Origin of the sequence: Solwaraspora sp. WMMD792, assembly GCF_029626105.1 — a bacterium.
Taxonomy (GTDB): domain Bacteria; phylum Actinomycetota; class Actinomycetes; order Mycobacteriales; family Micromonosporaceae; genus Micromonospora_E.
Genome location: NZ_JARUBH010000009.1, coordinates 4,549,422 through 4,780,107 on the forward strand (window position 1 = coordinate 4,549,422; position 230,686 = coordinate 4,780,107).

Consider the following 230,686-nt stretch of genomic DNA (forward strand, 5'->3'; position numbering starts at 1 on the left):
CACCAGCACCCCGACCCGGTCCTCCTCGATCAGCGCCCCGTACGGCTGAGCAGGTGGGTGTCCACCCGGGCCGGGCCGCCCGGCGGTGGTCCGGTAGGCGTGTCGAATCGCCCGTTCGGCGTCCTGCCACACGTCCGGGCGGCGCAGCACCGCCCCGAGCAGCCGCCGCTGGCTGCGGTACCGCAGCCAGCGGCGGACCGGGGTGACGTAGGCGGCCACGGTCAGTGCCGTCTCGCTGCGCAGCCGCCGAACCACCGCCGCCCACCCGCCGAAGCGCGACGCCAGCCGGTGCGCGAGGACGACCGCCAGGATCAGCAGCGCCGCCAGGCCGAGGACCCGGGTGAACAGGGCGGTGTCCCCGAACAGGCCCGGGGTCCTCACGCGGCCATCCCACCGTCGAGCTGGGCGCGCAGGCAGCGAACGGCGGTGAAGGTCCGGGACTTGACGGTGCCCGGCGGAATGCCCAGGTGACGAGCTGCCTCGTCACCTCCCCTGCCGAGCAGGTAGAGCTGGGCGATCACCTCCTGCTGCGGTCGGGAGATGCGCCGCAGCGCGTCGACGAGGACATGACGGTCCACCACACCGTCGGCGACGTCGCGGACCCGGGGGGCGGTGACGAACGCCTCGGCGGCGATGCCGACCGGCGCGGCGCGGTCTCGGCGCCGACTGTCCACAGCGAGGTTGTGCGCGATCCGTAGCAGCCACGGCAGGATCGGGCGGGTCCGCCACTCGATGCGGTCGGCGTAGATGAACGCCCGCAGCAGTGCCTCCTGCGCGATGTCCTCGGCCAGATGCAGGTCCGGGGCGAGCATCTTGGTCAGGTAACGCAGCAACGGCTGTCGTTGCGCAATCAGATGTTCACCCAGTGTCTCGTCGGGTGCCGGTTCTTGCGTCGGTGACCCTTCGGCGTTGGAAGTCACCATGTCCGCCGCTCGTCGGTGGTGCCCTTTTTGGACGATAGAACGGTTCATGCCCACCACCCTCATCCCCTGGTCACTTCCCTGGCCGCCGGACCGGGTGAACGCGACCGCGCGGCACCCGCAAGACGGCAACGACCTTCCAGGACGGCAACGGCCTTCGAGGGATGGGACCGCTGCCGCCAGCCCCGCACATCGCAACCCGGGGCAGACCTGCCCAGCAAGCACCGTCGTGGGCAGGCCTGCCCACGACGCAGTGGCGGACATCTCACCATCTTCGATCATGACGAGCTGCACAGGTGTTTGTCGTCTCTGCCAGAATCCACGTACACCACAGATAGAGGACCCACCGGCGGGGCTCGGAGAAGGGCGAGGGCTCGGAGAAGGGCGGTACCATGCCACCCTGGCGGGAACAGGAAATCACCACCCCGCTGCTGACGGTTACCTACGTGGCGGCACCCGACGATCCCAGGCAGAACGAAGTGTTCGAGTTCTTCGTCGACGGTCAACGCCGCACATTCGGTCGGGACCGCTCGTGTGACATCGTCATCTGGTCGGCGATGAACACCCAGAAACTGACCCGGGTCGCCGGAGAGATCTGGCGGTCCGAGGGTGAGCTGTGGCTGCGCAACCTCTCCACGTCCCACGAGCTTTTCGTCACCGAACCCGGCCAGCCCGCCGAGGAACCGTTGCGTCGCCGCCCGGACCGGCATGCCCGCGGGTACGCCTGTTCGATTCCGGCACCGGTCGCCACCGTCACCGCCCCCGACGGGTGCCGGCTCGACGTCCATCAGTTGCACCAACCCTCGCCCGCGGTGCTGCAACCGGTGGACGAGGATCCGACGGTGTCGGTGGTGCCGGACGTGCCACCCCAGTTCCGGCGGCTGGCGGCCGCACTGTGCGAGCCGTTGCTGTCGGGCAGCGTGCTGCCCGCCGCGTACCGGGAGGTGATGGCCAGGATCGGTCAGCCCAGTCTCAAGATCGTGCGCAACGACGTCGCCCATCTGTGCTCGGTGTACACGAAGGCCGACCCGCGGCTGGCCCGCCGGGTCAACGAACGACGCAACGCCAACGCCCACCAGGCCCGACGCCTCACCGGCCTGACCCTGCCCGACTACTACGAGGTGGCTCTGCTGCTGGTCCGGTACCAGCGGATAACCCGGGACGATGTTCACCTGTTGGCGATCTCGGAGGGTGGATGAACAGCCGGGCCGGGGAGCCGGACCATGCAGCGACGGACCCGCACCCGCCGCTGACGGATCCGGTGGCACCGCAGCCGGTGACGAGCCACGAACGACCCGACCCGCCGCCCGGATACCGCTTGGACCGGCTCCTCGGCAGTGGCGGCCAGGCGCAGGTGTGGGCGGCGCGCAGCGAGCCGCTGGACCTGCCGGTCGCGCTGAAGTTCTGGCCGCCGGATCTGCACGAGCACGATCGGGGCCGGATCCGACGTGAGATCGACGTGCTGCGCCGGCTCGCCGGACACAACAACATCGTACGTCTTCTCGACGCGGAGACCCGTCCGGACGCGGCACCGTGGCTGGCTACCGAGCTGTGCGACACGTCGCTCGCGGCGGCGCTGCGGTCCGGTTCGATCCCGGTCGACGACGCGTTCACGGTCGCCGACGACATCCTGACCGGTTTGGCCGCGGTCCATCAGATCGGCCACCTGCACCGCGACGTCAAGCCCGCCAACGTGCTGCTGCACCACGGCCGGGCCAAGCTGTGCGACCTGGGGCTGGTCGGGCAGATCGACCACTACACCCGGATGCACTTCTCCGGCACCGCCTACTTCCTCGCCCCGGAACTGCGCACCTGCCAGCCGACGGTGGCCAGCGATCTGTACGCGGCCGGTCGCACCCTGGAGGCCCTGTTCGAGGTCGCCTACGGTGCGTCGTCGGTACCGCCGGCCCTGGAACGGCTGCTCACCCGGGCGACATCGGCCCGCCCGCACGACCGTCCCGCCGACGCGGAGGCCTTCCGGCAGGCGGTGGCGTCGTCCCGGTTCGCCGACGGCACCGGTCCCACCACGACCCGGCCGGACGGCGCTGGGACCGGGCGGCGGCCCGGCCGGTACCTCGTGACGATCGCGGCGGTCACCGTCCTGGCACTCGGGGTTGCCGGATGGGCGGTGACCGAGGACCGGCGGTCGGCATCAGCGGTGCCGGCGGTGCCCACGACACCGACCGTGCCGCCGACACCAACGGCACCGGGCGCGCCCTCACCGGGCGCGACACCGACCGTGCCGCCGACACCAACGGCACCCAGCGCTCCCCCGACGTCCGCGACACCGACCGTGCCGCCGACACCAACGGCACCGGGCGCGCCCCCACCGTCCGCGGCACCGGGCCGGCTCACGGCATCGTCGACGACGACCAGTTCCACAGCGCCCAGCCCCGCCGTAGTGGTCGCCCCGTCGAGTGCGCCGCAGCAGATCCAGAGCCTGTTCGCCAGCCGCTGCGTCGACGTGCGCGGACCCGATACGCGGGACGGCACCCCGTTGCAGCTGTGGGACTGCATCAACGCACCGGAGGAGCGCTGGGTCTGGGACGGCGCGCGGCTGCGGGGGTTCGGCGACAAGTGCATCAGCCTGCCCGACGACACGGCCCGCGACGGCACTCCCGTCCAGCTGTCCACCTGCACCGACGAGCCCCGGCAGCAGTGGCGCCTGGAACCGTCCGGGGAGCTGCGCGGGCTGCACGACAAGTGCCTCGACGTGCGTGGCCCGGAAGCCGGAAACGGCACCCCGTTGCAGATCTGGACCTGTGTCGACGTTCCGCAGCAGCAGTGGCGCCTGTTCTGATCCGCAGCGCCGGACCGGCCGGGGCGCCGACCAGCATGGCCCACCGGTCACCACACCCTGAGACGCAGCTATCCGGCTCCCCATAGAACCCGGGGCTTGGCACCAGACGCCGCAATTTTCGCCATCTGCCGATCCCGCCACCCCACCAGAGGTATTTCTGTCCATCGATCTCTCTCGGTAGAGGTATCCACCCCGCGCGACCGTGACCGTCACGGTCTGCCTTCCACACCCCTACCTCGGGAGGAACCTTTGTCCACGCGACTGACGCAACGCGTACGTCGATCAACGCTCGCCCTGGTAACCGCTGCCGCCGTAGCGCTGCTGCTGCCGGTCACCTCGGCAGGAGCGGCAGCCCTCGACCGGTCGACCGGCAGCGGTGCAGCCGGCACGGCCGCCGACGTCTATATGATGGACAACTCGTCCGACGTCGGACTCCAGCCGCACAACATCGGTTCGATCTGGCAGAGCCCAGACATCAAGGTCTGCAACACCGCCGTGGAGTGTGCGGTCAGCCAGAACCCGATCATCGGGCAGACCAACTACATCTTCGTCAAGCTGCGCAACCCCGGACCGTACGGCAACCCGGTGACCGAGCAGGGTGAACTCCACGTCTACCGGACCACCCCGGGCGGCGGCGCGTCCTGGCCCACTGACTGGACCGAGATCGGCTGGACCTCGGTGTCGGTCGCCCCAGGCATCACCACGGTCACCATCCCGTGGAACGGGGTCCCCGGGCCGGGGCACTTCTGCCTGCTCACCCGGTGGGTCTCCGCCAACGACCCGATGACCGTCGAGGGCCCGGACACCCCGCAGAACACGCGAAACAACAACAACATCGCCTGGCGCAACGTGGACTCGGTGGCGCTGGCACCCAACGGGCCGACCGAGGTCCGGCCGTTCGCGATCGGCAACGTCCTGCGGGAGCCGACCCGCAACAGCGTGGTCTTCAACGAGGACGGCGCGCCGCTGCGCACCGCCGGTGGCCGACTCGTGGTGGATCTCGGGCCGACGTTGTTCGCGCGCTGGGTCGAGGGCGGAATGGCTGGCAAGGGCATCCGGGAAGCGGGCCGCAACCGGGTCGAGATCGTCGATCCGGGCCAGGCCAGCCTGGACAACCTGATGCTGCGCGGCAACGAGCGGCTGACCATGCGACTGCTGTTCACCGCCACCAAGCCGGTCGAGAAGCCGATCGCCGTACTGGTGACGCAGTTCGGCCCGGACATCGACGGCTCCGACCGGGCCGACCTGGGTGGTGTGCGTTACGACGTGACCGTCAGCAAGCAGGACCGTTAGCCACCTCGCAGGGCAGGGACGGAGGTGGCGTCCGGGACCCGTGACCTCCGTCCCGCCGAGGTCCGGATCTGCTGGCTCAGCGCAGGCTGACCCAGCAGGTCCGGACCTTGTACGTCGCGGTGCTGGCCCGCAGCTGCACCGGGCCGGTCGGCGGTACGCCCATCGAGAAGAACCCAGCCTCGTCCACCGGCACGTCCTCGTACTGCCCGGCGGCGGACCGGGCGCTGAGCCGGCCCGGCGCGGCCGGCGAGAGCTGCCCCACCACCCCGCTCGCGGCGACCTCGACGGCGAGAACCACCGGGCCGGACCGGAAGGTCAGGGTCCGGTCGGTACCGCCGGACCGGGTCGACCCGGCTGGCTCCAGGTCACAAGCCGAGTCGAAGGTCAGCTCGGCGACCGCCAGCTCGGCGTCGACGGTCCGCCAACTGAACGCGGCCAGTGCCGCGGCCAGGAAGTGCTCCGGCACCGGTCCGGAGTCACGCAGGGCGGCACCCAGCTCGATCAGCAGCTCGTCGTCACTGTGTGGTGGCCACTGCCGCATCACGTTCACCTCCGTTCCCCTGCTTCTCCCCGGGCGGGCCGATCCTGACGTACGGGGCGAGGGCTGGGCAGTTGCGCAGCTTCGCCAGGCATCGGGCCTGGGTCGGACCGACGCTTCCAGTGGGCATGCCGAGTTGCTCGCCGATCTCACGGTAGCTGGCCGGCGGGTCGGCGACGAGTAGCGCGAGTAGTTCCCGGCAGCGCGGCGGCAACTCGGCGAACGCGTCACGCAGTGCCTGGCGCCGCTCGTCCCGGAGCAGATCCTCGTCGGGAGTCGTCGGGTCGACCAGCCGGAAGACACCGACATGCGCGTCGGTCGATTCATCGTACGGGTCGAACGGCTGGGTACGCCGACCGAGCCGCAGCATCCGGTGACACTCCCGTCGGGTGGTGGTCACCAGCCAGGCGGGCAGTGCGTGCGACTCGCGCAGCCGGCCCAGGTGCTCGACCAGCCGCAGCCAGACGGTCTGGTTGACGTCGGCGGCGTCGGCGTGGCCGAGTCCGTAGCTGCGGATCACCGTCGCCACCAGCGGGCCGTACCGGTGGACCAGCGCGGCCCAGGCAGTCTCGTCGCCGGCGGCGGCAGCGGAAACCAGGTCGGGGACGGTAGCCGGCGCCGGATCGGGAGCAGGCGCCGGATCGGGAACGGCGTCGGGACTGCTCATCCGACCAGCACGCCGTAGTCGGGGTGCCAGGCCGGGCCGGCGGTCAGCACCGCCGCGGCTGCCGCCGCGTCCAGCCCGGCGCTGGTCATCAGGGCGGCGAGCCGGCCGGAGACGTGGCCGGTGGCGAAGGAGGTGCCGGCCCAGGCGGCGAAGCCGTCGAAGTGCAGCACCGGCTGGCCGGGCAGGACCATCTCCCCGTCGACGTACGTGCTGGTGCGGTCGCCGTACGCGCTGGCGTCCACCCAGGAGCCGTAGTTGCTGTAGTCGGCCGGCACCGGGACGCCGTCGGTCGCGTCGAGGGCGGCGACGGCCAGCACCCCGGGCAGCGCCGCCGGCCAGGACGGGCGGCTGGTGCCCGCGTTGCCGGCGGCGGCGACCACCTTCGTCGTCTTGGGCAGCGCGGCGAGGGCGTTGGCCAGCGGCAACGGCGGCTGGTCGTGCTGCGTGAAGTAGCCGAGGGAAAGGTTGATGACCGACACCTGCTGGCCGAGCCGGCCGATCGCGGCGATCAGGCTCTCCTCGTCGCCGATGCCGTTGGCGTCCAGTGCGGACTCCGGGTCGACCCGTACGCCGGGGGCGGCCTGCCGTACGACACCGGCGACGAAGGTGCCGTGCCCACCCTGCAGAGCCAGTTGGGTGCCGCCGAGGTACAGCGGGTCCTCGTCGTCGGGCTCCGGCAGGTAGCTGCCGCCGAGCCAGTCCGGGTGCACGTCGCCGGCCAGCCGCCAGATGCCGGTGTCGCAGACGCCGACCGTGACGTCGGCCCCTTCACCGAGCCGGGTCGGGTCGGGCGGAGGCAGCGCGGCCGCTACCCGTGGTGGTCCACCGGGGTTGCCCATGATGTTGCCGAAGCCGAGCAGGACGTGGTGTGGCTGCACCTGCGGGGCCCGCCCGCCGGGCCACTGGCGCGGGTCGCGGAGCTGGTCGACCACGGCCGGGATGTCGGTCTCCCGGTCGAAGCGCAGCCGGCCGACCTGAGCGAAGCCGTCGTCCTCGGTGACCTGGTGGCCGTCGGCGCGCAGCCGGGCCGTCACCCGCTCGACGTCGGCCGGGGCGACCAGTAGTTGCCGGGGACGGTAGAGGAACTCCTTACCGGCTGCCGCGGTGTACCGCCGTACCGCCGGGTGGGCGGCCAGGATCTCCCGGAACGCCCGTTGGTAGCTCTGGTCGAGGGACCGGTCGGCGGGTCCGGGCGTGCCGGCCCGGCCGGTCGGGTGCGACCAGCCGGTCGCCGGACCGAGGGGCAGCAGCGCGGCGGCCAGCGCGGACCATCCCATCAACCGCCGACGGGAGACCGGCCCGGGGAGACCCGGCACGGGGTGACGGTGGTCGGGCGACACCTGACCCTCCAAGCGGGTAGGAGACGGGGCCGGCACCACGAGGGCGACCACAGAAGGTTACGGGACCGACACGATAATTTCAAAGGATAGTTATGTGTCAATTAAGTGACTGGCGTCCGGGTGCCGGCGTTGACCTGGATGCACGGGTGGGGAATTCTCTGTCTCGTGACCGAACGCGCCGATTCCGGTGTCGACCTGGCACAGCGGGCCCTGGACACCGTCCAGCGCTACCCACACGAGGCCATCTCGATCGCCCACCGGGTGCTCGCCGACGCGCCCGACGCCCGCACCCGGTCCACTGCGGAACGCGCTATCGGGCTGGCGTTACGCGAGCTCAACGACCTGACTGGCGCGGCACACCACCTGCGCCGGGCGGTACGGGCCGGGGACGACGCCCGGCTACGGGCACTTGCCCGGATGAGCCTCGGCTACGTACTGGCCAGTGCCGGCCGGACCACCGCCGCACTGCGGGTCGTCACCCTGGCCCTGCCGCAGCTGACCGGCGCCGACGCCGGCCGGGCCCGGATGCAGCGCGGCGTGGTGCTGCACTACCGGGGCCGGTTCGACGAGGCGGTCCGCGACTACGACCAGGCGGTGGAGATCGCCCGCCGCGAGGGCGACCTGCTACTGGAGGCGCGCGCCCGCAACAACCGAGGGCTGCTCAACGCCCACCTCAACGCCCACCTCGATGCCGACACCGACGACGACCTGAACCGCGCCGCGACCATCTTCAGCCAGCTCGGGCTGGACCTGGCCGCCGCCGACGCCCGGTGGAACAGCGGCATCGCCACCGGACAACGCGGCGACGTGGCCGGCGCGCTGCACTGCTTCGCCGAGGTCGACAACGAGTACCGCCGACTCGCGGTGCCCCGCCCCGCGCTGCTGCTGGACCGCTTCGAGCTGCTGCTGTCCGTACCGCTGATCGACGAGGCGGTCGCGGTGGCCGAGACCGCCGTGACCGAGCTGCGCCGGCTCGGGATGGCCTCGGACCTGGCCGAGGCGCTGCTCGCCCAGGCACGGGCCGCGCTGCTCGCCGGCGACCTGGCCACCGCAGCCGACACCGCTGGGGCGGCGCGTAGCCGGTTCCGACGGCAGGGCCGGCGGGCCTGGGCAACCCTCGCCCGGCACGTCGAGCTGCGGGCCGGGTACGCCCGGGGCACCCGGTCCCCCGCACTGCTCGCCGCGATGATCCGTACCGCCGACCAGCTCGACGCCACCGGCTGGCCCGGACCGGCGTTGACCAGCAGGATCGAGGCCGCCCGGCTGGCCACTACGCTGGGTCGGCACAGCCGGGCGGTCGAGCTGCTGGAGATCGCCGCTGACGCCCGGCGGCGGGGTACCGCGCCCCGCCGGGCCCAGGGGTGGTACGCCCTGGCGTTGCGCCACCGGCTGGCCGGCGACGAGTCCGGGGCGGCCCGTGCGCTGCGCCACGGTCTGGCCGTACTCGACGGGCACCGCGCCTCGCTCGGCGCTACCGAGCTGCGGGCCAACAGCGGGACGTACGGCAAGGAGCTGGCCGCCGAAGGCCTGGACATCGCCATCCGGCGGGGCGCGCCGGCGCAGGTGCTGACCTGGGCGGAACGCTGGCGGGCCAACGCGCTGCGGATGCGGCGGGTCTCACCGCCACCGGATCCGGACCTGGCCACCGCGCTGACCGAGCTACGGATGGTCAGCGCCGCGCTGGAGGACGCGCTGCTGGCCGGCAACCCGGTGCAGACGCTGCGCGGCAGTCAGGCCCGGCTGGAGCAGCGGATCCGGGAGCTGGCCCGAGGGGTCAACGGTGGCGGCGAACTGCTCGCGCCGCCCGGGGTCACCGACCTCGCCGCGGCGCTCGGTGCCGCCGTACTGCTGGAGCTGGTGGCGCACGGCGAACGGCTGCTCGCGGTGCTGGTCCGCGACGGCCGGCCGACGCTGCACGATCTCGGGTCGCTGACCGACGCGGTACGGGTGGCCCGGCTGCACCGGTTCGGGTTGCGCCGGCTGGTCACCACCGGCGACAGCGCCGACGCGCGGGCCGGGGTGCGGCACACCGCCGGCGTGTTGGACCGGCAACTGTTCGATCCGGTACGCGAGCTGATCGCCGACCGTCCGCTGGTGATCGTGCCGATCGGCGACCTGCACGCCGTACCGTGGTCGGGTCTGCCGACCTGTGCGGGCCGGGCGGTGACCGTGGCGCCGTCGGCGACGGCGTGGCTGCGGGCCGCCGGCCGGCGCACCGGCGGGGCAGACCCGCGGCCTGCCGGGGTGCAGCCTGCCGGCGGGCCGGCGGTGCTGGTGGCCGGGCCGCGGTTGCCGGCCGCCGAGACCGAGGTACGGCAGCTCGGTGCGGTGCTGCCCGGCTCCCGCACGCTCACCGGTGCCGCCGCCACTGCCGACGCGGTGACCGGGGCGCTCAACGGTGCGCGGCTGGCGCACATCGCCGCGCACGGGCGGTTCCGGGCGGACAACCCACTGTTTTCCACACTGGAGCTGGCCGACGGACCGCTGACCGCGTACGAACTGGAGCGGATCACCAGCCCGCCCGGTTGTGTGGTGTTGTCGGCCTGTGATTCCGGGCTGGCCGGGGTCCGCCCCGGCGACGAGGTGATGGGCTTCACCGCGGTGCTGCTGGCGCTGGGCACCCGCTGCCTGATCGCGACGGTGCTGCCGGTGCCGGGCGAGCTGACCACCGCGCTGATGCTGGAGCTGCACCGCGAGATGCTGGCCGGACATGCTCCGGCGGTGGCGCTGGCCCGGGCACAGCAGGCGTTCGCCGCCGGGCCGGACGGTGCGGCCGGGGCCCGGCACGCGACCGCCGCCGCGTTTGTCTGCTTTGGCGCCGACTAGCCACCAACCCATTGACACGTTTCGTTGTATCGTTCGAAACTTATCGCTGTGACATCCGCGATCTTCGATCGATGTCGCGACCATCACCTAGCCAGAAGGGAGAGCCCTGGTGACCATCAGCTCGGGCCGCTCGATGATCCGTCCGGCGGTCGTCGTGCTGTCCACAGCAGCCCTCGCGGTCGCTGGAGCCATGACAGCACTGGCGGGAACCCACACCGCCGACGCCGCCGTCGGCAGCCTCGCCTTCGCCTCGAACGTCGAGGACGAGGGCGCCGACTGCCCCGTACCCAATCCAGGTTCCTTCAGCCCCAACTCCCGACTTCCAGATCCGTTCCGAAAGATCGACGGTTCGCGGATCACCACCAAGGCCGAGTGGGTCTGCCGGCGGGCCGAGATCCGGGAGCAGGCCGAACGGTACGTCTACGGTGACAAGCCGGCCAAGCCGGCCACCGTCACCGGCACCGTGACCAGCTCCACCATCACGGTGAACGTCTCGCACAACGGCCGCAGCTCCAGCTTCTCGGCCGGCGTCCAACTGCCCAGCGGATCCGGACCCCACCCGGCCGTCATCGTCTACGGTGGATTCGGCGCGGACACCGCCACCATCCGGTCCGCCGGTGCCGCCGTGATCAGCTTCGACCCGTTCTCCGTCGGCCAGGAAGGCACCGGACGCAGCAACAAGCAGGGGGCGTTCTACAGCATCTACGGATCGTCCAGCAGCACCGGACTGCTGATGGCCTGGGCGTGGGGGGTCAGCCGGATCATCGACGTCATCGAGCAGTCCGGCGGCAACATCCTGCGGACCGACATCGGCGTCACCGGCTGCTCCCGGTTCGGCAAGGGGGCCTTCGTGGCTGGCGTCTTCGACCAGCGGGTGGCGCTGACCATGCCGATCGAGTCGGGCAGCGGCGGCGCGCCGGCCTTCCGGGCGATCGCCCAGGAAGCCGGGGCACAGCCGCTGAGCAGCGCGTACGGCGAGCAGCCGTGGCTCGGCGACGCGTTCGGCTCGTACACCGGCAACCCGGCCGGCCTGCCGGTGGACACCCACCAGATGGTCGGCATGGTCGCCCCACGTGGCCTGTTCATCATGGAGAACCCGCACATCGACTGGTTGGCAGCCCAGTCCGGCAGCGTCGCCGCGCTCGGCGGCGCCGAGATCTACCGGGCACTTGGAGCGTACGAGAACATCACCTACTGGTCCGCCGTCTCCGACGGCAGCCACTGCGCCAGCCGGTCGGAGTGGCGCACCCCACTGCAGCAGCACATCCAGAAGTACCTGTTGAACACCGGCAGTGCGGCCGGCACCTTCCGGATCGCCAGCAACAAGTCCGGCAACCTGGCCCAGTGGCGGGACTGGACGACGCCGACCCTCGCCGACGGCCCGACCACTCCGCCACCGACGACCGTTCCGCCGACAACTCCGCCGCCCACGACTCCACCGCCGACCACCCCGCCACCTACGACTCCGCCACCGACCACCCCGCCACCGACCACCCCGCCGCCCACGACCCCGCCACCGGCTGGCGGCTGCACGGCGACGGTGTCGGTCAACCAGTGGCCGGGCGGCTTCGTCGCCACCGTACGGGTGACCGCCGGCTCCTCGCCGGTCAACGGCTGGTCGGTCACGATGGCCCTGCCGTCGGGTGCCAGCGTGACCAACGCCTGGAACGCCAGCCGCAGCGGTAACAGCGGCACCGTCCAGTTCAGCAACGTCAGCTACAACGGCAACATCGGTGCCGGCCAGTCGACCGAGTTCGGCTTCCAGGGCACCGGTACCGGCACCGGCATGACCCCCGCCTGCTCAGCCGGGTAGTCCGCCTACGGATCCAGTGCGGACCCCGTCGCGGGTGTGGTCGGCGACAAGCCGGCCACACCCGCGGCGAGGTCCTCGCTTGTGGCGCCTGGATCAACTCACCCGAGGTCGCGGACGACCTGCAGCGAGCTGATCAGAGCCCACACCCCCACCGCTCCTGGATCTTGATCACGATCGGCATGCGCTGGGTCACCACGCCGTCCGACAGCGTCATCTCGGCCCGGTACTCCCCGAAGTCCAGCGGCGGCAGGGTCATCGCCACCCAGGCGATGCCGACGTACCGGTCGCCGTTCGACCCCGGCGGGATCGGAACCGGCAGGCCGTAGTCCGTACCCTCGGGCAGACCGTGCATGTCGACGTGCAGGGGCGTCGACCACGACCCGGCGACGAATCCAACGAAGTACGTGAAGTTGGATACGTTGGCCGGGAGACAGGCGCGCTGCTCGTAGTCGGACAGATGCCAGGTCGCCTGCGACGTTCCGGCGGCAGGGGCCGGCGCCGCCGAACTCGCGCCACCGGCCGCCGACGCGGTCGATGGACTGATCGCCAAGGTCAGCGCCAGGCCGGTTGCCACGGCGAGCGCCATCTTGACCGAGCGGGACAATCTCACGATGAGCCTCCTTCGGTGATCCTGCCTTGGACGACCTCCAACCCCAGAACCCGGTCCACACCCGGTTCGCCGCCCCTTGTGCACGGAGTATCACGTGGATACTCCTCGAACACCACGCACCTCTTGGGTATCCCCTACCTCCCGAGATTCATCGATGTTGCTGAATTGGGTCCGGCCGTGCTGAAATGACTCACATCGCCGCAGCGCGGGGGCAACCGCACTGAGAACGGCCAGCCGGGAGCATCGCGGTGTCGGCAGCGCCCCCTGGCAGACGCCCGCACCCGCACCGCCCGACGGCATCATCCACGGTGGTCTGTCAGCGCAACGGATTCGGCGACGAGGTGAGAAGTGGTCATGGTTTCCCGGGAGAGATTCGCGAGGTGGTACCGGAACCGCTTCGTCTGGGTGGGGGTGATCCTGCTGGCGACGTCGGCCAGCGTGGTGGTGTTGGTCAACTCGGCCGGCCCGGAACTGGCACCGGCGGATCTGCGCGGGCAGATCATGACCCGGATGCGCGCCACGCTCGAACAGGCGGACCCGGAGCAGCACAACCACGCCGGACACATCGTGCAGGCGGCCAACGGGGACGAGCCGGCACCGACGGTGATCTGCGGGGTCCACGTCTACGGCCACGAGCCGGCCGACGTCGACAAGCTCGCCGACGTGCACACCGTCTACGGTTTCCACCTGTGCGGGGTCGCCGGACCCGACCGCCCCTGGGACGTCGCTCCGAAGCTCGCCGGTCCGGTGATCATGGACCTGTCCACCGAGCCTCCGGGCATCCAGGTGGTCGAGGCCACCGCCGAGATCATGTTCGTTGACCGGCTGCGACAGATGTTCCCGCCGAAGTACGCGGAGCTGGCGATGAAGGAGGCCCTGGCCGAACCGGAGATGGCCGATCTGCGCCGCCGGTACGACGCTGCAGCCGGACTCTGACCACGCCGAACGGAGCGCCGACGGCGCCGACGGACGTCCCGTGGTGGTCGGGACCAAGGTCCCGGCCACCACGGGTGTTCCGCCTCAGGCGCCGGGAACCGCCAACGCGGGAAGCTGATCTCGTCACAGCGAGATACGAGTCGCGGAGGCGACGATGACCACCACCCAGCACACCAGCCACCGGTCGATCGAACGGCCCCTCGAGCGCGCCGAACTCCCCGGCGCGATGCTGACCACCACCGCCGCCCGGGCCCTGGCCGTGCTGCGGATCTCCACCGGGTTCGTCTTCCTCTGGGCGTTCCTCGACAAGACCTTCGGCTTCGGCTTCGCCACCCCGGCCGAGCGGGCCTGGGTCAACGGCGGCTCGCCGACCAAGGGCTTCCTCTCCTCGGTCGAGGTCGGCCCGCTGCAGTCGTTCTTCCACTCGATCGCCGGCACCTGGTGGGCCGACACCCTGTTCATGACCGGTCTCGGTGCCATCGGCATCGCCCTGATCGCCGGCATCGGGCTGCGCGTCGCCGCCGCTTCCGGCGCCCTCATGATGGTGTTCATGTGGCTCGCCGAGTTCCCGCTCGACCGCGTCACCGCCAGCGGCGAACCCGCCCACGCGACAAACCCGCTGGTCGACTACCACATCGTCTACGCGGTCGTCCTGGTCGTCCTCGCCGCCGCGTACGCCGGCCACACCTGGGGTCTCGGCCGGCTCTGGGCGAAGCTGCCCTTCGTGCAGCGCAACCGCTGGATGATCTGACCTTCCCTCCCCCCACCGGTGTGCCGGACCGCTCCCCCGCGGTCCGGCACACCGGTGTCTGACGTACCCGACGTCGGATTCCCAGGCTGGGTCGATCCCCGGCGCAGTGGCTCTGGGAGCTCAAGCCGGCGGACAATGATCTGATGCGCCTGGTGTCGTTACTACCGTCGGCGACGGAGATCGTCTACGCGCTCGGGCTGGACCACGATCTCGTCGGGGTGACCTTCGAGTGCGACGAGCCGCCGACCGCCCGCCGGGACAAAGCCGTCGTCGTCGGTGGCCGGGACACCCGGGGCATGACCCCGGCGGAGATCGACAGCTACGTCAAGGGCCGGATGGCTGCCGGGGACGACCTGTACACGCTGCACGCCGATGCGCTGGCCGACCTGGCACCGGATCTGATCCTCACCCAGGACCTGTGCCGGGTGTGCGCGCTGCCGTCCGGCCAGGTATCCGACGCCCTCGACTACCTCGGCTGCCGCGCCGACGTGCTGTCGCTCGACCCGTACACCCTCGACGAGGTGCTCGACACCATCGTCGCGGTGGGCGACCGGACCGGCGTACCGGATCGGGCCGGCGTGCTGGTCGCCGGGCTGCGCCGCCGGCTCGCGGCGGTGGCCGCCGCGGTCGCCGGTGCCGACGCACCCCGGGTGGCGGTGGTGGAGTGGGTCGACCCGCCGTTCACCGCCGGCCACTGGGTGCCCGACCTGGTATCGGCGGCCGGCGGCAACCCGGTCGCCGCCCGTCCCGGTGCCCGCTCGACGCAGACCACCTGGGACGCCTTCGCCGCCGCCGACCCGGACGTGGTGCTGGTGGCACCGTGTGGTTTCCATCTCGACGGGGCCGCCCAGCAGGCCCGGGTGGTCGCGGACCGGATCCCGGGCGTACCGGTGTGGGCGCTCGACGGGGACTCCCTCGTCGTCCGGCCCGGACCCCGGCTGATCGACGGGGTCGAAACCATCGCCGCCGTACTGCACCCCGACCGGGTGCCGGCCGCACCGGCCGGCACCGCCACCCGCGTCGCCTGATCTGGAATCCGGTGTCGGACCCGGCGGCCACGCACGCAGGGCTGAGATCTTCGTTGGCTGGGTAATAGGTGCCAGCAGCGCACGGACTTGCCGCCGACCCGAGGAGAACTCGTGACCGACCAGCGACAACGCCCACCGACCACCACCGACGCCGGGGTGCCGGTCGCCAGCGACGAACACTCGCTCACCGTCGGCCCGAACGGCCCGCTGCTCCTGCAGGACCACTACCTGATCGAGCAGATGGCGAACTTCAACCGGGAGCGGATCCCGGAGCGGCAGCCGCACGCCAAGGGCGGCGGTGCGTTCGGCGTGTTCCAGGTCACCAGCGACGTCAGCGCGTACACCCGGGCGGCGGTCTTCCAGCCCGGCACCGAGACCGAGGCGATCGTCCGGTTCTCCACCGTCGCCGGGGAGCGGGGCAGCCCGGACACCTGGCGTGACCCACGCGGCTTCGCCGTCAAGCTGTACACCAGCGACGGCAACCTGGACATCGTCGGCAACAACACGCCGATCTTCTTCATCAAGGACCCGATGAAGTTCCAGCACTTCATCCGGTCGCAGAAGCGCCGGGCCGACAACAACCTGCGCGACCACGACATGCAGTGGGACTTCTGGACCCTGTCGCCGGAATCCGCGCACCAGGTCACCTGGCTGATGGGCGACCGGGGCATTCCGCGTACCTGGCGACACATGAACGGGTACGGCAGCCACACGTACATGTGGATCAACGAGCGGGGCGAGAAGTTCTGGGTCAAGTACCACTTCAAGACCGACCAGGGCATCGAGTTCTTCACCCAGGACGAGGCGGACCAGATGGCGTCGGCCGACACCGACTACCACCAGCGGGACCTGTTCGAGCACATCGCCGCCGGGCAGTTCCCGTCCTGGACGCTGTACGTGCAGGTGATGCCGTTCGAGCAGGCCAGGACGTACCGGTTCAACCCGTTCGATCTGACCAAGGTGTGGCCGCACGGCGACTACCCGCTGCACGAGGTCGGCCGGCTGACCCTGAACCGCAACGTCACCGACTACCACACCGAGATGGAGCAGGCCGCGTTCGAGCCGAACAACGTGGTGCCCGGCACCGGGTTGTCCCCGGACAAGATGCTGCTGGCCCGCGGGTTCAGCTACGCCGACGCACACCGCGCCCGGCTCGGCGTCAACTACCGGCAGATCCCGGTCAACTCGCCGAAGGTGCCGACACACAGCTACTCCAAGGACGGCGCGATGCGCGTGCGCAACGTCACCGACCCGGTGTACGCGCCGAACTCGTACGGCGGACCGCAGGCGCAGCCGAATCTCACCGACGACGGCGGCACCTGGTACGCCGACGGCGAGATGGTCCGGGCGGCGTACTCGTCGCACGCCGAGGACGACGACTGGGGTCAGGCCGGCACCATGGTCCGCCAGGTGCTCGACGACGCGGCTCGCGACCGCCTGGTCGACAACATCGTCGGCCATCTGCTCAACGGGGTGAGCGAGCCGGTGCTGCAACGCGCCTTCGAGTACTGGCGCAACGTCGACAAGAACATCGGCGACCGGGTGGCCGCCGGAGTGCGGGCCAAGCAGGATGAGAAGGACCCGAAGGCGGCCAAGCAGGCCAATCCCGCCCGGTCCAGCATGCAGGCCAAGGCCTGACCCATGGCGGTACGGCGGACCGGCGGGCCGCCGTACCGCTCGGCGCGGCGCCGGTCCCGCCTGGTGTTCACATGTCCACCGCGAGGCAGCCCGTTAGGATGCGAGCATGAGTTCAGAGGCTGTCGGCAGGCACATGCCCCCGATCGTAAGTCTCGACGACCTCACCGCGATGATGGCTGCCGACGAACACCACCGGTACGAGATCAGCCCCGACGGAGTCCTCTCGATCATGCCACCCCCGGGGTACGCCCACGCGATCATCGCGACCCGGCTGATGGTGTGGCTCGCCGCAGCCGGTGTCCCCACCGATCAGATCGCACAGGCGGTGGGACTACGCATCCCCGGCCGCGCCGGCATCGGCGGGCGCATCCCCGACCTTGTCGTCTGGAGCAAACCTCAGGCCGATGCGGTCTGGCTGCCGGTCGCCGACGTACTCCTCGTCGCCGAGATCGTCTCACCGGGCTCCGAAGGCACCGACACGGTGACCAAACGCAATGAGTACGCGGCAGCTGGCATCCCCCAGTACTGGGTGGTCGACCAGGACACGGCTCAGACCGTGACCGTGCACCGGCTGGACGGCGACCACTACGCCGTACAGGCAACCATGCCGCTCGCCTGGCTCCTCAACACCAGCCCGGCCGAGCACGGCCTCGGCTGATCCCGGTCGGGGTACTTCGACCCGACGCTGTGGATCATCGGCGGTCCCGCGACCGGACGCGGTACAGGCGGACGGCGAGCCACAGCCCGCTGACGGCGAACATCGCCGCGCTGGCCAGCAGCCAGCGAGTCAGGTACGGCTGCTGGGTCAGGCCGGTCGCGGCGGTGAACGTGCCGCCGCCGAGCTGCAGAATGCCCGGCAGGTAGACGACGAACAGCAGCGCCGACCCGAGCGCCGGCACCCGGACATGGTTCACCACGGACAGCCGCGCCGGGCGGCTACCGTTCCCGGTGGCCGCCTGGGTCGCGGTGGTGGACCGGGTCGCGGTGAGCAGCGCCCGGTCGGCGGCCGCGTAGACCGGCCACATGACCAGGTCGTGCACGATCACCGCGGCCACGAACCAGATCAGCATCCGTACGGCGGTCGTCTCGTCGGCCAACCTCAGCACCACCCAGCCGGTGACCGCGAAACAACCCACCAGCACCAGCAGGTGCCACAGCGGCGCCCCGTAGCCGGCCCGGAACCGGGCGGCCACCGTCTGCGTGCTCCGGTCACCCATCGCCGTCACCGTCCCCGCTGAACTCGATGGTCGCCACCCATTTGGTGCAGTGCACGCCGGGCAGGGCCGGCACGATGATCCGGGCCGGGAATCCGTGGTCGAGCGAGAGGTCGACCCCGTTGACCCGCAACGCCAGCAGCGAGTCCGGGTCCAGCACCTGGTTGGCCTGCAGGGTCGCCTTGTTGAACAGGCCGCCGCGCTGGATCGAGGTGACCCGGGCCGACGCCGGCTCGGGCACCCCGGCCTCAGCGGCCAGGTCGCGTAGCCGTACCCCGGTCCAGGTCTGCAGGGTCGACCAGCCCTCCACGCAGGCGATCGGCAGCCGCGCGGTGTGCGACGGCAGGCCGAGCAGCTGTTCCCGACTCAGGCTCACCACCCGGTCGTCGTCGCCGCGCAGCTCCAGGCGCCAGCCGTCGCCGGTGTCGGCCGGCCCGATCCCGGCCGCGGCGGCGGTCCGGTTGACCGGGAAGCCGTTCGGCCCGTCACCGGCCGGCCGACCACGGGGCAGCAGCAGAGCGAGCCGCCGCCACGGACCGTCCAGGCTCTGCCCGACGGTCAGCACCGCCAACAGCAGCGACCCGCCGCCGACCAGGGCGAGCGCACCCCGGCGGCTGATCGTGGCGGGCGCGGGGCGCGGGGCGACCAGGCCGTCCGGGTCGGGCGGCTCGGGCCGGGTGTCGGCCCGCGAGGTGCGCAGTTCGGCACGCAGCGACCGGGACCGCAGCGCGGTGACCATCCGGGGCAGTTTGACTACGACGTGGACGACGAGCGCGGCGGTGAACACCCACGCCCCGAAGTAGTGCGCGGTGTAGAAGTCGAACCCGAACAGGTACGCGTACTGCACGTTCAGCACACCGGTGACGGTCTGGAACAGGATCCCGCCGACCAGCAGCAGCAGCGAGACCCGCTCCAGCGCCTGCGCCACCGACCGCACCGGCGGCCAGGCGAACAGTTTCGGGATCACCGACCACAGTTTGGCCAGGATCACCGGGATCAACGCGATCCCCAACGCCACATGCAGGCCCTGGCTGACCCGGAACAGCCAGGACGGGCGGGTCGGCCAGTCGAAGTACGGCAGCCGCAGCCAGCCGACGTCGCGCGGGAACGCCTGCCCGAACTGCGGCCCGTAGGCGATGTAGTCGAGCAGCCCGGTGATCATCACCACCGGCAGGCCGATCAGCAGGACGAGGCCGAGGACCGAGGTCAGCCAGGGGCCGCGCAGCGGGCTGCGCCAGCGGTGGGCAACGTCGAACGGCCCGGCAGAGGCGGGGCCGGCAGAGGTGGGACCGGCAGAGGCGGGGCCGGCGGGGCCGGAGCCGGGGTCCGGTGCCGGATCGGTGGTGGCGGCCATGTACCGGGACGCTAGTTCGCGACGACCCGGTCAGGCCCCGGTTCGACGATTACGGAATTCTGACGGCTGGCCGGAACCGGACCGGCGACCCGCCGGCCGGCCCTACCGTGAGCGGATGCGGATACTGCTCACCGGCGCGGCCGGGTTCATCGGATCGCACATCGCCGACCTGCTGGTCGACGAGGGACACGAGGTGGTCGCGCTGGACGCGCTGCTGCCGCAGGCGCACGGCGACGAGCCACCCGACTGGGTCCGCCGGCACGACCTGGTACGCGGCGACGTCCGCGACGGCGACCTGCTGGACCGGCTGCTGCCCGGCGTCGACGTGGTCTGTCACCAGGCGGCGATGGTCGGCCACGGCCTCGACCCGTCGGACGCGCCGGCCTACGCCGGCCACAACGACTACGGCACTGCGGTGCTGCTGGCCGCGATGCACCGGGCCGGCGTGACCCGGCTGGTGCTGGCCAGCTCGATGGTGGTGTACGGCGAAGGCCGCTACACCTGTGCCGGACACGGCGTCGTCCGGCCGGCACCACGCCGCCCTGACGACCTGGCCGCCGGCCGGTACGACCCCCGCTGCCCGCGGTGCGCCGGTGAACTCCGCTGGACACGGGTGCCGGAGGACGCGCCGCTTGAGCCGCGCAGCACCTACGCGGCGAGCAAGCTCGCCCAGGAGCATCTGGCGGCGGCGTGGGCGCGGCAGACCGGCGGCGGTGGCTGGGCGCTGCGCTACCACAACGTGTACGGCCCCCGGATGCCGCGCGACACCCCGTACGCGGGAGTGGCGTCGCTGTTCCGGTCGGCGTTGGCCGGCGGACGGGCGCCGCAGGTGCTCGAGGACGGCCGGCAGCAGCGGGACTTCGTGCACGTCACCGACGTGGCCTGGGCGAACCTGCTGGCCATGGTCGCCGACCAGCCGGCCGGCATGGTGCCGGTGAACGTCTGCTCGGGTGAACCGCACACGGTCGGTGAGCTGGCCCGGCAGTTGGCCGCGGCGATGGGCGGGCCGGAGCCGGTGATCGTCGGCGGTGCCCGCCCGGCGGACGTACGGCACGTGGTGGCCGACCCGGGCCGGGCGGCGCAACTGCTCGGCTTCACCGCCCGGGTCGGTTTCGCCGACGGAGTGGCCGCCTTCGCCACTGACCCGCTGCGGGAGCCGGCCGCGCTGCCGGTGCCGGCCTGAACCCGGTCAGGAGAAGGTCAGGAGAAGGTCAGCAGCAGGTGGTTGACGGCCAGCGCGGTCGCCGCCTGCCCGGCCAGCCACCAGCGGCGTGTGCCGGCCGGTAGGTGGGCGGTGGCGACCAGCAGCCACACCACGAACGGCAGCCAGATCCGCTCCACCTCGGCCTTGCTCAGCCCGGACAGGTCGGCGGCGAGGATCGCGGCCGCCGCCGTCAGCGGCAGCACGACCGTCGGCCGTGCGGCGGCCCGCAACCCGGTGCGCAGTCGCCGCCAGCGCGGCTCGCCGGCCGCCCCGGTCGGGGCGGCCGGGGTGGCCCGGCGTACCGTCTGCCGGGCCGCGTCGACCGTGCGTCGCAGTGCCGGCCCGACGACCAGGCCGGCGGAGAGCAGCATCGCCGCCAGGTTGGCCCACACCCAGTAGCTATACGGGCGCTCGGCCGCCCAGCCCTGGTAGTACCGCTCGACAACCAGCTGATAGCCCTCCCACCACCAGAAACCGGCGGCGGTGAAGGCGACCACGACGGCCACCACCCCGGTGCCGGCGATCAGCAACGCCGGCAGGAACCGGCCCGGCCGCATCACCAGCACCGCCAACGCCAACGGCCCGACCAGCACGAACCCGTACGACAGGTAGAGCGCGAAGCCGAGCAGCAGGCCGCCGGTGAGCAGCGCCGCCGGGTGGCGGGCGGCCAGCAGGGCCAGCCCGGCGGCGACCACTCCGGTGAACACCCCGTCGCCGGACGAGCCGATCCACACCGCGCCGGGCAGCAGCACCAGGAACGGCAGTACGGTGCGGGCGGCGTCCTCGGCACCGAGCCGGCGCAGCGCCGCCGGCACGCTGACCACCAGCGTCGCGCCGATCAGGATGCAGGCCAGGCCGGCCGCGGTGCCACCGCCGAGGCCGATCCGGTCCAGCCAGACGAAGACCAGCAGCGCCCCCGGCGGGTGGCCGGCGGTGTGCGTGGACCAGGAGCCGGGCTGGAAGTCGATGATCCGGTCACTGAACCCGGCCAGCATCGCCGGGATGCTGGTGATCCGGTGCACCTCGTGCAGGTACTCGGCCTGGTTGGTGAGGCGTTCGGTGACTCCGGCGGTCCAGCCGTCGATCAGGGCCAGCGACAGAATCCAGACCACCGCGGCGAGGTAGCCGACACCGAGCAGTCGGCCCCAGCTGGCGGTGCGCGCCCACCGCATCCCCCAACCGACGACCACGACGGCGACCGCGACGGCGAGCGGCGTGCCCCAGCCGACGTGCGGACGCCAGAACGCGTACAGCGGCGCGGTCTCGGCGTAGAGTCCGACTCCACGCCGGTTGAGCACCACACCGATGACGACGGCGGCGGCGATCAGCGCCAGCTCGACCCCGAGCACGATCAGGTCGGCGCGACCGGACCGCCGGGTGGCGGATTCTGGTGTCATGACCAACGGACGGTACGGCCTGCGCCGGCACCCGGACCGGGCAACGGCCGGACCGTAACCCTCCGGTAAGAATTGCCGCCCGTAAGACTTCCGTAAGCGCGGAACGCCACCCGGTCAGGGGCGGTTCGTCCTAGCGTCGGCGGTATGCCGACACCGATCGACGTGGTGCTGCCCTGCCTCGACGAGGCAGCCGCCCTGCCGGGCGTACTCGCCGCGCTGCCGCCCGGCTACCGGGCGGTGGTGGTGGACAACGGGTCCCGGGACGGGTCCCCGCAGGTGGCCGCCGCGCACGGCGCCCGGGTGGTGCACGAGCCCCGGCGCGGGTACGGGGCCGCCGTGCACACCGGCCTGCTGGCCGCCGAGACCGAGCTGGTCTGCGTGCTCGACGCGGACGGGTCGTTCGATCCGACGGAGCTGCCGGCGCTGGTGCGTCCGGTCGCCGACGGGCACGCCGAGCTGACCGTGGGACGCCGCCGACCGGTGTCGGCGCGGGTCTGGCCCTGGCATGCCCGGGCCGGTACGGCGCTGGTCGCGGCGCTGCTACGGCAGCGCGGCGTACCGCTGCGGGACCTCAGCCCGATCCGGGTGGCCCGCCGCGAGGCGCTGCTCTCGCTCGGGGTCACCGACCGGGCCTTCGGCTACCCGTTGGAGCTGATGATCCGGGCCGCCGGTGCCGGGTGGCGCATCGTCGAGCTGGACGTGACGTACGCACCCCGGGCGGCCGGCACCCGGTCGAAGGTGTCCGGCTCGGTACGCGGCACGCTGCGGGCGACCCGCGACTTCGGTCGGGTGTTGCGCACCGTGGACGGTGCCCGGTGACCGTCCTGCTGGTGATGGCGAAGACACCGGTGGCCGGGCTGGTGAAGACCCGGCTCTGCCCGCCGGCCACTCCCGCGCAGGCCGCCCGGATCGCCACCGCCGCGCTGCTGGACACGATGGACGCGGTCCGTGCGACCGGCGCGGCCGGTGCCGTGACGCCGGTGCTGGCGCTGGCCGGCCGGCTGACCGACGCCGACGCGTACCCGGGTGCCGCTGAGGAGCTGGTCGTGGCGACTGCCGGCTGGCGGGTACTGCCGCAGCGCGGGGACGGGTTCGCCGACCGGCTGGCCAACGCGCACGCCGACGTGGCGGCGGCGTACCCGGGTCGGCCGGTGCTGCAGATCGGGATGGACACTCCGCAGCTGACCGGCGCGGCACTGGCCGCTGCCGTCGAGACGCTGACCGGTGCCGGTGGGGCGCCGACCCAGGCGGGTGGGGTGCGGGCCGGCACCGGCGCGGTGCTCGGTTGGGCGGCCGACGGCGGCTGGTGGGCGCTGGGTCTGACCGATCCCCGGCATGCCGAGGTGCTGCGGCGGGTGCCGATGTCGACCTCGCACACCGGTCGCGACACCTGGTCGGCGCTGCGCGCGCGAGGGCTGCGGGTCGCGCCGCTGCCGGTGCTGCGCGACGTCGACGAGTGGCGCGACGCGCTGGCGGTGGCCGACGCGGTCCCCGGCAGCCGGTTCGCCGGTCAGGTGGCGGCGGTGGGCGTGCCGGCTCTGGCCCGGATACCGGTGCCGGCCGTCGGGGCGCGACGGTGACCGCCAGCGTGCCCGGCCGGTACGCGGCGGACCACGGTTTCGCCGCCGCGCTGCTGGCTCCGGCGTCCGGCGGACACTGGCTGGTGCAGGGTGACGGGGTCCGCTGGCGGCTGCCGGTGGAGCGCTGGCATGGGCCGGTGGAGCCGACGACCGATGCGGTGGTGGCCCGGTGCTGCGGCCCGACCCTGGACCTGGGCTGCGGGCCGGGCCGGGTCACGGTGGCGCTGACCCGGGCCGGGGTGACCGCCGTCGGGGTGGACGTGTCGGCCCGAGCGGTGGCGCTGACCCGGGCCCGGGGCGGGGTGGCGATCCACCGTGACCTGTTCGACCGGCTGCCCGCCGAAGGCCGGTGGCGGCACGCCGTACTGCTGGACGGCAACATCGGCATCGGCGGCGACCCGGTGGCGCTGCTGCGCCGGTGCCGGTCGTTGCTGCATCCGCTGGGCACCCTGCTGGTGGAGCTGGATCCGCCCGGGGTCGGGCTGTGGCGCGGGTACGCGCACGTGGTCAGCACCGCCGCCGGGGGCCGGCCCCTGCTGGGGCCGGCGTTCCGGTGGGCACGGCTGGACACCGACGCGGTACGGGCCGCTGCGGCCGCCGGTGGGCTGACCGTCCGGGAGGTGTTCCGCGACGCCGGCCGGTGGTTCGGCGAACTGGCGGTGTCGCGGTGAGTGGCTACCGCCCGCCGGCCGACACCGCGCCGTCCGACACCGGGCCGTCCGGCAGCGGGTAGCGCAGCACCAGTGAATCGGCCGACAGATTGTGCCGGGCGAGGAACTCGCGTACCTGCGGTTCGACGGCCGGGCCGGTCAGCGCGGCGAACCGCTGGAGCATCGACGCGACCGCGCAGACCACGGCGAGCTCGACCAGCTCGTCGGCGTCGAAGTGGTCGATGGCCGGCTGCACCTGCCGCCGGGGGGTCACCAGCGGCACCTGGGCGGAGAGCCAGGCCAGCCGCAGCGCCGCGCGTTCCCGGTCGTCGAAGACGCCGCCGTCGTCGGCACGGCCGGTGGCGGCGGCCACGCAGCGGTCGATCCGGGTCACCGCGTCCGGCCGGTCCGGTGCGGCGGTGAAGGCGAGGTAGCCCTCGGCAGCGGCCAGGTAGCCGTGGTCCCGGGCGACGGCCGACACCCGGGCCATCAGGTGCTTGAGGTCGGCGGGGATCCGGGAGTGCGGCCGGTCACGCATCAGTTCGACGTACAGGTGACAGTGCCGGCGGCGCTGCGCGGCCGGCCAGGCCCGCACCCAGGCCGGGACGAAACCCAGCTCGCGTTCGGCGTAGGTTTCCGGGTCGCCGACGAGTTCGTCGTAGCCGGCCATCAGCTGCGGCAGGGTCGGCCCGCCGGACGGCAGCTCGTGGTCGAGGTTGCGCGGGTTGGTGTCGCCGACCGCGTGCCGGCCGGCGGCCACGCCCCGGGCACTGGCCGTCGCCGCCCAGTCGCCTTCGATCTCCAGGCCGACCAGGTCGTTGAACACGTTGAGGAAGCCGAACGACGCCACCACCATGGTGAGCGCGTCCATCCTGGCCTGGGCGTCCCCGTCGCCGTGGCGGGCCTGGTCGACGGTGTCCCGGACCTTCGCCAACGCCTGCGGGGTGACGGCGTTGCGGGTGGCGCGGGCCGCCAGGTCGGTCAGGGCGGCTTCGTGCGGCCCGACCGCGCTGTCCGGGTCCGTCGGGCCGGTCGCGCTGTCCGGGTCCGCCGGGCCGGTCGCGCCGGGCACGGCGACGGCGTGGGTCATGCAGTACGAGCAGCCGTGCGCGCGGGACGTCGCGTAGGCGACCTCGGACATCACCGCCCGACCGAGCCGCTGCCCGCCGGTCTGCACGGCCGCCGCGTTCTGGCAGTAGACGAACAGCTTGTACGCTGCCGGCCAGCGGTGCAGGTAGGCGAAGGTGTTGGGCCAGAAGCCGAAGAACCTCCGGTACATGTGCAGGATCGGCCAGGTCTGCGGGTCGGGATCGTGGGTGCCGTCGCTGGTGGGGATGACGGTGGACAGTGCGAGGTCGGCCGCCCCGTGGGCCAGTTCGTCGTCGGTGTGCGCGTCCAGGTCGAGGTCGCCGCGTGGCGGCGCGCCGGTCAGGGCGGCCAGCCGGCCGGTCGCGGCCAGCCGGTCCAGGTCGTCGGCGCTGCCGACGTGGTAGTCGCCGAGGAAGATCTGCGGGACGGTGTACGCGCCGGAGAAGTAGGCGCTGGCGTTCGCGGTGCGGGCGTCAGTGGTGACGTCGTACGACTGGAAGTCGATGCCTTCGCCGGTGAGCGTCCGCTTGGCGCGGGCGCAGAAGACACAGTCGGGCTTGGTGAAGGCGCGCACGGTCGGTCGGGTGGGCAGGGACGGGTGCACGATAGAGCCTCCTCTGGCTGCGGTTACCGGGCCCCGGGGCGCTTCATTGAGCATACACTCATTGAGTTTTTACTCAACGAGTGTGGTCGAGGATGTGGAGGACCATGGCAACCAGTCGGCAACAGGCCGCCGAGCAACGGCGACGGCAGCTGCGTGAGGTCGCGGTACGCGTCTTCGCCCGGCAGGGCTTCGCGGCCACCACCACCAAGCAGCTCGCCAAGGAAGCCGGCGTCGCCGAGGGCCTGCTGTTCCACTACTTCCCCACCAAACTCGACCTGCTCAAGGACGTGGTCTCCGAGTACGGCGGCTACCGGCTCGCGATCAGCGGCGTCCTCGACCCGCTCGACCCGGACGACCCCCGGTCCGCGCTGGCCGCCTACTGCCGGGCGCTCCTCGCCCACCTGCGCGAACACGCCGACCTGATCGCCGTACTAGCTGGGGAGAGCCAACTCGACAGCGACCTGTCGAGTGTGTTCTGGGACGTGGTCGGCGACATGCGGGCCGGTCTGGCCGGGTGGCTCGACCGGGCGGTGCGGGCCGGTTCGGTACGCCCGGATGCCTCGACCACCGTCGCGGCGCACCTGGTCACCTCGACGCTGTCGCTGTTCTTCCTGGAACACCGGCGACTGCCGGAGCGGCAGTGGCGTACCCGGGCGGCGGAGCACGTCGCCGCCGTGGTGGACAACACGCTCGCCGGCATCGGCGCGGCACCGGCACCCGGCACCGCCGCCCGGGTGGACCGGCCACCTGCCCCACCGAGTTGATCTTCCGTTGGTCGCAGACCGTCGTTCAGCCAGCTGACGCCCGGCGCTCACCACCGGGCGCGACGTTGCTCGGGTGACTGACGATCCCCTGCGTACCCACCAGCCGGAACACTCCGAGAACCCGCCGCACGGTACAGCGCCCGGCCGTCTGCAACGACGTTCCCTGCTGCAGGCGGCGCTCGCCGCGCCCGCCGCCGGCGCCGCCGCCACGGTGATCGGCGCTCCCGCCGCCACCCCCGCCGTGGCCGCCGCCGGCGGGCCGTTCGACCCGGCGAGCCCGAGATTCGCGCTCGCCGTGCTGCCCGACACGCAGTACCTGTTCGACGCCGACAGCTCCGACCCGGAACCGCTGAAAGCCACCTTCCGCTACCTCAACCAGGAGCGGCGGGACGCGAACATCGCGTTCATGACCCACCTCGGTGACATCACCGAGCACGGCAGCGAACACGAGATCGACCTCGCCAGCGACGCCTTCCGCACCATCGACGGCCGGCTGCCGTACAGCGTGCTGGCCGGCAACCACGACATCCGTGGCGGCGACGACCAGCGCGGCGACAGTGTCTACCTGCGCGCCTTCGGACCACACCGGTTCACCGACACACCGACCTTCGGCGGTGCCTCGCCGGACGGCTACAACAGCTACCACGTGCTGCGCGCCGGTGGCCGGGACTGGCTGATCATCGCGCTCGACTGGCGGGCCTCCGACAACGGCCTCGCCTGGGCGCAGGGCGTCATCGACGCCCACCGTACGCTGCCGGTGATCCTCACCACCCACGACCTGGCCTGGGCCGACGACGCCGGCGCGGCTCAGCTGTCCGGCCACGGGCAGCGGCTGTGGGACCGGCTGATCCGCGACAACGACCAGATCTTCCTCACCCTCAACGGCCACTACTGGCCGCCGGGGCGGACCACCCTCACCAACGCGGCCGGCCACGACGTGCATGTGCACATCGCCAACTACCAGGACCGCTACTACGGCGGGGCCGGCATGATCCGGCTCTACCACTTCGATCTGGTCCGTAACGTCATCGACGTGGAGACCTTCGCCCCCTGGTTCCTCACCCGGGATCCGGCCAAGCGCACGCCGCTGCAGGCCGAGACGGTCGAGCTGACCGGCCCGGTCGACCGGTTCAGCGTCGAGCTCGACTTCGCGGCCCGGTTCGACGGGTTCGCGCCGGTGCCGCCGCCCGCGGCCCGGCCGCCGGTCGCGGTGCTGCGCCACACCACCGTCGGCTACTGGCGCTTCGACTCGGCCGGCTTCGGCGCCGGCACCGGCAGCCCGGTCGCTGGCAACCCGGTGCTCGACGGCACCGTGGTCCGCGACCTTAGCGGCAACGGCAACGACCTGACCGTGGGCCGGATCGGTGCCGGCAACGCCGAGACGTTGACCTTCTCCGACGAACACCACAGCGGCCAGCCGGCGCACGCCAGCCTGCGCTTCGACGGCGGCAAGGGCCCGGACCGGGGTGCCATCCTGCGGGCCGGGCCGGACGCGCCGATAAACAGCTTGAAGTTCCGCGACGGCTACACCATCGAGGCGTTCGTCAAGCTGCCCGACCCGTACCAGGGCGACCACGCCTGGATGGGCATCCTGAGCTGGGAGGGGCGCAGCGGCGACGCCGGCAAGACCACCGGCTGGTCGCCGTTGGAGTGCACCTGCAGCCTGAACATCTCCCCCGAGCGCTTCCTGCAGTACGTCGTCTACGCCGACGTGCAGGACGCCGACCCGACGTCGTGGAGCCACGCCCTGCCGCCCGGCCGGTGGATGCACCTGGCCGTGGTCAACGACTCCGAGCAGACCGTCGTCTACGTCGACGGGTCGAAGATCGCCCGCAACCCCACCCAGACCTCGACCGGCATCGCCACCCTCGGCCTGCCGTTCGTGATCGGCGCGACCTCGTTCGACCTGCAGTACGGGCAGGGCTTCTACGGCTGGATCGGTGACGTGCGGATCACCGCGAAGGCGCTGCGCCCGCACCAGTTCCTGCACCCGTACGGCTGACCGGGCGCCGCCGGCGGCTGACGAAGTTCAGCCGCCGATGGTCGGGTCGGCCCAGTGGTCGGTGGTCGACGTGAGGGCGCTACCGATGAGAACCTCGGCGGCGGAGCGCGCGTGAGCGGCGGCGGCGTTGTCGCCGGCGATCGCGGTGGTGGTCTGTACGCCCTCGGCGAGAATCGCGAGTTGGGCGGCCAGGGTCGCGGATCCGCCGGCTTCGGCGACCAGTGCCGCCACCCGCTGCTGGAACTCGGCCTTCTGCGCTCGGACGAACTCGGCGACGCGTGGCGTGGTCCCGCCCAGTTCGCCGAAGGTGTTGATGAACAGGCAGCCACGGAAGTCGTCGTCCGTGGCCCACTGCGCAAGCCCGTCGTAGATGGCGAGCAGCTTGTCGCGTGGCGTGCCGCCGCTGGCCAGGGCAGCGTCCACCAGGTCGTTCCACATTCGCTGCCGGCGGGTCAGCACCTGCTCGACCACAGCCTCCTTCGACCCGAAGACCTGGTAGAGCCGTTTGAGCGGGACTCCCGCCTCGGCGCGCAGCGCGTCCATGCCGACGGCCTGCACGCCCCGGGCGTAGAAGAGCTGATCGGCGGCGTCGAGCACCCTGCGCCGCACCTCGTCGTCGGTCAACGCCGGCATGTCTCCTCCTTCAGGTCGGGCCGCCACCCGGCTGACGGCTGTCGCCGGTGACGAGGGTCACCGGCGGATCGTCGACTTCCGGCTGGCGGAGAGAACGGTCGTTCTCTACTGTATTACACAGCGAGTGAGAACGACCGTTCTCGCACCGAGCGACCGGAGGTCGTCATGCCGTACATCACCGTCGGCCAGGAGAACAGCACCAACATCGACCTCTACTACGAGGACCACGGCCAGGGGCAGCCGGTGGTGCTCATCCACGGCTACCCGCTGGACGGGCACTCCTGGGAGAAGCAGAGCGCGGCGCTGCTCGCCGCCGGCTACCGGGTCATCACCTACGACCGGCGTGGCTTCGGGCAGTCCAGCCAGCCCACCGTCGGATACGACTACGACACCTTCGCCGCCGACCTGAACACCCTGCTGGAAACCCTGGACCTCACCGACGTCGTGCTGGTCGGATTCAGCATGGGCACCGGCGAGGTGGGCCGCTACCTGAGCCGGTACGGCTCAGCCCGGGTCGCCAAGGCCGCGTTCCTGGCCTCGCTGGAGCCGTTCCTGCTGGCCACCGACGACAACCCGACCGGCGTGCCGCAGGAGGTCTTCGACGGCATCCTCGCCGCCGTCACCGCCGACCGGTACGCCTACTTCAGCGACTTCTACCGCGACTTCTACAACACCGACGAGACGCTCGGCGGCCGACTCTCCGAGGAGGCACTGCGCAACAGTTGGAACGTCGCGGCCGGCGCCGGGTGGTTCGCCTCCAGCGCGGTCGTGCCGACCTGGCTGACCGACTTCCGGGCCGACATCGACCGGATCGACGTGCCGGCACTGATCCTGCATGGCACCGCCGACCGGATCCTGCCGATCGACGCCACCGCCCGTGAGTTCCACAAGCGGTTGCCAAAGGCCGAGTACGTCGAGATCGATGGAGCCCCGCACGGCCTGCTCTGGACCCACGGGGCGGAGGTCAACACCGCACTGCTCGCCTTCCTGGGCAAGTAGAACCGGGCACGCCAGGGCGGTGGACCGGGTGCCGACGCGCCGGGTGCGGGCAGGTCCGGGTGGGCCGACCCTCACCCGGCGTACGGGGTCGCGTCGGTCAACGCCACCACCCCCGGCAGCCGGGTGTCCTGTCGCTGGAACTGCACCACCACCGGCTCCGACGAGGTCAGTACGCAGCCGAACGGTCGGCCCAGCCGGATCGGCTCCGGGTCGATGAGGTCGTTGAGCCGGGCGTGCCGGATCCGGCGCGCCCACACCACCCAGCGGTACGGCCCCGCCGGCTCCTGATCGTCGTAGTACACGGTCAGCTCGACCTCGGCGTCGACGTGGCCGGCGTTGAGCAGGCAGAGCTGGTCGAAGCTGGTGAACTCCGGCTCGTCGCCGTTGCTGACCGGCGGGATGCGCCCCCCGGCCACCGCCCAGACGCGGGCACCGATGCCAGCCATCACGCCTCCTCGCCGGCCACTGCCGCTACGGTCGCGACTACCAGCACCTGCCGGCTACCCGGCGACCGGCTCGGCTAACCCGGCCACGACGCACCGGGAAGCGCGGGGGCGGCTGCGCACGCTAGCCGGCGGCGGCGTCGTCGCCCTCCGGGCGCTTCTTCCGGGCGTACTTGGCACGGAACTTCTCCACTCGACCGGCACTGTCCAGCAGCCGCTGCCGACCCGTCCAGAACGGGTGGCTGGCCGAGGAGATCTCCACGTCGACCACCGGGTACGTCTGGCCGTCGGTCCACTCGATCGTCTTCTGGCTGGTCGCGGTCGATCGGGTCAAGAACGCAAAGTCCGCACTTCGATCCCGGAAAACCACATAATCGTACTTAGGGTGGATATCAGGCTTCATCGGCGGGAACCGGCCTTCCTGGCGGTCGACGATAATGGTTGTCATTTTACCAGAGCCATCGCACTCCCGGACCCGGAACGTGCCAGGCACGTCGGAACACGCCCCGCACGTCGAGCCCGGATGACGTATGCTCGTATCGCAATGTAAACATAAAATTAGGGAGTATCCATGTCTCACCCGGTGCACACCGAACACCCCCACAGCCACTCCGCGACCTGCGGGCACGCTGCGGTGACCCACGACGGGCACACGGACTACCTGCACGACGGGCATGTCCACCACGAGCACGCCGGGCACTGGGACGAGTGCGGCACGGACCAGCACGTGACAGCCGAGTCACATGCTGACCACAGGCATGGTCCCGACTGTGGCCACGAGATGGTGTCCCATGGCGACCACCAGGACTTCGTCCACGCCGGGCACCGACACGCCGCACACGGCGACCACTACGACGAGCACTGAGCGACGCGTCGCCGACGCGTCGCGAACAACACCAGCGCGCCAGCGATCACCAGGATGGCTCCGGTGGCCGGCAGGTGCCACGACGATCCGGTCTGCGGCAGTCTCCCGTCACCGGAGCCGCCACCACCCGGGTTGTCGTCGCCGCCGGGCCCGAAGCCCGTGTCCGGGTCCGTCGCGTCACCGATCGCCACGGTGAGCGAGCGGGAGTCGGTGACCGTCGATCCCGACGACGTGGTGGCCGACATCTCGAAGGCCAGCCGGTAGATCCCGGGCTCGCTGAACGCCCAGTTGCCGTGGGCGTGCGTGTTGATCGGGATGTCGAGCTGCTGCGGCAGCCGGGCCGACGAATCGAACAGCACCTCGGATTCACCGAACGACCCGGTCAGGAACAGCGCGAACCGACCGGGGCCGTCGACACCCTTGAAAGTCCAGGTGACCGGGCCACGAACCCCGGCCACGACCGACGGATGCTGCGTGTTCCAGCCCGGCCAGACGATCCCGGAACGCTGCCCCTGCGGCAACAGCCACACCTCGTCCCCGGGCGCACCGAGGAAGTCGGCGTCGTCCGGAACGGTGATCTTCGCGTTGTCCTTGACGTGCAGCACCACGTCGGCGAGCTCGCGCCACACCGGGGGCGAGACGGTGTCGTCCTTGAGGCGGATCGTCCAGTCCGCACCGGTGAGATCCGGACCCATGTCGACATGACCGTCGTCGATCACCACCCGTGACCCGTCCTGCTGAACCGCTGCCGCGAGCGGCGACGCGGCGCTGGTCGCCGCCGGTGCGGCACCCGCCGCCAGCGCCCGCGCGGGGGTGCCGGCCGACGGCGAATCGGCACCGAGCGGTACACCGTCGCCCGGGGCGGCACCGGACGCCCTCGCCAGGTCCGCCGCCGGAGCGGGAGCCGGGGCCGGCACCGGCCGGGAGTCTGCGGGGTCGGGCCGCGCCTCGTCGAGCCGCGGCACCAGCACCCGATAGTCGGCGTCGGCCGTCACCTCGGTGCCGTTGGCCAGCGTCGCGGCCGCCGACAGCGTCAGCCGGTACTCGCCCGCAGCGTCGAAGAGCCAGACCAGACCGCCGGTCCTGGTCGCTGCCGGCAGCCGAGCGGTACGCGGCATCGCGTCGAGGGTGCCGAACAACGGCGTCGGCTCGCCGAGCCCACCGAGGGTGTAGGCGGCGAATCCACCCGGGCCGTCGACCTGACGCAGCGACAGCTCGATGGTGTCGCCGCGGACCGCCCCGCGGGGCACCGCCCTCGTGTCCAGGTACGGAAAATCGGTGTCGCCACCGGTCAGTGCCCACATCGGCCGACCGGCCGTGCCGAGGAACCGGAACGCCGGATGGTCCGGGGTCCGCACCGCCACGCCGCCCGCCGGTCCGAAGACCACCGTCGCCGGCTGCCGGCCGACGCCGGGAGTTCCTCGACCAGTCGCCAACTCCGTACCCGCCGCCCGGGTGACCACCGAGAGCGTCTCGCCGTCGATCGCGACCGCCACCAGGTCGGCCCCGGCGGCGCTCACCGACGCAGACTTCGGCGACGAGGCCGGCGTCGGCGACGCGGCGGTCGCGGGTGCGGCGGTCACCGGGGCCGGCGCGATCAGGGCCGCGGCCAGTGCACCGACCGCCAGCACGGCGGCGTACCGGCGACGGGTCGCCGCACCGGTGGGGCGGTGGATCGTCGTCATCATGAGGTCCCCTGGGTCGTCTTGTCGTCGGTGACATCGGTGACCGCGCGGTCCCGTACGGCCTCGGCGCGGCCCTGTTCGCGCGCGGCGGCGACGGCCTGTTCGAGTTGTGCGGCCTGCCGGCGCCGGGCGCGGCGGCGGCGCGCAGTAATCAGCCAGCCGGCCAGCCCGATCACCAGGAGGATCACCAGCTGCGGCCACGGGACGGCCCAGAGGCCGCTCTCCCGCGTCACGGTCGCCGGGGCAGGGTCGAGCACCTCGTCGGTGACAGCGACCGGTGCGACGGTGAGCCGCGCGCCCAGCCGGAACATCGGCGGTACGCCGTCGACCCGGATCGTGGTCCGGAAACTGTCGCCGGGCAGGATCTCCGGCAGCGGATCGCCGGTGACGCTGCGCCCGGCCAGCCCGAACGGTCCGGCGACAGTCAGCTCGGGGCGCCCGGTGAGTCGGACGTTGCCGGTGTTGCGGACGGTGAAACTCGTCGTGACGGTGCCACCGCCGACCGGGTTCCAGGTGCCGTCGTACGTCGTCGACAGGTCCACGACGTCCAGACCGGGCTGGAGTTCGCCGGTGACCCGCAGGTAGATCCGGGAGCCGACCCGATGGTCGACCGCCACCTGGTTGCCCTCGGCGTCGGTGCCGGTGGCGGCGAGCGAGGCGACGATGCCGCCGGGGTGGTCGCCGGGGGTGGCGTTGTCCGGCACGGCGATGGTGAACGGCACGTCCAGCCGCGACGTCGACGGCACGGTGAAGGTGCGGGACTCGAACGTGACCCAGGACCCGACGTCGACCGGTTCCCCGGTCGCCGGCAGCAGGTCGAAGCCGCCCTGGTCGGTGGTGAACGCGTCGCTGGCGTACACGTCGAGGGTGATCGGCTGGTCGGAGTGGTTCGTGATCGCCACGTAGTCGGTGAGGGTGGCGCCGGGGTCCAGTTTGTACTCGAACGCTGGTCGGCCGTTCGGCCCGTCAGGGCTGGACGGGGCGACGCCCCAGGTGAGTGACTGCGCCGCGACCGGCGGGTAGCTCGGCGATCCGACCGTCACCGGTCCGGTGACCGGGCCCGTCAACACGACGGCGGCGGCGAGGAGTCCGGCGAGCAGGGCTGCTGGCGTACGCATGCGGGGTGGTCCGTTTCACGGAGGGGGTGGGACGGGCCGGGCGACGACGCGGCTTGGTGTCGTCGCCCAGCCCGTTCCCTGGTGCGATCCTCAGATCGCGGTGAGGGTGAGGGTCGCGGTGTAGGTGCCGGGCACGGTCTCGGTCGGCAGGCGCAGCTGCAGGCCGGCCGACAGGGTCGCGGTGCCCCGGCCCACGCCGGTCGGCGCCGAGCCGAGAACGGCGCTGCTGCCGAGTCCGCCACCGACGCCGACGACGTACGGCTCGACGACCGGACCCGCGACGACGCCCTGACCGGCGGACTGGTCGACCACCTGTGGGGTCCAGCCGAGGTAGCCGGAGCTGAAGGTGGCACCGTCGGGTCCGGTGAAGTTCTCCGGCAGCTGACCGGAGGCGCTCCAGCCGGGGGTGCCGGCCCGGGTGTCGGTGACGGTGACCGGGCGCAGGCTTCCGGTGCTCTCCCAGCTGTCACCACCGCTGGTCAGCTGCGCCGGCGGCAGGACGACGCTACGGTCGTCCGGGTCGACGCTGATCACCAGTGCGCCCTGGGTGGGGTCGATCGACGCGGTGATGGTCTGCGAGGCCTCCGGGTCGGTCGGGGTGAAGGCCACCCAGAGCCAGACCTCCGCGCTGGTCGCGACGACGCTATGGTTGTCGTCGTAGAGCTTCACCTGGTATTCGCAGGCGTTGAGCTCACGGGTGGCGGTGAAGCTGTAGGACGCGCCGGCCTCGCCGGGGATGATGGCGAAGTCGTCGCTGCCGGGGCAGCGGCTGAACCAGTGGTAGTGGTCCAGCTCGGTCTGCGGGGTCTGCACCGCCTGCAGGGTGACGGTGTCGCCGGGCTGGTACTCGTCGGCCATGCCGGCGATACTCAGCACGGTCTCGGGACCGGTGCCGTCGAGCTCGCCGACGACGAACGAATAGTCGACCGGGCCGGTGCTGACGGCCGTGCCGTCGGTCAGCGTCGCGTCGGCCTGGAAGGTCAGTGTGTAGGCGCCCAGCGCGCTGAACGCCCAGTTGGCGTGCGCATGGGTGCGGATCGGTACGTCGATGGCGTCCGGCAGGCCGTCGTCGCTGCGGAACTTCATGATCGGGCTACCGAAGCTGTCCTGGGTGAACACCCAGACGGTTCCTGGTCCGGTGACCTCGACGAGGCTCAACTGGACCTTGTCGCCGGCGAAGACGCCGGAGCCGAGGGTGGTGGTGTTCCAGCCGGGCCAGAGCAGGTCGGGGTCCTGGGTCAGCGGCAGCAGCCAGATCTGCGATCCGGCCGGACCGAGGAAGGCGAACCGGGGGTCGTCCGGCACGGCCATGGCCGCTTCGGGTAGCACCTGGAAGGTCACGTCGGCCGGGTCGCGGTTGACCGACGGGCTGACCGTGTCGTCGTGGACCTCCAGGGACAGTTCACCGTCGTGGTAGTGGACGTCGACCGCGTCGGTGTGGCCCTTGGCGAGCACCACCTTCTCGGCGGCGGCCGCGGCGGTCGGCACCAGCAGCACACCGCCGGCGATCACCGCCGCACCGGCCAGGGCCGCGAGCGTTCGGGCACCTGTCGTTCTCATTCTTGGTTCCTCCCCTCGCCCGCACCGTGGACCGGTGCGGGGCGTGGTCGTGACGGGGCGGAAGCCCCACCGCACCGTAACGACAATCATTTTCATTATCCCATCGGCCGTTCGGCCACCTCTGCCGACACCGGTGTGACCTGGGACTCCGGCGTACCGTCGGACTCCCGGTGCGGCTCCTCAGCCGGCTCCCGACGGCGACGGGCGAGCAGGCCGTGACGCGGGGCGAAGACCCAGGCCAGCAGGAACACCCCGGTCGCCACCAGCACGACCGTGCCGCCCACCGGCAGGTCGTAGCTCCACGACAGGTACAGCCCCACCAGCGCCGAACCGCCGCCGATCACCGGGGCGAGCAGCATCATCACGCCGAGCCGGTCGGTGAGCAGCCGGGCCGCCGCCGCCGGAGTGATCAGCAACGCCAGGACCAGGATGTTGCCGATCGTCTGCAACGAGATCACCACAGCCAGGGTGACCAGCACGTACAGCACGATGTCCAGCCAGAACACCGGCAACCCGACCGACCGGGCCGACTCCCGGTCGAGACTGACCGCGACCAGCTCCTTGTGCAGCAGGAACAGCACCGCGAGGATCGCCAGCCCGGTGAAGCCGACCGTGTAGAGATCCCGGTCCGGAATGCCGGTGATCGAACCGAACAGGAACTGCTGCAGCGAACCGGCGTACCCCGGCGCCTGCGAGATGATCACGATGCCCAGGGCGAAGGCGGCCACGAAGAACACCCCGATCAGGGAATCCTCCTTGATCCGGCGACGCTGGGCGAACACCGCGATCAGCAACGCGGTCACGATCCCGGCGACCGCGCCGCCGAGCACCAGGCTGCCCTGCAGCACGAAGGCGACCGCCAGCCCGGGGAAGACCGCGTGCGCCACGGCGTCACCGATGAACGCCATCCCACGCAGCACCACGTAGCAGCCGACCACTCCACAGACCACGCTGGACATGACCGCGATCAGCAGCGCCTTCGGCAGGAACGCCAGATCCGGATTCAACAGGTCGGCGATGAACTCGGTGATCGGCATCAGCCGGTCCCCTCGCTGGACGCGGCGGCCACGGCCGCGGTGTCGACGCCGACCAGACGCAGCAACGGTGACCGTTCACTGATCCCGAACGTCCGCATCCACAGCTGCGGATCCCGCAGCTCGGCCGGCTTGCCCTCGGCGATCACCCGCCGGTTCAGCAGCACCAGCCGGGAACAGGCATCCATCGCCCCGATCAGGTCGTGCGTGGTCATCAACAACGGCGTACCCTCGGCCGCCAGACCGGTGAACAGCTCACCGAGCAGCTCCTGAGTCGGCATGTCCAGTCCGGTGAACGGCTCGTCGAGCAGCAGCAACGCCGGCTGCAACGCCAACGCGCGGGCTACCAGCACCCGCTGGCGCTGGCCGCCGGACAACTCGGCAACCGGCCGGCGACGCAGGTCGCCCAGGCGTACCCGGTCGATCGCCTCGGCGGTGGCCCGCCAGTCGGCCGCCCCCGGTCGCCGCAGCAGGCCGATCCGACCGGTACGGCCGCTGAGCACCGCCTCCTGCACCGAGATCGGGAACTCCCAGGCGAACTCGTGCCGCTGGGGCACGTACCCGATCGCGCACCGCCCCGGCCGGCTCGGCACCCCGTCGACCAGCACCTGCCCGGAGCGGATCCGGATCAGCCCGAGCACCGCGCGCAACAGCGTTGTCTTGCCGGCACCGTTCGGCCCGATCAACCCGACCAGCTCCCCCGGATCGACGTGCAGCCGGACACCGCGCAACACCGGGCGGCCACCGAGGTCCACGTCGAGATCGTGTACGGCGAGCGCGGTCACGAGCCGGCACGCTCCTGTTCGACCCGACGCCGTACCGCCCGCCCGCGCAGCACCACGACGACCAGCGCGCCGGCCAGCGCGACGGCGACCACGACGAGGCCGACGACCAGCCACGGACCGCCACCACCGGCGTCGTCCGGCTCGGCGGGGTCCGGCCCGGCCGGCGGCGGTGCCGCGACCTCGCCGGGTCGCGCGGCCAGCGCCTCGTCGGTGCTGGACGCGTCGCCGACGGCGAAGCGTAGGTGCCGGGTGGCCGAGACCCGCTCGCCACCGACCAGGTCGGCGCTGGCCCGGACGGCGATCAGGTACACGCCGGGGGCGGTGAACACCCAGTTGGCGTGGGTGTGGGTGTTGACCTCGACCCACATCGGCTGGCCGGGCGGCTCGGTGGAACGCCACAGCACCTGCGGTTCGCTGAACGTGCCGTCCTGCAGGTACATGACGACCTCGCCCGGACCGTCCACGTCGGCCAGCTCCAGGGTGACGCCCCGGTCAATGGTCTGCATCACCCGGGGGTCCTGGGTGTTCCAGCCGACCCACACCACGTCGGGGTGCTGCACCTGCGGCACCACGTGCACGTCGGTGCCGGCCGGCACGCCGAGGAAGCCGTACGTCGGATCGTCCGGGACGGCCCGCAGCGCGGCGTCGGTGACCCGCAGCACGGTCCGGTCCGGATCCCGCCATACCGGCTGCGCGGCGTCGTCGTGGATCAGCAGGGTCCACTCGTCGTCGACGTAGCGCGGCCCCAGGTCGACGTGGCCGGCGTCGAGCACCGCCGGTTCGGCGGCCACCGGCTGGTCCGGGGCGATCGACTGGTCCAGCGCCGGGTCTGGCGACGAGGGCTGGGCGGCGGGCAATGCCGGCTGGGCGGCAGGCAGTGCGGGCTGGGCGGCCGGCGTCATCGCCAGCAGCGCGGAGACGGCCATCGACAGGCCGATCGACTTCACTGATGCCTCCTCACGGTGCCAGGCAGTCGAGCAGCGACTCGGCGTTGAACCGCATCAGCTCGACGTAGCTGGTCACCCGGTCGTCCAAGGTGTCGCCGTAGATTTCGCAGACCCGCACGTCGAGGTCGTCGGCGAGCTCGGTCAACGTCGACGACCGCGACCGCAGGTTGGGCTCCAGGAACACCGCCGGCACCCGCAGGTTGCGGATCGTCTCGGTGAGCCGACGCCGGTCGGCCAGGCTCGGTTCGGCCGCCGGATGCGGGGTGACGAAGCCGGAGATCTGCACGTCGTACGCGGCCCCCAGGTAACCGAACGCGTCGTGGGTGGTGATCAGGTGCCGTCGGCCGGGTGGGATGCGCGCGATGGTCTGGCGGACGTGGTCGTCGAGCACCGACAGTTCGGCGATGTAGGCGGTGGCGCGCCGCCGGTACTCGGCGGCACCGGCCGGGTCGACGCCGGTCAGGGTGTCGCGGATCAGCTCGACGTAGGCGATCACGTTGCGGACGTTCTGCCACAGATGCGGGTCGATCTCGCCATGTACGTGCTTGCCGAGCACCGCCTGAGGCAGCTGGAAGATCTCGGCGCCGGGGCGGCCGAGGAACCGGAAGTCCCGCCCGGCCGGCACCTGGGCGAGGGCCTTGTTCGGCACCTCGATGACGGTGTCGGCCGGGTCGTGCACCTGCTGGTGGGTCCCGCCGTCGCCGTGCGGGTCGGCGTACAGGTACAGCGCCGGCTCGCCGCGCGCCGCCGCGTCGAGGTCGACGGTGATGTCGGCGTGCCCGCCGCGCAGCACCTCGGCACCGGCCATGCCGGGCACGCTGTGCGGGTCGACGCCGACGGCGAAGGTGAAGGTCTGTTCCCCGAGGGCGACCGGGCGGCTGTCGGGGCTGACCGCCAGCCGCGCCGACATGGTCAGCCGGTAGACGCCCGGCTCGGTGAAGGCCCAGCTCATGTGGGTGTGCGCGTCGGCCGGCAGGGTGGCGGTGTCGTCCCGGTAACCGGTGGCGGCGTCGAACCCGTCGGCCGAGTCGAGGTAGACGGCCGGGTTGCCGAACGACTCGGTGAGGTAGGCGGCCATCGTGCCGGGGCCGGTCACGGCGGTGCTCTGCAGCAGGATGTCGGAGGCCCGGTCGGCGCCGTAGGTCTCGCCGGTGCCACGTACCCGCATGCCGAGCCAGATGGTGTCGAGCGCGACGTCCTCGACCAGCGGGATGATCTCGGCGGCGTACTTGACGGCACCTTCGGCGAGCGAGATGTTCGGTACGCCGTCGGGCAGGTTGGCGTCGAGCGCCTTGATGATGGCGTGCTCCTCCAGCAGCAGGTAGTTGCTGAAGGCGACGTCGGCGTAGACGACGTTGCGCACGTCGCGCAACGACGGCTCGTACGAGTGGGGGTCGGCGCCGTCGGGGACGAGCGAGGCGACCGCGACCCGGTCTCCGCCGACGTTGTCGACCAGGTCCCGCAGGATGCCGGTGGTGGTGACGACCTGGAGACGGTCGTCGGCGGCGCTCAGCGTCGGCGGGACCGCGCAGCCGGTCAGGCCGACCGCCAGCAGGACCGACCCGACGAGTCCCCGTCCGCGCACTGTCCCACCTGTCTCCCCATCGTCCCCGCGCACCGCACGTTAGCACGCAAACGATAACCGTTGTCATCCCCGTTGCGGTGTCCAGCCGGTGCCGAAGAGGTGATGATCGGCACCGGCCGGACGATGGATCGGCGGACACCCGCCGGTTCGTCTGCCGGGGGTCGGCAGAGGATCAGCCGAGGGGTCAGCCGACCTCGAAGGTGAACTCCTCGGTGGCGCTCACCGTCTGCCCGTTCGACGTCCGGACCCCGCTGACCTCGAACGTCGCCACGTACGTGCCGGCGGCGTCGAAGCCCCAGTTGACGTGGGCGTGGGTGTTGCGGCTGACGTTCAGGCTGTCCGGCAGCCCGTTGCCACTGTCGAACAGCACGGTGGGGGTGCCGCCGGAGGCGGTGAAGACGCTGAACCCACCGGGCCCCTGCACGTCGGTCAGCTTGACCGTGACCCGGTTGAACTGCAGGGCGCCGCTGGCCACCCCGGTGGTGTCCCAGCCGGCCCAGAGCAGGCCGGCGGTGTTGGTCTGCGGCAGGACGTAGGCGTACCCGCCGGTGCCGAGGAACGACCACGCGGAACTGGACGGTACGGCGGTGTAGGCCGCGGTCGGCACCACGAAGACCACGGTGGACGGATCCCGCTCGACGAAGGTCGACCCGGTGTCGTCACCGACAGTGAGCTCGATCGGCCCGCCTGCGACGTGATCGATGTCCAGGATGTCGACGTGGCCGCTGGTCAACTCGACGACCGTGGCCTGCGCCGTGGCCGGTACGGCGACCGCGAGCGCCGCCGCGAGCGTGCTCGACGCGACCGCGGCCAGCAACCGACGGGTGGAGGTGTTCATCACGCTGCTCCCTTCCGATCCGGCCCGAATCAGGGCAGGACGACGAATCGCAGGTAGACCGAGTCGGACTCGACGACGGTCGTGGTGCCGGCCAGCGTGGCACTGGCCTTGACCTTGAGCAGGTACCCGCCGGCCTTACTGAACGCCCAGTTGACGTGCAGGTGCTCGCCGACCGACAGGTCGACGACGTCCGGCAGCCCGTCGCGGCTGTTGGCCAGCACGGTCGGCTGCCCGAACAGGTCCTCGGTGTAGATCGCCATCTTGGCGGAGCTGGGGGCGCTGATCAGCTGCTGCACGGTCAGGTCGACCGTGTCGCCCTCGAAGACGCCCGCTTCCAGTTCCTCGGTGGCGATGCCGGCGAAGAGCAGGTCCTCGTTCTCCACCTGCGGCAGGATCCAGACCGGCGCGCCAGCGGTGCCGAGGAAGGCGAAGGCCGAGTCGCTGGGCACAGTGGTCTTCGCCTCGGGCTTGACGACGAAGATCACGTCGTCGTGGTGGCGGTGCTCGCCGGGCTCGACGGTGTCGTCGTGGACGCCGAGCTCCATCTCCCCGTCCTCGTACTCCACTTCGATCACGTCGACATGGCCGGCGGAGAGGACCACCGGCAGGCCGGCGCCGTGGGCCTGTGCCGGCGCGGCCGAGACGACCAGTGCGGCGATCATCGCCGATGCGGTGACGAGCGCACCGGTGGCCCGACGGCGGGTTGCGGTCAACACGAGACAGACTCCCTCCCGGTGATCCCCGATGGACCACCGGGAGCTAACGGTAATCGTTTTCATCTAGCTGCGATAGGGGTCTGTGCTGTCTGGCTCGACACATGTCCATGTTCGCCCAGCCCACCGGGATGTTCGTCCAGCTCACCGAGATCCCACTCAGGAAACGGATCCGGCAACGCGCTCCAGGCGGCCAGCCCGGCCGCCAGCCCCGCGCCCGCCGCCGCCAGCTCGGTGCCGGTGAGCAGCGCGGCGTCCAGCGCCGTCCGCAGCCCGTCGCCGTCCAGCCCGATGCCGATGAACACCAGCTCCTGATGCCGGTCGCCGAAGACCGGATCCCACCGGGAGGCAAGGTCGGCCCGCTCGTCCGGGTCGTCCGGCCACTCGCCGGAGCTAGCCACCGGCACCCCCGCCGGATCACACCGCGCCGACGGACCAGCCTGCGACCACAGTGCCTGCACGTCCGGGCGGGTGGCAAGCCAGAGAAAGCCCTTCGACCGTACGACGCCGAAGCTGTCCAGCTCGGCGAGCAGATCCCAGAGCCGCTGCGGATGAAACGGCGCGACCGCCCGGTAGACGATGCTGCTGATGCCGTACTCGATGGTCTCCGGCACGTGCTCGCCGTTGAGCTCGGCGACCCAGCCCGGAGCGGTCTCGGCAGCCGCCAGGTCGAACCGTCCAGTGTCGAGCACCTCGGCCATCGGGACCCGCGCCCGCACGGTCCGCAGTTGCCGGGCCTTCGGGTTCAGCCTGGTCACCAGCGCCTGCACCGTCGCCAACTCGGCCGCCCCGACCAGGTCGGTCTTGTTGATCAGGATCACGTCGGCGAACTCGATCTGGTCGACCAGCAGATCGGCGATGGTGCGGTCATCGTCGTCGTACGCAGCCAGCCCTCGCTGCTCCAGCGACTCACCGGCCCGCAACTGGGCGATCAGGTGCGGCGCGTCGACCACGGTGACCATGGTGTCCAGCCGAGCGACGTCGTCCAGCACCCCACCATCGTCGGTGCCGAAGGCGAAGGTGGCCGCCACCGACAGCGGCTCGGAGATGCCGCTCGACTCGATCACCAGGTAGTCGAAGCGGCCCTGCCGGGCCAGCCGGGCGATCTCCACCAGCAGGTCGTCGCGCAGGGTGCAGCAGATACAGCCGTTGGTCATCTCGACCAGGCGTTCCTCGGTACGCGACAGGCTGCCGCCGTCGCGCACCAGCGCGGCGTCGATGTTGATCTCGCTCATGTCGTTGACGATGACCGCGACCCGCCGCCCTTCCCGGTTGGCCAGGATGTGGTTGAGCAGGGTGGTCTTGCCCGCACCGAGGAATCCGGACAGCACCGTCACCGGCAGCCGACGGTCGCTGGCCGTCTCGTCGGTCCCCACACCGGTCATCGCGGATCCTCGACCTGACGGCCCCGGTAGAGACCACAGTGTGCGCAGGCCCGGTGCGGCAGGATCTTCTCCTGACGTGGGCAGGGGCAGGTGACCAGCGTCGGTGCCGCCGCCTTCCACCGGGCGCGGCGGTGGCGGGTGTTCGACCGCGAGGTGCGGCGCTTCGGTACGGCCATGGAACGGCCTCCTCTCATCTCCGCACAGAAGATAACGGTAGCCGTTTTCATTAAGATCGTCGGCCGGGCGACCGAAACCGCCGACCGACCGCAAAGCCGGTCGACCCGTCACCTGCCGTGGCCGGTCACCCGTCGTGGTCGGGGACCCGCTCCCCCAGGCCGTGATCGGGCAGGTCACGATCGGCGTGGTCGGCGTGGAACAGCGCCTCGGCCAGCAACTGCCGGACGTGCACGTCGGCGGCCGAGTAGTAGACGAAGGTGCCTTCCCGGCGACCCCGGACCAGCCCGGCCAGCCGCAGCTTGGCCAGATGCTGGCTGACCGCCGTCGGCGCGGCACCGACCAGCTCGGCCAGGCAGGCGACCGACGACTCACCCTGCAGCAGCGCCCAGAGAATCTTGATCCGGGTGGGGTCGGCGAGCAGGCGGAACGTCTCCGCGGCCAGGTGCACCTGCTCCTCGACCGGCATCCGGAAATCCGGAATCGAGGTGTGCATGCCGGTCAGACTAGTCGAGGCCGCCTACTTGCTTACCTGCGTAGCTGCGCAGCTATTGTAATGGCCGTGCTGACCGAGACTGCGCCACTTGCGCCCCTGCCACGCGCCGAGCGCCTGACCGACGCCACCCGCCGTACCCCGGTCTGGTCGCTGCCCGAGGTCCGCTGGGCGACGGCCGCCACCGGCCTGTTCGCCCTCGGCGGCGCACTGCACCTGGCCGGAGCCCCGGCGTGGAGCTGGTGGGCCGCCTACCTGGCCTGCTACGTCGCCGGCGGTTGGGAACCGGGCTGGTCCGGGCTGCGGGCACTACGCGAACGCACCCTCGACGTCGACCTGCTGATGGTGGTCGCCGCGATCGGTGCCGCCGCCGTCGGTCAGGTCTTCGACGGCGCCCTGCTGATCGTCATCTTCGCCACCTCCGGCGCGCTGGAAGCGCTCGCCACCCGACGCACCGCCGACGCCGTACACAGCCTGCTCGACCTCGCCCCACCCCAGGCGACCCGGATCACCGACGACGCCGAACAGCGGGTCGACACCGTCTCGCTGCGCGTCGGCGACCTGATCCTGGTCCGCCCCGGCGAGCGGATCGGTGCCGACGGGCAGGTCGTCGACGGCACCAGCGAGGTGGACCAGGCCACCATCACCGGCGAACCGCTCCCGGTGGACCGCCGTCCCGGTGACGACGTGTACGCCGGCACCCTCAACGGCACCGGCGTGCTACGGGTCCGGGTGACCACACCCGCCGGGGATACCGTCGTCGCCCGCATCGCGGCCATGGTCGAGGAGGCCGCCGCCAGCAAGGCACCCACCCAGTTGTTCATCGAAAGGATCGAGCAGCGCTACTCGGTAGGGGTCGTGGTGGCGACCCTGGCCCTGTTCGGCATCCCGCTCGCCCTCGGCGACAGCCTCACCGACGCCCTGCTCCGGGCGATGACCTTCATGATCGTCGCTTCCCCCTGTGCCGTGGTGCTGGCGACCATGCCGCCGCTGCTCGCCGCGATCGCCACCGCCGGCCGACACGGCGTACTGGTCAAATCCGCCGGTGCGATCGAACGTCTCAGCCGCGCCGACCTGGTCGCCTTCGACAAGACCGGCACCCTCACCGAAGGCCGGCCCCGGGTCACCGCCGTGCACCCCGTACCGGGCAATCCGGCCACCGACGATGCCGACCAGCTGTTGGCCCTGGCCGCCGCCGCCGAACTACCCAGCGAGCATCCGATCGGCGCCGCCGTGGTCGCGGCGGCCCGCGACCGCCGGCTCGCGATCGCCGCCACCGACGCGTTCGCCGCACTACCAGGGCGCGGCGTCACCGCCCGCATCGGTGACCGGCAGCTAGCGGTGGCCAGCCCGGCCCAACTGCTGACCACCACCGACGACGAGGCCCGCCGGCTGGTCGCCGAAGTGGAGTCCGCCGGGCAGACCGCCGTCGTGGTCGCCGTCGACGGCACTCCGGCAGCCGTACTCGCGCTGACCGACCGGTTGCGCCCCGGCGCGGCCTCGGTCACCGCCGCGCTGCGAGTCCTGACCGGGCGGTCGCCGGTGCTGCTCACCGGCGACAACCCGCAGGCAGCCGGCAGACTCGCCGGTGAGGTCGGCATCGACGAGGTACGGGCCGGCCTGCTACCACAGGACAAGGTCGCGGCGGTACGGCAACTGCAGTCCGCCGGCCGGCAGGTGCTGGTGGTCGGCGACGGAGTCAACGACGCGCCCGCACTGGCCACCGCGCACACCAGTGTCGCGATGGGCGGCGTCGGCGCCGACCTCGCCCTGGAGACCGCGGACACCGTCATCGTCCGCGACGACCTGACCACCGTCCCCGCGCTCGTCGCCCTCGCCCGGCGGGCCCGGCGCTGTGTCGTCGCCAACCTGGCGATCGCCGGCACCGTCATCGTGGTCCTGGCGACCTGGGACATCGTCGGCCACCTACCGCTGCCGCTCGGCGTGGCCGGCCACGAAGGATCCACGGTGCTGGTCGCGCTCAACGGCATGCGACTGCTGCGCCGCTCGGCCTGGCAGCGTTGACGGGCCAGGCGCCGTCGGTGTGCCCCGACGGTCCGGTCGCCCCTCAGCCGCCTGCCGGCGACGGCCCCGACGCTGCCGACGCCAGGTCGCCGGCACGCAGCCGGGCCGCGTCGCGACCTGGCGGTACGCCGTACGCCCGCCGGTACTCGCGGTTGAACTGCGTCGCGCTGACGTACCCGACCGTCCTGGCCACTCCAGCGGCCGAGTCGGCGCCGGTGACCAGCAGTCGCCGGGCCTGCTGCAGCCGCAGGGCCTTCTGGAACCGCATCGGGCTCATCCCGGTCACCGCCTTGAAGTGCCGGTGCAGGGTCGCCACGCTCAGGTGGGCCGCCGCCGCGATCTGCTCGACCGTCAACGGCTCGGCGTACCGGGCCCGGATCAGCCCGGCCGCCGCCCGGACCTGCGACAACCGGGACTCGGCGACGGTGAGCTGACGCAGCGCCGGCCCGAGCGGGCTGCCCAACAGCCGGTACAGGATCTCGCCCTCCATCCGGGCGGCGAGCGGCCGGATGTCGGCCGGGTCGTCGAGCAGCCGCACCCACCGGGTGACCGCCTCGACGATCCCCGGGGTCATCGCCGCGGTGGTCAACGCGGCCGGCTCCGCCGACCCGGCCGGCGGCGACGGTGGCTCATCCAGCTCCAGCAGCAGGTCGGCGAGCATCCGTCCGTCCAGACGCAGCACCGCCGACCGGTACGGCACCTGCTCGAACACGGCGGTCACCGGCAGCTCCACCGAGCTGAGGAACATCGTCCCACGGCCGACCAGCCAGCTGCGCTCACCAGCGGTACTGCGTTTGGCGCCTTGAGCCACGAAGCAGATCATCGGCTCGTACAGCAGATCGGTCGGCCCGGCCTGCTCGTCGTCGAAGCGGACCAGCCGCAGCCGCGGCACCGCGGTCTCGACCGCCCGCGCCGGGCAGTGCCGGGCGACGACCCGCGCCAGCTCGTCGATCATCGGTCGCTCCGTCGTCGGTGAGAGGATCAGGCAAGAGTACGCGGAGCGCGCCCCATGCCGGCGCCCCCGGGGCGGACATAGCGTCGGGTCATGACACAGACAGCGAACGGCCGGCAGCTGCCCCGGCGCAACCTGGGATCGCAGGGGCTCGAAGTCGGCGCGATCGGCCTCGGCACGATGGGCATGACCATGGCGTACGGTCCGGCCGACCCGGCCAGCGGCATCGCCACCATCGGTCGGGCGTACGAACTCGGCGTCACCATGTTCGACACCGCCGAGCTGTACGGAATGGGCACCGGCAGCAACGAGCAACTGCTCGGCAAGGCGGTACGCGGCTTCCGTGACGAGGTGGTGCTCGCCACCAAGTTCGGCCTCGACCTGACCGACCCGAGCCGGTTCGGCACCGCGTTCGACAGCCGGCCGGAACACATCCGCGAGGTCACCGACAACAGTCTGCGCCACCTCGGCACCGACCACATCGACCTGCTCTACCAACACCGGGTCGACCCGAACGTGCCGATCGAGGACGTCGCCGGCACTGTCGGGGAGCTGATCGCCGAAGGCAAGGTGCGCTACTTCGGGCTGAGTGAGGCCGGCCCGGACATCATCCGGCGTGCGCACGCCGTCCACCCGGTGTCGGTGCTGCAGACCGAGTACTCGGTGTTCGAGCGGACGGTGGAGCCGCAGGTGCTGCCGACGGTCCGCGAGCTGGGCATCGGGTTCGTGGCGTACTCGCCGCTCGGCCGCGGCTTCCTGACCGGCGCGGTCCGGCCCGCCGCCGAATACCCGGACGGTGACATGCGGACCTGGGACGAACGCTGGCAGCCGGGCAACTACGAACAGAACCTGGCGGCGGTGCGTGAGCTGACCGCGATGGCCGCCGCCAAGGGCGTCGCGGTCACCCAGCTCGCCCTGGCCTGGCTGCTCGCCCAGGGCGAGGACATCGTGCCGATCCCGGGTACCCGCAACCCGCAACGGCTCGCCGAGAACGTGGCGGCGGCCACCGTACAGCTCAGCGCGGCCGAGGTCGACCGGATCCGCCAGATCCTGCCGCACGGCGCGGCCGGCTCCCGATACCCGGCCGCCCGGATGCCGGTCTGGTGACATTCGACGCGCCGCCCGGTCTGCTCGTGGTTCAGGCCACGAGCAGGCCGAGCAGCCACAGTCCGGCAATCGCGAGCGCGGCACCCAGCTCGATCAGCATCGCCAGCCCGACCGCCAGCACCGCCCGCTTCGTGGCCGGCCAGGCGGCGGCGAAGTCGCCGAGCCGCTGCCGCTCGGCCAGCCAGACGCCGAGCACGAAGCCGATCACCAGGCCGAGCACCGGGACGACGAAGAAGCCGACCAGGCCCAGCGCGCCGCCGACCAGCAGCGACCGGTTGGGTACGCCGGCCCGTTTCAGGTCCCGTCCCGGCCACAGATATTTGATCACCGTGCCGCCGACGGCGATCAGGGTCGCCACGGCGACGATCAGCCACCGGCCGCCACCGGCGTCGCTGAAGACCGCCCAGCCGAGCACCCCGGCCCAGCAGAGCAGCAGACCGGGCAGGATCGGCACGATCACGCCGATCAGCCCGACCAGGATGGCCAGGCCGCTGAGCAGGGTGACCAGCGTCTGTGTGTCGTCGAGATCCACACCGACAGGGTGACCGACGGCCGCCAGCAGGTCGAACCCGGCGTCATCCGAGGGCTGCGATTCGGCTACGGATCCGAAACAATGTCGGAAACCTCGGGAGGATCGCGTGGCCGTTGCTGCACCGGCAGACCATGTTCATCCGGCCTGGCTGCCCGCCCAGGCGTGGCGCGCCATCGGGTCGCGGCACACTCTGGTCTCCGGCACCGAAAAGTCCGTCGCCACCGTGTACGCCGAGGTGCGGGCGGCCTGCGACCGGTTCGGCGGATCGGTGACCCGGCTGTCGGTCGACGGCGAGGCGGACCTGATGCTGGCATTGACCGGTGCCGCCGGTCCCGGTGCGACAGCCGGTGCGGTCGACGACCTCGGCGAGGAGGGCTACACCCTCGGCCGGACCGGCGGTCTCACCACGGTCACCGCCGACGCCCCCGCGGGGCTGCTGTACGGGCTGTTCCACGTGGTCCGGCTCGGCGAGTCGGCGTTCGGCGACGACATGGCGACGCGGACGCACCGGCCGGCGATCCGGCGGCGGATGCTCGACCACTGGGACAACGTCGACGTGCACCCGGTGATGGGGCAGGTGGAGCGGGGCTACTCCGGCGGGTCGATCTTCTGGCGGGACGGCGCGATCACCGACGACCTCGACCGGGTCCGGGCGTACGCCCGGTTGCTCGCCGCCAGCGGCGTCAACGCGGTCACCATCAACAACGTCAACGTGGGGCGTACCGAGGCGCGGCTGCTCACCGACCGGCTCGACGACGTCGCCACGTTCGCCGACATCTTCCGCCCGTACGGCATCCGGTTGCACCTGTCGGTGACCTTCGCCGCGCCGATGGTGCTCGGCGGCCTGGCCACGGCCGACCCGCTCGACGAGGCGGTACGCGACTGGTGGGCGGCCACCACCGCCCAGGTCTACGCCAGGGTGCCCGACTTCGGCGGGTACGTGGTGAAGGCCGACTCAGAGGGCCAGCCCGGCCCGTTCGCGTACGGGCGCAGCCACGCCGACGGCGCCAACCTGCTCGCCGACGCCCTCGCCCCGTACGGCGGGGTGGTGCACTGGCGGGCGTTCGTCTACAACCACCGGCAGGACTGGCGGGACCGCACCACTGACCGGGCGCGGGCCGCGTACGACCATTTCGCCCCGCTCGACGGCCAGTTCCGTGACAACGCGATCGTGCAGGTCAAGTACGGGCCGGTCGACTTCCAACCCCGCGAGCCGGTGTCGCCGGTGATCGGCGCGATGCCAGCCACCCGGCTGGCCGTGGAGCTGCAGGTCACCCAGGAGTACACCGGGCACCAGCTGCACGTCTGCTATCTACCTCCGCTGTGGAGTGAGGTCCTCGGCTTCCGGTTCGACGGCGACAGCCTGGAAGCCGACGGTGACGTCAGCGGTGACCTGGGCTCGTCGGTCGCCGCAATCGCCGGGCGTGGCGGCACCCTGGCCGCCGTGTCGAACGTCGGCGACGACCCGTTCTGGTGCGGGCATCCGCTGGCCCAGGCCAACCTGTACGCGTTCGGCAGGCTCGGCTGGGATCCGACCGCCGACCCGACCGCGCTGCTCGACGAGTGGATCGACCTGACCTTCCCCGCCGGCGACGCGGCCGGCACCGTCGCCGATCCGGGGCGGTTGCGGCAGGCGCTGCACGCGATGATGGACGGCTCGTGGCGTACCTACGAGCGGTACACCGCGCCGCTGGGTGTCGGCTTCATGGTCAACCCCGGCAACCACTACGGTCCGTCCGTTGACGGGTACGAGTACTCCCGATGGGGCACCTACCACTTCGCCGACCGCGACGGCGTCGGCGTGGACCGGACCCGGGCCACCGGCACCGGCTACACCGGCCAGTACCCGAAGCCCTGGTCGGAGGTGTACGAGTCGTTGACCGACTGCCCCGACGAGCTGCTGCTGTTCTTCCACCACGTGCCGTACGACCACCTGCTGCACAGCGGCTCGACGGTCATCCAGCACATCTACGACACCCACTTCGCCGGGGTCGACGAGGCGATCGCCATGCGGGAGCGGTGGCTGGACATCGCCGACGCCGGTCTCGACCCGGCCCTGTACGCCAGGGTCGCCGACCGCCTCGACGAGCAGGTCCGCTCGGCGCGGGAGTGGCGCGACCAGATCAACACCTACTTCTTCCGCAGATCCGGTATCCCCGACGCGCACGGCCGCCGGATCCACTGACCGGCGGTCACCCCGTCGTGCCCTGTCACCCGCCGTGCCCGGTCACCCGTCGAGCAGCGCGCCGGAGTCGGACAGCGGAGCTCCCCCGCGCCATGATCATTTGATGCCCTGCTGGGCGACACGCCGGGATTCTCCCAGCAGGGCATCAAATGATCATGAGGACGACGAACCGCTATGCCGACCGTTTCCAGGCTCGCGGGTCACGGCCCAGCAGGGCGAGCAGTTGGATCTGGCGGTCCGTGGTGGGACCCACCTCCGGTGCCGTCGCGAAGTACCGCCTCGGCAGGGAGCCCGCTACCGGTGCGAGATACGCGTGGGCGGCTTCGACCAGCACCGGGTCGAGGGCCGCGTCGACGCCGATCGCCTGGGCCAGATCCCAGCCGTGCACCAGGTTGTCGTTGAAACACAGCCCGGCCAGCCGCCGGCCCCGCATGTCGCCGGCCGGATGATGGACGACGGTGTCGAGCACCCCGGGGCGGGCGAACGCCTCGACCGCGACGTCGACCGAGCGGCGGACCGCCGTGAGCGGATCATGGCCCAGTACGTCGAAGTCTGGCCGGGCGATGTCGAGCCTGCCGAGTTCGGCAAGGTCGATGCCGTCAAGCACCGGGACCACCGCGAGGTTGCCGCGGACCACGTGGTCGACCAGCGCCCGTACGTCCCACTCGGAGCACGGCGTCGGGGCGCTCCACTGGTCGGCACCGATCTGCGCGACGAGGTCGCAGAAGTACCGGCTGGCCTGTTCGTAGCGAGTGACGAAGTCGGTGGCCACGTGGTACCTCCACATCGCGGATCTGGACCGGCACCGCGCCGAGATCGTCCGCAAGGGATCGAAGATCGCTCGGTCGTAGCGCTGACTCGACGACGATTGACTCGACGACGATCGTGCCAGAGGCACAGCCGCCCGTCACATCCCCTGCGGGTGGGCTGGCTGCCACCTCGGCGAGACAGACACCTCGCTCTCTTGACCGTACGGTCAAGTTTCCATAGGCTGTTGACCGGACAGTCAAGAGGATGAGGAAGCCGATGGCGAGAGACACCCGGGAGCGCCTGCTGCGCACGGCACGCGACCTCGTGCACGGCACCTCGCTGGCCGAGGTGAGCATTGAGGACATCTGCGCGGGAGCCGGCGTCCACCGGGGCAGCCTCTACCACTTCTTCCCGTCGAAGGAGGCGCTCGGCCTGGCGGTGCTCGACCTCAACTGGACGATGATGCAGGCCGTACTGGACGAGGCGTTCCAGGCCGAGGTCGAGCCACTCGCCCGCATCGACCGTTTCATCGACGGCTTCGCCCGAATGCTCGGGCTGATGCGCGAGAAGATGGGTGCGACGCCCGGCTGCCCGTTGGGTGATCTGACCACGGAGTTGTCCGCCCAGCCGGGGCCGGGCCGCGACCGTTCGCAGAACGTCCTACGGGCCTGGACCCGCTACTTCGTCGACGCCATCCGGGAGGCTCGGGCACGCGGTCAGTTGACCCGGACCACCGACCCGGAGGCGGCGGCCCTGCGCGTCCTGGCCTACCTGCAGGGCATGGCGCTGCTGGCGAAGGTCTACGACGATCCGGCCCTCGTGGCTACCACCCGTACCGCCGTCCGGTCACTCATCGACCAGACCGACTGAGCCGCACGTCAACGGTGACGTGCGGCTTCGCGTACCCGCTCAGTTGACCGAATGGTCAACTACCGTACGGCACGACGCCCCAGGAGGACCAACCATGGACAGGCCAGCGACCACGACCGGCAGCCGACCCACAGCCACGCCACAGTCCGCGTACCGGTTCGAGCGCTTCACCACCGCGTTGCTCATCGACGACATGTTCTTCCGTGCCGACGCGCCCGGCGCCGGCGACCCGGTGCCGGCCTTCGATCTGCCCACCCTGGATGGTGGGCGGTTTCGCAGTGACGACCTGGGGCCACTGCCGGTGCTGATGATCTTCGGGTCACGCACCTGCCCGGTCACCGAGAGCGCCGCCCCGATCCTGCGCGCCCTGCACGCCGAATTCGCCGGACAGGTACGGTTCGTGCTGGTCAACACCCGCGAAGCACATCCCGGCGACGTGTTCACCCAGCCACGGACCACGCCGGAGAAGTGGGCACACGCTCAGGAACTGCGTACCCACCACGGGTTCACCTTCGAGGTCGCGGTCGACGACATCGACGGCGACCTGCACCGGGCCATGACCCCGAAACCCAACTCGGCCTATCTGCTGAGCCCTACCGGCGTCATCGTCTACCGGGCACACTGGGCCAACGACGAGCGCGGGTTGCGGTCCGCACTGACCCGGGCACTCGCCGGCCAACCGCCCGTACGGGGTGCCAGCAGGGCGATGGTGCGACCGTTGCTGCGGGCGGTCGGCCACCTGCCTGGCGTGGTGGCCTTCGCCGGACGCGGCGTCGAACGCGACGTCTGGCGCGCGGCGGCACCGCTGGCGGTGCTCGGTCGACTGTCGCGGCTGTTCCGTGGCCTCCCCGCCGACCACCGCGGCCCAGCTGCAGCGGGGCTGCTGCTGATCATCGTCGCAGTCGTCGGAGGTCTGCTGCTGCGGTGAACGCCGCCGCCCGCCGTCGTGTCCGCCGCCCGCCATCGGGTGCCCGCCGTCGTGTCCGGCGGCGGGCACCCGATGGCCAGTCACGCTCCGGCTGGATGGTCCGGGACGCGGGCATCCTCGCCGGTCAGGAACCGCTGGACGAATCCGGTGTACCCGATGGGGATGTGCCCGGTGCCGGGCAGCAGGACGACGGCAGCATGCGGCAGCAGTCGGCGCACCCGGCGGGCGGTCTGCCGGGAGTCCAGCAGCCGGTCCTTCGCTCCGGCGACGACCAGCACCGGGACGGCGAGACGGCGCAGTCCATCATCGCTGAAGATCGGTAGCCGGTTGCGTCGCGACCGGCAGCTCCGCTGGATGAGCAGCAGGAAGTCGGCCAGCTCCGCCGACTCGGACGTCTGCGTGACATCGGACGTCTGCGTGACATCGGACGTCGCCGTGACATCGGACGTCGCCGGGGACGGGCCGAGCACGAGTCGGACGGCCGCGCGCCGGCCCCACTCGCCGAACGGCAGGAGGAAGAGCGACCCGATGATCGCGCCGTACCTCTGCCGACCGATGCCGCCCGGCACGAGCAACGCGAGCCGGGTGATCCGCCCCGGTCGACGCTGCGCGTAGTCGAGCGCCAGCCACCCGCCCAACGAGGCGCCGACGAACGCCGCCTGGCCGATGTCGAACGCGGCCAGCACGTCGTCGAGCCAATCGGCGTAGCTACCGGAGGTGAGCGGGGGTCGCGACGGTGCGCTGAGTCCGGGTTCGCCGATGACGTCGACGGCGTACACCCGGTGGGTCTGCGCCCAGGTCGCGACGTCACCGGTCCACGCCGCCGAGTTGAAGCTGCCGCCGTGCAGCGCGACGACCGGCGGGGCGTCCCGGGGACCGCTCACGATGACGAACGTATCGCCGTGCCGGGTGGGGACCGTCGACTCCGTCGCCGGCACCGGCCAGCGCCGCAGAAACGCCCGGTACCGCTGCTCGACCGCGCGGCGCGCGTCCTCGGACTGGTAGATCGGGCTCATCGCCGACCTCGGCGAGGACCAACATTTAGCAACACCATGTGCGCCAAGCTACCCTATGCTTCCCAATCGAACAACAAGATAAGGAAGGATAGGGAACCATGGGCCGCTCTGGTCTGGCTCGTCTAGGCACTTACCAGGCAGAAGCCGACGACGAGCAGGACAGTGCCGAGGAGCAGCAGCGGCAGCCAGAGTCGCTGGGGCAGCACGATCGCCCGTGCGACGTGCGCGCGGATCTGCTCGGCGGTCGCGGTCGTCGCGCCGCTGCCACCCCGGACCGGTTCGAGCGCCACCGTGTCGCCGTACGGTCGGGGCCGACCGATGGCGAGTACGGGTCGATCGGCCCGGACGACGTACTCGGTGACCATGAAACCCCGGGTGTCGCGCCCGGGTCGCAACTGCTCCGGACCGATTGCGCCGGACCGTTGCAGCTCGGCCAGCCAAGGAGCCGGCGGTACCGGGTCGGAGCGGGTCCGCGCGGTGTGCTCCGTCACGCTGACCTCGAACAACGAACCGGCCCACGGCGCCAACGCCTGCCCAGCCAGCTCCGCCGTGACGTGGAGCAGCAGACCTTGCGGCTCGTCGGCCACCGGGATCGACTCGGTTCCACCCGACGTGGTGTAGAGCTCGACCGAGCCGACGCCCTCGTTGGAGCCGACGGTGTCCTGCCGGGTGACGACGATCCGGTACCAGACGCAGTCGATGCCCGACAAAGGAGCCTGCACCAGCCCGCCGGGCCCGGCGACCGTACGCCCGACCACGGCCACCCGCCCCGCCGCCACCGTCGCCACCGTCGACGCGTTGCCCTCAGCGGTCAGCCTCGGCGTACCGGAGACGAGCTCCGCCGGCCTGCGCAGCGTCAGTATCCGGTCACCCAGATAGAAGGACACCATTATCGTCGCCACGCTGGCCGCGAGGACGGCCAGGACGATTATCTCCACAGGCACCGCTCCGTTGACTCGAACATCCGCCGGTCAGGTACCTGCCGGCGCCGGGTCGTCGGTGCCGGCCGTCGACAGCGCGGCGGCGAGTTCGATGGTGGCGGTCAGTCGTTCGCTGATCGCCGGTAGCCGTGGCCAGCCGTACAGGACGACGCGCATCGCCCGGCCTTCCAACCGGATCGGCTCATGGTCCAGCCCGCCCAACTCGTGCAGTCGATGCAGGGCGCGACGCACCGGGCCGGTCGACAGCCGACGGAGGGCATCGGGATCGGCGTACGACACGATCTTGAAGGTCCGCTCGAACCGAGCGTCCTCGTCGGTCTCCTGACCGGTCGGCCTGGACCGGGGCAGGGAGAGAATCTTGAACCGGCGGCGGATCTCCATGGCCGGCACCGGGACGGCCAGCCCGACGAGCAGCACCGTGTAACGTGTCGTCCCGTCGTTGTCGTCGTGCACGCACCAGACCAGGGCTACCGGTTGACCCGCCTGCTGGCTGGCGAGCGAACAGCAGCGCTTCTCGTCCGGCACGACCGTGCCGAGGCCCCACCGGGTCAGCTCCGGAGCGGGCTCGGACTCGACCCATCCGGTCCGGGCGGCCTCCGGTAGCAGATCGGCCCGCAGCTGCTGGACGAGCTGGGCGTCGCGCGACTGCTCGCCGCGTACGAGCAGCCAGATCAGCCCCAACACCAGGAGACCACCACCGGCGGCGATCGCGACGACCCACCCGAGCGCCGCCCACCCCGATACCGCTTCTTCGGCTGCATGGACCATTGGCGCCGACCCACCTTCACACCGGTGACCGCTCTGCGCCCACAGTGACGCATCGATGCAACAGCGCATGCCAGGATGTGGCGATGTCGTACCCCCCTCACCATCCCGGCTACCCGCCGATGCCCGGTGCCGTGTCTCTCCTGGTCGCCTACCCGCAGCCGATCGCACCGCCACCGGGCTGCGCCGTGCTGGTCGTCTCGGTCAACCGGGGACCGTACCTGGTGCCGGCGACGGCGGCGGGCAGGTTCAAGGTCGACGGCCGCGATGTCCCGATCCCCCGGGAAGGCACCTGGTACGTGGCGGTGCCGGCCGGGCAGCACGACGTCCGGTACACCGACTTCATGGGAGTGCCGGTGATCACCACAACGGTCGTCGCACACCCCGGCGCGGCGCATCCGCTGTCGTTCCGATTCGGCGGCTGGCGCAACCGCGTCCACGACGGGTACGGCACCGACGTGACGAAGTTCGGGATGTGGTCGAACTATCTGATCGCGTTGATCGCGCTCGTCGTGGTCGGGGTGCTGTGCTGCGGCGGCTTCGGGCTCATCGGCGCGCTGTCGGGATCGTCCTGACCGGCTGAGGCTACGCGGCAGCTGGGCTACGGCCGCTGGCCAGGGAACCGAAGTCGCTGCGTACGCGTCCAATCGCTATCTGATCCGACGCCCCTCGCCAAGGAGGTGGCCATGCAGCACCATCGGAGGTACCCGGGAAGGCTCGCTCTTCTCCCGCTCGTCGTGGCGCTCGCCGCCGCTGGCTGCGCGGGCCCCGGCGCAGGTAGCTCACCCGGCACGGATGGGTCTCCCGGTCCGGTCGAAGCTGCCAGCTCCGGACCGGTTCCCGAGGAGGGGGCGACCATCAATCCTGCTCCGACCGCCAGCACCGACCCGCTCGGCTGCGGGCAACCGTTCGAGACGCCGGGCGACGACGTGCTGACCGTCGATGGGCGGTTCCCGTCGACGGCGTCCGGCACCGACCGCGCCGTCACCGGCACCGTCGAGGTGACCAGTCGACGCGCCGTCCGTGGCGTGGTCAGCCCCCGGGCCGAGGTGTTCCTGGTCCGGCAGGGCAGGGTGGCGGCGGTGCCGGCGGCGCAGGACCTGATCGGTGTCCAGTGGGATCTGGCGGCCGGCGACGTCGAGCAGTTGCCCGGCGACGTACCGCTGGTTTCCTGCGACCCGGCCGGCGGACCGGTTCCGGCTGGTGACTACGAGCTGTACGCGCGGGTGGTCATCTTCCCGGACGACGGCACGGACCGGCTGGTGTCCTTCGGTGGCCCGTGGCCACTGCAGGTCACCTGAGGACGCGACCGAGGGCCGGACGAGGCTGGGCCGGGGACCGCTGGATGGTCCCCGGCCCTTCAGCGGTCGGTACGGAGTCAGCCAGTGACGATGCTGATGCCGTACGCGGCAGCGACGTCGATGTAGCGCTCCGCGTAGCTGGTGACGCCGTTGCCGGCAATCACGTTGCCCCGGATCCAGGCGCGGCCCGAGGAGTCCTTCACGTAGAACGGGCTGCCGGAGTCGCCGCCCGCCGGCTGGGTGCCGCCGTTGAAGACGATGACCGGCGACTTGCAGCCGGTCGAGGTGCACACCTGGCCGGTGATGCTGGTCGCGGTGTGCCCGCAGTGCTCACCGGTGGTACGGCCGCTGTGGCAGTAGTCGGTGAAGCCGACGTACGCGGTGCCGGCCGCCACCACCGGGACGCTGGAGGTGCTGGTAACCCCACCGGTGAAGATCCGACCCGAGTAGGACCGGCCGCCAACCAGCTCCATGTCCTGGGCGTGGCCGCTCACCGTGGGCAGCCGCCGGTTCGACACCACGCCGTACGGGTTGGCACCCGACTCGGTGAGCACGTTGACGCCGTTGGCGAAGCAGTGCCCGGCGGTGACCGAGAACCGGGTGCCGGCGCCGTTCTGCACCGCGTACCCGGCCGAGCACCAGGCGACCCCGGCGGTCTGAGTGATGCCGCCGCCGCCCCAGTACGGCTGGATGTCGTCCCGGCGGTGCCAGAAGTCGCTGATGGTGGACCGGCCCACCTGTACCTCGCTGGCCGCCCGCAGGTGCGCCGCCGTGGTGCCGGCCGGCTTGATCAGGGTGGCCACCAGGTCGGCGGGTGCGTCGGTGTCGACGACGATCCTGCCGGTGGTGGCGTCGAGGTAGCTGCCGAACGTGTACTTGGTGCCGTGGGTGGCGACGTAGTCGGCGATCCGGCGTTGGATCGTCTCCAACGTCGCCGTCGCCGCAGCGGAGGCGGCGACCGTGGCGCGGGCGGTCCGGTCCGGTGCCAGCCGGTCGTCGAGCCGGGCGACGGCTGAGCCGGTGGACTCCTTGCCGCCCTCCGGCGCGGCGTGCGCCGCACTGGTGCCGAGCGTGGCCAGCGCGACGGCTGCCGCCGCGACGGCGCTGGCGAGCGTTCTCTTCCTCACGTACATGATTCCTCCGTATACATTGCGGCCGGTTACCGCAGCTTCTCGAATAAGAGTCGACGAACCAACAAGATCAATAGCGATATGTCAATGTTGAGACAGTCCGGATACACCCACCGATGCGAACGTGACAAAACATTCTCATTTACGACCGCGCCGGCGACCACTGGAAACAATCATGTTCCTGCTCGCCGAGCGAAGAAATCTGTCACACCGCGATCGGAAACGCGCCACTCGCCGTCCAGAACTGCGGCGTACTGTCCCGATCCGGGCGACGGGCCGGGCCGCCGGCACCGCCGGTAGGGTGGCCTGATCCGCGCGGCATCCGCGCGACCGACAGCATCCCGCGCAACCAGCAACTGGAGGACGAGTTGGCGCGACCGTCGGATCCTGCGGCCGGGTCACCGCTGGCCGACATCGAAGAGCTGTTCCCCGAGCTGAGGGAGTACGCGGCCACCGCCACCCGGCTGCACCCCCGCCCCGGGCAGCCGGGCCCGCTCGACAGCTCGATCGGCGGTCCGCTGCGCTGGCCGGCCGACGAGTCCTGGCCGTACTGCACCGGCCGGGAGCACTACGTCGATCGGCTGCTGACCCCGGAGACGGTACGCCGGATGCGCCGGGTCTATGCGGCGGCGACCGCCCGCGCGGCAGCCACCGGCCTGCCTTACCGGCTGACCGACGCGGAGGATGCCGACGTGCCGGAGTTCGACTACACCGAGCCGGTGTCGTTGGCGAAGACGCCGATCGCGCTGGTACCGGTGGCCCAGGTGTACCGGCACGATGTCGCGGACCTCACCGGCCCACCGGACGCGGACCTGCTGCAGGTGCTGTGGTGCCCGCTGGACCACCCCGACAACGGGTACAGCCCGTGGGTGGAGCTCCGCTGGCGGCGGACCGCCGACCTCGGCGAGCAGCTGGCAACGGCGCCGGACCCAGTGGTGGTCAACGAGAACTACCTGCCGACGCCGTGCCTGGTGCGCCCGGAACAGGTCCGCGAGTACCAGTACGTCGGACTTCTGCCAGAGAATCTCAAGAAGCGACTGTACGCCTGGGAAAAGCAGTCCGGGCACAGTTATCAGACAGATTTGTCGCTCGCACCTGGCTGGAAGATCGGCGGTTTTGCCAACTGGTCACTCTCCGACTGGCACCCGGTCGACTGCACCGAGTGCGGGGCGGCCATGACGTTGCTGCTCACCGCGAGCTCGGGCGAACAGAACGGCAGCGCCCGCTGGCGGTCCGCCGACGATCCGGATGGCAACCCGGTTGATGTACTCATCGGTCGGGGTTACGCCCTGCACGTCTTCGCCTGCCCGACCGCACCGACGCATCCGCCGGCCACCGTGATGCAGTGAGGGCGGTCGCCCGGCGGGGCAACCTCGGCGCGGCTGTCGCCTGGTCCTGCTACCTTCCGGTGGGGATCGTCGAGTGATGGAGGCCAGGTGGGCTATCGAGGGCCGTTGCCGCAGCGACTCGTCGGCCGAGTAAACGCCTGTGCCGTGGCGCTGCGTTCGTCGCCGCGATGGGGGCGGCTGGTCCGCCGGCACCTCACGGTGGTCACCTACACCGGACGCCGATCCGGGCGCACCTTCAGCACCCCGGTCGGCTACCGCCGTACCGGCGGCACCGTCACGATCGCCGTCAAGATGCCGGACGCCAAGAAGTGGTGGCACAACTTCACCGGTGCCGGCGGGCCGATCTCGCTGCACCTGGACGGGGTCGACCGGTCCGGTCACGCCGTCGCCCACCGCGACGACCGTGGCCGGGTCACGGTGACCGTCGAACTGGGCTCCTGACCGACGGGCGGCTCCCGACGGGCGGGCGTCACAAACTGTGTGGCGGCGGTGCTTAGCAGATGTGAGCAGGCAAGCCGAGCAGAGGGACACCGCGACCGTGCCGAAACCTCCGGCACCGGGTGCGGTCCGACCCGACCTCGAACAGGTCTTCCGCGCCAGTTACCCACGGGTCGTCGCGGTGGCCGCCAAGGTTCTCGGCTGCCAGAACGAAGCTGAGGACGTCGCACAGGAGGTGTTCCTGGCCTTCGGCCGGTCCTCGGTGCCGGCCGGGGCAGCGGCCGGGTGGTTGTCCGTCGCGGCCGCGCACACCGCGCTGAACCACATCCGTGCCGGCCGGCGGCGCGCTGACCGCGAGGAGGCCGCCGGGGTCGACGGCCTGGTGGCCCCGGACGTCGCTGACACGGTGGTGGCCTCCGAGGACCGCCGCCGGGTACGGGCCGCGCTGGCGCGGTTACCCCGCAGGCAGGCCGTCGCCCTCGTGCTCCGGCACAGCGGACTCAGCTACGCCGAGGTCGCCGCAGCTCTCGGTCTTTCCCCTGGCAGCGTCGGCACCACGATACGTCGTGCCGAGACCGCCCTACGTGAGGAGTTGGAATCCTGATGCCTCATCCAACTGACGGCACGCTTCGCCGGCTGCTGGACGAACCGGTAGGTGTCGCCGACGGCGACCGGGCGCACGTGGCCGGCTGTCCCGGATGCCTGTCCCGCCTCGCCGCCACGCAGCAGGATGCGGCAGTCGCCGGTGCAGCCCTGCAAATCGAGACCGCCGCCGACGTGGACGCGGGCTGGCAACGGCTGTCACACGCGGTCACCGCTGAGCGAACCCGACGGGCGGTGTCGTCGGCCGGCTCCGGCGCTCGGCGGCGGCCGGACGGGCGGTGGAGGGCGTGGCGCAGCCCGATCGTCGCTGTGGCCGGGGTGGTCGCCCTGCTGGCCGGCGCCGGCACCGCTGCCGCCACGAACTGGCTGCAGATCTTCCACACCGAGCGGATCGCCCCGGTCACCGCGCCCCAGGCCGACCTGATCAGCATGCCCGACCTGTCGGACTTCGGGGAGCTGGTGGTGACCGAGCCGATCGACGTTCGCCCGGTCGCCGACGCGGCCGCCGCGGCGCAGGCAACCGGACTCTCCGTCCCGCAGGTGAGCGAGCTGCCCCGTGGTGTCACGGGTGAGCCCCAATATCACGTCAGCGGCCGGGTGAGCGCGGTTTTCACCTTCTCGGCGGAGCAGACCGCACGGACCGCAGCGGCGGCGGGCGAGACGGTGCCGCCACCGCCACCAGGACTGGACGGCAGCCAGTTCCGGCTGGTCGCCGGCCCCGGGTTCGCGGCGTTCTGGTCGCAGGACCGGCCCGTGCCGGCGTTGGTCGTGGCCCGTGCCGGCGCCCCCACCGCGCAATCCTCGGGCGTACCGTTCGACGCGGCCCGGGACTATCTGCTCTCGCTGCCGATCCTGCCGGAAAACGTCGCGACTCAGTTGCGCGGATTCTCCGCCGACGGGACGACGTTGCCATTGTTCATGTCGGCCGAGAAGCTGACCAGCTCCACCGCCGACGTCAACGGAATGCCGGCCACCGTCTTCGCCTCCCGGGCCGGCACGATGGCCGGCGTCGTCTGGGTGGACGACGGCGCCGTCAACGCCGTGGCCGGCTCGCTGAGCAGCGACGAGGTGCTGTCGGTGGCCCGGAATCTACGGTGGCGACGGTGACTGATACGCCATCGCTGGACGCCGCCCGGCAACTGCTCGCCGAACTGCCACCGGCGCCAGCGGTGTGGTGCTCCGGCCTAGGCAAGCGGTACCGACGGCGAACCGTCGTAACCGGGGTGTCCTTCACCGTCGACCGCGGCGAAGTTGTCGGTCTGTTAGGTCCAAACGGTGCCGGCAAGACCACCGTCATCAAGATGCTGCTGGGCCTGGTCCGGCCCGACGCCGGTGAGGTGATGCTGCTGGGACGGCCGGCGCAGGACCATCGATCCCGGGCACGCGTCGGCTACCTGCCGGAACTCTTCCGCTATCAGCCGTGGCTCACCGCCGCCGAGGTGCTGGACCTGCACGTACGCCTCGCCGGCGAGAAGGTGCCGGCCAGCGAGCGGCGGGCTTGCCTGGCCATGGTCGGTCTCGCCGATCGAGCCGACGACCGGGTCGGCGGCTTCTCGAAGGGCATGCAGCAGCGACTCGGGCTGGCGGTCGCTCTGGTGGCCCGCCCGGAACTGATCGTGCTGGACGAGCCGACGAGTGCCCTCGATCCGGTCGGTAGGGCCGACGTACGGGACCTGTTGCTGGCGCTCCGGACCCGTGGGGTCGCCGTCCTGCTCAACTCGCATCTCATCGGCGAGGTGGAGCGGGTCTGCGACCGGGTCGTCATCCTCGACAAGGGTCAGGTCGCCGCCGCCGGCACTCTCGCCGAGCTGCTCGGCCAGCGGGAGCTGCGGCTGCGGCTGACCGAGGTCGGCCCGCAGGCGCAGGCCCGGCTGGCGGAGGCCGGCCGGCTGACCCGCAGCGGCGACGAGTTCACCGTGACGCTGTCCGCCACGCCAGCCGAGGTCGACGACGGTACGGTGCCCGACCTGGTCGCCGACCTGGTCGGTCTCGGGGTGCGGGTGCACGCTGTGGAGCAGACACGGATCAGCTTGGAGGAACGGTTGCTGGCCATCCTCCGTACCGAATCGGGCGAGAAGGACCAACATTGACGCTCCGGACCGTATTCGTCGTCGCCGCGCTCACCCTCCGAGAGGCCGCCCGGCGGCGGGTGCTGCGCTCGCTGGCCGTGCTGACGGCGGTGCTCCTCGGGCTGAGTGCCTGGGGTTTCACCCGGATCGACGCCACATTCGGCGGACTGACCAGCGGTGAGTCCCGGTTGGCCGCAGCCATGGTGCTCAACCTGGTGATGTTCGGCCTGAGCCTGATCGCCGCGCTCGGTACGGCGTTCCTCGCCGGCCCTACCCTCGCCGGCGAGACCGAATCCGGGATGGCGCTGGCCGTCCTGGCCCGGCCGGTACGCCGCTCGGCGGTACTGGTCGGCAAGTGGCTCGGGTTGGTGGCATTCGGCAGTGGTTTCGTGGCGGCCGCCGGATCCGCTCAGCTGTTCATCGTCTGGGTCACGGTGGGCTACTGGCCGCCCCGGCCGCTGGCCGGGCTGGCGTTGCTCGCCGCCCAGGCCATCGTGCTGCTCACCCTCGGCCTGCTGTTGTCCACTGCCGTCTCGCCGATGGCGTCGGGCATCGTCGCGGTCGGGCTGTTCGGTGCCGGGTGGGTCGCGGGCGTGATCGGCGGGGTCGGCGAGGCCTTCGACAATGAGGGCGTGGCTCGGGTCGGTGCCGTGTCACAGATGCTGCTGCCGACCGACGGCCTGTGGCGCGGGGCGATGAACGCCTTTCAGGACTCCACCCTGCTGACGCAGTTCGGGCCAGCATTCGAGGGCCACCCGTTTCTGAGCGCGGCGGCTCCGACGACCACCTACCTTGCCTGGGTGGGCCTGTGGATCGCGCTGGTCCTCGGCCTTGCCGTGGTGGTGTTCCAGCGGCGGGATCAATGACGGCTGATGCAGCGGCTCAGCCCGCCGGGAGGTCCACCCCGTCCGGGGCGCGCATCCGCCAGGCGTCGGTGACCAGCTCGGCGAGCCGGTCGACGTCGACCCGCGCCAGCCGGAGCATCACCAGCGGCAGCCCGTCGTAGCCGGGTGTGGTGAAGAAAAGCTCCGGCTCCCCGAGCAGCAGCGCCTGCTTCTCCGCCTCGTCGCCGACGTACAGCACGGCGACGTCGGTCCGGATCACCCGTGGCTTGCCGGGCCGGCGCTCCGGATAGGACCAGACGAAGCCCTTGCCGGCGACCCGGAAGTCGAAGCCGTCGCTGTCGATCTCGACGACCTGCGGCAGCGCCGACGCCAGTCGGCGCACGTCGTCCGCGTCAGCCATCGAGGCGCCCACAGCGCACCGCACTCCGCACACCCACAGGTTAGCCAGTCGGCTTCGTCGCCACCACGAACACCCGTCGGAACGGGAACGCGACGAGCCCGTCCCGGACCGGGTACCGGGCCGCCAACTCCTCGCCGAGCCGCCGACGGAACGCAGCCCAGCCCGCGTCGTCGAGGGCGGCCCGGACCGGTCGGGCGGCGGTCCCCTCGACCCAGGCCAGCACCGGATGCGTCGCCGGGTCGGCGGCCACGGCCGGCAGCAGATGCAGGTACGTGGACTCCCAAGCGTCGACCGTACAGCCGGAGCGCAGCAGTCGGGTGGCGTAGCCGGCCGGGTCGAGCACCACGTCGCCGCCGCGGATCTCCGGCAACCGATCCCGCCAGCGAGCGTCCGCCGCGACCGAACGGATCGCCTGGTGCGACGGGGCGTCGAAGTTGCCCGGCACCTGGAAGGCCAGCACCGCCCCCGGCCGCAACCGCGCCGCCCACCGGTCGAGCAGGGCGGGATGCTCGGGCACCCATTGCAGTACGGCGTTGCAGATCGCCACATCGACGTCCGGGCCGGGCTCCCAGTCGGTCACGTCGCCGACGTCGAACCGGACCGGTGACCCGAGCGCCCGGGCGGCGGTGATCATCTCGGTCGACGAGTCGATCCCGGTCACGGTGGCTCCCGGCCAGCGGTCGGCCAGGTGGACGGTGAGGGTGCCCGGCCCGCAGCCGAGGTCGACGACCACGGCCGGGTCGGCGACGGCGACCCTGGCCAGCAGATCAGCGAACGGGCGGGAGCGGTGGTCGGTGAAGCGCAGGTAGGCGGCCGGATCCCACATCGCTGTCTCCTCCCGGCCGATCCGATGTCCGACCGGCGTCACTGCCGATCCGGCGTCCGGGCGTCACGGTACGCCGCCCACTCCTCGGCGAGCATCGCGAAGTCGAGTTCCGTACTCCATTCACCTTTGAACAGTTCGCTGCGCACCAGCCGGGCTTCCTGACGCATTCCGAGGCGCCGGGCCAGCCGGGCCGACGACTCGTTGCGCTCGTCCACCCGGGCCACGATCCGGTGCAGGCCGAGCTGGTCGAAGCCGAGGGCGAGCAGCGCCCGTGCCGCCTCGGTGGCGTAGCCCTGGCCGGCGGCGTCCGGATGTACGACGTACCCGATCTCGCCGCCGCGATGGACCCGGCTGCGCCAGAAGAGCACGACGTCCCCGATCAGCCGACCGGTGGCCGCAACCTCGACGCCGAGGGTGAGGGCCTGACCTTCGTCGGTGAGGCCGGTGTTGGCCCACTGGGTGGCGAGCCGTTGGACGACGACGTCGCGGGTCATCGGCTCGAACGGCACGTACCGGCAGACGTCCGGCAGGCTGCGGTAGGCGAGCAGCGCGTTGACGTCGTCGCCGGTCAGCGGTCGCAGCAGCAGCCGCTCGGTGCGGACCGGATATTCGGGATGCAGGGCAGAATATTCGGGACGCAGGGCGGACGGCTGCACGGTCGGCACGCCGCCCATCCTGCCACCACGCCCACCGTCGATCGCCTGCCGCCACACCCGCCGCCATCCGATTTGCCGGGCCGTCCAGCGGTCAGGCCAGCCGGTCGACAGAGGTGAGATTCAGCTCACACCTACGCCCAAAGCCGGGCCCGTTGCCCGGTCCGTCTTGCCGGTTGTGAACGACGACAGGAACGACGACAGGAACGGTGCGACGACGTGACGGGTCGGATTCTCTTCGTGGAACTGCGCCGTACCGCAGTGGTGTGGTTCGGTGTCGGGTTGGCGTTCGCGGCGGCCTGGTGGGCCGCCGACGGAGAACGCTGGGACGGGTACTGGATGGCCGGGGTACTGGCCCACCACAGCGCGCTGGACCTGATCTGGCCGCTCGCGGTCGCGGTCGGCGCCTGGCATGGCCGCCGGGACCAGGCCAGCAGGATGACCGAACTGGTCGCGACCAGCGCCCGACCGAGCCTGGTCCGGGTCGCGCCCCGAGCGGTCGCGGTCGTCGGCTGCCTCGCCGGCGGGTACACCGGCGGAGTGCTCGAGGTGCTGGCCCGCGCGGTGCTGGCCGCCGACCATCAGCCGACCGGCTGGGTGTGGCCGATACTGCTCGGCGCGGCGAGCGTCGCGGCGGCCGGTCTACTCGGCCTCGGCCTGGGACGGCTGCTGCCGTCCCGGCTGACCGCCCCGCTGCTCGCCGTGGGTGCGCTCGCCGCCGTCGTCGGGCTGCAACTGCTCACCGACGGCTCCGACAGCCGAGCCGCGCTGCTCAGTCCGGCGTCACTCGGGCCGGCCGACGGCTACTCCACGATCGACGGCCGAGCCGTCGCGGGCAAGCTGGTGTGGTCCGTCGCCCTGGCGGCCACCGGATGGGCGCTGTACGCCGCCGCAACCCGCCGCTCCCGGCTGCTCGCCACGCTACCGACCGTCGCCGGGCTGCTCGTCGCCCTGATCGTGCTGCCACCGGTCGACGAGGCAGCCCGCCCCGACCTGCAGGCCACCGGGCTGGTCTGTGCCGACGGGACGCCCCGGGTCTGCGTCAGCCGGGTCGACGCGTCGGTCCTGCCGGAGCTGGTAGGGCCGGCCCGGCGGGCGTTGACTCTGCTGGCCAAACTGCCCGACCCGCCGACCGCCGTGGTGCAGCAGGTCAGCCCGCACGGCGCGACGATCGCGCAGCGCCGGGACACCGTCCACTTCGAGCTGCTCATCTACGGCGACGGGACGATCGCCACCGGGCTGCCCTCGCTCGAAGCCGAAATCCTCGACGGCGCCGGCACCTGGGCCTGCGGTGCCGCCCTCGACGACGTCGAGGGCTGGGAGCCGATCCAGGCGGCCCGGGCGGCGGCCGGCCTCTGGCTGCAGGGCCGGGACGCGGCACCGGACGAGTTCTGGCAACCCGTACAGGGCATGGTCGAGGAGGCGCTGGCCACGCTGCGGTCGCTGCCGGCGGACGAGCAACTGGCCCGGGTCGCCGCACTGCGGGAGGCCGCGCTGGACTGTCGACCCGACCTCTACGAGGTGCTAACCGCCACCTGACGCGGACCGAAACTGACCGATGTCAGGGCGCACGTCTTGTTGCGGCACGGTCCACAATACGACGATGGCGCAGAGGTCTGACCACGACCAGCCGACACGCACCCGGGGGCGCGAGTTCTTTCAGCTGGCGATGGTCGCGGCGGGTTCGACTGCTTCGCCGACCCCTGCCAGGTCCGATGGACACTGGGTGACGGCTGGCAGTGGGTAGGTTGAGGCACGACCGGGCACGGGCAGCCCGGCACCGTACGGTCGGCGCCCGGCTGGCCGCGCTCGACGACGACGAACTTGCCGACCTACTGACCGGAGCGACCCCGATCGGCACGGGCATGGGCGGGGAGTCGGCGACCATGTCGGTCGCCGGCGTACCGGTGTTCGTCAAGCGGGTACCGCTGACCGAGGTGGAGCAGCGGCCAGGCAACATCGGCTCGACCCGCAACGTCTTCGGGCTTCCGACCTTCTACCAGTACGGCTTCGGCTCCACCGGATTCGGCGCATGGCGGGAACTGGCGGCGCATCAGCTGGTCTCGGGCTGGGTACGGCAGGGCCGGTTCGCCGGCTTCCCGCTGCTGCACCACTGGCGCAGACTGCCGCGACCGGCGGTGGCCCCGGCGCCCGCACCGTTGTCGACACCGGACGCGATCGACACCTGGGTACGCCGCTGGGGCGACTCGGCGGCGGTGCGGGACCGGCTCACCGCAGTCGCCGAGGCGTCGGCCAGCCTCGTGCTGTTCATCGAACACATCCCGTACCAGGTGGACACCTGGCTGGCCGAGCAGGCCCGCTCGGACGATCGGGCTGGTCCTGCGGGTCAGACCAGCCCGGCGGAGCGGATCGCCGCCGCGTACGACCTGGTCGACCGGTCGTTGCGGGCTGGGACGCGGGTCATGTCGGCGCACGGTTTCGTGCACTTCGACGCACATTTCCGCAACCTGCTGACGGATGGCCGGCGGATCTACTTCGCCGACTTCGGCCTGGCTGTCCACTCCGGATTCGAACTCAGCCCGGCAGAGTCGGACTTCCTGCACCGGCATCGCGACTACGACCGGTGCTACACCGCCGCCCACCTGACGTTCTCGCTGATCGGCAACGCACTCGGGCTGGCCTGGCCGGACGGCCTCGAATACCTGCGGGCCGGCCGGGCGGCCGGCTATCCGGACCTGCCGGCGTCGACCCGGGCGCTGGTGCGGCGGGACGCGCGGATCACCGAGATCATGGGGAGCTTCTGGCACCGGATGCTAAGGGACCGGACGTCGTCCTACCCGTACGTCGAACTCGATGCGGCGCTCGCGGCGCGGTGACCACCGGTCGGGGACACCGACAGTCGGCCACCGGCGCCGGCTCCGGCCTGCCGATCGACGTCGAGTCGCCCCCGTTTCGGATCGTGAGGGGTTGACGGCGGGGAGTCATCGACATCAACATGTTCGCCATTGGCGTTCAGCGATCTTCGATGCCAACCGGTTGATCCCGGCCCTGCGATCCAGGAGACGATCGATGTCAGGACGCAAGCCCTCCCTACCACGACTATTGCCCCGGGCACGCCGCCTGCTGGCCGTCACCGCTGGTGCCGTGCTGGCCGGCGGGCTGCTCGGCGTACCGCTGCCCGTCTCGGCCGCGCCCACCGACGGCGGTGCCGACGCCCCCGGTGCCGGCACCGCCGCAGTCGCCGAGGAGTTACAGGCCACAGTCGCCGAATCGACCGGCGACCGGGTCCAGGCGCTGCTGATGCTGCCCAACCCGCAGCGCTATCCGACCAACCCGGACACCGCCGTCGACCAACTGCGCGCCCACTCCGAGGAGATCCAGGCCGAGGTCGAAACGGCGCTGGAAGAGCACGCCGAGACCGCCGGCGACGTACGGGTGGTCAACCGCTTCTGGATCACCAACATGCTGCTCGTCGAGTTCACCGCCGACGCCTCCCGGCTGTCGGCGCTGGCGAGCCTGCCCGGCGTGCAACGGGTGCTGCCGAACTTCACCCTGAGCGTGCCGGAGACCGAGATGACCGCCGCCGCCGACCCGGCCGCGTCGATCATCGACGACCGGATCACCTGGGGCATGGACCGCATCGGCGTCGAAAAGGTCTGGACCGAGCTCGGTCTGGACGGCACCGGCGTCCGGGTGGTCACTCTGGACACCGGGGTCGCCATCGACCACCCCGACCTGGTCGGCAAGATGGCCACCGACGACCCGACCGACCCGACCTACCCGGGTGGCTGGATGGAGTTCAGCTCCGCCGGCGGTCTGGTCTCCTCGGAGCCGCACGACTCGTCCACTCACGGTACGCACGTCTCCGGCACCATCCACGGTGGTGCGGCGTCCGGCGTGATCATCGGCGGCGCGCCCGGTGCCGAGATGGCGCACGGCCTGGTGATCCCCGGCGGAAGCGGCTCCTTCGCCCAGGTCGCCGCCGGCATGCAGTGGGCTGTCGCACCGACCGACTCGGCCGGCAACCCGGCGGGCCGCCCGGCCGACGTGGTCAGCATGTCGCTCGGGGCACCGAGCTACTCGACGGAAATGGTCGCCCCGACCCGGGCGATCGTCGCCGCCGGTGCGTTCCCGTCGTTCGCCATCGGCAACGAGGACATCCTCGGCAGCTGCGGCGTCGGTTCGTCCAGCCCCGGCAACGTGTACGAGGCCGTCGGCGTCGGTGCCACCGACATCGACGACAACGTCGCCGACTTCTCCTGCGGCAACGTGGTCAACAAGTCCAGCTGGGCCAGCCCACCCGCGGACTGGCCGGACAGCTGGGTCACCCCGGACCTGTCCGCCCCGGGCGACGAGGTGTGGTCGGCCCACCCGGACGGCAGCTACCGCTACGCCAGCGGCACCTCGATGGCCACCCCGCACACCAGCGCGGTCGCCGCGCTGCTGCTGCAGGGCGCGCCGGAGCTCAGCGTCGACGCGACCCGCACCGCACTGATCGACACCGCGTTCTGGGACGACCGGTACGCCGACGTGGCACCGGACACCCGGTACGGCCACGGCCGGATCGACGCGTACGCCGCCGCCGTGCAGGTGGCGCTCGACAGCGGCGTCACCGGCCAGGTCACCACCGCCGGCACCGGTGCCCCGGTCGCCGACGCCACGGTCACCGTCACGCCGGGCGGGGCCTCGGTGCGTACCGGTGACGACGGCAGCTTCACCCTGCGGCTGGCGCCCGGCAGCTACACGCTGACCGCCACCGCGTTCGGTCACGAGACCGCCAGCGTCGCCGACGTCGTTGTGGTCGAGGAGTCGTTCACCACCGTCGACCTGGCGATGGTGCCGCTGCCGATCGGGGTGGTCACCGGCGCCGCGACGTTCAACGAGAGCGGCCACGGCGTACCCGGGGTGACGGTCACGGTCTCCGCCGACGGCGCGCCGGTCGGCAGCCCGGTGGTCACCGGCACCGACGGCAGCTACCGGCTCGAACTGCCGGCCGGCAGCTACCGGATCACCGCCGACCATCCCCGGTTCGACGTCTCCCCGGCCGTCGAGGTGACCATTCCGGAAGGCGGCGCGGTCACCGCCGACTTCACGCTCAGCCCGCCGCCGCAGACGGTCGCCCTGGTCGGCAGCTACGTCGACACGTACGCCGACGAGATCTTCGCCCCGCGCGGCATCGAGACGGTGATCTACGACTGGGACGAGCTGGTGGCCGCCGCCGACCATCCGGTCGTGGTGCTCGGCTACGGGGTGAGCAGCGACTACGACGAGGCGACCTTCCAGGCGTTCCTGGACGCCACCGACGCCGCCGGCACCGGGGTGATCTTCACCGACCACGCCTACAGCACCGGCAACGGCATCCGGCAGCTGTCCCAGCACACCGGGCAGCCCGTCTCGACCGGCTCCAACACCGGCGGCACCGGCGTGGCCGAGTCGTACTACGAGGTGACCGCCGAACACCCGATCCTCGACGGGTACGCCGTCGGTGACCGGATTCCGCTGGACAACAGCACCCAGGCCAAGTGGATCGCCTGGTTCGGCGACTACTCCGGCGACGGCCGGCAGACCCTCGCCGACCTGGGCCGCAGCGACACCACCGGGATCTACGGCGGCGGCATCGGCGTCGACCAGCGGGCCACCAACCGGCACGTGCTGCTGTCCACCCACGGTGTGTCGGTGACCCGTGGCCCGGTCGACTGGACCGAGCAGGCCACCCAGGTGTTCCTCGACGCCATCGACTGGGCGGCCCGCCCGGCCGAGGAAGGGCAGCCGTACTTCGCCGTGCACGGGTTGACGGTCGACCCGGAGGTGGTGAAGAGCAACGAACCGGTACGGGTCACCGCCCAGGTGAAGAACATCGGCGCGGCCGCCGGGCCGTACCAGGCGGTGCTGCGGGTCGACGGCGAGTCGGCGGCGACGACCACGGTCAACCTCGGCTCCGGCGTCAACCAGACGGTCAGCTGGACGGTCCAGCGGGCAGAGCTGGGCAACTACGCCGTGACGCTCGAGTACCTGACCGGGTCGTTCCGGGTGCGTCCGCCCCGGGTGAGCCTCACCGCGCGTACCGTCGATGCTCCGGACGCCGAGCCCGGCCCCCTGGCCGGTGCCGCGGTCGAGCTGGTCCACGACGGCGCGGTGATCCCGGTCGGTGCCACCGACGACGCCGGCACCCTCACCTTCGAGACGCCGGCCGCCGTCGACCGCTACACCCTGGTGGTGCGCAAGGCCGCGGCCGACGGTGGTACGTCGTACCTGCTGCACAAGGTGATCACGGTGTTCGACGACGACGAGGTGCTGTTCGCGCCCCGGGTGCTGGCCGGTGGGCCGGCCGGGGCCGAGGCGGCCCAGGACCTGTCGACCCGGGTGGACCTCGCCGCCGACCTGGTCGGCGGCAACCATGCGGCGACCGTCTACCTGCGCCCGGCCGGCACCGCTCCGTGGGCGTACTCGTTCGGGCCCGGACCGCTGGTCGCGACGCTGGACAGCTACCAGGCGGTCACCGTGCACCAGTTGCCCCGGTTGGAACGCGACTGGTGGCTGGTCAGCGAGATCCTGCCGGAGATGGACTGGATCGACCCGTTCGACGCCACGTTCGGCTTCGGCGGCGCGGCGCAGGTCGAACTGGCCGCGTCGACCCCGGAACCCGGCTCGGTCGAGGTGGACTGGTCGGTGACCGACGCGCACGGACACCCGTTCGCGACGGTGCGCGCCACCGACGTGCGGCCGTTCGCCGACCTGCCGGCGGTGACCCGCCTGGAGGACGTCGTGCCGGCGGTCCGGGCGTTGGCGCCCAACGAGGCCCGGCCGGTGCTGCGGCTGTCCGACCCGGACGGGGCCGAGATCCGGGCCGGCTACCTCGACTGGGCGGCCCAGCCGTACGGGTTCGAGGTCGACGACCCGCAACCCGGCCGGTACCAGCTCCAGCTGGAGCTGGACACCGGTTGGTACAGCGGGCTGGTCGACGCCGAGTCGTCCCTGGTGCTGGCCGAGGCGGCGACGATCACCTCGACCTACCCGCAGACCGCCGAGGTGGACGGCTGGTTCCACCCGGAGGTCCGGGTGGTCAACCCGAGCGGCGTCGACCAGGGCACCGCTGAGTCGACGCTGACGGTCACCCATCCCGACGGTGACCTGCTGGCCCGCGACGTCGCGGTGCAGCTGCGGGTCGACGGGGCCTGGGTCCGGGTGCCGATGTCGGTGCAGGACGGCACCCTGGTCGGCACCATCTCGCCGGAGGTGGCGCTGACCGCCGGCACCGACCTGACCTGGGAGCTGCACGTACGCACCCGCCGGCCCGGCGAGTTCACCTTCACCCACCAGCTGACCGGCGGTGCGGTGGCGGTGACCGCCAGCTCGGCGGTGACGGTGGGCTGACGACACCTGACAGGTGAGGTCCGCGCCGGCCGCGCGACCCCCGGGCCAGGGGGTCGCGCGGCCGGTGAGGATAAGGTCTGGCCGTGCGGACCAAGCAGGAGTTGAGCGACGCCATCCGGCAGCGGCAGCGGGCGGTGCTGATCGTCAACGCCAAGTCCCGCCGGGGCCGCCAGTTCTACACCGACGCCGTCCGACGGCTGACCGACGCCGGCTTCGAGCTGATCGCCAGCTACCCGGTCGACGAGCCGGGCGAGCTGGAACGCAGCCTGGACGAGGCGGTCCGGATGGCCCCGGACCTGCTGATCGCCGGCGGTGGGGACGGCACCATCGGGGCCGCCGCCCGGCTGCTCGCCCACCGTGACATCGCGCTCGGGCTGCTGCCGTTGGGCACCACCAACAACTTCGCCCGTACGCTCGGGATCCCGATCGACCTGGACGCGGCGGTCCGGATCATCAGCTCCGGCAAGGTGATCGACGTCGATCTCGGCCTCGCCGGTGACCTGCCGTTCGCCAACCATGTCGGCATCGGGTTGTCCGCCGAGGTGATGCTGCGCACCCCGCCCCGGCTGAAACGGGTGGTCGGCAAGTTCGCCTATCCGACGACGGCGGCGGCGTTGATGGCCCGGCACCGTCCGCTACGGGTCAGCGTCCGCACCGCCAGCAGCAACCGGGACTTCCAGACCCACCAGCTGTACGTCGCCAACGGCGGTCACCAGGCCGGCCGGCCGATCACCGCGGACGCCAACGCCGACGACCGGCTGCTGGTGGCGTACCCGGTCGGTGGTGCGACCCGGCACAGCCTGCTGGGCGCGACGGTACGCAACGCGGCGACCGGTCACCGGCGTACCCTGCGGCACGATCCGTTCCTCGCGGTCGGCGAGCTGCTGGTCGAGACGGACCGGCCGGCGCCGGTGGAGATCGACGGTGAGGTGTGTGGTGAGACCCCGATCCGGCTGCGGGTCGACGCCAACGCGTTGCGGGTGATGGCCGCAGCCGGGACCATCGACCACTGACAGAGACCGCGCGGCCGGGCCGCGCGAGTCCGGCCGGCAGCACGACTCCGGCCGGCTGCCGGGTGGGCCGGCCGCCGGGTGAGGGCGACCGGCCCGAGCCGGTACGGGTCAGACGAACCGCCAGAGCGTGTCGTTCTGGCCGTAGTCGTCCGAGGTCACGATCTGTGCCCCCTGCGCGGTGGACCCGCCGCTGACCCCGAGCACCTTGCCGCCGTTGGCGCACTGCAGTCGGAAGTAGCCGTCACTGCGGTACCGCAGCCGCCACCGGTGGTCGGCGGTGCCGTTGTCGTCCCACTGCAGCACCCGGGCCCCGGTCGCCGTCGACATGTTCTCCACACCGAGCACCTTGCCGCTGTGCGAGTTGCGCAGCCGCAGGTAGCCGCCGGTGTCGGTGACCGCCGTCCAGAGATGGTCGGCGGTGCCGGTGTCGCCCCACTGGATGGCCAGGCCGCCGTTGGCGGTGGACATGTTCTGCACCCCCAGCACCAGCCCGCTGGCCCGGTTCTGGATCCGCCGGGTGCCGTTCGGCAGGAACCGCCACTGGTTGTCCAGGCTGCCGTTGTCCGGGTCCTGCACCGCCTGGGCGCCGCGGGCGGTCGATCCGCCGGTGATGGCCAGCAGCTTGCCGGTGTGCACGTTGCGCAGCTTGTGGGTGCCGTCGCCGACGTCGACGACCGTCCAGCGGTGGTCGGCGGTGCCGGTGTCGGACCACTGCAGGATGCGGGCACCGTCGGCGGTCGACATGTTCTCCACACCGAGCACCTTGCCGCTGTGCACGTTGCGCAGCCGGATCGCGCCACCGTCGACGATGATCTCCCAGTCGTGGTCGGCGGTGCCGTTGTCGTCCCACTGCAGGGCCAGGCCACCGTCGGCGGTGGACATGTTCTGCACCCCGAGCACCAGGTTGCTGTTGGCGTTGACCAGCCGGAAGCTGGCCGTGCCAGGGTTGCCGCCGCCGGAGCCGACACTCCAGTAGACGGTGTAGTTGTGCCCGTGCGCGTCGTGGAACGGGCCGAGGCCGACCGCCGAGCCGTTCGCGGTGGCGGTGAACGCGAGGGTGCTGGCGCTGGTCCGGGTGATCGACGCGGTGTCGAGCGACGGAAGCCCGCTCAGCGTGCTGTTGCCGTAGTTGCCGGAGAGCACCACCGGACCGTAGGTGATCGCGGCGACGTCGGGATTGTCGTTGGCCGGCACCATGATCACCCGCATCGGCAGCTGGACGGTGACCGTGTCGCCGGCGGACCAGGACCGGGTGAGGGTGGCGTAGCTGCCCGGTGTGGTGGCGATGCCCTGCTGTACGCCGTTGACGCTGACCGTCGCCCCGCTGGTCCAGGCCGGGATCCGGATCCGCATCGTCCACGACCCGGCGACGTTGCCGGTGACCGTGAGGGTGGTCGTGTCGCTGACCGGGTAGCTGGTGGTCTGGGTGACGGTGATGCCCCGCTGCGACCAGTTCAGCACCGACGGCATGAACAGGTTCACCGTCAGCGTGCTGCCGTCGTGGAAGTAGATGGAGTCGGTCAGCGCGGTGTTGACCTCCAGACCGGTGCCCTGGCAGCACCAGAAGGAGTCGTAGTCGGTGCTGTAGGTCCCGCCGCCCCAGGCCGGGCCGACGCCGCGTCGGCCGCCCGGGTTCAACGGGGTGAAGTAGGTGATGTGTCCGTGGTTGCTGGCCGGGTTCTGGATGCCGAGCACATGGTTGAGCAGCGCCCGTTCGTAGAAGTCGAAGTACGCCGCCCGGCCCGGGTCGAGCAGCCACAGCTCCCGGGTGAGTTTCAGCATGTTGTACGTGTTGCACGCCTCGCAGGTGTCGTTGCGCAGGTAGCCGGCGATGGCGTCGGGCGCCCGGAAGTGCTCGGCCTGGCTGTTGCCACCGATCGCGTAGGTGTGCGCGTCGACGGTGATGTTCCAGGCGTTGCTGGCGATGTCCCGGTAGCGGGTGGTCCCGGTGGCCTTGTACTCCCGGGCGGCACCGATCCACTTCGGCACCTGGGTGTTGGCGTGCAGCCCGTTGAGCTGGTCGGAGTTGGCTGCGAGCGGGTTGAACACGGCGGCGTGGTCGAACCGCTGCGCGGTGGTGAGCCACCGGCTGTCGCCGGTCTGCTGGTAGATGTCGGTCAGGACGGCGTTCATCCCGCCGAACTCGGTGCCGAGCATGTTCTGCATCTGGCTGCTGGACAGCCGGCCGGTGCGCCAGTCGACCCAGCCGGCGAGCGAGAGCAGGACGTCGCGGGCCTGGTTGTTGCCGAGGTAGCGCCACGCGTCGAGCAGGCCGGCAAGGGTCTTGTGGATGCAGTAGTACGGCACGTTTCCGTTGTTCAGCGTCCGGGCCTCGAGGCTGGTGAAGTCGGACTCGGGGAACCCGGACAGGTAGCCGGCGGCGAAGCCGGCCGCCCCGTTGTTGGCCTGGCACTTGGCGAGTTCGGCCACCATGTAGTTGGCCTTGTCCCGGAAGACGTTGTCACCGGTCACCGCCCACGCGAACGCCCAGGCGCTCAGGAAATGGCCCTGCATGTGGGTGCGGAACGGAAACGTCGGGCTGTCCCAACCGCCGTTGGACGCGGCGCCGTTGGTGGACAGCCGGTGGTTGGCCCGGAAGTTGCGCAGCATCCGGTCGACGTCGACGAAGCGCAGGTAGTTGATGGTGCGGTTCTGGTTGTCCAGCCATCGGCTGGCGCTCAGCCGGGCCTGGCCGACGTCGAATCCGTAGGCCCCCACGCCGATGTCGGGCCGCGCCGGCGGCAGGGCCGCGGCGGCCGGAGCGGCACCGACGACCGCACCGGTGGTGACGCCGGTGGCGGAGACCACCGCGGTCGCGCCGGCGGCCTGCAGCAGGCGACGACGGCTGAGAGATGATGAGCTCATGATCGTCTACTCCAAAAATCAGGGGGTCGAGAGTTCGAACCGTCGGACGGTGACGGCGCCGCCGAGTGCCTGCGTCGCATAATTGAATATCCCGAACCGATAACCCATGAAGAACTGCCACTCATTGTTCAACGTGAACGCCGGCCCGAACGACGTGAAGTTCACCCCGTCCGTGCTGTACGAGAACCGCGCCTGCCGCCCCGCACCCGGCCGAATATCGGCATTCGCCCGCAACCAGACCCGACCACCCGACACCGGCGCACTCGCCACTTCAGTCCCGGTCCCCGTCGTGTTCCAGTTACTGTCCATCGTCAACCCGTTCGTCATCACCACCCGGGTCGAACCATTGTCCCGACGCACCCCGACCCACGCCGACGACTGCCGCAACATCACCAACCCCGACCGGTCACCATCCCGCATCGACGAATAATCCAACTCGACCGTCGCCGTCGACGTCGGCCCCTGAATCCGATGCGTCAACGTGTTCCGCGCACTGTAGAGGTCATTCGTCACCGTCGCGGTGGACAACCGCAACCCGTCGTTCACCGACCACCGCGAATTGTCCGGGTTGTGGTTCCACTCCCACTGCGGCCCCAACGCCGTCCCCGCGAACGTGTCCACCCCGGTCAACGGCTTCACCACCCGCGGCGGCGCCGGCAGATTCGGCACCGGGTAGTTCACCCCCCACCGACCGTTCACCGTCCGCAACTGCGGCCAACCGTCACCCGTCCAACTGATCGGCGCCAACGCCGGCATCCGCCCACCCGGATACGCGTCCACGAACGCCATGTAGTACCAGTCACCGTTCTGCGTCTGCACCAGACCACCCTGATGCGGCACCCCGCCACCCGAGATCGGCCCCGGCAGATCCAACAGCACCTGCCGCATCTCGTACGGCCCGAACGGCCCGTTCGTCGACCGCAACACATACTGACCGTTCGCCGGCCGCGTCAACCAGATGTAATAGCTACCGTTGCGCTTGTAGAACCGGGCACCCTCCAAGGTCCCCACACTCGACGGCGTCTGGAACACCTGCTGCGCCCGCACCTGCGACCGACCATCCGCCGACAACTGCGCCACACTGATCGTCCCGTTACCGTACGCCACATACGGCGTGTCGTCATCGTCGAACAACAACCCCGCGTCGTAATAACACGGCAACGTCGCATGCTTCGTCCACGGACCCTCCACCGACCGCGACGTGTACATGTGCGTCTGACTGAAATCGATACAACCCGCCCAGTAGTACGTCCCGTTGCTCCGCCGGTAGTTCAACGTCGACGCCCAGATCCCCCGCACATACCCCCGCTGCGCCCCCGACAGGTCATACTTCGACCCGAACTCCAACCTCGGCACCGCATGACCCGCGAACTCCCAGTTCACCAGATCGTACGACCGCAGAATCGGCGCACCCGGCGAGTAGTGCATCGTCGACGCCGTCATGTAGTACGTGTCGTCGACCCGGATCACCTCCACATCCGCGAAGTCCTGCCACACCACCGGATTCGTGTACTCCCCCGACGGCGGCGGTGTCGTGGGGTTGGGGGTCGGGTTGCCGCCGCCGTCGACGCGGACGAGTTGCCACTGCTGGTTGGCGCCGCCCCAGTCGTCGTACTGGACGATGTTGCCGCCGTCGGCGGTCGACGCGTTCTGGACTTCGAGGGCCTTGTTGCTGTGTCGGCTGATCAGCCGGACGTGACCGCCGTCGGAGTCGGCGAGGCGCCACTGCTGGTTGTTGCCGTTGTGGTCGCTCCATTGGACGATGGCCGCGCCGTTGGCGGTGGACCACTCGTAGACGTCGAGGACCTTGCCGGACAGGCGGGACTTCAGCCGGTAGTAGCCGCCGCCGGAGTCGACGAACTGCCACTGCTGCTGGTTGCCGTTGTTGCGGGACCACTGGGTGATCCGGGCGCCGTCGTTGGTGGCGAGGTTGTACACGTCGAGGGCTTTGCCGCTGTTGCGGTTGAGCAGCACGTACCACGCGCTGGTGTCGACCGTCGCCGCCGATGCCGCAGTCGTCGTCAGCGCGACGAGGCCGCCGCCGACCAGGACCGCTGCGGTCGCCGCCGCGATGCGGCGGGTCCATCTCCGGTCGGTGGTCCGACCGGCCTGGGCTGTTTCTGCCATGTCTTCCTCCGTCACCGCAGGCCCAGGCGGTCGGCCGCACGCCTGGCGGCACCACCCGGCCCGCTGGCCGCTGTAGGCCTAGCCAGTGAGCGTTAACATGCGGCCCCACCAGCCCGGTTGGCGGAGCTGGCACCCGGTCGGGACAGCGACAGCCGGCTCACTCCCGATCGCGCCCCAACGGGTGTCCATCGACTGTGAACGATAACACCATCGTCGTCAAGAGGTAACAGGCGTGTTTCGTGGTGCCGACGCAGTGGGCGTCACCCGGATGGCGTTTCGCACGGAGGGCAGCAACGTTTCACCAGACCGGTACCGGACCGCAGACGCCCAACCGGACACTACTGTTATCGATAACATCGTCCATCGACGATGCACGGCCAAAGGCTTGACGGCGGACCCGCCAGCTACCAACGCCACCGCCAGAACCGGTACTCGTACCGCACCGACAAGGTGCCGGCCGCGATACTGCCGGTGATGACGACGTGCGGGGCCGTCGCGCCCGGCTCCGGCACCGCCGGCACCTTCATCCGCGCCGAGCCCGCCGACGTGGTCACCCCGTCGATGTTCGCGGTCGCCCCGCGCGGCAGCACGACGGTCGCCGACCCGGCCTGCGCAAACAACTCGATCTCCACCACCCGGTGGCCGAAGACGGCGTGCCGCATGTCCAGCAGCACCGAACCCGCCTTCGCGAGCACCACGAGCCGCCGCGGCACTCTCCACCGACCGGTACGCCGCAACTGCCCCGCCTGGCTGCGCAACTCGACCACATCGGCGGCGGCGATCGGGGCGACCGGGTCGACCGCAGGCAGATCGGCGACGAAGGGTTCCACGTCGCCGAAGGTCCGCGACCGCAACACCGCGTCCACCCGGTCGGAGAACTCGGCGAGCGTCAGTCGGCCCTCAGCGACGGCCGCGTTCAACCGGGCGACGACCGCTTCCCGGTCCGCATCGGACATCCGCAGTTCCCGCCGCGACGGCACGACCTCGCCACTCATCTGACCACTCTACGACGCGTCCGCCCAGCCCCGGCCGCTCGTGACGCGGTCCGGACCGCAGCCTCGGGCCGGACCGCGCCGACGTCATTGCCGGATCGGCATCAGCAGCGAACAGCTGCGGTCGTCGTCAGGCAGTCGCACGGCCAACGGCCGGATCGGCCCGTCCAGGTCCAGCACCAACTGACCGCCGCCGGCTGCCGCCACCGCCTGCAGCAGGAACTCCCGGTTCACCGCGACGTACCGATCCGGTGCGGCGCGCCAGGCCGCCTCGTCGACGCATTCGACGGCGCCGTCGTCGGTCGCCGCCAGCACCGCGACCGGGTGGGTGACGCCGAGGTGTTCGCGTACCACCGCCGGGGCCCGGCCCGGCTCCAGCGCCCGTCGCAACTCGGTGGCGTCCACAGTGACCTGCCGTCGGCCCTCGGCGCCCCGGACCGGCAGCAACGGCCGGTAGTCGGGAAAGTCGTGGTCCAGCGGGTCGGTGGTGATCCGCCAGCCCGGGGCGCGGGCGTCAACGCCGTCCGGACCGAAGGCCAGTTCCGCTGTTGGGTTACGGTCGACCTGGCTACGTACGCCGGTCACGAAGCCGCCGGGCACCAGGACCGTCACCGCCGGGCCGTCGACCGCCGTCGGGACGAGTTCGGCGACCGCCATGCGGTAACGGTCGGTCGCGGCGAACCGTACGGTGTCGGCGGAGACCTCGACGTGCACCCCGGCCAGGGCGGGAATCTCGGGGTCGGTGCCGACGGCGAACCGTACGGCGTCCAGCGCGTCGGCCAGGTCGGCGGCGTCGACGGTGACGCGGGTGGTGGTGGTCATGATCGTCCGATTCTCCTCGGCATCGAGCAGGGCATGGATGCGGGAGAGCTCCCGACGGGCATCGGCCAGCCCGTCCTGCAGCCGGCGCAGGTGCACGTCGAGCAGCCGTCGGGCCACCGTGACGTCGGGCAACGCCCGGACCGCCTCGGTGATCTCGACCAGCGGCAGGCCGACCCGGCGCAGCCCGGCCAGCAGCCGGGCGGCGCGCAGCTGACTCGCGGCGTACCACCGATAGCCGGTGTGCGGATCCACCGCAGCCGGCACCAGCACGCCAGCGGAGTCGTAGAACCGCAGCGCGCTGACGGTGAGCCCGCTGGCGCGGGCCGTCTCGCCGATGCTGTGCATGTCGCTCTCCACGTCCATGAACTCTGTGGCCTCGACCAGGTCGAGGGTCAAGGCCAACCGGGGGGCAATGCCGGCCGGGGGTCAAGGCCAGCCCGGGTCAAGGCCAGCCGCGTACCGGAGCCGACGGGCCGGGCCAGCGGCGGGATGCCGGCCCGTGGCAGCATTGCAGTTCCGACCAGATCGATGTACGCGTCCAACGAGACCGACATGCCCCGCCGGGAGGCAGGATGACCCCGCAGGCACCTCCGCCGCCCGCGATCGCCGGGCTGCCGCCGCTCGCCTGGCAGCACACACCGGTGGCGGCAGAGCATCACGCCGGTCGGCAGGCCCTGTCGCTCACCGCCGGTGCCGGCACCGACTGGTTCGTCGACCCGGTCGGCGAGTACCGCACCCACAACGCACCGGCGCTGCTGTTCGACTGCCCGGACGGCGAGTTCGCGCTCTCCGCCCGGGTCACGGCCGACTTCACGGCCGCGTTCGACGCCGGCGTGCTGTGCCTGCGTATCGACGAGGAACACTGGGCAAAGCTGTGCTTCGAGTATTCACCGCAGGGCCGGCCGATGGTGGTGACCGTGGTGACCAACGGCACCTCCGACGACGCCAACGCGGTCACCGTCGAAGCGTCCAGCGTCCACCTCCGGGTGCTGCGCAAAGGGTCGGCGTACGCGTTCCACTACTCACTCGACGGCTTCACCTGGCAGTTCGCCCGACTGTTCCAGCTGACCGATGCCGCCGACGCGCCGACCCGGGTCGGCTTCCTTTCCCAGTCGCCTACCGGTGACCGCTGCACCGCCACGTTCGAGCAGATCAGCCTGGTCGACGTGGTCCCCGACGACCTACGCGGTGGCCAGTGACCCGGACGGTGGTCCCGGACCGGCCGGCCGAGTCACGCATCGACGAGCTGGTCGGCGAGTCGGTTGACCACAGCCGACGGGGCGACTGGTCGACGGCGGTCCGCTGCCAGCGGCAGGCCGTCGAGCTGGCCGGTGAGCTGCTCGACGACGCGCCGGACGACGTGTCCCGGCGGACCGGACTGGGTGGGCTGTGCTACCGGCTCGGCGCGCTGCATCTCGCCGACCGGGATCCGGCGGCGGCGGTAGCGGCGCTGGACGACGCGGTACGCGCGTACGCCGGACTGGTCGGTGCCGTGCCCGACGCGGAGCTGTCGTTGGCCGACGTGCTGGCCCGCCGTGGTCTCGCCCAGTCGGTACGGGGGTGGGCTGCCTCGGCGGAGGTCGACGCCGACGCGGCGGTCCTGGCCTATCTGTCGGTGACCGGCGGCGATCCGGCCCATCCGCGACGCCGGGACCTGGCCCGGGTGCTGGCATCGAACGCCGCAACGCTGGCACCGGCCGGTGACCCGCAGCTCGCGATCGCCTCGGCCAACGCGGCACTGGGCTACTACGGCCACGGCGACGCGGCCGACGCGGGCGGGGACGGGTCGGACGGCACCGTCGACAGTGGGTACGTACACAGCGCAGCGGTGGTGTCGGCACTGCTGAACTTCGTCGACGGCCGGGTCGTCGAGGGCTTCGTTCCGGCGGCGGTGATCGCCGCCGGCCTGCCACCGGGCCAGGCGCGGCAGGCGCTGGAGGCCGAGTTGCGGGTGGTCGACGGGCTGCTCTCGATGGCCGGCGGACCGGTGCCGTTCCCACCGGAGATGGGTCGCAGCCTGGCGCGGCTGGTGCTGCCGACCGTGCGGGACCGGGGCCTGCTGTGGGTGCCGGCGGACGACTGGTTGGACCGGGCGGCCCAGCCGACGCTGACAGCGGTGATGCAGCGGCACACCGCCGGAGCCGGGCAGGCGACGCCGCTGGCGACGGCGACGCCGGGCAGCGATCCGGCGTTGCTCTGGACCACTTCGATGCGCTGGCTGTCCGGGCTGCCGTTGCAGGCGGCGGTGCAGCTGGTGACAGTCGCCGTCGACGTGCTGCTCACCGGGTCGGCGTACGCCGACGGACGGCGGCTGGCGCTGGCCGCGCACGCGTTGCTCGCCAGTGCGTACCGGGCCGCCCCTGACCGGCCACCGCAGGACCCGGCGGCGTACCTGCCGGTCTGGCAGCGGCTGCTGGAGGTGGCCACCGACAGCTGCCGGGCGGCCGGTGACCACGCGCTCGCCGAAGACTTCGACGCATGGCGCGCCCGGTTGCGGTGACCGGGCGCGCACCTGCACAGCGGTTACGGTGCACGACTCGCACCTGCGCGGCGGTTGCGGTACAGGACATGTCCGCAGGCCGCGCCGAGGACCAGCTCGGCGACGGCAGCGGCGATCAGATTGGTGGCCGGCATCCCGTCCAGTGCGATGCTGAGCAGCCGGGACAGCCCGTACGCCAGATAGACGGTCGCGCCGATCAGTGCCGCGGCGAAGGTCAACCGGCGGACGAACGCCCCGAGGGTGACCAGGATCCCGGTGGCCAGCAGCGCCCCGCCGGCCGCGCGGATCTCGCTGAGCAGGCTGCTGTTGCCGGCGAAGTCGATGCCGTTGCCGGCGTGGAAGGTGTCCGGTGTGGTCAGGACCGCGCCGCCGATACCGACCACGACCAGGCCGGCGACGACGAGAATCACCTTCTGACTGCGGCTGCCGGTGCGGGTGTTGGTGTGGGGCGCCTCCGGCACCGGGCCGGCGACGGTGGTCACTGCTGCCACGCCCCGGCGGCGGCCGCCTGCCGGCAGAAGGCGGCGAAGTCCCGCGGCGCGCGGCCCAGCGCCCGCTCGACGCCGTCACCGAGCGAGGCGTTACGCCCGTCGAACACCTCGACGCACAGGTCGGTGAGCAGCCGCGCGTAGTCCGGACCGACCTGCGACACCAGGGCGAGATGAAACTGCTCGGCGGTGACCGGCAGGTAGCCGACGGCCCGGCCGCTGGCCGCGGCGATCTCCGCCGCCGCCTGCGCGAACGTGAGCAGGCGTGGCCCGGTGACGTCGTACGTCCGGCCGTCGTGCCGGCGGTCGGTGAGCAGCGCCACCGCGACGTCGGCGACGTCGTCGACGTCCACGAACGGCTCGGCCACCTCGCCAGCGGGCAGGGCCACCGTCCCGGCCAGGATTGGGCCGAGCAGGTGTCCTTCGGTGAAGTTCTGGTTGAACCAGCTGGCCCGCACGATGCCGTAGGTCAGCCCGGAACTGGCGACGATCGCCTCACAGCGGCCGGCGTTGGTCTCGCCCCGACCGGAGAGCAGGACCAGTTTGCGGACACCAGCGTCGCGGGCGGCGGCGGTGAACTTTTCGACCACGGTGGGCGCTTCGGGTGCGGCGAGGTCCGGCGAGTACGACAGGTACACGGCGTCCACCCCGCGCAGCGCGGCGGGCCAACTGGCCGGCTCCGCCCACTGGAACGGCTGCTCGCCCTGGCGGCTGGCCCGGACCACGGGGTGGCCGAGTGTGGTGAGCTGGTCGGCGATGCGCCGGCCGGTCTTGCCGGTCGCCCCGGTGACGAGCACTGACGGTCGTGACATGGCGTGGAACTCCCGTTCGGTCTGAAGTGTCGTGGACGGCCTTCTACCGCCCACTGCTGGCCACCGCCCGGATCGGCGAATCGTCCGACTCGGGCAGGTGATGTCTTGACGACCAGCCTGCCGGGGTGTCTTCGGCGGAACAATGATCCTGATTCCTGATTTCTTTGCTCATCGTCCAGACCAGTGGACGTTCGGCATACTCTCCGGGAAGCTGGGCAGGGTGTGGACGACACCCAGCTGCGCGATCCCGGCGATGAGCGACCCGCTCGGCGAGACCCTGCACATGTTCCGGCTGACCGGCACCCTCTACTGCCGGGCCGAGCTGACCGCCCCGTGGGGCATCGACGTGCCGGCCCTGCCGGGCTGTATGACGTTGCAGGTCGTCACCGCCGGCCGGTGCTGGCTGGAGGTGGGCGACGCCCAGCCGTACCTGATCGGGCCGGGCAGTCTGACGCTGATCCCGGACGGTGTCCCGCACCGGTTCCGCAGCGCCCCGGCCGCATCGACGCGGCCGTTGTTCGACATCCCGGTGCAGCAGCTCAGCGAGCGCTACGAGATCATGCGGCACGGGGGCGGCGGCGAGCTCACCCAGGTGACGTACGCGGTGCTGCGCCCGGACCACGTCGCCGCCCGGCGGCTGATCGCCCAGCTGCCACCGGTGCTGCATCTCGACCGGTTCGACGACGACGAGTCGGGGTGGCTGCACAGCACGTTGCGGCTGGTCACCCGGGAGGCACAGGCGCTGCGACCGGGCGGTGAGACGATGCTGACCCGGCTGGCCGACGTACTGGTGATCCAGGCCATCCGGTCCTGGTTGGACGCCGCTCCGGAGGCGCGCCAGGGTTGGCTGGCCGCGCTCCGCGACGACCAGATCGGCCGGGCGCTGACCGCACTGCACCGCGAGCCGGACCGGGACTGGACGGTCGGCACCCTGGCTCAGCAGGCCGGCATGTCCCGGTCGGCGTTCGCCGCCCGGTTCACCGAGCTGGTCGGTGAACCGGTGATCCGCTACCTGGCGACCTGGCGGCTGCAGCTGGCCCACGACCATCTGCAGCGCTGCGCAGACCCGCTGCCGGTGGTCGCCCGCCGGTTCGGCTATCAGTCGGAGGCCGCGTTCTGCCGGGCCTTCAAACGGGCGTACGGGGTTGCGCCGGGCCAGGTCCGTCGGGAACGGCGCGGCGCCGGGAACGACTGACCCGGCCAGCGGCCGCCGTCCGGTGAACCGGCACACTGGGCGGATGGCACATCTGCGGGTCGACTTCTACTCCGACGTGCTGGAGCAGGCCACCTCGATGACCGTCCTGCTACCCCAGCACACCAGGACCCGGATCGGCGCTCCGGCGCGGGCCGGCGACACCGATTCCCCGGTGCTCTATCTGCTGCACGGGCTCACCGACGATGCCACCGCGTGGACCCGGTACAGCTCCATCGAGCGGTACGCCGAGGAGCGCGGCCTGGCCGTGGTGATGCCCCAGGTGCACCGCAGCATGTACGCCGACGAGGTGCACGGAGCACCGTTCTGGACGTTCCTGTCCACCGAACTGCCGGCCGTGGTCGACTCGTTCTTCCGGGTCTCCCGGCGGCGGGAGGACACCTTCGTCGCGGGCCTGTCGATGGGCGGGTACGGGGCGTTGCGCTGGGCGCTGCGCCAGCCGCACCGGTTCGCGGCGGCGGCCAGCCTGTCCGGCGTACTCGACGTGGCCGCCCGCCAGCACGGACCGTCGGTGTCCGCCACCGACCCGCTGATGCGGCGGGTCTTCGGCGAGCAGGACATCGCCGGCAGCGACGACGACCTGCTCGCGGTGCTCGACCGGGCCGACCCGGCGGCGTTGCCGCAGCTCTGGCTGTGCTGCGGCACTGAGGACGTGCTGTACCCGGACAACGTCCGGTTCCGCGACGCCTGCGTGGCCCGGGGTGTTCCACTCACCGTCGACTTCGAAGCCGGTGACCACGTGTGGAGCTACTGGGACGCCAAGATCCGGGACGTACTCGCCTGGCTGCCGCTGTGACCGATGGCACCGACGCGGCGCGAGTGGCCGCCGGGCTGGACGATCAGTTGGCCACGCTGACCTTCACCGATCTCGGCACCGAACAGGTCACCAGGACGATCATCGACGCCGTGGTGCGGTGGGGTAACGAGCAGGGCTGGCGGGTGTACCGGCGGGCAGCCAGCGTACTGCCGCTGCCGCCGCCGATGCACGGCCGGCACTCGGTCGTCGACGTGGCCTGCGCCCGGCCCGACGCGCCGCCGCTGGTGGTCGAGGTGGACCACACCGACCGGCACCGTACGGTGGAGAAACTGCTCGCCGAAGCTGCCGCTGGTCGGGTGGCGATCTGGGTCCGATGGGGCAGCCGTGGCTTCACCGCCCCGCCCGAGCCGGTGCGGATGGTCACCCTGCCGGTCACCGTCCGGACGACCACGGCACGATCGGGCGTACGGTTGTTCAGCCGGCAGCCGGAGCGGCCGTTGGCGCCGCCCAGTCACCGGCCCGGCCCAGTGGCTGCGGCCGGGCCTCCGTCGTCCCTGTTCGACCCGGCCGACGGAGCGCCGCCCGCTGGCGGCTGACCGTCTGGCGGGGCGGACCGGGTGGCCGGATCTTCCCGCTGCGGGCGTCGGAGCCGTCCCCGCTGCGGGTACCGGAGCCATCCCCGTTGTCCACGCGCTGACCACGTGAACCGGTCCCGGCACCCACAGATCGGGACACGGAGGCACGGCGGCTCACGCCCTTCCGCGCAGGAGCGGACCACGCCGGATCTCGCTGCGACCAGTCTCGGCCACCGTGAACGTCCGCAAAAGTCGCATCGCGTGACAGAATCTGGTGCTGATGTCACGGCGAGGACAAGGTGACTCGCTCAGGAAGGACGGTGACATCCGTGTCCGCTGTGGAGGTCAAGTCGGAGCTGCGCACCCTGCGGGCCGGTCGCGGCGTGTCGGCACCTGATCTGTCCGGTCGGCTCGGCGACCACCTGCGTACGCTCTGCGGCAACAGTGCGGTGAACCGCGACGACGAGCCCGCCGAGTTGCGCGAGCGGGTGATAGCCGAGCTGAACAGCCAGGTCCGACGCCTACCGGACGACATGGCGCTGGCAGCGCGGGTCGCGCTGGGGCTGCACCCGCAGGCGCAGGACGCGCACTTCCGTGGCCGGGTCGCCTGGCTGGCCCGACGGCTGGGTCGCGAAGACCGGACCGCGCTGCGCCGGATCAACGAAGCGGAAGTGCTGCTGGCCGAGGCGATCGGCCAGGAGCTGGGCCGACGCAGCTCCAGCCCGGTCGGAGCCGGCTGGCACGTCGCCGGGCTGCGGGTGCTGGTCCGGCTGGACACCCCGACGATGGAGGCGTACGAGGAACGGCGGATCGTCGCCGACCGGGACGGCGTCGACGAGATCATGCTCGGCATGTCGCTGCCCTGCCCGCCGGGCAGCGACGGGCTCGACATCCGGGCAGACGTGCACTGGGGCGGGCGGCTGATCAGACACGAACGACCGCTGCCGCAGCGGTCACAGTTGGTCATCGGCCTGCCCCGGCCACTCGACGCCGGTGAGTCGTGCGACTTCAGTGTGGTCACTCGACTGGGTCCGAGCCAGATCGCCTCACCGCACTACGTGCTGACGGCCACCCGACGGTGCCGACGGTTCGAGCTGCGAGTGAGATTCGACCCGGACCGGTTGCCCAAGTGGGTGCGGCGGGTGACCGGGGAGCCCGTTCGGTTACTGGACACACCGCAGCCCGGCAGCGAACTGCTGCAGCCGGACGCGGTCGGCGAGGTCTACACGGATTTCGACGATCCGGAACTGTATCTCGCGTACGGCATCCAGTGGTTTCCGGCACTTCAGCCGTGACGCAGGATCGGAACGGTCGAAACGGGTCAGTCGGTCTCCATCACGCATCACCTCCGCTGACGTCGACAGGCAGAATCCGACGGAACTGCCATTGGCAGACAGCGATCGACGGCGACTCTCCGGACGGTGCCGGGAATCGCGCCGATCAGACGGGACAGGTAGTGGTTGGTCGACAACGGTTGCCCGGCATAGGCCCGGCAAGTGCCGGTAGCCGACGCCAGGCGGTCGGGTCCCGACCAGGGTGTGACGCTGGCCGGGGTCTGCACACAGATGGACTGCACCGCGGACCGGCTGGGCCGGGCGGCGGACACGGACACCAGGAACGTCGCGCAACGCGACGAACCGCTGATTCCTCGTGGCCGGCTTTCCGGCCACCGATAGGTCAGTTACCGCTGACCGAGGCTACGACAGCGCGATCTGGCCGGCACGGCCGTCGACCGCCAGGCGAAACAGCGTCGAATCGCTGGGCCGGGTCGTCGGACAATGAATGCATCGGGCAATGAATGCACGTGGCTCAAGGTTAATCATGATCTGTCTCCCCGTGAGTCGCCGTACAGTAACCTTATCACCGCCCGCCAAGTTTGCCATCGTAAATACGGCGACAACCTGGTCACAGTCCTCTGTCCACAAGGCTGGCCGGTCCGGACAGGCCGGTCGGTCCGGGCGACATCTGATAACCTCGCCGCAGCGTCGCGTGCCGGTGGCAGTCCGTGTCAGGCATGGAGGCGCCGGACCGAAGGGAGCACGACGATGACAAGCGTCGTCCCTTCGCCCTCCACAAGTGAGTGAGGGCGACGAAGCCAGGCTGGTGGCCTGGAGCCGCGAACTGCGCGGTGTACACAACCGGCTCCGCGAGGCGCTGACCGTCACCCGGGAGGCGTTGGCCGCCGGCCGGCCGGCGGAGCCGGCGACCCGGGACCTGCTGCTGTTCTGTCACGGATTCTGCGCCGCCCTGACCGCCCACCATGAGGGCGAGGACGGTCGACTGTTCCCGGCCATCGCCGCACAGCATCCCGAGCTGCACGACACGCTACGCAACCTGCGGCAGGACCATTCGATGATCGCGTACCTGCTGACCGGGCTGCAGGCCGCCGTGGCGCGAGCCGCGCCGCCCGCCGAGCTGGACCGGCACCTGGACGGCCTGGCCGCGATCATGGAGTCCCACTTCAGGTACGAGGAACGCCAACTGCTCACGGTGCTGGAGACGCTGGCGCTGGACGCGGATCCGGGCAGCGTGCTGGGGCCGCTGTAACCCGGCCGGTTGGACGCCGGCCGGTTGGACGCCGGCCTGCTGTCGGCCGGCTGCGGCCCGGCCGGCTGGACGCCGGCGCCCGTCAGCTCCGGCCGCCCGGCGGGACCCGACCCCGGCTACGGCGAGCGAGCCGGCCCTGCAACGCCCGACGGGCGACCGGCCCCAGGTCGTCGACGACGTCAACCAACACCGCCAACTGTTCCAACGCGGCCAACGCGTCGTCGGCACCGGCCCGGTCGACCCCTTCGTACAGCTCCAAGCCGACGAACCCGGCGGCGACAGCGCGGGCCAGGCCAGGCGGGTCCGCCAACGCGGCCAACGGCGATCCGGCCAGCACCCGGCGGAGCACCAGCTCGATCTCGTCGGTCCACAGCCGCAGCGCGGCCGCCGCAGCCGGAGCGAGCCGCCCGTCGGTCTGCGCACCGGCGAGCACCTGGGCCAGCACCGCGAGATTGCCGGCCTGACGTTCCTGCTCGTGCAGTTCACGGCCCAGGTCGAGCAGTTCGCTGAGGGACCGTACGGCGGCAAACCGGCCCCGGTAGTCGGCCACCCGCTCGGCGGTCGCCGCCTGGCAGGCCGCGACGAGCAGTTCGTCGAGGGTCCCGAAGTGGTAGAAGACCAGGGCCTGGTTGACCCCGGCGCAGCCGGCGACGGTACGGGCGGACACTCCGGCGATGCCGTACCGGCGGATCGCCTCCACCGCCCCGTCCATCAACCGTTGCCGGGTGGAGATGGAGGCACTGTTCATACCCGGGCATCCTCCCGCAGGGGGCGTACCGCGGCGGGTACCGGGGCCGTCCCCGTGTCCACGTACTGTGCCGTGAACCGGCCCCGGTACCCGAAGACCGGGCCGAGGAAGCGGTTGGTCACCCGTACCTCGATCCGGAAACACCCGTCGGAGCCGTCCCACCACTCGTGCACCTCGGCGCAGCCGGACAGAGCGCGGGGAAAACGCCGGCCGGCGTAGCGCTGCTCGCCGGTACGGATCACCAGCCCGCCGCGCCGGTCGACGGCGAGACTCAGCAGCACCGCGTAGTGCTGATGGGTTCCGAGATAGTCCACGATGGCCGACCGGGCCGGGCTGTAGACCATCGTCGCGTCGAACCGACGGCGGCGGTGCGCGGCGACGTCGAAGGTGCGGACGAAGCTGACCGTCTCCCGGCCGAAGCTGTCCCGGTACGCGTAGTTGCCGATGCTGAACGGAACGTCGGTGCCCTGCTCGGGAAAGAGGATGTGGCGGGTCGCGCCGAGGTGCAGCAACGGCACGGTGACCGCCCGGCCGTGCCAGATCCGGTCCATCACCCCGGTGCCGACGCAGCCGGTGGACTGCTCGCTGCTGATCCCGAAGCGTTGCCGCAGTCGCGGGTGCAGCCGGTGGAAGTCGTCGCCGAGCGCCTGCTGGAAGATCGAGGTCACCGGGGCACCGCCCGGGTCGCGTGGACGGTGGTGGTCCGCCGGTAGCGGCGCGGCCGGCACCGTCGGGCCGCCGGTGTGCCGGGCAGTGGCGGCACGAGCGCGACCAGCGGTACGGCCAGCAGCGCCAGCCGGTGATCGAGTGCGGCGGCGGCGACCACCAGGGTGAGCCGGGCCGCGACCTCGGCGAGTGCCCGGTCGCGGCCGCGCTCCGGCGGTACGCCGTGCTCCAGCCACAGTCGCAGCCGGTCGAACGACCAGGCGGTGGCCCAGCCGAAGGCGGGGCGGAAGATCCGGTCGGCCACCGGGCCGAGGCGACCCCACCCGGGCGTGTAGTCGTAGCCGGTCCAGAACCGGACGCCGTCAGGGGTCGGCTGATAGCGCCAGAAGCCGTGGCCGGCACGGATCAGCGACAGCCGGTGGTCGCAGGTGAACCGCAACGCGGAGGCAGCGGAGCCGTCCGGCCGGCGGCGCTCGCCGGTGGACTGTCCGGTACCGGCGACGGTCAGGCCGGGTAGCAGCCGGGTGGCGTACCGGAACCGCCCCTGCGACCCGTACGGCTCGATCCGGGTGAAGCGCAGGTCCCACCGGGCGTGCCGGGCCGGGTCCTGGGTGTACCGCCACACCTGGTCGACCGGGGCCTGGATCAGCGTCTCGATGTACAGCACACCAAACCTCCCGGATTTGAGCGAATGCTCAACTGAGAGGTTAGCACGAGTTTTGAGCAGTCGCTCAAATGATCGGTGGCCGCGCTGACCTGCTGGTGCCGATCAGCCGGCCGGGGCCCACGGACTGACCGCTACCCGGCCGGTGGTGCCGATGTCGAGGCCGCCGTCGGGCTCCAGCACCTGCGCCGGTACGCCCGCAGCCGGCGCCACGGCCAGGAAGGTGCCGTGCGTCGGCGGCACCCGTACGTCGTCCACCGTGTTGCGCCAGACCAGGACCGCGCCGGCCCGCTGACCGGGCTGCAACGTGATCGGTACCGGGCCGCCGGCCACGGTGTCGACCCGGGCGATCGCCTCGGCACCCTCGATCACCTCGACCGCCAGCGGCTGCAGTTGCTCGTCGAGGACCGTGAGCTCCGGAAAGCCGTCGACGTGCACCGGTTCCTCGGCACAGTTGGCCAGCCGAATCGGCATCGCCCGCAGACCCATCGCGGCGTCCACCGCACCCAGACTGAGCAGCGCTCCGGAGTCCGGACAGTCAGGTGACGGGTCCGCCGACGGCACCGGCGTCGGCGTGGGGACGGGTGCCGGATCGTTGTCCGGTGGCTGCGGCCCCGGTTGCGGCAGCTGACCGGCACAGCCGGCGAGCAGCACCGCCGCCAGCAGCAGCGCACCGGCCCGTCGGCGGATCACCGGACGCCCGCCTGGTTCCCGGAGACAGGCTCGCCGTCGCCGTCGCTGCCGCTGTCCTTCTCGTCCTTCTCGTCCTTCTCGTGCTCGTCGTCCTCGTCGAACGGTTCGTCGCTCCACCGCCACCAGGCCTCGTCGCCCTCGACGTGCAGCAGGAACTCCGGCACCGCCACCCCGTCCGGGTCGATCAGCACGACCGCCGCCCGCACCTGCTGGTACGCCCGTTCCCAGGCGCCGTCATCCGGGCCGTCCTCGACCACCCGCATCGCGCGCAGCTCCGCGTCGAATATCGGCCGCAGCGACGCGAACGCCTCGGTCGGCCGGAGGGTGGCGTACAACCAGGGGAAGTCGCCGTCGGTCACGGCCAGATCAGCCAGCAGCACGCCGTCGTGGTCGCGCAGCGACCAGCTCGCCCCGGATCCCATGCCACCCACCTCTTCCGCCGAGCGTCGCCGTCGGCACAGTAGTACGGCCGGGCACCTACCGTGGACGTCCGGTCCCGGGCCTGAGGTCCGGCCTACCGGGTGCCGTCCGGCCCTGCCGCCGGCCCGGGTCGGCGCGGGACAGTGCAGGTATGACAGCGCGAGTGCACCACCGACGCCCCGAGGCGAAATGCCCGATCCGGCCGGGCGAGCCCTGCACGCTGTGTCTGCCCGGTGCCACCGGTCCGGCCGACTGCGGCCTCGTCTACCTGGTGATGAGTGACGACGAACTCCGCGCCGGGCTGCACGAGAACCGCCGGGTCGCGGCATAAATTGATCAAGGGCCTAGCGGGTTGACGCCGTCGAGCATCCCGCCGGTCCCGGTTCACCTCCGCTGGCCGGCGCCGATCGGGCGGGTCGGGATCGACCGCTCCACCACTGTCCCGTGCCGTTCGCCCGGCTCGACCCGGTACGCCCCGGCACCAGGCAGGCTGCTGACCGCCTCGACCAGTTCGGTGCCGACGTAGTGCAGGCCGACGCCGTCGTCGGTGGCGTACCCGGCCGGCAGGTCGCCAGACGCGACGCACTCCAGGTACCGCCTCCGGCGCGGCTGTTCCGCCAGGTCGTGGTGTACGCCGTTGCTGTACGGCAACAACCCCAACGTGTCGGTGACCGGGTCGAGCCGCTCGGAGAACGAGTCGGTCACCCCGCCGGTGTGCCAGCAGATGCTGCCAGCACTCCCCCCGCCCAGCACCACACCGGCCGCCCAGCACTCGCGAAGGATGGCGTCGACCCGGTGCGCCCGCCACACGGCGAGCAGATTCACCACGCTGCCGCCAGTCACCCAGATCAGCTGCTGCTCGCGCAGGAACGCCCCGACGTCGTCGACGTTCGGCCGAGGAAACAGCTGCAGGTGGGACGGGATCACCTGCTTGGCGTCGCTGACCGCCGCGTAAAAGGACTCGATCACCTCAGACTGGTCACCGGTGGCGGTCGGCACCAGGCAGACCTTCGCCACCGGCACACCGGTCAACGAGATCGCGTGGTCGAGCAGTGCGCTGCGGCGCGGAGCCGGTTCACCCGGCGGCGGATGCAGGATGCCGGAGACGGCGAAGATCTGACGCAGGGGTGCCATCGGCCAATGATGCGCCGTCGATCCGCTCCGCTGACCGGCGGATCTACTACCGGCGGTAGGCTTGACCGGTGACGCGACTGGGTGACCTCGAACGCGCGGTGATGGACGTGCTGTGGGACCGCGACCCGGCGGCCGATCCGGTCACCGTCCGCGACGTCGCCGAAGCTCTGCAGGACCGCGACCTGGCGTACACGACGGTGATGACGGTGCTGGACCGGCTGGCCGGCAAGGGCATGGTCAGCCGGGAGCGGGCCGGCCGGGCCTGGCGCTACCAGCCGGCGGCCAGCCGCGAGGCGTACATCGCCCAGTTGATGCTCGACGCGTTGGACCTGGCCGGCAGCCGAGACGCGGCCCTGGTCCGGTTCGCCAGGTCGGTCACCGGCACCGAGGCCGAAGTGCTCCGGGCCGCGCTCACCGACCAGGCGCAGGTGGCGGAACGGCGGGGTTGACGCTGCCATGGCACACGGCGCGCACTTCGCCGCGGTGATCCTCGCCTGCTACCTCACCGCTCAGGCGTTGACCCGCTCGGTCTGGTTCGGCCCCGGCTGGACCTGGCGCAGCCCTCGGGTGGCGATCCTCTGCTGGCAGGCGCTCGGCTTGGCGGTCGGACTGGCCGCGATCGGCGTTCCGCTGGCGGTCGGGCTCGCCCCGTACGGCACCGGGCCAGGCCGCGCCGCCGGGCTGTTCGTCGGTGATCTGGCCGCCGGAGTGACCAGCCTGGCCGCCGGACACGGCTGGCCGACGGGTGTCCTCCCAGCCGGGCTGGGGCCGGTCCGGCTGACGCTGGTCGGCGTCGCCGCCGCGATCGCCGCCGTCCTGCTCGGATCCACCGTACGCAGCCTGCTCGCCGCCGTACGGGCCCAGCGTCGCCACCGCGACCTGCTCGCTCTGGTCGGCCGCGCCGATCCGGCCGCACCGGGCGCGCTGGTGCTCGACCACCCGGGGGCGGCCGCCTACTGCCTGCCCGGGGTCCGGCCGACGGTGGTCGTCAGTGCCGGCACGCTCGACCTGCTCGGCCCCGGCGAGCTGGCCGCCGTGCTCAGCCACGAGCGGGCGCACGCCGACGAACGACACGATTTGGTGCTGCTGCCGTTCACCGCGCTGTGCCGGGCCCTACCCCGGGTGCGTTGGCTGCGGGCGGCGCACGACGCGGTCGCCCTGCTGGTCGAGATGCGCGCCGACGACAAGGCCCGGCGTCAGCACGCCGACGAACCGCTCGCCGCCGCGCTGCGCCGGTTCGCCAGCGCTGGCAGCCGGATCACCCCGGCCGGTGCCCTCGGCGCCGCCGACCTGGAGCTCGACGCCCGGGTGCAGCGGCTGCTGCTCGACCGTCCGGCACCCCGGCTGCGGCCGGCGGCCGCGAGTGTGGTCGCCGCCGCGCTACTCCTGCTGCCCGCGTCGCTGTACCTCAGCTGGTGAGCACCACCGGCACCGCCACCGCACCGGCCGACCGGGCCGGTCGCCGCCGGCCGTTCGATCCCCGGCTGGTGCGCCAGGTGCCGGCGGTGCGGGTACGGCTCGCGCTGATCGGCGTACTCGGCGTGATCGCCGCCGGTCTGATCATCGCCCAGGCCACCACGCTGGCACTGGTGCTGGCCGCAGCCGCCGGTGGCGAGCTGGACCGGGCCGCGCTCGGCGGTTTCGTCCTGGCGGTCACCGGCCGCGCCGCGCTGCTCTGGGCGCAGGGTTACCTCGCCGCCGACGCCGCGGCCACGGTCAAGGCGCAGTTGCGGGCAGACCTGCTGGCCGCGATCCACCGACGTGGCCCCGCCTGGTTGTCCGGTCAGCGCGCCGGCCAGCTCGCCACCCTGACCGGCCGGGGCGTCGACGCCCTCGACGGCTACTTCACCGGCTACCTGCCGCAGCTGGTGCTGAGCGTGACGGTACCGGTGGCGGTGCTCGTCCGGCTGGCGTTCGCCGACTGGAGTTCCGCGCTGATCGTCGCGGTCACCCTGCCGCTGATCCCGGTCTTCGGCGCGCTGCTCGGCTGGCACGCGCAGGCGGCGACCGAACGGCAGTGGCGGCGGTTGGCCCAGCTCGGTGGCCACTTCCTGGACATGGTCGCGGGACTGGCGACGCTGCGGGCCTTCGGGCGGCAGCGGGCGCAGGCCGAGGTGGTACGCCGGATGGCCGACCGGCACCGGGTCGCCACCATGGGTACGCTGCGCATCGCCTTCCTCTCCGGGCTGGTCCTCGAACTGGTCGCCACCCTGGCGGTGGCGCTGGTCGCGGTGCCGATCGGGCTGCGGCTGCTCACCGGTGGGATGGCGCTGTCCACCGCGTTGCTGGTGCTGCTGCTCACCCCGGAGGCGTACCTGCCGCTGCGCACGGCGGGCAGCCGGTTCCACGCCAGCATGGAGGGTCTGACCGTGCTGGACGAAGCGCTCACCCTGATCGGCGAGGACGATCCGGCGCGCGACGCCAGCGACGGAGAGCCGCTCCGCGACGCCAACGAGGACGTACCGGCCCGTCATGTCAGCGTCGGCGGGCCGGCGGGCCGAGCGGCACCGGCGGTCGTCGGGTCACCGCCGGCGGAGATCAGGTTCGAGTCGGTCACCGTGGTCCACCCCCGGACCACGGCGCTGCGGGACGTCGACCTGACGATCCGGGCCGGGGAACGGATCGCCGTGATCGGTCCGAGCGGGGCCGGCAAGAGCACCCTGCTGCACCTGCTGCTCGGCTTTGTCGCGCCGACCGCCGGCCGGATCACCGTCGACGGGGTCGACCTCGCCGAACTCGACATCGAACAGTGGCGGCGACGGCTCGCCTGGGTGCCGCAACACGCGCACCTGTTCGCCGTCTCACTCGCCGACAACATCGCGCTGGGCGCGCCCGCCGCCGACCCGGCCGAACTGTCGGCCGCGGTACGCGCCGCCGCGCTCACCGATGTGGTGGCGGCGCTGCCCGACGGGCTGGACACCCGGCTCGGCGAACGCGGCCACGGCCTGTCCAGCGGGCAGCGCCAACGTGTCGCGCTGGCCCGTGCCTTCCTCCGGGACGCGCCGGTGGTCCTGCTCGACGAGCCGACCGCCCGGCTGGACGGCGCCTCGGAGGCGGCGGTCCTGGCCGGGTCACGGCAACTGGTCACCGGCCGGACCGCGTTGATCGTGGCGCACCGGCCGGCGCTGCTCGACGGCGTCGACCGAGTCGTCCGGCTCGACGCCGGCCGGATCACCGGACGCGACCTCGCGGCGGCCACCCCGTGACCGGCGCCCGGCCGGAGCGGACCGTACTGTCGCTGGCCCGGCCGTACCTCGGCCGACTGGTCGGTGCCGGCCTGCTGGCCGCAGCGACCGAGGCGGCGGCGCTCGCGTTGATGGCCACCGCCGTGTGGTTGCTGATCACCGCCGCCGGTCGGCCGCCGCTGGACGCGGTCACCGTGGCGATCGTCGGCGTACGGGCGCTGGCGATCAGCCGGGGCGTGCTGCGCTACACGGAACGGTTGGCCGGCCACGACGCCACGTTGCGGGTGGTCACCGACGTACGGTTCCGGATCTTCACCGCGCTGGCCGCGCGACGGCCGACCGCCGAGGACCGGTCCGGTGACGCCCTCAGCCGGTTGGTCTCCGACGTCGAGGCCGTGCAGGACCTGCTGCTGCGGGTGCTGGTGCCCGGTGCCGCCGCAGCCACCGTCGCGGTGCTCGCGGTCGCCGGTGCCGCGACGGTCAGCCCGGCGGCGGCGCTCGTGTTGGCGGCCGGGCTGGCGGTCGCCGGTGCCGGTCTGCCGGCGGTCGCGGCGCTGCTCACCCGGCGTACGGCCGACCGGGTGGCGCCGTTGCGCGGCGAACTCGCGGCGGACGGCGCCGATCTGATCCACGGGGCGGCCGACCTGGCGGCGTTCGGCGGCACCGCCGCCGCCCTGCGCAAGAGCACCCGCCGGGCCCGGGAACTCGCCCGGCTGGAGCGGCGGCTGGCGGCGACCGGCTGGGCGGTCGACGGTGTCGGTGTGCTCGTCGCCGGGCTGACCGTGGCGGCGGTGACGGTGACCGCGTTGCGCGCCGGCGTCGGCGGGGTACTGGTCGGCGTTCTCGCGGTCGGCGCCCTGACCGCCGTCGAGATGAGTCTGGCGCTGGTCGCCGCCGCCCGGCAGTGGGCGCAGCTACGCGGCGGGCTGCGCCGGGTCGCCGACCTGCTGACCGAAGCGGCCCAGGCCGAGACGGGACAGGCCGAGACAGGACAGGCCGAGACGGGACAGGCCGCAGCCGACCCGGTCGGTGCCGCGACGGCCGACGACCGACGGCGGCCGACGATGGTGCTCGACGGCGTCACGGTCCGGTACCGGGCCGGCACGTCACCGGCGTTGGACCGGGTCGATCTGTCGCTGCCGCCCGGACGGCGGATCGCCGTGGTCGGGCCGAGCGGTGCCGGCAAGAGCACCCTGCTCGGCGTACTCACCGGGGCGGTGCCGCCGGACGACGGCCGGGTGACGGTCGACGACGTGGACCTGACCGACGTGCCGGCCGCAGCGCGGCACCGGTTGGTCGGCGGGCTGCTCGCCGAGGCGTACGTGTTCAACGCCACAGTCCGCGACAACCTGCTGCTGGCCCGGCCCACGGCGACGGACGACGACCTCGCCGCCGCCGCAGCCGCCGCCGGCCTGTTCGACTGGGTACGCGAGCAGCCGGACGGCTGGCAGACCCTGGTCGGGGCAGCCGGCAGCCGGATCTCCGGTGGGCAGCGGCAGCGACTCGCCCTCGCCCGGGCGCTGCTGGCCGGCCCATCGGTGCTGGTCCTCGACGAACCCACCGAAGGGCTAGACCCGGCGTCGGCGGACACAGTGCTGGCGTCGGCGCTGGCCGCCGCCGATGACCGCACCGTGGTGCTGGTGACCCACCGGCTGACCGGGCTCGAATCGATGGATGAGATCCTGGTGTTGGACGCTGGCCGGATCGTCCAACGGGGCGACCACGCCGAGCTGACCGGACGGCCCGGCTGGTACCAGGAACAGTGGATCATGCAGCGGGCCGCCGAACAGGGTTACCTGACGGCAGCCAACTGAGGCGGGACGGGGTGCGGGCATGCCACACGGCGGGCAGCCCACTAGGGTGTGCGCAGAGTCACCCACCCGACAGTCCGGGTCTGGGCGCCGTCACCGGAGAACACACGGAGGTCAGCGTGGCCAAGTTGCCGAACCAGCCCGATGCCGACCGGCGCACGGCCGGAGCCGACGGTCCTGACGACGAGGCGGACGTCGCGACGGCCGATGCCGACGCGACCGCCGATGCCACCTCCGACCCCGACGACGCGGCGCTCACCGCCGACCGGTCGCTCTGGCAGGACGTACGGATCGACCCGGTCGAGATCGCGTTGCCGGCTGGCGTCGGCTACACACTGCGCGCCTACCGGTCGTCCGCCGCGTTGACCCCCACCGACATCTCCGAGCGCGAGGAGGACGATCTGTTCGCCGCTCGGCAGCGGGCGGCCGCCGAGGAGGACGAGGACGACGAGTCCGTCGTCATCCTGGACGAAGAGTTCGCCGCGGCGCTCGCGGAGGAGGAGAACGAGCAACCGGACGGGTCGACGAGCAAGGCCGGCAAGGGTGGCACAGCCGGTGGGAGTGACGACGCCGACGAAGACGCCGACGCCGACGAAGACGGCACCGAGTCTGCCGACAGCGGTGAAGAGGTGCCGATCTTCCTCAGCCACCGGGGCAAGCTGCTGCTGTTCCGCGACCCCGAGGCGCTGGTCAGCTTCGTCCGGTCCGGCGCGTCGCACGACCTCGCGCAGCTGGACAGCTGGCCGGATCTGGTCGACCGGCTGCAGCCGGCGGACGTGGCGGCGCTCCCGGAGGACACCTACGAACTCGACCTCGTGGTGGAGAACCTGCGAGGCGGGCATGACGCCTGGGACGCGGCGCTGCTGATCCAGTCCGGCGAGGTCGCGAGGGACCTCGCGTACGCTCTGCGGATGCCCTCGGTGCTGGACATGCTCTCCACCGGATCCAGGCTGGACGATCTTGACGAGGCGCTAAGGTCGACGGTTGACGGCGGCATCGGCGGTTTCATGGCCCGCCGCAAGTTGAAGAAAATCGGGGCACAAACGGCAAGTCTCGGCTGGCGCACGATTATCGGCAAGATCTCTGCCGCTGCGGACTGGCGCGACTGACCCCTCACCAGGGACCATCAGTCCTTGGCATGACGGGTGTCCGGGAGGAGGACGGCGCGGTGGCGCTCGTGCGGGTGTACTGCGGTCTGGCATCGGCGGACCGGGCTGCCCGGTCGGCTTCGACCGGTCCGGCCCTGTCCGCCGCGATAGTCGACGACGCCGGCCGGCTGCTCGACGTCTGCGAGATCGGCGACGACCCGGCCGGCTACGCCCGGCTGAGCTGCATGCTCATCGAGCGGTCGGGCGGTGCGAGCGGAGCTGCCATCGCCGCTGACAGCGACGACCACGTCGTCACCTCGCTGCTGACCGCCGCCGGCCGCCCACTCGCGGTGGCCGACGACGACGCCGCGGACGACTACGCCGAACGGTTCGCCGACGACGAGTCGCTGGACGAGATGTCCTCCGCGCCGGCCCAGCGGCGTGCCGTCGGGCTGGCCCGGGCGCTCCAGGCCGGGGCGATGTCCGCAGTGGCCCTGCCCGTCTCCCGCGACCTCGTCGCGTACAAGCCGGTGCTGGCCGCGCACGCCGCGTTGGCCAACGGCCGGCAGGCCGCCGCCGTGGCACTGCGCGAGGTGCTCCGGGAGCTGTACCCGGCCGCGCTGCGGGCCTATCCCGACCCGGCCGAGCCGGTCGCGCTCGCGGTGCTCGACGCCCTGCCGGAGCCGGGCATGCTCAGCGGCACCAGCTCACGCAACCGGGAGCTCACCGTCGCCGCTGACGCGGTCGCCGCTCACCTCGCCTCCGACGGGGTGGCCGACGCGCAGACCATCGACGCGGCGGTGACCGCCCTACGGGTGGCGATCGTCGAGTCACCCCGCCGCGGCAGCGTCAACAAGGCGCTCACCTCCGCCACCGCCGAGACGGTGCGGCACGCCGTCGCCGCCGTCCGGGCCTGCGACGCCGCCGCCGACGCTCTGGTCGCCACCCTGACCGCCCGGGTCGTCACCCCGACACCGATCGGCGGGCCGCACGCCGCGCGCCGGGCCGCCGACCCGACCTCCGGTCCGCCGTCACCCGGGCTGCACGCGGTACCGCCGGCCCCGGACGCCGGCCCGAGCCGGACCCCCGCCGGCGGCCGGCGGGCCCGTCCACAGCCGGTCGGCGGCGGCGTTCCCGCCTCCCCCCAGCCGATGACCACACCGCCGGTGGCACCGGCCCCGGTGGCGCCCCCGCCGAACGCGCCGACGCCACTCACCCCGCTCGCCCCGGTGGCCAGGCGTTCCGCCGATCCGGGCAGCGACCGTCCGGTGTCCGCCCCTCCCCCGCCACCGCCCGGGATGACCCCGATGCCGGCGCAGCGTCCCGGCATCGCGCCGGCGGACGCCGGCGAGCCGTTCCGCGCCACGCTCACCACCGCTGCCATCAACGACGCGCGGGCACAACGCCGGCCGACCCCGATCACTCCTCGGCCCAACACCCGGGCAGGTGCCGGTCCGGCCGGTCCTGCCCCGGCCGCCGCGCCACGGTCGGCGCCGCCGGCGGGTACGGCACCGATCTCCGGGGCACCGATGTCCGGAGCACCGGCCTCGGCAGCGCCGGTCAGTGGTTCACCACTTGCCGAGCCGCCGACCGGAGGCTTCTCCGCGACCGATTACAGCCTGCCCGTTCCCGCCCCGCGGCCCGGTCCACCGACGTCGTCACCACCCGGTTCCCGGTCCAACTGGCCGCTGGTGCCGCCGGGTCCCGACGGCGGCGACGAATCCGCTCCGGGCTACCCGGGAGGGCACGAGGAGCACCGGCCGGCCGCGTCCAACGGGCACAGCGGCCGGGTCAAGCCACCGTGGCTGGCCGACGACCTCCCGCCGGAGCCACCGATGCTGCGTCTGGTCGAGCCGCCGGTCGCCGACCAGGTCCGTCACGACGACTTCCGACCCGACGGCTACGGACGGCCCGAGGACTACAGCCGGCCCGACGCGCCGGTGGAGACGCCACCACTGCGCCTCGTGGACGCTCCCCAGCCACCCCCCGAGTACGGTCGCGGCCGTCGGGCCGCCGTGGAGCCGCTGAGCGCCCCGCCCGTACCCGATGAGGGCGACGGCGACCTGCTGATCTTCGCGGCGGCACGGTCGGCCTGGTTCGTCCGGCATCCGGAGGCCGACGGGGCGGAGTTCGCGACGCAGGCGGACAACGGCTGGCGGGCCGCCGAGTTGGCCGCGCAACCGTCCATCGGTGCCGCGACCAACGCCGGGCTACCGAAGCGGGTGCCGCAGGCCAACCTGGTTCCGGGCTCACCGCTGCGCGACGAACGCCCGCTGCGGATCGTCCGGGACGCGGCGAGCATCGCAGAGCACACCAACGGCTACTTCCGGGGCTGGCGTCGAGGTCAGGAGATCGGCGGGTACGCCGTCGGCGGGCGGCCCGGCCGGGAGGCCGCCGGCGGGTGGGACTTCAGCCGGGACCAGAGTGGGCAGGGCGACGGCCGCGAGTACGAGTACCGGCCGGCCGGTCACCACTCCTGACCGGGGCCACCACCCGCCGCTGGCGGGGTGCCCGCGTGCTCGGGCTCGGCGCTGGTGTGCTCCGGCTCGGCCCCCGCGTGCTCGGGCCTGGTGCCGGCGTGCTCCGTCCGCCCGTCGTGGCACGCCCGTCGTGCCGCAGGCACCAACTGCCGCCCACGCCCACCCCCGCCGATGTCGACAGGCACCACACGCGGGCCGGTTGCAAACGACACCTACCGGCGGCACCTGGGTCAGGTGCCGCCGGTACAGGTCGGAGATCGGGAGAGTCTGTGCCGGGTGAGCTGGCGGTCAGGCCGGTGCCACCGCACGCTGACGCCGCATGGTCAGCACGTACTCGACCAGCGAGATCAGCACGTGCTTCGTCGACTCACGGTTCCGCGCGTCACACGGGACGACTGGGACATCGCTGGAGATGGCCAGCGCGTCCCGCACGTCCTGCGGATCGTGGTACTGCATGCCGTCGAAGCAGTTGATCGCCACCAGGTAGGGCAGCCGCCGATGCTCGAAGAAGTCGATCGCCGCGAAGCAGTCGGCCAGTCGACGGGTGTCGACCAGCACCACCGCCCCGATCGCTCCCCGCACCAGTTCGTCCCACATGAACCAGAATCGAGTCTGGCCCGGCGTACCGAACAGATAGAGGATCAGATCTCGGTCGATCGAGATACGTCCGAAGTCCATGGCGACCGTGGTGGTCGTCTTTCCCGGCACCTGTCGCGTGTCGTCCACGCCGACACCGGCCGAGGTCATGATCGCCTCGGTGGTCAACGGCGTGATCTCCGAGACCGAGCCGACCAGCGTCGTCTTGCCGACGCCAAACCCACCGGCGATCACAATCTTCGCCGATGTCACGCGCCCGGCCATGGGGCGGTGCGCCATGTCAGAGCCTGCGAAGTCCACTCAGCACCCTCTCCAGCAGTTCCGTGCCCACCGCGTCGTTCGTGTCGTCCAGGGATGTCGGCTCGTACACCGCGACCAGGCCGTCCGAGGCCATGTCCGCGATGATGACCCGGGCTACTCCGAGTGGGAGCTGCATCCGCGCCGCGATCTCCGCGAGCGACTGCAGCCGGCCGTCACACAGCGCGGCAATGTATTGGTGCTCCCGGCCCGAGCCGCCTTTCACAGCGCCTGAGGACCGGCCGCGCACCGTCGTTTCCACGAGCGCCTCGAGGGCGATTTCCAGCTTCGGCCGGGTACGACCACGGGTAACGGCGTACGGCCTGACCAGAGCACCGGTCGGTTCATCGCGCTCGGTCATCTGCCGTCACCCCCTCTCGTCCTGCCCGCAGCTCCACCTGTCGGAGCTCGTAGCGTCCAGTTCTTCTCTGCAGACCGGTGCCGGTCGTCGACGCCGGCACCGGTCTCGTCAGCGTGGTCAGCCCAGCATTCCAGCGGCCGTGCGGGGCGCTGGCGTCAGCGCCTCGCCAACCCGGTCCACCAGCAGGGCCATCTCGTACCCCACCTGGCCGACGTCGGAGCTTCGAGCGGCCAGTACCGCGAACGACGAACCGTCCGATATCGACATGAGGAAGAGGAAGCCGTTGTCCATCTCAACCACTGTCTGCAGCACCGCACCACCCTCGAAACACCGCGCCGCGCCCTGGGTGAGGCTGACCAGTCCGGAGGCGATGGCCGCGAGCTGGTCCGCACGGTCCCGGGGAAGATCCCGGGACGCCGCCAGGAGCAGACCGTCCGCTGAGACCGCAATCGCGTGAGCGACCCCCGGCACGCGATCGGCGAAGTTGGCCAGCAGCCAACCGAGATCCTGCGTAGTTGTCATCCCTCATGCTCCTTGCCAGCCTGCGAGGATTGCTGCCCTCCCGGGGTCGCCCCCGGGTTGGTCGAGTGGTCGTCCTTGGGCTGAGTACGGCCGCGTTGCACACCACGGTGGTACGCGGACAATAGCCCACGGACCGCTTCCGGTGTGCGACGCTGTACCGAACTTGACGCCTTGTCTACGCCACCTGGTACTAGCTGTGCCATCGGGACCCGCTTCGGCAGGCCCGCCTGGGTCTTTTCGGCCACTTCGACATCAGCCGCAGCGCTTGCCGCGCGCCAGCCGTCGTCTGCGGCAGTCTGCCAACTGTCCGGCGGACCCTCGCCACCCCCGCCACCGGCGGCAGCCGGCCGCGAGGTGGCGGCCACCGGCTCCGGCCGGCGCGGCAACGCCGAACCGGGCCTGCCGGCCGTGGTCGCCCCGGCTTCCGACGCCGGAGCGGGAGGCCGGGAGGCGTCCACCTTGGCGATCGGCTGGGTGGTGGCGGTCGAGGCCGCACCACCGGACTGCTTGATCATCGCCCCCGCCGCCGCCCGCGCTTCGTCCGCGGTGGGGCGCCGGGTCCGGAACCAGGCCGACTCCAGCTCGCGGAAGATCGGCAGTTCCATTGTCTCGTCGGCGAACTGCTTGGGTGCCGCTGGCGGGGTGACCGTCGGGTGTTGGGCGGTCGCCGCGTTGTCCGGACCCGACCGGGACACCCTCGGCAGTTCGGCGGTCATGTCCAGCGCCGCAGCGAGCTTCTCCGGCACCGGCGGTGCCGGAGTGTCCCGCTGCTCTGCCGCGACCGGCGGCCAGGCCGGTGGTGCCGCGCTGGGCGGCGGCGCGGCCGAAGGCGCCGGAGCGGCCGGCGGCGGTGTCGCCGACCGCTGCTGGTGCGCCGGTGGCTGCGGTGGGCGTTGGAAGCTGGCCGGCTGCTGGAACGCGGCGGGCTGCGGGGCCGCTGTCGGCGGCACCGGCGGAGCCGAGAACGGCCGCACCGGGGGCGCGGAGACCGGCGGGACGTACGGCTGCCCGCTGACCGGTTGGTGGCCGGTCGGCGCGCCGTGGGTCTCCGGCGAGGTGGCGGCCTGACGCGGAATGCCGCTGGTAGGCGCTGCTCCGGTCACCTCGCCGTCGACTGTCCAGTGATCGTTGGATCGGCGCTGTGGTAGCGGACCGGTGCGCTGCTGACCATTGGCCGGCGGGGCTCCCAGCACGTCGGAGCCGTTGGCACCGTTCGTGCCGTTGGTCGCTCCGGTCAGGTCCGACCAGGCTGGCATCGGGCGGGCCGGGGCGGCCGGCGGTGTCGCCGGGCCACCACCGTTGATCGGCGCCGGTTCGAACGGTCGCGGCGGGGGGCCGGCGGGTGCCGGCGGCTCGGCCGGTCGGCCGCCGAAGCCACCGCCCGACGGCCCGTTGCCGCCCTCCAGCGCAAGGGGTGCGGCGAACGACGGCCGGGCGACGGCGGGCATCTCCTGGCCGCCACCGGAGCCGAACGTGGCCGGGGCGGCGTTGCGGCCGGCGAGGGCCCGCGGAATCAGCACCGAGGTCGGCAGGGTGACGTCGGCGACTGTGCCCCGGTCGGCGGCCGGGCGCAGCTCGACCTTGACACCGTGCCGCTTGGCCAGCCGGGCGACCACGACGAGACCCATCATCCGGGACACCGCCACGTCGACCATCGGTGGGTTGGCCAACCGGTCGTTGAGCTCCCGCAGCTGGTCGGCGCTGACGCCGATACCGCGGTCCTCGACGTAGAGCACGGCACGGTCGCCGACCCGGCGGGCCTCGACCATCACCTGCGAGTCCGGCGGCGAGAAGGCCGTGGCGTTGTCGAACAGCTCGGCGACCAGGTGGACCAGGTCGTTGACGGCGTGCGCGGCGACCTCGATGTCCCGGTCGACCATCCCGAATTCGATCCGGGTGTAGTGCTCGACCTCGGACTGCGCGGCGCGCAGCACGTCGATCAGTGCCGCCGGCTCACGCTGCACGCGGGTAGAGTCCGCGCCGGCGAGAACCAGCAGGTTCTCGTCGTTCCGCCGCATCCGGGTGGCAAGGTGGTCGAGCTGGAAGAGTTCGCCAAGCCGGTCCGGGTCCTCCTCGCCGCGCTCCAACCGGTCCAGGTGGCCGATCAGCCGGTCGACCAGGATCTGTGACCGGCGGGCAAGGTTGACGAACATCGTCGACACCGAGGAACGCAGTGCGGCCTGTTCGGCGGCGGTCTTCACCGCCTCCAGGTGGACCGCGTTGAACGCCTCGGTCACCTGACCGAACTCGTCCTTGCTGCGGACCGGCAGCGGCTCGGCGATCTGGTTGGCCAGTTGCATCGGCGAGCTCTGCGCGGTGACCTGCGGGTCCCGCAGTCGGGCAACAGCATGCGGGAGACCGTGCTGGGCCACGGCGAGCGCGCCCTGGCGCAGTTCACGTAGCGAACGCGCCATCGCCCGGGCGACCAGAGCGGCGAAGAGGATCGCCAGCAGCAGAACGACGAGCAGCAGGATCGTCTCGACCAACAACTGCTGCTGTACGTCGTCGCGCAGGATGGTGGCCTCGTTGACCACGTCGCCGTCGATCTTCTGCTCGACGGTGCGGATCAGGTCCGCGTGTCCGGTCAGCGCCGCGTCCCAGGCGTCGGCGTCGAACGGCGTGTCACGCATCGACTCTTCGTTCTGGCCCCGGATGAAACCGCCGTAGGTGTCCGCTTCCCGCAGCGCCGGTCCGGCCACCGTCTGGTTGTAGAACTCCAGGTCGTCCTGGGTGGCGGCAGCCTCGAAGCTCTGCCGGGACTGGGCCTGGCCGGCCCGGGTACTGATGTAGTCGGTACGCAGTGACGGGGTCAACGCGTTCTGGCTGAACGCCCGCAGCACGACGATCCGCTCGCGGGAGAGGAACTCCTTGTTGCGGGCCAGCGAAGCGGCGGCCCGCATGTGGTCGCTGAGCTCGGTGTCGTTGGCCAGCTGGGCGGCCGAGTCGCGGATGTCGAGCAGGTCGCTGAGCAGCACCTCGTAGGCGCGGGCAGCCTCGGTGAGACGGTAGGTGCCGTCAGCGGTGGCGCTGTTGACCACCTGGCTGCGTACCCCGGGCAGGTCGGCGAGGTTCTGGTCGATCCGGGAGAGCAGGTTACGGAAGTTCACCGGCAGGTCGGTCAGCTCCGCGCGGCGCTGCGAGTACGGCGTCCGGGCCTCGTCGACGGTTTCGTGCAGGGCGTTGTACGCATCGAGGTAGCCCTGCCGGCGCTGCTCGTTCCCGGTGCCGAGCAGGAGCACTGCGGCGGCCCGCTCGTTCTGCAGGTCGTGGACCAGGTCGCCGGAGGCGGCGGCCAACGTGGCAAGCGTGCGCGCCTGGGACGCGTTCCCGGCGGTCTCCAGGTGCCCGATGAGGCCGTTGGTGCCGACCACGATCGTCGCCAGGGTCGGCACGATCATGATCAGACCGAGCTTGGACCAGATCGGCAGATCGTTGAGCCGGCCAACCGGCCGGCGGAGACGCGACAGGAATGAATCTGCCGTCTTCGGCCGCTCGCTCACGTCACCGCCCTCCTCATCGGTGCCGGTCCGTTGCACCGGACACCGCCCATCGGCCGACCCGGGCGGATCGGACCCCCGAGATTCCATCACGACGCCACGCAAAGAGAAAGCCCAGGTGGCTCGTCACTGCGAGTGTGATGCGATGGTTATCCCGACATATGACAAATAGCACTTGCCTGATTACGCTAAGTGAACGCTTCGGTCCGTGTTGCCGGCTTCGAGAGCAACTGTGCTCTCGGAGCGCGACGAGCATCTTACGCCCACCACGTCGAGCCGCCACCACCGATGGGACCCGCCGGACATAGCCCTCCGCGACCAGCCACCGACCGGGTGGCCGGCTACCGGTGGCCCGAACGGGGGACCGCTGTCGGCGGCCGACGGGCCGCCGGCGGGCCGGCTACCAGGTCAGCCGATCAGCTTGGCGTACGCGGGCTTGATGACGTCGTCGATGACCGCCAGCCGCTCGTCAAACGGGATGAACGCACTCTTCATCGCGTTCACCGTCAACCACCGCAACTCCGACCACCCCCACCCGAACGCCTCCACCAACAACCACATCTCCCGCGACATCGACGTCCCACTCATCAACCGGTTGTCCGTGTTCACCGTCACCCGGAACCGCAGATCACGCAACAACCCCACCGGATGCTCACCGATCGAACCCACCGCACCCGTCTGCACATTCGACGACGGACACAACTCCAACGGAATCCGCTTGTCCCGCACATACGACGCCAACCGCCCCAACCGCACCCCACCCCCACCCACCTCGATGTCATCCACAATCCGCACCCCATGCCCCAACCGATCCGCACCACACCACTGAATCGCCTGCCAAATCGACGGCAACCCGAACGCCTCACCCGCATGAATCGTGAAATGAAAATTCTCCCGCTGCAAAAACTCGAACGCGTCCAAATGCCGCGTCGGCGGAAAACCCGCCTCCGCACCCGCGATATCGAACCCCACCACCCCCACATCCCGGTACCGCACCGCCAACTCCGCGATCTCCTGCGACCGCGCCGCATGCCGCATCGCCGTCAACAACGTCCCCACCCGGATCACCCGACCCGCCTCCGCCGCCTCCGCACACCCCGCCGCGAACCCCGCCAACACCGCCTCCACCACCTGACCCAACCCCAACCCCCGCGACAGATGCTGCTCCGGCGCGAACCGCACCTCCGCGTACACCACCCCGTCCGCCGCCAGATCCACCGCACACTCCGCCGCCACCCGGAACAACCCCGCCTCCGTCTGCATCACCGCCACCGTGTGCGCAAACGTCTCCAGATACCGCTCCAACGACCCCGAATCCGCCGCCGACACGAACCACCGACCCAACTCCGACGGATCCGTCACCGGCAACACATGACCCACCTCGTCCGCCAACTCCACCACCGTCGCCGGCCGCAACCCACCATCCAGATGGTCATGCAGCAGCACCTTCGGCGCCCGAACGATCTCCGCCAACGAAACAGCCACCATGGGTGGAGGGTAGTGGGTTCCGACGTCGCACTCCGGCACGGGACACGGGTATCGCCGATGCCGGCGCGGGTGCCGGTCACCAGCCAGGCAGGATGTCTACGATGCTCACCGACGTACTGCCGTACCTGCGCTGCCCGGTCTGCCGCGCGCCGCTCGCCGCCCACGACGGCGGCGTCCCCCGCGCTGGCGACACCAACTGCAACGCCGACGGCGCCGGCGCCGTACGGGCACTGCGCTGCCCGGCTGGACACAGCTTCGACGTGGCCCGGCAGGGCTACGTGGACCTGATGACCGGCCGGGTCCGGCACGCCGGCGACTCCGCCGAGATGGTCGCTGCCCGCGACGAGTTTCTTCGGACCGGGCATTTCGACATGGTCGCCACGGGGCTGGTCGAGGCGGTGGGCAGCCCGGCCCCCGACGACCGGGCCGGGCCGATCGTGGTCGATGCCGGTGCCGGAACCGGGGCCTACCTCGCGGCGGTGCTCGACGCGCTGCCCGGTGCTGTCGGACTCGCCCTGGACCTGTCCAAGGCGGCGGTACGCCGGGCCGCCCGCGCCCATCCGTCGGCCGCCGCGGTCCGCTGCGACACCTGGCGGCCGTTGCCCGTCGCCGACGCCTGTGCCGACCTGGTGCTGAACGTGTTCGCTCCGCGCAACGGCGGGGAGTTCGCCCGGATCCTGCGGCCGCGCGGCGCGCTGATCGTGGTCACCCCGCTGCCCGACCATCTCGGCGAGGTGATCGGCCCCCTCGGGTTGCTCCGGGTGGACCCGGCGAAGGACGACCGTACCGGCGCGGCGCTGCGGCACCACTTCGACCGGGTCGCGCTGCACGTCCTGCGCCGACGGCTGCGCTTGTCGCACCGCGACGTCACCGCGCTGGTACGGATGGGGCCGAGCGCCCGGCACACCGACCCGGCCGACCTGGCCTCGGCGATCGCCGCGCTGCCGGAACCGGTCACCGTCACCGCCGCCGTCCAACTGGCGGTCTACCGCTGCCGGCCGGGCAGCTGACCGAGGACCGGTCAGGTCGACAGGTCGACCTCTTCCCAGCCGGGCGGTGCGTCGTGGTACGGGCCACGGAAGACGACCGCCCATTCCAGGGCCCACCGCCGTTGCCCGATGGCGTTGGCGTCCACCACCCCGGGCAACGGGTCGCCCCGCCGTTCCGCCTCCAGGTAGCCCCAGTCCAGGCAGTAGTAGAAGTCGAGCAGTACGGCGGCCTCGGCCGCGTCGCGGGGGGCGACGAGGGTCCGGGAGCGCCATTGGGCGAAGGTTTCGCCGGCCGCCAGGTTCGGCAGCAACGCCATCAGCCGGTCGTCGGAGACCGCGACCGGGTCGAGATGCCGGGTCAGCCCCAGCACCCAGGCCAACGCGAAGATCGCGTCGTGGTGCAGGACGAACGAGCGGTGGTCGCCGCGCCCCCCGATGACGAACTGCCACTCCGGCGGGGTGACCAGCTCGACCAGATGCGAGTTGAGCAGCCAGCTCATCGCCGCCTGCGGCGGCATCCCGAAGCAGCGGGCCAGCACCAGATGCAGGATCGCGGTGCGGGCCTCGATCTCCGGGGTGGGCCGCAGCTCGACCCCGTCGCCCGGCTCCCAGACCAGCGGAAAGCCGGCCGGAGGCAACGGTAGGCGGAGCCGGCGCAGCTCGTCGAGACTCTCCGCGCGAATGGCCCGGGGGTCAGGAGCGAGTACGGTCACAGGCTTCGTTCCCTGCTAGTCGGCGTCGGCTTCTCTCCTGAACGGACCCCCGGCGAGGCAGGATATCCGCTCTGTGTCACGGGTACCACGACAAGGGGTGTCGGTACGCCGGTCGCGGCGGATCAGGCGATCCGGTCGACGACCAGCTCGGTGGTCGCCGGTGGCGCGTCGGTGAGCTGAACGGGATCCGTCGGGCCGAACCCGCCGGAGAGGGCCGGCAGCACGTCGGCGATCCGACCGGGGTCGTCGGCGCGCAGCTCGACGAGGGGGTCGCCGGCCCGGACCGGCTCCCCCGGCCGGCGGTGCAGGATCACTCCGGCGGCGGCGCTGACCGGATCCTCCTTGCGGGCCCGGCCGGCACCGAGCCGCCAGGCGGCCACCCCGATCGCGCGGGCGTCGACCGCGGCGACGTAGCCGTCCCGGTCGGCGCGGACCAGTTCGGTTTCGGCGGCGACCGGTAGCGGGGCGTGCGGGTTCCCGCCCTGGGCGGCGATCATCGCCCGCCAGGTGTCCATCGCCCGGCCGTCGCGCAGCGCGGCGGCCGGGTCGGCGTCGGGCAGGCCGGCGGCGGCCAGCATTTCGCGGGCCAGCGCGAGGGTGAGGTCGACGACGTCGGCCGGTCCGCCGCCGGCGAGCACCTCCACCGCCTCGGTCACCTCGACCGCGTTGCCGACCGCCCGACCGAGCGGGGTGGACATGTCGGTGAGCAGGGCGACCGTGCGGACGCCGTGTGCGGCGCCCAGGTCGACCATGGTGCGGGCGAGCTGCCGGGCGTCGGCGACCGACGCCATGAAGGCTCCGCTGCCCACCTTGACGTCGAGGACCAGCGCGCCGGTGCCTTCGGCGATCTTCTTGCTCATGATCGAGCTGGCGATCAGTGGGATCGCTTCGACGGTGCCGGTGACGTCGCGCAACGCGTACAGCTTGCGGTCGGCCGGGGCGAGGCCGTCGCCGGCCGCGCAGATGACCGCGCCGACGTCGCGCAGTTGGTCGACGAAGCGGGCGTTGGTCAGGTCCGCCCGCCAGCCGGGGATCGACTCCAGCTTGTCCAGGGTGCCGCCGGTGTGGCCGAGCCCTCGGCCGGACAGCTGCGGTACGGCGGCGCCGCAGGCGGCGACCAGCGGGGTCAACGGCAGGGTGATCTTGTCTCCGACGCCGCCGGTGGAGTGCTTGTCGACGGTGGGCCGGGCGACGCCCGACAGGTCGAGCCGCTCGCCGCTGGCGATCATGGCGGCGGTCCACCGGGCGATCTCGGCGGTGTCCATGCCGCGCAGCAGGATCGCCATGGCCAGCGCCGACATCTGCTCGTCGGCGATCTCACCCCGGGTGTACGCGGCGATGGTCCAGTCGATCTGGGCGTCGCTGAGTCGGCCGCCGTCGCGTTTGGTGCGGATCACGTCCACGACGCCGGCTATCTTGGTGCTGTCACTAGACAAGTCGGTCATACCTTCACGATGGCTCCAGGGTCGCGGGCGACGCTGGAGAGGGCGGGGTAGGAAATCGGCTGCCGGGTGCTCGCGGTGCTGCCGCGCTCGATCAGCCGGTCCAGCGGGTGCTCACCTCGGTCGGCGGGTCACCCTCGCCGGCCCAGGAGACCCCGCCGTCGGCATCGACCACCACCACCCGGTGGGTGCGCGCCCGGCCCCAGGCCACCACCGACTCGGCTGACGGCCAGCTCGGCGCCTCCTCCAGGATGCCCGAGCCGGCCGCCTCGCCGGTAGATTCGGACCGTTCCCAGTAGCCGGTCCAGACCAGCTCGCCGCCGGCCGAGTCGGGGTGTACGAAGACGGTGCCCCGGCCCCGCCACTTGGCCAGCCGGGCCGGCACCGCGGTGTCCGGCGCCACCACCGGGCGGCCGGCGGCGTCGGCCCGCCCGACGTGCTCGGGGCCGACCCGGTCCCGCTCCACCGCGCCACGACCGGCGCCGCGACCGGTGCCCCGGCCGACGCCGACGCCGGGGGCGAGCGCGGCGGCCGCGAGATCCGCCGGGCCGAACGCGTGCGGCAGCAGCTCCGCCACGGTCAACGGCGCCGGCAGCGCCTCGACCTGGCATTCCGGCCCGCCGTGCTCCCACAGCAGTTGGCGGCAGCGCCCGCAGGGCATCAGCGGCTGACCGTCCCCGCCGACACAGGACAACGCCACCAGCCGGCCACCGCCGGTGCTGTGCAGCGACGAGACGACACCGCACTCGGCGCAGAGCACCACGCCGTACGCGGCGTTCTCGACGTTGCAGCCGACGACCACCCGGCCGTCGTCGACCAGCCCGGCCGCGCCGACCGGGAAGTTCGAGTACGGCGCGTACGCGTGCCGCATCGCCTCGGTCGCGGCCCGCCGCAGCTCCACCCAGTCGATCTCCACGACTGCCCTCCTCACCTGCACCGGCCACCGCCACCGGCCGGTCGGCCCGGTTCGTACGACCGGACCTGACCGGCCAGTAGTAAACGGTAACCGGCGTTGATCAGGCTTTGATGTAGGGCTTGCCGTCGGCGGCCGGTGCCCGTACCCGGCCGACCAGTCCGGCGACCGCGAGCAGCGTCGCCAGGTACGGCAGCATCGCCAGGAACTGGCTCGGGATGGCGCTGCTGATCGCCCCCAGGTAGGCGCCGAGCTGGTCGGCGAAGCCGAAGAACAGCGACGCCAGCAGCGCCCCGGTCGGGCTCCACCGGCCGAAGATCATCGCGGCGAGGGCGATGAAGCCCTTGCCGCCGATCATGTTCTTGGTGAACGAGTAGAGCAGCAGGGTGTACGACCCGCCGCCGATCCCGGCCACCATGCCGGCCAGCAGCACGTTGCGGTAGCGCAGCCCCAGCACCCGTACGCCGAGGGTGTCCGCCGCGATCGGATGTTCGCCGATCGACCGGGTCCGCAGCCCCCACCGGGTCCGGAACAACGCCACGTTGATCACCACGACCAGGATCAGCGCCAGGTAGAGGAAGATGCTGCCCCGGAACAACGCCGGCCCGAGCACCGGGATGTCGGACAGCAGCGGGATCTCCCAGGTGCCGAAGTGCGGCGGCTGGTTGTAGGCCGGCTGGTCGGTCTGCATCAACCGCTCGTAGAGGAAGCCGGTCAGACCGATCGCGAACAGGTTCAGCACGATGCCGATGACCACCTGGTCGACCAGGTAGCGGATGGCGAACAGGGCCAGCAGCAGCGAGATGAACGCCCCGCCGAGGGCCGCGGCGATCAGCCCGACCCAGACGTTGCCGGACATGGTGCCGATCAGCGCACCGGCGAACGCACCCATCAGCAGCTGGCCTTCGATGGCCACGTTGACCACCCCGGAGCGTTCGCAGAGCACCCCGGCCAACGAGCCGAAGATCAGCGGCAACGCCAGCAGGAAGGTGCCCCGGACGATGTTGACCATCGGCATGAAGTTCTGCCCGGTCGGCGCGGTGGAGATCTGCCAGCAGAGGAAGCTGACCACGAAGCCGACGATGCCGACGCCGAGCAGCCAGCGGAACCAGCGGGCGCCGTACGGGCTGAGCAGCAGCGCGCCGGCGGCGAGGGTCGCCAGACCGAACAGCACCGCGCCCAGGTTGCCGGGGATCCGCAGCGCGGCCCCGCCAGCGGTCTCGCTGAGCGTGAACCGGGCCTGCTGCTCGGCGGCGAGCGAGCCGAAGACGGCCGCCGCGACCACGCCGGCGGCGACCAGGACGGCACCGCTGATCCGGGTACGGCTCCAGAACCGTTGTGCCACAGCCACCGGTGCGTCAGTTGCGATCATGGTGGACAACGCGGTCACCAGCCCTTCGCCATGCTGGTCTGCAACCGGGCGGACCGCGCCGCCCGGAGCTGGAAGATCGCCTTCACCAGGGCGGGGGCGGCGATGAAGATGACGATCAACGCCTGGAGCACGGTGACCAGTTCCAGCGAGATGCCGGAACCCGACTGCATCGCGTTGCCACCGGCCCGCAGCGCCCCGAACAGCAGCGCCGCCAGCGCGACGCCCCAGGGTCTGACCCGGCCGAGCAGGGCGACCAGGATGCCGTCGAAGCCGATCTGGGCCGCGACCAGCGGGGTCAACGCGTTCGCCGTACTGCCGAGCACCATGTTGGCGCCGCCCAGCCCGGCGAGCCCGCCGGCGACCACCATCAGCAGTACGTACGTGCCGGTGACGCTGATCCCGGCGGTCCGCGCGGCGTCCGGGTTGGCGCCGACGGCGCGCAGTTCGAAGCCGAACGTGGATCGGTTGAGCAGCCACGCGACGGCGGCGGTGACGGCGACCGCCAGCAGGATGCCGGCGTGCACCCGCAGCCCGTCGCCGAGCAGCCGGGGCAGCTGGGCGGTGGTGTCCACCGGCCGGCTGATCGCGTCCGGCCGGTCCGGGTTCTGCACGCCGGGCTGCACGATGATCCAGGTGAGGAAGTACAGCGCCACGTAGTTGAGCATGATCGTGGTGATCACCTCGTGGGCGCCGGTACGGGCCTTGAGGAATCCGGGGAAGAAGCCCCACAGCGCGCCGCCGAGCGCCCCGGCCAGCACCGCGACGACCGCGTGCAGCACCAGCGGCAGTGGCAGCAGGAATCCGGCCAGCGCGGCCACCACGACGCCGATGATCGCCTGCCCTTGGGCGCCGATGTTGAACAGGCCGCCCCGGAAGGCCAACGCCACCGACAGCCCGGTGAAGACCAGCGGCGCGGTGTAGGTCAGCGTCTCGGAGATCGGCCGGAACACCGTCGACCACTCGGTGTCCCCGGCGATCCAGGACCGTACCGCCGCCGGGTCGATCACCGAGCCCTTGAACAGGTTGGCGTACGCCTCGCTGACCAGGGTCCAGCTGGCGGACAGCGCGTCGGCCGGGCGGGCGAAGAAGTAGGTGTAGGTGGCGAGCACCTCCGGGTCGGAGATGATCATCAGTACGCCGCCGATGACGACGGCCAGCAGGAGCGCGAGCACCGTCACGGTGACGGTGTTGGCGGCCCACAGGTTGTGCAGGAAGCGCTGGCCGAGGGAGTCACCGCCGGGGGCGGGCGGGCCGGTGCCGGCGGGCGGCTCGGCGTCGGCCGCGGTGCTGGCGTCGACGGCGGCGTGCGCGGCGGCCGCCGGCTCGGCGTCGGCGGGCGGCTTGTCCGGCGAACCGGCCGACGAGCCGTTGTCGCTGCTCATTGCGTCCCTTCTTGCTCTGCCGGCGGTTCCTGCGCCACCGGCGGGTCGACCGGGTCGCCGGCGGGCTCGGTCCTGCCGGTGACCCCGGCCATCAGCAGGCCGATCCGTTCCCGTGGGGTGTCCGGTCCGACCACGGCGATGATCCGACCGCGGTACATCACCGCGATCCGGTCGGCCAGCCCGATCACCTCGTCCAGTTCGCTGGAGACGACCAGGACGCCGGTGCCGGCGTCGCGTTCGTCGATGATCCGCCCGTGGATGAACTCGATGGAGCCGACGTCGACGCCCCGGGTCGGCTGGGCGGCGATGAACAGCTTCAGCGGCCGGCTCAGCTCCCGGGCCACGATCACCTTCTGCTGGTTGCCGCCGGACAGGGTGCCGACCGCCGCCTGTCCCGAGGACGTACGGATGTCGAACTGGGCGATCCGCTCGGTCGCGGAGGCGGCGATGGCCGCCGGCCGCAGCGCCAGACCGGAGCCGAACGGCGGCTGGTCGTACAGGTCGAGCACCAGGTTCTCGGCGACGCTGAACTCCTTGACCACGCCGTCGATGCTGCGGTCCTCCGGCACGTAGCCGACCCCGGCGCGGAGCACCCGTTTGGTGCTCCAGCCGTCGATCCGCTCGCCGTTGAGGGTGACCGTGCCCGCCGCCGACGGCAGCAGGCCCATGATCGCCTCGACGAGTTCGGTCTGGCCGTTGCCCTGCACTCCGGCGATGCCGAGCACCTCGCCGGCCCGTACGGTCAGGTCGACCCCGTCGACCACCCGTACGCCGCGCTCGTCGTCGACGACCAGGCCGGCCACTTCGAGCACCGGGTCGCCCGGCTGCGCCGGGGTCTTGTCCACGGTGAGGCTGACGCTGCGGCCGACCATCAGCGCGGCCAGTTCGTCGCGGCTCGCGGTCGGCTCGGCGGTGGCGACCGTACGGCCTCGCCGGATCACCGTGATCCGGTCGGCGATCGCCTTCACCTCGCCGAGCTTGTGGGTGATGAAGACGATCGACTTGCCGGCCGCCTTCAGCGACCGCATCACGGTGAGCAGTTCCTCGGTCTCCTGTGGGGTGAGCACGGCGGTCGGCTCATCGAGGATCAGCAGGTCGACGTCGCGGGTCAGCGCCTTGACGATCTCCACCCGCTGCTGGATGCCGACCGGCAGGTCCTCGATCACCGCGTCCGGCTCGACCGCCAGGCCGTACCGGTTGGAGACGTCGACCACCTCGGCGCGGGCCCGTCGCTGGTCTAGGAAGCCGAGCAGCCCGCCCCGGGTGCGTTCGGCACCGAGCATGACGTTCTCCGCCACGGTGAGCACCGGCACCAGCATGAAATGCTGGTGCACCATGCCGATGCCGGCGGTGATGGCGTCCCGTGGGCTGCGGATCTTGATCGGGGTGCCGTCCACCAGGATCTCGCCCTCGTCCGGCTGCAGCAGCCCGTAGAGGACGTTCATCAGGGTCGACTTGCCGGCGCCGTTCTCGCCCAGCAGGGCGTGGATCTCGCCCGGTTCGACGGTCAGGTCGATGTGGTCGTTGGCGACCAGGTCGCCGAAGCGTTTGGTGATGCCGCGCAGTTCGAGTCTCAGCGGAGCCTCCCGGGGAGACTCCGGGCCACCGGCGGGTGCCCGGAGGGGTCGATGGCTGAGGCCGCCCCTGTCACCGGGGTCTGTGGACCCCGGTGACAGGGGCGGGGTGTCGCTCGCGAGGCGCGCCGGGGCAGCCCCGGCGCGCCAGCCGCCGGTTACTCCGGCTGCGCGGCGGAGGTGACCTCGATGGTGCCGGCGATGATGTCCGCCTTGAGCTGCTCGACCTCGGCCTTCAGCTCGTCGGAGACGCGGTCTTCGAACTCGTTGTACGGGGCCAGCGAGACGCCGTTGTTCTCCAGGTTGCCCAGGTAGCCCGGGTCGGCGCTGAGCTCGTCGCCGTTCGCGCCGGCCAGCACGGCCTGCTTCACCGCGTCCGGGATGTTCTTGACCACGGTGGTCAGGAAGGTGTCGCAGTACTGCTCGGCGCTCTCGCAGCCGTCGACGTCGACCCAGATGACGCTGTACGCGCCACCGGCGGCCTGCGCGGCGGCGGCGGTGCCGAGCCCGGCGCCACCGGCGACCGGCATGATCACGTCGGCGCCCTGGGCGACCAGGCTGTCGCCGACCTTCTTGCCCTCGTCCTGCTTGACGAAGTCGTTGGTGAACGAACCGTTCTGGGTCGCCTTGTCCCAGCCGAGCACCTGCACGTCGGCGCTCTTGACCTCGTTGTAGTGGGCGACGCCGTCGACGAAGCCGTCCATGAAGATGGTCACCGGCGGGATCGGCAGGCCGCCGTAGGTGCCGACGACGCCGCTCTCGGAGAAGCCGGCCGCCAGGTAGCCGGCGAGGAACGCGGCCTGGGCGGTGTCGAACTGCATCGGGTAGACGTTGGGCTGGCCGGTCGTGGCGTCGACGATGCCGAACTGCTGGTCCGGGTTGGCCTCGGCGACCGCCTTGGTGGCGTCGCCCATCAGGCCGCCGACGGCGAGGATGAAGTCGCAGTCCCCGGTGACGTAGCCGGTCAGGTTCGGCTCGTAGTCGGCCTCGGCGCTGGAGGCGACGTAGTCCCCGTCGACCGCGTCGTTCTCGCTCTGCGCCGCCTCGATGCCGGCCCAGGCCGAGGCGTTGAAGGACCGGTCGTCGATGCCGCCGACGTCGGTCACCATGCACGCCTTGTACGCCTCGGTGGGCTCGCCACCGGTGCCGTCCGTGCCTTCGTTATCGGGTGCCTCGCCGCACGCGGCAGCGGTGAGCGCCAGCCCACCCGCCGCGAACATCGAGACGATCCGCATCCCACGCGTAGCGCGCAAGACGGTCTCCTTCCATTGCACACCGCAGACTGTCGCGGCATCGCGTCCCCACCCGGCCGGTCGGACCGGACGTACTTTGGACGGGAGCGTACGCGCGGTCCCGTCCACCGGCCGACAATCGTGCACGACTGTTGAGCCGCCGTTACCCTCGCGTAACTCTCCCGTGCGGGAGGTCACCCACGGATCCGCAGCATCGCTCCCGCCGCCGACCCTATAAGGGGCGGCAGCGGGTCGTCGGCGGTTCACCCGGTCGTGACCGGGGCAGGTGACGGCACGGTCGGTCGCCGTACGGTGGCGTGGTGTCAGCGCCAGAAGACGGCGACGGCGGCGTTGACCAACGTCAGCACGATGATCGCCAGGAAATGCCCCTTGTTGACCGATTCGCGCTTACGGGAGAAGAAGACCATCGCCAGGATGGCGAGCCCGAGCACCAGTTTGGTAACGAGTTTCGCCGGGGCCGGCTCGGCGCCGTCGCGCAGCGGCGCGGACAGCCCGATGCCGGTGACCACCTGGATGACCGCACCCCACAGCATGGCCGGGTTGATCCGGATGTGACCGCTGAACCACTGGACGGCGGCACCACCGAGCAGCAACGCGAACCCGATCAGGTGGGCGTAGAGCAGTACGAGTCTGAGAGCTTCCACGACCTGCATCCTCCCGTACCGTGGCCGCCCGGACCGCCCCCGGGGTCCGACGCGGCCGGGACGGGCCGGATCGTCCACCAGCAGGCACCCACCCAGCACCCGGCGAGCAGCAGACTGCCGGCCAGATCGAGCGGATGATGCACCCCCCAGTAGAGCCGGGACAGCCCGACGCCGGTCGGCGCGAGCACGGCGGCCACGACCGCCGCCCAGCGTGGCCAGCCTCGGGACCAGTGCCAGACCAGCAGGGCGACGGCGAGGTACAGGCACGCCGGCGCGGCCAGGTGCCCGGACGGAAAACTCGCCGTCGGCGGGATCTCCTCCCCGAGCCGCGGCACAGCGGGCCGGTCGCGGGCGACCACGCCGGACGAGGCAAGGAACAGCGTGATCTCACCGACCATCACCGCCGCGAGGAAGATCACGGGTCGCAGCCGCCGACGTGACGCGACGATCACGACCCCGGCGCCGAGAGCCCCGGCCGTGGACCAGTTGGTGTCGCCGAACCGGTTGCCGGCCGCCGCGACCGGATCGAGCGTGCTGTCGCGGTGCGCGACGAACCACTCCACCGCCGCCTGGTCGGCGGCGACCAGCGCGGAACCGGCCAACGGTCCGGTGACCAGCAGGCCGGCACCGACCAACAGGCCGAAGGTGAACACCCAGGCCGCCGCCAGGCAGGTGGCGGTCCGCCAGGGCCGGGGCAGGACGGTCTGCTCGTTCGGCGCGGCCCGCAGACCCTGGTCGACCCGGCTCCGGCCCTCAGGCGTGGCCCCGACGGCCAACAGGTCGTCGCCGGTCAGCCGGCGGTAGCCGGCCACGGTCACCGCCAGCCAGCCCAGACCCAGCAGCCAGCCGACGGCGACGGCGCCGAGCGGCGGCCCACCGAGCAGCCAACGGAGCACCTCCAACCCGATGGCCAGCGACGCGGCGGTGACGACAGCCGGTATCCGCCACCGAGGTGCCGCCGCCGGCAGAAACACCAGCAGCAGTACGCCGTACGCCACGACCGAGGCGACCGCCGACCGGCTGGACAAGCTCAGCTCGACCAGTTGGAAGGCCACCGCGCCGCCGGCGGTGACCACGACGTATCCGGCGAGCCGGGGCCGCCGACGGATCAGCAGGTACGCGGTAGCCAGCAGCAGTACCCGTACCAGCATGATGTCGCCGCCGAAGTCGGTGACTCCGTGCAGCACCTCGCTCCCGACGCCGCCACCCGCAGTGAGCACAGCCATGCCCGGCTGCGCTACCCGCTGACGCGGCTGCCCCAAACCGGCGGGTGAATCCACCAGTCGGTCGGGGACCGGTCACCAGGTCGCGGTGCGGCGCAGCCGTCGCGGTCGACCGTCGGGGTCGTAGAACAGGCGGTACGGCGGGGTGGCCCACGCCCGGGTGAACGTGGACAGCTTCGCCGGGTCGTGCCGGCGCAGCCGCCCGGCCGGCCGCGGCCCCCGGCGGCCGTCGCGGTACCAGGCGTCCAGCGTGTCCGCCGCCGCGCCGACGGCCCGGACCGTGTCGGCCGGGTCGAGCAGGTCGTGGTCCCAGCTGCCGTCCGGGGCCCGGTCCAGATGCTCGCGCAGCAGGGTGAGCCGCAGATCCCGGGCGAAGGTACGGGCGTGGTCGCCCAGCCCGGCCGGGTCGTACGGGGCACGCGGGTCCCGGGTGTCGTCGAGGACCGCGCAGGACAGTTCGCTGTCGTGGGTCCAGGAACGCCGGTTGAAGTTGTCGCTGCCGACGCTGGCCCAGACGTCGTCGACGACGCACACCTTCGCGTGCACGTACACCGGGGTCCCGGCGTGGTTCTCCACGTCGAACACGTGCACCCGGTCCGGGTCGGCCCGGCGGCAGACGTCGATGGCGTGTTCCCGGCCGACCACGTTCGGCGGCAGCGCCAGCCGGCCGTCCACGTCGGGGTGACGCGGCACCACGACGATCAGATGCAGGTCGGGGTTGGCCCGCAGGGCGTCGGCGAACAACTGCGCGACCTGCGACGACCACATGTACTGGTCCTCCAGGTAGATCAGCCGGCGGGCCCGACGGATCGCCTTGGCGTAGCCGAGGGCCACCGTACGCTCGCCGTGCGGCGCGTACGGGTAGGGCCGTGACTTCGCCGGATAGGTACGCAGCACCTGCACGGCGTGCGGGCCGCAGGCCGCCGGCGGGTCCGCCGGTGCCGGCAGCGGCCCGCCCCGGGCCGGGCGCCCGGCCAGCCGGTCCCGCAGCATCGCGACCGGGTTGCCCCGCCGCAGCGCGGCCGGGTCGGTCCACCGTTCCCGGAAGGTCAGGTCGAGCGCGGCGACGACCGGGCCGCGCAGCTCCAACTGGACGTCATGCCAGGGTGGCCGGTCGCCGTACCGGGGCGACATGCTCACCGGCTGCGGATCGCCCAGGTGGGCGGCGTCGTCGCGCCGGCTGTGGCACAGGTCGATCCCGCCGGCGAAGGCGACGTCCCGTTCCGGCCGGCCGGGGTGGCGGGCCACCACCAGCTTCTGGTGGTGCGAGCCGAACCGGCGTACCCGCTGGTCGAGCAGCACCTGGCCACCGTCGTCGTTGATCTCCTCGGCCAGGTTGCGGTTCTGCTCCGCGCTGTAGATCAGCACGTCGAGGTGGGAGCGCCAGACCAGGCCACGGACCGCCACGCCCCGGCCAGCGGCGGCGGAGAGCAGATCGGCCACGGTCGGCCCGTCCGGGCGCAGCCGCTGGTCGGGGTCGCCCCGCCAGTCGGTGAAGAACAACTGGTCGCCGTCGCCCATCGCGGCGACGACCTCGACCAGGCGGTCGAAGTACGCGGCCCCGTGCACGTGTACGCGTACCTGGTTGCCCTCGGACCACGCCGGCAACCCAGAGGCCGGGTTGCCACGCTGCTCCCCGGTGAGGAACCAGTCGTCGATCGGCATCCGTACCTCCCTCCGGCCGGTCGGCGCGGTCGGCTTGCAGCTACCCCGGAACGCGGCCGGCGACACCTGCCCCGATGGTGCGGTCGCTGCGGCGACGGGGCAGCCCCGCCCGTCCTCAGCATGCTCACAGCGCGTCTGCAGCATCATCGCCCGCATGCGAGCGGTGATGTTCGACGCGTACGGCCCGCCCGACGTGCTCACCCAGGTCGATCTGCCGACACCCGTACCCCGTGGCGACCAGGTGCTGATCCGGGTGCACGCCACCACGGTGACCTCCGCCGAGTGCGGGATGCGCCGGGGTGAGCCCCGGTGGGGCCGGGCGATCATCGGTCTGCGTCGTCCGCGCAAGGGAATCCGGGTGCTCGGGCTGGAGTTCGCCGGCGAGGTCACCGCGACCGGGCCGGCGGCCAGCCGGTTCCGGGTCGGCGACCGGGTCTTCGGCTTCACCGGCTTCGGCGTCGGGGCGAACGCCGAGTACAAGTGCCTGTCGGAGCGGGCGTCGATGACAACGATGCCGGCGAATGTGACGTACCCGCAGGCTGCCGCGACCGTCGACGGCTTCACCACCGCCTGGCACTTCCTGCATGACCTGGCCGGCCTGCGACCCGGCCAGAAGGTGCTGGTCGTCGGCGCCTCCGGCAGCATCGGCACGTACGCCGTCCAGCTCGCGAAGCACCTCGGCGCCGAGGTGCACGGCGTGTGCAGCGGCCGCAACGCCGAGTTGGTCGGCTCGCTCGGCGCACACCGGGTGTTCGACTACACCGCCGAGGATTTCACCGCCAGCGGCGAACGCTACGACGTGGTCTTCGACACGGTCGGTCGCAGCTCGTTCGCCCGGTGCCGGCCGGTGCTCGCCCGGCGCGGCTGCTACCTGCCGACGACCGGGCTGATGACGAACAGCCTGCTGACGGCCGGCACGGCTGTCGGCGGCGGCCGGCGGGTCCGGACCGGGATGTCGGTACGCAAGCACACCGCCCTGGCCGCGCTGCGGGACCTGCTCGGCGACGGCCGGCTCCGGGTCGTCATCGACCGCAGCTACCCGTTGGCCGAGATCGTCGAGGCCCACCGGTACGCCGACAGCGGGCACAAGGTCGGCAACGTCGTGATCACCGTGGTGGACGGCGACGCCCCGCCTTGGTGAGCCGGTGTTCGGGCCGGCCGCGTGATCGGTGTTTGTCACCGAGGTGGCAGCGGTGCACAAGCCCTGAGTGGCGACGCGCCGTGCACGCGGCTCGGGAACCCAAGGTGTCTTCGCAGGGTTGATGCCACAGGTGCATCAAGATGCACCTGTGGCATCAAACCCGAACCGGTACCCCGACCCGATGAGGTGGCGCTGTGTCGAGCGGCCGGGGCGTGCCTGACGATCCCCTTCGTTACGGCCGCCGCTCGGGTGACGTCAGGACCGGTCGGCGGCTCAGCCGGACGGAAGCTGAGCAGGTGCGGGGTTGTCATGGGTGGCTGGTGACGGGGATGGTCCAGGTCGGTCGAGGCGGGTTGCGGTGATGAATCCGAGCAGCAGACCGACGGCGATCGCGCCCGGTAGGTACGGCACACCGTCGTAGGCTCGCCCGTACTCCATCGGGAAGAGCACGAGCAGGGACAGGACCACGCCGACGGTCACGGTGCCGGGCGTGGCGAGGATCCCGACGATGAACAGCGGCAGGGCGAGGAGCATCCGTTGCCCGAGGCGTCGCAGGGAGGCAGTTCGGCCGCGGATCGCGACGATCGTCCAGGCCGCTACGGGGACCGCCAGTCCCGGTGCCGCCGTGACGGACAGGTAGTCGACCATCAGCCATTCTCCAGAGAGGGTGGGCTCGGGAGAGTACTGGTAGTAGAGGACACCACCGATGGCGGTCAGCAGTGCGAAGGTGGCGGGTAGCCGCCAGTACGGCCCGCTCAACTGGCGACTGGACGTGGCCAGGACACCCATGGCGGCGACAATGGCGAGTACGGTCGGCAGGCCGACTGCGACCAGCAGCAGGACGGGCGGCGCCTGCCTGTCCCCCAGGTACAACCGGGCGAGGAAGCCGCCCGGGACGAGGAACGCGGCCAGCACGGTGATGGTGATGACGAGCCGGCGTGGTCGCCGGGGTGGCCGCCGGGTCACGGCCGGGTTGGTCGAGGCCGTCCAGACGGCGATGCCGAGGATGATCCCGCCCGCGGCGAGCCAGGGCAGCAACCGGGGCGTCGTCCAGCCGCCGCGCACCACCGCCATGTTCACCCCCAGCAGTACGGCCGAACCGGCCAACGTCGGCAGCAGGGGTCGGCCACGGTAGGCGGCGGCGAGGAGCATGCACAGGGCGGCACAGACGATGCCGGAGAGCTGAAGCTCATGCATCCACACCCGCTCCTCCTCACCCGACCACCCGGGCCAGCCGGCGGGCTGCGGGGGCAGCAGCGAGCCGTCCGGCATTATCCGGCTGGGCCAGGAGTTCTGCACCCCGATGTTGGGCGTCAGGTAGGTCAGCGTCACCGCCCAGGCCAGGACCGAGTAGATCGCGCCTGCCAATGCGACGCGGTGCCACCATGGGCCACGCGCAGCGGCCGGGACCTGGCTGGCCCTGACCTGATTGGGCTCGATCGCGGACAGCGGGGTAATCGCTGGAGTCACAGTCGCGGACGGCGCTGCGGACGCGGTCGGCACTGCGGACGTGCTCGGCACTGCGGACGCGGCAGAGCGGAGCGGTCTGGCCAGCCGTACCGTGTGGGCCAGCGCGAGCACCACCGCGATGAACACGAGCCCGGGCAGGACCGGCAGAACGGTCTCGATCGGCAGCGAGTCGCCCTGGTCGTGGTAGGAAAACAACAGTAAGGGCCCTCGGCCGAGGTATGCCAGCCACCACCAGGGCCGTCCTGCCGCCACGGCCGGTGTCTGAGGTGCCTGCAGCACCATGGCGTAGGCGGTAGCCAGCGTCAGGGCAGGAGCGGCGAGCCCGGCCAGGATGGTGGCCGACACCCGACGCGCCCGGCGGGACAGCGCGGCGACACCCGCCGCCACCGGCGGGAGCAGCACCGACAGGCACAGGGCTGCGACGACGGCGAACAAGGCGCCGTCCCAGACCTGGTTCACGGCACGCGCGAGCACATCGACGGCGAGCAGGCCGGCGATCACCGGTAGCGTCGCCCACCCGCAGCCTGCCACGCCGAGCGCCCGGCCGGCACGCCGCCGGAGCAGCCGCCGGGCCAGCAGCGTGCCGACCGTTGCCGCGAGGGCCACATGAACCACGTAGTTCAGGGCCAACAGGGAGATCGCCGTGGCAGGCGTGTACCGCAGCCAACCGGTCAACGGCCCCAGGGAGACCGTCGCCGCCATTGCCAGCACCAGGCTGAACAGGGGCGCGAGGAACAACCATCCCGCGTGTGCCCGTACCTGCGACGGTCCGCGCAGCCAGGGCAGCGGCGCCGGGTCGGCACCTGGTGGGCGGGCGAGCGCGAGACTGGCCGCGAAGCGAAGCTGCCGCCACTTCCGTAGCGCAGCGACAACGCTTTCCTCATGGCCGAGTGCGTGTAGCTCGCCGGCCCACTCCCGGCTCATCTCCTCGCGCAGGTGTGCCGGCCAACGCCGTGCCGCCACGGCCAGCAGCCAATCGGCGATCCGCTGGGACACGCCGTTCACCACCCCGGCGCCGACGTGAAGGTCGCGGCGTCGGCGGCCCGAGTGCCACCGGCGCCGCGCGGGCGCAGTTTCGCCCGCAGGGCCGCGAGCTCGGCGCGGGCCGCCACCGCCCCCTCCGGTGTCAGACGGTGGTAGCGCCGGGCAGGCCGTCCTTCTGTGCTGGGGTCGATGTCCTCCCAGTCGGCCCGTAGCCAGCCTGCTTCCTGCAGCCGGGCCAGGATCGGATACAAGGTGCCGCTGGGCTGACCGGTGGCCTGCATGAGTTCCAGGCCGTACCGGCCAGTCTGCGGGTCATCGAGCAGCACCGCCAACACCTGGGCCACGCTGGTGGTGACCCGGACACGTTCGGTCATGGATGGACCATACTCGTTTCGCTACATAGGGTCCATCCCCCGATCCGACCTGGCTGCGCCAAGACGCCTTCGCGGCCACTGTTCAGGGTTGCAGCCACCACGGACTGCTGTACGCCACCCCGAAGTCGTTGCACGGGTGCCCGGCCGGGCCGGGCGTCGGGTTGACCAGCTCCGGGTCGGAGACCCGCAGCACGACCCAGTCGCCGTCGGCGACGTCGAGCGGCACGGTGAAGTCGGCGACCGACCCGGCGACGGTGTCGACGACGTCGACGACGGTCGGCACCGAGGTCCCGGGGCGCAGCACCTGGATCCGCAGCGGCTTGCCGTCCCAGACCGCACCCCGGTCCAGGTCCACCTGGAACCGGACGTCACCGGCGGCCAGGCCGAGGACCCCACCCATCCGTACGCCGTTGGCGGTCGCGTCGAGCCGCAGTCCGGATACCCGGGTGGCGAAGCAGCGACGGGCCGCCATCGCCTCGAACACCGCCGCGCGGGTGTTCTCGGCGACCCACAGGCCGCTGCGGCCCTTGCCCTCATGGAAGCCCCAGGTGGTGCCGTGCTCGTCGGTGACCCCGGTCAGACCGGGCCGCCAGCCGGCGTTGAGGCAGGCCACCAGCGGCGAGGCCGTCCGGGACGACCAGCCTTCAAACAGGTAATCGTCGGTGCGGTTGAACATCTCCAGGCCGACGAGCTGCGGGCGGGCCGAGGCGTCGTACGAAAAGTTGTCGAACCGGCCGATCTCCCGGCCCGGATGGTTGAAGCTGGCCAGGCCACCCGGCCGCCCGACCAGCCACCGGTAGAGGCTGCCGGGGCTGCCGGCCCGCAGCAGGTCGGCGAAGTCCGAGGTGTTCCACACGTTGATGTGGCCCTGCAACGGGTGCGACCACTCGAAGCCGCGGATCGCGGTGAACTGGCCGGGGTCGTCGGCCGCGTTGGCGAGGTCTCCGGTGGCCCGCCACTCGGACTGGCTGAGCCCGCTGATGGCGAACATCGTCGCGTGGTCGGTGAGCGCGGCGACGTCGAGCCCGGCCTCGCGCATCGAGGCGAACGCGTCGTCGGCGCTGCCGTCCCCGTCGGACATGACGGTGTGGTTGTGCAGGTCGGCGTGGACCAGGGTGGTCCCCTGGCTGATCCGCGACGCCCGGGACGCGCCGGGCGCGGCCACGGCCGACGCACCGGCCGACGTCGCACCGGCTGTCATCGCGGTGGCGGCCCGCGCGGTGCCGGGGACGGCGGCGAGCATCAGCATGCCGCCGGCGGCGGCCAGCATTGATCTGCGTCCGAGGCCGCCGGCCGGGTGCGAGGCGGGGTCGATCTGGCCGTACGGCAGCTGGCCCGTCTGGTGGTCGTCGGGTGTGTGATGGCAGTGGTGGGGGTGTGATCCACTCATGCCAATCATTAGATCGATATAAGTCTTTCCAGCACGCTGCACCGAGTTGTCCGGCAGACGAACACCACACGTCTCACCCGACGGGGCCCACCCGCCGACTGTGGTTCGGCATGATCACTTAACCTGCAGCTGGGAGAGCGTCGGCGTGTCGCCCAGCAGAACGTCAAGTGATCATGGAGCAAGGTGCCTGACTGGCGCGACCCACTTGGCGCCAGAGCAGGGTGCTACCGCGCCGCCGACCCTATTTGCGGTGCTCTGCAGGGCCGGTGGCGCGGTAGAAGACGAAGCTGGCGAGTCGACCGAGCCGACCACGACTGCGGCCGTTCTCCGTACCGCCGATCAGGCCGGCCTCGGCGAGCGCGGCCAGCACCCGCTCGGGCCGGCTGGCCACCACCCGGGGATCGTTGTGCAGACGTCCGGACCCGTGGCCCGGGGCCGTACCGTCGATGTCGACGACGTGGAACTGGCCACCGGGGCGCAGCACCCGGCGGACCTCCCGCAGCGTGCGGCCCCGTTCCTCATCGGCCAGGTGGTGCAGCATGAACGCGGACAACACCCGGTCGACGCTGGCGTCGGGCAGCGGCAGGTCGCCAGCGAAGGCGACCTCGTAGCGGATCGGCAGCTTGGCGCGGGCGGCCTTGCGCCGGGCCAGCCGCAGCGCACCCTGGTCCGGGTCGATGCCGACAGCGTCGACGTCCGGCTGCCGGCGCAGCAGCGCCCGCAGCAAGTTGCCGGTGCCACAGCCGATCTCCAACACACGCTGGCCGGGCCGGATCTCGGCCCGGTCGAGCAACTGCTGGTGCACCCGCCCCGCGCCGACGAGCCGGCTGAACGGGTCGTACAGCGGCAGCAACCACTGCCGCCCCATCGCGGGCAGGTAGTGCTGGTGGGGACGACTGGCGCTGCCCTGTCCGGTCATGTCACCCTCCGGTATCAGACGAGATTCGGTCATGCTTCCAGCATCGGTTGCTGATCGCAGCGTGGCATCGGTGAGGTTGTGGAAACGATGCGACAAAGTTTGGTGCCGGCTCGCCGCGTGGTCGGTGCCGCGGGGCGGGGCGTACCGATGGTCGGCTTCCCCCGGGTGCCCGGCGTCGCCCCGGTAGCGGTGGCCCGGGTCCAGGAGCGCATGCCGGCCATCGCCGCGATCCCCGCCGACGCGCACACCCACGATTTCGTCGCACTCTGCTACGCCGAGCGGGCCGACGCGACGGTGTGCATCGACGATCGGACCTGGCCGCTGACCGACGGGGACCTACTCGTCGTCGCCCCGGGCCAGGTCGTCTCGTTCGGCGAGCGGCCCGAGCAGCTCGCCATCGACGGCTGGGTGGTGTGGTTCCCCGCCGACGCGGTCCGCCCCGGGACCACCGGGGCGTACGCCTCCTGGCGGACCCACCCGCTGCTCTTCCCGTTTGCCCGGGGCACCGACCGGGCGCAGCGGCTCAACGTCCCACCACCGGACCGGGCCGCCTGGTCCGGGCGCTTCGCCGCGCTCGACGACGAGCTGCGGGCTCGACGCGACGGCCATCAGGACGCCGCGCTCGCCCACCTGACCCTGCTGCTGGTGGCCGCGGCCCGGCTGTCGACCAGCGTCGCCGACCAGCTGCGTGCCTCGGACGAGCCGCTGCTCGCGGCCGTATTCGACTTCATCGAGCAGCGCTACCACGAGCCGATCTCGCTGGCCGACGTCGCCGCCGCCCTCTCACTCACCGCCGGCCACCTCACCACCGTGGTACGCCGCCGGACCGGCCGTACCGTCCAGCAGTGGATCGCCCAGCGGCGCATACAGCAGGCCCGCGTGCTGCTCACCGAGACCTCGCTGACCGTGGCGACGATCAGCCACCGGGTCGGATACCCGGACGTCAGCTACTTCATCAAGCGGTTCCGGGCCGAACACTCCGTCACCCCGGCGCAGTGGCGGGCCGCCGGATCCCGACGGCAGGGCCCGCCACCCGGTCAGACTGACTTCTCCGCTACGGCAACTGCTTCAACTCGTCGACAACGGCCCGCCGCACCACCGCCTGGCTGAACGTCACCGTGCCGGCCGGGATGATGCTGTCCGGCACCGCCGTGGTGTACACCGACCGCGAACCGAGGAAGGTGTAGTCCTCCCGGTCGAAGATCCATTCGTTGCGTACGCCGGTGCCTTCCTCGACCCGAGCCACCGCGATGCCGCTGCGGCCGATCGCGTCGGTCGCGTCGTCGACCAGCAGTACGCCCGGGATCCTCGCCGCCGCCCGGTAGAGGGCGGCGCTCAGCTCGGCCGGCGGGTACTGCTCGCCGATCAGGTCACCGATGGTGGTGAACGCCTGGTGGTCCGGGTGGTTGCCCTGCCCCCGGGTCTCGGCGTAGATCCACTCCAGCAGCGCCGCCGGATCGGTCGGCAACGTGGCCAGCCGGTCGTACGCGCCGAAGTGCTGTACGTCGCTGTCGAGGGTGATGCCGGCCGGCTCGTTCAGCTCGTCGATCAGCCAGCCACGGTGGCCGTCCGGCGACAGCCACACCTGACGCAGGTGCAGCCCTTGGCGTACCAGTCGGGTTTCGCCGCTGTCCGCGTTGTGCGCTTCGTACGTGTTGGCGATCTGGCTCTCGACGTAGATGAACTGGTCCGGCCGAACCGGACCGGTGTCCCGGGTGGCGGCGACCAGCGCGATCTCGTCGAGCAGCGCGGTCGCGCCCTCGGCGGTGCCGGCGGCGGGGTCGGCGAACTGGGCCGGGCCTTCCGCCATCTGATCGGGGCCGGCGGTGGTGCCGACCGGGCCGGCCGGATCGCCGGCCCGACCGCCGCCGGGGTTCAACGCCAGGCCGACGACGATCAGGCCGGCCAGTGCGGTCGCGACGGTCGGCACCGCGACGGACAACCGGGGCAGCCGCCACCGGCGGTCCGGCCCGGCCGCAGCACCCGGTGTCGGGATGCCTCGGCGCTCCTGCTCGATCATGGTCATCAGTCGCTCCCGGTGGAAGAGGTGACGTCCGGCCGGCAGGTCCCGGGCTGCCGGCGGCCCAAGCGACGCGTCGGGCTGCCGGCCGGTCTCCCCGGGGCGGGTTCCGTTGGTCCTCATCGGATTCCCTCCGTGACGGTCCGTGCCGCAGGATTGCGGTCACCTCTTACCTGTCCGGGCAGCGGCGCGGGTTCCACCTTCCCGTTGCCCAGCTGAGGTGGTACGCCGAGCAGGTCGCGGAGTTTGCGGCGGGCACGCGACAGCCGGGACCGGACGGTGCCGACCGGTACGCCGAGCGCCGCCGCCGCGGTGGCGTAGTCCACCCCCTCCCACAGGCAGAGGGTGACCACCTCGCGTTCCGGGCGGCGCAGCGATGCGAGCGCGGTCAGCACATGGCCGAGCCGACGGTCGTCGTCGAGGCGGCGGCCGACGTCGTCGGCGTGGTCGGCGACGCTGCCGCCACCGGCGGCTTCCGCAGCGGCGAACGTGGCAACCGCCGCCCGGTAGCGCCGGTTGCCCCGCTGGGCGTTGCGGGCCACGTTGGTGGCGATGCCGAGCAGCCAGGCCCGCAGCGAGCCGCCGTCGGCGTCGATGCGCCCCCGCAGCCGCCAGGCCTGCAGGAACGTCGTCGACATCACGTCCTCGGCGCTCGACCAGTCGGCCGTCAACCGGAACGCGTGGTTGTACACCGTCTTCGCGTACCGGTCGAACAGCTCGCCGAAGGCGGCGGGGTCACCGGCCCGCGCCCGGGCGCGTAGGTCCGTCGTCATGTCCTGTGTCTGTCCGCCACCACCACCCGGGTTCCCGCTCGGCGGGTCACCGCAGCGGCAGCTTCATGCCTTCGTGGCTCGCGACGAAGCCGAGCCGCCGGTAGAAGCGGTGCGCGTCGGTCCGTGCCTTGTCGGTGGTGAGTTGGACCAACCCGCAGCCCCGCTCCCGCGCCCGCTCGATCACCCACCTCATCAGACTCCCGCCGAGACCCTCGCCACGACGGTCGGAGCGGACCCGGACGGCTTCGACGAGGGCCCGTTCTGCCCCGTGCCGGCCCAACCCGGGGATGTAGGTGACCTGCAGGCACGCGACGACGGATCCGTCGTCTTCGTCGGCCGCGACGATCAGGTGGTTGCGCGGGTCGGCGTCGATCTCGGCGAACGCCCGTTCGTACGCGTCGTCGACGGCGGCGAGGTCCCGCGCCTTGCCCAGCACATCGTCGGCGAGCAGCGCCACGATCGCCGGCAGGTCGGCACGTACGGCTTCCCGGAAAATCACCTGGTGAACCTAGCGTCTCGCCGCTGGCCGGCACAGCGTCGAGCGGTACGCCAGCCACCGCACCCGTACGCCGATGTGGCTTGTCGATCAGCCGTGGCCGGGAGCGAACCGGCGAGTTCCCGGCCGGTGTGCCAGGATCGCGTCGTGGCAGTCATCGAGGTCGTCGTCGGCGACATCACCCGTGCGGACGTCGACGCCATCGTCACCGCCGCTAACGAGTCACTGCTCGGCGGCGGCGGTGTCGACGGGGCCGTCCACCGTGCGGCCGGCCCCCGCCTGGCACGGGCCGGCGGCGCGATCGCCCCGTGCGAGCCGGGCGATGCCAAGGCGACTCCCGCCTTCGACCTCGACCCGCCGGTACGGCACGTCATCCACACCGTCGGGCCGATCTGGGAAGGCGGCGGCCACGGCGAAGCTGAGATCCTGGCCTCCTGCTACCGGCGCAGCCTGCAGGTCGCCGACGAACTCGGCGCCCGGACTGTCGCCTTCCCCGCGATCGCCACCGGCGTCTACGGCTTCCCCGCTGACCGGGCCGCCCGGATCGCCGTTCAGACCGTCACCGCCACCCCGACAGCCGTGGAACGGATCCGACTCGTCGCGTTCGACGAGGACACCGCAGCTCATCTCCAGTCGGCGCTGGCCGCCGCCGGCTGACCGGATCGGAACCGAGGGCTGACCGGCTACAGCCGATGGTTCTCCGTTCAGCCGACGGCTCCAGGGTGCGGTGGATACGCGGACCAACACCAACAGGGAGAACATGTGCGAGTTTCCGGTTCTGATGCACACCCCAGCCGATGTGGACTGGCTCGTGTTGGGTTGACGGCGACGGCGACCGCAAGCTCGCATTCCAACACGTGCTCGGATTGATAGGGCCTACCTGGCCGTCGCCCGAGGTCCCCAGCAGCTGCACCTGAATCTGCGGGTCCCGACCGTCGACGAGCTGGAGCGGCACCGCCGGGCACCTGTTCTGCATCCTCGTCGGTCACCGGTGACCAAGCGCCGCGCGAACCTCGGCGAGCAGCTCGACCTGGGTCCGCCAGTCCGGGCCGGACAGGCCGATGACGAGGTGTTCCGCGCCCTCGGCGGCGTACCGCGCGATGCGTTCGGCGGCCTCGTCCGGCCCGCCGGTGACGGGCAGTTCCGCCGCGACGCCGGCGGTGTGCCGGTAGACCTTGGCGAGCCCTGCCGCCAGATCCGTACGTGACGGAGTGTCGCTGGCGTGTCCCAGCGCGCCGGTGGCACCGATCGTGATCGTCGGTGACGGCCGCCCGGCGGCGGTGGCCGCCGCGCGGAGCCGGGTCCGGCCCGCCGCCAAGGCCTCGGGAGTGATCAGCGACGGAAACCAACCGTCGCCGAGGCGGGCCGCGCGGTCGATCGCCACCGTCGAGGCGTTACCCACCCACAACCGTGGGATCCGCACTGCCGGTGAGAGGGCGACCGTGGAGCCGTTCGGCAGGGTCATCGGCTCGCCGGCGAGCAGTCCGGGCAGTGACCGCAGCGCGGTGTCGGTACGCGGACCGCGCTCGCTGAACGCCACGCCGGCCGCCGCCCACTGCGCGGCCCCACCACCGGAGCCGATCCCGAGCAGCAGCCGGCCGCCGGACACCAGTTGCAGGCTGGCCACTTGCTTCGCGGCCCAGATCAGCGGGCGGATCGCCGGGATGAAGACGCTCGCGCCGATCCGGATGCGGGTGGTGGCGGTCGCGGCGACGGCCAGGGCGATCGCACAGTCCATTGTGGGGGTCTCGATCGCGAGATGGTCGCCGTGCCAGATGCTGTCCAGCCCGGCGTCCTCGGCGTGCCGGGCGGCAGCCGCGAGGTCGAGGTTGTCCCGCCGCTGTACCGGCAGGGAGGGCAGGATCATGCCGATCTTCACGCGACCAGCACCACCTTGCCACGGCCGTGGCCGGTCTCCACCTCGCGGTGGGCGTCGGCGGCCTCGGCCATCGGATAGGTGCGGCGGATCAGGAAACGCAGGTCACCTGCGGCGTGGCGGGCGGCGAGCGCGGCCAGGCGGTCGGCCGATCGCAGGTTCTCGGTGGTCCGGATGCCGAGCTCGGCGGCTCGGTCGTGCTCGACCAGCGTGAGAATCCGGGACCGGTCGGCGCACAGGTCGAGCGACAGGTCCAGTGCCGCGCCGCCGGCACCGTCGAGCACCGCGTCGGCCCCGTCGGGCAGCAGCGTACGGAGCTGTTCGGCCAGCCCTTGACGGTAGTCGACCGGTACGGCGCCGAGGGAACGGAGATAGTCGTGGTTGGCGGTGCTGGCCGTGCCCACCACGCGGGCACCCGCGTCAACGGCGAGCTGCACCGCGACCGCGCCGACGGCACCGGCCGCGCCGTGCACGATCAGGGTCTCACCGGTCACGGGACGGATCAGCTCGAGGGCGATGTGCGCGGTCTGGGCCGCACCGCTGAAACCGCCGGCGACCTCCCATGCCATCCCGGCCGGTTTGGCGGTCACCTGGTCGGCGGGTACGACGACGAACTCGGCCGCCGCGTTCATAAACCCGAAGCCCAACACCTCATCGCCGACGGTGACCCCGGCTACACCGGCGCCGATCTGATCGACCACCCCGGCGAACTCGTTGCCCGGCACAGCGGGCAGGGTCGACATCAGCCAGACGGGGGTGAACCCGGCCCGTACCGCGCAGTCGATGGGTTGCACGCCGGCCGCCCGCACCCGGACCCGGACCTCGTCGGGCCCCGCAGCCGGGGTGTCGACCTGCCCCCATTCCAGCACCTCCGGCCCGCCGTGCCGCCGGAAAACCGCAGCCTGCATTCGTCCGCCTCCCTGATCCTGGTCGCCGGAGACAGTCTCGAACTTCAACTCGACGTGAAGTCAAGGCTCACCGATGGCGCCATCGGCCGTCCTCGTGACATCGGGTGAAGCGGGTACCCGACAAGCAGCGCGCCACATCGACCGCGAGGGCTCGTCTGAGCGGCACTGGTGCCGTGTCGGCGATGTGCGACTGGCCGTCGGGCGCAGCACTGCCGGCGGGTCTATGCCAGGTCGGAGCCGGGGACGTGCACGTAGAGGTCGTGCACCTGCGGCTGGGCGTCGGCGCGGTAGCCGAGGTCGAGCTTCATGCCGCCGACCGGCCGGCCCTGGTCGCGTAGCCACTGTTCGATCGCGCCGAAGGTCTCCCCGATATCGGCCACCGGCCCAGTGTGCCGGCAGTACGCCCAGTCGCCCGCCGGAACATGGGCGGCCGTCCACTGACCGGGGATCGGCGTCTGCGGTGGCACCGCCACCCCGATGACCTCGTGGTACCGCCCCTCTCCGAGGTGGTAGCTCGCCTCGGCGAAGGTGCCGTCGGCGGACGGCGGCAGGGCCGCGCACCGGTCGAACAGTTGCCGCCACGCGGCGGGGACCAGCGTGCTCAGGTCCTGGAACGGCGCGACGACCGGCAGACCGATCACGACGACCGGCTCCCGGCTGACGATCTGCATGATGTCTCCCTCACTAACCCCGGTTTCGGATCATGATGCCGGACCGGCTCTATAGTGGGGCGATGGCGTCGGTCAGGCAGTTCCAGGTCACCTTCGACTGCGCACAACCTGAGCGCGTCGCCCGCTTCTGGTGCGAGGCGCTGGGGTACGTCGTACCGCCGCCCCCGAAGGGGTTCGCCAGTTGGGACGACTTCGACCGCGCACTGCCGCCCGAGCGTCAGGGTTCGGCGTTCGCCTGCGTCGATCCCGCCGGGGTGGGTCCACGGCTGTTCTTCCAGCGTGTGCCCGAAGGCAAGACCGTCAAGAACCGACTGCATCTCGACGTACGGGTCGGCACTGGTCTCGTCGGTGACGAGCGGGTGGCCGCGCTCGAGGCCGAATGCGCACGACTGGTCGCGCTCGGCGCGGTACGCGTACGGCTGCTGCGCGCCGACGGTGTCAGCGAGTCGTGCCTCGTCATGCAGGACGTCGAGGGCAACGAGTTCTGCCTCGACTGAGCAGTAGAAGACAGGTGACCGCTGCCGTCGCTGGCCGTACGGCGGTCAAATCGATGGCGTCGTGAAGACCTCGGCGGCACACTGGCGGCCATGCTGGCACAGGTACGAGACGTCGCCGATCTGGTGGCCGCCGGCCACCCGGTGAAGTTCCTGTTCTTCTGGGGCCATCAGCCGGAGGCGGACGGCAGCGTCGGCGCGGGTTGCCTCAGCCAGTGGTCGCCGATCGGATCCTCGTCGCACCCCACCCTCGCGCCGCCAAGGTGCTCGGCGGCCGGGTCGCCGGATTCGACCAGCGGACGTGGAACGCCCATCGCGTCCCGATCGTGGTCGCCGGGAACCTGGCCAAGTTCAGCCAGCACCCCGACCTGCGCGGGTACCTGCTCGCCACCGGGCAACGCGTGCTGGTCGAGGCCAGCCCGATGGACCGGATCTGGGGCATCGGCCGGACCCGCGATGACCCAGCCGCCACCGACCCCGCCCGGTGGCGCGGCCTCAACCTGCTCGGCTTCGCCCTGATGCAGGTCCGGGACGCGCTACGGGAGCAGATCGGCGGTAGCCACGGCCGGGTCGACGGGTTCACCGCCGGGTCGGGCTGATTCCCTCCAGGGCGAGACGCATCAGCCGTTGCGCCTCGGTCGCGCTGGCCGACTCCGTGGCCAGCGCGATCGCGTTGACGAGGGTCACCAGGTCGGCCATGGCGACGTCCGGCCGTACCGCGCCCTCGTCGACGGCGCGGCGGCGCAGCGGTTCGCCGGCCGCCACGAGCATCGCGCAGCAGGACTCGTCCTCCGGTGGTTCCTGCAGCAGCGAGGCGACCAGGCCACGGGTGGTCGCGTTGTACGCCGCCAGCTCGCACAGCCAGGTCGTCAGCGCCTGGCCGGCGTCCGGCCCGGCCGCCAACTGTGCGGCGCGGTCGCACAGCGCTTCGACTCGGTCATGGAAGACCGCCTCCAGCAACGCCCATCGGGACGGGAAATGCCGGTGCAGGGTCGCCGAACCCACGCCAGCGGCGCGGGCGATCTCCTCCAGGGAGGCGTACGCGCCGTCGCGGGCGACCGCCTCGCTGGCCGCCGCGACGATCAGGGCGCGGTTGCGTTGTGCGTCAGCTCTCATCGTCTGCCATTTGGAGAAGTGGGGTGTCCCCCCATATCGTAGCCGACAGGAAACGGGGCACCACCCCACTTATCCAGGAGGAAGCATGACCGCCCTTGTCATCGGCGCGACCGGCAAGCAGGGCGGGGCCACCGCCCGGGCCCTGCTCGACCGAGGTGTCGCGGTGCGCGCCCTGGTCCGCGACACCAGTTCCGACGCCGCGCGGGCCCTGCGGGACCGGGGAGCCGAGCTGGTACGGGGCGACCTGGACGACCCCGCCTCGCTACTCACCGCCGCCACCGGAGCCGACGGTGTCTTCTCCATCCCGTACCCCGACGTCACGAATCTGCAGGGCGACGCCGAGCTCCGCCGGGGCCGCAACGTCGTCGAAGCCGCCCGCAAGGCGGGCGTGGCACAGTTCGTCCACAGCAGCGTCGCCGGCGCCGGCGACTTCCACCGCAACCAGCCCGGCTGGACCGAGGGACGCTGGGAACGGCACTACTGGGAGAGCAAGGCGGCCGTCGACGAACTCGTGCGCACCGGCGGCTTCGCCCGTTGGACCATCCTCAAGCCCGCGACCTTCATGGAGAACCTGATCGGCTGGTCCTACCTGTTCGGTGACTGGTCCAGCGGCACCATCGTCACCGCCTTCGCCAAGGACACCCGCATCGCCTGGGTCGCGGTCGACGACATCGGCCACGCCGCGGCCACCGCCTTCACCACGCCGGACACCCTCGACGGTCTGGACGTGGAACTCGCCAGCGACCTACGTACGATGACCGAGGTCGCCGCGATCCTCAGTGAGGTCACCGGTCGGACCATCACCGCTCCGGTCCTCAGCCCGCAGGAAGCGGTGGAACGCGGCGTGCCGCCGTTCGCGGTCAACGCCGCCGAGCAGATCAACGAGAACGGCTCCCCCGCCCGCCCGGAGATCGCCCAGGCGCTCGGCCTGCCCACCACCGACCTGCACACCTGGGCCCGGCGGACCTTCTCCTGACCCGCACCGCTGGGCGGACCGGCGGCCGGCCGACCGGTCCGCCCAGTGCTGTCGACGGCGTCATCACTCTCGTCCGGGACGGGCTGCGCCGCCGGTCACCGTCGGGCGGAGCTCAGTCGCCTCACGGCTAGCGGAGCAGGCCGCGCCGGTAACCTTCGGCGACAGCAGCAGCCCGGTCCCGTACGCCGAGTTTGTCGTAGATGTGCTGCAGGTGGGTCTTGATGCTCGCCTCGCTGATGAACAGCAGTCTCGCCGCCTCCCGGTTGGCGGCACCGTCGGCGACCAGTTGGAGCACTTCCCGCTCCCGGCTGCTCAGCGCCAACCCGGTCGGCCGGCGTACCCGGCCCATGAGCCGGCCCGCCGCGGACGGCGCGAGGACCGACTCGCCACGGTGAGCGGCCCGGACGGCCCGGATCAGGTCCTCGGGCGGAGTGTCCTTGAGCAGGTAGCCGGTGGCACCCGCCTCGACCGCAGGCAGCACGTCGGTCTCGCTGTCGAACGTGGTGAGCACCAGAACGCGTACCGAGGGCGCGGCTCCGGCGAGGGCGGCGATCGCCTCGACGCCGGACATCTGCGGCATCCGCAGGTCCATCAGCACCACGTCGACCCGCAGCCGTACGGCCTCGGTGACTGCCTCCCTGCCGTCGGCGGCCTCGCCGACCACCTCGATGTCGGGCAGATCCGCGAAGGCCCCCCGGAGTCCGTTGCGGACGATCGGGTGGTCGTCGGCGATCAGGATGCGGATCACGCCGCCCCCGTGGGGATCGCCGGCACCCGTACGCTGATCGCCGTACCCTCACCCGGAGCGCTCTCGATCTCCATCACGCCTCCCACGCCACGGACCCGCTGCATCATGCTCCGCAGGCCGAACCCCTGGTCCGCGCCACCGTTCATGCCCTGCCCGTCGTCGCGGACGTCGAGCAGGACCACGTCGGTCAGGTAGGAGAGGGTAACCCCCACCCGGGACGCGTCGGCGTGTCGCAGCACGTTGTGCAGCGTCTCCTGGGCGACCCGCAACAGCGTGACGTCGATCGCCGGGCTCAGCGCGACCTGCTCGCCGGTGACGTCGAACCGCACGGCCAGGCCGGTGTCGTCCGCCCAGCACCCGACCAGCTCACCCAGCGCCGCCGGCAGGTGGGCGGCCTCCAGCTGCCGCGGCTGCAACGCCTGCACCGATCGCCGGGCCTCGTCCAGCCCGTCCCGGGCCAGGGCCAACGCCCGGTCCACATGCTCACGCGCCCGGGTCGGCGAGTGCCAGACCCGTTGCGCCGCCTGCACCTGGGTGATGATGCCGGTCAGCCCCTGCGCCAACGAGTCGTGGATCTCCCCCGCCATCCGCTGCCGCTCGTCGCGCACGCCGGCCGCGCGGGCCTGGGCGAGCAGTTGGGCGTGCAGTTCGGCGTTCTCCTCCAGCGCCGCCTCCAGCCGGGCGACCAGTTGCCGGCGCTGCTCGTGCTGGGCGGTGGTCCGCTCGGCCAGCACGATGCCGGCGCTGATCGCCACGGTCTGCACGACGATCACCCCCAGGTACGTGCCGAGCGACGGCACCGTCATGGCCGGCACACCGGACGCCATGGTGTTGATGACGATCGAGGTGCCGAACACGCCGGCCGCCCCCAGCGGCCACGGTCGCAGGTGGTACGCGTGGAAGAACCCGGTGATGGCGAAGAGGAGGAAGATCACGTCCCGGGTCATCAGCGCGACGCAGAGCGTGAGCAGTCCGGCGAAGTAGCTCAGCATCGGCAGGGTCCGCCTGCGGCGGTCCGGCGGCACCCGGGTGTGTCCCAGGTACACCCATCCGGCCGTCGCCCCGACCAGGCCCAGGGTGATCGCGTGGTCGCGCCAGGTCCGGCCGGGCTGGGTCAGGGCGATCACCGTCGAGGCGGGCAGCAGCAGCCAGGGCGTCCAGACGAGCAACGTGTCGTACCAGCGGTCCCCGTCGGGCCCGGCGTCACCGCTCATCGGCGCTCACACCTTCGGCTCGTTGCCCCAGAAAACCTTCGGCTCACTCCCAGCGGAACGACTTCGCCGCCGCCCCGCCGGCCGCGACCGCGATTAGCGCCATTGTCTTCAGTTGCAGCAGGTACGCGGAGCCTGCCGGCCCGGCGGCCGCCACCGTGTCACCGGACCAGGCGGACAGCAGCGTCTGCGCCCCGGGCGGGGTGTATTCGCCGAGGCGCATCAGAAAGCCCGGCAGCAGGAAACGCGGCAGGAAGACACCGCCAGCGAACATGGTCAGCAGGTACCCGACCATCGCCAGCCCGGTGGCGGCCCGGGCGGTGGGTGCGACTGCGGCGATCAGCATGCCGATCGCCAGGAGCGCGCCGAAGCCGAGCAGGAACGCGACGGCGAACCTGACCGGGTGTCGCGGCAGCGGCACGTCGAGGACCAACCAGGCCGAGACGATCAGCAGTACGGCCGCCACGACCGCCGCCGCCAGGGCGACGACGAGCTGCGCCACCAGAACCGTACCGGGGTGGACCGGGGTGGTCGACATCCGCCGCAGGATGCCCCGCTCCCGGTAGCCGGCGACCACCCCCGGGAGGTGCTGCAGTCCGACGATGCCGAGGCCGAGCACGAGTGCGCTCGGTGCCCAGAGCTCGATGAACCGTGCCCCGCCGAACTCCGGCGACGGCTCCCGCAGCGCCGGTGCGGCACCGAGCCCGAGCAGGATCGCGGTCGGGAACAGCACTCCGAAGACGACGGCCATCGGCTCCCGCAGGAACAGCTTCGCCTCGGCGACGGTCAGTTTGAACAGAGCGGACATCAGGTGGACTTCTTCCGGGTGAGGGCGACGAAGGCGTCGTCCAGGCTGGTCTGCTCGACCCGCAGGTCCCCGGCGGTGATCTGCTGCTCGGCCAGGACCGAGGTGACCGCCTGCAGCAGGTTCCCGGTGCCGGCCACCACCACCTGCGGCCCGTGGCGGTGGACGCTGGTCACCTCGGGCAGGTCGGTCAGCAGCCGCTCGTCCAGCGCCGCCGACGGGCGGAACCGTACCCGCTGCTCGGCCGCCACGGACGCGACCAGGCCGGCGGGGGTGTCGAGCGCGACGACGCGCCCGGCGTCGATCAGCGCAAGCCGGTCGCAGAGCCGTTCCGCCTCGTCCATGAAGTGGGTGACGAGGACGATCGTCACGCCGGTGTCGCGTACCTGCTCGATCAGGTCCCAGGTGTCCCGCCGAGCCTGCGGGTCGAGCCCGGTGGTCAGCTCGTCGAGCACCGCGACGGTGGGTCGACCGGCCAGGGCGAGCGCGACCGACAGTCGCTGCCGCTGCCCGCCGGAGAGCTTCCGGTACGGAATGTCACGCTTGCCGGCGAGCCCGAGCATGTCCAGCAGCCGCCGCCCGTCGGCCGGCTCGCGGTAGAACGACCGGTACAGATTCATCGCCTCGGCCACCGTCTGCTTGTCCGGCAGCCGGTGCTCCTGCAACTGCACCCCGACCTTTTCCCGTAACTCACGCCGGTCGCGTCGCGGATTGAGGCCGAGCACCGTGACCTGGCCATGATCGGGGGTACGCAGACCGCTCACGCATTCGACGGTGGTCGTCTTGCCGGCACCGTTCGGGCCAAGGATGCCGAAGATCTCGCCCGCCTCGACGGTGAACGACACGTCGTCGACGGCGACCGTGTCCCCGTACCGCTTGTGGAGTCTCGCCACCTCGATGATGCCCATGGGGACCAGCGTGGCCGCCGCAGGGGATTGCCGGGTCGCCCGACCGGCGGCGAGGTCGGTCGATCCGTGTATCCACCGATCGGTTGACGCCCGCCGTGGCCTCCCTGGTATTCGAGGTCAGGCGAGGGTGTCGAGGTCCCGCAGAGCGAAGCGGAGGTGCTCCCACTCCTCCTTCAGGATCACGTGCAGGCAGTGCAGTACGGACACGGTGTGCTCGGGCGACCAGGCGCTCGGACGTGGCTCGGCGAGCACCTCCGCCGTCACGCTCGCGAGGAAGTCCCGGACCATGGCCTGCCGCTCGGCACGCACCTGGAGTACCGCCGCGAACGTCGGCTTCTCCGTCACGAAGATCGACATGTCGAAGCCGTCCGTCTCGTACTCGGCGTGCGGCTGGCCCAGTGGATGGAAGGGTCGCGGCAGACGCAGGACCGCCTTGCCGAGCCAGGCGTCGGTAGCGAACACGAGATGGCGCAGCGTCTGCGCGAACGACCACTCGCCGTCGACCGACACGTCGACGGCACCCTCGGGCAGTGCTGGGATCCGATCGACCACGGCCGCCCACGCCTGTTCGAGCGCCGCCCACGCCGTACGCAGGCCAGCGGGATCGTCGGCCCGCTTCAGCTCCCGTCCGGGGAACCGCCGGTCGAGTTCCGCCTCGACGAGTGGCGCGATGTCGACCCCGTTGACCAGCAGGGCACCGTCGGCCAGCCACGGCGCGTCGATGTCCAACCCGCGTACGTCGACGCCACGCATCACCGCGCCGGCCAGCGTCGACCTGTCGAACCGCGCACCTCGCAGGTCCCGGTCGACGAACCGGGTGACGTCCTCCCGAGCCATGGTGTCCACTCCCTTCCGCGATCCGGCGATGCTAGCGCTGCGGTACGACGACGGGGGCGTTCCGGCGTCAGGTCCGTCCAGCGGCGACCTCGGCGTCACTGCGCAGGATGCAGAACTCGTTACCCTCCGGATCGGCGAGCACGACCCATCCCGTACCGTCCGCGTTGCGTCGGTCGTCGACGGTGGTCGCGCCCATCTCGTGCAGTCGGGCCAGTTCGGCGTCGCGGGGGCCTTCGACCGGGCGCAGATCGAAGTGAATCCGGTTTTTGACCCGCTTCGCGTCCGGCACCTCGATGAACAGCAGTCGATGCGCACGGTCACGAGAGAAGATGATGCATTCCTCGTCGCCCGGCTCGTTGGGATCATCAGGGTCCTCGACGTAGTCGAGCACGGCCTGCCACCAGCGGGACAGGGCGTACGCGTCGGCGCAGTCGACGGTGGTGTGCGAGATGTACGAGGTCACCCGGGCATCGTGGCAGGAGCCGCCGGGCAGGTCGAACGGTTTCGACCCGAGCGACCCCGGTGACGTCCCGATCGCGGCCGAGCCGCTGGCCGGCGGGAGTGCCGCGCTGAAGCGGGCCGCGACCGTGGCGACCGCCGCCCGCAGTTCGGGGCCTTGCTCCACAGTGAAGTCGAACGGGATGACGGCCAGCCACTCCTGGGCGTACATCGCGGGGTTGCGGGTGCTGCCGACCAGGACGCACCGCTCGCCGTCCGGAGTGAGGCGGCCCATCGGCGGCCGGATCCACGGGGCGACCTGTTCCTGCGGCGCGTGGAACACGACCCGGGTGGGGTACTGCCAGCCCACGCCAAGATGCGTTTCGAGGGCGGCGACCGGGTCCAGGTCGTCGGGCGGGGTGAAGCCGTGCGACAGCTGCCGTACGGCCCGGACCCGGTCGATCCGGTACGTGCGTACCGCGTCCGCGCGGTGCGAGTGGCACAGCAGGTACCAGCGGCGGTGCCGGACCACGACCGCCCACGGGTCGACCTCGGCGTCGGACTGCTCACCACTCTCACCCCGATAGGTGACGATCACGCGGCGTCGGTCGGCGACGGCGGTGACCAGGGCGTTGGTGATGGTCGGGTCCGGACGGGCCGAATGCCGGTCGGGGGTGGCCGAGGCGTACCCCCGCAGGGCCGCCGCCTGCCGGCCGACGCTGTCCGGCAAGGCCCGGATGACCTTGCTGAGTGCCGCGCCGATCGGGTCGTCGGGGTCGATCGCGGCGGGCTGCCCGTCGAGCACCGCCATGACCAGGCCGAGGGCCTGCTCCTGGGTGAAGACGACCGGTGGCAGCCGGGTGCCCCGGCCGAGCCGGTAGCCGCCGTACGGCCCACGGACCGATTCGACCTCGATGCCGGCCTCCCGCAGGATGCCGATGTAGCGTCGCGCGGCCCGCTCGGTCACGCCCAGGGCGGCGGCGAGCTGGTCGGCGGTGGTGCCGGGGCGGTCCCGCAGGATCTCCAGCGTTCGGACGGCGCGGGCGGTCGGGCTCGGTCCGGTGCGCACAGCCCAGAACATACCGGAAGTAGAACGTCCGGAATCGCCGTTAGGTTGAAGCCATGACTGAGTCCATGACCGCAGAACAGATCGTGCTCATCGGTGGCTTGTGGCTCGACGGGTCGGCGTGGAACGACGTCGCCGCCGAGTTGGAGAAGATGGACCGGCGTCCGGTGCCGGTGACCCTGCCGGGGCAGGGCGACGGGAACACCTCGGCGACGCTCGCCGACCAGCTGGCCACGGTCCTCGCCGCCGTGGACGCAGCCCCCGGCCGGTCGGTGGTGGTGGGGCATTCGGCGGCCTGCAGCCTGGCCTGGATGGCGGCCGACGCCCGGCCCGAACGGGTGGCGAAGGTCGTACTGATCGGCGGGGTCCCGGCGGTCGACGGAGACACCTACGCCGACTTCTTCGAGGTCGACGACGGTGTGGTGCCGTTCCCGGGCTGGGTGCCGTTCGAGGGTGCGGACGCGGCCGACCTGGACGAGCAGGCCCGGCGGGACTTCGCCGCGGCGGCCGTCCCGGTCCCCAAGGGCGTGGCCAAAGGCGTCGTACGGCTGACGAACGAGCGGCGGTTCGACGTACCGGTGGTGCTGGTGTGCCCGGAGTTCACGCCGGCCCAGGCGCAGGAGATGATCGCCGCCGGGCAGGTGCCCGAGCTCGCCCGGGTCACGAACCTCGACCTGGTCGACATCGACTCCGGGCACTGGCCGATGCTCACCCGACCCGCCGAGCTCGCCCGGATCCTCGCCGAGGTCTAGCGGCACAGCGGCGTTGGCGGGTAAGGGCACTATCGTGCTGGCGTGCGTATCCGTTTCGATGTCCCCGCCGATCCCGACTACCCCGGCAAGGCGGCTGCCGCGCTCAGCGGGGTGCGGCTAGCCAAGTACGGCTACATCGGCGCGATCCTGGCGGTGACCGGGGTGGCCGCTTTCGTCGCCGCGCGGGAGTACGGCTGGGGCGAGCAGTTCTCGCTGCTGTGGATGTCGCTGGTCACCGCCGGTGTGCTGTCGATGCTGTACGGGCCGTGGGTGCGCTCGCGGGCCCGACGCCGGTCCGGCGAGTACGCGGTCGACGGCGGCTACGACATCACCGACGACACCATCACTATGCGCAGCGGTACGGAGTTCGGCGACATCGCCTGGGACGGGGTCAGCCAGGTCCGCGACACCCCGGGCTTCTGGATCGTGTACGTGGGCCGGATGCCGGCGACGGTGATCCCCCGTGAGTTGATGTCCGCTGAGGACGTCGAGACGTTGCGGGACTTCATGGTCAGTCGCGGCCTGCTCCAGACCGGCTGAGGAGTCCGGAGCCGGACCGCTCGACGAGCTCTCAGCCGTACCGCTCGACGAGCGCGGTGCCGAGCGCGGCCAGGTGGTCCCGCACACCGGCGGGGCCGGTCACCTCCAGCCAGTCGACCTGCCAGGCGAGTTCGCCGGCGAGCGTGTACTCGCTGTAGCCACGGATCACGACTTCGACGCGGCCGTCGGTCGTGGGGCCACCCACCTCGAGCCGGTCGCCGAGCGCCATCCGCAGGTTGCCGATCCCGTCGGGCGCGCAGACCGCCTGGATTTCGACGGGCATCCGCCTGCGGTCGACCTCGTCGGCGATCTCCCGCCAGCTGCCGGCGAGGTCGAAGTCCGCGGGTCGGTGCACTGGATCGTCGGTGGGGTCGACGGACGACACGCGGTCGATCCGGAAGGTCCGTCGGCCAGACTCGGTGGTGGCGACGAGGTACCACCACGGATTCTTGGCGACGATGCCCAGCGGGTGGACGGTCCGCTCGGTTACGGTGCCGGTCCTGTCGACGTAGCCGAGCCGCACCTGGACGCCCCGGATCACCGCGTCCTGGAGTTCGTCGAGGAGGCGCGGCGGCGGGCGGTCGATCCGGCTCGTCCCCCATCGTTGCGGGTCCACGACAATCGACGACGCTGCTGCCTGCGCCTGCGCCCGGAACGGCTCCGGCAGGGCCTGAACGAGCTTGCGCAGCGCTGCTTTCACCTCCGGTGTCGCGGCCGAGGCCGGGCCGGCGACCAGGAACAGGGCGCGGGCCTCACTCGCGGTCAACCCGGACAGATCGGTACGGGCACCGCCCACGAGACGCCAGCCGCCGCCTCGGCCCTGCGTGGCGTAAATGGGCACCCCGGCCATGGCCAGGGCGTCGAGGTCGCGGCGGGCGGTGCGCTCGGAGACCTCCAGCTCCCGGGCGACCTCCGCCGCGGTCACCTGCTCGCGCTGTTGCAGCAGCAGGAGTACGGCCACCAGCCGGTCGGTTCGCATGCCGCCAAGATTGTCAGATAAACCGGTCATGAGGTGACCGGTTATGGTCGGCAGGATGGCGACATGAATTTTCCCGAGCCAAGTCTTGTCCCCGTCAACGGCGTGAAGCTCGAAGTCTTTGAAGCCGGCCGGCGCAACGCCGGCAAGCCGATCGTGCTCTGTCACGGCTGGCCGGAGCACGCCTACTCCTGGCGTCATCAGATGGCTGCCCTGGCCGAGGCGGGCTACCACGTCATCGCCCCGAACCAGCGGGGCTACGGCAATTCGTCGCGCCCGGCCGAGGTGACCGACTACGACATCGCACACCTGTCGGGTGATCTCGTCGCGCTGCTCGATCACTACGGGTACGAGGACGCCACCTTCGTCGGCCACGACTGGGGTGCGATGGTCGTCTGGGGGCTGACCCTGCTGCATCCGGACCGGGTGAACAAGGTGATCAACCTGAGTCTGCCGTACCAGGAGCGCGGCGAGACGCCCTGGATCGAGCTGATGGAAGCCGTCCTCGGTGGCGACTTCTACTTCGTCCACTTCAACCGGCAGCCGGGGGTCGCGGACGCCGTGTTCGACGAGAACACCTTCCAGTTCCTGCGCAACCTGTACCGGAAGAACCTGCCCCTGATGGAACCTCAGCCCGGCATGGCGTTCATCGAGCTGGCCAGGGCGGCAGCGCCACTCGGTGAGCCGGTGATGAGCGACGACGAGCTGGCCGTCTTCGTCTCCGCCTTCGAGTCGACCGGGTTCACCGGCAGCATCAACTGGTACCGCAACCTCGACCGCAACTGGCACCTACTGGCGGACGTCGACCCGATCATCCGACAGCCCACGCTGATGATCTACGGCGACCGGGATCTGATCGCGAAGTCCGACCGACTGGCGGAGTTCGTGCCCAACGTGGAGGTGGTCACCCTGGACTGCGGCCACTGGATCCAGCAGGAGAAGCCGGAAGAAACGACCCAGGCGATCCTGCAGTGGCTGGCGCAGCAGGACGGCACCGTCCGCGTCCGTTGACCCGACGCCTGACGTGCCCGGCTAGGCTCCGGGGCCGACGCTGGTCACCTCGGGGATGAGCGAACTGCCGATGACGCGACGGGGTGGCCGTTGCACGTCCTCAGGCAGGTGGCCCGGCTGCCGCACGAGTACAGCACCTGGATCGGTGATTGGCACTCCGTGCCGAACGGCGACCCGCCGCAACCTTACGCGGCGGGTACGCCGTTCGCCGGGGTTGTCGTCACGCCGGCCGATGCTGCGGGTGTCTCCCGACGCTAGGACGATCGCCGTCCCCGACGGCAGCCGGATCGCCCTGCTGGCGGTGGTCCCGCTGCACGCCGACGAGATGGCGGTCAAGATCGAACACGGTACGGACGCACTCATCGAGATCCTCGACCGTGGTGGCGTCACCGAGTTGTTGGACCCGCAGCGATCCTCGTACGCCTGACCACTCGGCCGAGCGCGTCGACGCGGCCGGCAAGGTCCCGGGCCGGGCACCTCAGATCTGCCAGGAGTCCAGCCACACCAGCTTCTCCACGGTTGCCCTTGTCGCGCCGAGTTTGCGGCGTTCGGTTCAGGTCGGCTGCGCCGCACGGTGTGCGCGTACGGCGGTGGACGAGGTGGCGGCCAGCTGCGGACGGGTCGGCAACCAGACGGTCTGGATGCCGAGTCGCTCGTTCATCGCGGCAAGCTGGCTCTCGTAGTGGAGGTCCGCAGCCGTACGCACGCCACGGACAATGACCGTGACTCCGCGACGCAGGCAGTAGGTGGCGGTCAGGCCGGTCCAGGTGTCCACCTCGACATTGCCCCAGTCCGCCGGCAGGGCGTCGCGCACGCGTACCGCCCTGGCCGTAGCCTCCGTGGTCGGTTGCTTGTCGGCGTTCACCGCCAACAGCACAATGATCCGGTCGAACATCACCCGGGCACGGGCCACCAGGTCGCGGTGCCCCGGGGTGAACGGGTCGAACGTACCGGGATAGACCGCCAACGAACCGCGCACCGGCGTCAACCGGCCGTGGTGGGGTAGCTGTTCTGGAAGGCGAGCCGCTGGTCAGCGTCCGCCGCGATGCCGTCAAGGTGATCGTCGAGGTTGACGAAGGCCTGCCAGGGTTCCTGCCCAGAGGCGGCAGCGAGACGGTCGACGACGAGTTGTTCGAGGTCGACGACCCGCTTGGCTTTCCAGATCTTGTCGGCGAGGCTGACGAGCAGGTCTTCGCACTCGATGCCGGGCGACTGCCAACTGGCGTGCGTCGCGGCGAAGCGTGCCAGGTACGGATCGATGCCGGTGTCGAGCAGAAGCTGTTGACCGGCCGGCTCGTGCCCCGAACCCGGCCCGGACAACTCCGCCACGTGAACGGTCTTGCCGATGTCGTGGGTGGCTGCGCCGAAGAGTACGGCGTCGCGGTCGACGGCCAGGGCCGGGTAGTGGACGGTCAGCCAGTCCGTGAGCTGGGCGGCAACGTCGTGTACCGCACGCAGATGTGCGGCCAGCCGCGGCGGCGCGTCGAGCCGCAGGAGAAGGTCGCCGACCGGGGCCGGTAGCGGCCGCAGCGGCGGATCGTCCAGGGCATGGCGCAGCGTCAACGGCATATCTGCTCCATGGTGGTCGGCTGTTGGGTCCCCGGCGAACAATAGTAGGGCGCAATCAACTGACCACGTGCCGCCCGTAGCGCCCAGCCCGCTGACCGGTCCGCCGGCATCAAGGGCGCCTACGATCGAGGCCGAACTTGTCCGGAGCGTGCACCCGCCGCTCAACGTTCGCGGCGTCGAGCCCGGGCACCTCCAAGCGGCTGTGGTCGCAGCCCGGAGCTCGTACAACTCCAGCAGCCGCTTCGGATGCTCCGTCGAGGTGACGCCTACGCACGTCAAAATTGCCCCGTGAGGTGTCTGAGCGTCACCTCGACGCACGTCTGCCGTCAGCAGCGCTTCGATGGCATCTGGTGCGGGGGTGGCAGATCGTCGAGGGTCACGGTGTCGTGCATCAGATCGACGACCCGGCCGCGTGTCCTGGCCGCGCTGGCCTCCCGCCGCTGGTGGCGTGGTCGGGGCGGTCCCTCAGCAGCTCGCTCGACGCCCTGACGGGGTCCGGCATCCCGCCCTGACCCTCCTCGGTGGACTCAGCCGGCTGACCGAAGTCTGGCGAGTTTCCTGTACTGGTCGTCGGCTTATTGGTGGCCGGAATAGTGTCGGTGGATCAACCATTTGGTTCATGGCAACATATGACAAAGGAAAGCGAGCCCTGATCGTCGGGCTCGGGATCAGCGGCATCTCCACCGCCATCCGGCTACGTTCGATCGGCTGGGAGCCGGTGATCGTGGAACGGGCACCGGCCCGCCGTGGGGGCGGCTACTTCCTCGGCGTTTTCGGCGCGGGTCAGGACGCCGCGCGCAGGCTGGGCATCCTGGACGCCATTCCGGACCGGGTGCCGACGGACACCACCACCTTCGTCGTGAACCGCGCCGGCGGGAGGCGGCGCGGGATGGGGTTCACCGACTTCCCCGGCCGGCTCCGGTGCATGCTGCGGGGTGACGTGGAGCGGGGCGCGTTCTCGGCGTTACCCGACGATGTGGAGATCCGGTACTCGACCTCACCGACCCGGATCGAACAGGACGACGACGGTGTCGACGTGACGCTGGAACGCAACGGCGTTGCCGTCACCGAGCGCTTCGATCTCGTGGTGGGTGCCGACGGTGTCCGCTCCACTGTGCGCCGCCTGGCGTTCGGCCCGCATCCGCAGTTCCTGCACCCGCTCGGTTACCAGATCGGCGCGTGTCTGCTGCCGCACCCGATCGCCGGCATGGGCCCCAACGAGGGTGCCATCCTGCTCGAACTGAACCGTTCCCTATGGGTTTTCCCGATCAAGGATCATCCGCCGACGGCTTTCTTCTCCTACCGTACCGATGATATTGATCGCGAATTCAGCGGCCGCCCCATCGACCGGCTTCGCGCCGCTTTCGGGCCTCAGTCGTACGGTCGCCTGCTCGGCGAGGCCCTCGACGCGTACGAGGCCGCGGACCAGCCGCTGTTCGACACGGCCGAACAGGTGCGGATGCGCAAGTGGTCGACGGGCCGGGTGGTGCTCGTCGGGGACTCCGCCTGGTGCCTGACTGTCTTCTCGGGCATGGGAGTGTCGTCGGCCATCGCCGGAGCCGACGTGCTGGGCACGATGCTGCAGCGCCACGGTGACCGCGTGCTACCAGCCCTGCAAGCCTGGGAGGACCACCTGCGGCGGCCCATCGACTCGTACCAGCGCGCCGGGGTCGACATGATCCCGTTGTTCACGCCGCAGACTCCGCGCCAGATCACGGTGCGGACCGCCTTCGAGGTGGGCGAACGGCTGCCGCTGATCGGCCGGGCGCTGCGCTGGATCTCCAGCGGCGAGCACGCCGAGAAGGACCGGGACATTGCCCTGGTGACCGACGATGCCCCTGCCCTCGTCGGCGGGTAACGCCCAGCTACCGGGGCTGGGACCGTAGCTCGGCCTGGTACCGGCCGGGTGTCTGACCGACGACCTCGGTGAACGCGTCGATGAAGCTGGACGGGTTGGACCAGCCGCACCTTGTCGCGGTCTCGGTGACGGACCGGCCGTCGGTGAGATGCATGAGCGCATGATGGACGCGCAGCATGGTCCGCCAGCGGTGGAAGCTCATGCCGAGTTCGGCGTTGAACAGCCGGCTGAGCGTCCGCTCGCTCGCGCCGACGGCCCGGCCGAGGACAGCGAGCGTGGCATTCTGGCCGGGGTCGGCGTGCAGCCGGTCGGTCACCGCGCGCAGCCGGTCGTCGGTCGGCTCCGGCAGGTGCAGCGACGGTTCGGAGGTCTCGGCGAACTCGTCGAGCAGGACCGCGCGGATCCGCTCGTAGGCACCGGGTCGTGTCTCCGGACGGTCGGTCAACGCCAGGAACGTCTCGCGCAGCAGTAGGTTGACCGTGCACACGCTGGGATGCGCTGGCAGGTCGCCGCAGAGTTCGCGCGGGACCATGACGAGCCGTACGTCGGTGGTGCCGATCGAGCGGTGGGCGTGCTCGAAGCCGGGCGGGGTCCAGGTGACCCGGTTGGCCGGGGCCACCCACGTGCCGCGTGCGGTGGTGGTGGCCAGGGCGCCGGTCGCCGCCCACAGCAGCAGACCGTCGGTGTGCTGATGGCGGTCGAGGAGGAAGCCGTGCGGGAGCCGCCCCCAGCCGGCGGGGGTCGCCAGCCGGAACGAGCCACGAAGTGGCAAATCTTGGCGGGTTTCAGGCATCGGCTGTCAGTTTACCGGTGGTCGGCATTCTTCGGCCAGCCCAGGATTGCCGCATGAGTGGTGTGTCACTGGGGATGATCGGCAAATATCGGCGCCCCGCGCAACGGCGGATGCTGGCGCTGAGCGTGCTGGAGCAGGAACGGATCAGTCCGCACTTCGTTTCCGTCACGCTCGGCGGAGACGACTTCGCGCACCTCGAGCAATCCGGGTACGACCAGTTCGGTCGCCTCTTCTTCAGCCCGCCGGGCCAGGCCGAGGCGACGCTGCCGACCAGCGACAAGTGGATGCGTCAGTACGCGCTCCTGCCGGCCCGGCGCCGCCCACGTACCCGGATGTACTCGATCCGACGCTTCCGGCCGGAGATCTCCGCCTTCGACATCGAGGTCGCCGTACACGAAGAAGCCGGTGGCGGGCCGTCGGCGCCCGGCACCGCCTGGGCACTGGCGGCCAAACCTGGCGACCGGGTCACCTTCCTCGACGAGGGCTACTGCTACCAGCCCACCCACGCCGCCACCTGGCAGCTGCTGGTCGGCGACGAGAGCGCGCTGCCGGCCATCCTCGCGATCCTGGACAGCGCCGGGCCGACCCTGCCCACCGAGGTCTTCGTCGAGGTACCCACCAGCGCGGACATCCGGCACGACGTGACCGTGCCCGCCGGCACGACGATGCACTGGCTGCCCCGCGACGACCCCGACCGCAAACCTGGCGCCCTGGCACTACCGGCCGTACGCGACGCCACGCTCCCCTCGGGCCCCTCCTACACCTGGACGGCCGGGGAATCGGCGCTGGCCACCGGTCTTCGCCGGCATCTCGTCACCGACCGTGGCGTACCGAAGTCCGACATCGCGTTCGTCGGATACTGGAAACACGGCCACGCCAGCCTCTGATCGCGGTTCTCGTCGCTGGTCAGCGTCGCGCCGTTGCTGGTCGGCTATCGTGGCCTGCCCCACTGTGGGTCAGTGCCAAGCCTACCGACGGAAAGAAGGGGTCCTGTGATGCAGTCCGCTGACCTACCCGAGGTGTCTCACTTCACCTACCGCGTGACGTGATCGGCTGAGGTCACCGCTTTCGTGGAGCGGTGGTTACCTCACGCCGGTCGGCGCCGGGATGGTTCCGTTCGAGTCTGGCTGAGGGGTGAAAGCCGAGATGACGGGTACGGGCGCGGGTCGGCCGCCGAGCCGGGTAGCCGGTCGACGGTAACCGGCTCACCGTCGCGGCCGAGCTACAGACCGATGCCGCTGGCCTCGTTGATATCGCCGCCCAGCGCTTCGTCATGGCGTTCGTAGCCGACCGACGATCGTGGCAGGGCCACCGCCCAGTCGAGGCAACGACGGGCGACCGAGCCGTTCGCCGCACCCTGTCCCGCTGGATGACGATCACGGCCCAGATTCCCTCCGCCGATTTCTGCGCACCAGCGAGTATCCGGCGCCGGTACCGAGATCGCCGCTGCACGGCCTACGCGGGTCGGGTCCTGACTCCGGTCAGCTGAACCACATAGCCGACGAACCGGAGGTCCTCGCTTTCGGGCGGCCAACCATCCGCAGAGCTGACCGCGCTGACTGCTCCAGAGCCGGGGACGGGGTACAAGTAGTTGTCCGGCCCGTCCGCGTGGGGAGCGTACCGGCAGTGCGCGGTCTGGATGGACGCTACCGTCCCGACGGTCACCGACACCGATGCGGCGACGCCGCCGTGGTGCTCCTCGGCCGCGTCTACGCGGCCGGCCAGGTCTGCACCAAGCACCTCCGACAGCCACTCGACATTCGGGTCATGCAGCGTCCACGCGACTTCGTCGCCGAGCGCGAAGGGCTCCCCGCAGCACTGCATCTGCCAGGAGTCCAGCCACACCGTCTTCTCCACCCTGCCCATTGTCGTACCTGGTTGATGGCGACGACATAACCGCTAGTCATGCTCCGCTGGCTCGTAGCCGTGGGCGACCAGGACGGCCATGAGCCACGTCTCCCACGCCTCCTCGTCCGGATCGAGCCATCGGTGCTGGTGCGGGCACTGCCAGTTCGGTCGCTCCTCAGCGACCAGGCAGCCGCCAAGCGCCAGCTGTCCGTTGGCGGCAGCCGCCCGCGCTTGCGGAATGGGAAGGCCGAACAGCAGCGGAGCGCCGGCGGCGCCGCAACGAGGACAACACGGGCTCACGTTCACACCGTACCGACGACGGATGCGCCGCCTCGCCCAGGAATTTCTGGACGCCCAGCCGCTCGTGCATCGCAGCGAGCCGGTGCTCGTAGTGAAGGTCCACCGCTGTGCGCAGGTGATCAGTTGTCGGCGAACGCCGGGCTGGTCTGGCATCCAGACGCGTCGTCGAGGTGAGCATCGGGACATCGGGTCGGATGATCGCGGGTGATCACCAAGCCTTGATCAACTGTGGGTGCCATCGGCACCCTCACTCTTCAAGATCGACCTGAGCTGATGCTAATTTGCACGCCCACCCTACGATGCGCGCATGGCCGTTGATCACAAACTCGGACCGACACCACAGAGTCCAGAAGCCAGTAACCCTGAGATGGAGAACGCCCGCGTCGGCTATCAAGCAGCGGTTTCTCTGATGGCATTTGAGGGCAACCTGGTGTGGGCACGTTACGGGCTGATGGTCCTAGTGCATACGATCATCCTGACGGCAATCGGGCTGACATCCGGCGCACAGCAGCCAACAAGAACCATCACTTTGGTCGGCCTCTCACTGGTCGGACTCACGCTGTGTGTCGTCTGGTGGCTGGTCAACGACATCGGCTTTCGCTACTACTTCTACTGGCTGTTCGCGGCACGCGAGCTAGAGGAGCGCTATTTAGCTCCCACGCAGACTCTCAGCAGAGGCATCCCCCTCGAAAGGAACGAAGCGATGACGATCATCCTTGGCGGGAAAGAATATCCGCCGAACGTCAAGATGGAAGATCGGTTCCGAATGGTGAATTCGTCGAAGGCCGTGATCATCATCTTTGGCGTGCTCTACCTGGCTCTCGTCGCCGCACTCCTCCTGCCATGATCGTGGGGAAGGTCGACGTGACCTGGTTCGTGTCAGTTCACTCCGACACTGGCCGTGGTGACGCAATCGGCCTCCCGAACAGCAGGCTCCGCCCGTCAGCGGCGGCGGTGGGCGGCGCCGTCGAGGCGGTGGCGGGCGATGGTGAACAGTTCGGTGATCTCGGCCGGCAGCCGGGCGGCGGTCTCCCGGTGCAGATGGCGGCGGGACGCTGGCGGCAGGCCGGTGAGCACGAAGTCGTCCAGCCCGGTCACCAGGCACAACCCGCCCAGCCGCGCCTCGAAAGCCGGCAACGGTTCGCCGCGCTGTAGGCGTACGGTCAGACGGGCCCAGGCCCAGGCGGCCCGGTTCATGTCGGTCGGGACATGGACCACGGCGGTGGTCAGCAGCCGGCGGCGTACCGTCCGGGGCCGGACCACGCCCGCCGCGGTCAGCCGCCGGGCGACCTGGCCGTGGGCCCGCGGCGCCAGCAACGCCAACCACGTTCCTACCCGCCGGTGCCTCGGCTCCGCGTCCAGCCAGCGCAGGATCCAGCCGCCGAGCGCGTCCACCGGTACGTGCCGCGCGGCCAGCCACAACCGGCCATCGTGCACCCGCAACGCGCCCGCGTCGACCAGGTCGGCCAGCAGGGCTACGGCAGACGGTACCGCCGCAACCGGCGCTGAAGACCCAGCGGCAGCTGCGGTGGCGGCAGGGAAGATCGAGACGTAGTGGTCATGAAGGCAAATATCTGGCCAATTTCGCTCGGATGACAGCGAGACGCCCAGCTTTTGTCAGGCTCCCTGGAGATTCACTGCCACCACATGTCGACCAAGGTCCGACAGACATGACGATCCAAATAATTGACAAAAACCAGCCAGATTCCTGTCCACAATCCATCATCAGCCAGACCGACTTATGCCTCGAAAAGAGATCCTTCCTCAGGGCGACTTGCTGCTAGCTTGAATGGAAGCTCGACACCGTAAGATCAATTTACGCAAGGAGGCAGGGTGAGACTGACGCCACAATCAGCAATTTACAGAACGCTTGTGATCAGCATTTTGATTTCGATCACATTCTCCGGCCAGATGGGCGCGGCATACGCAGCGCCGAGCCCAGCTGCGCCGACCGAGCCGACTTCACCTCGAGTCACGCAAGAGTCAGAAGAACCCACGCCTGTAGATCTTGAATCAACCGGGCCAAGCAACAGAAAGGAGATCACTGCAGCGGACATACTTCGAGCCAACCCGAATGCAAAACAGGTCCGAGAAAACGCGGTCAACATCGCACCGGGAGTCGATGTACTACTGCCACCGAAAAGAACCGGGCAGGACAACACGCAAGCTCGGACAGATATTTGCGACTACTACAACCTTTGCTTTTGGGAACACAGCTACGCGGACCTGTTTGGTGCCGGACTTGGATTCTATGCCTGCCAACCAGCAAATGCCATCATGAACCTCGGTGGCATGCGATATCCCGATAGAGCATGGGTAGGAACAGGCAGCTCGGCGCCGAAGTGGAACGACCGCATCTCATCGTTCGAGAACAACCAAACACCCGGAACAGTCAGCCGCTTCTACAACTACCTTGGATCCAACAACTGGAGCGTCGCAGCCACAAGCTATGCATTCGACTACGAAAGCAATATGCGCAACCGGAACGCGAATGACATAGTCGACGGGATTCATGTCTGCACCGAATGACATGCAGCAAGCCCAGCTCTCCCCTTGAGGTGCGTCGGGGCGGCTTCCATCGACCTGGAAGCCGCCCCGGTCAACCTCAGCCAGCTTCAGCTGTGCGTCCGTAACTCAGAATCAGGTTGTAGACCTGCACCTGTCGCGGTTCGGTAAGCTTGACCAGCTCGTGTGCAAGCAGTTCTCCGTTAACCGGGTCGAAGATCAGCAAGTGTTGGACGTTGTGCTCGGTGTCGTCGGCCGTGACAGCCACACCAGTCCGACCAGCGCGGTCGACAACCTCGCCCCGCCAGTGCAGACCGGGCGTGTCGGCGAGGATGCGTAGGATCTGCGAACGGACCGAACGCGGCACCAGGTACAGGCTGTAAATGTCGTTGACTGCCTTGACAGTTGCCCCTGCACCGGCACCGGCACCGGCACCGGCCTTGAGCTTCCTGGCGAGTTCGGACGGGTCCTCGGTGATCGGCTGATCCGGACCAACCAGCCCTGTTGACGTAACGGGCGCACCGGGCGTCCGGGAACCGGGTTCGAGGACGCCTTCCCAATACTGTCGGGACTCTTCAGTGGGGAATTCCGGCATCAACTGCTGAGTCCTGGTCATGCCGTTTCCGCTACTGTCCGACCAGGTCTCGACCTCCTCCGCGATACTCATGACATGACCGCCTGGCCCCAGCGCTTGCCGGGCCCCCCAGGACTTACGCCGATGATACGAGTAGGTCCCGCCGGCGTTGTCATATGGGGCATCAGAAATACGGTCGGCGAGGTCCATGAGCATTGGTCCAGCAGCCGGAGGACTGTCCGGCTGCTGGTATGCCACAGGCGTCAACACCTCCAGTTCAGCTCCGGCAGCCGCACCGAGGGAATCGTTCGGTGCAGGGCCGGTGGTTCGGTCCCCCAACATCCAGGCCGGCACAGTCACCGCCGCCGCTGCTACAACGATCGCGACAGCAACCACAACGGCCAGTCGTGGCCTGCGGACAAGTGACGGACGCACGTCGCCGCCAGCCGTCAGACCCAACTGCACCGAGCTGTGGTCAGTACGCTCGATGATCTCGTGTGCTGCTTCTCTGGGGGATGGAAAACTCGTTCCTTGGATCGGGTCAGCCGGCCCGAGAAGTTCTTGAACTCGCTGGGATGCGCGCATCCTCGCCCCTCTCACTTACAGAGTCGTTCCGCTGTGCGGTACCACCGGTTGTCGAGTCGATGGCTGACTTCAGGCGGCGGCGGGCGCGGTGTAATCGCACCGCTGCTGCCGTCCGACTGCAGCCGAGCGCCGATGCGGCTTCGGCGACTGATAGACGCTCCCAGCCGATGAGACGCAGCAGCTCCTGATCCGCCTCAGGCAAGGTCAGCAGGGCCCGCCGAAGATCGACCATCTCTGCCCTGGACTCGGGATGAGACCAACTGCTCGCATCGGGCTGACTCATCTCGGCAAGCGGCGTCGTGGGTGGCCTAGCGCGTTGTACCCGCCAGAGATTGGCCAGGAGCCGCCGGGCGACGCCGTACAGCCAGGGAAGCTCGCGGTCCGGCACGTCAGCACGCCGCCGCCAGGCGACCGTGAAGACCTCCTGGGCGAGCTCGACCGAGACATCCATGTCAGCCGTACGCCTCACCCCGTACGCCACTATGTTTCGGTAGTGGGCGGCGTAGACGCCAGTGAACCAGCGTTCGTCACGCTCCCCCGTGGGCTTCATACGGTCTCCTGACTGACGGGCTGATGCGGTCTCCCTTACTTGTGTACAGATTCGCGTGAGTGTTACCGCCAAGGACGCGTCGATCAGCAGCCGGGCAAGACTGCCCGGTGTCCCGTCAGCGGTGGCGGCGGTGGGCGGCACCGTCGAGGCGGTGGCGGGCGATGGTGAACAGTTCGGCGATCTCGGCCGGCAGCCGGGCGGCGGTCTCCCGGTGCAGATGCCGGCGGGCCGCCGCAGGCAGGCCGGTCAGCACAAAGTCATCCAGCCCGGTCACCAGACACAACCCGCCCAGCCGCGCCTCAACATCCGGCAACGGCTCACCGCGCTGTAGGCGTACGGTCAGACGGGCCCAGGCCCAAGCGGCCCGGTTCATGTCGGTCGGCACATGGACCACGGCGGTGGTCAGCAGCCGGCGGCGTACCGTCCGGGGCCGGACCACGCCCGCCGCGGTCAGCCGCCGCGCGACCTGGCCGTGCGCCCGCGACGCCAGCAACGCCAACCACGTCCCCACCCGCCGGTGCCCCGGCTCCGCAGCCAGCCAGCGCAGGATCCAGCCGCCGAGCGCGTCCACCGGCACGTGCCGCGCGGCCAGCCACAACCAGCCATCGTGCACCCGCAGCGCGCCCGCGTCGACCAGGTCGGCCAGCAGCGCGGCGGCCAGACCGTACCCGACCGGCCCGGCCGGCAGACGCGGCCGACCCGTCACATCATCGGCCGCCAACAGGAAGAACTCGTCCGCCAGCAGCGGCGACCGGCCCCGTACCGCCGCAGCCGGCACCGGCACCCCACCACCGGAAGCAACAGCGGCGGCGGCCGTGGTGGTCCGGGTGCGGTAGACTGTCATGCCGGCTCCCGCCGCCGCGCCCAGGCGATGAACCGCGCGTACGTCTGCGCCGGGGTCAGGCCGGGCAGGTCACGGGCGGCTTCGGCGGCGAGCTCGGCGACGTACATGCAGCGGCCGATCCGGTCGAAGCTCGCCATCAGCTCCGCGCGGGCCGGCTCGCACGGCCACGGCCGGCGGCAGGCCCGGCACCGCCACGACGGACGCCACGCCACATGCCCGACCCGGCCCACCACGGCCACCACCCGCGCGGTCACCGGCCGGCCCGCCGCCGGGCCCGGCCGGGCCACACCCAGGTCCGCCGCAGGGTGGCGGTCCGCGCCGGCTGCGGCGCCCACCGACGCCCGGCCGCCTCGACCTGCGCGGGCAGCAGCCCGCCGGTCGGACATGCCGGGCAGGTCAGGGTACGGCCACAGCCGGGACACCAGCGGTGCCGATGCCGACACAGACTGAACCCGACCACCGCGCCGACCAGCACCGCGATGGTGGCGGCGAGCACCACATCCAGCATCAAGCTACCCCTCTCCCTGCTTCGTCCACAGTGTTCAACCGACCGGCCGGGCCTGGAACTGCTGCGACTGCCAGTCCCGCAACGCCTGCTTGATCCGCACGTTCTCGTCCCGGGTGGCCGCCAACTCGGCCCGCACGGCGGTCAACTCGTCGGCGACCAGGTGCAGGAAGGCGCGTACCTCGGTCGGGTCGCAACCGCGCCGGGTGCGGACCGGGAACCGCCGGTCGCGGACCAGCCCGGGGCTGATCGACGGCCGCACCACACCGGCGCCGTAGTAGAGGTGGGTGCCGGCGTTGCCGCCGCGCCGGGCCGGCGGACGCGACCCGCCGCCGGCAGCGGCGGGAGGCCGGGCGGGCGGCCGGGTCTGGTTGGCGAGGCTGGCGAGCAGCCGGGACTGCCGCCGGGTACGCCGAGGGAACAGGACAAGGTCGAGGAGTCTGCGCACGGGTGGGACCGCCCTTCCAATAGGTCACGGGATCGCCGCTACAACGCGGTTCGGTGGGGAAGCTGGGATGGGCGGCCCGACCCCGAACGGGGGCGCGGAGGTCGGGCCACCCGCCCTGCGCACGCAGCCACAAACGGCGGTACGCCCACAGGGCCGCTGGTACGGGCATCCGGCGGCTCACGTTCCGCCGAACGCCGAGAATCGGGAGCACTTCTGGGTTGTGTGCAGTGGCCGACGGTGCCGCGTGCACCGGCTCGGCCGGGGCGTCGATGGGGATCGCCGAGGTAGCGCCGATCGTCGAAGGAGCAGCTGAGCGCCGCTCCACGGGATCGACGCCACCCCGGCGGGTCTCCCGCAAAGGCCGAGCTGGGGCACGATTTCGACATGCCCGCACGTCAATTCGAGCCGCACTACCGGCGCATCATGGCCGACATCCGGCAGCGCATCCTCCGGCATGACCGGGGCCTCGTCGTCGGGCAACCGGGGCGGCACGCACCGCTTCGAGCATCACAACCCCTTTCCGGGTACGTCCACTGTGTTGGCCGGTGGGCCTGGGCTTCTTCGCGGGGCCTGCCGCCGCCGGTCACGGGGGGCTTCCGGCGGCGGCAGGCCGCGTCGGGGTCCGGCAACGTCAGCGGTACGGCGTCTGTGCCGAATCCCGCACACACCGTGGCCGATAACTGACCGCCTGCGGTAGGCGTCCCGCCTGGGACGGGGCCACGCTCCCCCACTACTGGAAGGGATGCTTCCCGTTGCGGCAACCATCCCCTGCCTCCCCACTTGACAATTCCGCGTCGACGTATTCCCTGGCAGCAACAGGAATTGCTCGACGCAGATGGTTGAAGACGGCATTCACCAGGTGGGATACTGTCCAAAATCGATTACCGCCACAGGCAGTTCGCGCCATCACGCATCAGATCGTGCGCCACACTTCGGGGGTGTCATGCAGAACCATCCGCTCACCGCAGCACGCGAACGCCTGGGCCTGACCCGCCGGCAACTCGCCGACGCCGTCAACAAGATCCTCTACCCCGACCCCGGACAAGCCGCCCACAGCGCCTTCACCGCCAACTACCTCGGCAAACTCGAAAACGGCAAGATCCGCTACCCCGCCGAGGACTACCGCACCGCCCTGCGCATCGCCCTCAACGCCGACACCGACGACGAACTCGGATTCCGGCGGCGGGATATCAGCATGCGAACGAAAGGCATGCTCGCCGTTCGATCCAATCGATACGAGTCCCCGACAACAGGGCTCAGTCCCGCCGCCGCCTCGTTGACATCCGACGCCATCCCGTTGATGTCGTTGCTCGGCCCGCCGGTCGTTGACGAGTTGCCGCGTCAGGTCAGCCAGGAACACATCGCCCAGGTTCTTGAGGCGGCGGAGATCTTCGAACAGTGGGACAACGCGCACGGTGGCGCGCTGGTCCGGGAGATCGCCGACGACAAGCTGCACCGCATGTCCCGGCTACTGGAGGTGAGCTGCCCGGCGCACCTACGCCCCGCGCTACACAGGGCGCTGGCCCAGTTGGCGGGGGTCGTGGCGTTCATGCTCTTCGACGCCTACCACCACGAGGCGGCCCGGCAACGCTTCACGTTCGCCCTGCGCTGCGCCAGCATCGGCGGCGACTGGCACCAGCGCGCGATGCTGCTGTCCAGCCTGGCCCGGCAGGCGGTGTGGTGCGGTCAGCCTGACGACGGGCTCACCCACATCGAAATGGCCCTGGTCCGCGCCGACTGGCTCACCGCATCCGAGCGCGCCATGCTACACACCGTACGGGCACGGGCACTCGCCAAGCTCGGACCGGGCAGAGCACAAGAGGCGCTGGCCGCTGTCGGGGCCGCCGACGAAGCCTTCGCGCACGCCGCGCCGGCGGAGGACCCGCCGTGGATGTGCTTCTACGACGACGCGCAGCACCACGGAGACACCGCCCACGCACTGTTCGACGTGGCCCTGCACACCAGACTCGTTACGGAGTCGGCCGACCGGTTCGCCTACTCAGTGGAGCACCATCTTCCGGCGTACCTGCGGTCCAGGGCTATCTCCCGGATCAAGCTCGCGTCCCTCACGATGGTGCAAGGTGACCCGCTCGAGGCCGTGACGATCGGCAACCTGGCCCTCGACGACGCCGGGCCGGTCCGGTCCCGAGTCTTATCAAATTAGTGCGCACCTGGGTGGGCGTGGATGGTCTTGAGGGCGTGGCGGAGGTCGTCGGGTAGGGGGTCGGCTGCGGTGAGGGTGTGGTCGCCGGCCTGGATGCGGATGGTGCGGTAGCGGCGGGCGGTCCGGACGAACTTCCTGATCGACCAGCCGGTGCGGTCCTCGATCCATCTGGCGACGGCCAGGGCGGCGAACACGATCGTCAGGTGCGCCTCGATGGACTCGCGTTTGTGGTGGTAGATCGGCCGGGCAGCGAGGTCGTGCTTGGACATCCGGAACGACTTCTCGATCTGGAACAGCCGGTGGTAGGCGTCGATCACGAACCCAGCGGTGACCGGTGCCCCGTCAGGGCTGGTCGTGAGGTTGGTGGCATAGCCTTTCAGCCCGGCCAGGGCGCGGGCCTTCGCCTCCAGGGTCCGGTTGACGGTCCTGGTCTCCCCGGCCAGGTGGATGAACCGGTTGCGTTTCACCGGGGCCTTGCCCGCCACCGCCTTGACGGCCTTCGCGACCTGCTCGTCGATGCCGCGCAGGGTGCGTCGGGCCCGGTCCGCCTTGTACTGGTAGTAGATGACCTGGTCGCGGCGTCGGTCGCCGGGGCCGGCGGGCCACGGCTGGCAGAACACGTGCCCGTCACCGATCTCCTGGCCGGGGTGCTCACGCCGCCACTCGGACACCACGTAGGGAACCTCGGCGATACGGGCGCCGAGGATGAACGACAACCCGGCGTCCTCGATCGCGCGCTGGTTCGCCGCCGAGATCATCCCCGCGTCGGCCACGACCGTGACATCGGGCAGCCGGTGCGCGTCCATGAACGACCGGATGGTCGGCACCATCGTCAACGTCTCGGCCTTGTTGCCCTCGAACGCCTCGACCATCAGCGGGAACCCGCCCGCGTCGGTCAGCAGCCCGATCGTGATCTGCGGTTCGAGGCGGCGTTCCTTGGAGAACCCGGACTCGCGGAACCCGTCACCGGTGTCGGTCTCGAAGTACAGGGTCGACACGTCGTACAGCACCAACGACGCCGGTCCCAGCCGGGCGTGCGCCGCGCACGCCGCCGACAGGCGTTGACGCCAGCCGGCCTTGGCGTACTGCGGCAGGCGGCGGTTCACCGTCGGATACGACACCGCGTCGACGCCGACCTCGTCCAGGACCCGCAGGCTGTCCTGCTTACTGGTCGGCTCGATGATCCGGGCCAGGACCAGCTGCCGGAACACCTCGTCACCGCCGGTCGCCTCGGCGAACCCGAGCTGGTCGTAGCCGCGGCACAACGCGTCCCACAGGTGCCCATCCGCGAACTCGTGATCTCCAACGGACCGCCCGCGTCCGAACTGTCGTCCAGCCCCAGGTCGAGCTCGCCCTGACCCGCCGCCAACCGCTGCCGCGCGACCGACTTCAACACCGCGAGCTGCGTCTCGTCGTGCGCCGACCCGATGTGCTCGATATCGCGTGACCCCCGCCGCGAGGAGTGCACGATCTGCACGGCCCTCGCACCCGAAGCCGTCTTCACAGTCCGGACGTACGGCGACACACCCGACAGCCTAGACGCCACGGTTTAGTGCACATCCACCACACCAAAACCCCAGGTCAGCGAACTACGGTCCGCCAAAACCCAGCCCCGTGATAAGAGTCAGGTACGACGACGCGCAGCACCACGGAGACACCGCCCACGCACTGTTCGACGTGGCCCTGCACACCAGACTCGTTACGGAGTCGGCCGACCGGTTCGCCTACTCAGTGGAGCACCATCTTCCGGCGTACCTGCGGTCCAGGGCTATCTCCCGGATCAAGCTCGCGTCCCTCACGATGGTGCAAGGTGACCCGCTCGAGGCCGTGACGATCGGCAACCTGGCCCTCGACGACGCCGGGCCGGTCCGGTCGCTGCGCGCCGCCGACGACCTGCGGGAGCTGCACCGGATGGCCGGACCGCACGGCAAGCTCACGGAAGTGCAGGAGCTGCGCGTCCGGATCCGGAAAACGGTCGGAGCCGTCGCATGACGGATCCGCAGGAAGCGCTGCTGCTCGCCTGCGAGCAGGTCGGGGTCGACGCGGCCGGCGCTGAGCTGATCCGCTCTGCGGAGAACGTCATCTACCGCCTGCCCGGCGGCGTTGTCGCCCGCGTCAGCCGCGACGGGCAGCTCGCCACCGCCGGCAAGGAAGTCCGGGTGTCCCGCTGGCTCAACGAATCCGGGATACCGGCTGTCCGCGCGATCGAGGAGCTGCCCCAACCAGTCGCGGTCGACGGGCGAGCGGTCACCTTCTGGCACGAGCTGCCACCGCACCGGGAAGGCAGCATCGGCCAGCTGGCCCAGGTGCTGCACCAGCTGCACCGCCTGCGGCCCCCGGCGAGTCTCGACCTGCCACCGCTGGCACCGTTCGTCCTGACTCTTATCACGGGGCTGGGTTTTGGCGGACCGTAGTTCGCTGACCTGGGGTTTTGGTGTGGTGGATGTGCACTAAACCGTGGCGTCTAGGCTGTCGGGTGTGTCGCCGTACGTCCGGACTGTGAAGACGGCTTCGGGTGCGAGGGCCGTGCAGATCGTGCACTCCTCGCGGCGGGGGTCACGCGATATCGAGCACATCGGGTCGGCGCACGACGAGACGCAGCTCGCGGTGTTGAAGTCGGTCGCGCGGCAGCGGTTGGCGGCGGGTCAGGGCGAGCTCGACCTGGGGCTGGACGACAGTTCGGACGCGGGCGGTCCGTTGGAGATCACGAGTTCGCGGATGGGCACCTGTGGGACGCGTTGTGCCGCGGCTACGACCAGCTCGGGTTCGCCGAGGCGACCGGCGGTGACGAGGTGTTCCGGCAGCTGGTCCTGGCCCGGATCATCGAGCCGACCAGTAAGCAGGACAGCCTGCGGGTCCTGGACGAGGTCGGCGTCGACGCGGTGTCGTATCCGACGGTGAACCGCCGCCTGCCGCAGTACGCCAAGGCCGGCTGGCGTCAACGCCTGTCGGCGGCGTGCGCGGCGCACGCCCGGCTGGGACCGGCGTCGTTGGTGCTGTACGACGTGTCGACCCTGTACTTCGAGACCGACACCGGTGACGGGTTCCGCGAGTCCGGGTTCTCCAAGGAACGCCGCCTCGAACCGCAGATCACGATCGGGCTGCTGACCGACGCGGGCGGGTTCCCGCTGATGGTCGAGGCGTTCGAGGGCAACAAGGCCGAGACGTTGACGATGGTGCCGACCATCCGGTCGTTCATGGACGCGCACCGGCTGCCCGATGTCACGGTCGTGGCCGACGCGGGGATGATCTCGGCGGCGAACCAGCGCGCGATCGAGGACGCCGGGTTGTCGTTCATCCTCGGCGCCCGTATCGCCGAGGTTCCCTACGTGGTGTCCGAGTGGCGGCGTGAGCACCCCGGCCAGGAGATCGGTGACGGGCACGTGTTCTGCCAGCCGTGGCCCGCCGGCCCCGGCGACCGACGCCGCGACCAGGTCATCTACTACCAGTACAAGGCGGACCGGGCCCGACGCACCCTGCGCGGCATCGACGAGCAGGTCGCGAAGGCCGTCAAGGCGGTGGCGGGCAAGGCCCCGGTGAAACGCAACCGGTTCATCCACCTGGCCGGGGAGACCAGGACCGTCAACCGGACCCTGGAGGCGAAGGCCCGCGCCCTGGCCGGGCTGAAAGGCTATGCCACCAACCTCACGACCAGCCCTGACGGGGCACCGGTCACCGCTGGGTTCGTGATCGACGCCTACCACCGGCTGTTCCAGATCGAGAAGTCGTTCCGGATGTCCAAGCACGACCTCGCTGCCCGGCCGATCTACCACCACAAACGCGAGTCCATCGAGGCGCACCTGACGATCGTGTTCGCCGCCCTGGCCGTCGCCAGATGGATCGAGGACCGCACCGGCTGGTCGATCAGGAAGTTCGTCCGGACCGCCCGCCGCTACCGCACCATCCGCATCCAGGCCGGCGACCACACCCTCACCGCAGCCGACCCCCTACCCGACGACCTCCGCCACGCCCTCAAGACCATCCACGCCCACCCAGGTGCGCACTAATTTGATAAGACTCGGGTCAACGAATCCGGGATACCGGCTGTCCGCGCGATCGAGGAGCTGCCCCAACCAGTCGCGGTCGACGGGCGAGCGGTCACCTTCTGGCACGAGCTGCCACCGCACCGGGAAGGCAGCATCGGCCAGCTGGCCCAGGTGCTGCACCAGCTGCACCGCCTGCGGCCCCCGGCGAGTCTCGACCTGCCACCGCTGGCACCGTTCGTACGCCTGGAGCAGCGCATCGCCGAGGCGACCGTGTTCTCGGCCGACGACCGCGCCTGGCTGCTCGATCACCTGCACGGCTTGCAGGAGCGGTACCGCGAGCTTCCCTCCGGTCTCCCCCACGGTGCCGTGCACGGCGACGCCTGGGCCGGCAACATCGTCGACACCGACGCCGGACCAGTCGTGCTCGACCTCGAACGATTCGCCTTCGGCCCGCCCGAGTGGGACCTGGTCTCCGTCGCCGTCGACCACCTGACCTTCAGCGCCGAGTACGCACCCGGCTGGACCGAGTTCTGCCGGCACTACGGCTACGACGTCACCGACTGGCCGGGACTCTCGGTCCTCCGCGACGCCCGAGAGCTACGCAAGGTCACCTTCGCCGCCCAACTCGCGCAAGACAACCCAGCCCTACGCGACCAAGCCCACTACCGCCTCGCCTGCATCCGCAGCGAGCACGGCAACCGCCCCTGGGGCTGGAAACCGATGCCGTGACTATTCGTCATCGGACTGCCCAGCGCAGTAAGCCTACCGACCTTCCCCTACGATTTTTCCAGCCGTCGTAGCCGCCTGATCTTGGTGCTGCCAGATGAAATTTGCAACAGCCGTAACATAATTGGTTGCCTTCTCGGAGTCCGCATAACATCGAGTTTCCAACACTTCCCTTAGCCACGAAGCTTTGTTCTCACACGGAACATCCCTATGAAAGCTCTCCAACTCGCCAACAGGGACCAAAAAGATCCCCAACCCCCTAAGGCTTTGATCGAGGACATCGAACGCCGATATCGCCCCACCCGAAAGAAAATCCCTGCCAAGTCTCTTGAATCGCCTCCAACCACTTTCCGGTGAGACCAACTGCCGAATCTTCTGACAGTCACCAGAAGTCAGTAGGTCACCCCTCCGTAGTTCCAGAATTTTATTAATCTTCAGACGAAAGACATCTTTTTCCACTTTCTCAGAATCATTTCCAATTGCATTCAATATTACGTTTCGAGCACCCCTCAAACTCTCAGGATCGCCGCCACATGCTTTGATCAGCTCAACAAAATCACGTTCACCCTGCAGGAAGTCAACATCTACAACACAAGCAACAGGAACACGAGCGGCCCTAAGCGCACGTACGGCATGCACAATCCGAGACTTCCCGCCGCAGTGCATGAAATGAAGGTTCAATGCCGTCGTTGGATGACCATCAGCCAAGGTTTCGACGGTTGATTCAAGCACCGCACGATAGTAGGTGCAATCCGAGTCTCCCTCGCAAATCACGGAGCCGTGGAAAAACAACCCATCAAGTACACCGTAGTACTTGATCAGCGGATCCCGGTAAAGCCTCCGAACGTCCTCTACAGAGACCTGCGCCACATGATTTCCCGCAGATGATCGAGTCAGTCGAACGACCGTCACACCCTGGTCAGGCGCAGCAGCTGAGGCTATCCCGCGCAGCATATCGTCACTATGCGTAGCAAGAAGAACTTGCATCCCATTTTCGCACTGGCGTGCCAGGAAATTTCCAAGCATATACGCCTGCGGCGGATGCAGAAACGTCTCAGGTTCGTCGAGAATCAGGACTGGGTAGCTGGCAGCTAAGACCGTAAGCACCATCCCCATATATGATCTAACGCCATCCCCTTGCTCCTGAAGAAGGGGTAGCTTTTCGATCTCATCCAGGTAGTCGGCGGACGCGGGCGTCACCGTCTCCTCCGCTATCACCGATCCGACGTGCAGCGAAATCATGCTCCCTGCATATCGATGCAGTGTCAGAGATTCACCAAAAGCGTTGCGCATTTCATCGCTTGCAATTCGCTCAAACTCCCTACTTGTATACATCAATTGAAGTGGACCCGCAGGTGCCTCTCGGCCAACATGAAATGCCTGGACGTTTCCAATAGAGCCGGCCGCCTGCCCTGGGGGAAGGTAATTAAAAAGCCAACCTCCTATCTGCGGATAATGCAGCGCGCGATTAGTCCATATTGTTTTCAATTCCGAGGAAGTCACAAATCGATTTGGACTATCCGGAAGGCTGAAATGCTCTTCGTTAGATGCACCATGACCGTATTCGCCCGGCTTGAATCCCTTGCGTTTCGCGCGCACCCACTCCAGAAAATCCTCTGCATTGCAATTTTGTTCAGACTCTACGAGAGCTACTACTTTGGGCATATAATGCACTCTCACTGCCCCGCCAGTTAACCTCTCATGAATCTCACGAAGCAGCTGACTCTTGCCCGAGTTATTTGGCCCAACCACCACGGTCAGACCATCAGCGACAGAAAAACTCTCACCACTATTCAACGATACTCGGGTAAGATTCAGAACTCCGCGCACTCCACGCGGCTCCGCATTAACCATATCTTTGTCCCACCTCAATTATTGATCGCTAGGTCGGACATCCTACCGCCGCCCAGGCTTGCAGGCGAGGCAGACCTTCTTCTAACCCCTGCCCAATGACCATCAACTCAGGAGATAACTGACCACTTGGACCATTTCAACTGAACGCTTGAAACTCGACATATCAATTACGCGAGGGTGACGATTCGCAGATGCGTACGGTCAATACTCTGCCGGCTTCCGTTGTCAGCGGATTGAGTCCTCTCGACGACCTGTTTGATCGGTGAGTGAACCTCGGCGAGCAAGCCTTCCGGGTAGGAGCGCCGACGTGGCACGCACTCCGGTGCGGCGAAGACTGTGGGCGGCAGCCGAGGCGATCGACTGTAGGTAGCCGGTCGAAAGCAGCTCGCTGCTGCTTCCATGGCACTCGCTTCGTTGTTGTAGGCCGCGAGTGGTCCCAAAAGCCTACCGCCTCTTGCTCCTACCCCCTAGACGCGGACCGAGCCTCAGCCCTAGAGTCGAAGGATGCAGTTGGAAGCAGTGCTGATGTTTGCCCTTCCTGACGAAATAGAAGATATATTGCAAGCGATTCGGCGCCTCGGTGATAGAGAATCGGTTCCAATCGCCCTTGCCGGCCTTGCGGTTATTATATCTGCATGGGCGGCCCTGATTTCCCGCCGAAGCATGAAGGCTAGCGAGAGGGGTGCTATCGCCGCCGAAATCCAAGCGCGTCATGCGACCGTCCAGGCGGACGCCGCAGAACGCCAAGCCGTGGCAGCCTCCGAGCAGGCATACTTGGCCAGTTCAGAGGTCCATACAGCTATTCAGTCTTCGCAAATCTCAGCGCTGGAGGGCGCAAAAGCGCGCATAGACGCCTCGCTACCCCGAGTCTCAGTGATAATTTTCAAGAAGAACGATCATGCCGGGTTGTCAGAGAATAGCTATGCATTAGCCGCGCCTTTGCATGTTATGGCGGACACTGTACCAGTGCAGCTAGATCACTGGTCCACTGAAGGTTCAGAGAGCTCCACCCCGCACTGGGCTTGGGATGCGTTCTTCGTTTCACATGGCCTACTGCTGAATTTTGGCAATGAGCCGGCTCGGGTAATTCCGAATGGAGTTCAGTTCTATGCGGCCACGCACCCCTTCACCGGAGAAAAACTTGAAGAACCCCCTACAACCATCCACGGTGAAAGAATCCTCTACCCTGGACAATCTGCACTCTTTCAGGTCATTGCAAGAAAGCAGGTAGACGACTGGGTTCGCATAATCAGAAAAAACGAAACAGGGAAAGAATATTGCGAGGCTTACATTTCGTTCTTCCCGGCGGATTTCGATGAACCCGAGTGTGCGGTGAGAATTCGTACGACAGGAAATCCGCTAAGAAGACCCATACCGAAGAACACCTATGCAATCTTTGTACCAAACAGCTATTTTGATGTACGGCTGGAATTTTTGCGGAATTATCCGGATTCTCCGGAAGAGATTGCGGCTAGACTTAAGGGCGACAAGGAGGAACTGCTTGCGCTCCAGCTACAAAAAGATCGAACAAGAATGCTTCACGAAGAACTAGCTGCACGCAAGTCAGACGCTAAGGGCAAGAACACTAACGCGGGCAATACGTCGGCCGACTGACGCCAGTCACGCACAACTTCTCACCCATCGGGTAGCCAACCTTCGACACCTGTGCCCAGTTGCGGCAATCGCCAAGTCCGTTCACTTGGTCGAACTACCTTGGGTGGTCGACCAAGTACGTCGCATCAAAGCACGTCGGGAGTTGATCAGCTCATGATCGAATCGACTGGACGGTATACGGAGCGGAAATGGCATACTGCCCACATTAGCCGTAAACTACGGCGTGGATGCAAGACGGTGGAGGTCTAGCCAGTAGGTGTCCCGAAGCCGGCGAAAGTCGAAATCGGCATCTCTAGCCTGCGGAATCCGTCTAACTGTCAACAGTCCATAACTCTGCAGTTCCTTTTTTGCCCTGGTCCAGGTGTCGTCGGAGAAGCCATAGCGCGTACGCTGCGCACCCGTCAGCCAGGGAGGATCGTCAGGCGTCCTGCCTCCTTGCATCTCAAGCAATACCAACAGCACCGCGACGGCTGCACCTGATAGCGATAGAATCCAGCCCTGCGTCCAAAAGTCGAGGGGCAAGTTGATATACCGTCCGTTGCTCCTCCACCCATACCTCCGGCCGTCACCAGAAGGGTTGAGTAGCGTGATGTCCGGCGGGAGGCCCGGTTGCCTATCCAGCTTGAGTAGTTTAGCGGAATGAAGCCAGCCGAGCGCATCACTAATACGGCGTGCACCGTTTACATCTGGGTCGGATAAGTCGAGTAGTCGAGCCCACCCACGGGCAGGCTTCGAATTGATGTCGTTGTCGCCCGCCACTGCGAGAAGCGTCAGTGAAAGATAGAGCTTCAGCCGAACTTCCCCCCCGCGACCGCCACGCATCATACGTGCAAGTGGCGGATTGCCTTCAGCGTCGTCGCGGACGAAGTCCGGCGGGATCTGCACGCCAGTCTTCCTCCTCGACTTCTCAACCAGGCGCTGCAATCGAGCCAGTGTGTCCAAGCTGGGCACGGAGACAGGATTCAAAGCTCAACAACCTTCGCTGCGGGGAAACCGGGAGTACGGGGGGTCCCAGGGGTCCCAGGGCTTCTAGTAGTCCTTCCTAAAACCTTCCGCTGCTAACCCTCGGTGACACCGTAGCAGAGTCGACGTATCCCGTTCGCCAGGCTAGTCTGTCCCCGCTGCAGTCACGGCGTTTCACCGCAGCAAGCTCCGAAGAAGCTACTTTGAGCTGGGCTTATCTATGGGCAACGATAAGATTTGCCGGAACGACCTCCGTCCGGCAGGGCACGAAGGGTCCACTCGGTGGTTGATCAGCATCATGTTCGGTCCACAGCACAGCAGGTCCCCGAGTCAGACAGGCTCGGCCACCCGCAACGGCGTTCTCGGCTAACCCGTCCGGAGAAGGTCGCGCTCGCGGGCGCGACGCTTCGCGGAGCTGCTGGCGGCGTGCTTCACGCTGTCGCGTCCTGGATCATCCGGGTGATGGGCAGCAGCTCATAGCCGACGTGTCGATCGGGGGTGGGTCCTGCCCACCCCCGGCAACGTGGTGTGCCGCGCGATGAAGTCATGCAGCGGGTCACATAGCGAACCAGCGCTGGGCGCCGCAACCGGTGCGTCAGGTCAGGGGAGGCGCCAGAGTTGGAAGGTGGGGCCTGCGGCGGGCAGGGTCAGGGTGCCGTCGGCGGCCGGGCGTAGCGGTGGTGCGCCGCCGTACGGGTTGACCAGGGCCGGAGCAGCAACGTCCGGCGGGGCCACCAGACCGGTCAGGCGCACCGGAGCACCCGACGCCCGCCGGGCCAGCGCCAACACTGACCCGGACGGCGACTCCCGCAGGTAGACCAAGGCGTCGTCATCGACGTACACCCAACGAAGCCCGCCGTGCCGCAGCTCCAACACCTCCCGACGCAACGCCACCAACGCCCGATACACCCCGAACGTCGCCCCATCCCACGAACCCGGCCGATCCCACGGCATCGGCGTCCGCGAACCCTCCCCGTTGTCGCCCCGCAACCCCAACTCGTCCCCGGCGAACACCATCGGCGTCCCCGGCAACGTGAACTGCAACCCGGCCGCCACCTCCTGCCGCGCCGCGTCCCCCACCACCGTCCGCACTCGGGCCGAATCATGCGAGCCGAGCAGCTGCCACGAATGCACCAACGACCGCCACGACACCAACGCCCCGACGGCGCGCATCGTCGCCCTCGTCCCCGGCGAACACCATCGGCGTCCCCGGCAACGTGAACTGCAACCCGGCCGCCACCTCCTGCCGCGCCGCGTCCCCCACCACCGTCCGCACTCGGGCCGAATCATGCGAGCCGAGCAGCTGCCACGAATGCACCAACGACCGCCACGACACCAACGCCCCGACGGCGCGCATCGTCGCCAACGCCGCCGGCCCCGACCGGGCCGGCACCCCACCCGGTACGCCGAGGAAGTCCGGCAACTCCAGCGTCGGTGACCGCAGCCAGCTCCACACCGGCCGGGTGAACCCGGCGTAGTTCATCGTGCCGTGCCAACCATCGGCGTCCAGGTCACGGGTGAAATCGTGCCCGTGCTCGGCGACGATCAGCCCGTCCGACCGAGTCTCGGCGACCGCCCGACGCAGCAACGCGGCCACCTCCAGCGTGAGCGCGTCGGCCCCGCGCCGGCCGGTCATGTTGGCCACGTCGATCCGCCAACCGTCCAACCCGTACGGCGGCAGCAGCCACCGCCGCGCCACCGAGTCTGGCCCATCGACGAAGCGTCGCCGCAGCTCAGCGCTGCCCCAGTTGAGTTTCGGCAGCGACTTCACGCCCAGCCACGACTCATAGTCGCCGTCGTCGCCGAAGTAGTACAGCTCCCGCTCCGGCGACGATACGTCCGACACGGCGGCGGTGAACCACGGGTGGGCGTCGCCGGTGTGGTTGCTGGTGATGTCGCCGAGCAGCCGCCACCCGCGAGCATGCACCGCCGCCGACAGCCGCGCCAGGGCCTCGTCCCCGCCGAGCAGCGGGTCGACGTGGTCGAACGCGGCGGCGTCGTACCGATGATTGGACCGGGCCGGGAAGATCGGCGTCAGGTAGACGGTGTTGACGCCGAGCCGCTCCAGGTGGTCGAGCCGCTCCCGGATGCCGTCCAGGTCGCCGCCGTAGAACTGGTACGGCGTCTCCGGCCCGCGCCCGACGACCGGGGTGTCCCAGTCGCACGGGATCGCCCACTCCGGCAGCTCCCGCCCGGCAGCGGCAGCCGACCGGGCGAACCGGTCCGGGAAGATCTGGTAGATCACCGCGTCGGCGGCCCAGGCCGGCGGCGCATCGTGGGTGACGAGCCGGAAGTCGGTGGCGTCCGGCACGTCGTGGTCGACCTCGCCGACCCCGGTCAACCAGCGCCGCCCACCCCCGCCACCAGCAGAGCCGCCGGCAGCAGCAGACCCGGCCGGGCCGTCGCCGCCGGCGAGCAGGAAACGGTACGGCGTGACCGGGTTACGGGCCTCCACCTCGCCCCGCCACCACACGTCCCCGTTCGGATCCTGCCGGTCGACCACCGCCTCGGTGAAGCGCGGCTCACCGTCGGCTGTGGAGCGTACCCACAGCTTGTGGACCGGCCGCGCACCCGCCGGCACCCGGACGAAGACCGACACCCGATCACCCAGGTTTACCCCGGCGGCGGCACCCGGCGCATACAACGATGATCCGTCGTGGTGCGCCTCGAACAGCTGGCCCACAAGCTAACCCTTCACAGACCCGGAGGTGAGACCGGAGACGATGTAGCGGCTGAGCAGCTGGAACACCAGCACGGTCGGGATCGCCGTCAGCAGCGTGCCGGCGGCGAAGATCCCGAAGTTGTTGTTCCGCTCCCCCGCCACCAGGCCGTACATGCCGACCGCCAGCGTCTTCGCCTCCGGGTTGGTGAGGAAGACGTTGGCGATCAGGAATTCGTTGATGGTGTTGATGAACGCCAGCAGCCCGGTAACCGCCAGGATCGGCGCCACCAGCGGCAGCATGATCCGGAAGAACACCTGGGCGTGCGACGCCCCGTCCATGGTGGCCGACTCGTCCAACTCCCTTGGCAGGGTGTCGAAGAAGCCTTTCATCAGCCAGGTGTTCACCCCGAGCGCGCCACCGAGGTAGAGCAGCATCAGCCCCCACGGGGTGTTGAAGCCGATCGTCGGCCACAGGTCGGTGATCGTCGAGAAGATCAGGAAGATCGCCACGATCGCCAGGAACTGCGGAAACATCTGGATCAGCAGCAGCGACAGCAGCCCGACCCGGCGGCCCCGGAACCGCATCCGGGAGAAGGCGTACGCCGCCAGCGACGACAGGAACACCGACGCGAACGACGCCAGCCCGGCGATCAGCAGCGAGTTGCCGAACCAGCGGCCGAACGACGTGTCGGCGAACAGCCGGCGGAAGTTGTTGCCCGACGCCCCGGTCGGGAACAGGTCCGTCGACGACAGGGTGCCCAGCGGGTTCACCGCCGCCGACAGCACGAACACGATCGGGAACAGCGAGAACGCCACGGCCAGCAGCGCCACCAGGTGCCGCCAGCCGACCCGGCTCAGCCAACGGGTGAACGAGCGCCGGTTCACGCGTACACCTCTTCCTGTTGCCGGGTGCGCCGGAAGCTGACCGCGGAGATCACCGCGACGAGCGTAAAAATGAAGATCGAGATGGCGGCGGCGAAGCCGTACTGCGCGCCGGCCGCGCCGAACGCCAACCGGTACGTGTAGGTGATCAGCAGGTCCGTCGCGCCGACGCTCGGGTTGTCCGCCGGGAACGGCCCACCCTCGGTCGTCAGATAGATGGCGTTGAAGTTGTTGAAGTTGAACGCGAACGAGGCGATCAGCAGCGGCGTCAACGCCACCAGCAGCAGCGGCAGCGTCACCCGGCGAAACGCCTGCCACGGGTTGGCGCCGTCGATCGAGCTGGCCTCGGTCAGCTCCTTCGGGATGGCCTGCAACGCGCCGGTGGCGACCAGGAACATGTACGGGTACCCGAGCCACAGCTGGACGCCGATCACCGCCAGCCGGGCCGACCAGTCCTGCCCGAACCAGTCCACAGTCAACCCGAAGAACTGGTTGATCAGCCCGAAGTCGGTGTTGAACATGTCCCGCCAGACCAGCAGCATCGCGAACGACGGCATCGCGTACGGCAGGATCAGCAGCACCCGGTAGAGGTTGCGCCCGCGCACCCGGTCGGAGTTCAGCGCCAGCGCGCAGAGCAGCCCGAGGACGAACGTGCCGCCGGTGGAGCCGATCGCGAAGGCGAAGTTCCAGACCAGGGTGCCGAGGAACGGCCCGGAGATGTTGCGGTCGGTCAACACGCGGGTGAAGTTGTCCAGACCGACGCCGACCCGCCAGCCCTGCAGCAGCCGGTCGCCGTCAGCGGAGACGAACGAGCCGGCGTCGCCGTCGGCCGTCCACACCGTGCCCGTCACGGTGTCGGTCACACAATCACAACCCTCGTCGTACGCCCGGACCGCGACCCCTTCGTACGCCCGCGACAGCCCGATGGAGCGAATCGCCCCGTCGTCGGTCGGCACCGCCAGGTCGGTGATCTCCTGGCTGCGGGCACTGGCCTGACCGGCGTTGAGCAGCGTGAAGCCGTCGGCCGCCGTCACCTTGCCGGCGTCGGTGACGGTGACGTCGCCGGCCGGCAGCTCGGTCAACCCGTCGGCGTCACCGGCGTAGACGACGCCGTCGGCCGGGTCGACGACCAGCAGCACCAGGTCACCGGTGGCCGGGTCGCCGACCGTGGCGACGGTCATCGCGTACTCGATGGATCCTGGGACCTGGACCACCGACGTGGCCTGGATGGCCGCGATCGCCTCAGCTTTGCTGCCCCGGTGTCCGTCGCCGAAGTTGGTGAACGCGGTGGAGGCGGTGTAGAGCACCGGGAAGATCTGGAAGGCGATCAGGAACAGGGTGCCGGGGATCAGGTACTTCGCCGGCACGTGCCGCCGGCCCAGGTAGAGGTAGCCGATGCCGGCGGTCGTGGCGACCAAGATGCCGAGCCCGACCCAGGCTTCGGCGTCGATCAGCGGGAACGCCGCCCAGATCGCGATCGCCGCGACCAGGCCGAGCAGCAGCGCCTTGGCCAGCAGACCGCCGGCCGTGACCGGGTGCGGGGCCCGCTGCTCGGCGGGCCCCGCACCGGTTGGTCCGGTGTCGCGCATTACTTGATCTGTTCGGCGATCGTCTTGCCGGCAGCGGTGATGGTGCTCGCCACGTCGGCGCCGCCGATGATCGCGGCCTCGGCCTTGCCGAACGGGTCCCAGATGGCGGCCATCTCGGGGATCGCCGGCAGCACCGCGCCGCCCTGCCCGGCCTGCTGGAACTTCGCCAGATCCGGGTCGGCCCCGGCGACCTGGTCGAGGGCGGCGGTCAGCGCCGGCGGGCGCGGCTCGGCCTCGTAGAGGGCGACGGCCAGGTCGGTCTGGGTGGTGTAGTTGGCGACGAACTCCTGCGCGAGGGCCTTGTTGGTGCCCTTGGCGGCGACGTAGAACGTCTGCACCCCGACGAACGGCTGCGCGGGTGCGCCACCGGCGAAGCCGGGGACCGGGCTGATGTCGTACGCGATGTCCGCGCCCTTGGCGTCGGTGATCGCCCACGGCCCGGAGACCAGGAACGCGCACTTGCCGCTGGTGAAGGTGGCGATCGAGTTCTCCGGGGTGATGGAGCGCTTCAGCGCACCAGAGCCCTTCTCGCCCAGCGTGGCGATCTTCTCGAACGCGGCGATCGACTCCGGGGTGCCGACGCCGAGCTGCGTCGGGTCGTAGTCGCCTTCGGCGGTGGTGCCGAACAGGCTGCCGCCGGCCGAGGTGTAGAGCGGGTACAGGTGGTAGGCGTCGCCGTTCTGCCCGACCTGCAGGCAGAGGATCTCCGACACTGTGCCGTCGGCCTTGAGCTGCTCGCCGGCGGCGACCAGCTCCTCGATGGTGGCGGGGGCGTCGGGGGCGAGCGCGGTGTTGCGGATCAGGGCGACGTTCTCCATGGCGTACGGGACGCCGTAGACCTGGCCGTTGAAGGTGACGGCCTGGATGGCGACGTCGGCGAAGCCGGCGGTCTGGTCGGCGGTGAGCTGGACCGGCTCGATGGCGCCGTTCTGCACCAGGTTGCCGATCCAGTCGTGCGCGCCGACCATCACGTCCGGGCCGCTGCCCTGCTGGGACGCGGTGACGAAGGTGGTCTGCTGGTCCTTGCTGATGGCCTGGACCTCGACGGTGACGCCGTTGTCGGCGCCGAACTTCTCGGCGAACGGGGCGAGGGCGGCGCTGCGTTTGTCGTCGGCCCAGATGACCAGGGTGCCGCCGGCGGCGGCGTCGGGGCTGTCGGTGGTGGCGGGTTCGCCGTCGCTGCTGCCGCAGCCGGCGGCGGCCAGCGCGAGCGCGGCGGCCAGCCCGGCGGCCACCGACGTGGTACGGACGCGCATCGGGACTCCTGTCGTGGAAGTTATTGCAGTACGGTGCCGCGTTCACGGCACAGGTTTCGTCGCGTGTTGCCGGGACGTTAGCAAGGCGTTGCAATCAATGGAAGACCTTGCAGGCTTCGTCGCAAGAACTTGCCGGTGCGCTACCGTGAACGCCATGCGCGCACGACTGTCCGACATCGCCCGCCAGGCCGACGTCAGCGAGGCCACGGTGTCCCGGGTGCTCAACGACCGCCCCGGAGTGGCAGCCGAAACCCGCCAGGCGGTGCTGACCGCGCTCGACGTGCTCGGCTACGAACGCCCCGCCCGGCTGCGCAAACGCAGCGCCGGCCTGGTCGGCCTGGTCGTGCCGGAGCTCGACAACCCGATCTTCCCGGCGTTCGCGCAGACCATCGAGTCCGCCCTCGCCCAGTCCGGCTACACCCCGGTGCTGTGCACCCAGACCCCCGGCGGGGTCACCGAGGACGAGTACGTGGAGATGCTGCTGGACCGCCAGGTCGCCGGCATCGTCTTCGTCTCCGGCCTGCACGCCGACACCGCCGCCGACCACGAGCGCTACCGCAAGCTGATCGCCCGGCCGCTGCCGATCGTGCTGATCAACGGGTACGCCGAAGGCATCGAAGCGCCCTTCGTCTCCTGCGACGACCGGGAAGCCGGCGAGCTGGCCGTGGAGCATCTCGTCGCCCTCGGCCACCGGCGGATCGGGCTGATCACCGGGCCGGACCGGTTCCTGCCGGTGCAGCGCAAACTGGCCGGATTCCGGGCGGCGATGCGGCGGCTGGTAAATGCCAGCGACGCCGAGATCGACGAGCTGACCGCGCTGTCACTGTTTGGTGTGGAGGGTGGCAAGGCAGCCGCCAACCGGTTGCTGGACAAGGGTGTCACCGGCATCACCTGCGGATCCGACCTGATGGCACTCGGGGCGATCCGGGCCGCCCGGCAGCGCGGCCTGTCGGTGCCCGGCGACGTGTCGGTGGTCGGCTACGACGACTCGCCGCTGATGGCGTTCACCGATCCGCCGCTGACCACGCTGCGCCAGCCGGTGATCGCGATGGCGGTGGCGGCGGTCCGGGCGCTAGTCGACGAGATCAACGGGCACGCCGCGCCCAACTCGGAGTACGTGTTCCGCCCCGAACTGGTCGCCCGTGGCTCCACCGGCATCGCCCCGCAGGTCACCCACCTCGCCGCCGCCGCAGCCGCGCCCACCAGCTGAGAGCTTGCGCAAGGGTTGCTTGACTCTTGCAAGAACCGGCAGGCATGCTCGGAGCAGAGTCAGCATCGCACCGACAGGACGGGGAACCCGTGACGATCGATCCTGCCCAGGCCGCGCCCCGTACCGCCCGGGACGACTGGTGGCGGACCGCCGCCGTCTACCAGGTGTACGTGCGCAGCTTCGCCGACTCCGACGGCGACGGCATCGGTGACCTGCAGGGCATCCGCAGCCGCCTGCCGTACCTGCGTGAGCTTGGCGTTGACGCGCTCTGGCTGACCCCGTTCTACCGCTCCCCAATGGTCGACGGCGGCTACGACGTCGCCGACTACCGCGAGGTCGACCCGATGTTCGGCGGCCTCACCGACTTCGACGAGATGATCACCGACGCGCACACGCTCGGCCTGCGGATCATCGTCGACATCGTGCCGAACCACACCTCCGACGTACACCCGTGGTTCGTCGCGGCGCTCGCCGCCGCGCCCGGATCGGCGGAGCGTGACCGGTACATGTTCCGCGACGGCCGCGGTGCCGACGGCGACGAGCCGCCGAACGACTGGGAGTCGATCTTCGGCGGGCCGGCCTGGACCAGGCTGCCCGACGGCCAGTGGTACCTGCACCTGTTCGACCCGGCCCAACCCGACCTCAACTGGCGCCACCCCGAGGTGCGCGCCGAGTTCGAACAGATCCTGCGCTTCTGGCTGGACCGGGGCGTCGACGGGTTCCGCATCGACGTCGCCCACGGGATGATCAAGGCCGACGGGCTGCCGGACATCGGCTGGACCTCGGCCACCACCGGCCGCCGGCAGATCGAGCTGCTCGGCAAAGGGCGGCTGCCGTACTTCGACCAGGATGAGGTGCACGACATCTACCGCGCCTGGCGGCCGATCCTGGACAGCTACCCGGGCGGACGGATGGCGGTCGCCGAGGCGTGGGCGGAGACCCCGCAGCGGCTGGCCCGCTACATCGGCCCGGACGAGCTGCACCAGGCGTTCAACTTCGACTTCCTCGACGCCACCTGGTCGGCCGACTCGTTCCACAAGGTGATCGACACCGCGCTCGCCGAGGCGTCGATCGTCGGTGCGCCGACCACCTGGGTGCTGTCCAACCACGACAAGCAGCGCCACGTCACCCGGTACGGCGACGGCGAGGTCGGGCTACGTCGGGCCCGCGCCGCCGCGCTGCTGATGTTCGCCCTGCCCGGCAGCACCTACCTCTACCAGGGTGAGGAGCTGGGCCTGCCGGAGGTGCTGGACCTGCCCGACCACCTGCGGCAGGACCCGGCGTTCGGCCGCACCGGGCACAGCCGCGACGGCTGCCGGGTGCCGCTGCCGTGGAGCGGCGAGGACCCGCCGTACGGCTTCGGGCCGGCCGGCTCGGTCGAATCCTGGCTGCCGGCCCCGGCCGGCTGGGCGCCGCTGACCGCGCAGGCCCAGGCCGACGACCCGGACTCGACGCTGGAGCTGTACCGGCGGGCCCTGGCGGTCCGGGCCGAGTATCCGGCGCTGCGCGACGCCCCGGCCGGCGACGGCACCGGGCTGGCCTGGCTGGAGTCCGGGCCGGGCGTGCTGGCGTTCCGCCGCACCGCCGACAGCGGGTCCGTCGAGGGCGACGCCGGTTCGGCCGCGCTGATCTGCGTGGTCAACCTCAGCGGTGCGCCGGTGCCGGTCGCCGGGTACGGCGTACCGCTGATCACCAGCGCGCCGTTGGACGGACCGCCCGGCCGCCAACTGCTGCCGGTCGACGCCGCCGCCTGGTTCCAGCCGGCCTGACGCCAGTTCCAGCCGCCTGACCGAAGGCGGCGGGCAGGTTTAGCACAGCCCGCCGCCGGGTATGGCTCGGAGCAGGAAACACCGGTCGTTCGTCGAGCCGGAAGCGCCGCCGGGCGGCTGGGCAAGGACCCCTTGTGGTGGGGGGCGAAGGTGGTGACGGTGCCCCGGGACCAGAGATGGTCCCGGGGCACCACCGCGTCTGGACGAGATTGCCGGATGCCCATCGGCCAGTGGTGCTGATAAGCCAGGCAACACCCTCAAGTCCGTTACCGGAAGGTTTCCAACCCGATTCATCGATGCTCCCCTATTGGGGAGATGTCCGGTGAGCCGGGAAGGAAAACCGATGGTATCGAAACGTACAGGTGTGTTGGTGGCGACGACGCTGTTGGCACTGGTCCCGGCCGCCCCGGCGGTGGCCGCCGTGCCCGAGGCGACGGTGCACGCCGTCGGCGGCCCGACCGCCGTCGCCGACTCCTACATCGTCGTGCTGGCCGACTCAGCGGTCGCCGCCGACGCCACCGAGGCGGTCGACCGCGCCGCGCGCTCCCTGGCCGGCCGGTACGGCGGCGACGTCGCCCGGGTCTACCGGCACGCGCTACCTGGCCTCGAGGTCCACCTGTCGCCGCGCCAGGCCCGCCGGCTCGCCGCCGACCCGCGGGTGGCCTCGGTGACCCAGAACCACACGGTGACCGCCGCCGACGTTCAGGCTCCGACGCCGTCCTGGGGCCTGGACCGGATCGACCAGCGAAACCTGCCACTCGACGACACGTACACCTATCCGAGCGTCACATCGTCCGTGCGGGTCTACGTCATCGACACCGGGATCCGGATGTCGCACGACGAGTTCACCGGGCGGGTGCGTTCCGGGCGCGACACCATCGACAACGACGACGACGCGTCCGACTGCAGCGGGCACGGCACACACGTCGCGGGCACGGTCGGCGGCACCACGTACGGCGTCGCCAAGAACGTGGAGCTGGTCGCCGTACGGGTGCTCAACTGCGGCGGCAACGGCACCGTCGCCACCGTGATCGCCGGCATCGACTGGGTGACCGCCGACCACCAGCCGGGCGAGCCTGCCGTGGCCAACATGAGCCTCGGCGGGCTCGGCTACGCTCCCACGGACCAGGCGCTGGCCCGCTCCGTCGCCGACGGCGTCACCTACGTCGTCGCGGCCGGCAACAACAACGGCGCCGACGCCTGCGGCTACTCCCCCGGCCGCGCCCCGCAGGCGATCACCGTCGCCGCCACCAGGCCCGACGACACGCGCGCGCCATTCTCCAACATCGGCGACTGCGTCGACATCTTCGCCCCCGGCACCGACATCGTCTCGGCCGGGATCACCAGCGACAGCGCCGCCCGCCCGGCCAGCGGCACGTCGATGGCCGCCCCACACGTCGCCGGTGCGGCAGCGCTGATCCTCGCCGAGCACCCCGACCACACCCCGGCCCAGGTCACCACCGCGCTGCTCGACGCCGCCACCCCCGGCGTCGTGACCGACCCGGGTGCCGGCTCCCCGAACCGGCTGCTGCACATCGACGGCACCGTCCCCGCCCACGATTTCGCCCTGGCCGTCGCCCCGACCAGCGGCACCGTCGCGCCCGGTGGCAGCGTCACCGCCACTGTCACGGCAACCGTCACCGCCGGCTCCGCACAGCCGGTCGACCTGAGCGTCGCCGGGCTGCCGTCCGGCGCGACCGCCACCTTCGACCCGGCCACCATCGGCTCGGCCGGCAGCACCACCCTGACCATCGCCACCACGGCGGTCACCGCTGCCGGCACCTACCGGGTGCACATCGTCGGCACCGGCCCGCACGCCACCCGGATCGCCAGGTTCGTCCTCACCGTCGAGGCGCTGCCAGGTTGCCTCGGTGCCAACGAGACCGACACCCCGCTGCCGTTGTCCGGCGGGTTCGTCGACGTCCCGATCACCATCACCGGCTGCGCGGGCAACGCCGCCGCCAACAGCACCATCGAGGTACGCATCGAGCACACCGCCATCACCGACCTGCAGGTGGAACTGTTCGCCCCCGACGACACCCGCTACTTCCTGCTGGCCCGTACCGGTCACGGAGCCGCCCCGAACGTCGACCACACGTTCACGTACGACCTGTCCGACAAGGTGGCCGACGGGACCTGGCGCCTGCGGGTCTACGACTCCGGCCCGACCGGCTCCGGGTTCTTCGACTCCTGGCGGCTGAACCTCGCCGGAGCGGATCTGCCCCTACCGGTCTGCGGCGGCCAGGCGACCACCGACGTGCCGATCGGTGACCGGGCGACCGTCGAGAGCCCGATCACGGTTACCGGTTGTGACCCTGTCTCGCGGCGCAGTGCATGGGTGGACGTACGGGTGGTCCACCCGTGGTCGCGTGACCTCAGCTACGAACTGGTCGCCCCGGACGGACGGGTGTTCACCCTGCAGGGCGTCAACGGCATGGGTCTGCCCAACATGTTCCGGACCTTCGTCGTCGACGCGTCCGGGTACGACGACCCGAACGGCGTCTGGAAGCTGCGGGTCCAGGACCACTACTGGGGCGAATCGGGTCCGGCGTACATCGACAGCTGGCGGCTGACGCTGCGACCGTAAAGTCAGCACGGGCGGCTTTCCGGCCGTCGGCCCAGTAGACGGACGCTACGGCCGTACCGGTCAGGCCCGGGTCGTCAGGATGCTGGCGATCCGGGCCATGCCGGCGCGTACCTCGTCCGGGGACGGCGGCGGCGACGGTTCGACGTGCCGCTCCTGCGGTTCGGCGTCGTTGCCGCCGACCAGGTCCTCGAAGTCGTCGTACTCGGCGACGTCCTCGTCGGCGGAGGCCTGGGCGGCGGCCAGCTCGCCGCGGATCTCCTCGACGGTCACCAGAGTCAGCAGCGGCTCGACCACCGCCATCAGCTCCTCGTCGGCGACGACCGTCTCGGCCAGGGCCAGCGCGTGCGCCCGTTCGTACGGCCCGCACACCACCGGTTCCCACTCGCCGTCCTGGTCGCCGAGCGGCCCGAAGGTGATGATCCACGGCATCGTGTGCGCCGGCGAGTCGTCCGGCAGCTCAAGCGTGACTAGTGCCCCCACCTGACCGATCATCGTCGTACGACCGAGACCGCCGACGGCTTTTGCGGCTTTTACTGCTTTTGGCGGTGCCGTCCCGGCCGTCCGCCGGGCTGGCTGCCCGGTCGGCCGCCGGACTATCCGTCGGGCTGTCTGCCCGGTCGACCGCCGGGCCGCCAGGTCGACCACCCGGCCGTACCGGCTGGTCGCCGCCAACGCCGCGCCGAACAGCAGCAACTGGTTGAGCAGATAAAGGTAGATCAGCAGACCGACCGCGCCGGCCACCACGGTGTACGCCGGATTGCGCTCGAACCGGCCGACGTAGAACCGCCCGGCGGTGTTCAGCACGGTCAGGCCGAGCGCCACCACGAAGATCGGCGCGACCAGCCGCCGGGCGGACATTCGCAGCCGGGGCACCGCGACCAGCAGCGCCGAGGCGAGCACCAGGTTGATCACGAAGGCGAGCAGCACACTGACGACGGCGGCAGCGGCCGATCCTTCGCCGAGCAGCCAACCGAGCAGCGTCCGCAGCGCGTCGACCGCACCGACCGAGACACCGATCAGCAGGAACACCCCGACGAGTACGGCCAGGTCGACGACCTGCCGTACGCCGAAGTAGCCGGGCTGCTGCTCGAGCCGGTAGACGAACCGTTGCGACGAGCGGATCGCCTCCACCCAGCCGATGCCGGTCAACGCGAGCAGCACCAGGCCGACGACGCCGACCTGGCCGCTGTTGCGCTGGATCTGGGCCAGGTCCAGAAACGGCAGGTTCTGCAGCAGGAAGTCGGCGACCGCCGCGCTGACCTCCGCGTTGGCCTCGACCAGGGCGCCGAATACCCAGTACGCGACCAGGCCGAGGGCGAAGACGGCGAAGAACCCGTAGTACGCGATCGCGGCGGCCAGCCGCCCGCCCAGCACCTGGTTGTAGCGTTCCACCGCCCGCCAGAGGTGGTCCAGGCGCGGGTACCGCCGCCGGGACCGGTCCAGCGCCCGCTGGGTGCCGGACCAGGCCCGGCCGAAAACGTTCACCCCGTCATCCTGGTGCACCGGTCATCCTGGTGCACCGGCACGCCGCCGAGTGGTCAGCCGCCGAGTGGAAAATCGCGGCGCGGACGCCATCGCCCCTCGCCGCTGTGCGAGAAGAGCGTGAACGAGTCGACCTCGAACTGTGCCTCGAAGCCGGCGAGGTCGTCGTACACCTTGTCCATCGCGTCGGTCGGCACGTCCTGGGCGACGGTCACGTGCGGGTGGTACGCGAACCGGCTCTCCCGGACGAGCTGGTCGGCGGTGCCGATCGCCGAGGCGAGCAGCTCGCACTCGCTGATCCCGGCCGCCACCGCGACGAAGACCACGTCGGTGATCGGCCGGAACGTGCCGGTCCCACGCAGGTGCAGCGGGTACGGCGGATGCGCGGCGGCCACCGCCGCCAGGTGCGCCTCCACCTCGGCCAGCTGGCCTTCGACGATGTCGGTCGGGCCGAGCAGGGTGATGTGCGCGGGTACGTACTCGGCGGCCGGGTCGCCGGCCTCGGCCCGGCGGCGGGTCAGCTCCTCGCCCCAGGGCTGCGGGATGTCGATGGCGACGCCGATCCGCACCTGACCGGGAGCTGGTCGCGCGCCGATGACGGACACTGTCAGACAGTCCCCGCGGGTGCCAGGAAGCCGACCCGGTCGTACACGGCGGCGAGCGTCGCGGCTGCCACCGCCTCGGCCTTCCCCGCACCGATCGCCAGCACCTTGTCCAGCTGGGCCGGGTCGTCGAGGTAGCCGCGGGTGCGCTCCTGGATCGGCCGGACGAACTCCACCACCACCTCCGCCAGGTCCTTCTTCAGGTCACCGTAGCCTTTGCCCTGGTACGCGGCGGTCAGCTCGTCGAGCGTCCGGCCGCTGAGCGCGGCGTAGATGGTGAGCAGGTTGCTGATGCCGGGCTTGCTCTCCGGATCGTAGATGATCTCGCGGCCGGTGTCGGTGACCGCCGAGCGGATCTTCTTGGCCGATTTGGCCGGGTCATCCAGCAGGTCGATGATGCCGGCCGGGGAGGACGACGACTTGGACATCTTCGCGGTCGGGTCCTGCAGGTCGAGGATCTTGGCGGTGTCCCGGACGATGTACGGGGCCGGCACCGTGAAGGTGGCGCCGAACCGGGTGTTGAACCGCTGGGCCAGGTCCCGGGTGAGCTCCAGGTGCTGCCGCTGGTCCTCACCGACCGGGACCGCGTCGGCCTGGTAGAGCAGGATGTCGGCGGCCTGCAGCACCGGGTAGGTGAACAGCCCGACGCTGGCCCGCTCGGCGCCCTGCTTGGCGGACTTGTCCTTGAACTGGGTCATCCGGCTCGCCTCGCCGAACCCGGTGATGCAGCCCATCACCCAGGCGAGCTGGGCGTGCTGCGGCACCTGGGACTGGACGAACAGGGTGCACCGGCCCGGGTCGAGGCCGGCGGCGAGCAGTTGGGCGGCGGCCACCCGGGTCCGCTGGCGCAGCACCTGCGGGTCGTGCCCGGCGGTGATCGCGTGCAGGTCGACCACGCAGTAGAAGGTGTCGTGGGTGTCCTGCATCGCCACCCAGTTGCGCACCGCGCCGAGGTAGTTGCCGAGGTGGAACGAGTCGGCGGTGGGCTGGATGCCGGAGAGCACCCGGGGGCGGGAGGCGGGCTCGGACATGTCGACAATTCTGACAGCACCGGTGGATCGATGTCTCGCCGGTATCCGACCGGCGGCCGCCGGTCGGCAATGTTCGGCTCTGTTGGATTTACCCGTCGCCACTGTTGATTCCTGGCTGGATGTGGTGAAATCTTCACCGGACGACCGGCGGAGTGAAGGGACACCGATCGTGACACTCCCGGTAGCCGCCGGCGGCGCAGGCGACAGCGACGCGGGGCCGGTCACCCGCCGCGCCCACGACGGCTTCCAGCAGCGGTACGGCGTACCGCCGGCCGGTTCGTGGGCGGCACCGGGGCGGGTCAACCTGATCGGCGAGCACACCGACTACAACGACGGCTTCGTGCTGCCGTTCGCCCTGCCGCACCGCACCGTCGTCGCGGCCGGCCCGGCAGAGCAGGGCGGACCGGCAGAGCCAGCCGGACCGGCAGCGCAGGGCGGACCGGCAGAGACCGGCTGGACCGTCTGGTCGGAGCAGTCCGGCGAGGAGATCGCGTTCAGCGCCGCCGACGCGGACCGGCCCGGCGCGGTCGACGGCTGGGGCGGCTACGTCGCCGGCGTGGTGTGGGCGCTGCGCGAGGCCGGGTACCCCGTACCGGCCGCCCGGTTGGCGATCGCGTCCGACGTACCGCTCGGTGCCGGCCTGTCATCGTCGGCCGCGCTGGAAGCCGCGGTGCTGACCGCCCTGGCCGACCTCGGCGGCATCGGCCCCGACCAGCTGCCGGTGGCCCGGCGCGCGGCGCTGGCCCAGCGGGCGGAGAACGGCTACGCCGGGGTGCCCTGCGGGATCATGGACCAGTCGGCGTCGATCCGTTGCCGGGCCGGGCACGCGCTGTTCCTGGACTGCCGGTCGCTCGACGTCGACCACGTCCCGTTCGACCTGGCCGCCGCCGGGCTGGCCGTCCTGGTGGTCGACACCCGGGCCCCGCACCGGCACGTCTCCGGCGAGTACGCCGCTCGCCGGGCCGCCTGCGAGCGGGCGGCCGGGCTGCTCGGCGTGCCAGCGCTGCGCGACGTGCCGGTCGACGGTCTGCCGGCCACCCTGGACCGGCTGCCGGACGACCCGACGCGACGCCGGGTCCGGCATGTGGTCACCGAGAACCACCGGGTCCGCGAGACGGTGACGCTGCTGCGGGCCGGCCGGATCCGCGAGATCGGTCCACTGCTGACCGCCTCGCACGCGTCGATGCGCGACGACTTCGAGATCACCGTGCCGGAGGTGGACGTCGCGGTGACCGCGGCGCTGGCCGGCGGCGCGTACGGTGCCCGGATGACCGGCGGCGGCTTCGGCGGTTGCGTGTTGGCGCTGGTCGATGCGGATGCCGCCGACCGGGTGGCGGCCACAGTGGGCGCGGCGTACGCCGAGCACGGCTTCCCGCCACCGACGTTCTTCACCGCCCTGCCCTGCGCGGGAGCCGAACGGATCCACTAACCTCGCCGCGACACATTAGACCAGTGGCGGCGGAGGTGCCCGTGGTGCAGGAGATGACCGACCGGCCGGCGGAGGACACCCCGTTCCTGGTCCGGATCGACGGACGCCGGTTCCTGATCTGGGCCGGTGGGCTGGCCGCCGTCTGCTGGTTGCTGGCCGGTGGGCTGCTCGGCGGAGTGGCGTACCTGGTCGCGAGGGAGGCGGCGGTCGGTCGCTCGGCGACGATGGCGCTGGCCGGTCTGCCGGTGCTGCTGCTCGGCGGGTTGCTGGCCGCGACCGTGGCCATGTGGCACGGCCGGTTCACCGGCCGGGGCCCGGTGCTGGCCGCCGACCGGACCGGGGTCTGGGTGGCGAACGGCAGTTTCCGCGCCAACCCGGTCTGGCTGCCGTGGGACGCGGTGTCGGCGGTGCAGGTCCGCCGTACCGGGATCGAGGATCTGATCTTCATCGACGCGCAGACGCCGCACCCGGCGGTGCCGCCGGGAGCCCGGCTGATGGTGCCGACCATGCTGCTGGACTGCGGCAGCACTCAGATCGTGGCGGCGCTCGGCGCGTTGGCCGCCGGCCGGGCCCCGGTCTACGGACGCTGGTGAACTCAGCCGACGCTGGTAACTCAGCCGCAGGGTCGGGCCCGACGGTGACAGCGGACCCGACCCGTCAGCCCAGGATCAGCCGGCTTCGATGATCATGCCGGCGGCGGCGGTCCGGTTCGTCGACTCGTCGATCAGGATGAAACCGCCGGTGGTCCGGTTACGCCGGTACTCGTCGGTGAGCAGCGGGACCGTGGTCCGGAAGGTGACCCGGCCGATGTCGTTGAGGCCGAGCTGGCTGGCGGACTCGTCGCGGTGCAACGTGTTGACGTCCAGCCGGTACTGCACGCCACGGACCACGGCGCGGGCGCTGCGGGTGGTGTGCTTGATGGCGTACTTGCCGCCCACCTGCAGCGGCCGGGTCTCGTCCATCCAGCAGATCATCGCCTCGACGTCCTGGGCCGGAGTGGGCGCGTTGTGCGGCCGGCAGATCAGGTCGCCCCGGGAGATGTCCAACTCGTCGGTGAGCCGGACGGTCACCGACATCGGCGGGAACGCCTCGTCGACCGGGCCGTCGGCGGTCTCGATGCTGGCGATCGTGCTGGTCAGCCCGGACGGCAGCACCATCACCTCGTCGCCGGGCTTGAGCACCCCGGAGGCGACCTGGCCGGCGTAGCCCCGGTAGTCGGTGACAATGGTCGACTGCGGCCGGATCACGTACTGCACCGGGAACCGCACGTCGACCAGGTTGCGGTCGGAGGCGATGTGCACGTGCTCCAGGTGGTGCAGCAGCGACGGGCCTTCGTACCAGGGGCTGCGCTCCGAGCGGGTGGCGATGTTGTCGCCGTTCAACGCCGAGATCGGGATGACCGACAGGTCGGGCACCTCCAGCTTGGCGGCGAAGGTGGTGAACTCGTCGGCGATCGTCTCGTAGACCGACTGGTCCCAGTCGACCAGGTCCATCTTGTTGACGCAGAGCACCAGGTGCGGCACCCGCAGCAGCGAGCAGAGGAACGCGTGCCGCCGGGACTGCTCGACCAGGCCCTTGCGGGCGTCGACCAGGATCAGCGCCAGGTCGGCGGTGGAGGCACCGGTGACCATGTTGCGGGTGTACTGGATGTGCCCGGGGGTGTCGGCGATGATGAACTTCCGCCGGGGGGTGGCGAAGTAGCGGTACGCCACGTCGATGGTGATGCCCTGCTCCCGTTCGGCGCGCAGGCCGTCGGTGAGCAGCGCCAGGTTGGTGTACTCGTCGCCCCGGGCCGCGCTGACCGCCTCGACCGCTTCCAGCTGGTCGGTGAAGAGCGACTTGGTGTCGTAGAGCAGCCGGCCGATCAGGGTCGACTTGCCGTCGTCGACGCTGCCGGCGGTGGCGAACCGCAGCAGGTCCATGGCCCGGGTGGTGGGGGCGTCAGCCGTCACCGTCATCAGAAGTAGCCCTCCCGCTTGCGGTCCTCCATGGCGGCCTCACTGACCCGGTCGTCGCCCCGGGTGGCCCCGCGCTCGGTGACCCGGGTCGCGGCGACCTCGTCGATCACCTTCTCGACGGTGTCCGCCGGGGAGCGGACCGCCGCCGTGCAGGAGGCGTCGCCGACGGTGCGGTAGCGCACCTGCTCGATGAACGGCGTCTCGCCGGAGCGGGGCTGGATGAACTCGTTGACGGCGTACAGCATGCCGTCGCGCTCGATCACCTCGCGCTCGTGGGCGAAGTAGATCGGCGGCAGCTCGATCCGCTCCCGGGCGATGTAGTGCCAGACGTCCAGCTCGGTCCAGTTGGACAGCGGGAAGACCCGGATCGACTCGCCGGGGTGGTGCCGGCCGTTGTACAGCGACCACAGCTCGGGGCGCTGGTTCTTCGGGTCCCACTGGCCGAACTCGTCGCGGAACGAGAAGACCCGCTCCTTGGCGCGGGCCTTCTCCTCGTCCCGGCGGGCCCCGCCGAACAGGGCGTCGAACCGGTACTTCTCGACCGCGGCCAGCAGCACCGGGGTCTGGATGCGGTTGCGCATCCCGTCCGGCGACTCGCGGACCAGCCCCGACTCGAGGGCTTCCGGCACGCTGGCGACGACCAGTTGCAGGCCGAGCTCGTCGACCCGGCGGTCCCGGTAGTCGAGCACCTCTTGGAAGTTGTGCCCGGTGTCGACGTGCATCACCGGGAACGGGATCCGGGCCGGGGCGAACGCCTTCTGCGCCAGCCGCAGCATGACGATCGAGTCCTTGCCGCCGGAGAAGAGCAGCACCGGCCGCTCCAGCTCGGCGACGACCTCGCGCATGACGAAGATGCTCTCCGCCTCCAGCGCGTCGAGGTGGGAGACGCGGTACGCGGTCGCGTTGGTCATCACACCCACCCCTGGTTGTGGGTCATCCGAAGCTTGGTCATCCGAATACCAGACCTTTCCGGTTGGCAAGCTGGAGATAGGGGGTCAGGATACCTGCAGATGCTGCCGCAACGCTGCGAGCAGTTTGCTGGCAAGATCTCGTCGGCAGACCACCAAATCTGGCAGCCGCGGGTTGGCCTCGTTGTATTGCAGCGCGGATCCGTCGATCCGGGAAGCGTGCAGACCGGTGGCGGTCGCCACGGCGACCGGCGCGGCCGAGTCCCACTCGTACTGGCCGCCGGCGTGCACGTAGGCGTCGGCGTCGCCGGCGATCACCGCAGCGATCTTGGCGCCGGCCGAGCCCATCGGCACCAGCTCGGCGCCGAGCTGCTCGGCGAGCGCGGTGACGAAGGCGGGTGGCCGGCTGCGGCTGGCGGCCAGCCGGATCGCGCCGCCGGCCGACGCCGCCGCCGGCATCGGCGGGTACGGCGGCGGGTGCTCGGTGCTGATCGTGCGGTGCTGGGCGGGCAGTCCCACCGCGCCGGCGACCAGCCGGTGCGGGGTGGAGCCGCTACGTGACCAGAGCGCCACGTGCACCGCCCAGTCGGCGCGGCCCTCCTCGGAGAACTCCCGGGTGCCGTCGAGCGGGTCGATGATCCACACCCGGTCGGCGGTGAGTCGGGACGGCCCGGCGTCCGTCGAGGTCTCGGCGGCCGGGTCCGGCAGCGCCTGGCGGGCGCCGTCGTCCTCCTCCGACAGCACCGCGTCCGCCGGCCGCCAGCGGGCCAGTTCGGTACGGAGCAGGTCGTGGGAGACCTTGTCACCGGCCGCCTTGAGCGCGGTCGGGTCGGCGTACCCCAGCTCCTCACGGACCTGGAGCAGCGACTCGCCGGCGCGCCCGGCGAGCCATCGGGCGAATGCGGCATCGGTTACCGGCGGCGTGCTCATCTGGCTCCTCTCCTACCTGCCCGGCGGACACCGGGCCGTCCACCCGGAATCCACGGGCGGTGTTCTGCCCGGTTCACGATCCAGCTGTCCCAGACGTAACGCCACAGCCGCCTCTCAGGTGCTGTGGTACGTGTTCTGGGCCCACTCGAGCCCTCGGACGACCACCGCTTCCACCAGGTCAGCGGCCCGATCGACGAGAAAGTCGAGTTCCTTGCGTTCAGTTGTCGAGAAATCTGACAAAACATAATCTGCTGGATCTTGTCGACCGGGCGGACGCCCGATCCCGAACCTGACCCGCAGGTACTCCTTGCTGCCGAGCGACCGGGACATGGAGCGCAGCCCGTTGTGGCCGCCCTCTCCACCGCCCTGCTTCACCCGCAGTCGACCGTAGTCGATGTCCAGCTCGTCGTGCACCGTGACGATCTGCTCGACCGGCACCTTGTAGAACTTCGCCAACGCGGCCACCGGGCCGCCGGAGAGGTTCATGAACGTCAGCGGCTTCGCCAGCACCAGCTTCGGCCCGCCCAGGCCGAGCCGACCCTCGCCGGACTCGGCCGTCGCCCGCCGGTGCCGGCTCAACCGGACACCGAGCCGGCCGGCGAGCAGGTCCGCGACCATGAACCCGACGTTGTGCCGGTTACGGGCGTACTCCCGGCCCGGGTTGCCCAGCCCGACGACCAGCCACGGTGCCGTCTCCACCACACCTCCTGAAACGGATCAAGGCGTCACCGCCGCGGCAGGGCCGGCAGCGGGACGCCCGGATCGTCGAACGGCGGGTCAGACCGGCTGCTCGGCGGCACCCTCGGCGACGGTCTCCTCGGCTGCCTCCTCGCCGGTCTCCTCGCCGAGCTGGGCGGCGCTCGGCGCGGCGGAGACCACCACGAGCACGGTCGCCGGGTCGACGGTCAGCTCGACCCCGCCCGGCAGCTGGACGTCGCCGGCGGTGACGTGCGAGCCGGGCTCCAGACCCTCGATCGACACCTCCAGCGACTCCGGCACCCGGGTCGCCTCGGCGCTGACCGACAGCGTGTCGTGCTCGTGCATCACCAGGGTGCCCTTGGCCGGCTCGCCGACCAGCTGCACCGGGATGTCCACGGTGACCTTCTCGCCCCGGCGGACCAGCAGCAGGTCGACGTGCTCGAAGGTGTCCTTGACCGGGTCACGCTGAATCGCCTTGGTCAGCGCCAGCGCCTGGGTGCCGTCGGTGATCTCGATGGCGAACAACTGGTTGGCGCCGCCGTGCCGGATCGCGGCGGCGAACTCACGGGCGGGCAACGCGATGTGCTTGGGCTTCTCGCCGTGGCCGTACAGCACGGCGGGCACCTTGCCGGCCCGGCGGGTACGGCGGGCACCACCCTTACCGAACTCGGTGCGGGGCTCGGCGCTGATCTTTACCTCGGACACGGGAGTACTCCTGGAGTTTCGGCAGTGCGTGCGGGGGAACCTGATCCGGCTCCGGGGAGACGGACGCGATGTCGGCGGTGCCGGGCGAAGGGGCACGCTGGGCGCTCGTCCAACTGGGCAGTGCCCGGAGCACCGCGTCGATCACGGTGCTTCCGGGCGGCAGCGCTTCGTCAGCAGCGGCCCGCAGGGCACCCTCGCCGTGGCAACCGCACCAGTCTACCCGAGGCTGGTGAACTGGTTCAGGCAGTACCCCTGAGATCGGCTCGGCCCGCGCAGGCGCGGGCCGTAGCTCAGCTCAGCCCGCGCAGGCGCGGGCCGAAATCAGCTCAGCCCGCCGAACAGCGTCGTCACCGAGCCGTCGTCGAAGACTTCGCGGATCGCCCGGGCCAGCAGCGGCGCGATGGACAGCACAGTGAGCTTGTCCAACTGCTTCTCCGCCGTCAGCGGCAGGGTGTTGGTCACCACAACCTCGCTGATCCGGCTGTTCTTCAGCCGTTCGGTGGCCGGGTCGGACAGCAGCGCGTGGGTGGCCGCGACCGCGATGTCCGACGCGCCGGCGTCGTAGAGAATCTCCGCCGCCTTGGTGATCGTCCCGCCGGTGTCGATCATGTCATCGACGATCAGGCAGACCCGGCCCTCGACGTCGCCGACCACCCGGTTCGCCACCACCTGGTTCGGCTTGAGCGGGTCCCGGGTCTTGTGGATGAAGGCCAGCGGGCAGCCGCCGAGCCGGTCGGTCCAGCGCTCGGCCACCCGGACCCGGCCGGAGTCCGGCGCGACCACGGTCATCGGCCGCCCGGCGAACCGGCTCTCGACGTAGCCGGCCAGGATGTCCATCGCGAAGAGGTGGTCGACCGGGCCGTCGAAGAAGCCTTGGATCTGCGCGGTGTGCAGATCGACGGTGAGGATCCGGTCCGCGCCGGCGGTGCGCAGCAGGTCGGCGATCAGCCGGGCGGAGATGGGCTCCCGGCCGCGGTGCTTCTTGTCCTGACGTGAGTACGGGTAGAACGGCAGCACCACCGTGATCCGTTTGGCCGAGCCACGCTTCAGTGCGTCGATCATGATCAGGGTCTCCATCACCCAGCGGTTGACGCCGTGGGTGACCGACTGGACGACGAACGCGTCCGAGCCGCGGACCGACTCCTTGAACCGGACGAAGATCTCACCGTTGGAGAACTCGTACGAGTCGGCCGGGGTGGGTGCGATGCCGAGCACTTCACCGATCTCCTCGGCGAGCTCGGGGAAACCCCGGCCGGTGAAAAGCATCAGGCTCTTGCGGTTCTCGGCGACGATGCTGCCCATCGAGACGTCTGCTCCCGTCAGGGTGGTTGCGGACGCCGACCTGGCTGGGCCGTACGCCGCTGGACTAGTCAGTCGCAGTATCTCCCGGAACCGGGTCGCCGGCACCGTGATGGTGGGCCGCTTCACCGTTACCAGCCCCGACCTGCCCGTTCCCGGCCCCGGCCGGCCCGTTCCCGGCACTGGCCGTACCGGCCCCGGCGCGCTCTGCCGCCGCCGCGGCGGCGGTGCCCGGCCGGCGGGACCGCACCCAGCCGTCGACCGTGCGCTGCTGGGCCCGGGTGACGGCGAGCGCGCCGGGCGGCACGTCCCGGTTCACCACGCTGCCCGCCCCGACGTAGGCACCGGCGCCGATCTCGACCGGGGCGATCAGGCTGCTGTCACAGCCGACGAAGGCGGACTCCCCCACCGTGGTGTGGCTCTTGTGCACCCCGTCGTAGTTGACGAAGATCGTCGCCGCACCGATGTTGGCCCGGGCGCCGATCGTGGCGTCCCCGACGTAGCTCAGATGCGGCACCTTGGCGCCCGCGCCGATCTGCGACTTCTTCACCTCGACGAAGGTGCCGACCTTGGCCCGCTCGTCGAGCTCGGCGTCCGGGCGCAGATAGGCGTACGGGCCGACGCTCGCGCCGGCGCCGATCCGGGCCTGCACGGCGTGCGAGCGCAGCACGGTCGCGCCCGCGCCGACGGCGGTGTCGATCAGCGTGACGTCCGGCCCGACGGTGGCCTCGGCACCGACCGTGCTGGTGCCGTACAGCTGGGTGTTCTGGTCGACGACGGCGTCGCGTTCCAGGCGCACCGTCACGTCGATCCAGGTGGTGGCCGGGTCGAGGATGCTCACCCCGGCGCGCATCCAGCCCTCGTTGACCCGGTCGGCGAGCAGCCGGCGCAGCCGGGCCAGCTCCACCCGGTCGTTGCAGCCCAGGGTCTCGGTCACGTCGGCGGCGACGTGCACGCCGACCGGCGCTCCGGCGGCGGCGAGCAGACCGACGGCGTCGGTCAGGTACTCCTCGCCCTGGTCGTTGTCGGTGGTCAGCTTGCCGAGCGCGTCGCGCAGCCCGGCCGCGTCGAAGGCGTAGATCCCGGCGTTGATCTCGCGGATCCGGCGCTGCTCCGGGCTGGCGTCGCGCTCCTCGACGATGCGCTCCAGGCCGCCGGCCGGGTCGCGGACGATCCGGCCCAGACCGGTCGGGTCGGCGACCTCGGCGGTCAGTACGGTGGCGGCCGCCCCGGCCGACTCGTGTGCCTCGATCAGCTCGGTCACCGTCTCCGGGCGCAGCAGCGGCACGTCGCCGTTGAGCACCACGACCGTGCCGGTGGCGTCGGGCGCGGCCGCCATCGCCAGCCGGACCGCGTGCCCGGTGCCGTGCTGCTCGGCCTGCAGCACCGGTACGGCCGCCGGGGCGATCTCCGACAGGTGGGCGGTGACCTGCTCGGCGCGGTGTCCGACGACGACCAGGGTGCGCTCGGCGGCGGCGGCCGTGGCGGCGGCGAGGACGTGCCCGACCAGGGTCCGGCCGAGCAGCGGGTGCAGCACCTTGGGTAGCGCCGATTTCATCCGCTTGCCTTCGCCGGCAGCGAGGACGACCACGGTACGGGACCGGGGCTGGATCACGAGAAATGCTCCCGTCAGGGCGGCGGCACACCTGCTTGACCTGGCACGACACCCAGCGTCACCGCCAGCGGTCTGGGTGTCGCGGGAAGCTCGGCCGCTAGGACTCGAACCTAGAATATCGGGACCAAAACCCGAGGTGTTGCCAATTACACCACGGCCGATCGTGCTACGGACACAGCCTAGCGTGCCGGGCGGATTCCGGCGTACTCCCGTCGCCCGGCACGGGCGGGCCGGGCGGCCGGGCGGGCGCGCACACCGACCCGGCTCCGGAACTCGACCGTAGAAAACTACGGCTCCGTAGGTTACGGTGACGTAGGCGTAAGTTCCCGTTCTTTCACCGCTGGCCGCCGCACCGGCTGGAACGCCCCGGCGCACCGCGGTCGAACCCGTCACCGCTGCGAGGTGCCATGTCAACCGCCCTACTCGAGCCGCCACAGACCAACCCCGGCCCCGCCCCCAAGCCACTGACCGTCGGCAAACAGTCGATCGGTGTGCTGATCGCCCTCGGCGCCTTCGTGACCGTCCCGTTCCTGGCGCTGATCGCCGCCGTACCGGTCGCCTGGGGCGGCTGGCTGGGCTGGACCGACGTCGTCATCGGGCTGGTCTTCTACGTGGTAGCCGGGCTGGGCATCACCGTCGGGTTCCACCGGTACTTCACCCACGGCTCGTTCAAGGCGAAGCGGTGGCTGCGGATCGCGCTGGCGCTCGCCGGGTCGCTGGCGATCGAGGGCAACATCATCCAATGGGTCGCCGACCACCGCCGGCACCACGCCTACAGCGACATCGAGGGCGACCCGCACTCGCCGTGGCGCTTCGGCACCAGCGTCTGGGGCCTGACCAAGGGTCTGCTCTACGCCCACGTCGGCTGGCTGTTCCACCGTGACCTGACCAACCAGGAGCGCTTCACCCCCGACCTGCTCGCCGACAAGGACATCCGCCGCATCGACCAGTTCTTCCCGGCGCTGGTCGTGTTCACCATGCTCGCCCCGGCGGCGATCGGCGGCCTGGCGACCTGGTCCTGGCAGGGCGCGCTGACCGCGTTCTTCTGGGCCGGCCTGGTCCGGGTGGCGCTGCTGCACCACATCACCTGGTCGATCAACTCCGTCTGCCACGTCTACGGGGAACGCCCCTTCGAGGTGCGGCAGGGCGACAAGGCGTCGAACTTCTGGCCGCTGGCCATCCTGTCCTTCGGCGAGAGCTGGCACAACCTGCACCACGCCGACCCGACCTGCGCCCGGCACGGCGTACTGCGCGGGCAGATCGACATCTCCGCACGGGTGATCTGGCTGCTGGAGAAGACCGGCGCGGTCTCCAACGTCCGCTGGCCGAAGCCCGATCGGATCGCGGCCAAGCTGGTCAAGCCGGCTGGCTGAGCCGGACCGCGGCCGGTACGGCTACCCACCGGGTCGGTGCGGGCACCGACCCGGTGGCCCGGCACTGGCAGGATGAGCCAAGTGACGGACAACCCAACCACCAACGGTGACGCTTCACCGGGCGGCACACCGGCACCGCCACCACCACCGGCGGTGCCGGCCAAACCGAACTCCCGGGTCCGCATGTCGGCCGCGCAACGGCGGGAGCAGCTGATCACCATCGGGCGGCAGCTCTTCGCCGAACGGGGGTTCGACGCCACCTCCATCGAGGAGGTCGCCTCTCGGGCGAAGGTCTCGAAGCCGGTGGTGTACGAGCACTTCGGCGGCAAGGAAGGGCTGTACGCGGTCGTGGTGGACCGGGAGGTCCGCGCCCTGCTCGACCGGATCACCACCGCGCTGACCGCCGGGCACCCGCGGGAGCTGCTGGAGCAGGCCGCGCTGGCGCTGCTGGACTACATCGAGGCGGAGACCAACGGCTTCCGGGTGCTGGTCCGTGAGTCGCCGCTGCTGTCGGCCGCCGGCAACTTCTCCAGCGTGATGAACGACGTGGCGCACCAGGTGGAACACATCCTCGGCGCCGAGTTCAAGAGCCGGGGGTACGACCCGAAGCTCGCCGAGCTGTACTCCCAGGCGCTGGTCGGGATGGTGGCGCTGACCGGGCGCTGGTGGCTGGAGGTACGCAAGCCGCGCAAGGAGACGGTCGCCGCGCACCTGGTCAACCTGGCCTGGAACGGACTGTCCCACCTGGAAGCGAAACCCACCCTGCTGACCCGGCGCCGCAACCACTGACCGCCGGGCCGGGCCGGGTCGGGTGGCGTACGCTCACCGCCGGGCCCGCTCGGCCGGTCGGTGCGCGCCGCGCCGGTAGCGTTCCTCGTCGCCGGCCGCCTCGGCCGGCCCCACCTTGTCGTACAGGCCGGTGGCCAGGAAGACCAGCCCGAAGATCAGCGACACGATCACGGTCGACATCGAGAAGTTCAGGAAGTTGGCGTCGGTCTGCAGCAGGGCCATCATCAGCAGGCCGGTGACCATGAAGACCACCGCGATGGTGAGGTTGGCGAGGTGCCCGGCCCGGCCGCCGATGATCGCCCCGATCAGGATCAGCCCGCCGTAGACGATCGAGGAGATCGAGAACGCGAGGTTGGTGCGCAGCCCGAGCGCCCAGACGTCGTCCCGGGCGAACAGCGGATCACCCCAGGTGGCGACCGTTCCGGCGATGCCGAAGATCAGCACGTACAGGCCGGTCAGCCCGGCGATCGTCCGGTAGACCGGCCGCAGCGGGTGATTGACCGGGATGTGCGCCATGGCTGCCGCTCCTGTCGCCGACCAGGGGCCCGCGTCGCGGCGACGCGGGCGTCTTTCCCCGGATTCTCCCGCCGGGAGTGGGCGGCGCGCAGCAGAACCGACCGGTAGGCGGCTGCGGGACCAGGTCAGAGCACCAGCCGGCCGTCCCGCCACGCCTGGGCCTCCTGCTCGGTGCCGGTCCGGCCGTACATGGCGGCCATCAGCAGCACCAGGCCGACGACCATCACGACCAGGCAGGTGCTCACCGTGAAGTTGAGGAAGTTGGCGTCGGTGCGCAGCACCGCCAACTCGGCCAGGCTCAACGCCATCAGGCCGTACGCCAGCACCTTGTTGATCGCCGTGTCGATGTTGCGGCCGAGCCCCACGCCGGCCAGTACGGCCACGCCCAGCACCAGACACAGCCCGGAGAAGCCGAGGTTGGCGCCCTGACCGAGCACCCGGCTGTCGTTCTGCGCGAAGAGGGCGTCGCCGCTGGTGACGATGATCCCGACGACACCGAAGATCACCAGGTAGAGGCCGGTCAGCGCGGCGACCGCCCGGTAGATCGGCCGGGCGGGGTGGTTGACGGGGGTGTGCATGGGGTCTGCTCCAACGCCGACGGGGGGTGGTCGCCGACGATTGTCGCTCATCGCCCGCGACCAGCGGGGGGTGGCCCCGGCCGGCGCGACCCGGCTCACCAACCGGCCTGGCTCACCTGACCCCCTAGCTCACCTGCTCGGCCAGGGCGAGCCACTCCTCCTCGGTACGGCTGCGCTGCGCCTGCACCTCACGCAGTCGGGCGTCCAGCTCGGCGAGCCGGGTGAAGTCGGTGGCATGCCGGGCCAGTTCCTCGTGCAGCGCCGCCTCCTGCTGCTCCAGCTTGCCGACCTGGCGCTCCAGCCGGGCCAGCTCCTTGCGGGCCGCCCGCAGGTCACCGGCGGACAGCCCGCCACCGGCGGCGTCACCCGCCGGCCGGTCGCCGGTCGCCGCCGGGCCGACCGTACCCGAACCAGCCGACCGAGCCGCCCCGGAGCCGGCACCGGCGGCCCGCGCCGCCCCGGCACCAGCGGCACCGCCGGCCCGGGCCAGGTACTCGTCGACCCCGCCCGGCAGGTGCACCAGCCGGCCGTCGCCGAACATGCCGTACGCCTCGTCGGTGACCCGCTCGATCAGGTACCGGTCGTGGCTGGCCACGATCAGCGTGCCCGGCCACGAGTCGAGCAGGTCCTCCAGCGCCGCCAGGGTGTCGGTGTCCAGGTCGTTGGTGGGCTCGTCGAGCAGCAGCACGTTCGGCTCGTTGGCCAGCAGTCGCAGCAGCTGCAGCCGACGACGCTCGCCACCGGACAGATCACCGACCGGGGTCCACAGCCGCCGGTCGGTGAAGCCGAACATCTCCGCGAACTGAGTGGCGGCCAGCTCCCGGTCGCCGAACACCACCCGGCGGGCGACCTCCTCCACCGCCTCCAGCACCCGCAGCTCACCGGGGAGTTCAGCCAACTCCTGGGACAGGAACGCCGGCCGGACCGTCGCCCCGGTGACCACCCGGCCCTGCTGCGGGGCGCGGACTCCGGCCAGCAGCCGCAGCAGCGTGGTCTTGCCGGCACCGTTGGCACCGACGATCGCGATCCGGTCCCCCGGACCGATCTGCCAGGTCAGGCCGTCGAGGATCAGCTTCTCCCCGGCGTACGCGGTGACCTCGTCCAGCTCGTAGACCTGCTTGCCGAGCCGGGCGGTGGCCAGTCGGTGCAGTGACACGGTGTCGCGCGGCGGCGGCACGTCGGCGATCAGCGCGTTCGCCGCCTCGATCCGGAACCGCGGCTTGGAGGTACGGGCCGGCGGGCCACGGCGCAGCCAGGCGATCTCCTTGCGGAGCAGGTTCTGCCGGCGGGCCTCGGTGGCCGCCGCGACCCGCTCCCGTTCGGCGCGGGCCAGCGTCCAGGCGGCGAACCCGCCCTCGTAGGCGCGGACCGTCTGGTCGGCGACCTCCCAGGTGTCGGTGCAGACCTCGTCGAGGAACCACCGGTCGTGGGTGACCACCACCAGCGCGCCCCGGCGACGCTGCACCAGGTACGCGGCGAGCCAGGCCACCCCGGCCACGTCCAGATGGTTGGTCGGCTCGTCCAGGATCAGCAGCTCAGCCGGGCGGATCAGCAACGCGGCCAGGGCGATCCGGCGCCGCTCGCCGCCGGACATCGGCCCGACCGGCTGGTCCAGACCGAGGTGTGGCATGCCAAGACCGTCCAGGACGGTACGCACCCCGGCGTCGCCGGCCCACTCGTGCTCGGCGCCGAACCCCTCGGCCAGCCACGCGGTGCCGAGCACCACGTCCCGTACGGTGGCGTCACCGGCCAGGTCGAGCGTCTGGGGCAGCGCGGCGACCCGCAGGTCCCGGCGGTGGGTGACCCGCCCGGCGTCGGGTTCCTCGGCCTTGGTGAGCAGCCGCAGCAGAGTCGATTTGCCGGCGCCGTTGAGACCGACGACGCCGATCCGGTCGCTGTCGTCCAGGCCGAGGGAGACTTCGGTGAGCAGCTGCCCGGCGGCGCCGTAGCCCTTGGACACCCGGTCCAGATTGACGATGTTCACCATCAGACCAGCCTGGCACCGGCGACGGCGCCGTGCGCCAGGTGCACGTCACGGCAGACCCCGGCGTCGTCGAGCGCGGCCGCGACGGTGCCCGCGACAGCCGCGTCCGCCGCCAGGAAGACGCAGGTCGGGCCGGACCCGGAGACCATACCGGCCAACGCCCCGGCGGCCACCCCGGTGTCCAGCACCTGCTTGATCGCCGGACGCATGGACAGCGCGGCCGGCTCGAGGTCGTTGCCGAGCGCGCCGGCCAGCACCTGCGGATCCCGCTGGCGCAGCGCGGCCAGCAGCTCGTCGGCGGCGCCGACCGGCGGCGGCGCCGCACCAGCCGCCCGCAGCCGGTCCAGCTCGGCGTACACCTGGGGAGTGGACAGGCCGCCGTCGGCCACCGCGACGACCCAGTGCCAGGTGGTGGGTCGGGCCAGTACCGGGCTGATCGCCTCGCCCCGGCCGGTGCCCAGCGCGGTGCCGCCGTGCAGCAGGAACGGCACGTCCGAGCCGAGGCCGGCGGCCAGCCCGGCCAGGTCGTCACGGGACAGTCCGGTCCCCCACAGTTCGTCGCAGGCGACCAGCGCGGCGGCGGCGTCCGCGCTGCCGCCGGCCAGGCCGGCGGCGAGTGGGATCTGCTTGCGCAGGTGCAGTCGGGCGTGCGCGGGGACCCGGGCGTGCGCGGCCAGCGCCCGTGCGGCGCGCAGCACCAGGTTGGAGTCGTCCAGTGCCAGCTCGCCGGTGCCCTCACCGTCCATGGTCAGGATCAGGGTGTCGGCCCGCCGGGCGGTCAGCTCGTCGTAGAGCGCGATCGCGTGGTAGACGGTGCTCACCTCGTGGTAGCCGTCGGGCCGTAGCGGGCCGACGGCCAACCGCAGGTTGATCTTGGCTGGCACCCGTACCTTGACCGAGCTGCGCGCGCCGCGACGGAAAACCTCGTCCTCGTCGCCCGGCCGCCACGCCTCGGTCACCGGGAAATACCCCGGCTGAGGTGGGCCGCGCGGGTACCTCTCGTCACGATCACGGCCGCCAGCCTACTCGGCCACCGTTTCGGCCAGCGGCGCCGCCGCAGCGATCGCCGCGAACTGGGCCACGGTCAACGCCTCGCCCCGCGCCCCCGGGTCGACCCCGGCCTTGGCCAGCACCGCCGCCGCCCGGTCCGCGCCGCCGGCCCAGCCGGCCAGCGCCGCCCGCAGCGTTTTGCGGCGCTGCGCGAACGCGGCGTCCACCACGGCGAAGACCTGCCGCCGGAACTCGTCCACCGGCTGACCCGCCCGCACCGCCGGTGGCTCCCGCCGGGTGAACGCGACCAGCCCGGAATCGACGTTGGGCACCGGCCAGAACACGCTCGGCGGCACCCGACCGGCGGTGCGGGCGGCGGCATACCAGGCCAGCTTCACCGACGGTACGCCGTACGTGCGCGAGCCCGGACCGGCGACCAGCCGGTCGGCCACCTCCTTCTGCACCATCACCAGCCCCTGCCGCAGGCTGGGCAGCTCGGCGAGCAGGTGCAGCACCACCGGCACCGCCACGTTGTACGGCAGGTTGGCCACCAGCGCGGTCGGCTCCGGCCCACCGAGCCCGGCGGCGGTGATCCGCAGCGCGTCGGCGGTGTGCACGGTCAACCGGGCGAGGTCACCGCCGCAGCCGGCGACGGTCGGCGGCAGCGCCCCGGCCAGCACCGGATCGATCTCCACCGCGTGCAGGTGGCGTACCTGGTCGAGCAGGCCCAGGGTCAACGAGCCCAGCCCGGGGCCGACCTCCAGCACCACCGAATCGGCCGGCAGGTCGGCGGCGGACACGATCCGCCGGACCGTGTTCGGGTCGTGCACGAAGTTCTGCCCGAGCCGTTTGGTGGGCGCCACCGCCAGCCGGCCGGCCAGCTCCCGGATCTGCGCCGGGCCGAGCAGCTCGGTCACCGACTCACCACGGCCCGAACACCCGGTCGCCGGTGGCCGAGATCGCGGCGCACAGCTCGGCCAGGTCGGTGCCGGTGACCTCGGCCAGCAGCCGGACGGTGTGCGGGATCAGATAGGAGGCGTTCGGCCGGCCCCGGTGCGGCATCGGCGTCAGGTACGGCGCGTCGGTCTCCACCAGCATCTGCTCGACCGGCGTGACGGCGGCCGCGGCGCGCAGCGCGGCGGCGTTGCCGAAGGTGACCGTACCGGCGAAGCTGAGCACGAAGCCGCGCCGCACGCAGTCGGCGGCGAAATCCGCGTCGCCGGAGAAGCAGTGCATCACCACCGTCTGCGGGGCGCCTTCGGAGTCGAGCACCCGCAGCACGTCGGCGTGCGCGTCGCGGTCGTGGATCACCAGCGGCTTGCCGTACCGCTTGGCGATCGCGATGTGCGCCCGGAAGCTGGCCTGCTGCGCGGCGAGGCCGTCCGGCCCGGTCCGGAAGTGGTCCAGCCCGGTCTCGCCGACGCCTCGCACCCGGTCGGCGGCGGCCAGCGCCTCGATCTCGCGCAGCGCCTCGTCCAGGTCGGTCAGTCGGGGTGCCTCATTGGGGTGCAGGGCGACCGTGGCGACCACCGCCGGGGTGCCGGCCGCCAGCTCGGCGCCCCAGCGCGACGACTCCAGGTCCACTCCGACCTGGACCAGCCGGTCGACGCCGACCGCTCCGGCCTGGGCGATCAGGGTGGCCACCGGGTCGCCGGTGTCCCGGCCGGGCACCGCCGGTTCGGCGACGGTCAGGTCCAGGTGGGTGTGGCTGTCGATCACCGGTACGGGCAGCGGGTCGGGTGGTGGTGGGAACTCCCCGGCCCGGCGGGCGGCCCGTTGGCGGCGGGTCTCGGCTGGCTGCGTCATCATCGGACAGCATCACACGCCCCGCTCCGGCCGGTTCACCGGCCCACCCGGGCGGCACCGTCAATGGACATCCGGCGGCAACCGCGCGTTCACCCGAAGCGGTGACCCGGCAACTACCGTCGGCGACGTGACTCTGAGCTCTGCGCGTGGCGGCGTCGCCGATGCCCCGGCCGGTCTGCACGTCCGCTTCGAGGGTGCGGTCTACCCGGCTAAGGAGATCGCCCGGGGTGCCGCGTACCGGCTGGTCAGCCTGGACCCGGTGGCCGGTTTCCAGCGCGACGGCCGGGGCCGCTGGTTCCGCCACGTGCATGCCAGCGAGGTCGGCCCGGTGCCCGGAGCGGGCATCTTCGGCGCCGGCCCGGGCGCCTCCGGCGGCGGCTTGGCGGAGGGCGAGGACCGCGCCGACGATCCGGGCGACAGCCCCCTGATGGCCCCGTTGACCCGGGCCGCCAGCTGGGCGGACATGCACCAGCTGAGCCAGACGCCGACGGCCGCCGACCATCCGGCGATCACCGTGGTCCGGCGCACCGCGACGGTCCGGCGTGGCACCCGGATGATGAAGGTCCTCTCCGGCCGGCAGGTGGCCGGATTCCTGCGTGGCTGGTCGCCGGCCGGTTTCTGCTACCGGGAGTACGACATCGCGCATCTGCGCACTCCGGCCGACCTGGCCCTGCTGCGCACCGACGACGGAGGCGGGCGGGACAGCCTGGAGGTGGCGTACGCGCTGCGCTGGCGGGCCATCGGCGCCGACGACTACGAGATCCCGGCCGGGCCGGCGTACCAAGGGCTGGTGGCCATGCCGCCACGGGACCGGATCGGCCCGCCGGTGCTCGGCACCGGGTTCACCCCGAGCGAGCGTCACCTGATCCCCGAGTTCGTCACCGCCGGCTGCACCGACCTGCCGATGCCGGCCAACGCCGCGCTGCTGGCGTACACCCCGGACGGCGCGGAGGTGGTGCTGTACACGTACCAGCCGGAGCAGCGCGGCTGGATCCGGATGGCCGGGCCGCAGCGACGGCACCTGCTCGACGGCATCCCCGACGTCCCGTCCGACCAGGAGTACCTACGCACCGGCGACCTGCCGCAGTCGACCCAGCTGGTCGGCACCCACGACGGCCAGACGTACGAGGCGGTCGCCGACCCGCCGCACGAGTTCCGGGTGTTGGCGATGACCCGGGCCGCCCGCTACCCCGTCGACTCGCTGGCCCGCCGGGTGCGGCTCGCCACCTGGCGCGACGCCCGCTGTCAGGTGCTGCGGCAGGACTCCGGGTGGAGCCGGCTGCGGCTGTGCCGGCCCACCCCGGAGGCGGTCGCGTCGCTCGGCGCGCAGTGCTACGAACGCGGGGTGTACGAGGTGTGGGCACCGAGCGTGGAGATCTCCGACGAAGGCCCGACCGACCTGCCGTACCAGCTGTGAACCAGCGGGGCCAGAGGTGGCGCCGCGCTCACCCGGCGGCCAGGTGGGTCAGCTCGACCACGAAGTAGCCGGCGAAGACCAGCATGATCGCGCCGGAGAGCCGGTCGAACCAGGCGATCGTCCGCGGCGTCAGGAAGCGACGTGCCTGGGCGGCACCGACCGCCAGGATCAGGAACCAGGTCCACGACGCGGAGAGCGTCCCGGCGGCGAACGTCGCCCGGGAGTCCGCCGGCTGGGCGATCACCGCCGCCCCGATCACCCCGACCATGTCGAGGATGGCGTGCGGGTTGAGCAACGAGACGCTGACCGTACGCCCGATGACCTGGCGGACCGACCCGACCGCCGCCCCCGGCCCCGGCCCGCCCGGCGGGCCGACGGTGAGGTGCCCGCCGGCGGTACGGATGGAGCGCACGCCCAGGTAGGTGAGGAAGACCGTGCCGAAGACGAGCAGCGCCGGCCGTACGCCCGGCACGGTGGCGATCAGGCCGGACACGCCGGCGAACCCGGCGACGATCAGCAGCGTGTCGCAGCAGCCGGCGGCCAGCACCGCCCACAGCGCACGCGGCAGGCCGGCCGCCAGCCCTTGGCTGACCACGAAGACGTTCTGCGGCCCGATCGGCATGATCAGGCCGAGGCCGAGCAGCAACCCGGCGAGGTAGTCGGTCACCCGGTCAGGCGGTGAGCCGGGCCAGCTCCTCGTCGACGATCGACTCGTCGAGCTTGCGGAACACCGGCTTCGGCGCGGCCAGCGGCCGACCGGGCTCGACCGGGGTGGACTCCCACCGGGCACCGTCGCGGTAGTCGCCGGTGAGGATCGGGTACGCCGGCCCGCCGTCGAGGTCGTCGACCTCGACGATCCGGGGCATCGGCGCGTGTACGCCGGTGCCGCCGAGCAGCTCGTGGATCTTCTGCGCCGAGTGCGGCAGGAACGGGGTGAGCAGGGTGTTCGCGTCGGCGACCACCTGCAGGGCGACGTGCAGGACGGTGCCCATCCGGGGCTTGTCCGCCTCGCCCTTGAGCTTCCACGGGGCCTGGTCGGACAGGTACCGGTTGGCCTCGGCGACCACCCGCATCGCCTCACCGATGGCCTGCTTCTGCCGGTGCCGTTCGATCAGCGCGCCGACCGTGCCGAACGCGGCCCGGCTGGTCGCCAGCAGCGCTTCGTCGGCGGCGGTCAGCCCGGCCGGGTCGATCGGCGGGATGGCGCCGAAGTTCTTGGCGGCCATCGAGATCGACCGGTTGACCAGGTTGCCCCAGTCGTTGACCAGCTCGTCGTTGTTGCGACGCCGGAACTCGGCCCAGGTGAAGTCGGTGTCCTGGCTCTCCGGGCCGGCCACGGCGATGAAGTAGCGCAGCGCGTCGGCGTCGTAGCGGGCCAGGAAGTCCCGCACGTAGATGACCACCTGGCGGGAGGAGGAGAACTTGCGCCCCTCCATGGTCAGGAACTCGCTGGAGACCACCTCGGTGGGCAGGTTGAGCCGACCGAGCCGACCGGGCTCGCCGCCGTGGTCGCCCTCGCCGGAGTAGCCGAGCAGCAGCGACGGCCAGATCACCGAGTGGAAGACGATGTTGTCCTTGCCCATGAAGTAGTAGCCACGGGCGTCCTCGCCGTCGGTGTCCGCGATCCACCAGCGGCGCCAGGCGTCCGGGTCACCGGACCGCCGGGCCCACTCGATCGAGGCGGACAGGTAGCCGATCACCGCGTCGAACCAGACGTAGATCCGCTTGTCGCCGCGCTCGCGCCAGCCGTCCAACGGGATCGGCACGCCCCACTCCAGGTCCCGGGTGATCGCCCGGGGCTGCAGGTCGTCGAGCAGGTTGCGGGAGAACCGCAGCACGTTGGGCCGCCAGCCGTCGCGGGTGTCCAGCCACTTGCCGAGTGCCTGGGCGAACGCTGGCAGGTCGAGGAAGAAATGCTCGGTCTCGACGAAGTTCGGCGTCTCCCCGTTGATCTTGGAGCGCGGGTCGATCAGCTGGACCGGGTCGAGCTGGTTGCCGCAGTTGTCGCACTGGTCGCCCCGGGCGGCGTCGTAGCCGCAGATCGGGCAGGTGCCCTCGATGTAGCGGTCCGGCAGGGTACGACCGGTCGACGGGGAGATCGCGCCGAGGGTGGTCTTCGGCACGATGTAGCCGTTGCGGTGCAACGTCTCGAACAGCTCCTGGACCACCTGGTAGTGGTTGCCGGTGGTGGTCCGGGTGAACAGGTCGTAGGACAGACCGAGCCCGTGCAGGTCCTCGACGATCACCCGGTTGTACCGGTCGGCCAGCTCGCGCGGCTTGAGCCCTTCGCTGTCGGCCTGCACCTGGATCGGCGTGCCGTGCTCGTCGGTGCCGGAGATCATGAGCACGTCGTGACCGGCCATCCGCATGTACCGGCTGAACACGTCGGAGGGCACCCCGAAACCGGAGACGTGGCCGATGTGGCGGGGCCCGTTGGCGTAGGGCCAGGCGACCGCCGCGAGAACGTGACTCATGCGACCAGCCTAGTTAGTGTCACCAGGCGTACGCGAACGGGTTGCCGAGCCGCCCGACGGAGCGCGACACGCCTGGGGGGTTCGCCCCGGCTCCACGTACCGGGGTGTGGAATGGCGGGGTGACCGGGGAACCCAGCATGCCGGAGTCCGACGGGCCGACGACCGCCCGACCTTCCCGGGAGCCGACCGCCCGACCCTCCCGGGAGCCCACCGCCCGGCCCGCCCGAAAGTCGGCGAGCGCTCCCGGGCAGCGTCGGCGGCGGCCGAGCCCCTGGGCGACTGCCGGGCCGGAGGGCACCTGGTGGCACGGCGGCGAATCAGCCGCCGCCCATCCGGCCACGCCGGTGACCCTGGACGCCGACGAGCCGGCCGACACCAGCGCACCAGCCGGCACCGATGCACCGGACATCCGTGCACCAGCGGACACCGGCGCACCGGCCGACACCGGCGAACCGGATGCCGGCGCAGCGACCCGTGACGGCAGACCGGTGCGGACCGTGGCACCGGTAGCGGAGCGGCCGCCGGGTCGCCCGGTCGCCCGTCAGCGGCGGACGCGAGTCCGGCGGACCCGCCGGCCGGCGACCGGCATCGCCTGGATCGTGGTCGTCGCGGCGGCGGCGGCGTTCCTCGGCTGGGTCAGCGCCGAACCGCTGTGGCTGGCCGTCGGCCGGGGCGTCCCCGGCACCGCCACGGTCACCGACTGCACCGGCGACGGCCTGGGCCGACGGTGTCTCGGCGAGTTCGCCGCACAGACCGGCTTCACCGTCGACCGGGTACGGCTGTTCGGCGTACCGCCGGTGGACCAGGCCGTCGGCGCCGAGCTGACCGCCCGGATGTTGCACCGCGAACGGGACACCGCGTACGTCGTGGCCGATCTGGTCGTGCTGCACCTGCGGTGGTCGGTCGGCTGGGGGCTGACCGTGCTGCTCGGCGTACTGCTGATCTGGGGCAGCGGTGCCCGCCGGCTGGCCAGCGCGGCGGCCCGCCGGGGCGCCACCGCCGCCGCGTTGCTGGCACCGGTCCTGCTGGCCGCCGGGTTCCTGGCCGCCGCCTGGAGCGTCTGACATCGACCGACCGGAGCAGGCATCGACCAGCCGTAGCGCGACGCATCGACGACCCGAAATATATTCTTCGGCGGGGAGGTCCCGCGACGTCGGGCGGCAGCCTACGATCACGGGGTGATCTCGGCGGCAGACTCGGACGCGGCAAGCGGTGAACCAGCGGTGACGGTGACAGCGGACCGGCCGGTCCGTCCACCGGACGCCGGCCCGACGGGTCCCCACCCGGGCGGCACCGGGGCGTCAGGACCGTCGGGGCCGACCGGCGGGGTCGGGCTGCCGGCCGTGGTCCGCCGCCGGCTGGCACCACTGGACAACTGGCTGGAGCCGTGGTCCTGGCTGGCCACCGCCGTGGTGGTGACCATCGCCGGCGTACTGCGGCTGGTCAACCTGAGCCACCCGCCGGGCCTGATCTTCGACGAGCTCTACTACGCCAACGAGGCCAACGAGCTGCGCCAGTACGGCTTCGAGTGGGACGAGACCAACAACACCCCGGCGTACGTGGTGCATCCGCCGCTCGGCAAGTGGATCATCTCGCTGGGCGTCCGCTTGTTCGACTTCACCGAGTTCGGCTGGCGGATCTCGGCGGCGGTGGTCGGCATCCTGATGGTGCTGATCATCACCCGGACGGCCCGGCGGTTGTTCCGCTCCACGGTCCTCGGCTGCACGGCCGGGCTGCTGCTCGCCCTGGACGGCTTCCATCTGGTGCTGTCCCGGACCGCCCTGCTCGACATCTTCCTCGCGTTCTTCGTGCTCGCCGCCTTCGCCGCGCTGGTCGTCGACCGGGACTGGAGTCGGCGGCGGTGGCTGCGGGCGGTCGACGACGGGCTCGATCCGACTCTGCCGGGCCGCGCCGGCCGACCGCCGTTCGCCGTACCGTGGTGGCGGCTGATCGCGGCGCTGCTGCTCGGCTGCGGTCTCGCCGTCAAGTGGAGCGCGCTGTGGTTCATCCCGGTGTTCGGCCTGCTGGTGATCTGGTGGGAGGCCGGTGCCCGCCGGTCCGCCGGGGTCCGCCGGCCGTGGCTGGACGCGACGCTCGGCGAGATCGGTTGGCTGGTCCTCGGCGGGGTGCTGATCCTCGGCACCTACCTCGCCAGCTGGTCGGGCTGGCTGGCAACCGACGGCGGCTACCTGCGGCACTGGCGGGCGGACAACGGCATGTCCGAGGCGCCGGTCATCGGCGCCCTGCAGAACCTCTGGCACTACCACACCCAGGCGTACGGCTTCCACAGCACATTGGAGACGGAGCACCGCTACCAGTCGTGGCCGTGGCAGTGGCTGCTGCTGGGCCGCCCGGTCGCCTTCCACTGGACCGACCAGACCGCCTGCGGAGCACCCAGCTGCGCCGAGGAGGTGCTGCTGCTGGGCACTCCGCTGCTGTGGTGGTCGTTCCTGCCGGCCCTGGCGGCGCTGGTCTGGCTCGGTATCGCCCGCCGGGACTGGCGGGCCGGGGCGATCCTCGCCGGGGTGGCCGCCGGGCTGCTGCCGTGGTTCTACTACGCCACCGAGGGCCGGACCATGTTCTCCTTCTACACCGCGCCAGCGCTGCCGTTCCTGATCCTCGCGGTGACCTATGTGCTCGGCGCGATCGTCACACCGTCCGGTGGGACGGCGGTCGCCGATCCGGCCGGCAACGACCGACGGTTGGTCGGCGCGGTGGTCGCCGGCACCTACGTCCTGCTGGTTGCCGTCTGCTTCGCGTACTTCTACCCGATCTTCGTCGGTGAGCCGCTGCCGTACGAGGACTGGTCGGCGCGGATGTGGCTCGGCGGGCGCTGGATCTGACCATCGCGGCCGGCCCGCTCCCGGCCCGCTGCCCGTCCGGTGGTCTACGGGCCCGTCCGGTGGTCGACGACCGCCGGACGGGTGCCGTCAGCCGATCGTGGACTCACCCGACCCAAGTCTCCACTGTGATCAGCAGCGTCGGCTGAGACAGCAGGTGGGCGAGGGTGCCGGAGAGCATTGGAAGACAAAAGAAGCGCGCCCCGATCGCCTGCCACGGGGGAAGCGGGCGATAGGGGCGCGCATGAAAAGCTTAACCAGGTCGACCCCTGCCGCACAACGGGCCAGGCAAGGCTAGTTTGCGGTTCAGCACGGAACGGAACAACCACCAAAAGCGACATCCACTGTCATAGTCAGCGAAAGCGGCGGCGGAGGCTACGTCGGTTCTGCCCCGGCGCGCTGCGGTCGATCCGGCGAAGCGCCAGCTCCGAGTCACGGCGACGCTGATCAGCCAGATCACTGAAGGTCAGCACCAGGCCGCGTACCCCCGGCACCCGCCGCAGATCCCGGCACCGCACCTCGAGCAGCACGTGGCTGCCGTCCGGCCGGCGCAGCACCCACTGGTCACCCACCGCCGAACCGTCGTCCCGGTCACCGGCCGCGCCGAGGGTCCGGGACACCTGCGCCTGATCGGCGGGGTGCACCAGGTCCCGCCAGTCGGCGAGGACCGCCGGCTCGACGCCGAACAACCGGCTGCACGGCGGACTCGCGTACCGGATCCGGTCGTCCGCTCCGACGATCACCACCGCGTCGCCGGCGGTGCCCGCGACCAGATTGAGGTAGCGGTCCCGGTCCCGCCGGGCGGCCTCCTCGGTCGCGGCGATCCGGTGCAGGGCCAGCGCCGCCTGAGCGACGACCACCTCGATCGCGTCCCGACTGGCGGCCAGCACCCCGTCCGCCGCCCCGACCAGCAGCGCGGTACCGGTCCCGCCGGACGGGGCCGGCGCGGCCAGGCCGGCCACCAGGGCGGCCGGTGCCGGGGCGAGCCGGTCGGCCAGGTCGGGATGCAACAGCCGGATCGGCATGATCCGGGTACGCCGCCGCGCCGCGTCCACCGGCAACGGGTCGTCGACGACGACCTGTGGCTGCCAGTCGGCCACCGACTCCGGGTCGGGCGGCTCGCCGCCGGCCCCCGCCACCGGGCGGCGCACGGCGAACAGGACCTGGTGATCGGTCCCGGCTGGCAGCAGCTCGCCGACCGACCGGCGGACCATCTCGGCCACCTGCGCGATCGTGGTGGCCGACAGCAGCCGCGTCCCGGCCCGGCGCAGCGACCGTTCCCGGTGCACCGCGGCCCGGTGCCCGGTCACCGAATCGACCACCCGGGTCACCGCGAGCATCGTGGTGAGACCGGCCGCCGCAGCGGTCACCAACCCGTCGGGCAGCTCGGCCGGCTCTGCGGCGAACGCCTGGATCACCAGCAGGAACGGCACCGTCAGGCAGGTGATCGTCAACAGACCGACCCGCATCGCGGCGACGTCGTCCGGGCCCCGGTCGGACCGGGTGGCCAGCCGAGCCATGTTCGGGTGCAGGGCGGCGACCCCCCAGCTGACGTAGAAGACGTACCAGCCGAGTTCGGCCGGGTGCCCCGGCTGCCAGCCGGCGTTGAGTTCGGCGGCCGCGTACCAGACGTCGGCGGCCAGCATGCCGGCCGCGCCGACCGCCAGCCCGATCACCGTCGGATCCCGCCAGGCGGCGGCAGCCAGGCGCAGCATCACCACGACGACCAGCACCCCACCGAGGCCGTGTACGGCCAGCAGCGCCTTCTCCACCGCCGGCAGATCCACATCGGTCACCGCCGGGCCGACCACCAGGGTCCAGGTGACCAGGCCGGTCACCACGACCAGCACCAGGGTGTCCAGCAGAGCGGACCGGTCCCGCAACGCCACCGTAGTGCGGGTCAGGCTGAGCACCCCGGCGGCGAGCAGGCCGAAGGTCGCCAGGTAGGCGGCGTCGGCGATCAGCGACAGGGCGTCACCGGCGGCACCCGTCGTACGCCGCGACAACTCGTAGTGGACGTCGCCGACCGCCAGCGCCCCGGCGCCGCCGGCCAGCAGCAGCCAGGGAAACCGGCGGGGCGGCCGGTGCCGGTGGATTCCCCAACCGACCGCGGCCACGCTGACCACGCCGATCGCCCCCCACCAGACGGCGGCGGCATCCGGCGCCCAGAAGACCGCCACGCCGAGGACAGCCTGCACCGCGAGGTAACCGGTCAGGACGCGCCGTGGCACCGGGACTCCTTCATACATTGGCCGGCCGCCCGGACCGCGGACCGCGCCGACCCCCGGCTAAAGCATGAGGGCTGGTGCGGGCCGGCACAACATCGGCTCGGGCAGCAGTACGCGGAACACGGCACCACCGCCCGGCCGGTCGTACAGCTCGATCCGGCCGGCGTGACCGTCCACGATCGCCGCGACGATCGCCAGCCCGAGGCCGGAGCCGCCGCCCCGCGCCCGGGTGCGGCTTGGATCCACCCGGTACAGCCGCTCGAAGACCCGCCCGGCGTGCGCCGCCGGCACGCCGGGACCGGTGTCGGTCACCTCGATCACCGCCAGCGGCGCGTCCGCCGGCAGGTCCCGCCCGACCGCCGCGAGCGGCCGGTCCGACAGGGCACCGCCAGCGCCGGCCGGCAGATACCCCACCCGTACGGTGATCTCGGCCGCCGGCGGGGTGTGCTGCAGCGCGTTCGCCACCAGGTTGGCGGCCACCTGGCGCAGCGCCGGTTCGTCCCCCGGCACCGAGACCGGCTGCAGGTCGGGTGCGACCGGCTGCAGGTCGGGTGCGGCGGAGCCGACCGGCCCGGCCGGCGCCATCCGGACCCGACGGTCGGGGGCCCGGGCGGACGCGTCGCGGATCGTGTCGGCGGCGACCGCGAGCAGATCCACCGGTCGACGCACCGGCTGCCGACGCTGGTCGAGCCGGGCCAGCAGCAGCAGGTCCTCCACCAGCAGCCCCATCCGGGCCGCCTCCGCCTCGATCCGGCGCATCGCCTCGTCGAGTTCCGGGCCGGGCGTCGCCCCGCCCCGCCGGTACAGTTCGGCGAATCCCCGGATCGAGGTGAGCGGGGTGCGCAGTTCGTGCGACGCGTCCGCGACGAACTGCCGGAGTCGCTGCTCCGAGGCGGTCCGGGCGGCGACCTCGGCCCCGATCCGGTCCAGCATCGAGTTCAGCGCGCCGCCGAGCCGGCCGACCTCGGTGTGCGGGTCGGCGTCGAGGACCCGCCGGGCCAGGTTGCCGCCGGTGATCTCGGCGGCGATGCGTTCCATCCGGGTCAGCGGGCGCAGCCCGAGCCGGACCGTCGCGGCGGCGACCAGACCGAGCAGCACCAGGATCAGCAGCACCACCACGGCGTCGATCATGAGCAGCGTGTCGGCGGTCGCGTCGACCTGGCGCAGCGAGACGCCGACCACCGCGAGCCCGCCGTCGGCGCGCGGCACCGCCAGCACCCGCCAGGACCCGTCACCGTCGGCGGCGGGCACCGTGTAGGGACGCCGGACAACGGCCCGCTCGACCAGCGCCGGATAGTCGTCCAACTCGGGTAGGGCGGCGTCCGGGTCGGAGGAGAACTGCTGGGTGAGGGTCCCGTCGGCGGCGTACAGCAGGACCGACTGGGCCGGTTGCAGGGAGGCGCCGGGGAACGGTCGGGGTCGGGGACCGTCCGGGTCGAGGGTGGGCGGCGCGGATCCGGCGTACGGTCGGCTCATCAGCCGCAACTGCTCGTCGAGCCGGTCGGTCAGGCTCTGCCGCAGCAGAACCAGACCGGCCGTGTTGGCCAGCAGCAGGGCGACGGCGGTGAGGACCGCGGTGGCCAGCACCAGCCGGGACCGCAGCGTCCAGTGCGACCACCGCCGTACGGTGATCCGGGAACCGAACCGGTTCAGGTGCCGCATCAGACACCGCCCGACCGGGGCAGTCGCAGCGTGTAGCCGACCCCCCGGACGGTGTGGATCAGCGCCGGCTCATGCTGGTCGATTTTCTTACGCAGGTAGTAGACGTACGACTCGACGATCCGGCCGTCGCCGTCGAAGTCGTAGCTCCACACCCGGTCCAGGATCTGGCTCTTGCTGACCACCCGGCCGGCGTTGACCAGCAGATACCGCAGCAGGTTGAACTCGGTCGGCGACAGGTCGACGGGCTGGCCGGCCCGGCGTACCTCGTGGGCGTCCTCGTCGAGCTCCAGGTCGGCGTAGCGCAGCACCCGGTCGGTCGGCTCGGGCTCGTCGACGACGCCGCTGCGCCGCAGGATCGCCCTGATCCGCAGCACCACCTCCTCCAGGCTGAACGGCTTGGCGACGTAGTCGTCGGCTCCGACGGTCAGCCCGGCGATCCGATCCTGCACGGCGTCCCGCGCGGTCAGGAACAGCACGGGTACGTGCCGGCGGCCGCCCCGGCGCATCGTCCGGGCCACCTCGAAGCCGTCCAGATCCGGCATCATCACGTCGAGGACCACCAGATCCGGCTCGAACTCCTCGATCGCCACCAGAGCTGCCCGGCCGCCGTCGACCACCCGGACGTCGAACCGGATCAGCCGCAACGTGGCGGCGAGCAGGGCGCAGATGTTCGGCTCGTCGTCGACGACCAGGATCCGGGGAGCCCGGTCCGGTCCGGTGCCGGCTGCCTGGCCGATCTCGGCGGATGAGGTCATCAGCCATGCATACCGGCGGAGTCTCGGAGCCGGCTGGGAGCCGGCTGTGGGGTACCCGGGCAGCGGCCGCCCGTTCGTGGTCGGCCGCCCGGCACACCACAAACCACCCGCCGGCCACCCTTCCGACATCTGCCGTTCGCTGTGAGTTCGCAGTCCGTTCCGAGGTTGTTTTGATCTGCGCGGTGTTTCCTCACCTTCGCACCGAATCCGCCCTACCTGAAGGTGAGGACCTGCCCATGCGACCCGATTCGGCACCGCCGACGGCCCCCGGCCAGCGACCGAACGACCGGGCCGGCCACGCGCTGCGGGGCGTCACCCGGCTGCACGCGTTCAACCGGTACGAGATCAAGTACCTGGTCGACAACGCGGCGGTACCCGCCCTACGTGACCAGCTCGCCCGCCGGCTCGACCGGGACAGCCATGCCGGGACCACCGGGTACGGGGTGTGGAGCCTCTACTACGACACCGACGACCTGCGCTTCTACTGGGAGAAGATCGAAGGGCTGCGGTTCCGCCGCAAACTGCGGATCCGGCACTACGGCGACCGGACCGGCATCGACGACGACACCACCGTCCACGTCGAGATCAAGCAGCGGGTCAACCGGGTCACCCAGAAACGGCGGATCGCGCTGCCGTACCGACTGGCCCGTCAACTGTGCGACGGCCGCGCCATGATCGACCACGCCGAGCCGCAGCGGGGCTTCGTGCAGGAGGTCCTCGGCCTGGTCAGCGGCCTGGACCTGCGCCCGGTGGCGATCACCGGCTACCACCGGCAGGCGTTCGTCGGCACCGGCGCCGATCTCGGCCTGCGAGTCACCCTGGACACCCGGGTCCGGGGTCGGGACCGTGACCTGCACCTCGGCGTCGACGCCGAGAACCGGTTCATCGTCCCGCCGTGGCGTTCGATCATGGAGGTGAAGGCGAACGAACGGGTCCCGTACTGGCTGACCGACCTCGCCGCGCAGGCGGACCTGTCGGTCGTGCGGGTCAGCAAGTACTGCCAGTGCGTCGAGGCGTTCGGGCGGGCCCCGCGGTCGGTGTTCCACCTGCCGGCCGACGCGCCACCGGCGGAGCCGGACCGGCCGGCCGGCGAGCTGCTGGCCGTCGGCGCGAGCGGCGGGCAGGCCTGACATGGACATCACCTTCCAGGACCTGTCCAGCACGTTCAGCCTCGGCGACATCGCCGCGTCGCTGGCGCTTTCCTTCGTGCTCAGCGCGATCATCGGCTGGGTCTACCGGGCCACCCACCGCAACGTGTCGTACAGCCAGTCGTACGTTCAGACACTGATCATCCTCGGCATGCTGATCTCGTTGATCATGCTGGTCGTCGGCTCCAACATCGCCCGGGCCTTCGCCCTGGTCGGCGCGCTGTCCGTGGTCCGGTTCCGCAACGCGATCAAGGAGACCCGCGACGTCGGCTTCATCTTCCTGGTGATGGGCGTCGGCATGGCCTGCGGCACCCGGTTCTACCTGCTCGCGGTGATCGCCACGGTCGCGATCTGCCTGATCATCGGAGTGATGTACCGCTTCAACTGGTTCGCGCTCAACGTGCAACGCCAGGTGGTGAAGGTGCAGGTGCCACCGGACCGCGACCACACGCACGCCGTGCAGGACGTGCTGCTGCGGCTGACCACCGAATTCGAGCTGGTCAGCATCGAGTCCATCCGGGGCGGCGCGTTGACCGAGCTGATGTACACGGTCAGGTTGAAGAAGGGCAGCGAGCCGGGCGAGCTGATCGCCAGTCTGAGCGAGCTGACCGGCGGCCAGCGGGTCACCGTGCTCACCGGCTACGACCAGACGGACCTGTGATGAGCGGTACGCCGTCCGCCCCGAATCCACCGGCCGTGCCGCCGGTCGCTGCGCCGAAGCGCCGGTTGCGGCACCGGATCCCACTGCGGATCCGGCACAACTACCGGCTGCTGGCCAGCTGCGCCGTATTCCTGCTGGTGGTGACGGTCGTGCTGGGCAGCACCCGGATCCGGCCGTACGTCACCAGCGCGGCGAACGCCGCGACGGATGTGGTGACGGTCGACATCGCCGGCACCGTCGACCTGTTCGACTCGACGGTGGCCCACGAGATCTCGCTAATCTTCCGCGACGACGACTACCAACGGATGCTCGACGCCTACTTCGACGACGGCGAGAAGGAGTACGTCGAGGCCGATCTGACGATCGACGGGACCACGATTCCGAGCGTCGGCATCCGACTCAAGGGCAACTCCACACTGAACGGGCTGACCCGCGACGGTGAGACCGCCCAGCGCGGCGGCGGCCAGGGCCAGCCCGCCGACGAAGGGCAACCCGGCGGCGCACCGCAGGGCGGCAACCGGCCCGGTGGCGGGGTCGGCATGGGCATGGCCGGGCTCGCTGCCGAGGAGCCGGAGACCCTGCCCTGGCTGATCAGCTTCGACACGTTCGTCGAGGGGCGGCGCTACCAGGGTCTGCAGGAGATCGCGGTGCGGGTCGGCGGAATGGGTGGCGGCACCGCCGTCGCAAACGAGGCGTTGGCGCTGTCCCTGCTGGCCACCGCCGGTATGACCACCCAGCGGTACGCATACACCTCGTTCACCGTCAACGACCGGCCGACCACCGCCCGGCTCGTCGTCGAGCACCCCGACGAGCAGTACGCCGCCGGGGTCGGATCCAACGGCGTGCTCTACAAGTCCCTGGCCTCCGGGTCGTTCAGCTACCAGGGCGAAGATCTGGTCGAGTACCAGGACGACTTCAAGCAGATCAACCTGACCGGCAGTCAGGACCTGCAGCCGGTGATCAACTTGATCCGCTGGGCCGCCGAGGCCTCCGACGAGGAGTTCGACGCCGAACTGGCCGACCACGTCGACGTCGAGTCCTTCGCCCGCTACGTCGCCGCACAGAATCTGCTGCTCAACTTCGACGACATGGCCGGCCCGGGGCGCAACTACTACCTGTACTACGACCTGGAGACCCGCAAGTTCTCGGTGATCAGCTGGGACCACAACCTGACATTGCGCGGCGACGCGACGCTCGGCCCGCACGACGCGGTCAGCATGGGTGGCGGTCGGTTCGGCGGTGGGCAGGCGCAGCAGGGCGGCGAGCCCGGCGGCGGGCAGCAACAGGAGGGCGGGTTCCAGCCGCCGGAGGGGTTCGAGCTGCCCGAGGGGTTCGAGCTGCCCGAGGGCTTCGAACCGCCGGACGGGTTCCAGCGAGGCGACGGCGGTACGGCTGGCCCGGCGCAGCAGGGCGGTGCGGCGCAGGGCGGTGCGGCGCAGGGCGGTGGCGGTCCCGGTCGGTCGATGGGGCACCCGCTCAAGGAACGGTTCCTGGCCAGCGACGCGTTCACCGAGGTGTACGAGGCCGCGTACCGCGATCTCTATCAGCGGATGTTCGCCAGCGGCGCGGCGACGGCCGCGCTGGACGACCTGGCCGCCGTCCTGGCAACCGTCGACGGTCAGGACGGCTCGGCGGTCGCGACCGAGCTGGAACAGCTGCGGACCACGGTCGAGCAACGGACGGAAAGCCTGCGCGATCAGGTGTGAGCGACGCCTGGCGGCCGTAGAGTCGGTGACCGTACGCGACCAATCCACCCGTCGCCCGCTGGAAGGAGCTCCGTCGATGGCCAAACCGCCGTTGCCGCAACACCTGGTCGAGATGCTGGGCCGGCCGAACCTGTCGGTGATGGGCACGGTGAGCCCGAGCGGCGCGCCGGTGACCGTCGCCACCTGGTACCTGTGGGACGACGGCCGGGTGCTGCTCAACCTGGACGCCGGGCGCAAGCGGCTGGAGCATCTGCGGGCCGACCCACGGGTGTCGCTGACCGTCCTGGACGGCGACTCCTGGTACCGGCACGTCAGCCTGCACGGCAGCGTGACCATCGAGCCGGATCCCGAGCTGGCCGGGATCGACCGGCTGGCCCGGCACTACACCGGTGACCGCTACCCGGACCGGGAGCGCCCCCGGGTGTCCGCCTGGTTGACCGTGGAGTCCTACCACGCCTGGGGCTTCGACCGCTGACCTCCAGCTCCCAGCGGACCACCCACCGTCGCGCGGGTCACGGCCCGTTCAGGTCGGTCGCGGCCGGGCAAATAGAATGGCCCGGAATCATCCGCCGCCGGCCGGTACCCGACGTACCGGCCGTCACCGACCTTGGGAGCAATTCGTGCTGACGATGCAGGACGCGCTGGCCCGCCTCGCGGCGTACTGGGCCGAGCAGGGTTGCCTGACGGTCCAGCCGATGAACACCGAGGTCGGCGCCGGCACGCTGAACCCGGCCACGTTCCTGCGGGTGCTCGGCCCGGAGCCGTGGCGGGTCGCCTACGTCGAGCCGTCGGTGCGCCCGGACGACGCCCGGTACGGCGAGAACCCGAACCGGATCCAGACCCACACCCAGTTCCAGGTGATCCTCAAGCCCGAGCCGGGCGACGCGCAGGAGCTCTACCTCGGCAGCCTGGCCGCGCTGGGCATCGACGTGGCCGCGCACGACGTCCGGTTCGTCGAGGACAACTGGGCCTCGCCGGCGCTGGGCGCCTGGGGGCTGGGCTGGGAGGTCTGGCTGGACGGGTTGGAGATCACCCAGTTCACCTACTTCCAGCAGGCCGGTGGGATCAACCTCGAGGTGCCGTCGGTGGAGATCACCTACGGCATCGAGCGGATCATGATGGCGTTGCAGGGCGTCCGCCACTTCAAGGAGATCGCGTACGCGCCGGGCATCTCCTACGGCGAGATCTTCGGCCCGGGTGAGTACGAGATGTCCCGTTACTACCTGGACGACGCCGACGTCGCCACCAACCGGCAACTGCTCGACCTGTACGCCGCCGAGGCGCAGCGGATGATCGACGCCGGGTTGCCGGTGCCGGCGCACAGCTTCGTGCTCAAGTGCTCGCAGGCGTTCAACGTGCTGGACGCGCGGGGCGCGGTCTCCACCGCCGAACGGGCGACGGAGTTCGCCCGGATGCGCCGGCTGGCCGGCGAGGTGGCGCAACTGTGGGTGCGCCGCCGCGACGAGCTCGGCCACCCACTCGGCGTGGTGCCGCCGGCACCGGCCGGGCAGGCCGACGGGGCAGCCGCACAGCCCGGTGAGTCCGGCCCGGCCCGGCAGCTGGTCTTCGAGATCGGCACCGAGGAGATGCCGCCGTCGGAGGTCCGCTCGGCCCGCCAGCAGGTCGCCAAGCTGGTCGCCGACCGGCTGGCCGCCACCCGGCTGGCGCACGGTGACGTCCGGGTGCTGGCCACCCCGCGCCGGCTGGTCGCCGTCGTCGACGCGGTCGCCGCCCGCGAGCCCGACCACACCCGCACGGTACGCGGCCCGAAGGTCGCCGCCGGGTTCCGCCCGGACGGCACGCCCACCCCGGCTGCGGCGGGCTTCGCCCGTTCCCAGGGGATCGAGGTGGCCGACCTGGCCCGGGTGGAGATCGGCGGCGTACCGCATCTGGCCGTGCTGCGCGACGAGCCCGGCCGCACCGCGACGGAGGTCCTCACCGAGGTGCTCGCCGGGGTGGTCACCGGCCTGCGCTCGGCGAAGAACATGCGCTGGCGGGATCCGCAGCTGGCGTTCACCCGTCCGGTCCGCTGGCTGCTGGCGCTCTGGGGTGACGTGGTGGTGCCGGTCGAGGTGTCCACGCTGGCCGCCGGCCGGACCACCCGGGTGCACCGGACCGCCGCGACGTCGACCGTCGAGGTGGCCGACGCGGAGAGCTACCTGGCGACGGTCCGTGACGCCGGCATCGTGGTGGACCCGGACGAACGCCGGGCGATCGTCACCGCCGCCGCCGGTGAGCTGGCCGCCGGCGTCGGCGGTCAGGTCGACCTGGCCGCCGAGGCCGGTCTGCTCACCCAGGTGGTGGACCTGATCGAGCAGCCCACGCCGCTGCTCGGCGGGTTCGAGGAACGCTACCTGGAGCTACCCGAGGCGGTCCTGGCCACGGTGATGCGCAAGCATCAGCGGTACCTGCCGGTACGCGGTGCGGACAGTGCCCTGTTGCCGCACTTCGTGGCGGTCGCCAACGGCGCGATCGACACCGATCTGGTACGGGCCGGCAACGAGGCGGTGCTGCGGGCCCGGTACGAGGACGCGGCGTTCTTCTACCGCGCGGACCGGGCGACCCCGCTGGCCGAGCTGCGGTCCCGACTGAACCGGTTGACCTTCACCGACAAGCTGGGGTCGATGGCGGACCGGGCCGACCGGATCGCCGGGCTGGCCGGTGACCTGGCCGAGATGATCGCACTGTCCGATGCGGACCGGGCGACCTTGGACCGCGCGGCCGAGCTGGTCAAGTTCGACCTCGGCTCGCAGATGGTCACCGAGATGACCAGTCTCGCCGGGGTGATGGCCCGTGACTACGCCGAGCACGCCGGGGAGCCGGCGGCGGTCGCGCAGGCGGTGTTCGAGGCTGAGCTGCCGCGCAGCACCGGTGACCAGCTGCCGCAGTCGCTGCCGGGGGCGCTGCTGTCGCTGGCCGACCGGCTGGATCTGGTGACCGGGCTGGCTGCCACGGTCGGCATGCCGACCGGCAGCAGCGACCCGTTCGCGATCCGGCGGGCGGTGCTGGGGCTGTTGGCGGTGCACCGGAGTCAGCCAGGGCTGGCCGGGATCTCGCTGGCCGCTGGGCTCGCGGCTGCCGCCCGGCGGCAGCCGGTGCCGGTCGACGATGCGGTGCTGGCCGAGATCGTCGAGTTCCTGACCCGCCGGGTGGAGCAACTGCTGACCGAGGAGGGTCAGCCGGTGGACCGGGTCCGCGCGGTGCTGGCGCACGCCGACCGGCCGCAGCTGGTCGACCGGCTGCTGACCCAGCTGGACCGGCTGCTGGCCGACGAGCAGTTCCGGGCACTCGCCGAGGCGCTGCAGCGGGCCCGGCGGATCGTCCCGGCCGATGTGCCCGCCGAGTACGACCCGGCGCTGCTCACCGAGCCGGCCGAGGTACGGCTACACGAGGTGGTCAAGCAGGTGCGGGCCGACCTGGACCACAGCGCTGACCTCGACCGGTTCACCGGGATCGCCGGGCAGCTGACCGCGCCGGTGAACGCCTTCTTCGACGACGTCTTCGTGATGGCCGAGGATCCGCAGCTGCGTCAGGCCCGACTGGGTCTGCTCGCCACGGTCGCGGCGCTCGCCGCCGACGTGCTGGACTGGCCACAGCTGAGGATGTGACCCTGAAGGAGGGGTCCGCCACGCGCGGTGGCAGTGCGGTTCGGCCACGCGGCGGGGTCCGCCGGCCGTGCTACCGTCTGTCAGTCCACACTCGGTGTCGACGAGGAAGGCGGGGGCTGGCCATTACGTCTCCGGGAGCCTGCGACACGCACCCGTCCGCCGGTGCCGCCGCGGCCGCGCCGCACGGCTGGGTGGACGGGCCTGCCGGGCCGGTCCGCAACGTACCGAATCTGATCACCACGGTCCGGACCGTGGTCGCCGTCGGCCTGGCCGTGCTGGCCGTCGTCGGCGACAGCGCGGTGCTCACCGGCGTCGCGATCGCCTGCTACTGGATTGGTGACATGGCGGACGGTCTGGCCGCCCGGCTGCTGCGGCAGGAGACCCGGTTCGGCGCCGTCTATGACATCGTCTGCGACCGGATCTGTTGCCTGGCGGTCGCCGCCGCGCTGATCCCGCTGCTGCCGTCGATGGGCGTGCCGCTGGGCATCTTCGTCGTGCAGTTCGTCGTGGTGGACCTGGTGTTGAGCCTGAGTTTCCTGCGGTGGCCGCTGCTGAGCCCGAACTACTTCCATCTTGTGCACACCCAGGTGTACCGGTTCAACTGGTCGCCGGTGGCGAAGGCGTTGAACACCGGCGGCCTGGTGCTGCTGGTGGTGCTGGCACCGTCGCCGGTGCTTCCGGTGGCTTTCACCTTGGCGATCGCCGCGGTGAAGCTCGCTTCGCTCGTCGTGGTGGCCCGGATCCCGCTCGCTGTCGACCTTCCGGGTCTGCGCGCCGCCTCCTCGTGATCGCGGTTCTGCTGGCCACCGTCGCGGTGGGTGCGTTGTCGGCGGTGTCGCCGGTGACTCCGATCGAGCCGTACCTGATCGCGTTGACCGCCACCACGTCCCATCAGCCGGTCGCGCTGGGCGTCGCTGCGGCGCTCGGTCAGACCGCCGCCAAGCTCGCCATGTTCCTGGCGTCGCGGGGGGTGATCCGGTCGCCGTGGCTACGCCGGTGGCTGGACAAGCGGACCGCTCCGAAGGCGGCGGCCACGGCCAGCGCGGTAGCGGCCGACGGCACGACGGCGGCGGACCCGACGGCGGCGGACGGCAGGTCGCGGGCCGGATGGTTCCGCCGGATCGGTCCGGCGATCGGCGACCGGCTGCCGCAGGGGCTGCGCAGCAGGTTGTCCGGCTGGGCGGGCTGGGTGGCCCGGGAGCACCGCCGACTGTACGAGCCGGCGTTCGTCGTACCGACCCTGTTCGCGAGCAGCGTGATCGGCGTGCCTCCGCTGCTGGTCACGACGGTGGTGGCCGGTGGAACCCGGATGCCGGCCAGCGTGTTCACAGTGGTCTGCTTCGTCGGCAGATCGATCCGATTCGTCGCACTTGCGATGGTTCCCAGCTGGTTCACCGGCTGAGCGTTTATCAAACCGTTACACGCATAGCCCTTGCCGGAAACAGAGCCGGCAGTCCCTAATTTGTCCAACGGCTTAACAAAACCTCGGTGACCGCGTCGTGGCAGCGCGTTCACCGGGCCAGACGGGACGGCCATCGGCGGGTCGGCCCACCCGACAGTGTGTTCACCAGGACTAGGAGACCACGTGTCCCGAACCCGCCGACGCCACCTTCAACGTGGCCCGCTAACCGCTGCAATACTTTCGCTCTCCATGTTGTCTACTGCCCTGCTCGGTGCCCCCGCCGCGCAGGCCGCACCGGGCACCCCGGGCAACCCGGTCGATCCGGCCCCCGCCGTGCAGGCCGGCCCGGGCGACTTCGAGGCGGCCGCCGACGAGCCGTACTCGGTGCTCGTCTTCTCCAAGACCGCTGGCTTCCGGCACGGCTCCATCCCGGCTGGCATCGCCGCGATCGAGCAGCTCGGTGCCGACAACGGCTTCACCGTCGACACCACCGAGGACGGCGCTGACTTCACCGACGCCAACCTGGCCAACTACCGGGCGGTCATCTGGCTGTCCACCACCGGCGACGTCCTCGACACCGACCAGCAGGCCGCCTTCGAGCGCTACGTCCAGGCCGGTGGCGGGTACGTCGGAATCCACGCCGCCTCCGACACCGAGTACAGCTGGCCCTGGTACGGCGAACTGGTCGGTGCCTACTTCTCCGGCCACCCCGCCAACCAGAACGCCACGGTCAAGGTCGAGGACCCGGCCCACCCGTCCACCGACGGGCTGCCCGCCGAGTGGGTCCGCTACGACGAGTGGTACAACTTCCAGACCAACCCGCGCGGCGACGTGCACGTGCTGGCCAGCCTGGACGAAACCACCTACACCGCCGGGGCCGGCGCGATGGGTGCCGACCACCCGATCGCCTGGTGCAGCGACTACGACGGCGGCCGGGCCTGGTACACCGGCGGCGGCCACACCGACGAGTCGTTCGCCGAGCCGGAGTTCCTCGACCACCTGCTCGGCGGCATCCAGTCCGCCGCCGGGGCCGTCGACTCCGACTGCGGTGCCTCGCTCACCGAGAGCTTCGAGAAGATCACGCTGGACAGCAACACCAGCAACCCGATGGAGCTGGACATCGCCCCGGACGGGCGGGTCTTCTACATCGAGCGGGACGGCCGGGTGCAGATCGTCAAGCCGGACACCGGCAACACGGTCACCGCGATCGACCTCGACGTGTTCACCGGCAACGAGGACGGCCTGATCGGTATCCGGCTCGACCCGGACTTCGCCGACAACGGCTGGGTGTACCTCTACTACGCCCCTAACGACGGCGTGGCCCGCAACCTGCTGTCCCGGTTCACCGTCACCGGCGACAGCATCGACCCGGCCAGCGAGAAGGCCGTGCTGCAGGTCGACACGCAGCGCAACACCTGCTGCCACGCTGGCGGCACCATGACCTTCGACAGCCAGGGCAACCTTTACCTGGCCACCGGGGACAACACCAACCCGTTCGAGTCGAGCGCCTACAGCCCGCTCGACGAGCGGGCCGGGCGGCAGGACTACGACGCGCAGCGTACCTCCGGCAACACCAACGACCTGCGCGGCAAGGTGATCCGGATCCACCCGGAGGACGACGGGACGTACACCATCCCGGACGGCAACCTCTTCGCACCGGGCACCGCGCAGACCCGCCCGGAGATCTACGCGATGGGCTTCCGCAACCCGTTCCGGATCGGCATGGACCTGGCCACCGACACGCTCTACGTGGCGGACTACGGCCCGGACGCCAACTCGGACAACCCCGACCGTGGTCCCCGGGGCCTGGTCGAATGGAACATCGTCGACACTCCCGGCAACTACGGCTGGCCGTACTGCACCGGGACGAACGAGGCGTACAACGACTACCAGTTCCCGTCCGGCCCCAGCGGTGCGAAGTTCGACTGCTCGGCGCCGGTGAACGACTCCCCCAACAACACCGGCCTGACCGAGTTGCCGCCGGCGATCCCCGCCACCGTGGACTACGGCTACAGCGGTGACCCGCGCTACCCCGAAATCGGTGGCGGCGGCGCTCCGATGGGCGGGCCGGTCTACCGCTACGACGCCGAGCTGGCCTCGGACCGCAAGTGGCCGGCGTACTACGACGGCAAGGCGCTGCTGGGCGAGTGGAACCAGTCGAAGATGTACACCATGCAGGTGTCCAGCGACGCCACCGAACTGGTGGACATCAACCAGTTGCTGACCGGGATGAGCTTCGTCCGCCCGATGGACTTCGAGTTCGGCCCCGACGGCGCCCTGTACCTGATCGAATGGGGCAGCGGCTTCGGCGGCAACAACGACGACTCGGGGGTCTACCGGATCGACTACATCGCCGGTAGCCGGGCACCGATCGCGGAGGCCAGCGCCACCCCGACCTCCGGCCAGGCACCGCTGACCGTGCAGTTCTCCAGCGCGGGCTCGCGCGACCCGGACGGCGGCACGCTGACCTACGCCTGGGCGTTCGGTGACGGCGGGACCTCCACCGAGGCCAACCCGACCCACACCTACACCGAGGCCGGCAACTACACCGCGCAGTTGACCGTGACCAACCCCAACGAGCGCACGGCGGTTGCCAACGTACCGGTGACAGTCGGTAACACCGCACCGACGGTGACCATCGACTTCCCGCCGGCCGGCGGCTTCTTCGACTGGGGCGACCAGGTCGAGTACACGATCACCGTGACCGACCCGGAGGACGGCGAGATCGACTGTGACCGGGTGGAGCTGCAGGTGCTGCTCGGCCACGACGAGCACGCCCACCCGTTGGAGCAGCACACCGGCTGCTCCGGCACGGTGCAGACCCAGCTCGCCGCCGGCCACGGCGCCGAGGCGAACGTCTTCGGCGTGTTCGAGGCCACCTACACCGACGACGGCGGTGTCGGCGGTGCCGCGCCGCTGACCGGCCGGGCGATCGAGCTGCTGCAGCCCAAGCGCAAGCAGGCCGAGTACTTCAGCTCGACCGGACGGGTGGACGGCGCCACCGGCGACGACGACCCGGGCGTACAGATTGAGACCACCAGCGACCCGGCCGGTGGCGGCGAGAACATCGGCTTCATCGAGGACGGCGACTGGTGGTCGGTCGACCCGGCCAACCTGACCAACGTCGACTCGATCCGGTTCCGGGTCGCGTCGGCGACGGCCGGCGGCCGGATCGAGGTCCGCGCCGACGCCGTCGACGGTCCGGTGGTCGCCTCCGCTGACATCGCGGGTACCGGCGACTGGCAGACCTGGACCGACGTGACCGCGCCGGTCACCGGCGGTGCCGACGCGGCGGTGCTGTACTTCGTCGCCCGGGATCCGGGTGGCGGCGCCGATTCGCTGTTCAACGTCAACTGGATGGACTTCCTCGGCCGAGGCGTCACCGAGAACGCGCCGCCGCAGGTCAGCGTCACCGCGACGCCGACGTCCGGCACCGCGCCGCTCACCGTGGCGTTCGACGGCACGGCCACCGACGCCGAGGGCGACACCCCGTTGACGTACGCCTGGGACTTCGGTGACGGCGGTACCGCCGACACCCTGGACGCCAGCCACACCTACACCGCACCGGGCACCTTCGTCGCCACCCTGGTGGTGACCGACGCCCGGGGCGCGACGGCATCGGCGTACGCGTCGGTGCGGGTCGAGGCGCCGAACACGTCCTGCTTCGGGGCGCGGTCGGACGACTTCCTCGGCAACGAACTGGACCGCGACCGGTGGACGGTGGTCCGGGAGAGCCAGGTGTACTCGGTGGCCGACGGCACGCTGCTGCTGCCGACCGGCGTCGGTGACCTGTACGGCGACCGTAACGACGCCACCAACCTGGTCCTGCAGCCCGCGCCGGATGGCGCCTGGCAGGCCACCACCAAGGTCACGTTGCCGGTGACCGCCAACTACCAGCAGGCTGGTCTGCTGGTCTACGGCGACGACGACAACTACGCCAAGGTGGACCTGCTGTACAACGGCAGTCGCCGGGTGGAGTTCATCCGGGAGACCGCCGGCACCCCGCGCAACGAGGGTGCCGACGCCACCGACGCGCCCACAGGTGACACCATCTACCTGCGGGTGACCAGCGACGGGACGAACCTGACCGCGGCCATGTCGGCCGACGGGCAGACCTTCACCCCGGTCGGCCGCGAGGCTGCGCTGGCTGGCATCGAGAACCCGCAGATCGGCGTGTTCGCGCTCAACGGCGGGACCGAGGCTCCGGTGGTCGACGCGGCCTTCGACTGGTTCCAGGTTACGCCGGATGAGCCGGCCGGGCCGGTCGAGCCGTCCGACGAGTTCGACGGCGACGCGCTGGACAAGTGCCGGTGGGACGCCATCGTGCGGGAGGACGCGGCCGCCTACCGGGTCGTCGACGGGTCGTTGTTCATCGACGTGCCCAACGGCGACATCTACACCGGTGACAACACCGGGCCGACGAACTTCATCCTGCAGACCGCGCCCGAGGGCGACTGGACGATCGAGACGAAGATCGACGGTAGCCTGCTGAACGAGCAGTACCAGCAGGCCGGTCTGCTCGTCTACGCCGACGACGACAACTACCTCAAGTTGGACTTCGTCACCGACAACTCGCCCGGTTCGGCAGTCAGTCGGCGGATCGAGTTCCGTAGCGAGATCGACGCGGTGATCCAGAACCCGCAGCCGGGGGCCACCGGTTTGACCTCGGGTGTGTGGTACCTGCGGGTGTCCCGTGCCGGTGACGTCTTCACCGCCGCGTACTCGGCGGACGGCACCGACTGGACAGAGTTCGAGTCGCTGACCAGCGCGGTCGTCGGGGCCACCCCGAAGATCGGTGTGTTCACCCTCAGCGGCAACCAGACGGAGTCGAAGACCGCGTCGTTCGACTACTTCCGGTTGACCACGGAGGTGTCGGAGGAGGACACCACGGCGCCGGTGACCGAGGCCGAGGTCGTCGGGACCGGCGAGCCGGCCGGTCCGGTCGAGGGCTGGTACCCCGGGCCGGTCGCGGTCACCCTGACCGCCACCGACGAAGACGGTGGCAGCGGGGTGGCGGGTACCGAGTACTCGCTCGACGACGAGACCGGGTGGACGGCGTACACCGAGCCGGTAGCGGTGAGTGGGGACGGCAGCCACGAGCTGCGGTTCCGGTCCACCGACGCCGCCGGCAACGTGGAGCAGACCCAGTCGGTCACCTTCCAGATCGACGCCACGGCGCCGGTCAGCTCGGCGGAGTTCGCCCCGGCGAACGACAACGGCTGGCACGACGGCACCATCCCGGTGGTGCTCTCCTCCACCGACGATGGTTCCGGGGTCGAGCTGCTGGAGTGGTCGCTCGACGGCGGTGCCTGGACGCCGTACGACGAGCCGGTCGAGGTGACCGGCGACGGTGACCACGAGCTGCTCTACCGGGCCACCGACCTCGCCGGCAACGTCGAGGCGCTGAAGTCGGCCGTGGTGAAGATCGACGGCAGCAAGCCGACCCTGCTGATCTCCGGGCTGGCCGACGGCCAGCTGTACGGCGACAGCCAGGACGTACGGGTGTCGTGGCAGGCGGTCGACCCGACCTCCGGCATCGACACCGTCGTCGGCACGCTGGACGGGCAGCCGTACGCGAACGACACCCTCCAGGTGATGTACGACCTGCCGCTCGGCCTGCACGAGCTGACCGTGACCGCGACCGACAAGGCGGGTAACGACACCACCTCGACGGTCCGGTTCTTCGTCACCACGTCGTTCCGGGACATGCAGAACCTGATCGACAGGTTCAACGCGACCGGACGGTTGTCCAACAAGGCGGACCGCAAGCTGTCCAACAAGCTGGACGCGGCGCGGCTGTCGGAAGCACAGGGCAAGGACAAGCGGGCGATTCAGCAGCTGACCGCGTTCAAGGCCCTCGCCGCCGACCCGGAGCTGGTCACCGACACCGACGTGCGGGACACCCTGATCCGCGACGCCGACGCCATGATTGAACGGCTCGGTGGTACGGCGAGCGCGGCCGGGGTGAAGGCGAACGGCGGCAAGCCGGTCACCGGTGCCGGTCGGCTGGCGGAGGACCCCACCCGGATCGATCCCGACAAGCAACTCTGATCCGCGGTGGCCTCGCCCGGTCCTCGGTGCCGGGCGGGGCCACCGTCCTATCAACGGGTCACCGACCCGTCGACGAGACAGGAAAGGAAGACACCATGCGTCGTACGCGTGGATCGGCCGCCGTTCTGTTCGGCCTGTTGCTGGCGGTGCTGCCGGCGGCCGGTCCCGCGCAGGCGCACAACGGCAAACTCGATCTGGAGGTGGCCGGCGACGGCGCCACCGGGGTGACCGTGCAGGCCTTCCATGACGATGGGCACCGGCTGGACCTTCCGGTCCGGCTGGTGCTGACCGCCACCGCCGACGGTGGGCGGACGGTCGGCCCGCTGCAGCTCGAACCGGCCGGTGAAGGGCAGGGTTTCTACGCCAGCGGCCCGGTGCTCAGCCCGGGTGACTGGCAGGTGACGGTAAGCGCTCCAGCGCCGTACGACAGTACGGCGACGGTCGATGTACAGGCGGTGGAGGGTCAGGCGCCGCCGGTCGCCGATCTGGCCGCCGCAGCGGCCGAGGACGAATCCGGCGGTACGGCCGGAGCCGGTTGGTGGCGTTGGGCGTGGCCGATCGGCCTCGCCGCCCTGGCGGTGGCCGCTCTGGCGGTGGCCGTACGCCGGCCACGATCCAGACAGCCCTGATCACGACGGGGCCAGGGCACTGACAGCGACGGGGCCAGCCGGG

Annotated in this window: 207 protein-coding genes, 1 tRNA gene and 6 pseudogenes (1 of these 214 running past the window's edge); 90 read left to right on the top strand and 124 right to left on the bottom strand. The window is 71.0% G+C overall.

From position 1 onward, the window contains the following. Together O7629_RS21185 and O7629_RS21190 are read right to left on the bottom strand one after the other, a co-directional pair. Positions 1–381 carry the beginning of a hypothetical protein gene (locus O7629_RS21185; RefSeq protein ID WP_278171247.1) on the bottom strand. The gene continues 846 nt to the left of window position 1, outside the view, so the window shows 381 of its 1,227 coding nt (coding positions 1–381); the start codon lies at positions 379–381; its stop codon lies off the left edge, out of view. Further along, positions 378–923: a sigma-70 family RNA polymerase sigma factor gene (locus tag O7629_RS21190; protein ID WP_278171248.1), complete on the bottom strand. Its 546-nt coding sequence runs from the start codon at positions 921–923 to the stop codon at positions 378–380. Before O7629_RS21190 ends, O7629_RS21185 begins: the two co-directional genes overlap by 4 nt. A gap of 389 nt (positions 924–1,312) precedes the next feature. Here O7629_RS21190 and O7629_RS21195 point away from each other — a divergent pair, with 389 nt between their 5' ends. From O7629_RS21195 to O7629_RS21205, 3 genes are all read left to right on the top strand, one after another. After that, on the top strand, positions 1,313–2,119 hold the full coding sequence (locus O7629_RS21195; RefSeq protein ID WP_278171249.1) for a hypothetical protein: 807 nt from the start codon (positions 1,313–1,315) through the stop codon (positions 2,117–2,119). Next, positions 2,116–3,720 (top strand): serine/threonine protein kinase, encoded by a 1,605-nt coding sequence (locus O7629_RS21200; RefSeq protein WP_278171250.1) that lies wholly within the window; start codon positions 2,116–2,118, stop codon positions 3,718–3,720. The genes O7629_RS21195 and O7629_RS21200 overlap by 4 nt, the downstream gene beginning before the upstream one ends. Before the next feature lie 249 nt (positions 3,721–3,969). Further along, complete coding sequence (locus O7629_RS21205) at positions 3,970–5,013, top strand: hypothetical protein (protein WP_278171251.1); 1,044 nt, start codon at positions 3,970–3,972, stop codon at positions 5,011–5,013. Between the two features lie 76 nt (positions 5,014–5,089). On the opposite strand, the gene O7629_RS21210 is transcribed toward O7629_RS21205, so the two are convergent. From O7629_RS21210 to O7629_RS21220, 3 genes are read right to left on the bottom strand one after another with little or no spacing between them, the layout of a single operon-like run. Beyond that, positions 5,090–5,554 (bottom strand): hypothetical protein, encoded by a 465-nt coding sequence (locus O7629_RS21210; protein ID WP_278171252.1) that lies wholly within the window; start codon positions 5,552–5,554, stop codon positions 5,090–5,092. Beyond that, positions 5,529–6,218 (bottom strand): sigma-70 family RNA polymerase sigma factor, encoded by a 690-nt coding sequence (locus O7629_RS21215; protein WP_278171253.1) that lies wholly within the window; start codon positions 6,216–6,218, stop codon positions 5,529–5,531. The genes O7629_RS21210 and O7629_RS21215 overlap by 26 nt, the downstream gene beginning before the upstream one ends. After that, positions 6,215–7,534, bottom strand: a complete 1,320-nt coding sequence (locus tag O7629_RS21220) for a S8 family serine peptidase (protein ID WP_278171254.1) — start codon at positions 7,532–7,534, stop codon at positions 6,215–6,217. The genes O7629_RS21215 and O7629_RS21220 overlap by 4 nt, the downstream gene beginning before the upstream one ends. A 129-nt stretch (positions 7,535–7,663) precedes the next feature. On the opposite strand from O7629_RS21220, the gene O7629_RS21225 reads away from it, so the two are divergent. Then, on the top strand, positions 7,664–10,384 hold the full coding sequence (locus O7629_RS21225) for a CHAT domain-containing protein (RefSeq protein WP_278171255.1): 2,721 nt from the start codon (positions 7,664–7,666) through the stop codon (positions 10,382–10,384). 109 nt (positions 10,385–10,493) lie between these two features. Then, positions 10,494–12,197, top strand: coding sequence for a cellulose binding domain-containing protein (locus O7629_RS21230; RefSeq protein WP_278171256.1), 1,704 nt, complete (start codon positions 10,494–10,496; stop codon positions 12,195–12,197). Positions 12,198–12,330: 133 nt separating this feature from the next. Here the strand turns inward: O7629_RS21230 and O7629_RS21235 are convergent, their stop codons facing one another. Further along, entirely contained in the window at positions 12,331–12,807 is a 477-nt protein-coding gene (locus O7629_RS21235) for a DUF5980 family protein (protein ID WP_278171257.1), read from the bottom strand. 354 nt (positions 12,808–13,161) lie between these two features. Here O7629_RS21235 and O7629_RS21240 point away from each other — a divergent pair, with 354 nt between their 5' ends. The 5 genes from O7629_RS21240 (at position 13,162) to O7629_RS21260 (ending at position 17,818) form a co-directional block, all read left to right on the top strand. After that, the gene (locus O7629_RS21240; protein ID WP_278171258.1) at positions 13,162–13,743 is read left to right on the top strand and encodes a hypothetical protein; all 582 of its coding nucleotides are present in this window, start codon (positions 13,162–13,164) and stop codon (positions 13,741–13,743) included. A gap of 226 nt (positions 13,744–13,969) precedes the next feature. Beyond that, on the top strand, positions 13,970–14,494 hold the full coding sequence (locus tag O7629_RS21245) for a DoxX family membrane protein (protein ID WP_278174612.1): 525 nt from the start codon (positions 13,970–13,972) through the stop codon (positions 14,492–14,494). Between the two features lie 143 nt (positions 14,495–14,637). Beyond that, positions 14,638–15,522 carry an ABC transporter substrate-binding protein gene (locus O7629_RS21250; protein ID WP_278171259.1) on the top strand — a complete coding sequence of 295 codons (885 nt, stop codon included), beginning with the start codon at positions 14,638–14,640 and terminating at the stop codon, positions 15,520–15,522. A 111-nt stretch (positions 15,523–15,633) separates the two neighbouring features. After that, a complete protein-coding gene (locus O7629_RS21255; protein WP_278171260.1) occupies positions 15,634–17,160 on the top strand; it encodes a catalase in 1,527 nt (508 codons plus the stop codon). 106 nt (positions 17,161–17,266) lie between these two features. Continuing rightward, on the top strand, positions 17,267–17,818 hold the full coding sequence (locus O7629_RS21260; protein WP_278171261.1) for a Uma2 family endonuclease: 552 nt from the start codon (positions 17,267–17,269) through the stop codon (positions 17,816–17,818). Between the two features lie 34 nt (positions 17,819–17,852). On the opposite strand, the gene O7629_RS21265 is transcribed toward O7629_RS21260, so the two are convergent. Both O7629_RS21265 and O7629_RS21270 read right to left on the bottom strand, forming a co-directional pair. Continuing rightward, entirely contained in the window at positions 17,853–18,377 is a 525-nt protein-coding gene (locus O7629_RS21265; protein WP_278171262.1) for a hypothetical protein, read from the bottom strand. Next, on the bottom strand, positions 18,370–19,728 hold the full coding sequence (locus O7629_RS21270) for a molybdopterin-dependent oxidoreductase (protein ID WP_278171263.1): 1,359 nt from the start codon (positions 19,726–19,728) through the stop codon (positions 18,370–18,372). Before O7629_RS21270 ends, O7629_RS21265 begins: the two co-directional genes overlap by 8 nt. Positions 19,729–19,843: 115 nt before the next feature. Between O7629_RS21270 and O7629_RS21275 the strand changes: the two genes are divergently transcribed. Then, on the top strand, positions 19,844–20,911 hold the full coding sequence (locus O7629_RS21275; protein WP_278171264.1) for an NAD-dependent epimerase/dehydratase family protein: 1,068 nt from the start codon (positions 19,844–19,846) through the stop codon (positions 20,909–20,911). Between the two features lie 17 nt (positions 20,912–20,928). On the opposite strand, the gene O7629_RS21280 is transcribed toward O7629_RS21275, so the two are convergent. Continuing rightward, positions 20,929–22,329, bottom strand: coding sequence for a hypothetical protein (locus O7629_RS21280; protein ID WP_278171265.1), 1,401 nt, complete (start codon positions 22,327–22,329; stop codon positions 20,929–20,931). A gap of 144 nt (positions 22,330–22,473) precedes the next feature. Here O7629_RS21280 and O7629_RS21285 point away from each other — a divergent pair, with 144 nt between their 5' ends. The 3 genes from O7629_RS21285 to O7629_RS21295 are packed head-to-tail and all read left to right on the top strand — an operon-like array spanning position 22,474 to position 24,580. Further along, a complete protein-coding gene (locus O7629_RS21285; RefSeq protein ID WP_278171266.1) occupies positions 22,474–23,148 on the top strand; it encodes a glycosyltransferase family 2 protein in 675 nt (224 codons plus the stop codon). Next, a complete protein-coding gene (locus O7629_RS21290; RefSeq protein ID WP_278171267.1) occupies positions 23,145–23,909 on the top strand; it encodes a DUF2064 domain-containing protein in 765 nt (254 codons plus the stop codon). The genes O7629_RS21285 and O7629_RS21290 overlap by 4 nt, the downstream gene beginning before the upstream one ends. Next, on the top strand, positions 23,906–24,580 hold the full coding sequence (locus tag O7629_RS21295) for a class I SAM-dependent methyltransferase (RefSeq protein ID WP_278171269.1): 675 nt from the start codon (positions 23,906–23,908) through the stop codon (positions 24,578–24,580). Before O7629_RS21290 ends, O7629_RS21295 begins: the two co-directional genes overlap by 4 nt. 4 nt (positions 24,581–24,584) lie before the next feature. Here the strand turns inward: O7629_RS21295 and O7629_RS21300 are convergent, their stop codons facing one another. After that, positions 24,585–26,252, bottom strand: a complete 1,668-nt coding sequence (locus O7629_RS21300) for a glutaredoxin domain-containing protein (protein ID WP_278171270.1) — start codon at positions 26,250–26,252, stop codon at positions 24,585–24,587. A 104-nt stretch (positions 26,253–26,356) separates the two neighbouring features. Here O7629_RS21300 and O7629_RS21305 point away from each other — a divergent pair, with 104 nt between their 5' ends. Beyond that, on the top strand, positions 26,357–27,016 hold the full coding sequence (locus O7629_RS21305; RefSeq protein ID WP_278171271.1) for a TetR/AcrR family transcriptional regulator: 660 nt from the start codon (positions 26,357–26,359) through the stop codon (positions 27,014–27,016). A gap of 73 nt (positions 27,017–27,089) precedes the next feature. Then, positions 27,090–29,018 (top strand): LamG-like jellyroll fold domain-containing protein, encoded by a 1,929-nt coding sequence (locus tag O7629_RS21310; RefSeq protein WP_278171272.1) that lies wholly within the window; start codon positions 27,090–27,092, stop codon positions 29,016–29,018. Positions 29,019–29,045: 27 nt separating this feature from the next. Here the strand turns inward: O7629_RS21310 and O7629_RS21315 are convergent, their stop codons facing one another. Beyond that, positions 29,046–29,651, bottom strand: coding sequence for a TetR/AcrR family transcriptional regulator (locus tag O7629_RS21315; RefSeq protein WP_278171273.1), 606 nt, complete (start codon positions 29,649–29,651; stop codon positions 29,046–29,048). Between the two features lie 165 nt (positions 29,652–29,816). Here O7629_RS21315 and O7629_RS21320 point away from each other — a divergent pair, with 165 nt between their 5' ends. Then, positions 29,817–30,650: an alpha/beta hydrolase gene (locus O7629_RS21320; protein WP_278171274.1), complete on the top strand. Its 834-nt coding sequence runs from the start codon at positions 29,817–29,819 to the stop codon at positions 30,648–30,650. Positions 30,651–30,721: 71 nt separating this feature from the next. Here the strand turns inward: O7629_RS21320 and O7629_RS21325 are convergent, their stop codons facing one another. Together O7629_RS21325 and O7629_RS21330 are read right to left on the bottom strand one after the other, a co-directional pair. Further along, positions 30,722–31,096, bottom strand: coding sequence for a sensory rhodopsin transducer (locus tag O7629_RS21325; protein ID WP_278171275.1), 375 nt, complete (start codon positions 31,094–31,096; stop codon positions 30,722–30,724). 121 nt (positions 31,097–31,217) lie between these two features. Then, positions 31,218–31,496 (bottom strand): type B 50S ribosomal protein L31, encoded by a 279-nt coding sequence (locus tag O7629_RS21330; protein WP_278174613.1) that lies wholly within the window; start codon positions 31,494–31,496, stop codon positions 31,218–31,220. Positions 31,497–31,664: 168 nt separating this feature from the next. Here O7629_RS21330 and O7629_RS21335 point away from each other — a divergent pair, with 168 nt between their 5' ends. Beyond that, entirely contained in the window at positions 31,665–31,958 is a 294-nt protein-coding gene (locus tag O7629_RS21335; protein WP_278171276.1) for a hypothetical protein, read from the top strand. Here the strand turns inward: O7629_RS21335 and O7629_RS21340 are convergent. The 12 genes from O7629_RS21340 to O7629_RS21395 all read right to left on the bottom strand — a co-directional run bounded on the left by O7629_RS21340 (position 31,943) and on the right by O7629_RS21395 (position 44,278). Next, positions 31,943–33,643: a TIGR03773 family transporter-associated surface protein gene (locus O7629_RS21340; RefSeq protein ID WP_278171277.1), complete on the bottom strand. Its 1,701-nt coding sequence runs from the start codon at positions 33,641–33,643 to the stop codon at positions 31,943–31,945. The two genes, O7629_RS21335 and O7629_RS21340, sit on opposite strands and share 16 nt — an antisense overlap. Continuing rightward, positions 33,643–34,761, bottom strand: a complete 1,119-nt coding sequence (locus tag O7629_RS21345) for a DUF916 domain-containing protein (protein ID WP_278171278.1) — start codon at positions 34,759–34,761, stop codon at positions 33,643–33,645. Before O7629_RS21345 ends, O7629_RS21340 begins: the two co-directional genes overlap by 1 nt. Before the next feature lie 90 nt (positions 34,762–34,851). Next, a complete protein-coding gene (locus tag O7629_RS21350) occupies positions 34,852–36,321 on the bottom strand; it encodes a choice-of-anchor M domain-containing protein (protein ID WP_278171279.1) in 1,470 nt (489 codons plus the stop codon). A gap of 95 nt (positions 36,322–36,416) precedes the next feature. Next, positions 36,417–37,358, bottom strand: a complete 942-nt coding sequence (locus O7629_RS21355) for an anchored repeat-type ABC transporter permease subunit (RefSeq protein ID WP_278171280.1) — start codon at positions 37,356–37,358, stop codon at positions 36,417–36,419. Then, positions 37,358–38,140, bottom strand: a complete 783-nt coding sequence (locus O7629_RS21360; protein ID WP_278171281.1) for an anchored repeat-type ABC transporter ATP-binding subunit — start codon at positions 38,138–38,140, stop codon at positions 37,358–37,360. The genes O7629_RS21355 and O7629_RS21360 overlap by 1 nt, the downstream gene beginning before the upstream one ends. Further along, entirely contained in the window at positions 38,137–39,042 is a 906-nt protein-coding gene (locus tag O7629_RS21365; protein WP_278174614.1) for a choice-of-anchor M domain-containing protein, read from the bottom strand. The genes O7629_RS21360 and O7629_RS21365 overlap by 4 nt, the downstream gene beginning before the upstream one ends. A 55-nt stretch (positions 39,043–39,097) precedes the next feature. Further along, positions 39,098–40,642 carry an anchored repeat ABC transporter, substrate-binding protein gene (locus O7629_RS21370; protein WP_278174615.1) on the bottom strand — a complete coding sequence of 515 codons (1,545 nt, stop codon included), beginning with the start codon at positions 40,640–40,642 and terminating at the stop codon, positions 39,098–39,100. Positions 40,643–40,856: 214 nt separating this feature from the next. After that, on the bottom strand, positions 40,857–41,510 hold the full coding sequence (locus O7629_RS21375) for a choice-of-anchor M domain-containing protein (protein WP_278171282.1): 654 nt from the start codon (positions 41,508–41,510) through the stop codon (positions 40,857–40,859). 29 nt (positions 41,511–41,539) lie between these two features. Continuing rightward, a complete protein-coding gene (locus O7629_RS21380; RefSeq protein ID WP_278171283.1) occupies positions 41,540–42,226 on the bottom strand; it encodes a choice-of-anchor M domain-containing protein in 687 nt (228 codons plus the stop codon). 59 nt (positions 42,227–42,285) lie between these two features. Continuing rightward, positions 42,286–43,608, bottom strand: coding sequence for a GTP-binding protein (locus tag O7629_RS21385; RefSeq protein ID WP_278171284.1), 1,323 nt, complete (start codon positions 43,606–43,608; stop codon positions 42,286–42,288). Next, the gene (gene rpmF, locus O7629_RS21390; protein WP_278171286.1) at positions 43,605–43,784 is read right to left on the bottom strand and encodes a 50S ribosomal protein L32; all 180 of its coding nucleotides are present in this window, start codon (positions 43,782–43,784) and stop codon (positions 43,605–43,607) included. Before rpmF ends, O7629_RS21385 begins: the two co-directional genes overlap by 4 nt. Before the next feature lie 125 nt (positions 43,785–43,909). Further along, entirely contained in the window at positions 43,910–44,278 is a 369-nt protein-coding gene (locus O7629_RS21395) for a metalloregulator ArsR/SmtB family transcription factor (RefSeq protein WP_278171288.1), read from the bottom strand. 96 nt (positions 44,279–44,374) lie between these two features. On the opposite strand from O7629_RS21395, the gene O7629_RS21400 reads away from it, so the two are divergent. Beyond that, positions 44,375–46,300 (top strand): heavy metal translocating P-type ATPase, encoded by a 1,926-nt coding sequence (locus O7629_RS21400; RefSeq protein ID WP_278174616.1) that lies wholly within the window; start codon positions 44,375–44,377, stop codon positions 46,298–46,300. 43 nt (positions 46,301–46,343) lie between these two features. Here O7629_RS21400 and O7629_RS21405 read toward each other — a convergent pair whose 3' ends face one another. Continuing rightward, entirely contained in the window at positions 46,344–47,255 is a 912-nt protein-coding gene (locus tag O7629_RS21405; protein ID WP_278171290.1) for an AraC family transcriptional regulator, read from the bottom strand. Positions 47,256–47,345: 90 nt separating this feature from the next. Between O7629_RS21405 and O7629_RS21410 the strand changes: the two genes are divergently transcribed. After that, entirely contained in the window at positions 47,346–48,359 is a 1,014-nt protein-coding gene (locus O7629_RS21410) for an aldo/keto reductase (RefSeq protein WP_278171292.1), read from the top strand. Positions 48,360–48,390: 31 nt separating this feature from the next. Here the strand turns inward: O7629_RS21410 and O7629_RS21415 are convergent, their stop codons facing one another. Then, entirely contained in the window at positions 48,391–48,891 is a 501-nt protein-coding gene (locus O7629_RS21415; RefSeq protein WP_278171293.1) for a DUF456 domain-containing protein, read from the bottom strand. 106 nt (positions 48,892–48,997) lie between these two features. Here O7629_RS21415 and O7629_RS21420 point away from each other — a divergent pair, with 106 nt between their 5' ends. Next, positions 48,998–51,076, top strand: coding sequence for an alpha-glucuronidase (locus O7629_RS21420; protein WP_278171294.1), 2,079 nt, complete (start codon positions 48,998–49,000; stop codon positions 51,074–51,076). Positions 51,077–51,248: 172 nt separating this feature from the next. On the opposite strand, the gene O7629_RS21425 is transcribed toward O7629_RS21420, so the two are convergent. Further along, positions 51,249–51,848: a TIGR03086 family metal-binding protein gene (locus tag O7629_RS21425; protein WP_278171296.1), complete on the bottom strand. Its 600-nt coding sequence runs from the start codon at positions 51,846–51,848 to the stop codon at positions 51,249–51,251. A gap of 254 nt (positions 51,849–52,102) precedes the next feature. On the opposite strand from O7629_RS21425, the gene O7629_RS21430 reads away from it, so the two are divergent. Together O7629_RS21430 and O7629_RS21435 are read left to right on the top strand one after the other, a co-directional pair. Further along, positions 52,103–52,696 (top strand): TetR/AcrR family transcriptional regulator, encoded by a 594-nt coding sequence (locus tag O7629_RS21430; RefSeq protein WP_278171298.1) that lies wholly within the window; start codon positions 52,103–52,105, stop codon positions 52,694–52,696. 94 nt (positions 52,697–52,790) lie between these two features. After that, positions 52,791–53,624 carry a redoxin domain-containing protein gene (locus O7629_RS21435; RefSeq protein WP_278171300.1) on the top strand — a complete coding sequence of 278 codons (834 nt, stop codon included), beginning with the start codon at positions 52,791–52,793 and terminating at the stop codon, positions 53,622–53,624. A gap of 80 nt (positions 53,625–53,704) precedes the next feature. Here O7629_RS21435 and O7629_RS21440 read toward each other — a convergent pair whose 3' ends face one another. The 3 genes from O7629_RS21440 to O7629_RS21450 form a co-directional block, all read right to left on the bottom strand. Further along, complete coding sequence (locus tag O7629_RS21440; protein WP_278171301.1) at positions 53,705–54,640, bottom strand: alpha/beta fold hydrolase; 936 nt, start codon at positions 54,638–54,640, stop codon at positions 53,705–53,707. 122 nt (positions 54,641–54,762) lie between these two features. After that, entirely contained in the window at positions 54,763–55,578 is an 816-nt protein-coding gene (locus tag O7629_RS21445) for a hypothetical protein (RefSeq protein ID WP_278171302.1), read from the bottom strand. Positions 55,579–55,611: 33 nt separating this feature from the next. Further along, positions 55,612–56,349 carry a hypothetical protein gene (locus O7629_RS21450; RefSeq protein ID WP_278171303.1) on the bottom strand — a complete coding sequence of 246 codons (738 nt, stop codon included), beginning with the start codon at positions 56,347–56,349 and terminating at the stop codon, positions 55,612–55,614. An 83-nt stretch (positions 56,350–56,432) separates the two neighbouring features. Between O7629_RS21450 and O7629_RS21455 the strand changes: the two genes are divergently transcribed. Then, positions 56,433–56,921 (top strand): hypothetical protein, encoded by a 489-nt coding sequence (locus tag O7629_RS21455; protein ID WP_278171304.1) that lies wholly within the window; start codon positions 56,433–56,435, stop codon positions 56,919–56,921. 111 nt (positions 56,922–57,032) lie between these two features. Beyond that, positions 57,033–57,647, top strand: a complete 615-nt coding sequence (locus O7629_RS21460) for a hypothetical protein (RefSeq protein WP_278171305.1) — start codon at positions 57,033–57,035, stop codon at positions 57,645–57,647. 77 nt (positions 57,648–57,724) lie between these two features. Here the strand turns inward: O7629_RS21460 and O7629_RS21465 are convergent, their stop codons facing one another. Beyond that, on the bottom strand, positions 57,725–58,774 hold the full coding sequence (locus tag O7629_RS21465; protein WP_278171306.1) for a hypothetical protein: 1,050 nt from the start codon (positions 58,772–58,774) through the stop codon (positions 57,725–57,727). A gap of 371 nt (positions 58,775–59,145) precedes the next feature. On the opposite strand from O7629_RS21465, the gene O7629_RS21470 reads away from it, so the two are divergent. The 6 genes from O7629_RS21470 to O7629_RS21495 all read left to right on the top strand — a co-directional run bounded on the left by O7629_RS21470 (position 59,146) and on the right by O7629_RS21495 (position 64,102). After that, positions 59,146–60,126 carry a hypothetical protein gene (locus tag O7629_RS21470; protein ID WP_278171308.1) on the top strand — a complete coding sequence of 327 codons (981 nt, stop codon included), beginning with the start codon at positions 59,146–59,148 and terminating at the stop codon, positions 60,124–60,126. 87 nt (positions 60,127–60,213) lie between these two features. Beyond that, a complete protein-coding gene (locus O7629_RS21475; RefSeq protein WP_278171309.1) occupies positions 60,214–60,567 on the top strand; it encodes a nitroreductase/quinone reductase family protein in 354 nt (117 codons plus the stop codon). Positions 60,568–60,664: 97 nt separating this feature from the next. Beyond that, entirely contained in the window at positions 60,665–61,168 is a 504-nt protein-coding gene (locus tag O7629_RS21480; RefSeq protein WP_278171310.1) for a sigma-70 family RNA polymerase sigma factor, read from the top strand. Further along, the gene (locus tag O7629_RS21485; protein ID WP_278171311.1) at positions 61,168–62,274 is read left to right on the top strand and encodes a hypothetical protein; all 1,107 of its coding nucleotides are present in this window, start codon (positions 61,168–61,170) and stop codon (positions 62,272–62,274) included. Before O7629_RS21480 ends, O7629_RS21485 begins: the two co-directional genes overlap by 1 nt. Next, on the top strand, positions 62,271–63,257 hold the full coding sequence (locus O7629_RS21490; protein ID WP_278171312.1) for an ABC transporter ATP-binding protein: 987 nt from the start codon (positions 62,271–62,273) through the stop codon (positions 63,255–63,257). The genes O7629_RS21485 and O7629_RS21490 overlap by 4 nt, the downstream gene beginning before the upstream one ends. Beyond that, on the top strand, positions 63,254–64,102 hold the full coding sequence (locus O7629_RS21495; protein ID WP_278171313.1) for an ABC transporter permease: 849 nt from the start codon (positions 63,254–63,256) through the stop codon (positions 64,100–64,102). The genes O7629_RS21490 and O7629_RS21495 overlap by 4 nt, the downstream gene beginning before the upstream one ends. A gap of 16 nt (positions 64,103–64,118) precedes the next feature. On the opposite strand, the gene O7629_RS21500 is transcribed toward O7629_RS21495, so the two are convergent. Genes O7629_RS21500 through O7629_RS21510 form a run of 3 tightly spaced genes read right to left on the bottom strand, consistent with a single transcriptional unit; the run spans position 64,119 to position 65,972 of the window. After that, complete coding sequence (locus tag O7629_RS21500) at positions 64,119–64,481, bottom strand: hypothetical protein (protein ID WP_278171314.1); 363 nt, start codon at positions 64,479–64,481, stop codon at positions 64,119–64,121. Positions 64,482–64,521: 40 nt separating this feature from the next. After that, a complete protein-coding gene (locus O7629_RS21505; protein ID WP_278171315.1) occupies positions 64,522–65,307 on the bottom strand; it encodes a trans-aconitate 2-methyltransferase in 786 nt (261 codons plus the stop codon). Between the two features lie 38 nt (positions 65,308–65,345). Next, positions 65,346–65,972, bottom strand: coding sequence for a GNAT family N-acetyltransferase (locus O7629_RS21510; RefSeq protein ID WP_278171316.1), 627 nt, complete (start codon positions 65,970–65,972; stop codon positions 65,346–65,348). 207 nt (positions 65,973–66,179) lie between these two features. Between O7629_RS21510 and O7629_RS21515 the strand changes: the two genes are divergently transcribed. The 4 genes from O7629_RS21515 (at position 66,180) to O7629_RS21530 (ending at position 74,308) form a co-directional block, all read left to right on the top strand. Beyond that, positions 66,180–67,499: a hypothetical protein gene (locus O7629_RS21515; protein WP_278171317.1), complete on the top strand. Its 1,320-nt coding sequence runs from the start codon at positions 66,180–66,182 to the stop codon at positions 67,497–67,499. Positions 67,500–67,699: 200 nt separating this feature from the next. After that, entirely contained in the window at positions 67,700–68,797 is a 1,098-nt protein-coding gene (locus O7629_RS21520; RefSeq protein WP_278171318.1) for a hypothetical protein, read from the top strand. A gap of 193 nt (positions 68,798–68,990) precedes the next feature. After that, positions 68,991–73,295 (top strand): S8 family serine peptidase, encoded by a 4,305-nt coding sequence (locus O7629_RS21525; protein WP_278171319.1) that lies wholly within the window; start codon positions 68,991–68,993, stop codon positions 73,293–73,295. Positions 73,296–73,378: 83 nt separating this feature from the next. Continuing rightward, the gene (locus tag O7629_RS21530; protein WP_278171320.1) at positions 73,379–74,308 is read left to right on the top strand and encodes a YegS/Rv2252/BmrU family lipid kinase; all 930 of its coding nucleotides are present in this window, start codon (positions 73,379–73,381) and stop codon (positions 74,306–74,308) included. 108 nt (positions 74,309–74,416) lie between these two features. On the opposite strand, the gene O7629_RS21535 is transcribed toward O7629_RS21530, so the two are convergent. The 4 genes from O7629_RS21535 to O7629_RS21550 form a co-directional block, all read right to left on the bottom strand. Beyond that, positions 74,417–77,173, bottom strand: coding sequence for a beta-L-arabinofuranosidase domain-containing protein (locus O7629_RS21535; protein ID WP_278171321.1), 2,757 nt, complete (start codon positions 77,171–77,173; stop codon positions 74,417–74,419). Positions 77,174–77,191: 18 nt separating this feature from the next. After that, positions 77,192–79,300 (bottom strand): family 43 glycosylhydrolase, encoded by a 2,109-nt coding sequence (locus O7629_RS21540; protein WP_278171322.1) that lies wholly within the window; start codon positions 79,298–79,300, stop codon positions 77,192–77,194. 404 nt (positions 79,301–79,704) lie between these two features. Further along, positions 79,705–80,295 carry a DUF1707 domain-containing protein gene (locus tag O7629_RS21545; RefSeq protein WP_278171323.1) on the bottom strand — a complete coding sequence of 197 codons (591 nt, stop codon included), beginning with the start codon at positions 80,293–80,295 and terminating at the stop codon, positions 79,705–79,707. Between the two features lie 84 nt (positions 80,296–80,379). Beyond that, complete coding sequence (locus O7629_RS21550; RefSeq protein ID WP_278174617.1) at positions 80,380–81,459, bottom strand: MerR family DNA-binding transcriptional regulator; 1,080 nt, start codon at positions 81,457–81,459, stop codon at positions 80,380–80,382. Positions 81,460–81,686: 227 nt separating this feature from the next. Here O7629_RS21550 and O7629_RS21555 point away from each other — a divergent pair, with 227 nt between their 5' ends. Then, complete coding sequence (locus O7629_RS21555; RefSeq protein WP_278171324.1) at positions 81,687–82,313, top strand: DUF1349 domain-containing protein; 627 nt, start codon at positions 81,687–81,689, stop codon at positions 82,311–82,313. Then, positions 82,310–83,614, top strand: a complete 1,305-nt coding sequence (locus tag O7629_RS21560) for a hypothetical protein (RefSeq protein ID WP_278171325.1) — start codon at positions 82,310–82,312, stop codon at positions 83,612–83,614. Before O7629_RS21555 ends, O7629_RS21560 begins: the two co-directional genes overlap by 4 nt. Positions 83,615–83,637: 23 nt before the next feature. Here O7629_RS21560 and O7629_RS21565 read toward each other — a convergent pair whose 3' ends face one another. Next, positions 83,638–84,105: a DUF4345 domain-containing protein gene (locus O7629_RS21565; RefSeq protein WP_278171326.1), complete on the bottom strand. Its 468-nt coding sequence runs from the start codon at positions 84,103–84,105 to the stop codon at positions 83,638–83,640. Beyond that, on the bottom strand, positions 84,093–84,914 hold the full coding sequence (locus O7629_RS21570) for an NAD(P)H-binding protein (RefSeq protein ID WP_278171327.1): 822 nt from the start codon (positions 84,912–84,914) through the stop codon (positions 84,093–84,095). Before O7629_RS21570 ends, O7629_RS21565 begins: the two co-directional genes overlap by 13 nt. Positions 84,915–85,167: 253 nt before the next feature. Between O7629_RS21570 and O7629_RS21575 the strand changes: the two genes are divergently transcribed. The 5 genes from O7629_RS21575 (at position 85,168) to O7629_RS21595 (ending at position 90,006) form a co-directional block, all read left to right on the top strand. Next, the gene (locus O7629_RS21575; protein ID WP_278171328.1) at positions 85,168–86,109 is read left to right on the top strand and encodes an AraC family transcriptional regulator; all 942 of its coding nucleotides are present in this window, start codon (positions 85,168–85,170) and stop codon (positions 86,107–86,109) included. 43 nt (positions 86,110–86,152) lie between these two features. Continuing rightward, positions 86,153–86,923, top strand: coding sequence for an alpha/beta hydrolase family protein (locus O7629_RS21580; RefSeq protein ID WP_278171329.1), 771 nt, complete (start codon positions 86,153–86,155; stop codon positions 86,921–86,923). Continuing rightward, a complete protein-coding gene (locus O7629_RS21585) occupies positions 86,920–87,480 on the top strand; it encodes a hypothetical protein (RefSeq protein ID WP_278171330.1) in 561 nt (186 codons plus the stop codon). Before O7629_RS21580 ends, O7629_RS21585 begins: the two co-directional genes overlap by 4 nt. Positions 87,481–87,788: 308 nt before the next feature. Next, the gene (locus O7629_RS21590) at positions 87,789–88,754 is read left to right on the top strand and encodes a hypothetical protein (protein WP_278171331.1); all 966 of its coding nucleotides are present in this window, start codon (positions 87,789–87,791) and stop codon (positions 88,752–88,754) included. 781 nt (positions 88,755–89,535) lie between these two features. Continuing rightward, positions 89,536–90,006 carry a hemerythrin domain-containing protein gene (locus O7629_RS21595; RefSeq protein ID WP_278171332.1) on the top strand — a complete coding sequence of 157 codons (471 nt, stop codon included), beginning with the start codon at positions 89,536–89,538 and terminating at the stop codon, positions 90,004–90,006. 82 nt (positions 90,007–90,088) lie between these two features. On the opposite strand, the gene O7629_RS21600 is transcribed toward O7629_RS21595, so the two are convergent. From O7629_RS21600 to O7629_RS21620, 5 genes are all read right to left on the bottom strand, one after another. After that, positions 90,089–90,754: a TetR family transcriptional regulator gene (locus O7629_RS21600; protein ID WP_278171333.1), complete on the bottom strand. Its 666-nt coding sequence runs from the start codon at positions 90,752–90,754 to the stop codon at positions 90,089–90,091. After that, positions 90,751–91,422 carry a DUF4166 domain-containing protein gene (locus tag O7629_RS21605; protein ID WP_278171334.1) on the bottom strand — a complete coding sequence of 224 codons (672 nt, stop codon included), beginning with the start codon at positions 91,420–91,422 and terminating at the stop codon, positions 90,751–90,753. Before O7629_RS21605 ends, O7629_RS21600 begins: the two co-directional genes overlap by 4 nt. Further along, entirely contained in the window at positions 91,419–92,087 is a 669-nt protein-coding gene (locus O7629_RS21610) for an SRPBCC family protein (protein ID WP_278171336.1), read from the bottom strand. The genes O7629_RS21605 and O7629_RS21610 overlap by 4 nt, the downstream gene beginning before the upstream one ends. Before the next feature lie 102 nt (positions 92,088–92,189). Next, on the bottom strand, positions 92,190–92,777 hold the full coding sequence (locus tag O7629_RS21615) for a DUF4232 domain-containing protein (protein ID WP_278171337.1): 588 nt from the start codon (positions 92,775–92,777) through the stop codon (positions 92,190–92,192). Next, positions 92,774–93,199 (bottom strand): hypothetical protein, encoded by a 426-nt coding sequence (locus tag O7629_RS21620; protein ID WP_278171338.1) that lies wholly within the window; start codon positions 93,197–93,199, stop codon positions 92,774–92,776. Before O7629_RS21620 ends, O7629_RS21615 begins: the two co-directional genes overlap by 4 nt. A 149-nt stretch (positions 93,200–93,348) precedes the next feature. Here O7629_RS21620 and O7629_RS21625 point away from each other — a divergent pair, with 149 nt between their 5' ends. Then, entirely contained in the window at positions 93,349–93,528 is a 180-nt protein-coding gene (locus O7629_RS21625) for a DUF6767 domain-containing protein (RefSeq protein WP_278171340.1), read from the top strand. A gap of 53 nt (positions 93,529–93,581) precedes the next feature. Here O7629_RS21625 and O7629_RS21630 read toward each other — a convergent pair whose 3' ends face one another. Then, positions 93,582–94,331 carry a peptidase E gene (locus O7629_RS21630; RefSeq protein WP_278171342.1) on the bottom strand — a complete coding sequence of 250 codons (750 nt, stop codon included), beginning with the start codon at positions 94,329–94,331 and terminating at the stop codon, positions 93,582–93,584. 68 nt (positions 94,332–94,399) lie between these two features. Here O7629_RS21630 and O7629_RS21635 point away from each other — a divergent pair, with 68 nt between their 5' ends. The 6 genes from O7629_RS21635 to O7629_RS21660 all read left to right on the top strand — a co-directional run bounded on the left by O7629_RS21635 (position 94,400) and on the right by O7629_RS21660 (position 102,895). Next, on the top strand, positions 94,400–94,780 hold the full coding sequence (locus tag O7629_RS21635) for a BlaI/MecI/CopY family transcriptional regulator (protein WP_278171343.1): 381 nt from the start codon (positions 94,400–94,402) through the stop codon (positions 94,778–94,780). A gap of 7 nt (positions 94,781–94,787) precedes the next feature. Further along, complete coding sequence (locus O7629_RS21640; protein ID WP_278171344.1) at positions 94,788–95,750, top strand: M56 family metallopeptidase; 963 nt, start codon at positions 94,788–94,790, stop codon at positions 95,748–95,750. Next, positions 95,747–97,537, top strand: coding sequence for a thiol reductant ABC exporter subunit CydD (cydD, locus tag O7629_RS21645; RefSeq protein WP_278171346.1), 1,791 nt, complete (start codon positions 95,747–95,749; stop codon positions 97,535–97,537). Before O7629_RS21640 ends, cydD begins: the two co-directional genes overlap by 4 nt. Next, on the top strand, positions 97,534–99,330 hold the full coding sequence (gene cydC, locus O7629_RS21650; protein WP_278171348.1) for a thiol reductant ABC exporter subunit CydC: 1,797 nt from the start codon (positions 97,534–97,536) through the stop codon (positions 99,328–99,330). The genes cydD and cydC overlap by 4 nt, the downstream gene beginning before the upstream one ends. Positions 99,331–99,410: 80 nt before the next feature. Beyond that, positions 99,411–100,436 carry a DNA primase gene (locus O7629_RS21655; RefSeq protein ID WP_278174618.1) on the top strand — a complete coding sequence of 342 codons (1,026 nt, stop codon included), beginning with the start codon at positions 99,411–99,413 and terminating at the stop codon, positions 100,434–100,436. Between the two features lie 29 nt (positions 100,437–100,465). Beyond that, entirely contained in the window at positions 100,466–102,895 is a 2,430-nt protein-coding gene (locus tag O7629_RS21660) for a transposase (protein ID WP_278171350.1), read from the top strand. A 288-nt stretch (positions 102,896–103,183) separates the two neighbouring features. On the opposite strand, the gene O7629_RS21665 is transcribed toward O7629_RS21660, so the two are convergent. The 5 genes from O7629_RS21665 to O7629_RS21685 all read right to left on the bottom strand — a co-directional run bounded on the left by O7629_RS21665 (position 103,184) and on the right by O7629_RS21685 (position 109,657). Continuing rightward, complete coding sequence (locus O7629_RS21665) at positions 103,184–103,771, bottom strand: ATP/GTP-binding protein (protein ID WP_123605491.1); 588 nt, start codon at positions 103,769–103,771, stop codon at positions 103,184–103,186. Between the two features lies 1 nt (position 103,772). Next, entirely contained in the window at positions 103,773–104,150 is a 378-nt protein-coding gene (locus O7629_RS21670; RefSeq protein WP_123605492.1) for a DUF742 domain-containing protein, read from the bottom strand. Between the two features lie 117 nt (positions 104,151–104,267). Next, positions 104,268–104,672, bottom strand: a complete 405-nt coding sequence (locus O7629_RS21675) for a roadblock/LC7 domain-containing protein (RefSeq protein ID WP_278171351.1) — start codon at positions 104,670–104,672, stop codon at positions 104,268–104,270. Then, a complete protein-coding gene (locus tag O7629_RS21680; RefSeq protein WP_278171352.1) occupies positions 104,669–108,172 on the bottom strand; it encodes a nitrate- and nitrite sensing domain-containing protein in 3,504 nt (1,167 codons plus the stop codon). The genes O7629_RS21675 and O7629_RS21680 overlap by 4 nt, the downstream gene beginning before the upstream one ends. Before the next feature lie 405 nt (positions 108,173–108,577). After that, positions 108,578–109,657: an adenosine deaminase gene (locus O7629_RS21685; RefSeq protein WP_278171353.1), complete on the bottom strand. Its 1,080-nt coding sequence runs from the start codon at positions 109,655–109,657 to the stop codon at positions 108,578–108,580. Between the two features lie 101 nt (positions 109,658–109,758). Between O7629_RS21685 and O7629_RS21690 the strand changes: the two genes are divergently transcribed. Beyond that, positions 109,759–110,667: a putative RNA methyltransferase gene (locus O7629_RS21690; protein WP_278171354.1), complete on the top strand. Its 909-nt coding sequence runs from the start codon at positions 109,759–109,761 to the stop codon at positions 110,665–110,667. Between the two features lie 11 nt (positions 110,668–110,678). Here O7629_RS21690 and O7629_RS21695 read toward each other — a convergent pair whose 3' ends face one another. The 10 genes from O7629_RS21695 to O7629_RS21740 form a co-directional block, all read right to left on the bottom strand. After that, complete coding sequence (locus tag O7629_RS21695) at positions 110,679–111,359, bottom strand: DUF4272 domain-containing protein (RefSeq protein WP_278171355.1); 681 nt, start codon at positions 111,357–111,359, stop codon at positions 110,679–110,681. Positions 111,360–111,481: 122 nt separating this feature from the next. Continuing rightward, on the bottom strand, positions 111,482–112,804 hold the full coding sequence (locus O7629_RS21700; protein ID WP_278171357.1) for a thymidine phosphorylase: 1,323 nt from the start codon (positions 112,802–112,804) through the stop codon (positions 111,482–111,484). Between the two features lie 91 nt (positions 112,805–112,895). Then, on the bottom strand, positions 112,896–113,717 hold the full coding sequence (locus O7629_RS21705; RefSeq protein WP_278171359.1) for a cytidine deaminase: 822 nt from the start codon (positions 113,715–113,717) through the stop codon (positions 112,896–112,898). Positions 113,718–113,817: 100 nt separating this feature from the next. Next, positions 113,818–115,086 carry an ABC transporter permease gene (locus O7629_RS21710; protein WP_278174619.1) on the bottom strand — a complete coding sequence of 423 codons (1,269 nt, stop codon included), beginning with the start codon at positions 115,084–115,086 and terminating at the stop codon, positions 113,818–113,820. Positions 115,087–115,100: 14 nt separating this feature from the next. After that, positions 115,101–116,468 carry an ABC transporter permease gene (locus tag O7629_RS21715; RefSeq protein ID WP_278171361.1) on the bottom strand — a complete coding sequence of 456 codons (1,368 nt, stop codon included), beginning with the start codon at positions 116,466–116,468 and terminating at the stop codon, positions 115,101–115,103. After that, the gene (locus tag O7629_RS21720; RefSeq protein WP_278174620.1) at positions 116,465–118,045 is read right to left on the bottom strand and encodes an ABC transporter ATP-binding protein; all 1,581 of its coding nucleotides are present in this window, start codon (positions 118,043–118,045) and stop codon (positions 116,465–116,467) included. The genes O7629_RS21715 and O7629_RS21720 overlap by 4 nt, the downstream gene beginning before the upstream one ends. A gap of 155 nt (positions 118,046–118,200) precedes the next feature. Further along, a complete protein-coding gene (locus O7629_RS21725; RefSeq protein ID WP_278174621.1) occupies positions 118,201–119,277 on the bottom strand; it encodes a BMP family ABC transporter substrate-binding protein in 1,077 nt (358 codons plus the stop codon). 320 nt (positions 119,278–119,597) lie between these two features. After that, the gene (locus O7629_RS21730) at positions 119,598–119,939 is read right to left on the bottom strand and encodes a hypothetical protein (protein ID WP_278171362.1); all 342 of its coding nucleotides are present in this window, start codon (positions 119,937–119,939) and stop codon (positions 119,598–119,600) included. Further along, positions 119,900–121,165 (bottom strand): phosphatase PAP2 family protein, encoded by a 1,266-nt coding sequence (locus O7629_RS21735; RefSeq protein WP_278171364.1) that lies wholly within the window; start codon positions 121,163–121,165, stop codon positions 119,900–119,902. Before O7629_RS21735 ends, O7629_RS21730 begins: the two co-directional genes overlap by 40 nt. Positions 121,166–121,237: 72 nt before the next feature. Beyond that, positions 121,238–122,827: a phospholipase D-like domain-containing protein gene (locus O7629_RS21740; RefSeq protein WP_278171365.1), complete on the bottom strand. Its 1,590-nt coding sequence runs from the start codon at positions 122,825–122,827 to the stop codon at positions 121,238–121,240. A 154-nt stretch (positions 122,828–122,981) separates the two neighbouring features. Between O7629_RS21740 and O7629_RS21745 the strand changes: the two genes are divergently transcribed. Beyond that, complete coding sequence (locus O7629_RS21745; RefSeq protein ID WP_278171367.1) at positions 122,982–123,968, top strand: NAD(P)-dependent alcohol dehydrogenase; 987 nt, start codon at positions 122,982–122,984, stop codon at positions 123,966–123,968. A 273-nt stretch (positions 123,969–124,241) separates the two neighbouring features. Here the strand turns inward: O7629_RS21745 and O7629_RS21750 are convergent, their stop codons facing one another. From O7629_RS21750 to O7629_RS21765, 4 genes are all read right to left on the bottom strand, one after another. Next, positions 124,242–126,434, bottom strand: a complete 2,193-nt coding sequence (locus O7629_RS21750; RefSeq protein ID WP_278171369.1) for a hypothetical protein — start codon at positions 126,432–126,434, stop codon at positions 124,242–124,244. Positions 126,435–126,439: 5 nt separating this feature from the next. Further along, positions 126,440–126,796, bottom strand: coding sequence for a PadR family transcriptional regulator (locus tag O7629_RS21755; protein WP_278171370.1), 357 nt, complete (start codon positions 126,794–126,796; stop codon positions 126,440–126,442). Positions 126,797–126,878: 82 nt separating this feature from the next. Then, a complete protein-coding gene (locus O7629_RS21760; protein WP_278171371.1) occupies positions 126,879–128,186 on the bottom strand; it encodes a CehA/McbA family metallohydrolase in 1,308 nt (435 codons plus the stop codon). Positions 128,187–128,427: 241 nt separating this feature from the next. Beyond that, a complete protein-coding gene (locus O7629_RS21765) occupies positions 128,428–129,105 on the bottom strand; it encodes a methyltransferase domain-containing protein (protein ID WP_278174622.1) in 678 nt (225 codons plus the stop codon). 87 nt (positions 129,106–129,192) lie between these two features. On the opposite strand from O7629_RS21765, the gene O7629_RS21770 reads away from it, so the two are divergent. Then, on the top strand, positions 129,193–130,215 hold the full coding sequence (locus O7629_RS21770; protein ID WP_278171373.1) for an AraC family transcriptional regulator: 1,023 nt from the start codon (positions 129,193–129,195) through the stop codon (positions 130,213–130,215). Here O7629_RS21770 and O7629_RS21775 read toward each other — a convergent pair. From O7629_RS21775 to O7629_RS21785, 3 genes are read right to left on the bottom strand one after another with little or no spacing between them, the layout of a single operon-like run. Continuing rightward, positions 130,160–131,248 carry a CU044_5270 family protein gene (locus O7629_RS21775; protein WP_278171375.1) on the bottom strand — a complete coding sequence of 363 codons (1,089 nt, stop codon included), beginning with the start codon at positions 131,246–131,248 and terminating at the stop codon, positions 130,160–130,162. The genes O7629_RS21770 and O7629_RS21775 overlap by 56 nt on opposite strands. Next, positions 131,245–131,898: an RNA polymerase sigma factor gene (locus O7629_RS21780; RefSeq protein WP_278171377.1), complete on the bottom strand. Its 654-nt coding sequence runs from the start codon at positions 131,896–131,898 to the stop codon at positions 131,245–131,247. The genes O7629_RS21775 and O7629_RS21780 overlap by 4 nt, the downstream gene beginning before the upstream one ends. A 46-nt stretch (positions 131,899–131,944) precedes the next feature. Beyond that, a complete protein-coding gene (locus tag O7629_RS21785) occupies positions 131,945–132,397 on the bottom strand; it encodes a GNAT family N-acetyltransferase (RefSeq protein ID WP_278171378.1) in 453 nt (150 codons plus the stop codon). 144 nt (positions 132,398–132,541) lie between these two features. Between O7629_RS21785 and O7629_RS21790 the strand changes: the two genes are divergently transcribed. Continuing rightward, a complete protein-coding gene (locus O7629_RS21790) occupies positions 132,542–133,051 on the top strand; it encodes an O-acetyl-ADP-ribose deacetylase (protein WP_278171380.1) in 510 nt (169 codons plus the stop codon). Positions 133,052–133,379: 328 nt separating this feature from the next. On the opposite strand, the gene O7629_RS21795 is transcribed toward O7629_RS21790, so the two are convergent. From O7629_RS21795 to O7629_RS21805, 3 genes are all read right to left on the bottom strand, one after another. Continuing rightward, positions 133,380–134,273 carry an LLM class flavin-dependent oxidoreductase gene (locus tag O7629_RS21795; protein ID WP_278171382.1) on the bottom strand — a complete coding sequence of 298 codons (894 nt, stop codon included), beginning with the start codon at positions 134,271–134,273 and terminating at the stop codon, positions 133,380–133,382. Next, the gene (locus O7629_RS21800) at positions 134,270–135,178 is read right to left on the bottom strand and encodes an NADP-dependent oxidoreductase (protein WP_278171384.1); all 909 of its coding nucleotides are present in this window, start codon (positions 135,176–135,178) and stop codon (positions 134,270–134,272) included. The genes O7629_RS21795 and O7629_RS21800 overlap by 4 nt, the downstream gene beginning before the upstream one ends. A gap of 221 nt (positions 135,179–135,399) precedes the next feature. Then, positions 135,400–135,849: a GyrI-like domain-containing protein gene (locus tag O7629_RS21805; protein WP_278171386.1), complete on the bottom strand. Its 450-nt coding sequence runs from the start codon at positions 135,847–135,849 to the stop codon at positions 135,400–135,402. Between the two features lie 62 nt (positions 135,850–135,911). On the opposite strand from O7629_RS21805, the gene O7629_RS21810 reads away from it, so the two are divergent. Both O7629_RS21810 and O7629_RS21815 read left to right on the top strand, forming a co-directional pair. Beyond that, a complete protein-coding gene (locus tag O7629_RS21810) occupies positions 135,912–136,346 on the top strand; it encodes a VOC family protein (RefSeq protein ID WP_278171388.1) in 435 nt (144 codons plus the stop codon). A 90-nt stretch (positions 136,347–136,436) separates the two neighbouring features. Continuing rightward, positions 136,437–136,942: pseudogene (locus tag O7629_RS21815) on the top strand (NADAR family protein). On the opposite strand, the gene O7629_RS21820 reads toward O7629_RS21815, so the two are convergent. Beyond that, entirely contained in the window at positions 136,923–137,459 is a 537-nt protein-coding gene (locus O7629_RS21820; RefSeq protein ID WP_278171390.1) for a TetR/AcrR family transcriptional regulator, read from the bottom strand. The pseudogene O7629_RS21815 and the gene O7629_RS21820 overlap by 20 nt on opposite strands. An 85-nt stretch (positions 137,460–137,544) precedes the next feature. On the opposite strand from O7629_RS21820, the gene O7629_RS21825 reads away from it, so the two are divergent. Then, a complete protein-coding gene (locus O7629_RS21825) occupies positions 137,545–138,435 on the top strand; it encodes an NmrA/HSCARG family protein (protein ID WP_278171392.1) in 891 nt (296 codons plus the stop codon). A 127-nt stretch (positions 138,436–138,562) separates the two neighbouring features. On the opposite strand, the gene O7629_RS21830 is transcribed toward O7629_RS21825, so the two are convergent. The 7 genes and pseudogenes from O7629_RS21830 to O7629_RS21860 form a co-directional block, all read right to left on the bottom strand. Next, entirely contained in the window at positions 138,563–139,183 is a 621-nt protein-coding gene (locus O7629_RS21830; protein ID WP_278171394.1) for a response regulator transcription factor, read from the bottom strand. Then, a complete protein-coding gene (locus tag O7629_RS21835; RefSeq protein ID WP_278171396.1) occupies positions 139,180–140,397 on the bottom strand; it encodes a sensor histidine kinase in 1,218 nt (405 codons plus the stop codon). The genes O7629_RS21830 and O7629_RS21835 overlap by 4 nt, the downstream gene beginning before the upstream one ends. A 43-nt stretch (positions 140,398–140,440) precedes the next feature. Beyond that, on the bottom strand, positions 140,441–141,202 hold the full coding sequence (locus O7629_RS21840; RefSeq protein WP_278171398.1) for an ABC transporter permease: 762 nt from the start codon (positions 141,200–141,202) through the stop codon (positions 140,441–140,443). Then, entirely contained in the window at positions 141,202–142,107 is a 906-nt protein-coding gene (locus O7629_RS21845) for an ABC transporter ATP-binding protein (protein ID WP_278171400.1), read from the bottom strand. The genes O7629_RS21840 and O7629_RS21845 overlap by 1 nt, the downstream gene beginning before the upstream one ends. A 117-nt stretch (positions 142,108–142,224) precedes the next feature. Continuing rightward, positions 142,225–142,944, bottom strand: coding sequence for a DinB family protein (locus O7629_RS21850; protein ID WP_278171401.1), 720 nt, complete (start codon positions 142,942–142,944; stop codon positions 142,225–142,227). 67 nt (positions 142,945–143,011) lie between these two features. Then, entirely contained in the window at positions 143,012–143,407 is a 396-nt protein-coding gene (locus O7629_RS21855) for a VOC family protein (protein ID WP_278174623.1), read from the bottom strand. 87 nt (positions 143,408–143,494) lie between these two features. Beyond that, positions 143,495–144,451 (bottom strand): annotated as a pseudogene (locus tag O7629_RS21860) (WYL domain-containing protein); the annotation flags it as partial. 65 nt (positions 144,452–144,516) lie between these two features. On the opposite strand from O7629_RS21860, the gene O7629_RS21865 reads away from it, so the two are divergent. Both O7629_RS21865 and O7629_RS21870 read left to right on the top strand, forming a co-directional pair. After that, on the top strand, positions 144,517–145,200 hold the full coding sequence (locus O7629_RS21865) for an alpha/beta hydrolase (RefSeq protein ID WP_278174624.1): 684 nt from the start codon (positions 144,517–144,519) through the stop codon (positions 145,198–145,200). A 42-nt stretch (positions 145,201–145,242) separates the two neighbouring features. Beyond that, on the top strand, positions 145,243–145,740 hold the full coding sequence (locus O7629_RS21870; RefSeq protein WP_278171402.1) for a YcxB family protein: 498 nt from the start codon (positions 145,243–145,245) through the stop codon (positions 145,738–145,740). 31 nt (positions 145,741–145,771) lie between these two features. Here O7629_RS21870 and O7629_RS21875 read toward each other — a convergent pair whose 3' ends face one another. Next, a complete protein-coding gene (locus O7629_RS21875) occupies positions 145,772–146,719 on the bottom strand; it encodes a WYL domain-containing protein (RefSeq protein WP_278171403.1) in 948 nt (315 codons plus the stop codon). A gap of 102 nt (positions 146,720–146,821) precedes the next feature. Here O7629_RS21875 and O7629_RS21880 point away from each other — a divergent pair, with 102 nt between their 5' ends. The 3 genes from O7629_RS21880 (at position 146,822) to O7629_RS21890 (ending at position 148,154) form a co-directional block, all read left to right on the top strand. Beyond that, a complete protein-coding gene (locus O7629_RS21880) occupies positions 146,822–147,727 on the top strand; it encodes an alpha/beta hydrolase (RefSeq protein ID WP_278171405.1) in 906 nt (301 codons plus the stop codon). 108 nt (positions 147,728–147,835) lie between these two features. After that, positions 147,836–147,985, top strand: coding sequence for a hypothetical protein (locus O7629_RS21885; protein WP_278174625.1), 150 nt, complete (start codon positions 147,836–147,838; stop codon positions 147,983–147,985). Then, a complete protein-coding gene (locus tag O7629_RS21890; RefSeq protein ID WP_278171407.1) occupies positions 147,969–148,154 on the top strand; it encodes a suppressor of fused domain protein in 186 nt (61 codons plus the stop codon). The genes O7629_RS21885 and O7629_RS21890 overlap by 17 nt, the downstream gene beginning before the upstream one ends. Positions 148,155–148,280: 126 nt before the next feature. On the opposite strand, the gene coaD is transcribed toward O7629_RS21890, so the two are convergent. After that, a complete protein-coding gene (gene coaD / locus O7629_RS21895; RefSeq protein WP_278171408.1) occupies positions 148,281–148,706 on the bottom strand; it encodes a pantetheine-phosphate adenylyltransferase in 426 nt (141 codons plus the stop codon). A gap of 5 nt (positions 148,707–148,711) precedes the next feature. Continuing rightward, entirely contained in the window at positions 148,712–149,296 is a 585-nt protein-coding gene (locus O7629_RS21900) for an HD domain-containing protein (RefSeq protein ID WP_278171410.1), read from the bottom strand. 619 nt (positions 149,297–149,915) lie between these two features. Between O7629_RS21900 and O7629_RS21905 the strand changes: the two genes are divergently transcribed. Further along, positions 149,916–151,154: an FAD-dependent monooxygenase gene (locus O7629_RS21905; RefSeq protein WP_278171411.1), complete on the top strand. Its 1,239-nt coding sequence runs from the start codon at positions 149,916–149,918 to the stop codon at positions 151,152–151,154. A 7-nt stretch (positions 151,155–151,161) separates the two neighbouring features. Here O7629_RS21905 and O7629_RS21910 read toward each other — a convergent pair whose 3' ends face one another. After that, positions 151,162–151,947 (bottom strand): AraC family transcriptional regulator, encoded by a 786-nt coding sequence (locus O7629_RS21910; protein WP_278171413.1) that lies wholly within the window; start codon positions 151,945–151,947, stop codon positions 151,162–151,164. Positions 151,948–152,000: 53 nt separating this feature from the next. On the opposite strand from O7629_RS21910, the gene O7629_RS21915 reads away from it, so the two are divergent. Continuing rightward, positions 152,001–152,834 carry a siderophore-interacting protein gene (locus tag O7629_RS21915; protein ID WP_278171414.1) on the top strand — a complete coding sequence of 278 codons (834 nt, stop codon included), beginning with the start codon at positions 152,001–152,003 and terminating at the stop codon, positions 152,832–152,834. Between the two features lie 568 nt (positions 152,835–153,402). Here O7629_RS21915 and O7629_RS21920 read toward each other — a convergent pair. Further along, on the bottom strand, positions 153,403–153,804 hold the full coding sequence (locus O7629_RS21920) for a DUF6578 domain-containing protein (protein ID WP_278171416.1): 402 nt from the start codon (positions 153,802–153,804) through the stop codon (positions 153,403–153,405). 42 nt (positions 153,805–153,846) lie between these two features. Continuing rightward, positions 153,847–154,095 (bottom strand): hypothetical protein, encoded by a 249-nt coding sequence (locus O7629_RS21925; RefSeq protein ID WP_278171417.1) that lies wholly within the window; start codon positions 154,093–154,095, stop codon positions 153,847–153,849. A gap of 307 nt (positions 154,096–154,402) precedes the next feature. Between O7629_RS21925 and O7629_RS21930 the strand changes: the two genes are divergently transcribed. Further along, positions 154,403–154,942 carry a hypothetical protein gene (locus O7629_RS21930; protein ID WP_278171419.1) on the top strand — a complete coding sequence of 180 codons (540 nt, stop codon included), beginning with the start codon at positions 154,403–154,405 and terminating at the stop codon, positions 154,940–154,942. 95 nt (positions 154,943–155,037) lie between these two features. Here O7629_RS21930 and O7629_RS21935 read toward each other — a convergent pair whose 3' ends face one another. Then, positions 155,038–155,706 (bottom strand): GPP34 family phosphoprotein, encoded by a 669-nt coding sequence (locus tag O7629_RS21935; RefSeq protein WP_347403734.1) that lies wholly within the window; start codon positions 155,704–155,706, stop codon positions 155,038–155,040. 222 nt (positions 155,707–155,928) lie between these two features. On the opposite strand from O7629_RS21935, the gene O7629_RS21940 reads away from it, so the two are divergent. Next, positions 155,929–156,624, top strand: a complete 696-nt coding sequence (locus tag O7629_RS21940) for a hypothetical protein (RefSeq protein WP_278171420.1) — start codon at positions 155,929–155,931, stop codon at positions 156,622–156,624. Positions 156,625–156,700: 76 nt separating this feature from the next. Here O7629_RS21940 and O7629_RS21945 read toward each other — a convergent pair whose 3' ends face one another. From O7629_RS21945 to O7629_RS21970, 6 genes are all read right to left on the bottom strand, one after another. Then, entirely contained in the window at positions 156,701–157,759 is a 1,059-nt protein-coding gene (locus O7629_RS21945; RefSeq protein WP_278171422.1) for a CU044_5270 family protein, read from the bottom strand. Further along, positions 157,716–158,309: a sigma-70 family RNA polymerase sigma factor gene (locus tag O7629_RS21950; protein WP_278171424.1), complete on the bottom strand. Its 594-nt coding sequence runs from the start codon at positions 158,307–158,309 to the stop codon at positions 157,716–157,718. Before O7629_RS21950 ends, O7629_RS21945 begins: the two co-directional genes overlap by 44 nt. Positions 158,310–158,424: 115 nt before the next feature. Next, the gene (locus O7629_RS21955; protein WP_278171426.1) at positions 158,425–159,153 is read right to left on the bottom strand and encodes a GPP34 family phosphoprotein; all 729 of its coding nucleotides are present in this window, start codon (positions 159,151–159,153) and stop codon (positions 158,425–158,427) included. Further along, complete coding sequence (locus O7629_RS21960) at positions 159,150–159,407, bottom strand: flavin reductase (protein WP_278171428.1); 258 nt, start codon at positions 159,405–159,407, stop codon at positions 159,150–159,152. Before O7629_RS21960 ends, O7629_RS21955 begins: the two co-directional genes overlap by 4 nt. Next, positions 159,404–159,661 (bottom strand): hypothetical protein, encoded by a 258-nt coding sequence (locus O7629_RS21965; protein WP_278171430.1) that lies wholly within the window; start codon positions 159,659–159,661, stop codon positions 159,404–159,406. Before O7629_RS21965 ends, O7629_RS21960 begins: the two co-directional genes overlap by 4 nt. Before the next feature lie 34 nt (positions 159,662–159,695). After that, a complete protein-coding gene (locus O7629_RS21970) occupies positions 159,696–160,106 on the bottom strand; it encodes a DivIVA domain-containing protein (protein ID WP_278171431.1) in 411 nt (136 codons plus the stop codon). 943 nt (positions 160,107–161,049) lie between these two features. Between O7629_RS21970 and O7629_RS21975 the strand changes: the two genes are divergently transcribed. Further along, positions 161,050–162,270 (top strand): hypothetical protein, encoded by a 1,221-nt coding sequence (locus O7629_RS21975; protein ID WP_278171433.1) that lies wholly within the window; start codon positions 161,050–161,052, stop codon positions 162,268–162,270. Here O7629_RS21975 and O7629_RS21980 read toward each other — a convergent pair. Further along, positions 162,267–163,747 (bottom strand): annotated as a pseudogene (locus tag O7629_RS21980) (IS1634 family transposase). The gene O7629_RS21975 and the pseudogene O7629_RS21980 sit on opposite strands and share 4 nt — an antisense overlap. Positions 163,748–163,884: 137 nt before the next feature. Here O7629_RS21980 and O7629_RS21985 point away from each other — a divergent pair. The 4 genes and pseudogenes from O7629_RS21985 to O7629_RS22000 all read left to right on the top strand — a co-directional run bounded on the left by O7629_RS21985 (position 163,885) and on the right by O7629_RS22000 (position 166,985). Beyond that, positions 163,885–164,262 (top strand): hypothetical protein, encoded by a 378-nt coding sequence (locus O7629_RS21985; protein WP_278171434.1) that lies wholly within the window; start codon positions 163,885–163,887, stop codon positions 164,260–164,262. Continuing rightward, a complete protein-coding gene (locus O7629_RS21990; protein ID WP_278171436.1) occupies positions 164,259–164,684 on the top strand; it encodes a phosphotransferase in 426 nt (141 codons plus the stop codon). The genes O7629_RS21985 and O7629_RS21990 overlap by 4 nt, the downstream gene beginning before the upstream one ends. Positions 164,685–164,796: 112 nt before the next feature. Next, positions 164,797–166,277: pseudogene (locus O7629_RS21995) on the top strand (IS1634 family transposase). A gap of 57 nt (positions 166,278–166,334) precedes the next feature. Continuing rightward, positions 166,335–166,985: a phosphotransferase gene (locus tag O7629_RS22000; RefSeq protein WP_278174627.1), complete on the top strand. Its 651-nt coding sequence runs from the start codon at positions 166,335–166,337 to the stop codon at positions 166,983–166,985. A gap of 33 nt (positions 166,986–167,018) precedes the next feature. Here the strand turns inward: O7629_RS22000 and O7629_RS22005 are convergent, their stop codons facing one another. Next, positions 167,019–168,779 (bottom strand): AAA family ATPase, encoded by a 1,761-nt coding sequence (locus tag O7629_RS22005; RefSeq protein WP_278171438.1) that lies wholly within the window; start codon positions 168,777–168,779, stop codon positions 167,019–167,021. Between the two features lie 561 nt (positions 168,780–169,340). Here O7629_RS22005 and O7629_RS22010 point away from each other — a divergent pair. Next, positions 169,341–170,450 carry a hypothetical protein gene (locus O7629_RS22010; RefSeq protein WP_278171439.1) on the top strand — a complete coding sequence of 370 codons (1,110 nt, stop codon included), beginning with the start codon at positions 169,341–169,343 and terminating at the stop codon, positions 170,448–170,450. A 216-nt stretch (positions 170,451–170,666) separates the two neighbouring features. Here the strand turns inward: O7629_RS22010 and O7629_RS22015 are convergent, their stop codons facing one another. From O7629_RS22015 to O7629_RS22040, 6 genes are all read right to left on the bottom strand, one after another. Beyond that, positions 170,667–171,335, bottom strand: a complete 669-nt coding sequence (locus tag O7629_RS22015) for a hypothetical protein (protein WP_278171440.1) — start codon at positions 171,333–171,335, stop codon at positions 170,667–170,669. Between the two features lie 678 nt (positions 171,336–172,013). Continuing rightward, positions 172,014–172,586 carry an alpha-amylase family glycosyl hydrolase gene (locus tag O7629_RS22020; protein WP_278171442.1) on the bottom strand — a complete coding sequence of 191 codons (573 nt, stop codon included), beginning with the start codon at positions 172,584–172,586 and terminating at the stop codon, positions 172,014–172,016. Then, complete coding sequence (locus O7629_RS22025; protein WP_278174628.1) at positions 172,516–174,057, bottom strand: glycoside hydrolase family 13 protein; 1,542 nt, start codon at positions 174,055–174,057, stop codon at positions 172,516–172,518. The genes O7629_RS22020 and O7629_RS22025 overlap by 71 nt, the downstream gene beginning before the upstream one ends. Positions 174,058–174,099: 42 nt before the next feature. Next, positions 174,100–174,960, bottom strand: coding sequence for a sugar ABC transporter permease (locus tag O7629_RS22030; protein ID WP_278171443.1), 861 nt, complete (start codon positions 174,958–174,960; stop codon positions 174,100–174,102). After that, positions 174,957–176,546: an ABC transporter permease subunit gene (locus O7629_RS22035; protein ID WP_278171444.1), complete on the bottom strand. Its 1,590-nt coding sequence runs from the start codon at positions 176,544–176,546 to the stop codon at positions 174,957–174,959. The genes O7629_RS22030 and O7629_RS22035 overlap by 4 nt, the downstream gene beginning before the upstream one ends. Then, entirely contained in the window at positions 176,546–177,802 is a 1,257-nt protein-coding gene (locus O7629_RS22040; RefSeq protein WP_278171445.1) for a maltose ABC transporter substrate-binding protein, read from the bottom strand. The genes O7629_RS22035 and O7629_RS22040 overlap by 1 nt, the downstream gene beginning before the upstream one ends. Positions 177,803–177,947: 145 nt before the next feature. Between O7629_RS22040 and O7629_RS22045 the strand changes: the two are divergent. From O7629_RS22045 to O7629_RS22055, 3 genes and pseudogenes are all read left to right on the top strand, one after another. Continuing rightward, a pseudogene (locus O7629_RS22045) lies at positions 177,948–178,964 on the top strand (LacI family DNA-binding transcriptional regulator); the annotation flags it as partial. Positions 178,965–179,107: 143 nt separating this feature from the next. Continuing rightward, a complete protein-coding gene (locus tag O7629_RS22050; protein ID WP_278174629.1) occupies positions 179,108–180,781 on the top strand; it encodes a glycoside hydrolase family 13 protein in 1,674 nt (557 codons plus the stop codon). A gap of 370 nt (positions 180,782–181,151) precedes the next feature. Further along, complete coding sequence (locus O7629_RS22055) at positions 181,152–183,368, top strand: S8 family peptidase (protein ID WP_278171449.1); 2,217 nt, start codon at positions 181,152–181,154, stop codon at positions 183,366–183,368. 60 nt (positions 183,369–183,428) lie between these two features. Here O7629_RS22055 and O7629_RS22060 read toward each other — a convergent pair whose 3' ends face one another. The 4 genes and pseudogenes from O7629_RS22060 to trpS all read right to left on the bottom strand — a co-directional run bounded on the left by O7629_RS22060 (position 183,429) and on the right by trpS (position 186,483). Then, complete coding sequence (locus O7629_RS22060) at positions 183,429–183,848, bottom strand: hypothetical protein (RefSeq protein ID WP_278174630.1); 420 nt, start codon at positions 183,846–183,848, stop codon at positions 183,429–183,431. A 147-nt stretch (positions 183,849–183,995) separates the two neighbouring features. Beyond that, positions 183,996–184,853: pseudogene (locus tag O7629_RS22065) on the bottom strand (YhjD/YihY/BrkB family envelope integrity protein); the annotation flags it as partial. A 53-nt stretch (positions 184,854–184,906) separates the two neighbouring features. Beyond that, positions 184,907–185,455 carry a 2'-5' RNA ligase family protein gene (locus tag O7629_RS22070; protein ID WP_278171451.1) on the bottom strand — a complete coding sequence of 183 codons (549 nt, stop codon included), beginning with the start codon at positions 185,453–185,455 and terminating at the stop codon, positions 184,907–184,909. A gap of 2 nt (positions 185,456–185,457) precedes the next feature. Beyond that, entirely contained in the window at positions 185,458–186,483 is a 1,026-nt protein-coding gene (gene trpS / locus O7629_RS22075; protein WP_278171453.1) for a tryptophan--tRNA ligase, read from the bottom strand. 169 nt (positions 186,484–186,652) lie between these two features. Between trpS and galK the strand changes: the two genes are divergently transcribed. Both galK and O7629_RS22085 read left to right on the top strand, forming a co-directional pair. After that, on the top strand, positions 186,653–187,912 hold the full coding sequence (galK, locus tag O7629_RS22080; RefSeq protein ID WP_278171455.1) for a galactokinase: 1,260 nt from the start codon (positions 186,653–186,655) through the stop codon (positions 187,910–187,912). Positions 187,913–187,935: 23 nt separating this feature from the next. Then, on the top strand, positions 187,936–188,505 hold the full coding sequence (locus O7629_RS22085) for a hypothetical protein (RefSeq protein ID WP_278171457.1): 570 nt from the start codon (positions 187,936–187,938) through the stop codon (positions 188,503–188,505). 75 nt (positions 188,506–188,580) lie between these two features. On the opposite strand, the gene O7629_RS22090 is transcribed toward O7629_RS22085, so the two are convergent. From O7629_RS22090 to O7629_RS22125, 8 genes are all read right to left on the bottom strand, one after another. Further along, positions 188,581–189,870 (bottom strand): GTP-binding protein, encoded by a 1,290-nt coding sequence (locus O7629_RS22090; RefSeq protein ID WP_278171459.1) that lies wholly within the window; start codon positions 189,868–189,870, stop codon positions 188,581–188,583. Next, a complete protein-coding gene (cysD, locus tag O7629_RS22095) occupies positions 189,870–190,781 on the bottom strand; it encodes a sulfate adenylyltransferase subunit CysD (protein WP_278171461.1) in 912 nt (303 codons plus the stop codon). Before cysD ends, O7629_RS22090 begins: the two co-directional genes overlap by 1 nt. Before the next feature lie 84 nt (positions 190,782–190,865). Continuing rightward, a complete protein-coding gene (locus O7629_RS22100; protein ID WP_278171462.1) occupies positions 190,866–191,708 on the bottom strand; it encodes a 3'(2'),5'-bisphosphate nucleotidase CysQ in 843 nt (280 codons plus the stop codon). 114 nt (positions 191,709–191,822) lie between these two features. Next, positions 191,823–192,410 (bottom strand): aminoacyl-tRNA hydrolase, encoded by a 588-nt coding sequence (pth, locus tag O7629_RS22105; RefSeq protein WP_278171464.1) that lies wholly within the window; start codon positions 192,408–192,410, stop codon positions 191,823–191,825. A 75-nt stretch (positions 192,411–192,485) separates the two neighbouring features. Beyond that, the gene (locus O7629_RS22110; protein WP_278171465.1) at positions 192,486–193,112 is read right to left on the bottom strand and encodes a 50S ribosomal protein L25/general stress protein Ctc; all 627 of its coding nucleotides are present in this window, start codon (positions 193,110–193,112) and stop codon (positions 192,486–192,488) included. A 321-nt stretch (positions 193,113–193,433) separates the two neighbouring features. Next, complete coding sequence (locus O7629_RS22115) at positions 193,434–194,414, bottom strand: ribose-phosphate diphosphokinase (protein ID WP_278171466.1); 981 nt, start codon at positions 194,412–194,414, stop codon at positions 193,434–193,436. Positions 194,415–194,478: 64 nt separating this feature from the next. Next, the gene (gene glmU / locus O7629_RS22120; RefSeq protein ID WP_347403687.1) at positions 194,479–196,026 is read right to left on the bottom strand and encodes a bifunctional UDP-N-acetylglucosamine diphosphorylase/glucosamine-1-phosphate N-acetyltransferase GlmU; all 1,548 of its coding nucleotides are present in this window, start codon (positions 196,024–196,026) and stop codon (positions 194,479–194,481) included. A gap of 89 nt (positions 196,027–196,115) precedes the next feature. Continuing rightward, positions 196,116–196,187 (bottom strand) — tRNA-Gln (locus tag O7629_RS22125). Positions 196,188–196,433: 246 nt separating this feature from the next. Here O7629_RS22125 and O7629_RS22130 point away from each other — a divergent pair. Both O7629_RS22130 and O7629_RS22135 read left to right on the top strand, forming a co-directional pair. After that, positions 196,434–197,399 carry an acyl-CoA desaturase gene (locus tag O7629_RS22130; RefSeq protein ID WP_278171467.1) on the top strand — a complete coding sequence of 322 codons (966 nt, stop codon included), beginning with the start codon at positions 196,434–196,436 and terminating at the stop codon, positions 197,397–197,399. Between the two features lie 183 nt (positions 197,400–197,582). After that, a complete protein-coding gene (locus O7629_RS22135) occupies positions 197,583–198,188 on the top strand; it encodes a TetR/AcrR family transcriptional regulator (protein ID WP_278174632.1) in 606 nt (201 codons plus the stop codon). Positions 198,189–198,221: 33 nt separating this feature from the next. Here the strand turns inward: O7629_RS22135 and O7629_RS22140 are convergent, their stop codons facing one another. The 6 genes from O7629_RS22140 to O7629_RS22165 all read right to left on the bottom strand — a co-directional run bounded on the left by O7629_RS22140 (position 198,222) and on the right by O7629_RS22165 (position 204,062). Continuing rightward, a complete protein-coding gene (locus O7629_RS22140) occupies positions 198,222–198,704 on the bottom strand; it encodes a DUF4383 domain-containing protein (RefSeq protein WP_278171468.1) in 483 nt (160 codons plus the stop codon). Positions 198,705–198,829: 125 nt separating this feature from the next. Further along, complete coding sequence (locus O7629_RS22145) at positions 198,830–199,282, bottom strand: DUF4383 domain-containing protein (protein WP_278171469.1); 453 nt, start codon at positions 199,280–199,282, stop codon at positions 198,830–198,832. Positions 199,283–199,406: 124 nt separating this feature from the next. Continuing rightward, positions 199,407–201,269 (bottom strand): ABC-F family ATP-binding cassette domain-containing protein, encoded by a 1,863-nt coding sequence (locus O7629_RS22150; RefSeq protein WP_278171470.1) that lies wholly within the window; start codon positions 201,267–201,269, stop codon positions 199,407–199,409. Next, positions 201,269–202,225, bottom strand: a complete 957-nt coding sequence (locus tag O7629_RS22155; RefSeq protein WP_278171471.1) for a 4-(cytidine 5'-diphospho)-2-C-methyl-D-erythritol kinase — start codon at positions 202,223–202,225, stop codon at positions 201,269–201,271. Before O7629_RS22155 ends, O7629_RS22150 begins: the two co-directional genes overlap by 1 nt. A 63-nt stretch (positions 202,226–202,288) precedes the next feature. After that, a complete protein-coding gene (rsmA, locus tag O7629_RS22160; protein WP_278171472.1) occupies positions 202,289–203,173 on the bottom strand; it encodes a 16S rRNA (adenine(1518)-N(6)/adenine(1519)-N(6))-dimethyltransferase RsmA in 885 nt (294 codons plus the stop codon). A gap of 4 nt (positions 203,174–203,177) precedes the next feature. Continuing rightward, a complete protein-coding gene (locus O7629_RS22165) occupies positions 203,178–204,062 on the bottom strand; it encodes a TatD family hydrolase (RefSeq protein ID WP_278171473.1) in 885 nt (294 codons plus the stop codon). A 127-nt stretch (positions 204,063–204,189) separates the two neighbouring features. On the opposite strand from O7629_RS22165, the gene O7629_RS22170 reads away from it, so the two are divergent. Further along, positions 204,190–205,479 carry a hypothetical protein gene (locus tag O7629_RS22170; protein WP_278171475.1) on the top strand — a complete coding sequence of 430 codons (1,290 nt, stop codon included), beginning with the start codon at positions 204,190–204,192 and terminating at the stop codon, positions 205,477–205,479. 28 nt (positions 205,480–205,507) lie between these two features. On the opposite strand, the gene O7629_RS22175 is transcribed toward O7629_RS22170, so the two are convergent. Next, positions 205,508–206,146, bottom strand: a complete 639-nt coding sequence (locus tag O7629_RS22175; RefSeq protein WP_278171477.1) for a LysE family transporter — start codon at positions 206,144–206,146, stop codon at positions 205,508–205,510. Positions 206,147–206,150: 4 nt separating this feature from the next. Beyond that, the gene (gene metG / locus O7629_RS22180) at positions 206,151–207,953 is read right to left on the bottom strand and encodes a methionine--tRNA ligase (RefSeq protein ID WP_278171478.1); all 1,803 of its coding nucleotides are present in this window, start codon (positions 207,951–207,953) and stop codon (positions 206,151–206,153) included. A 119-nt stretch (positions 207,954–208,072) separates the two neighbouring features. Between metG and O7629_RS22185 the strand changes: the two genes are divergently transcribed. Both O7629_RS22185 and O7629_RS22190 read left to right on the top strand, forming a co-directional pair. Then, the gene (locus O7629_RS22185) at positions 208,073–209,017 is read left to right on the top strand and encodes a hypothetical protein (RefSeq protein WP_278171479.1); all 945 of its coding nucleotides are present in this window, start codon (positions 208,073–208,075) and stop codon (positions 209,015–209,017) included. A gap of 270 nt (positions 209,018–209,287) precedes the next feature. Next, the gene (locus O7629_RS22190; protein WP_278174633.1) at positions 209,288–210,796 is read left to right on the top strand and encodes a phospholipid carrier-dependent glycosyltransferase; all 1,509 of its coding nucleotides are present in this window, start codon (positions 209,288–209,290) and stop codon (positions 210,794–210,796) included. A 350-nt stretch (positions 210,797–211,146) separates the two neighbouring features. Here O7629_RS22190 and O7629_RS22195 read toward each other — a convergent pair whose 3' ends face one another. From O7629_RS22195 to O7629_RS22205, 3 genes are read right to left on the bottom strand one after another with little or no spacing between them, the layout of a single operon-like run. Continuing rightward, a complete protein-coding gene (locus tag O7629_RS22195) occupies positions 211,147–213,024 on the bottom strand; it encodes a PAS domain-containing protein (protein WP_278171481.1) in 1,878 nt (625 codons plus the stop codon). 57 nt (positions 213,025–213,081) lie between these two features. Beyond that, positions 213,082–214,683, bottom strand: a complete 1,602-nt coding sequence (locus O7629_RS22200) for a HAMP domain-containing sensor histidine kinase (protein WP_278171482.1) — start codon at positions 214,681–214,683, stop codon at positions 213,082–213,084. Further along, positions 214,683–215,438, bottom strand: a complete 756-nt coding sequence (locus O7629_RS22205; protein WP_278171483.1) for a response regulator transcription factor — start codon at positions 215,436–215,438, stop codon at positions 214,683–214,685. The genes O7629_RS22200 and O7629_RS22205 overlap by 1 nt, the downstream gene beginning before the upstream one ends. Positions 215,439–215,674: 236 nt before the next feature. Here O7629_RS22205 and O7629_RS22210 point away from each other — a divergent pair, with 236 nt between their 5' ends. The 9 genes from O7629_RS22210 (at position 215,675) to O7629_RS22250 (ending at position 230,643) form a co-directional block, all read left to right on the top strand. Beyond that, complete coding sequence (locus O7629_RS22210) at positions 215,675–216,568, top strand: polyphosphate polymerase domain-containing protein (protein ID WP_278171484.1); 894 nt, start codon at positions 215,675–215,677, stop codon at positions 216,566–216,568. A 1-nt stretch (position 216,569) separates the two neighbouring features. Continuing rightward, positions 216,570–217,247, top strand: coding sequence for a DUF4956 domain-containing protein (locus O7629_RS22215; RefSeq protein WP_278171487.1), 678 nt, complete (start codon positions 216,570–216,572; stop codon positions 217,245–217,247). Next, entirely contained in the window at positions 217,247–218,953 is a 1,707-nt protein-coding gene (locus O7629_RS22220; RefSeq protein WP_278171489.1) for a CotH kinase family protein, read from the top strand. Before O7629_RS22215 ends, O7629_RS22220 begins: the two co-directional genes overlap by 1 nt. A gap of 76 nt (positions 218,954–219,029) precedes the next feature. Further along, entirely contained in the window at positions 219,030–219,428 is a 399-nt protein-coding gene (locus tag O7629_RS22225) for a PPOX class F420-dependent oxidoreductase (protein ID WP_278171491.1), read from the top strand. Between the two features lie 154 nt (positions 219,429–219,582). Next, the gene (locus tag O7629_RS22230) at positions 219,583–222,561 is read left to right on the top strand and encodes a glycine--tRNA ligase (protein WP_278174634.1); all 2,979 of its coding nucleotides are present in this window, start codon (positions 219,583–219,585) and stop codon (positions 222,559–222,561) included. A 191-nt stretch (positions 222,562–222,752) separates the two neighbouring features. Next, entirely contained in the window at positions 222,753–223,349 is a 597-nt protein-coding gene (locus tag O7629_RS22235; RefSeq protein ID WP_278171493.1) for a CDP-alcohol phosphatidyltransferase family protein, read from the top strand. After that, complete coding sequence (locus tag O7629_RS22240) at positions 223,346–223,963, top strand: hypothetical protein (RefSeq protein WP_278171494.1); 618 nt, start codon at positions 223,346–223,348, stop codon at positions 223,961–223,963. The genes O7629_RS22235 and O7629_RS22240 overlap by 4 nt, the downstream gene beginning before the upstream one ends. Before the next feature lie 183 nt (positions 223,964–224,146). Then, a complete protein-coding gene (locus O7629_RS22245) occupies positions 224,147–230,014 on the top strand; it encodes a ThuA domain-containing protein (protein ID WP_278171496.1) in 5,868 nt (1,955 codons plus the stop codon). A 95-nt stretch (positions 230,015–230,109) separates the two neighbouring features. After that, a complete protein-coding gene (locus tag O7629_RS22250; RefSeq protein ID WP_278171499.1) occupies positions 230,110–230,643 on the top strand; it encodes a hypothetical protein in 534 nt (177 codons plus the stop codon). Positions 230,644–230,686 lie beyond the last annotated feature (43 nt).

Excerpts from the sequence above, each read along its gene's own strand:
- O7629_RS21190 (WP_278171248.1), bottom strand. The coding sequence starts at position 923 with ATGGTGACTTCCAACGCCGAAGGGTCACCGACGCAAGAACCGGCACCC.
- O7629_RS21195 (WP_278171249.1), top strand. The coding sequence starts at position 1,313 with ATGCCACCCTGGCGGGAACAGGAAATCACCACCCCGCTGCTGACGGTT.
- O7629_RS21200 (WP_278171250.1), top strand. The coding sequence starts at position 2,116 with ATGAACAGCCGGGCCGGGGAGCCGGACCATGCAGCGACGGACCCGCAC.
- O7629_RS21210 (WP_278171252.1), bottom strand. The coding sequence starts at position 5,554 with ATGCGGCAGTGGCCACCACACAGTGACGACGAGCTGCTGATCGAGCTG.
- O7629_RS21215 (WP_278171253.1), bottom strand. The coding sequence starts at position 6,218 with ATGAGCAGTCCCGACGCCGTTCCCGATCCGGCGCCTGCTCCCGATCCG.
- O7629_RS21240 (WP_278171258.1), top strand. The coding sequence starts at position 13,162 with ATGGTTTCCCGGGAGAGATTCGCGAGGTGGTACCGGAACCGCTTCGTC.
- O7629_RS21245 (WP_278174612.1), top strand. The coding sequence starts at position 13,970 with ATGCTGACCACCACCGCCGCCCGGGCCCTGGCCGTGCTGCGGATCTCC.
- O7629_RS21250 (WP_278171259.1), top strand. The coding sequence starts at position 14,638 with ATGCGCCTGGTGTCGTTACTACCGTCGGCGACGGAGATCGTCTACGCG.
- O7629_RS21260 (WP_278171261.1), top strand. The coding sequence starts at position 17,267 with ATGAGTTCAGAGGCTGTCGGCAGGCACATGCCCCCGATCGTAAGTCTC.
- O7629_RS21265 (WP_278171262.1), bottom strand. The coding sequence starts at position 18,377 with ATGGGTGACCGGAGCACGCAGACGGTGGCCGCCCGGTTCCGGGCCGGC.
- O7629_RS21270 (WP_278171263.1), bottom strand. The coding sequence starts at position 19,728 with ATGGCCGCCACCACCGATCCGGCACCGGACCCCGGCTCCGGCCCCGCC.
- O7629_RS21275 (WP_278171264.1), top strand. The coding sequence starts at position 19,844 with ATGCGGATACTGCTCACCGGCGCGGCCGGGTTCATCGGATCGCACATC.
- O7629_RS21280 (WP_278171265.1), bottom strand. The coding sequence starts at position 22,329 with ATGACACCAGAATCCGCCACCCGGCGGTCCGGTCGCGCCGACCTGATC.
- O7629_RS21285 (WP_278171266.1), top strand. The coding sequence starts at position 22,474 with ATGCCGACACCGATCGACGTGGTGCTGCCCTGCCTCGACGAGGCAGCC.
- O7629_RS21305 (WP_278171271.1), top strand. The coding sequence starts at position 26,357 with ATGGCAACCAGTCGGCAACAGGCCGCCGAGCAACGGCGACGGCAGCTG.
- O7629_RS21315 (WP_278171273.1), bottom strand. The coding sequence starts at position 29,651 with ATGCCGGCGTTGACCGACGACGAGGTGCGGCGCAGGGTGCTCGACGCC.
- O7629_RS21320 (WP_278171274.1), top strand. The coding sequence starts at position 29,817 with ATGCCGTACATCACCGTCGGCCAGGAGAACAGCACCAACATCGACCTC.
- O7629_RS21325 (WP_278171275.1), bottom strand. The coding sequence starts at position 31,096 with ATGGCTGGCATCGGTGCCCGCGTCTGGGCGGTGGCCGGGGGGCGCATC.
- O7629_RS21330 (WP_278174613.1), bottom strand. The coding sequence starts at position 31,496 with ATGAAGCCTGATATCCACCCTAAGTACGATTATGTGGTTTTCCGGGAT.
- O7629_RS21335 (WP_278171276.1), top strand. The coding sequence starts at position 31,665 with ATGTCTCACCCGGTGCACACCGAACACCCCCACAGCCACTCCGCGACC.
- O7629_RS21340 (WP_278171277.1), bottom strand. The coding sequence starts at position 33,643 with ATGACGACGATCCACCGCCCCACCGGTGCGGCGACCCGTCGCCGGTAC.
- O7629_RS21345 (WP_278171278.1), bottom strand. The coding sequence starts at position 34,761 with ATGCGTACGCCAGCAGCCCTGCTCGCCGGACTCCTCGCCGCCGCCGTC.
- O7629_RS21350 (WP_278171279.1), bottom strand. The coding sequence starts at position 36,321 with ATGAGAACGACAGGTGCCCGAACGCTCGCGGCCCTGGCCGGTGCGGCG.
- O7629_RS21355 (WP_278171280.1), bottom strand. The coding sequence starts at position 37,358 with ATGCCGATCACCGAGTTCATCGCCGACCTGTTGAATCCGGATCTGGCG.
- O7629_RS21365 (WP_278174614.1), bottom strand. The coding sequence starts at position 39,042 with ATGACGCCGGCCGCCCAGCCCGCACTGCCTGCCGCCCAGCCGGCATTG.
- O7629_RS21375 (WP_278171282.1), bottom strand. The coding sequence starts at position 41,510 with ATGAACACCTCCACCCGTCGGTTGCTGGCCGCGGTCGCGTCGAGCACG.
- O7629_RS21385 (WP_278171284.1), bottom strand. The coding sequence starts at position 43,608 with ATGACCGGTGTGGGGACCGACGAGACGGCCAGCGACCGTCGGCTGCCG.
- rpmF (WP_278171286.1), bottom strand. The coding sequence starts at position 43,784 with ATGGCCGTACCGAAGCGCCGCACCTCGCGGTCGAACACCCGCCACCGC.
- O7629_RS21395 (WP_278171288.1), bottom strand. The coding sequence starts at position 44,278 with ATGCACACCTCGATTCCGGATTTCCGGATGCCGGTCGAGGAGCAGGTG.
- O7629_RS21405 (WP_278171290.1), bottom strand. The coding sequence starts at position 47,255 with ATGATCGACGAGCTGGCGCGGGTCGTCGCCCGGCACTGCCCGGCGCGG.
- O7629_RS21410 (WP_278171292.1), top strand. The coding sequence starts at position 47,346 with ATGACACAGACAGCGAACGGCCGGCAGCTGCCCCGGCGCAACCTGGGA.
- O7629_RS21430 (WP_278171298.1), top strand. The coding sequence starts at position 52,103 with ATGGCGAGAGACACCCGGGAGCGCCTGCTGCGCACGGCACGCGACCTC.
- O7629_RS21435 (WP_278171300.1), top strand. The coding sequence starts at position 52,791 with ATGGACAGGCCAGCGACCACGACCGGCAGCCGACCCACAGCCACGCCA.
- O7629_RS21440 (WP_278171301.1), bottom strand. The coding sequence starts at position 54,640 with ATGAGCCCGATCTACCAGTCCGAGGACGCGCGCCGCGCGGTCGAGCAG.
- O7629_RS21450 (WP_278171303.1), bottom strand. The coding sequence starts at position 56,349 with ATGGTCCATGCAGCCGAAGAAGCGGTATCGGGGTGGGCGGCGCTCGGG.
- O7629_RS21455 (WP_278171304.1), top strand. The coding sequence starts at position 56,433 with ATGTCGTACCCCCCTCACCATCCCGGCTACCCGCCGATGCCCGGTGCC.
- O7629_RS21460 (WP_278171305.1), top strand. The coding sequence starts at position 57,033 with ATGCAGCACCATCGGAGGTACCCGGGAAGGCTCGCTCTTCTCCCGCTC.
- O7629_RS21485 (WP_278171311.1), top strand. The coding sequence starts at position 61,168 with ATGCCTCATCCAACTGACGGCACGCTTCGCCGGCTGCTGGACGAACCG.
- O7629_RS21500 (WP_278171314.1), bottom strand. The coding sequence starts at position 64,481 with ATGGCTGACGCGGACGACGTGCGCCGACTGGCGTCGGCGCTGCCGCAG.
- O7629_RS21505 (WP_278171315.1), bottom strand. The coding sequence starts at position 65,307 with ATGTGGGATCCGGCCGCCTACCTGCGCTTCACCGACCACCGCTCCCGC.
- O7629_RS21525 (WP_278171319.1), top strand. The coding sequence starts at position 68,991 with ATGTCAGGACGCAAGCCCTCCCTACCACGACTATTGCCCCGGGCACGC.
- O7629_RS21535 (WP_278171321.1), bottom strand. The coding sequence starts at position 77,173 with ATGAGCTCATCATCTCTCAGCCGTCGTCGCCTGCTGCAGGCCGCCGGC.
- O7629_RS21540 (WP_278171322.1), bottom strand. The coding sequence starts at position 79,300 with ATGGCAGAAACAGCCCAGGCCGGTCGGACCACCGACCGGAGATGGACC.
- O7629_RS21545 (WP_278171323.1), bottom strand. The coding sequence starts at position 80,295 with ATGAGTGGCGAGGTCGTGCCGTCGCGGCGGGAACTGCGGATGTCCGAT.
- O7629_RS21550 (WP_278174617.1), bottom strand. The coding sequence starts at position 81,459 with ATGCACAGCATCGGCGAGACGGCCCGCGCCAGCGGGCTCACCGTCAGC.
- O7629_RS21555 (WP_278171324.1), top strand. The coding sequence starts at position 81,687 with ATGACCCCGCAGGCACCTCCGCCGCCCGCGATCGCCGGGCTGCCGCCG.
- O7629_RS21570 (WP_278171327.1), bottom strand. The coding sequence starts at position 84,914 with ATGTCACGACCGTCAGTGCTCGTCACCGGGGCGACCGGCAAGACCGGC.
- O7629_RS21575 (WP_278171328.1), top strand. The coding sequence starts at position 85,168 with ATGAGCGACCCGCTCGGCGAGACCCTGCACATGTTCCGGCTGACCGGC.
- O7629_RS21580 (WP_278171329.1), top strand. The coding sequence starts at position 86,153 with ATGGCACATCTGCGGGTCGACTTCTACTCCGACGTGCTGGAGCAGGCC.
- O7629_RS21600 (WP_278171333.1), bottom strand. The coding sequence starts at position 90,754 with ATGAACAGTGCCTCCATCTCCACCCGGCAACGGTTGATGGACGGGGCG.
- O7629_RS21620 (WP_278171338.1), bottom strand. The coding sequence starts at position 93,199 with ATGGGATCCGGGGCGAGCTGGTCGCTGCGCGACCACGACGGCGTGCTG.
- O7629_RS21625 (WP_278171340.1), top strand. The coding sequence starts at position 93,349 with ATGACAGCGCGAGTGCACCACCGACGCCCCGAGGCGAAATGCCCGATC.
- O7629_RS21630 (WP_278171342.1), bottom strand. The coding sequence starts at position 94,331 with ATGGCACCCCTGCGTCAGATCTTCGCCGTCTCCGGCATCCTGCATCCG.
- O7629_RS21640 (WP_278171344.1), top strand. The coding sequence starts at position 94,788 with ATGGCACACGGCGCGCACTTCGCCGCGGTGATCCTCGCCTGCTACCTC.
- O7629_RS21660 (WP_278171350.1), top strand. The coding sequence starts at position 100,466 with ATGACGGGTGTCCGGGAGGAGGACGGCGCGGTGGCGCTCGTGCGGGTG.
- O7629_RS21665 (WP_123605491.1), bottom strand. The coding sequence starts at position 103,771 with ATGGCGCACCGCCCCATGGCCGGGCGCGTGACATCGGCGAAGATTGTG.
- O7629_RS21670 (WP_123605492.1), bottom strand. The coding sequence starts at position 104,150 with ATGACCGAGCGCGATGAACCGACCGGTGCTCTGGTCAGGCCGTACGCC.
- O7629_RS21675 (WP_278171351.1), bottom strand. The coding sequence starts at position 104,672 with ATGACAACTACGCAGGATCTCGGTTGGCTGCTGGCCAACTTCGCCGAT.
- O7629_RS21685 (WP_278171353.1), bottom strand. The coding sequence starts at position 109,657 with ATGGTGGCTGTTTCGTTGGCGGAGATCGTTCGGGCGCCGAAGGTGCTG.
- O7629_RS21690 (WP_278171354.1), top strand. The coding sequence starts at position 109,759 with ATGCTCACCGACGTACTGCCGTACCTGCGCTGCCCGGTCTGCCGCGCG.
- O7629_RS21700 (WP_278171357.1), bottom strand. The coding sequence starts at position 112,804 with ATGACCGACTTGTCTAGTGACAGCACCAAGATAGCCGGCGTCGTGGAC.
- O7629_RS21710 (WP_278174619.1), bottom strand. The coding sequence starts at position 115,086 with ATGATCGCAACTGACGCACCGGTGGCTGTGGCACAACGGTTCTGGAGC.
- O7629_RS21715 (WP_278171361.1), bottom strand. The coding sequence starts at position 116,468 with ATGAGCAGCGACAACGGCTCGTCGGCCGGTTCGCCGGACAAGCCGCCC.
- O7629_RS21725 (WP_278174621.1), bottom strand. The coding sequence starts at position 119,277 with ATGCGGATCGTCTCGATGTTCGCGGCGGGTGGGCTGGCGCTCACCGCT.
- O7629_RS21735 (WP_278171364.1), bottom strand. The coding sequence starts at position 121,165 with ATGGCTGTGCTCACTGCGGGTGGCGGCGTCGGGAGCGAGGTGCTGCAC.
- O7629_RS21740 (WP_278171365.1), bottom strand. The coding sequence starts at position 122,827 with ATGCCGATCGACGACTGGTTCCTCACCGGGGAGCAGCGTGGCAACCCG.
- O7629_RS21745 (WP_278171367.1), top strand. The coding sequence starts at position 122,982 with ATGCGAGCGGTGATGTTCGACGCGTACGGCCCGCCCGACGTGCTCACC.
- O7629_RS21755 (WP_278171370.1), bottom strand. The coding sequence starts at position 126,796 with ATGACCGAACGTGTCCGGGTCACCACCAGCGTGGCCCAGGTGTTGGCG.
- O7629_RS21760 (WP_278171371.1), bottom strand. The coding sequence starts at position 128,186 with ATGAGTGGATCACACCCCCACCACTGCCATCACACACCCGACGACCAC.
- O7629_RS21765 (WP_278174622.1), bottom strand. The coding sequence starts at position 129,105 with ATGACCGGACAGGGCAGCGCCAGTCGTCCCCACCAGCACTACCTGCCC.
- O7629_RS21770 (WP_278171373.1), top strand. The coding sequence starts at position 129,193 with ATGCGACAAAGTTTGGTGCCGGCTCGCCGCGTGGTCGGTGCCGCGGGG.
- O7629_RS21775 (WP_278171375.1), bottom strand. The coding sequence starts at position 131,248 with ATGAGGACCAACGGAACCCGCCCCGGGGAGACCGGCCGGCAGCCCGAC.
- O7629_RS21780 (WP_278171377.1), bottom strand. The coding sequence starts at position 131,898 with ATGACGACGGACCTACGCGCCCGGGCGCGGGCCGGTGACCCCGCCGCC.
- O7629_RS21800 (WP_278171384.1), bottom strand. The coding sequence starts at position 135,178 with ATGCAGGCTGCGGTTTTCCGGCGGCACGGCGGGCCGGAGGTGCTGGAA.
- O7629_RS21805 (WP_278171386.1), bottom strand. The coding sequence starts at position 135,849 with ATGCAGATCGTCAGCCGGGAGCCGGTCGTCGTGATCGGTCTGCCGGTC.
- O7629_RS21810 (WP_278171388.1), top strand. The coding sequence starts at position 135,912 with ATGGCGTCGGTCAGGCAGTTCCAGGTCACCTTCGACTGCGCACAACCT.
- O7629_RS21820 (WP_278171390.1), bottom strand. The coding sequence starts at position 137,459 with ATGAGAGCTGACGCACAACGCAACCGCGCCCTGATCGTCGCGGCGGCC.
- O7629_RS21825 (WP_278171392.1), top strand. The coding sequence starts at position 137,545 with ATGACCGCCCTTGTCATCGGCGCGACCGGCAAGCAGGGCGGGGCCACC.
- O7629_RS21835 (WP_278171396.1), bottom strand. The coding sequence starts at position 140,397 with ATGAGCGGTGACGCCGGGCCCGACGGGGACCGCTGGTACGACACGTTG.
- O7629_RS21840 (WP_278171398.1), bottom strand. The coding sequence starts at position 141,202 with ATGTCCGCTCTGTTCAAACTGACCGTCGCCGAGGCGAAGCTGTTCCTG.
- O7629_RS21845 (WP_278171400.1), bottom strand. The coding sequence starts at position 142,107 with ATGGGCATCATCGAGGTGGCGAGACTCCACAAGCGGTACGGGGACACG.
- O7629_RS21850 (WP_278171401.1), bottom strand. The coding sequence starts at position 142,944 with ATGGCTCGGGAGGACGTCACCCGGTTCGTCGACCGGGACCTGCGAGGT.
- O7629_RS21865 (WP_278174624.1), top strand. The coding sequence starts at position 144,517 with ATGACCGCAGAACAGATCGTGCTCATCGGTGGCTTGTGGCTCGACGGG.
- O7629_RS21875 (WP_278171403.1), bottom strand. The coding sequence starts at position 146,719 with ATGCGAACCGACCGGCTGGTGGCCGTACTCCTGCTGCTGCAACAGCGC.
- O7629_RS21900 (WP_278171410.1), bottom strand. The coding sequence starts at position 149,296 with ATGCCGTTGACGCTGCGCCATGCCCTGGACGATCCGCCGCTGCGGCCG.
- O7629_RS21905 (WP_278171411.1), top strand. The coding sequence starts at position 149,916 with ATGGCAACATATGACAAAGGAAAGCGAGCCCTGATCGTCGGGCTCGGG.
- O7629_RS21910 (WP_278171413.1), bottom strand. The coding sequence starts at position 151,947 with ATGCCTGAAACCCGCCAAGATTTGCCACTTCGTGGCTCGTTCCGGCTG.
- O7629_RS21915 (WP_278171414.1), top strand. The coding sequence starts at position 152,001 with ATGAGTGGTGTGTCACTGGGGATGATCGGCAAATATCGGCGCCCCGCG.
- O7629_RS21930 (WP_278171419.1), top strand. The coding sequence starts at position 154,403 with ATGGCCGTTGATCACAAACTCGGACCGACACCACAGAGTCCAGAAGCC.
- O7629_RS21945 (WP_278171422.1), bottom strand. The coding sequence starts at position 157,759 with ATGCGCGCATCCCAGCGAGTTCAAGAACTTCTCGGGCCGGCTGACCCG.
- O7629_RS21950 (WP_278171424.1), bottom strand. The coding sequence starts at position 158,309 with ATGAAGCCCACGGGGGAGCGTGACGAACGCTGGTTCACTGGCGTCTAC.
- O7629_RS21955 (WP_278171426.1), bottom strand. The coding sequence starts at position 159,153 with ATGACAGTCTACCGCACCCGGACCACCACGGCCGCCGCCGCTGTTGCT.
- O7629_RS21965 (WP_278171430.1), bottom strand. The coding sequence starts at position 159,661 with ATGCTGGATGTGGTGCTCGCCGCCACCATCGCGGTGCTGGTCGGCGCG.
- O7629_RS21975 (WP_278171433.1), top strand. The coding sequence starts at position 161,050 with ATGCAGAACCATCCGCTCACCGCAGCACGCGAACGCCTGGGCCTGACC.
- O7629_RS21990 (WP_278171436.1), top strand. The coding sequence starts at position 164,259 with ATGACGGATCCGCAGGAAGCGCTGCTGCTCGCCTGCGAGCAGGTCGGG.
- O7629_RS22010 (WP_278171439.1), top strand. The coding sequence starts at position 169,341 with ATGCAGTTGGAAGCAGTGCTGATGTTTGCCCTTCCTGACGAAATAGAA.
- O7629_RS22020 (WP_278171442.1), bottom strand. The coding sequence starts at position 172,586 with ATGCGCGCCGTCGGGGCGTTGGTGTCGTGGCGGTCGTTGGTGCATTCG.
- O7629_RS22035 (WP_278171444.1), bottom strand. The coding sequence starts at position 176,546 with ATGCGCGACACCGGACCAACCGGTGCGGGGCCCGCCGAGCAGCGGGCC.
- O7629_RS22040 (WP_278171445.1), bottom strand. The coding sequence starts at position 177,802 with ATGCGCGTCCGTACCACGTCGGTGGCCGCCGGGCTGGCCGCCGCGCTC.
- trpS (WP_278171453.1), bottom strand. The coding sequence starts at position 186,483 with ATGTCCGAGCCCGCCTCCCGCCCCCGGGTGCTCTCCGGCATCCAGCCC.
- O7629_RS22090 (WP_278171459.1), bottom strand. The coding sequence starts at position 189,870 with ATGACGGTGACGGCTGACGCCCCCACCACCCGGGCCATGGACCTGCTG.
- cysD (WP_278171461.1), bottom strand. The coding sequence starts at position 190,781 with ATGACCAACGCGACCGCGTACCGCGTCTCCCACCTCGACGCGCTGGAG.
- O7629_RS22100 (WP_278171462.1), bottom strand. The coding sequence starts at position 191,708 with ATGAGCACGCCGCCGGTAACCGATGCCGCATTCGCCCGATGGCTCGCC.
- O7629_RS22115 (WP_278171466.1), bottom strand. The coding sequence starts at position 194,414 with ATGGGCAGCATCGTCGCCGAGAACCGCAAGAGCCTGATGCTTTTCACC.
- O7629_RS22130 (WP_278171467.1), top strand. The coding sequence starts at position 196,434 with ATGTCAACCGCCCTACTCGAGCCGCCACAGACCAACCCCGGCCCCGCC.
- O7629_RS22135 (WP_278174632.1), top strand. The coding sequence starts at position 197,583 with ATGTCGGCCGCGCAACGGCGGGAGCAGCTGATCACCATCGGGCGGCAG.
- O7629_RS22140 (WP_278171468.1), bottom strand. The coding sequence starts at position 198,704 with ATGGCGCACATCCCGGTCAATCACCCGCTGCGGCCGGTCTACCGGACG.
- O7629_RS22145 (WP_278171469.1), bottom strand. The coding sequence starts at position 199,282 with ATGCACACCCCCGTCAACCACCCCGCCCGGCCGATCTACCGGGCGGTC.
- O7629_RS22150 (WP_278171470.1), bottom strand. The coding sequence starts at position 201,269 with ATGGTGAACATCGTCAATCTGGACCGGGTGTCCAAGGGCTACGGCGCC.
- O7629_RS22165 (WP_278171473.1), bottom strand. The coding sequence starts at position 204,062 with ATGACGCAGCCAGCCGAGACCCGCCGCCAACGGGCCGCCCGCCGGGCC.
- metG (WP_278171478.1), bottom strand. The coding sequence starts at position 207,953 with ATGAGTCACGTTCTCGCGGCGGTCGCCTGGCCCTACGCCAACGGGCCC.
- O7629_RS22200 (WP_278171482.1), bottom strand. The coding sequence starts at position 214,683 with ATGCGGCACCTGAACCGGTTCGGTTCCCGGATCACCGTACGGCGGTGG.
- O7629_RS22205 (WP_278171483.1), bottom strand. The coding sequence starts at position 215,438 with ATGACCTCATCCGCCGAGATCGGCCAGGCAGCCGGCACCGGACCGGAC.
- O7629_RS22210 (WP_278171484.1), top strand. The coding sequence starts at position 215,675 with ATGCGACCCGATTCGGCACCGCCGACGGCCCCCGGCCAGCGACCGAAC.
- O7629_RS22215 (WP_278171487.1), top strand. The coding sequence starts at position 216,570 with ATGGACATCACCTTCCAGGACCTGTCCAGCACGTTCAGCCTCGGCGAC.
- O7629_RS22220 (WP_278171489.1), top strand. The coding sequence starts at position 217,247 with ATGAGCGGTACGCCGTCCGCCCCGAATCCACCGGCCGTGCCGCCGGTC.
- O7629_RS22225 (WP_278171491.1), top strand. The coding sequence starts at position 219,030 with ATGGCCAAACCGCCGTTGCCGCAACACCTGGTCGAGATGCTGGGCCGG.
- O7629_RS22230 (WP_278174634.1), top strand. The coding sequence starts at position 219,583 with ATGCAGGACGCGCTGGCCCGCCTCGCGGCGTACTGGGCCGAGCAGGGT.
- O7629_RS22250 (WP_278171499.1), top strand. The coding sequence starts at position 230,110 with ATGCGTCGTACGCGTGGATCGGCCGCCGTTCTGTTCGGCCTGTTGCTG.